This window comes from Riemerella anatipestifer (assembly GCF_009670965.2).
GTDB lineage: Bacteria > Bacteroidota > Bacteroidia > Flavobacteriales > Weeksellaceae > Riemerella > Riemerella anatipestifer_B.
Window position 1 is genome coordinate 115343 of record NZ_CP073239.1, and the last position, 230686, is coordinate 346028.

The 230686-nt window shown below is 35.3% G+C and carries 211 protein-coding genes, 4 tRNA genes, 1 other RNA gene, 1 pseudogene and 2 riboswitches (2 of these 219 cut by a window edge); of the genes and pseudogenes, 90 read left to right on the top strand and 127 right to left on the bottom strand.

Translation table 11 applies throughout. The features are described from left to right. Positions 1–894, bottom strand: partial view of a DNA polymerase III subunit delta gene (holA, locus tag D1J36_RS00510; protein WP_154137014.1) — the 5' portion only. It extends 144 nt beyond the left edge of the window; 894 of the gene's 1038 nt are visible here — the first part of the coding sequence; its start codon is at positions 892–894; its stop codon lies beyond the left edge, outside the window. A 4-nt stretch (positions 895–898) separates the two neighbouring features. Between holA and D1J36_RS00515 the strand changes: the two genes are divergently transcribed. The 5 genes from D1J36_RS00515 to D1J36_RS00535 all read left to right on the top strand — a co-directional run bounded on the left by D1J36_RS00515 (position 899) and on the right by D1J36_RS00535 (position 6793). Further along, positions 899–1336 carry a type I restriction enzyme HsdR N-terminal domain-containing protein gene (locus D1J36_RS00515; RefSeq protein WP_154137015.1) on the top strand — a complete coding sequence of 146 codons (438 nt, stop codon included), beginning with the start codon at positions 899–901 and terminating at the stop codon, positions 1334–1336. Positions 1337–1405: 69 nt separating this feature from the next. Continuing rightward, the gene (locus tag D1J36_RS00520) at positions 1406–3901 is read left to right on the top strand and encodes an FtsK/SpoIIIE family DNA translocase (protein ID WP_154137016.1); all 2496 of its coding nucleotides are present in this window, start codon (positions 1406–1408) and stop codon (positions 3899–3901) included. 11 nt (positions 3902–3912) lie between these two features. Continuing rightward, positions 3913–4560 carry a LolA family protein gene (locus D1J36_RS00525; RefSeq protein WP_154137017.1) on the top strand — a complete coding sequence of 216 codons (648 nt, stop codon included), beginning with the start codon at positions 3913–3915 and terminating at the stop codon, positions 4558–4560. 169 nt (positions 4561–4729) lie between these two features. Beyond that, complete coding sequence (locus D1J36_RS00530; protein ID WP_154137018.1) at positions 4730–6184, top strand: LptF/LptG family permease; 1455 nt, start codon at positions 4730–4732, stop codon at positions 6182–6184. A 90-nt stretch (positions 6185–6274) separates the two neighbouring features. Continuing rightward, a complete protein-coding gene (locus tag D1J36_RS00535; protein ID WP_154137019.1) occupies positions 6275–6793 on the top strand; it encodes a methylated-DNA--[protein]-cysteine S-methyltransferase in 519 nt (172 codons plus the stop codon). Between the two features lie 32 nt (positions 6794–6825). On the opposite strand, the gene D1J36_RS00540 is transcribed toward D1J36_RS00535, so the two are convergent. The 3 genes from D1J36_RS00540 to dapF are packed head-to-tail and all read right to left on the bottom strand — an operon-like array spanning position 6826 to position 11238. Further along, positions 6826–9414, bottom strand: a complete 2589-nt coding sequence (locus tag D1J36_RS00540) for a TonB-dependent receptor domain-containing protein (protein WP_154137020.1) — start codon at positions 9412–9414, stop codon at positions 6826–6828. A gap of 27 nt (positions 9415–9441) precedes the next feature. Then, the gene (gene mltG / locus D1J36_RS00545; protein ID WP_154137021.1) at positions 9442–10467 is read right to left on the bottom strand and encodes an endolytic transglycosylase MltG; all 1026 of its coding nucleotides are present in this window, start codon (positions 10465–10467) and stop codon (positions 9442–9444) included. 9 nt (positions 10468–10476) lie between these two features. Next, complete coding sequence (gene dapF, locus D1J36_RS00550) at positions 10477–11238, bottom strand: diaminopimelate epimerase (RefSeq protein ID WP_154137022.1); 762 nt, start codon at positions 11236–11238, stop codon at positions 10477–10479. 247 nt (positions 11239–11485) lie between these two features. On the opposite strand from dapF, the gene D1J36_RS00555 reads away from it, so the two are divergent. Next, the gene (locus D1J36_RS00555) at positions 11486–13156 is read left to right on the top strand and encodes a glutamine--tRNA ligase/YqeY domain fusion protein (RefSeq protein WP_154137023.1); all 1671 of its coding nucleotides are present in this window, start codon (positions 11486–11488) and stop codon (positions 13154–13156) included. Positions 13157–13227: 71 nt separating this feature from the next. Here D1J36_RS00555 and D1J36_RS00560 read toward each other — a convergent pair whose 3' ends face one another. The 4 genes from D1J36_RS00560 to D1J36_RS00575 all read right to left on the bottom strand — a co-directional run bounded on the left by D1J36_RS00560 (position 13228) and on the right by D1J36_RS00575 (position 16910). Further along, entirely contained in the window at positions 13228–14166 is a 939-nt protein-coding gene (locus tag D1J36_RS00560) for a UbiA family prenyltransferase (RefSeq protein ID WP_154137024.1), read from the bottom strand. A gap of 16 nt (positions 14167–14182) precedes the next feature. Further along, positions 14183–15109 (bottom strand): mevalonate kinase family protein, encoded by a 927-nt coding sequence (locus D1J36_RS00565; protein WP_154137025.1) that lies wholly within the window; start codon positions 15107–15109, stop codon positions 14183–14185. An 83-nt stretch (positions 15110–15192) separates the two neighbouring features. Continuing rightward, the gene (locus D1J36_RS00570) at positions 15193–15804 is read right to left on the bottom strand and encodes a SanA/YdcF family protein (protein WP_154137026.1); all 612 of its coding nucleotides are present in this window, start codon (positions 15802–15804) and stop codon (positions 15193–15195) included. Between the two features lie 2 nt (positions 15805–15806). After that, complete coding sequence (locus D1J36_RS00575; protein ID WP_154137027.1) at positions 15807–16910, bottom strand: 2Fe-2S iron-sulfur cluster-binding protein; 1104 nt, start codon at positions 16908–16910, stop codon at positions 15807–15809. A 27-nt stretch (positions 16911–16937) separates the two neighbouring features. On the opposite strand from D1J36_RS00575, the gene D1J36_RS00580 reads away from it, so the two are divergent. Genes D1J36_RS00580 through D1J36_RS00590 form a run of 3 tightly spaced genes read left to right on the top strand, consistent with a single transcriptional unit; the run spans position 16938 to position 19365 of the window. Continuing rightward, positions 16938–17477, top strand: a complete 540-nt coding sequence (locus tag D1J36_RS00580) for a TlpA family protein disulfide reductase (protein ID WP_014938475.1) — start codon at positions 16938–16940, stop codon at positions 17475–17477. Between the two features lie 4 nt (positions 17478–17481). Next, positions 17482–18459, top strand: coding sequence for an iron ABC transporter permease (locus D1J36_RS00585; protein WP_154137028.1), 978 nt, complete (start codon positions 17482–17484; stop codon positions 18457–18459). 3 nt (positions 18460–18462) lie between these two features. Continuing rightward, the gene (locus D1J36_RS00590) at positions 18463–19365 is read left to right on the top strand and encodes an ABC transporter ATP-binding protein (RefSeq protein ID WP_154137029.1); all 903 of its coding nucleotides are present in this window, start codon (positions 18463–18465) and stop codon (positions 19363–19365) included. On the opposite strand, the gene D1J36_RS00595 is transcribed toward D1J36_RS00590, so the two are convergent. Next, complete coding sequence (locus D1J36_RS00595) at positions 19362–19517, bottom strand: hypothetical protein (protein WP_185147730.1); 156 nt, start codon at positions 19515–19517, stop codon at positions 19362–19364. The genes D1J36_RS00590 and D1J36_RS00595 overlap by 4 nt on opposite strands. On the opposite strand from D1J36_RS00595, the gene D1J36_RS00600 reads away from it, so the two are divergent. Continuing rightward, a complete protein-coding gene (locus D1J36_RS00600) occupies positions 19510–19749 on the top strand; it encodes a hypothetical protein (protein WP_154137030.1) in 240 nt (79 codons plus the stop codon). The genes D1J36_RS00595 and D1J36_RS00600 overlap by 8 nt on opposite strands. Positions 19750–19797: 48 nt before the next feature. On the opposite strand, the gene carB is transcribed toward D1J36_RS00600, so the two are convergent. From carB to D1J36_RS00620, 4 genes are read right to left on the bottom strand one after another with little or no spacing between them, the layout of a single operon-like run. Continuing rightward, positions 19798–22980, bottom strand: a complete 3183-nt coding sequence (gene carB, locus D1J36_RS00605) for a carbamoyl-phosphate synthase large subunit (RefSeq protein ID WP_154137031.1) — start codon at positions 22978–22980, stop codon at positions 19798–19800. 44 nt (positions 22981–23024) lie between these two features. Further along, the gene (locus D1J36_RS00610) at positions 23025–23453 is read right to left on the bottom strand and encodes a hypothetical protein (protein WP_154137032.1); all 429 of its coding nucleotides are present in this window, start codon (positions 23451–23453) and stop codon (positions 23025–23027) included. Positions 23454–23464: 11 nt separating this feature from the next. Next, complete coding sequence (carA, locus tag D1J36_RS00615) at positions 23465–24544, bottom strand: glutamine-hydrolyzing carbamoyl-phosphate synthase small subunit (RefSeq protein ID WP_154137033.1); 1080 nt, start codon at positions 24542–24544, stop codon at positions 23465–23467. Positions 24545–24601: 57 nt separating this feature from the next. Beyond that, on the bottom strand, positions 24602–25498 hold the full coding sequence (locus D1J36_RS00620; protein ID WP_154137034.1) for an aspartate carbamoyltransferase catalytic subunit: 897 nt from the start codon (positions 25496–25498) through the stop codon (positions 24602–24604). Positions 25499–25772: 274 nt separating this feature from the next. On the opposite strand from D1J36_RS00620, the gene D1J36_RS00625 reads away from it, so the two are divergent. Then, positions 25773–26789, top strand: coding sequence for an asparaginase (locus D1J36_RS00625; protein ID WP_154137035.1), 1017 nt, complete (start codon positions 25773–25775; stop codon positions 26787–26789). A 31-nt stretch (positions 26790–26820) separates the two neighbouring features. Next, a tRNA-Ser gene (locus D1J36_RS00630) sits at positions 26821–26907 on the top strand. A gap of 171 nt (positions 26908–27078) precedes the next feature. Here the strand turns inward: D1J36_RS00630 and D1J36_RS00635 are convergent. The 3 genes from D1J36_RS00635 to D1J36_RS00645 all read right to left on the bottom strand — a co-directional run bounded on the left by D1J36_RS00635 (position 27079) and on the right by D1J36_RS00645 (position 32488). After that, the gene (locus tag D1J36_RS00635; protein ID WP_154137036.1) at positions 27079–30441 is read right to left on the bottom strand and encodes a helicase-related protein; all 3363 of its coding nucleotides are present in this window, start codon (positions 30439–30441) and stop codon (positions 27079–27081) included. Then, positions 30431–31801, bottom strand: coding sequence for an ATP-binding protein (locus D1J36_RS00640; RefSeq protein ID WP_252339397.1), 1371 nt, complete (start codon positions 31799–31801; stop codon positions 30431–30433). Before D1J36_RS00640 ends, D1J36_RS00635 begins: the two co-directional genes overlap by 11 nt. Before the next feature lie 84 nt (positions 31802–31885). Continuing rightward, positions 31886–32488 carry a master DNA invertase Mpi family serine-type recombinase gene (locus D1J36_RS00645; protein ID WP_064970518.1) on the bottom strand — a complete coding sequence of 201 codons (603 nt, stop codon included), beginning with the start codon at positions 32486–32488 and terminating at the stop codon, positions 31886–31888. Between the two features lie 118 nt (positions 32489–32606). Between D1J36_RS00645 and D1J36_RS00650 the strand changes: the two genes are divergently transcribed. Then, positions 32607–33056: a hypothetical protein gene (locus D1J36_RS00650; protein ID WP_221410653.1), complete on the top strand. Its 450-nt coding sequence runs from the start codon at positions 32607–32609 to the stop codon at positions 33054–33056. Here the strand turns inward: D1J36_RS00650 and D1J36_RS00655 are convergent. From D1J36_RS00655 to queA, 7 genes are all read right to left on the bottom strand, one after another. After that, the gene (locus tag D1J36_RS00655; RefSeq protein ID WP_154137037.1) at positions 33004–35745 is read right to left on the bottom strand and encodes an Eco57I restriction-modification methylase domain-containing protein; all 2742 of its coding nucleotides are present in this window, start codon (positions 35743–35745) and stop codon (positions 33004–33006) included. The genes D1J36_RS00650 and D1J36_RS00655 overlap by 53 nt on opposite strands. Before the next feature lie 182 nt (positions 35746–35927). After that, a complete protein-coding gene (locus tag D1J36_RS00660; protein WP_154137038.1) occupies positions 35928–36911 on the bottom strand; it encodes a hypothetical protein in 984 nt (327 codons plus the stop codon). A gap of 894 nt (positions 36912–37805) precedes the next feature. Continuing rightward, entirely contained in the window at positions 37806–37997 is a 192-nt protein-coding gene (locus D1J36_RS00665) for a cold-shock protein (protein WP_004920047.1), read from the bottom strand. 33 nt (positions 37998–38030) lie between these two features. Then, positions 38031–38468, bottom strand: coding sequence for a cold-shock protein (locus D1J36_RS00670; RefSeq protein ID WP_014938464.1), 438 nt, complete (start codon positions 38466–38468; stop codon positions 38031–38033). Positions 38469–38483: 15 nt separating this feature from the next. Beyond that, positions 38484–39599, bottom strand: a complete 1116-nt coding sequence (locus D1J36_RS00675; RefSeq protein ID WP_014938463.1) for a DEAD/DEAH box helicase — start codon at positions 39597–39599, stop codon at positions 38484–38486. Positions 39600–39935: 336 nt separating this feature from the next. Continuing rightward, positions 39936–40973, bottom strand: coding sequence for a 23S rRNA (adenine(2503)-C(2))-methyltransferase RlmN (rlmN, locus tag D1J36_RS00680; RefSeq protein ID WP_154137039.1), 1038 nt, complete (start codon positions 40971–40973; stop codon positions 39936–39938). Between the two features lie 86 nt (positions 40974–41059). Continuing rightward, positions 41060–42109, bottom strand: coding sequence for a tRNA preQ1(34) S-adenosylmethionine ribosyltransferase-isomerase QueA (gene queA, locus D1J36_RS00685; protein WP_064970530.1), 1050 nt, complete (start codon positions 42107–42109; stop codon positions 41060–41062). 244 nt (positions 42110–42353) lie between these two features. On the opposite strand from queA, the gene D1J36_RS00690 reads away from it, so the two are divergent. Both D1J36_RS00690 and D1J36_RS00695 read left to right on the top strand, forming a co-directional pair. Then, complete coding sequence (locus D1J36_RS00690; RefSeq protein WP_154137040.1) at positions 42354–43316, top strand: Gfo/Idh/MocA family protein; 963 nt, start codon at positions 42354–42356, stop codon at positions 43314–43316. A 318-nt stretch (positions 43317–43634) separates the two neighbouring features. Beyond that, the gene (locus tag D1J36_RS00695; RefSeq protein WP_154137041.1) at positions 43635–43892 is read left to right on the top strand and encodes a hypothetical protein; all 258 of its coding nucleotides are present in this window, start codon (positions 43635–43637) and stop codon (positions 43890–43892) included. A gap of 231 nt (positions 43893–44123) precedes the next feature. On the opposite strand, the gene rplI is transcribed toward D1J36_RS00695, so the two are convergent. The 6 genes from rplI to D1J36_RS00725 form a co-directional block, all read right to left on the bottom strand. Beyond that, positions 44124–44621 (bottom strand): 50S ribosomal protein L9, encoded by a 498-nt coding sequence (gene rplI / locus D1J36_RS00700; RefSeq protein ID WP_154137042.1) that lies wholly within the window; start codon positions 44619–44621, stop codon positions 44124–44126. Between the two features lie 118 nt (positions 44622–44739). Next, positions 44740–45042 carry a 30S ribosomal protein S18 gene (gene rpsR / locus D1J36_RS00705; RefSeq protein ID WP_004920080.1) on the bottom strand — a complete coding sequence of 101 codons (303 nt, stop codon included), beginning with the start codon at positions 45040–45042 and terminating at the stop codon, positions 44740–44742. Positions 45043–45067: 25 nt separating this feature from the next. Next, positions 45068–45409 (bottom strand): 30S ribosomal protein S6, encoded by a 342-nt coding sequence (gene rpsF / locus D1J36_RS00710; protein WP_004920082.1) that lies wholly within the window; start codon positions 45407–45409, stop codon positions 45068–45070. 78 nt (positions 45410–45487) lie between these two features. Beyond that, positions 45488–46909 carry a chloride channel protein gene (locus D1J36_RS00715; RefSeq protein ID WP_154137043.1) on the bottom strand — a complete coding sequence of 474 codons (1422 nt, stop codon included), beginning with the start codon at positions 46907–46909 and terminating at the stop codon, positions 45488–45490. Positions 46910–47011: 102 nt separating this feature from the next. Next, a complete protein-coding gene (locus D1J36_RS00720; RefSeq protein ID WP_154137044.1) occupies positions 47012–47461 on the bottom strand; it encodes a GAF domain-containing protein in 450 nt (149 codons plus the stop codon). Positions 47462–47473: 12 nt separating this feature from the next. Further along, a complete protein-coding gene (locus D1J36_RS00725; protein ID WP_154137045.1) occupies positions 47474–48907 on the bottom strand; it encodes a TonB-dependent receptor in 1434 nt (477 codons plus the stop codon). A gap of 37 nt (positions 48908–48944) precedes the next feature. Between D1J36_RS00725 and D1J36_RS00730 the strand changes: the two genes are divergently transcribed. Both D1J36_RS00730 and D1J36_RS00735 read left to right on the top strand, forming a co-directional pair. Next, complete coding sequence (locus D1J36_RS00730; RefSeq protein WP_154137046.1) at positions 48945–49730, top strand: MBL fold metallo-hydrolase; 786 nt, start codon at positions 48945–48947, stop codon at positions 49728–49730. Between the two features lie 66 nt (positions 49731–49796). Continuing rightward, positions 49797–49878, top strand: a tRNA-Leu gene (locus D1J36_RS00735). Positions 49879–49981: 103 nt separating this feature from the next. On the opposite strand, the gene D1J36_RS00740 is transcribed toward D1J36_RS00735, so the two are convergent. The 5 genes from D1J36_RS00740 to D1J36_RS00760 form a co-directional block, all read right to left on the bottom strand. Next, positions 49982–52114, bottom strand: coding sequence for a S9 family peptidase (locus tag D1J36_RS00740; RefSeq protein ID WP_154137047.1), 2133 nt, complete (start codon positions 52112–52114; stop codon positions 49982–49984). A 110-nt stretch (positions 52115–52224) separates the two neighbouring features. After that, a complete protein-coding gene (hemL, locus tag D1J36_RS00745) occupies positions 52225–53505 on the bottom strand; it encodes a glutamate-1-semialdehyde 2,1-aminomutase (protein WP_064970585.1) in 1281 nt (426 codons plus the stop codon). 30 nt (positions 53506–53535) lie between these two features. Next, positions 53536–54594 (bottom strand): glucosaminidase domain-containing protein, encoded by a 1059-nt coding sequence (locus tag D1J36_RS00750; protein ID WP_154137048.1) that lies wholly within the window; start codon positions 54592–54594, stop codon positions 53536–53538. 110 nt (positions 54595–54704) lie between these two features. Next, positions 54705–55619 carry a 1-aminocyclopropane-1-carboxylate deaminase/D-cysteine desulfhydrase gene (locus D1J36_RS00755; protein WP_154137049.1) on the bottom strand — a complete coding sequence of 305 codons (915 nt, stop codon included), beginning with the start codon at positions 55617–55619 and terminating at the stop codon, positions 54705–54707. Beyond that, positions 55619–55945: a hypothetical protein gene (locus tag D1J36_RS00760; RefSeq protein ID WP_004919423.1), complete on the bottom strand. Its 327-nt coding sequence runs from the start codon at positions 55943–55945 to the stop codon at positions 55619–55621. The genes D1J36_RS00755 and D1J36_RS00760 overlap by 1 nt, the downstream gene beginning before the upstream one ends. Before the next feature lie 40 nt (positions 55946–55985). On the opposite strand from D1J36_RS00760, the gene D1J36_RS00765 reads away from it, so the two are divergent. From D1J36_RS00765 to D1J36_RS00785, 5 genes are all read left to right on the top strand, one after another. Next, positions 55986–56171 (top strand): DUF5522 domain-containing protein, encoded by a 186-nt coding sequence (locus D1J36_RS00765; RefSeq protein WP_154137050.1) that lies wholly within the window; start codon positions 55986–55988, stop codon positions 56169–56171. 4 nt (positions 56172–56175) lie between these two features. Further along, positions 56176–56703, top strand: a complete 528-nt coding sequence (locus D1J36_RS00770) for a DUF4136 domain-containing protein (protein ID WP_154137051.1) — start codon at positions 56176–56178, stop codon at positions 56701–56703. Between the two features lie 120 nt (positions 56704–56823). Continuing rightward, positions 56824–58161 carry a UDP-N-acetylmuramate--L-alanine ligase gene (locus D1J36_RS00775; protein WP_154137052.1) on the top strand — a complete coding sequence of 446 codons (1338 nt, stop codon included), beginning with the start codon at positions 56824–56826 and terminating at the stop codon, positions 58159–58161. Between the two features lie 15 nt (positions 58162–58176). Beyond that, positions 58177–58662, top strand: coding sequence for a TrmH family RNA methyltransferase (locus D1J36_RS00780; RefSeq protein ID WP_154137053.1), 486 nt, complete (start codon positions 58177–58179; stop codon positions 58660–58662). A gap of 11 nt (positions 58663–58673) precedes the next feature. After that, entirely contained in the window at positions 58674–59315 is a 642-nt protein-coding gene (locus tag D1J36_RS00785) for a uracil-DNA glycosylase (RefSeq protein WP_154137054.1), read from the top strand. Between the two features lie 15 nt (positions 59316–59330). Here D1J36_RS00785 and ffs read toward each other — a convergent pair. Continuing rightward, positions 59331–59428, bottom strand: an RNA gene (gene ffs, locus D1J36_RS00790) — signal recognition particle sRNA small type. Between the two features lie 62 nt (positions 59429–59490). Continuing rightward, positions 59491–60165, bottom strand: coding sequence for a tRNA (5-methylaminomethyl-2-thiouridine)(34)-methyltransferase MnmD (gene mnmD, locus D1J36_RS00795; protein ID WP_154137055.1), 675 nt, complete (start codon positions 60163–60165; stop codon positions 59491–59493). Between the two features lie 84 nt (positions 60166–60249). On the opposite strand from mnmD, the gene D1J36_RS00800 reads away from it, so the two are divergent. Both D1J36_RS00800 and D1J36_RS00805 read left to right on the top strand, forming a co-directional pair. Further along, the gene (locus tag D1J36_RS00800; RefSeq protein ID WP_154137056.1) at positions 60250–61323 is read left to right on the top strand and encodes a branched-chain amino acid aminotransferase; all 1074 of its coding nucleotides are present in this window, start codon (positions 60250–60252) and stop codon (positions 61321–61323) included. Between the two features lie 260 nt (positions 61324–61583). Beyond that, positions 61584–62003 carry a nucleoside-diphosphate kinase gene (locus tag D1J36_RS00805; RefSeq protein WP_154137057.1) on the top strand — a complete coding sequence of 140 codons (420 nt, stop codon included), beginning with the start codon at positions 61584–61586 and terminating at the stop codon, positions 62001–62003. A gap of 95 nt (positions 62004–62098) precedes the next feature. On the opposite strand, the gene D1J36_RS00810 is transcribed toward D1J36_RS00805, so the two are convergent. Beyond that, positions 62099–62380 (bottom strand): FoF1 ATP synthase subunit delta/epsilon, encoded by a 282-nt coding sequence (locus D1J36_RS00810; protein WP_154137058.1) that lies wholly within the window; start codon positions 62378–62380, stop codon positions 62099–62101. A 73-nt stretch (positions 62381–62453) separates the two neighbouring features. Next, positions 62454–63962 (bottom strand): F0F1 ATP synthase subunit beta, encoded by a 1509-nt coding sequence (gene atpD / locus D1J36_RS00815; RefSeq protein WP_004919449.1) that lies wholly within the window; start codon positions 63960–63962, stop codon positions 62454–62456. A gap of 141 nt (positions 63963–64103) precedes the next feature. On the opposite strand from atpD, the gene D1J36_RS00820 reads away from it, so the two are divergent. Continuing rightward, entirely contained in the window at positions 64104–65024 is a 921-nt protein-coding gene (locus tag D1J36_RS00820) for a bifunctional riboflavin kinase/FAD synthetase (protein ID WP_154137059.1), read from the top strand. Positions 65025–65027: 3 nt separating this feature from the next. Here the strand turns inward: D1J36_RS00820 and D1J36_RS00825 are convergent, their stop codons facing one another. The 21 genes from D1J36_RS00825 to D1J36_RS00925 all read right to left on the bottom strand — a co-directional run bounded on the left by D1J36_RS00825 (position 65028) and on the right by D1J36_RS00925 (position 83638). Next, the gene (locus tag D1J36_RS00825; RefSeq protein ID WP_154137060.1) at positions 65028–65381 is read right to left on the bottom strand and encodes an MmcQ/YjbR family DNA-binding protein; all 354 of its coding nucleotides are present in this window, start codon (positions 65379–65381) and stop codon (positions 65028–65030) included. A gap of 5 nt (positions 65382–65386) precedes the next feature. Further along, complete coding sequence (locus tag D1J36_RS00830) at positions 65387–65755, bottom strand: DUF1304 domain-containing protein (protein WP_154137061.1); 369 nt, start codon at positions 65753–65755, stop codon at positions 65387–65389. 103 nt (positions 65756–65858) lie between these two features. Continuing rightward, entirely contained in the window at positions 65859–66716 is an 858-nt protein-coding gene (gene speB, locus D1J36_RS00835; RefSeq protein ID WP_013447170.1) for an agmatinase, read from the bottom strand. Between the two features lie 26 nt (positions 66717–66742). After that, on the bottom strand, positions 66743–68134 hold the full coding sequence (locus D1J36_RS00840) for a decarboxylase (RefSeq protein WP_004919458.1): 1392 nt from the start codon (positions 68132–68134) through the stop codon (positions 66743–66745). A 201-nt stretch (positions 68135–68335) separates the two neighbouring features. After that, the gene (locus tag D1J36_RS00845; protein ID WP_154137062.1) at positions 68336–68731 is read right to left on the bottom strand and encodes an HU family DNA-binding protein; all 396 of its coding nucleotides are present in this window, start codon (positions 68729–68731) and stop codon (positions 68336–68338) included. Between the two features lie 24 nt (positions 68732–68755). Continuing rightward, positions 68756–70618, bottom strand: a complete 1863-nt coding sequence (locus D1J36_RS00850; protein ID WP_252339398.1) for a hypothetical protein — start codon at positions 70616–70618, stop codon at positions 68756–68758. A 35-nt stretch (positions 70619–70653) separates the two neighbouring features. Further along, positions 70654–71307, bottom strand: coding sequence for a hypothetical protein (locus tag D1J36_RS00855; RefSeq protein WP_154137063.1), 654 nt, complete (start codon positions 71305–71307; stop codon positions 70654–70656). Positions 71308–71886: 579 nt separating this feature from the next. Continuing rightward, complete coding sequence (locus tag D1J36_RS00860) at positions 71887–72531, bottom strand: thiamine diphosphokinase (protein ID WP_252339399.1); 645 nt, start codon at positions 72529–72531, stop codon at positions 71887–71889. A 7-nt stretch (positions 72532–72538) separates the two neighbouring features. After that, positions 72539–73111, bottom strand: a complete 573-nt coding sequence (locus D1J36_RS00865) for a cob(I)yrinic acid a,c-diamide adenosyltransferase (protein WP_154137065.1) — start codon at positions 73109–73111, stop codon at positions 72539–72541. Positions 73112–73127: 16 nt separating this feature from the next. Next, positions 73128–73856 carry an LPS export ABC transporter ATP-binding protein gene (gene lptB / locus D1J36_RS00870; RefSeq protein WP_154137066.1) on the bottom strand — a complete coding sequence of 243 codons (729 nt, stop codon included), beginning with the start codon at positions 73854–73856 and terminating at the stop codon, positions 73128–73130. 132 nt (positions 73857–73988) lie between these two features. Further along, positions 73989–74135, bottom strand: coding sequence for a hypothetical protein (locus D1J36_RS00875; RefSeq protein WP_154137067.1), 147 nt, complete (start codon positions 74133–74135; stop codon positions 73989–73991). A gap of 20 nt (positions 74136–74155) precedes the next feature. Further along, complete coding sequence (locus D1J36_RS00880) at positions 74156–75616, bottom strand: NAD(P)/FAD-dependent oxidoreductase (RefSeq protein WP_154137068.1); 1461 nt, start codon at positions 75614–75616, stop codon at positions 74156–74158. A 127-nt stretch (positions 75617–75743) separates the two neighbouring features. Beyond that, positions 75744–76373, bottom strand: coding sequence for a Crp/Fnr family transcriptional regulator (locus tag D1J36_RS00885; protein WP_154137069.1), 630 nt, complete (start codon positions 76371–76373; stop codon positions 75744–75746). A 12-nt stretch (positions 76374–76385) separates the two neighbouring features. Continuing rightward, a complete protein-coding gene (locus D1J36_RS00890; RefSeq protein WP_154137070.1) occupies positions 76386–77378 on the bottom strand; it encodes a chorismate-binding protein in 993 nt (330 codons plus the stop codon). Continuing rightward, on the bottom strand, positions 77379–77801 hold the full coding sequence (locus D1J36_RS00895) for a PaaI family thioesterase (RefSeq protein ID WP_154137071.1): 423 nt from the start codon (positions 77799–77801) through the stop codon (positions 77379–77381). 15 nt (positions 77802–77816) lie between these two features. Beyond that, entirely contained in the window at positions 77817–78389 is a 573-nt protein-coding gene (locus D1J36_RS00900) for a 1-acyl-sn-glycerol-3-phosphate acyltransferase (RefSeq protein WP_154137072.1), read from the bottom strand. Between the two features lie 211 nt (positions 78390–78600). Beyond that, a complete protein-coding gene (locus D1J36_RS00905; RefSeq protein WP_154137073.1) occupies positions 78601–80280 on the bottom strand; it encodes a PspC domain-containing protein in 1680 nt (559 codons plus the stop codon). A gap of 18 nt (positions 80281–80298) precedes the next feature. Further along, positions 80299–80628 (bottom strand): PadR family transcriptional regulator, encoded by a 330-nt coding sequence (locus D1J36_RS00910; protein ID WP_014937251.1) that lies wholly within the window; start codon positions 80626–80628, stop codon positions 80299–80301. A 166-nt stretch (positions 80629–80794) separates the two neighbouring features. Next, positions 80795–82216 (bottom strand): L-serine ammonia-lyase, encoded by a 1422-nt coding sequence (locus D1J36_RS00915; RefSeq protein ID WP_154137074.1) that lies wholly within the window; start codon positions 82214–82216, stop codon positions 80795–80797. A 44-nt stretch (positions 82217–82260) separates the two neighbouring features. Beyond that, entirely contained in the window at positions 82261–82902 is a 642-nt protein-coding gene (locus tag D1J36_RS00920) for an alpha/beta hydrolase (RefSeq protein ID WP_154137075.1), read from the bottom strand. 67 nt (positions 82903–82969) lie between these two features. Beyond that, positions 82970–83638: an IMPACT family protein gene (locus D1J36_RS00925; protein ID WP_154137076.1), complete on the bottom strand. Its 669-nt coding sequence runs from the start codon at positions 83636–83638 to the stop codon at positions 82970–82972. Positions 83639–83804: 166 nt separating this feature from the next. Here D1J36_RS00925 and D1J36_RS00930 point away from each other — a divergent pair, with 166 nt between their 5' ends. From D1J36_RS00930 to D1J36_RS00945, 4 genes are all read left to right on the top strand, one after another. Beyond that, on the top strand, positions 83805–84242 hold the full coding sequence (locus D1J36_RS00930; RefSeq protein WP_052910287.1) for an RrF2 family transcriptional regulator: 438 nt from the start codon (positions 83805–83807) through the stop codon (positions 84240–84242). Positions 84243–84336: 94 nt separating this feature from the next. After that, positions 84337–85056: an iron-sulfur cluster repair di-iron protein gene (gene ric / locus D1J36_RS00935; protein ID WP_107046321.1), complete on the top strand. Its 720-nt coding sequence runs from the start codon at positions 84337–84339 to the stop codon at positions 85054–85056. Between the two features lie 139 nt (positions 85057–85195). After that, the gene (locus D1J36_RS00940) at positions 85196–85789 is read left to right on the top strand and encodes a Crp/Fnr family transcriptional regulator (protein ID WP_107046322.1); all 594 of its coding nucleotides are present in this window, start codon (positions 85196–85198) and stop codon (positions 85787–85789) included. Between the two features lie 13 nt (positions 85790–85802). Next, positions 85803–87041, top strand: coding sequence for a hypothetical protein (locus tag D1J36_RS00945; RefSeq protein ID WP_154137077.1), 1239 nt, complete (start codon positions 85803–85805; stop codon positions 87039–87041). On the opposite strand, the gene D1J36_RS00950 is transcribed toward D1J36_RS00945, so the two are convergent. Beyond that, positions 87026–87391 carry a hypothetical protein gene (locus tag D1J36_RS00950; RefSeq protein ID WP_154137078.1) on the bottom strand — a complete coding sequence of 122 codons (366 nt, stop codon included), beginning with the start codon at positions 87389–87391 and terminating at the stop codon, positions 87026–87028. The two genes, D1J36_RS00945 and D1J36_RS00950, sit on opposite strands and share 16 nt — an antisense overlap. 4 nt (positions 87392–87395) lie before the next feature. After that, entirely contained in the window at positions 87396–87794 is a 399-nt protein-coding gene (locus D1J36_RS00955; RefSeq protein ID WP_154137079.1) for a c-type cytochrome, read from the bottom strand. Between the two features lie 133 nt (positions 87795–87927). Here D1J36_RS00955 and D1J36_RS00960 point away from each other — a divergent pair, with 133 nt between their 5' ends. The 9 genes from D1J36_RS00960 to D1J36_RS01000 all read left to right on the top strand — a co-directional run bounded on the left by D1J36_RS00960 (position 87928) and on the right by D1J36_RS01000 (position 95635). Beyond that, positions 87928–88422 carry a c-type cytochrome gene (locus tag D1J36_RS00960; protein WP_154137080.1) on the top strand — a complete coding sequence of 165 codons (495 nt, stop codon included), beginning with the start codon at positions 87928–87930 and terminating at the stop codon, positions 88420–88422. Positions 88423–88434: 12 nt separating this feature from the next. Then, on the top strand, positions 88435–90441 hold the full coding sequence (nosZ, locus tag D1J36_RS00965; protein ID WP_154137081.1) for a Sec-dependent nitrous-oxide reductase: 2007 nt from the start codon (positions 88435–88437) through the stop codon (positions 90439–90441). A 67-nt stretch (positions 90442–90508) separates the two neighbouring features. Further along, entirely contained in the window at positions 90509–91084 is a 576-nt protein-coding gene (locus tag D1J36_RS00970; RefSeq protein WP_154137082.1) for a hypothetical protein, read from the top strand. 12 nt (positions 91085–91096) lie between these two features. Further along, positions 91097–91510, top strand: coding sequence for a nitrous oxide reductase accessory protein NosL (locus tag D1J36_RS00975; RefSeq protein WP_154137083.1), 414 nt, complete (start codon positions 91097–91099; stop codon positions 91508–91510). A gap of 38 nt (positions 91511–91548) precedes the next feature. Next, on the top strand, positions 91549–92793 hold the full coding sequence (nosD, locus tag D1J36_RS00980) for a nitrous oxide reductase family maturation protein NosD (protein WP_013447165.1): 1245 nt from the start codon (positions 91549–91551) through the stop codon (positions 92791–92793). 15 nt (positions 92794–92808) lie between these two features. After that, complete coding sequence (locus D1J36_RS00985) at positions 92809–93522, top strand: ABC transporter ATP-binding protein (RefSeq protein ID WP_154137084.1); 714 nt, start codon at positions 92809–92811, stop codon at positions 93520–93522. Next, positions 93515–94282 carry an ABC transporter permease subunit gene (locus D1J36_RS00990; RefSeq protein WP_154137085.1) on the top strand — a complete coding sequence of 256 codons (768 nt, stop codon included), beginning with the start codon at positions 93515–93517 and terminating at the stop codon, positions 94280–94282. The genes D1J36_RS00985 and D1J36_RS00990 overlap by 8 nt, the downstream gene beginning before the upstream one ends. A 115-nt stretch (positions 94283–94397) precedes the next feature. Then, positions 94398–94886, top strand: coding sequence for an ecotin family protein (locus D1J36_RS00995; protein ID WP_154137086.1), 489 nt, complete (start codon positions 94398–94400; stop codon positions 94884–94886). A gap of 62 nt (positions 94887–94948) precedes the next feature. Continuing rightward, entirely contained in the window at positions 94949–95635 is a 687-nt protein-coding gene (locus D1J36_RS01000) for a 5'-methylthioadenosine/adenosylhomocysteine nucleosidase (RefSeq protein WP_154137087.1), read from the top strand. On the opposite strand, the gene D1J36_RS01005 is transcribed toward D1J36_RS01000, so the two are convergent. Continuing rightward, positions 95630–96415 (bottom strand): hypothetical protein, encoded by a 786-nt coding sequence (locus tag D1J36_RS01005; RefSeq protein ID WP_154137088.1) that lies wholly within the window; start codon positions 96413–96415, stop codon positions 95630–95632. The two genes, D1J36_RS01000 and D1J36_RS01005, sit on opposite strands and share 6 nt — an antisense overlap. 10 nt (positions 96416–96425) lie before the next feature. After that, positions 96426–96926, bottom strand: coding sequence for an RNA polymerase sigma factor (locus D1J36_RS01010; RefSeq protein WP_154137089.1), 501 nt, complete (start codon positions 96924–96926; stop codon positions 96426–96428). A gap of 150 nt (positions 96927–97076) precedes the next feature. Between D1J36_RS01010 and D1J36_RS01015 the strand changes: the two genes are divergently transcribed. Both D1J36_RS01015 and D1J36_RS01020 read left to right on the top strand, forming a co-directional pair. After that, on the top strand, positions 97077–97952 hold the full coding sequence (locus D1J36_RS01015; RefSeq protein WP_154137090.1) for a pirin family protein: 876 nt from the start codon (positions 97077–97079) through the stop codon (positions 97950–97952). 147 nt (positions 97953–98099) lie between these two features. Continuing rightward, on the top strand, positions 98100–99644 hold the full coding sequence (locus D1J36_RS01020; protein WP_154137091.1) for a PglZ domain-containing protein: 1545 nt from the start codon (positions 98100–98102) through the stop codon (positions 99642–99644). 25 nt (positions 99645–99669) lie between these two features. On the opposite strand, the gene D1J36_RS01025 is transcribed toward D1J36_RS01020, so the two are convergent. The 8 genes from D1J36_RS01025 to ruvX form a co-directional block, all read right to left on the bottom strand. Continuing rightward, entirely contained in the window at positions 99670–101307 is a 1638-nt protein-coding gene (locus D1J36_RS01025) for an LIC_10190 family membrane protein (RefSeq protein ID WP_154137092.1), read from the bottom strand. Between the two features lie 4 nt (positions 101308–101311). Beyond that, complete coding sequence (gene ribD, locus D1J36_RS01030) at positions 101312–102331, bottom strand: bifunctional diaminohydroxyphosphoribosylaminopyrimidine deaminase/5-amino-6-(5-phosphoribosylamino)uracil reductase RibD (RefSeq protein ID WP_154137093.1); 1020 nt, start codon at positions 102329–102331, stop codon at positions 101312–101314. Between the two features lie 93 nt (positions 102332–102424). Continuing rightward, positions 102425–104245, bottom strand: coding sequence for a DUF349 domain-containing protein (locus D1J36_RS01035; protein WP_154137094.1), 1821 nt, complete (start codon positions 104243–104245; stop codon positions 102425–102427). Positions 104246–104324: 79 nt separating this feature from the next. Beyond that, positions 104325–105050: a shikimate dehydrogenase family protein gene (locus tag D1J36_RS01040; RefSeq protein ID WP_154137095.1), complete on the bottom strand. Its 726-nt coding sequence runs from the start codon at positions 105048–105050 to the stop codon at positions 104325–104327. A gap of 57 nt (positions 105051–105107) precedes the next feature. Then, positions 105108–105875 carry a nucleoside triphosphate pyrophosphohydrolase gene (gene mazG / locus D1J36_RS01045; RefSeq protein WP_154137096.1) on the bottom strand — a complete coding sequence of 256 codons (768 nt, stop codon included), beginning with the start codon at positions 105873–105875 and terminating at the stop codon, positions 105108–105110. A gap of 519 nt (positions 105876–106394) precedes the next feature. Continuing rightward, positions 106395–106817 (bottom strand): DUF5606 family protein, encoded by a 423-nt coding sequence (locus D1J36_RS01050; RefSeq protein ID WP_014937288.1) that lies wholly within the window; start codon positions 106815–106817, stop codon positions 106395–106397. A gap of 27 nt (positions 106818–106844) precedes the next feature. Further along, a complete protein-coding gene (gene def / locus D1J36_RS01055) occupies positions 106845–107417 on the bottom strand; it encodes a peptide deformylase (RefSeq protein ID WP_064969451.1) in 573 nt (190 codons plus the stop codon). Continuing rightward, positions 107414–107827, bottom strand: a complete 414-nt coding sequence (ruvX, locus tag D1J36_RS01060; protein ID WP_154137097.1) for a Holliday junction resolvase RuvX — start codon at positions 107825–107827, stop codon at positions 107414–107416. The genes def and ruvX overlap by 4 nt, the downstream gene beginning before the upstream one ends. A 200-nt stretch (positions 107828–108027) precedes the next feature. Here ruvX and mfd point away from each other — a divergent pair, with 200 nt between their 5' ends. After that, on the top strand, positions 108028–111387 hold the full coding sequence (gene mfd, locus D1J36_RS01065; protein ID WP_154137098.1) for a transcription-repair coupling factor: 3360 nt from the start codon (positions 108028–108030) through the stop codon (positions 111385–111387). Between the two features lie 56 nt (positions 111388–111443). Here the strand turns inward: mfd and D1J36_RS01070 are convergent, their stop codons facing one another. The 3 genes from D1J36_RS01070 to D1J36_RS01080 form a co-directional block, all read right to left on the bottom strand. Continuing rightward, positions 111444–112103 (bottom strand): YceI family protein, encoded by a 660-nt coding sequence (locus D1J36_RS01070; RefSeq protein WP_154137099.1) that lies wholly within the window; start codon positions 112101–112103, stop codon positions 111444–111446. 82 nt (positions 112104–112185) lie between these two features. Next, positions 112186–113208 (bottom strand): sensor histidine kinase, encoded by a 1023-nt coding sequence (locus tag D1J36_RS01075; protein WP_154137100.1) that lies wholly within the window; start codon positions 113206–113208, stop codon positions 112186–112188. A gap of 11 nt (positions 113209–113219) precedes the next feature. Further along, complete coding sequence (locus tag D1J36_RS01080; protein WP_064969447.1) at positions 113220–113897, bottom strand: response regulator transcription factor; 678 nt, start codon at positions 113895–113897, stop codon at positions 113220–113222. A 203-nt stretch (positions 113898–114100) separates the two neighbouring features. Between D1J36_RS01080 and D1J36_RS01085 the strand changes: the two genes are divergently transcribed. Both D1J36_RS01085 and D1J36_RS01090 read left to right on the top strand, forming a co-directional pair. Further along, positions 114101–116713 carry a TonB-dependent receptor plug domain-containing protein gene (locus D1J36_RS01085; RefSeq protein ID WP_154137101.1) on the top strand — a complete coding sequence of 871 codons (2613 nt, stop codon included), beginning with the start codon at positions 114101–114103 and terminating at the stop codon, positions 116711–116713. Positions 116714–116738: 25 nt separating this feature from the next. Beyond that, a complete protein-coding gene (locus D1J36_RS01090) occupies positions 116739–117956 on the top strand; it encodes a hypothetical protein (protein ID WP_154137102.1) in 1218 nt (405 codons plus the stop codon). A 78-nt stretch (positions 117957–118034) separates the two neighbouring features. Here the strand turns inward: D1J36_RS01090 and D1J36_RS01095 are convergent, their stop codons facing one another. The 8 genes from D1J36_RS01095 to D1J36_RS01130 all read right to left on the bottom strand — a co-directional run bounded on the left by D1J36_RS01095 (position 118035) and on the right by D1J36_RS01130 (position 128220). Beyond that, positions 118035–119078 (bottom strand): NAD(P)/FAD-dependent oxidoreductase, encoded by a 1044-nt coding sequence (locus tag D1J36_RS01095; RefSeq protein ID WP_154137103.1) that lies wholly within the window; start codon positions 119076–119078, stop codon positions 118035–118037. A gap of 87 nt (positions 119079–119165) precedes the next feature. Continuing rightward, complete coding sequence (gldN, locus tag D1J36_RS01100) at positions 119166–120080, bottom strand: gliding motility protein GldN (protein ID WP_154137104.1); 915 nt, start codon at positions 120078–120080, stop codon at positions 119166–119168. Between the two features lie 53 nt (positions 120081–120133). Beyond that, entirely contained in the window at positions 120134–121693 is a 1560-nt protein-coding gene (gene gldM, locus D1J36_RS01105; RefSeq protein WP_154137105.1) for a gliding motility protein GldM, read from the bottom strand. A gap of 51 nt (positions 121694–121744) precedes the next feature. Next, the gene (gene gldL / locus D1J36_RS01110) at positions 121745–122431 is read right to left on the bottom strand and encodes a gliding motility protein GldL (RefSeq protein ID WP_154137106.1); all 687 of its coding nucleotides are present in this window, start codon (positions 122429–122431) and stop codon (positions 121745–121747) included. Positions 122432–122464: 33 nt separating this feature from the next. Beyond that, positions 122465–123877, bottom strand: coding sequence for a gliding motility lipoprotein GldK (gldK, locus tag D1J36_RS01115; protein WP_154137107.1), 1413 nt, complete (start codon positions 123875–123877; stop codon positions 122465–122467). A gap of 178 nt (positions 123878–124055) precedes the next feature. Beyond that, positions 124056–125909 (bottom strand): glutamine--fructose-6-phosphate transaminase (isomerizing), encoded by a 1854-nt coding sequence (glmS, locus tag D1J36_RS01120; protein ID WP_154137108.1) that lies wholly within the window; start codon positions 125907–125909, stop codon positions 124056–124058. Positions 125910–125914: 5 nt separating this feature from the next. Then, positions 125915–127420: a DUF4270 domain-containing protein gene (locus D1J36_RS01125; protein WP_154137109.1), complete on the bottom strand. Its 1506-nt coding sequence runs from the start codon at positions 127418–127420 to the stop codon at positions 125915–125917. 26 nt (positions 127421–127446) lie between these two features. Next, positions 127447–128220: a glycogen/starch synthase gene (locus D1J36_RS01130; protein ID WP_154137110.1), complete on the bottom strand. Its 774-nt coding sequence runs from the start codon at positions 128218–128220 to the stop codon at positions 127447–127449. Positions 128221–128333: 113 nt separating this feature from the next. Here D1J36_RS01130 and panC point away from each other — a divergent pair, with 113 nt between their 5' ends. Genes panC through D1J36_RS01150 form a run of 4 tightly spaced genes read left to right on the top strand, consistent with a single transcriptional unit; the run spans position 128334 to position 131835 of the window. Further along, positions 128334–129182 carry a pantoate--beta-alanine ligase gene (gene panC, locus D1J36_RS01135; protein WP_154137111.1) on the top strand — a complete coding sequence of 283 codons (849 nt, stop codon included), beginning with the start codon at positions 128334–128336 and terminating at the stop codon, positions 129180–129182. Between the two features lie 18 nt (positions 129183–129200). After that, entirely contained in the window at positions 129201–130148 is a 948-nt protein-coding gene (locus D1J36_RS01140; protein WP_154137112.1) for a PorP/SprF family type IX secretion system membrane protein, read from the top strand. Between the two features lie 35 nt (positions 130149–130183). Then, a complete protein-coding gene (hemW, locus tag D1J36_RS01145) occupies positions 130184–131290 on the top strand; it encodes a radical SAM family heme chaperone HemW (protein WP_252339434.1) in 1107 nt (368 codons plus the stop codon). Positions 131291–131328: 38 nt separating this feature from the next. Continuing rightward, positions 131329–131835, top strand: a complete 507-nt coding sequence (locus D1J36_RS01150) for a DUF4251 domain-containing protein (RefSeq protein WP_154137114.1) — start codon at positions 131329–131331, stop codon at positions 131833–131835. A 101-nt stretch (positions 131836–131936) separates the two neighbouring features. Here D1J36_RS01150 and D1J36_RS01155 read toward each other — a convergent pair whose 3' ends face one another. The 4 genes from D1J36_RS01155 to trxB all read right to left on the bottom strand — a co-directional run bounded on the left by D1J36_RS01155 (position 131937) and on the right by trxB (position 134269). Further along, positions 131937–132311: a hypothetical protein gene (locus D1J36_RS01155; RefSeq protein ID WP_154137115.1), complete on the bottom strand. Its 375-nt coding sequence runs from the start codon at positions 132309–132311 to the stop codon at positions 131937–131939. 279 nt (positions 132312–132590) lie between these two features. Continuing rightward, positions 132591–132675 (bottom strand) — tRNA-Ser (locus D1J36_RS01160). Positions 132676–132801: 126 nt separating this feature from the next. Further along, positions 132802–133164: a fluoride efflux transporter CrcB gene (gene crcB, locus D1J36_RS01165; RefSeq protein WP_154137116.1), complete on the bottom strand. Its 363-nt coding sequence runs from the start codon at positions 133162–133164 to the stop codon at positions 132802–132804. Between the two features lie 157 nt (positions 133165–133321). Then, positions 133322–134269 carry a thioredoxin-disulfide reductase gene (gene trxB / locus D1J36_RS01170; protein ID WP_154137117.1) on the bottom strand — a complete coding sequence of 316 codons (948 nt, stop codon included), beginning with the start codon at positions 134267–134269 and terminating at the stop codon, positions 133322–133324. 157 nt (positions 134270–134426) lie between these two features. Between trxB and D1J36_RS01175 the strand changes: the two genes are divergently transcribed. From D1J36_RS01175 to D1J36_RS01190, 4 genes are all read left to right on the top strand, one after another. Further along, positions 134427–135929, top strand: coding sequence for a GH3 auxin-responsive promoter family protein (locus D1J36_RS01175; protein WP_154137118.1), 1503 nt, complete (start codon positions 134427–134429; stop codon positions 135927–135929). 22 nt (positions 135930–135951) lie between these two features. Then, positions 135952–137184 (top strand): MFS transporter, encoded by a 1233-nt coding sequence (locus D1J36_RS01180; protein ID WP_154137119.1) that lies wholly within the window; start codon positions 135952–135954, stop codon positions 137182–137184. Positions 137185–137798: 614 nt separating this feature from the next. Next, positions 137799–139001, top strand: a complete 1203-nt coding sequence (locus D1J36_RS01185; RefSeq protein ID WP_154137120.1) for a hypothetical protein — start codon at positions 137799–137801, stop codon at positions 138999–139001. A 98-nt stretch (positions 139002–139099) separates the two neighbouring features. Next, the gene (locus D1J36_RS01190; RefSeq protein WP_154137121.1) at positions 139100–139819 is read left to right on the top strand and encodes a DNA-binding domain-containing protein; all 720 of its coding nucleotides are present in this window, start codon (positions 139100–139102) and stop codon (positions 139817–139819) included. 151 nt (positions 139820–139970) lie between these two features. Here D1J36_RS01190 and rlmH read toward each other — a convergent pair whose 3' ends face one another. After that, positions 139971–140444 carry a 23S rRNA (pseudouridine(1915)-N(3))-methyltransferase RlmH gene (rlmH, locus tag D1J36_RS01195; RefSeq protein ID WP_154137122.1) on the bottom strand — a complete coding sequence of 158 codons (474 nt, stop codon included), beginning with the start codon at positions 140442–140444 and terminating at the stop codon, positions 139971–139973. 48 nt (positions 140445–140492) lie between these two features. Between rlmH and D1J36_RS01200 the strand changes: the two genes are divergently transcribed. Continuing rightward, positions 140493–141398 (top strand): YihY/virulence factor BrkB family protein, encoded by a 906-nt coding sequence (locus D1J36_RS01200; protein WP_064968242.1) that lies wholly within the window; start codon positions 140493–140495, stop codon positions 141396–141398. On the opposite strand, the gene D1J36_RS01205 is transcribed toward D1J36_RS01200, so the two are convergent. From D1J36_RS01205 to D1J36_RS01260, 12 genes are all read right to left on the bottom strand, one after another. Then, positions 141399–142445, bottom strand: coding sequence for a YncE family protein (locus tag D1J36_RS01205; RefSeq protein WP_154137123.1), 1047 nt, complete (start codon positions 142443–142445; stop codon positions 141399–141401). Between the two features lie 12 nt (positions 142446–142457). Beyond that, entirely contained in the window at positions 142458–144284 is a 1827-nt protein-coding gene (locus tag D1J36_RS01210) for a TonB-dependent receptor plug domain-containing protein (protein WP_154137124.1), read from the bottom strand. A gap of 30 nt (positions 144285–144314) precedes the next feature. Further along, positions 144315–144502, bottom strand: a riboswitch (cobalamin riboswitch). 50 nt (positions 144503–144552) lie between these two features. Then, entirely contained in the window at positions 144553–146409 is a 1857-nt protein-coding gene (locus D1J36_RS01215; RefSeq protein WP_154137125.1) for a monovalent cation:proton antiporter-2 (CPA2) family protein, read from the bottom strand. After that, positions 146409–146939, bottom strand: a complete 531-nt coding sequence (locus tag D1J36_RS01220; protein WP_154137126.1) for an NAD(P)H-dependent oxidoreductase — start codon at positions 146937–146939, stop codon at positions 146409–146411. The genes D1J36_RS01215 and D1J36_RS01220 overlap by 1 nt, the downstream gene beginning before the upstream one ends. Positions 146940–147001: 62 nt before the next feature. Continuing rightward, complete coding sequence (locus tag D1J36_RS01225) at positions 147002–147577, bottom strand: hypothetical protein (protein WP_154137127.1); 576 nt, start codon at positions 147575–147577, stop codon at positions 147002–147004. Between the two features lie 30 nt (positions 147578–147607). Next, entirely contained in the window at positions 147608–148267 is a 660-nt protein-coding gene (locus D1J36_RS01230; protein ID WP_154137128.1) for a hypothetical protein, read from the bottom strand. Further along, positions 148260–148754, bottom strand: a complete 495-nt coding sequence (locus tag D1J36_RS01235; protein ID WP_052911242.1) for an RNA polymerase sigma factor — start codon at positions 148752–148754, stop codon at positions 148260–148262. Before D1J36_RS01235 ends, D1J36_RS01230 begins: the two co-directional genes overlap by 8 nt. A gap of 118 nt (positions 148755–148872) precedes the next feature. After that, positions 148873–150132, bottom strand: coding sequence for a nucleoside permease (locus tag D1J36_RS01240; protein ID WP_153935333.1), 1260 nt, complete (start codon positions 150130–150132; stop codon positions 148873–148875). Between the two features lie 10 nt (positions 150133–150142). Continuing rightward, entirely contained in the window at positions 150143–150739 is a 597-nt protein-coding gene (locus tag D1J36_RS01245) for a bifunctional nuclease family protein (RefSeq protein WP_014938979.1), read from the bottom strand. Positions 150740–150812: 73 nt separating this feature from the next. Then, positions 150813–151757 carry an electron transfer flavoprotein subunit alpha/FixB family protein gene (locus D1J36_RS01250; protein ID WP_154137129.1) on the bottom strand — a complete coding sequence of 315 codons (945 nt, stop codon included), beginning with the start codon at positions 151755–151757 and terminating at the stop codon, positions 150813–150815. 44 nt (positions 151758–151801) lie between these two features. Further along, entirely contained in the window at positions 151802–152548 is a 747-nt protein-coding gene (locus D1J36_RS01255) for an electron transfer flavoprotein subunit beta/FixA family protein (RefSeq protein ID WP_154137130.1), read from the bottom strand. Positions 152549–152644: 96 nt separating this feature from the next. Then, positions 152645–153364 carry an SDR family oxidoreductase gene (locus D1J36_RS01260; protein WP_154137131.1) on the bottom strand — a complete coding sequence of 240 codons (720 nt, stop codon included), beginning with the start codon at positions 153362–153364 and terminating at the stop codon, positions 152645–152647. 133 nt (positions 153365–153497) lie between these two features. Between D1J36_RS01260 and D1J36_RS01265 the strand changes: the two genes are divergently transcribed. The 5 genes from D1J36_RS01265 to D1J36_RS01285 all read left to right on the top strand — a co-directional run bounded on the left by D1J36_RS01265 (position 153498) and on the right by D1J36_RS01285 (position 158642). After that, complete coding sequence (locus D1J36_RS01265) at positions 153498–154214, top strand: DUF3822 family protein (protein WP_154137132.1); 717 nt, start codon at positions 153498–153500, stop codon at positions 154212–154214. Between the two features lie 25 nt (positions 154215–154239). Then, entirely contained in the window at positions 154240–154800 is a 561-nt protein-coding gene (locus D1J36_RS01270; RefSeq protein ID WP_154137133.1) for an RsmD family RNA methyltransferase, read from the top strand. A gap of 146 nt (positions 154801–154946) precedes the next feature. Continuing rightward, positions 154947–155756: a 3-deoxy-8-phosphooctulonate synthase gene (gene kdsA, locus D1J36_RS01275; protein WP_154137134.1), complete on the top strand. Its 810-nt coding sequence runs from the start codon at positions 154947–154949 to the stop codon at positions 155754–155756. Positions 155757–155782: 26 nt separating this feature from the next. After that, positions 155783–157960, top strand: coding sequence for a TonB-dependent receptor plug domain-containing protein (locus D1J36_RS01280; RefSeq protein WP_154137135.1), 2178 nt, complete (start codon positions 155783–155785; stop codon positions 157958–157960). A gap of 28 nt (positions 157961–157988) precedes the next feature. Continuing rightward, entirely contained in the window at positions 157989–158642 is a 654-nt protein-coding gene (locus D1J36_RS01285) for a permease-like cell division protein FtsX (protein ID WP_154137136.1), read from the top strand. Between the two features lie 153 nt (positions 158643–158795). Here D1J36_RS01285 and uvrA read toward each other — a convergent pair whose 3' ends face one another. From uvrA to D1J36_RS01315, 6 genes are read right to left on the bottom strand one after another with little or no spacing between them, the layout of a single operon-like run. After that, a complete protein-coding gene (gene uvrA / locus D1J36_RS01290) occupies positions 158796–161561 on the bottom strand; it encodes an excinuclease ABC subunit UvrA (RefSeq protein WP_154137297.1) in 2766 nt (921 codons plus the stop codon). 41 nt (positions 161562–161602) lie between these two features. After that, positions 161603–163126, bottom strand: a complete 1524-nt coding sequence (gene eptA, locus D1J36_RS01295) for a phosphoethanolamine--lipid A transferase EptA (protein WP_154137137.1) — start codon at positions 163124–163126, stop codon at positions 161603–161605. Further along, positions 163113–163940 carry a phosphatase PAP2 family protein gene (locus D1J36_RS01300; protein ID WP_185147731.1) on the bottom strand — a complete coding sequence of 276 codons (828 nt, stop codon included), beginning with the start codon at positions 163938–163940 and terminating at the stop codon, positions 163113–163115. Before D1J36_RS01300 ends, eptA begins: the two co-directional genes overlap by 14 nt. A 47-nt stretch (positions 163941–163987) precedes the next feature. After that, positions 163988–164608, bottom strand: a complete 621-nt coding sequence (locus D1J36_RS01305) for a trimeric intracellular cation channel family protein (RefSeq protein ID WP_154137139.1) — start codon at positions 164606–164608, stop codon at positions 163988–163990. 31 nt (positions 164609–164639) lie between these two features. After that, positions 164640–165098: a pantetheine-phosphate adenylyltransferase gene (gene coaD / locus D1J36_RS01310; protein WP_014937368.1), complete on the bottom strand. Its 459-nt coding sequence runs from the start codon at positions 165096–165098 to the stop codon at positions 164640–164642. Between the two features lie 6 nt (positions 165099–165104). Then, positions 165105–166088, bottom strand: a complete 984-nt coding sequence (locus D1J36_RS01315) for a D-alanine--D-alanine ligase (protein ID WP_154137140.1) — start codon at positions 166086–166088, stop codon at positions 165105–165107. A 135-nt stretch (positions 166089–166223) separates the two neighbouring features. Continuing rightward, positions 166224–166328: riboswitch (SAM riboswitch) on the top strand. A 60-nt stretch (positions 166329–166388) separates the two neighbouring features. Between D1J36_RS01315 and D1J36_RS01320 the strand changes: the two genes are divergently transcribed. The 6 genes and pseudogenes from D1J36_RS01320 to D1J36_RS01345 all read left to right on the top strand — a co-directional run bounded on the left by D1J36_RS01320 (position 166389) and on the right by D1J36_RS01345 (position 173305). Then, positions 166389–167327, top strand: coding sequence for an alpha/beta fold hydrolase (locus D1J36_RS01320; RefSeq protein ID WP_154137141.1), 939 nt, complete (start codon positions 166389–166391; stop codon positions 167325–167327). A 21-nt stretch (positions 167328–167348) separates the two neighbouring features. After that, positions 167349–168887 (top strand): ACT domain-containing protein, encoded by a 1539-nt coding sequence (locus D1J36_RS01325; RefSeq protein ID WP_154137142.1) that lies wholly within the window; start codon positions 167349–167351, stop codon positions 168885–168887. 12 nt (positions 168888–168899) lie between these two features. Beyond that, entirely contained in the window at positions 168900–170063 is a 1164-nt protein-coding gene (locus tag D1J36_RS01330) for a trans-sulfuration enzyme family protein (RefSeq protein WP_154137143.1), read from the top strand. A 592-nt stretch (positions 170064–170655) separates the two neighbouring features. After that, complete coding sequence (locus D1J36_RS01335) at positions 170656–171834, top strand: hypothetical protein (protein WP_154137144.1); 1179 nt, start codon at positions 170656–170658, stop codon at positions 171832–171834. Positions 171835–171912: 78 nt separating this feature from the next. Next, positions 171913–172488, top strand: a complete 576-nt coding sequence (locus D1J36_RS01340; RefSeq protein ID WP_154137145.1) for a hypothetical protein — start codon at positions 171913–171915, stop codon at positions 172486–172488. A gap of 98 nt (positions 172489–172586) precedes the next feature. Beyond that, positions 172587–173305: pseudogene (locus tag D1J36_RS01345) on the top strand (DNA-binding domain-containing protein). A 174-nt stretch (positions 173306–173479) separates the two neighbouring features. Here the strand turns inward: D1J36_RS01345 and D1J36_RS01350 are convergent. Together D1J36_RS01350 and dusB are read right to left on the bottom strand one after the other, a co-directional pair. Then, on the bottom strand, positions 173480–174241 hold the full coding sequence (locus D1J36_RS01350) for an exodeoxyribonuclease III (RefSeq protein WP_154137146.1): 762 nt from the start codon (positions 174239–174241) through the stop codon (positions 173480–173482). Between the two features lie 15 nt (positions 174242–174256). Further along, on the bottom strand, positions 174257–175234 hold the full coding sequence (gene dusB, locus D1J36_RS01355) for a tRNA dihydrouridine synthase DusB (protein WP_154137147.1): 978 nt from the start codon (positions 175232–175234) through the stop codon (positions 174257–174259). Positions 175235–175426: 192 nt separating this feature from the next. Here dusB and D1J36_RS01360 point away from each other — a divergent pair, with 192 nt between their 5' ends. After that, positions 175427–177220: a hypothetical protein gene (locus tag D1J36_RS01360; RefSeq protein ID WP_154137148.1), complete on the top strand. Its 1794-nt coding sequence runs from the start codon at positions 175427–175429 to the stop codon at positions 177218–177220. A 74-nt stretch (positions 177221–177294) separates the two neighbouring features. Here the strand turns inward: D1J36_RS01360 and D1J36_RS01365 are convergent, their stop codons facing one another. Continuing rightward, a complete protein-coding gene (locus D1J36_RS01365) occupies positions 177295–178149 on the bottom strand; it encodes a hypothetical protein (RefSeq protein WP_154137149.1) in 855 nt (284 codons plus the stop codon). A gap of 283 nt (positions 178150–178432) precedes the next feature. Here D1J36_RS01365 and D1J36_RS01370 point away from each other — a divergent pair, with 283 nt between their 5' ends. From D1J36_RS01370 to D1J36_RS01390, 5 genes are read left to right on the top strand one after another with little or no spacing between them, the layout of a single operon-like run. Then, complete coding sequence (locus D1J36_RS01370) at positions 178433–178945, top strand: hypothetical protein (RefSeq protein WP_154137150.1); 513 nt, start codon at positions 178433–178435, stop codon at positions 178943–178945. A gap of 20 nt (positions 178946–178965) precedes the next feature. After that, positions 178966–179478 (top strand): hypothetical protein, encoded by a 513-nt coding sequence (locus D1J36_RS01375; protein WP_154137151.1) that lies wholly within the window; start codon positions 178966–178968, stop codon positions 179476–179478. A gap of 32 nt (positions 179479–179510) precedes the next feature. Beyond that, complete coding sequence (locus D1J36_RS01380; protein WP_154137152.1) at positions 179511–179978, top strand: hypothetical protein; 468 nt, start codon at positions 179511–179513, stop codon at positions 179976–179978. A 4-nt stretch (positions 179979–179982) separates the two neighbouring features. Continuing rightward, positions 179983–180429, top strand: coding sequence for a hypothetical protein (locus D1J36_RS01385; protein ID WP_154137153.1), 447 nt, complete (start codon positions 179983–179985; stop codon positions 180427–180429). Positions 180430–180459: 30 nt separating this feature from the next. After that, positions 180460–180780, top strand: a complete 321-nt coding sequence (locus D1J36_RS01390) for a DUF805 domain-containing protein (protein WP_154137154.1) — start codon at positions 180460–180462, stop codon at positions 180778–180780. Between the two features lie 50 nt (positions 180781–180830). Here the strand turns inward: D1J36_RS01390 and D1J36_RS01395 are convergent, their stop codons facing one another. Then, complete coding sequence (locus tag D1J36_RS01395; protein ID WP_154137155.1) at positions 180831–184016, bottom strand: hypothetical protein; 3186 nt, start codon at positions 184014–184016, stop codon at positions 180831–180833. A gap of 184 nt (positions 184017–184200) precedes the next feature. Between D1J36_RS01395 and D1J36_RS01400 the strand changes: the two genes are divergently transcribed. From D1J36_RS01400 to D1J36_RS01420, 5 genes are all read left to right on the top strand, one after another. Then, positions 184201–184941 carry a T9SS type A sorting domain-containing protein gene (locus D1J36_RS01400; RefSeq protein WP_154137156.1) on the top strand — a complete coding sequence of 247 codons (741 nt, stop codon included), beginning with the start codon at positions 184201–184203 and terminating at the stop codon, positions 184939–184941. A gap of 664 nt (positions 184942–185605) precedes the next feature. Further along, the gene (locus tag D1J36_RS01405) at positions 185606–185989 is read left to right on the top strand and encodes an HU family DNA-binding protein (protein WP_154137157.1); all 384 of its coding nucleotides are present in this window, start codon (positions 185606–185608) and stop codon (positions 185987–185989) included. Between the two features lie 162 nt (positions 185990–186151). Beyond that, positions 186152–186991 carry a hypothetical protein gene (locus D1J36_RS01410; RefSeq protein ID WP_154137158.1) on the top strand — a complete coding sequence of 280 codons (840 nt, stop codon included), beginning with the start codon at positions 186152–186154 and terminating at the stop codon, positions 186989–186991. A gap of 241 nt (positions 186992–187232) precedes the next feature. Continuing rightward, positions 187233–188027: a thymidylate synthase gene (locus tag D1J36_RS01415; RefSeq protein ID WP_154137159.1), complete on the top strand. Its 795-nt coding sequence runs from the start codon at positions 187233–187235 to the stop codon at positions 188025–188027. 45 nt (positions 188028–188072) lie between these two features. Then, entirely contained in the window at positions 188073–190583 is a 2511-nt protein-coding gene (locus D1J36_RS01420) for a M1 family metallopeptidase (RefSeq protein ID WP_154137160.1), read from the top strand. 57 nt (positions 190584–190640) lie between these two features. Here D1J36_RS01420 and D1J36_RS01425 read toward each other — a convergent pair whose 3' ends face one another. The 10 genes from D1J36_RS01425 to fbp form a co-directional block, all read right to left on the bottom strand. Beyond that, positions 190641–191309, bottom strand: coding sequence for a porin family protein (locus D1J36_RS01425; RefSeq protein ID WP_154137161.1), 669 nt, complete (start codon positions 191307–191309; stop codon positions 190641–190643). Between the two features lie 98 nt (positions 191310–191407). Continuing rightward, positions 191408–192280, bottom strand: a complete 873-nt coding sequence (gene sucD, locus D1J36_RS01430) for a succinate--CoA ligase subunit alpha (protein WP_004918657.1) — start codon at positions 192278–192280, stop codon at positions 191408–191410. Positions 192281–192382: 102 nt separating this feature from the next. After that, the gene (locus D1J36_RS01435) at positions 192383–193285 is read right to left on the bottom strand and encodes a UDP-3-O-(3-hydroxymyristoyl)glucosamine N-acyltransferase (protein WP_154137162.1); all 903 of its coding nucleotides are present in this window, start codon (positions 193283–193285) and stop codon (positions 192383–192385) included. 64 nt (positions 193286–193349) lie between these two features. Next, complete coding sequence (gene efp, locus D1J36_RS01440) at positions 193350–193913, bottom strand: elongation factor P (protein WP_004918666.1); 564 nt, start codon at positions 193911–193913, stop codon at positions 193350–193352. Between the two features lie 26 nt (positions 193914–193939). Continuing rightward, positions 193940–194728: an acyl-ACP--UDP-N-acetylglucosamine O-acyltransferase gene (gene lpxA, locus D1J36_RS01445; protein WP_004918668.1), complete on the bottom strand. Its 789-nt coding sequence runs from the start codon at positions 194726–194728 to the stop codon at positions 193940–193942. Positions 194729–194735: 7 nt separating this feature from the next. After that, positions 194736–196130, bottom strand: a complete 1395-nt coding sequence (locus D1J36_RS01450) for a bifunctional UDP-3-O-[3-hydroxymyristoyl] N-acetylglucosamine deacetylase/3-hydroxyacyl-ACP dehydratase (protein ID WP_064969499.1) — start codon at positions 196128–196130, stop codon at positions 194736–194738. Next, a complete protein-coding gene (gene lpxD, locus D1J36_RS01455; RefSeq protein WP_154137163.1) occupies positions 196123–197157 on the bottom strand; it encodes a UDP-3-O-(3-hydroxymyristoyl)glucosamine N-acyltransferase in 1035 nt (344 codons plus the stop codon). Before lpxD ends, D1J36_RS01450 begins: the two co-directional genes overlap by 8 nt. Positions 197158–197240: 83 nt before the next feature. Next, the gene (locus D1J36_RS01460; protein WP_154137164.1) at positions 197241–198452 is read right to left on the bottom strand and encodes an HD domain-containing protein; all 1212 of its coding nucleotides are present in this window, start codon (positions 198450–198452) and stop codon (positions 197241–197243) included. A 53-nt stretch (positions 198453–198505) separates the two neighbouring features. Further along, entirely contained in the window at positions 198506–199513 is a 1008-nt protein-coding gene (locus tag D1J36_RS01465; RefSeq protein WP_154137165.1) for an o-succinylbenzoate synthase, read from the bottom strand. Continuing rightward, positions 199513–200529 carry a class 1 fructose-bisphosphatase gene (gene fbp / locus D1J36_RS01470; RefSeq protein WP_154137166.1) on the bottom strand — a complete coding sequence of 339 codons (1017 nt, stop codon included), beginning with the start codon at positions 200527–200529 and terminating at the stop codon, positions 199513–199515. Before fbp ends, D1J36_RS01465 begins: the two co-directional genes overlap by 1 nt. Positions 200530–200718: 189 nt before the next feature. Between fbp and D1J36_RS01475 the strand changes: the two genes are divergently transcribed. The 5 genes from D1J36_RS01475 (at position 200719) to D1J36_RS01495 (ending at position 204874) form a co-directional block, all read left to right on the top strand. Continuing rightward, a complete protein-coding gene (locus D1J36_RS01475; RefSeq protein ID WP_107046066.1) occupies positions 200719–201957 on the top strand; it encodes an aspartate kinase in 1239 nt (412 codons plus the stop codon). Positions 201958–201980: 23 nt separating this feature from the next. Further along, a complete protein-coding gene (locus tag D1J36_RS01480; RefSeq protein ID WP_154137167.1) occupies positions 201981–203804 on the top strand; it encodes a lysophospholipid acyltransferase family protein in 1824 nt (607 codons plus the stop codon). Between the two features lie 116 nt (positions 203805–203920). After that, positions 203921–203996: transfer RNA gene (locus tag D1J36_RS01485), tRNA-Phe, on the top strand. A 58-nt stretch (positions 203997–204054) separates the two neighbouring features. After that, entirely contained in the window at positions 204055–204663 is a 609-nt protein-coding gene (locus D1J36_RS01490; RefSeq protein ID WP_154137168.1) for a DUF3575 domain-containing protein, read from the top strand. A 4-nt stretch (positions 204664–204667) separates the two neighbouring features. Then, entirely contained in the window at positions 204668–204874 is a 207-nt protein-coding gene (locus D1J36_RS01495; protein ID WP_154137169.1) for a hypothetical protein, read from the top strand. A 53-nt stretch (positions 204875–204927) separates the two neighbouring features. On the opposite strand, the gene D1J36_RS01500 is transcribed toward D1J36_RS01495, so the two are convergent. Both D1J36_RS01500 and dnaE read right to left on the bottom strand, forming a co-directional pair. Next, entirely contained in the window at positions 204928–205284 is a 357-nt protein-coding gene (locus D1J36_RS01500; RefSeq protein WP_154137170.1) for a hypothetical protein, read from the bottom strand. Between the two features lie 36 nt (positions 205285–205320). Beyond that, complete coding sequence (gene dnaE / locus D1J36_RS01505; protein WP_154137171.1) at positions 205321–209973, bottom strand: DNA polymerase III subunit alpha; 4653 nt, start codon at positions 209971–209973, stop codon at positions 205321–205323. A gap of 179 nt (positions 209974–210152) precedes the next feature. On the opposite strand from dnaE, the gene rpsO reads away from it, so the two are divergent. The 6 genes from rpsO (at position 210153) to fmt (ending at position 218368) form a co-directional block, all read left to right on the top strand. Then, positions 210153–210422, top strand: coding sequence for a 30S ribosomal protein S15 (gene rpsO / locus D1J36_RS01510; protein ID WP_154137172.1), 270 nt, complete (start codon positions 210153–210155; stop codon positions 210420–210422). Positions 210423–210648: 226 nt separating this feature from the next. After that, positions 210649–212784, top strand: a complete 2136-nt coding sequence (locus tag D1J36_RS01515; RefSeq protein ID WP_014938187.1) for a polyribonucleotide nucleotidyltransferase — start codon at positions 210649–210651, stop codon at positions 212782–212784. A 584-nt stretch (positions 212785–213368) separates the two neighbouring features. Further along, on the top strand, positions 213369–214385 hold the full coding sequence (locus tag D1J36_RS01520; protein ID WP_014938186.1) for a nucleoid-associated protein: 1017 nt from the start codon (positions 213369–213371) through the stop codon (positions 214383–214385). Positions 214386–214474: 89 nt separating this feature from the next. Then, positions 214475–215401 carry a malate dehydrogenase gene (locus tag D1J36_RS01525; protein WP_014938185.1) on the top strand — a complete coding sequence of 309 codons (927 nt, stop codon included), beginning with the start codon at positions 214475–214477 and terminating at the stop codon, positions 215399–215401. Positions 215402–215516: 115 nt separating this feature from the next. Next, the gene (locus tag D1J36_RS01530; protein WP_154137173.1) at positions 215517–217421 is read left to right on the top strand and encodes a RecQ family ATP-dependent DNA helicase; all 1905 of its coding nucleotides are present in this window, start codon (positions 215517–215519) and stop codon (positions 217419–217421) included. Continuing rightward, positions 217418–218368 (top strand): methionyl-tRNA formyltransferase, encoded by a 951-nt coding sequence (gene fmt / locus D1J36_RS01535; protein ID WP_154137174.1) that lies wholly within the window; start codon positions 217418–217420, stop codon positions 218366–218368. The genes D1J36_RS01530 and fmt overlap by 4 nt, the downstream gene beginning before the upstream one ends. Positions 218369–218426: 58 nt before the next feature. Here the strand turns inward: fmt and fahA are convergent, their stop codons facing one another. The 5 genes from fahA to D1J36_RS01560 form a co-directional block, all read right to left on the bottom strand. Further along, a complete protein-coding gene (gene fahA, locus D1J36_RS01540) occupies positions 218427–219677 on the bottom strand; it encodes a fumarylacetoacetase (protein ID WP_154137175.1) in 1251 nt (416 codons plus the stop codon). Positions 219678–219680: 3 nt separating this feature from the next. Further along, positions 219681–220151: a hypothetical protein gene (locus D1J36_RS01545; RefSeq protein ID WP_154137176.1), complete on the bottom strand. Its 471-nt coding sequence runs from the start codon at positions 220149–220151 to the stop codon at positions 219681–219683. A gap of 60 nt (positions 220152–220211) precedes the next feature. Further along, complete coding sequence (gene hppD / locus D1J36_RS01550; RefSeq protein WP_154137177.1) at positions 220212–221342, bottom strand: 4-hydroxyphenylpyruvate dioxygenase; 1131 nt, start codon at positions 221340–221342, stop codon at positions 220212–220214. Positions 221343–221692: 350 nt separating this feature from the next. Next, positions 221693–222079, bottom strand: coding sequence for an HU family DNA-binding protein (locus tag D1J36_RS01555; protein WP_154137178.1), 387 nt, complete (start codon positions 222077–222079; stop codon positions 221693–221695). A gap of 86 nt (positions 222080–222165) precedes the next feature. Further along, positions 222166–224364 carry a fibrobacter succinogenes major paralogous domain-containing protein gene (locus D1J36_RS01560; RefSeq protein ID WP_252339402.1) on the bottom strand — a complete coding sequence of 733 codons (2199 nt, stop codon included), beginning with the start codon at positions 224362–224364 and terminating at the stop codon, positions 222166–222168. A 670-nt stretch (positions 224365–225034) separates the two neighbouring features. Here D1J36_RS01560 and lpxK point away from each other — a divergent pair. The 4 genes from lpxK (at position 225035) to rnhA (ending at position 229032) form a co-directional block, all read left to right on the top strand. Further along, entirely contained in the window at positions 225035–226060 is a 1026-nt protein-coding gene (lpxK, locus tag D1J36_RS01565; protein WP_154137179.1) for a tetraacyldisaccharide 4'-kinase, read from the top strand. Further along, entirely contained in the window at positions 226044–226856 is an 813-nt protein-coding gene (locus tag D1J36_RS01570) for a purine-nucleoside phosphorylase (RefSeq protein ID WP_154137180.1), read from the top strand. The genes lpxK and D1J36_RS01570 overlap by 17 nt, the downstream gene beginning before the upstream one ends. 124 nt (positions 226857–226980) lie before the next feature. Continuing rightward, a complete protein-coding gene (gene dnaB, locus D1J36_RS01575) occupies positions 226981–228552 on the top strand; it encodes a replicative DNA helicase (RefSeq protein WP_154137181.1) in 1572 nt (523 codons plus the stop codon). Beyond that, positions 228553–229032 carry a ribonuclease HI gene (gene rnhA / locus D1J36_RS01580; RefSeq protein WP_154137182.1) on the top strand — a complete coding sequence of 160 codons (480 nt, stop codon included), beginning with the start codon at positions 228553–228555 and terminating at the stop codon, positions 229030–229032. Positions 229033–229050: 18 nt separating this feature from the next. Here rnhA and D1J36_RS01585 read toward each other — a convergent pair whose 3' ends face one another. Continuing rightward, complete coding sequence (locus tag D1J36_RS01585) at positions 229051–229743, bottom strand: SIMPL domain-containing protein (RefSeq protein ID WP_154137183.1); 693 nt, start codon at positions 229741–229743, stop codon at positions 229051–229053. Between the two features lie 328 nt (positions 229744–230071). Between D1J36_RS01585 and D1J36_RS01590 the strand changes: the two genes are divergently transcribed. Continuing rightward, on the top strand, positions 230072–230686 hold the 5' portion of the coding sequence (locus tag D1J36_RS01590; protein WP_154137184.1) for a hypothetical protein. 99 nt of this gene lie beyond the right edge of the window; the window shows 615 of its 714 coding nt (coding positions 1–615); it begins with the start codon at positions 230072–230074; its stop codon lies beyond the right edge, outside the window.

The following is a 230686-nucleotide window of genomic DNA, read 5'->3' on the forward strand; positions in this document are numbered from 1 at the left end:
TTTTAGCGGATAAAGTCTCGCCGAAGTTTCATAATCTTTAATAAAATAAGGATTAACACCCATCTCTGCCGCAATACTCTGTGGCGACATACCTTTAAGGCTATGAAAAACAATGAGATTAGAAAAATAATTGTACAAACTACCCAACATCATCACAAACGGATTAGATTTTGGATTTTTACCAATGTAGTAAGCTATTTTCATCGCTTGTTCTTCATTCTTTGTTCCTAATGCCTTTTGTAGTTCAAATACATTATAATCTTTACTAATCCCAATATGTTTCTCTACAAGAAGGCTATTAAGTATCTCTCCTTCCTTTAAAATCAGTTTAAGTTTATTGATTTCATTAGCTATTCTAGAAAGGTCATTCCCTAGATATTCGGCTAAAATTGTAGGGATATTAGGCTCTGCTTTTAGTCCTGCTCTAGAAATTTCATCTTGTATAAATTGAGGTAAATTCCAATCTTTGACAGGTTCGCTAAGGAAAAGCATCTTGTTCTTAGCCAAAGTTTTAGCAAACTTTTTTCTAGAATCTACTTTTTTATGCTTGTGAGCGATTACCAAAATGGTAGATGGTACAGGATTATTAACATAGGCTTCTAGAGCTTCTGTCTCTTTTTCTGTAAGTCTAATATCTTGGGCTTCTTTGAGTACGATAAGTTGTTTATCGCCCATCATTGGGAACTGCCTTGCCAACGCCAACACTTCCGAATAGGTAGTATCCTTACCATAAACTACGGTTTGATTAAACGCTTTTTCATCTTCCGTAAGGACTTCATTTTCAAAATGTTTTACCGCTACATCTATATAATAAGGCTCTTCCCCATGAAAAAAATAAATAGGGAGAAGTTCTTTATTTTTAATATTTTTGAGGATTATTTCTAACTCTTTCATAAAAATGCAACTTCCAAAACTTGATTTTAAGGAAACTTTTGATTTCCAGTTTAAGAAAGACAAAGATACATTTTTTATTTACGATTTACCAAGAAAATCGTGGTTGGTGCTTACACCTGAAGAATGGGTGCGACAACACTGGATACATTATTTCCACAAGACTAAAGGTTATCATCTTTCCGCCCTTATCACAGAACAAAAACTAGAACTTAACGGAACAACAAAACGCCTAGATTTACTAGTTACAGAAAAGGCGAAACCTAAAATCTTAATAGAGTGTAAAGCTCCTTCCGTTCCTCTTACCGAAGCTACTTTTGAACAAATCGCGAGATATAATAGCATTATAAAATCCCCCGAAATTATTTTAAGTAATGGCGTGCAACACATCTATGCCAAATATGAGAATGAAAATTACACATTCTACAAGAGAGAGTTATACTAATTTATAAGTAGTCTAGCCTATTTTATCATTGTTAATTGTTAAATTTGCAATTCTTATAATTTTTAGAGTATGAATCCAAAACAAGATATAAAAACTCCTAGTAAAACCTTATCCAAAGGGCGTATTATTATAGGCGTAAGTTTAATTTTAATTTCTGCCATCTTAGTTCTTTCTTTCATTTCTTATTTGGGAAGTTGGAAGTCTGACCAAAGCCAAGCAGGAATGCTTACGGACAAATCTGTAAAATCTTCTAATTTTATAGGAAAATTTGGAGATTGGCTAGGAAATCTGTTTATCTTTGAAAGTTTTGGAATAAGTGCCTTTATTATTGCTTTCTTAATCTTTATGCTAGGAACTTTAGTTCTTAAAAAGAAATACTTTAAACCTTTAAAAGCATTTTCTCATTCACTATTTTTTATTTGTTGGTTGCCTATTTTTATTGGAGCCATTACCAAAGGCGAAGGTGTTTTAAGTGGCGTATATGGTTTTCAAATATATGATTACCTAAGCGTATTCATCGGAGATTTTGGGCTTTGGCTTATCCTTATCACTAGTATTACTTTATACTTTGTTTTAGAGTTTAACCTTCGTCCGAGCGTTATTAAAGCTAAGTTTGACCATCTTAACGATAAAGCGACTTCTACTTTAGAAAACATTAAAGCTAAAACAGGTTTCCAAGATGACGAAGAAAATGAAGATGCTTCTTCTGAGGATACCACAGATTTAGACTCTGATACAGATAACCTAGTCAAAGAAGAACCCACTAATAATATTATCTCTACTCCAAAAGTAGAAATTCCTACTAAAAAGGAAAATATCTCCTTTGATAATATCAATTTTGATTTAGAGCCTCAATCTACAGCCGAAATCATTGCGACACCTAACAAAACTTCGGAAACTAAAAAGGAAAATATTGTAGAAGTTTCTTTAGAATCAACTCCTAAGGAAGAGGTTTTAAATGATGATGATATTGATTTCAGTATAGAAAAAACAGCTCCTGTAGAAGTTGTGGAAAGTGAAGATATCGCTAGTGAATTAGTAAAAAAACACGGACTGTATGACCATAGACTAGAATTAGCTAAATTCCAAATGCCTAGCATTGAACTACTAGCCGACTATGGCAACGAAGAAATTACCATCAATAAAGAAGAACTAGAGGAAAACAAAAATAAAATTGTAGGACTTCTAAAAAACTTTAATGTAGGTATCGCACAGATAAAAGCAACCATCGGTCCTACCGTTACTCTCTACGAAATAGTACCAGAAGTAGGTACAAGAGTAGCGTCTATTAAAAAACTACAAGATGATATAGCTCTTAACCTTTCGGCGTTGGGGATTCGTATTATTGCACCTATGCCTGGTAAAGGGACAATAGGTATAGAAGTACCTAGAAAAAATGCGTCTATGGTATCTATGCGTTCGGTAATTGCTTCTCAAAAGTTCCAAACCACGGATATGGATTTGCCTATTGTATTCGGTAAAACCATTTCTAACGAGGTCTTTATGGCAGATTTAGCCAAAATGCCTCACCTCCTAATGGCAGGAGCTACAGGACAAGGTAAATCCGTAGGAATCAATGCGATATTAGCTTCTTTACTTTATAAAAAACACCCTAGCGAACTTAAACTAGTATTAGTTGACCCTAAAAAAGTGGAACTTTCGCTTTATTCCAAAATAGAAAGACACTATTTAGCCAAACTACCTGATACCGAAGAGGCTATACTTACAGATAATTCTAAGGTTATCAATACACTTAACTCTCTGTGTATTGAGATGGATAACAGGTACGATTTACTTAAAAATGCTTTCTGTAGAAACCTTAAAGAATACAATAAAAAATTCACTGAAAGAAAACTAAATCCAGAAAACGGACACCGTTATTTACCTTATATCGTTTTGGTAGTAGATGAGTTTGCAGACCTTATTATGACGGCAGGTAAAGAGGTAGAACACCCTATTGCTCGTTTGGCACAGTTGGCTCGTGCGGTTGGGATTCATTTGATTATTGCAACCCAAAGACCATCGGTAAACGTCATCACAGGTATGATAAAGGCGAATTTCCCTGCTAGAGTATCTTTCCGAGTGAATGCAAGCGTGGATTCTAGAACGATATTAGATGCAACTGGTGCTGACCAACTAATAGGCAAAGGAGATATGCTCTACACCAATGGTAATGATATTATCCGTGTACAATGTGCCTTTATAGATACACCTGAAGTTGAGAAAATAGCTGATTTTATAGGCGAACAAAAAGGTTATCCTGACGCTTATGAATTACCTGAATATAATGGTGAAGACAATGGCAGTTCTAGTAGCGATTTTGACCCTAATGAAAAAGATGCCCTCTTCGAAGAAGCAGCAAGGATTGTAGTTTCCACACAACAAGGCTCTACTTCGATGTTGCAACGACAGCTCAAGTTGGGATACAACAGAGCAGGTAGAATTGTAGACCAGCTAGAAGCATCTGGGATTTTAGGCAGTTTCAATGGCTCTAAAGCGAGGGAAGTCCTTATCCAAGATTTAACATCATTGGAACAGTTTTTGGAATCTATGAAACGAAATTAAAAAAACAATCTATGAAATCTATACTAAAAAAAACAGGATTAATTGCTCTATCTCTAGGAAGTATTTCTTACCTATCAGCTCAAAAAGTTGATACAAAGGCGAAGGCTCTTCTAGACGGTGTATCAGCTAATTATAAATCAAAAAAGAACACCTATTTCAAATTTTTATATGGCTCTGGCAAAAATAAAGTTCAGAAAGCTGAAACAGGGATTTTCTACTCTAACGGTTCTCAATATAAACTTAAGATAATGGGAACCGAACAAATATTCGACGGAAAAAAAGTTTACAATATCAGTGATGAAGACCAAGAGGTTACCATAGCAATGCCTAACAACGATACAGCAATGTTTTCCCCTATGAGCTATCTAGACGATTACAAGAAGGGCTATGATATTGAGTATCTAGGCAAAAAGAAAATCAGCACAGGCAAGGTAGCTGATTTGGTAAGAATGAAACCCACTAAACAAAGTGAAATAAAATATGTTTATCTTTTTGTAGATGCTGGTAAAAAAGAGCTTTTAAAACTAGAACAACAATCCAAGGATAATGATATTGCTGTGATTGATATCAAAGATTTTAAAAGTAATCAAAACTTAAGTGCTGATACTTTTAGCTTTAATAAATCAAAATATCAAAATTACATCATTACTGAACTTTAAGCTTTAATATAGTCGTTAATTCATATAGCTTTAAAAGGAGTTTTCTAGACAATATTTTTCAGTTTTACAATAAAAGTAGATGTTAAAAAATTATTATTAAAAACTATAAAAATTGCCACAGAGGTTTTATCTTTGTGGCTTTTAAATTGATTTTGTAATCATACAAGATATGCTGAAAAAACTAGACCGCTATATTATTAAAACTTTTTTTGGACCCTTTTTGTTCATATTCAGCGTATTGTTTTTTATTTTCTTGGTTAACATCATTTGGATTAAACTTTCGCAGTTTACAGGCAAAGGGCTTTCTCCTTTTGAAATAGGCAAACTATTGTTCTATATGGGTGTTAGCGTAGTTAATATGGTACTCCCTCTTACGGTACTCCTTTCTTCCATAATGACCTTTGGTGCATTTGGTGAACGCTACGAACTCGCAGCAATGAAAGCGGCAGGTATCTCGTTATTTAGAATTATGCGTCCGCTCATATTCGTTGTAACGCTACTCTCCATCATTTTATTTATCTTTTCTAACAATGTCATTCCAGACTTTAATAGAAAAGCCAAAAATATGCTCTACAATATTGCGGTCACCAAACCTGCACTTAACTTTACTGCAGGTCAGTTTATCGGAGCGATACCTGGAGCATCTGTAAAATTTGATAAAATTTCTGGAGAAAATGGCGAGAATTTAGAAGGTATTATCATCCACAAAGAAGTAAATGGAAATAATCCACAACAAACTATTATTGCCCCTAAAGGGAAGTTTGTACCTGCACAAAACAGAAATTATCTAAAACTCATCTTATATAAAGGCTATGTTTATGAAGATGAAAATACTAGCTACAATTATAATGAAAGGACTAAACAACCTAACAAAAGTATAAAATTCGATAGTTTAGTAACCCATTTTGATGTAAGTGAATTTATAAACAAAGCCATAGAAGAAGAAAAAATTACCGAAAATTATCAATTCCAAACCTATCTAGACATCAATGGTTCTATAGCTCAGCTAGAAAAAGAGCAAAAGACTAGGTTTGATAATATTAGTAACGAGCTAGTAGCTCAGAATAATTTTTATGTCAATTACCTAGATAAATCAAAAAATAAAAAAGCTACACAACCTTTCAAAATTGATACTCTAAAAAAAGAGAAGAAAATAGAAATTCTTTACAATGCATATAAAAAAATAAACACTCTTAAAGAAGACAAAAAAAGTAATAAAGACCCTGAGTTATACGAGATGCTTAAACAACGTAGCAAGATGATTATGTATCAGCAAAGGATACTTTCATTCTCCATAACTTGTATTATTTTCTTCTTAATAGGCTCTAGCTTGGGTTCTATCATCAGAAAAGGAGGCATTGGCTTTCCTGTGGTTATTGCGATTGTCATATTCATTATTTTTTATGTTCTTAACTTGACCGTAGAAAATCTATCTTGGAAAGGGAAACTCGACCCTTATTTAGCAGCGTGGCTCCCAAACTTAATACTAGCTCCTCTAGGTATATGGTTTACTATAAAAGCACTTACAGATTCGCAAATTTTAGATGCTGAAAAGTATAAAGCTTTCTTTAAACCTATAATACAGAAATTCTCAAAGAATAAAGAACATAAGAGGTATCAATAGATTCATTATTCTTTTTATTTTCAAAATATGTCAGTTACATACTTTAATTATCTCTTTTATAGCTAGTTTAGCTTTACAATTTTTATCAAAATGCTCTATTCAAAAACTATAAATACTCCTTTAGGTGAAATGATTGCTATTGCTGATGATAATGGGATATATCTATTAGAATTCACAGATAAAAAACATTTAGATACAGAACTAAAAAAACTATATTCCACTCTAAACAATAGTAATATTAAAGAAATCTCAAACCCACATCTAGAGACCCTAGAGAAAGAATTAAATCTCTACTTTAATCAAAATTTAAAAGAATTTTCTGTCCCAATACAACTATTAGGGACGCCTTTCCAAAAACAAGTTTGGCAAACTCTACTTAAAATACCTTACGGAAGTACCAAAAGCTATCTACAACAAGCCATAATGATGGATAGCCCAAAAGCAGTGAGAGCTGTAGCTAACGCTAACAGCCTCAATAAGATTGCTATTATAGTGCCTTGCCACCGTGTTATTAGGAGCAATGGTACACTCACAGGCTATGCTGGTGGACTTTGGCGTAAGGAGGAATTAGTACAACTTGAAAAAAGCCTTGCCCACCAACAAGATTAATACTTATTTAATTCTTAACACATCAGTCTCAATTAGAGCATACCGCCACCACCTTCAAAGTCTTCCGAATAGTTGCCCTCTCTTTTTCGTTTAGGCTGTTCTACCTTTTCTCCTTGTTTGAAACGGTAAGTTAGAGATAGATTGATTTGTCTCGGTTGCCACTGCATATAAGATTCTCTAGTGGTATTTTCGGTAAAAGTATGTACCGTTCTATTTCTAGTATTGAATATATCCTGAACATTAAACGCCAAAGTCCCACTACCATTCCAAATGGTTTTAGAAGCTCCGAAATTAATGGCATACATTGCTTTTCTGTCTTGAAACTCGGTTTTAGTACCACCTCTGTAAAATCCTTGCAACTGAATACTTAATGTTTTATCTATCCTAAAAGTAGAGTTAAGTCGCATTATACTAGAAAAACCTTTCCCTACGAATGAGGCATTTCTCAACGCCGATGCTCCATTTTTATCTATTACAGAATAAGAAGTTTGTCCGTCTAATTTATAAGCGAATAGATTAACACTTGCCATAATCTTCCACCAAGGATAAAGGTCCGCCGTACCATTAAGATCTAGCCCGTATCTGGTATCCGTACCTAAATTGATAGGCGTCACATAAAAGATATTGGTTCTTTCATCTTCTCTATAAACCAACATTTTATTGTCATCTGTCGTGCGTCTTAGGTAAAGAGTTGGATTAATGGTAAATTTTTTCTTCTGTATGCTATATCCTAGTTCGTATGAGTCCACATAAGATGGGTTCAAATCCATATTTCCTCTAAAGACATTTTGGTCGTCTGTTAATGAAAAATATGGGACTAAGAAAAAGGCTCTAGGGCGATCTATCCTTCTAGAATAATTAACCAACAACTGATTATTTTTAGCAATATCATAACTCAAATATACACTAGGGAAAAGATTGTTGTAATTTTTGATTTTATTATCAATTATTTTACCTTCCGCTAGGTTTTGGTAGTCTATTTTAATATTAGAAAGTTCGTCTCTCAATCCTACCTGATAGCCTAATTTCCCTATTTTGCTCTTAAACTGAACATACACCGCATTGAACAACTCATTATAAACTGTATTATTAGTAAACATACCCAACGGCGAAAACGCTCCACCAGCCCCTAGACTTCTATTCGCTATGTTATCATATTGATTATTATTGCTATCCAAACGATAACCCAATTCTAGTTTAGAATTTTCTCCGATGTTAAGCTCATAATCTGCCTTAGCAATAATGGTTTGATTTTTTGAAGATTGAGAATTATCATTAGTTTGAAAACTAAGATGTGGACTAGCTAAGTCTGCCAAAAACAAGGCATCAAAAATATTATTAGACTCTTGACTAATGATGGTATAAGCATCGTTTTTACTTTTCTGATAACTCAACGATAAGGAAAGGTTGTCTTTATCACTAAATTTATGGTCTAAACCTAAATCTCCTTGAAACGCCAAATTATCACTAGTCCCTTTACTATTTCTCACCGTGTAAGGTGTTGGCAAAATAGTATTGTCGTAAAGATAACGGAAATTGGTAAAAGCGTCTTCCGTACCTTTAAAAGTTCTTATCGCTCCCGAAGCGTTGATAGAAGTATTTTTACCCAAATCATAGACTATACCTGCAGTAGCATTGTAGGTATCCATTGCGGTGTTTCGTTCTCCGTTTTGCCTAGACTCTAGCAGCTGATTAACTTGGGCATCATTTTTCTTATAAAAGTTGTTGTTTCTGGTAGTTCCTTTAGATTCTCTATAACCGCCACCACCATTGATAAACCAAGTAAAATTACCTTTTCTCCAGCTCAAATTAGCATTAAGGTTAGTCTGCGGTAGATAACCAATAGACCCAATAACACTACCATTAAACCCTGTTTTTTTATTTTTTTTCAGAATAATATTGAGAATCCCAGAAGTCCCAGAAGCCTCAAATTTGGAAGATGGATTGGTGATAACTTCTATTTTTTCTATTTGTTCCGCAGGGATTGATTGCAATGCATTAGCACCATCATCTATACCCAACATAGATGACGGCTTACCATTTATTAAAAACCTCACATTAGAGCTTCCTCTCATAGAAACTGTCCCATCTGTATCTACATCTACCGAAGGTACATTTTGCAATACATCTTGCAAACTCCCACCCTTGCTTACCAAGTCGGAAGAAACATCATAAGTCTTCTTATCTAGCTCTACTTTATAAGGCTTAGGAGCATTCACGGTAATGGTAACGCCTTCTATATTCTTAGTCTTAGCGTGAGTTACAGTTGTTTCTTTTTCTATTTTAAAATCGCCTAAACTTCCTCCTGAAAGAATTTCTTTAGTGAGTATTTTTTGTTTGAAATCTATAGCTTCGATAGTAATTTTATAAACTCCCGCGTTAAGTGGTAATTTATAATTTCCCTTTTCATCTGTTAAAATCGCATCGCTGTAAAGTTTGTTAGTCTGATGTTCAAAACTCACAGAAGCATAAGGTATTGGCTGATTATAGGCATCTACTACTCTACCCAAAACCATATTTTTTTGTTGAGCAAAAGCAAAACTCGCCACTCCTACCGTAATGGTAAGAGCTAAAGTTTTCTTTCTAATTATACTAACGATTTCTATATTATGAGTGTTCATTTTCTAAAATTTAATTATGATAAAAACTTACTTTATTTGTTTTTCGTTAAGCCAATCTTGATATGCTTTTGCGTTTTTTGCATGCTCTACATCGCTACTTGTAAACTTATGAAAACCTATTTTCTGTGGGTCTGCACACATATAGATATACTCATGTTTTTCGGCATTTAGCACTGCATCTACTGAGTTTTTATCTGTTACACAAATAGGTCCAGGAGGAATACCAACATTAGCATAAGTATTGTATGGCGAAGACGTTTTTAAATCTTTGTAATACACTCTTTTAATCACTTTATTAAAGCCACTTGATTGGTTAATAGCGTAAATTACCGTAGGGTCAGACTGTAGTTTCATACCCTTTCTATAACGGTTAAGATATAGCCCTGCAATGGTCTTCTGTTCATCTATCCTACCGCCAGATTCTTTATACACAATAGAAGCCAAAGCATAAATTTGATTTCTATCTAAACCTAACTTCTTTTCTTTCTCTAAGCGTTCAGCATTCCAAAAATCGTTGTATTGTTTCTCAAAAACACCAAAGAACTCCTTCGGACTCACCGTCCAAAAAAACTGATAAGTATCTATAAAGAAATATTTTTTTAAGTCTTCCGCCTCTGACAGACCTTTGGATTGAGCAATTTGGTTAAACTCTTTTATAAAGGCTAAAGAATCTGCCTCCGTTTTTTTGGCTACACGCCCCATCATTTGGTAAACATTATCAAAAGCAATAATTCTAAAGTTATCAGGCGACTGATTGCCTGCCTTTATCATATTTACCAAAGCTGTATTATCCATACCTTCGGTAATTTTATAGCGTCCCGTATGGAAAAAACGATTCATATTTTTGCTCAACGCTACCTGTTTAAAACTTTCTTTATCTTTAAGATAAGGAGCAACAGAATCTAATATCTGTTCAAAATGGGCCTCTTTTGGAATATAAAATACACCTTCTTTTGAAACATTATTTCCGTAGTATTTCTTATAAAAACTGTATCCGAAATAACCGCCCACCACAAGGACAATAGCAAATATAAATCCGATTATTTTTTTCATTTTCTAATTTCAAATAGTTCCTTTAAAAACCTGCACCGCAGTACCTTCTAACCACACATTACAAAAGCCTACATCTTTCTTTTCAGCATAAACTTTGAGATTACCTCCCAGAGTTTTAATATTTACAGAATCTCTATTCTTATCCTGAATAAAAGATAATGCAGATGCAGTTACTCCTGTGCCACAGCTATAAGTCTCATCTTCCACGCCTCGTTCATAAGTACGCACAAAAAGAGTCTCATCATCTATTCTTTCAACAAAATTAACATTGATGCCTTCCTTCTGATATTTTTCGGAATACCTCACTTGTTTACCTTCTTTATAAACATCTAACTTCTCTACCTCCGAAACAAATCTCACATAATGAGGAGAACCTGTATTAAGCACAAAATCAGATGTATCTCTACTAATGCTAGAAACATCTATCATCTTAAGTTTTACTACATCTCCGTTTACTTCTGCTTCATGCAGTCCATCTATCGCATTGAAGGTACATTTATTTTCAAAAACACCTAAAAAATGTGCAAAAGCCACCAAACAACGCCCGCCATTACCACACATTGTGCTTTCTGCTCCATCAGCATTATAATAGACCATTCTAAAATCAGTATCAGGACAATTTTCTAGCAAAATAAGACCGTCTGCTCCCACTCCAAAACGCCTATGGCAAAGATGTGCTATATTTTCTTTGCTTTTATTAAAATCCATTTGGCGGTTATCCACCATAATAAAATCATTACCAGTCCCTTGATATTTATAAAAAGTAAGCATAAAGATATTTTAATATTGCAAATGTAACCTTTTTATACCAATCAACATAAAATAAGATAAGGCTGACTTCTATTAAAATAATAGATGAACAGCCTAATCTTTCTTCAGCATTTGTGTTTTGAAAAAACTATTTATGATGAAGTTCAATATGCACAATCTATGCCAAAACTATACACAAATAAGAAAAAACAAAGTTTTTAACTCACAAAAAATTTCTAAATTTGCATCTTAAGTTATTACAACCCTTATGGAAGAAAAGAAATCACTCAATTTTATTGAACAAATTATAGAAAACGATTTAGAAAACGGACTCCCTAAAGAAAAATTAAGATTTCGTTTTCCACCAGAACCTAACGGTTATTTACATATTGGGCATACTAAAGCCATCTGCATCAATTTTGGTTTAGGCGAAAAATATAACGCTCCCGTAAACCTAAGATTTGATGATACCAATCCAGAAAAAGAAGAGCAAGAATTTGTGGATTCTATAAAGAAAGATGTAGAATGGCTAGGTTTTAAATGGGATAAAGAGCTGTATGCGTCTGACTACTTCCAACAACTCTATGAATGGGCAGTAGAAATGATAAAACAAGGCAAGGCTTATGTAGATGAACAGTCTTCGGAAGAAATTACAGCTCAAAGAAAAACACCTTTTGAGGACGGAGTAGAATCTCCTTACAGAAATAGACCAATAGAAGAATCTTTAGACTTGTTTGAAAGAATGAAAAATGGGGAGTTCCCAGAAGGTAGTATGAGTCTTCGTGCTAAAATAGATATGACTTCTCCAAATATGAACATGAGAGACCCTGTGATGTACCGTATCTTGAAAAGACCACACCACAGAACAGGCGAACAGTGGAAAATCTACCCTATGTATGATTGGGCTCATGGTGAAAGTGATTATTTGGAGCAAATCTCTCACTCGCTATGTTCATTAGAGTTTGAAAATCATCGCCCATTGTACGAATGGTATTTATCTAATGTCTATGAGGAAGGAAAAAATGCTCCTAAACAAAGAGAATTCGCTAGAATGAATGTCTCTTATATGATTACTTCTAAAAGGAAATTACAGCGTCTAGTAGCTGAAAAAGTAGTTACTGGTTGGGACGACCCTAGAATGCCTACTATCTCTGGTATGAGACGATTAGGCTATCCACCTATTGCTATTAAGAACTTTATTGAGCGAGTAGGTGTTACCAAAAGAGAAAATTTAATTGATGTACAACTACTAGAATTTTTTGTAAGAGAAGAACTCAACAAAAAAGCCAAAAGAGTAATGGCAGTGGTAGACCCTGTAAAACTTATTATAGAAAACTACCCTGAAAACGAGGAAGAATGGCTAGAAACAGAAAACAACCCTGAAGATGAAAATGCAGGAACTAGAACCGTTCCTTTCGCTAGAGAACTTTACATAGAAAGAGAAGACTTTAAAGAAGAGGCTAATAAGAAGTTCTTTAGACTAAAATTAGGAGGCGAGGTGCGTTTAAAATCAGCTTATATAATTAAGGCAGAGCGTGTAGAGAAAGATGAAAATGGAGAAATCACTACGATATACGCTACTTACGACCCTAAATCAAAATCTGGAAGTGGCACAGAAGAAAGCCTTAGAAAGGTAAAAGGAACACTACATTGGGTTTCCGCAAAACACGCATTGCCTATTGAAGTGAGAATTTACGACCGCCTATTTACTACGGCACAGCCAGATGCAGAAAAAGAAACCGATTTCTTAGAATACCTCAACCCTGATTCTCTAAAAGTAGTACAAGGTTATGGCGAACCATCACTAAAAGAAGTGGATACAGAAGCACCACTTCAGTTCCAAAGGATAGGATATTTTACGAAAGACCAAGATTCTACAGAGGAGAAACTGGTTTTCAATAGAACGGTTACCCTTAAAGATTCGTATAAACCTGAGTAAAATAAATATTTTTAAATCATAAAAAAGGTCAAATGCTTGAAATTGTATTTGACTTTTTTATTTTATATAACTTACACTATCTTCTCAAAAATACCATTGAGCAACATAAAAATCACACCTATAAAAACCCATACTCTAAGAGCGTTGATAAGCCTAGACATTTTAGAATATCTAAAAAAATACAGTGAAATTCCAGCTAATAAATAAACCAAAATAGATACTGAAAAATAATAAGCAACTAGATTAAAATATTTTAATTCGTTTACTATTAAATAAGAAGCCAAAGAATTAGTTATCAATAATAAATATAACAGGTATACTGTTTTAGTGTTCCCAAATAATACAGGTATAGTAGCATATCCAAAGAGTTTATCAGCCGCTCTACTTACAATATCTTTAATAATATCTATTATCAAAAGTAATACAAACAAGAAAACAGACATTAGAAACAACAAACCTGAAAAATGCTGATAGTAAACCAATAATCCAAAAAAAGGATACAACGATAACGATACATAAGTTAGATTATTCACTACTGCTATTCGGCTCATTTTATGGCTATAAAACCATATTAGAAACTGATAAATGAGGAAAAAAATTAAAATTCGGTAAGAAAGAGCCAACGCTATCCCCAACGACAATACATTAAGTAATAAATAAGAGTAAAGAATATATTTCTCTTTAACAAAGGACTGAAAATAACTTCTGAAAGGTTTGGTAATTCGGTCTTTTTCCTTATCGTAAAACTGATTGATAAGCCCTCCTGCCGCTATGGAGAGCAAGGAACAAAAAATAATCCCATGTACCTTATAATCAAATACAAAAGCTCTAAGACTTTCTTCTTGATTAAACAAAAAATAGGTGGATACATAAAGTGTAAAAACATAAAAAGCCAAAACAAACACCCTAGCCCCAAGCATTAGGCTGACCATCTGAGAGGCTCTGTAAAACCATCTACGGCGTTCTAGTTTAGATCTTAATTTTTGAAAATCAGAGTTGGATAGCTGCATTTAATTACATTACTCATCAAAAACGATAAATTACTTCTTTTTTGAAACCTTCCAACATTTTTTCCGCCTTATCATAATCCTGAGTAAACCCTAATATATAGCCTCCGCCTCCACTACCACAAAGTTTGAGGTAATAAGTATTGGTATCCAAGCCTTTTTTCCAAGCATTAAATATACCTTCTGGAATCATTGGTCTAAAATTCTCGTAAGCCCATAAGGACAACTTCCTTAAATTCTTAAAAAACGGATTCATATCCTTTTTTAGAAAGGCTTCTATACAAGCATTATTATAACGAATAAACTCCTCTTTCAAAGTCTTTCTAAATCCTTCTTGTTTTAACTTTTCAAAGAAAATCTGAACCATTGGTCCCGTTTCACCCACCACACCAGAGTCTATAAGAAAAATCGCTCCCTTACCTTGCTGTTCTTTAGGAATAGAAACCCTATCTACATTTTCTTTGTTTTCTATGAGGATAGGCAGGTTCATATAACAGATTAGCGGGTCTATCCCCGAACTTTTACCATGAAAATAGCTTTCTAACTCTCCAAAGACTTTTTTCAACTGTTTTAAGTCTTCTTTACTAATGTGCTCTGGATTATATTTTTTAAGAGAATAACGCTCAAAAATAGCCGCTACCAACGCACCCGAACTCCCCACGCCATATCCTTGTGGAATATTAGAATCAAAGAATAATCCTTTGCTTATATCTTTTTTAAGCTCAGATACATTTAGTTCAAAGCCTTTTGGCAAAGTTAAATTCTGAAGATAATCAGCATATTTTAATAACGATTGGTTAGATTGACGTTCAAAATCAGAGGACAAATCAGAAAATTTTAAAGTACCCTTATAAAAACTATAAGGTAGCGTAAGCCCCTGAGAATTTTCTATAATGCCATATTCTCCAAAAAGTAAGATTTTAGCATAAAAAAGTGGGTTAGCCATTCGTTATCATATTTTATAATGCAAAGATATAAATTTATTAAAAGTTTTTAAATAAATCTTAAAATATTCTTAGTGCTTGTGATTTAGTCTATCCCTAAAATAAAATAAGCCACTGCTTGTACCCTTGCCAAAAACTCCCGAGTATGATTTCTATAAAAACTTTCGGGTTTAGTAACATCTTGAGCACCAAAAGCTAAAGCATTCATATTCAAGTTTCTTGCAATAAATAAAGCTCTCAAATTATGAAACCCTTGAGATATAATAATAACCTCGTTTTTCTTATAATTATTCTTACATCTTACAATGCTTTCCTTAGTACTAAAGCCTTTAGGGTCTTGTATGATGACACTTTCTGGGATACCTTCGGTTCTAATGAGATAGTTAGTCATCGCTTGAGGCTCATCGTAGTATGGACTTTTTTCTCCACTTACTATGATTTTCTTTATTTTCCCATAATGATAAAGTGCAGAAACAGCCTCCATTCGTTTTGTAAAGTAAGGGTTAGCAATCCCCGACCTCATTTTAGGCGAAGTCCCCAAAACCAAAGCTACTTCTCTAGCCGGAATTTTACTAACCTTAGTATAAGTTCTACCGTTGGTAAGAGCATACACCCACAGATTAGCAAGCATCATAGCCAACACCATTAGCTCTGCCAATCCTAAAATAGTTTTAAATATGCCCTTTAGTAGCCTCAAGACTAATCAAAATTAAGTTTTATTTTATCCGACAGAACAACCGAAGTACAAGTTAATATCTTTCCTTGCGAAAGTTCTTTATCGGTAAGATATTCATTTTCGGTCATTTCTACTTCGCCTTCTTCTAGCACACATCTACACGCCCCACATCTACCCGACTTGCAAGAATATGGCAAACGATAACCTTTATCTAAAATCTGTTGCAATAGCTTTCCATCATTATTTTCTAGCACCACTCTAGAGAAAGAATTTCCATCTATTTTCCATTCCACCTTAATATTTTCTACTTTAGGGAAAGTTTCTTCTTCAGGGAAGATAGTTCCTTCGTAAGTATCAAAAAATTCAAAATGAATATTCTTCTTACGAATACCATTTTCATAACTTCCTATTGCCACTTCCTTTATCATTTCCGCAGGACCACAAATCAAAATTTCGTCCACAGCGTCCCAAATGGTAGATTCTTCATCATCTTCGTCCAAATGTAATATTTGATTGATGATAAGGTTCATTTTATGTCTATCTATTCTGCCAGAAAATAAGGCATTGGCATCTTCTTCTTGGGTATAGAAATAGTAAACTTTCAATCTATCTCCGTAGAATTGCTCCAGAGCCTCCAGTTCTTCCTTAAGAATAACCTCCGACTTGGTTTTATTAGAATAGAAAAGGTAAAAACGAGTGCCTTTCTCTGTGTGTAAAATATGCTTTAAATGCGAAATAATAGGCGTAATGCCTACCCCACCTGCATAGCCTAATATAGTACGCTTTTCACTCGGTTTATCTGCCAAAGTAAAGCGTCCTTTGGGAGCAGAAACCTCAATAATATCCCCAACCGAGTAATGGTTAAATATCTTCTGTGCAAAAGATTGAGGTGTATTGATTTTCAGCACTAATTCCAACTTATTTTCATAAGGAGCGTTAATGATGCTATAATCATTTTCTTCGCCTTCGTGCCTTAGCTTTACATACTGCCCAGATTTAAAGCGGAAATACTCTTTGTCCCCATATTCTAACGCCAAAAGAAAGGCATTTTTGGTAATTTCTTCTTTTTTAATTACCTTTAGCCCTTTAAAATCGGGGGTTTTAGTCTTCGAATTTAATTCATTCATAATAGTGGACAAATTTATAAAAAAATTATGAGAAAAATCTTAGTAACACTCGCACTTACGGCTCTAGTAATAAGCTGCAACGACAAAAAAACAGAAACTGTAACCACCTCTTCTTCTAGCGATAGCACCAAGGTAGAACAAACTCTTAAAGAAGTTTCTAAAGACGAACTTAGCCAACTAATAAAGGCTAAAGAAAACGACACTATCTATGTAACTAATTTCTTTGCAACTTGGTGCGGACCGTGTATGATGGAAATTCCTCATTTCAAAGAAAAAATGAAGGAGCTAGATGGCAAGCCCGTTAAATTTACTTTTGTGAGTATAGACGATAAAAAAGATTGGAACACAGAAGTTAAAAAATTCGGGGAAGAACAACAACTTTCTAAACATATCCTTTTGTTTGACGGACAACAATTTGATGACGCCTTTTTCAGTCAAAATTTTAAAATTTGGCGTGGAGAAGGCATTCCGTTTACTCTAGTTAGAAAAGGTAACAAAACCGAAGAAATAGAAGGCAGTATGTCTAAAGAAGACCTAGACCAGCTCCTTGCTACATTCTTAAAATAAACTGATGCTTAGAGGCAAATTCGGTATTTTAATGGTTAGTATTCTATTGGCGATAATCGTTTTGGTTATCGTCAATTTGAATGTAGGCTATCTAGATTTAAGCCTAAAAGATTTCTTCCAAAACACACCTCAATCAGATATTGCTTCGTTGAGAATCAATAGGACTTTAGCCGTCCTCCTCGCTGGTATGGCGATACCTACCTCTGGCTTTCTGCTGCAAGAATATTTCCAAAATCCGTTGGCAGGACCATCGGTATTGGGCATTACTTCCATCGCTAGTTTGAGTGTGGCATTTTATATCTTTTTTTCGCATCAACTTCTCATTCCCGAATTTTTACAAAACGGATTTATCAGCCTCGTGGCAATTATGGGCAGTTTGGGACTGATGTTCTTCCTTATACTCCTCTCTAATAGATTTCGGGACAACACCTTTCTTGTGATTTTTGGATTTTTAATCTCCGCTTTGGCAGGCGCCATCATTTCCATTTTGCAAGTGTACGCCGAAAATCAAAGCCTAAAAAACTACATTCTCTGGAGCTTTGGTGCAAATAACCAACTCAACCATAACCAAATGATAATCCTCGTTATCCTTATCGGTATTGGGCTAATCTTTAGCTTCCGAAGTATAAAACCGCTCATCGGTAGCACTCTAGGAACCGCTTATGCCAAAAGTTTCGGCATCAATACCAATGCTCTTAAAGTATCGGTGATTTTAGCCTCATCTCTACTTTCTGCTAGTGTAACTGCTTTCCTTGGACCTATCCTCTTTATAGGTATTGTGGTGCCTCATTTTTGTAGAATGATTTTCAGTCCCGCCCTGCTTTGGCATCAGTGGGTGCTTAACCTCACGCTAGGCATTGCTATTATGGAGTTGTTTTCTATCCTGTCCGAAATCAGTAAATTGCCTTTAAATATCATCACTTCCTTATTCGGAATCCCAGTGATTTTAGTAATGATGATGAAGCAACGCTCTAAGTATTAAACTATGTTTTTGGAACTCCGCAACCTCAACATTGGCTACCAGCAGCCACTCATCCAAGGCATCAATGCCCAAGCCCATCTAGGCGAAGTGGTTCTCATTATGGGGAATAATGGCATTGGTAAAACCACCTTAATAAAATCTATACTCAACCAGCTCAAGCCTTTAGCGGGGCAGATTTTCATCAATCATCGTGCTATTGCCACTTTAGCTCCAAAGGAAATGGCACAGCTAGTTTCCATTGTTTTTTCTAAATACACCCTTCCCGAAAATTATACTGTAACCGATTTGGTGGCTTTAGGCAAACTCATTCACTACCCATATTATTTTCAACTGACCTCGCAAGACCAAGCCGAAATACAAAACATCATTACCCACCTTGGGCTGGAGCGTTATAAAAATCAAAAACTAAACACCCTATCCGATGGCAACCTGCAGAAGGCTTTTATAGGCAGAGCTTTGGCTCAAAACACGCCTGTAATGATACTAGACGAGCCTACCACCCATCTAGACGAATACAATAAAACGGCTATCCTGACACTCCTACGAGAGTTGGCTCAACAGCACCGTAAACTTGTTTTATTCTCGTCCCACGATTGGCGATTGGCAAAGGATTTCTCTGACCAAATTTGGTTTCTAGAACACGGCAAACTAACAGCAGGTATGGCAGAAGATGTCTTGTTAAAGCTACCACTACACACTCCACTAGCCGAAACTTACGCAATGCCACTCATCAACGCCCCAGAAAGAGAAAAAGAACTGCTATTGAGTTTCATTAAAAAACACACCAAAGCCAACCTTTCTTGCTATGAGTTTACCTATACCTCTACCGAATGGCTCATCACTACCCCACTTGCCACGCACCGCTGCGGCTCCTTTGCAGAAATGTTACCACTATTTAAAGCCTAGATTGAGGGCTTTAATCCTAAACTTCGCTTAAAATCAAAAGAATTTATAGGGTCTAATTTAATACCTAAAACCTCTACTTTAATACCTAGAGGGTCAAATGTAAGACCTAAAGGGTCTAATTTAATACCTAAAACCTCTACTTTAATGCCCATAGGCTCAAATGTAAGACCTAGAGGGTCTAATTTAATACCTAAAACCTCTACTTTAATACCTAGAGGGTCAAATGTAAAACCTAAAGGGTCTAATTTAATACCTAAAACCTCTACTTTAATACCTAGAGGGTCTAATGTAAGACCTAAAGGGTCTAATTTAATACCTAGAGGATTGATTTTAATATCTAGTAGAAGTTGTCAAATAGCCCAAGGGATTTATTCTAAAATCTAATTGAATTAAACTAAAAAAGCGAGGAAATTCTCCTCGCTTTTGGTTCATTTACATTGCCTGCATCTTGAAACTCATAGACTCAATCACCTTTAGGATAGCTTCCACCGTATCCATAGAAGTGAGGCAAGGCACCCCATTTTCTACCGACATACGGCGAATCTGGAACCCATCTCGCTCCGTTTTCTTACCTATGGTAGTGGTATTAACCACATATTGCACTTTTCCTTTTTGGATAAGGTCTATCAAATTCACTTCCTCCTCGCCTATCTTATAGCCTATTTTGGCTGGTATGCCTTTAGCTTCAAAGTATTTCGCCGTTCCTTCCGTTGCCCAGATTCTAAAGCCTACCTCGTGGAACCTCCTCGCAAAAACAGCCGCTTCCTCTTTGTGCTTATCTGCTACCGTAAAGAGTATCGCTCCGTGGGTTGGCACTTTTCTACCTGCAGCTATCATTCCCTTATAAAGGGCTTTTTCTAAGGTAACATCTTTCCCCATCACTTCACCTGTGGATTTCATCTCTGGTCCTAAAGAAATATCCACTTTAGTCAGTTTAGAGAACGAGAATACTGGTACCTTCACAAAAACGCCGTCCTTATTCGGCACGAGCCCATTAGTATAACCTTGCGAGGCTAAAGATTTGCCCAATATCGCCTTAGTGGCAAGGTTTGCCATAGGCACATCGGTAATTTTAGAGAGGAAAGGCACCGTTCTGGAGGAGCGAGGATTGACCTCAATCACAAACACCTCTCCGCTTTGGTCTATCACATACTGAATGTTCATCAATCCCACGACATTAAGCCCCTTCGCTAATCGTATAGTATAGTCTTCTAAATCGTGGATTTGTTTTTCCGTAAGATTTTGTGGCGGATACACCGCAATAGAGTCGCCAGAGTGTACCCCTGCCCTTTCGATATGCTCCATAATCCCTGGAATTACCACCGTTTCGCCATCAGAAATGGCATCTACCTCTACCTCTTTCCCCGTTACATAGCGGTCTATAAGTACCGGGTGTTCTGGGCTGGCATCTACGGCGTGTTCCATATAATGGGTAAGCTCTTGCTCGGTATAGACAATCTCCATCGCCCTACCCCCCAAGACATAGCTCGGACGCACCAAAACAGGATAGCCAATCTCATTCGCAATGGCAATCGCCTCCTCTTTAGAAGTAGAAGTTTTACCCAAAGGTTGAGGAATACCCAATTCTTGAAGGGCTTTTTCAAACTTATCTCGGTTTTCTGCACGGTCTAAATCTTCCAAAGAGGTTCCTAAAATTTTAACCCCGTGAGCCGATAGTTTGTCCGCTAAGTTAATTGCGGTTTGTCCACCGAACTGAACCACCACTCCTTTAGGCTTTTCAAGTTCTATAATGTTCATCACATCTTCCTCTGTAAGTGGTTCAAAGTAGAGTTTATCCGAAATAGAGAAATCGGTGGATACGGTTTCGGGATTGTTGTTGATGATAATGGCTTCGTAGCCCATCTCTTTAATCGCCCAAACGGAATGCACGGTGGCATAGTCAAACTCTACCCCTTGCCCAATACGGATAGGTCCTGAACCCAAAACTACAATACTCTCTTTTTCTGTTACCACGCTTTCGTTTTCCTCCTCGTAAGTACCGTAGAAATAAGGCGTTTCGCTCTCAAACTCTGCTGCACAAGTATCTACCATTTTATAGACTGGCATAATGGCGTTTTCTTTTCGGAAATTGAAAACTTCCCTCTGGGTAACGCCCCAAAGGTGTGCAATGTTTAAATCTGAGAAGCCTAACTTTTTAGCTTCTTTAAGCGTTTCGACATTGAATTTATTTTCGGCAATGATTTTCTCAAAGTCCACCAGTTTTTTAAGTTTCCAAATGAAGAATTTATCAATCTTGCTCCATTCTACAATTTGCTCCCAATCGTAGCCTCTCCTCAAAGCATCACCAATGATGAACAATCGCTCGTCATCGCAAACTCTGATGCGTCTTTCTATTTCTTCTGGCGTAAGCTGTGCCGCTTGTTTGGTTTTTAATCCTAAGTGTCTGATGCCTGTCTCCAACGAGCGAATAGCCTTCTGTAAAGACTCCTCGAAGTTTCGCCCAATCGCCATTACTTCGCCAGTGGCTTTCATTTGAGTGGAAAGGCGACGGTCGGCCGTTTCAAATTTATCAAATGGAAATCTTGGGATTTTGGTAACCACATAGTCTAACGCTGGTTCAAAACACGCATAAGTTTTGCCCGTAACTGGGTTCATAATTTCATCTAAGGTAAGCCCAACCGCTATTTTAGCCGCTATCTTGGCAATCGGATAGCCCGTTGCCTTACTCGCTAATGCCGAAGAACGGGACACCCTCGGATTAACCTCAATGATATAATAATTGAACGAATGTGGGTCTAAAGCCAACTGGACATTACAGCCGCCCTCAATCCCCAAAGCTCTAATAATCTTCAACGAGGCGTTTCTCAACAGTTGATACTCTCTATCCGAAAGCGTCTGCGAAGGAGCTACCACAATAGAGTCGCCTGTATGTACGCCCACAGGGTCTATGTTTTCCATATTACATACTACAATGGCATTATCGTTGGCATCACGCATCACTTCGTACTCTATCTCTTTAAATCCTGCAATGGATTTCTCAATCAAACATTGGGTTACAGGGCTGTATTTAAGCCCATTCGCTACAATTTCTTTAAGCTCTGTTTCATCGGAAGCGATACCGCCTCCCGTTCCGCCCATCGTGAAGGCAGGACGAACAATCACCGGATAGCCAATCGTATTAGCAAAGTTAAGGGCTTGTTCTACCGTATTCACAATATCCGATTCTGGGACTGGCTCTCCGAGTTCTCGCATCAGTTCACGGAATAAATCTCGGTCTTCGGCTTGGTTAATCGCTGAAAGTTTTGTTCCTAAAACTTCTACTTTGCACTCTTCTAATATCCCTGATTTTTCTAATTCTACCGCCATATTAAGCCCTGTTTGTCCGCCCAGCGTTGGCAACAAAGCATCTGGTCTTTCTTTGCGAATAATCTGGCTAACAAACTCCAAAGAAATAGGCTCGATATAGACTTTATCGGCTATTTCTACATCAGTCATTATGGTTGCAGGATTGGAGTTGATGAGTATCACGCGATAGCCTTCCTCCTTTAGGGAAAGACACGCCTGTGTCCCCGAATAATCAAACTCGGCAGCTTGACCAATGATAATCGGTCCTGAACCAATTACTAATATTGTTTTTATATCTGTTCTTTTCATTTTTATTTTTTCTAGAATCTAAAGGTCATTAAAGTTTACAAATACTAGCAATCATGATTTTCGTAATTCAAGTTTTCTAACTTTTGCTCATAAACTTCCTTTTCTTTAGGCTTAAATTTCTCTTGAATCAGCTCCACTTTTAATTGCTTTTTGGTATCAGGGCTTATCCATAAACCACTAAAACCTTTTTTTGTTTTTTGTAACATCAACACTCCAGTAACTCCTTCTTCCACTAAAACAAATTGATTCCTATCATTGTTGTTTATATCTAATTGTATCCATTTATCACTACCATAGCTGTACATTCCCATATAATAAAGGTCTCCTGTACATTCATTGTCTTCTGATTGCAGATACATGGTTATTGGAGTTTTACCATCCACAACTCCTTTATACAAATAGAAATTCTTTTTTTGCCCAAAACCTTGAAAAAAAGCTCCTACAAGGAATGCTAACACCAATATTATTCTCATTTTATTTACTTTTAATTGTTATTTTTCCATTCTTTCATCATCTCCACAAACTCATCAAACAGATAGTTGGCATCTTCCGGTCCTGGACTGGCTTCGGGGTGATACTGTACCGAAAAACAAGGGTATTTTTTATGACGAACGCCCTCGTTGGTTCTATCATTAAGAGCGATGTGGGTTTCTTCCAAATCGGTATTTTTAAGGCTTTCTTGGTCAATAGCGTAGCCGTGATTTTGGGAAGTCATCGCCACCTTATTGGTTCTTAAATCTAAAACAGGGTGGTTGCCTCCCCTATGCCCAAATTTCAGTTTGAACGTTTTAGCCCCACAAGCCAAACCTATCACCTGATGCCCCATACATATCCCGAAAATAGGCACTTTACCCAAAAGTTTTCGCACCGTTTCGTGAGCGTGAGGCACATCTTGCGGGTCGCCCGGACCATTGGAAAGCATAATGCCATCTGGTGCCATTAGTAGGATTTCTTCCGCCGTAGTATCGTGAGAAACCACCGTAATATCGCAGTTTCTTTGGGACAGTTCTCTAATAATTCCCAACTTGGCTCCGAAGTCGATTAGTACTACTTTAAACCCTCGCCCCGGTGCAGAAAAAGGCGTTTTGGTAGATACCGTTTCGATTTGGTTGGTCGGTAGCGATTGGGCTTTTAGTTCGGCTATTATTTGGTTTTCATCGGCCTCCACATCTACAATTCTGCCTTTGAGTACGCCGTGATTGCGAATGATTCGAGTCAGTTTTCGGGTATCAATCCCCGAAATACCTGCAATGCCTTTTTTACTAAAAAACTCATCTAAAGACATTTGAGAGCGAAAGTTGGAAGGCAAATCGCACACCTCCTTCACAATAAGCCCTTTAATGGAAGGCTCTATGCACTCGTAGTCATCACGATTGATGCCGTAATTTCCGATAAGCGGATAGGTCATACACACTATTTGTCCGCAATAAGACGGGTCGGAAATTAGCTCCTGATAGCCCGTCATCCCTGTATTGAAAACCACTTCGCCCTCGGTGTTAAGGTTTGCACCAAATCCCCAGCCGTGAAGCACTTCCCCTGATTCTAAAATTAGTTTCTTTTTCATTTTCAACTTTTAGATTTATATAGTTTCAAAAACCAATTCCATTAGTTTTTAGATTGATTATATTGTTTTAAATATCACCCCTTTGTCTTCCAAAGCCTGTTTTAGGATTGCCATTCGGGCGTAAACGCCGTTTTCCATTTGCTTAAATATTCTGGATTGAGGGCTTTCCACCAAATCCGTCTCTATTTCCACCCCTCTATTGATGGGAGCCGGATGCATAATGATAGAAGTCGGTTTCATTTTAGCGGCTCTTTCTTTAGTAAGACCATATTTTTGGTGGTATTTGTCTAAAGGGAGTTTCATTCTCTCCCCATGTCTTTCGTGCTGAATGCGAAGAAGCATCACCACATCAACCTCTTTTACAAGCGTATCTATAGGGAGATACGTTCCGTTGATAAATTCAGCTTCATCAAACCAATCTTCTGGTCCAGAAAAATAGACTTTAGCTCCGAGCCTTCTGAGTGCCTCTGCGTTAGAATTAGCCACCCTGCTGTGTTTAACATCGCCTACAATCCCTACTTTTAATCCTTCAAACTTTTCAAATTCTTGATAAATCGTCATTAAATCTAACAAAGATTGTGAAGGGTGGTTACCCGTGCCGTCTCCTCCGTTAATTATAGGAATGTTAATAGTCTCCAACTCCCTAAAATAAAAATCCTGACTATGGCGAATGACCACCAAATCAATTCCAATACTTTCCAAAGTTTTCACTGTATCGTAAAGCGTTTCGCCTTTGTTTACCGAACTTGTAGAGACATCAAAAGGAACAATATTAAGTCCCAATTTCCTTTCGGCTATATCAAAACTGGTTTTAGTTCTTGTACTATTTTCAAAGAAAAGATTAGACACATAAACTTCTTGCTGACACTTGGCTATTCTACCATTAGCAAACCCTTGAGCCTCTTCTAAAAGAGACTTAATTTTTTCTGTAGATAAATCTGAAATTGTAAGCATAACTTAAAAAAATTACAAAAAAAAACGAAGCCAATGGCTTCGTTCTAATAATAACAATATCTTTGTGAAGGACCTTGCCCTTCGGTTTTCAAATTAAATATGTTCTCTAAGTGACACATTAAACGCAAATATATAATATTTTTTCTATTCTCCAAATAGAGGAAAAGAAGAAAACCTTTATATCACTGATAAACAAAACTATAATAATTATCCACACCTAAGATTCTTGTTTAAAATTTATCTAATTATATTTGCACGAGCGTTTTAATTAGTTATGAGAAGAAAAATATCACTCATCTATACTGGAGGGACAATAGGTATGGAAAAAAACTATACCACTGGTAGTCTACTCCCTTTTAATTTTAATCATATTTTTGATAAAATCCCTGAAATTAATTTATTGGAATGTGAGGTGCATGTAACTTCTTTTGAGACTCCAGTAGATTCCTCCGATATGGGCATAAACGAATGGAAAACTATTGCTAAATACATAGAAAAACAGTATTCTGAATTTGATGGTTTTTTGATTCTACACGGTACTGATACTATGTCTTATACAGCATCTGCCCTTAGTTTTATGCTCAAAAACCTTGACAAACCTGTTATTTTAACTGGCTCACAGCTACCCATTGGAGACCTTAGGACAGACGCCAAAGAAAATTTACTAACTAGCCTCTACTACGCCAGTTTGTACGAAAATGACAAAGCAGTAATACAAGAAGTAGCCATCTATTTTGAATATAAACTCCTACGAGGTAATAGAACTCTTAAATACTCCGCCGAGTATTTTGACGCTTACCACAGCCCTAATTACCCAATACTTGGGCAATCTGGCGTACATCTTAACGTAGATAAAGAGGTACTTTTAAGACCTAAAGACGAAACTTTTAGTGTGGATTACCATATATCAGAAGAGGTGTTTTTCCTTAGGATTTTCCCTGGTATGAACTGGAACTATCTGCCCAATTTAGATAATGTTAAAGTGCTTATTCTTCAGGTTTTTGGCTCTGGAACTATCTTCAATAATAAACAAACAATAGAAACTCTCAAAAGAATTAGAAGTAATAATACCGAAATTGTGATTATTAGCCAGTGTATTTCGGGAGAAATCTCCTTTGGGAAGTACGAAAACAGTAATATATTTAATGAAATAGGAGCTATTAGTGGTAAGGATATGACCGCTGAAGCTGCAATTACTAAAGCAATGCATATTGTAGGTAATCCTATGTATCCTAATGAAAGTTTCAGCAATGTTTTTTCCAAAAATATTTGTGGGGAAATGGCGGAATAGATTATTTTTTCTATATTTGCAACTCGATTTTAGAGAGGTGTCCGAGTGGTTGAAGGAGCTACTCTGGAAAGGTAGTATACGGGTAACTGTATCGAGGGTTCGAATCCCTTCCTCTCTGCGAAAATCCCTGTAAGAAATTAAATTACAGGGATTTGTATTTTAAGGTGCTAATAGTATTTTCTTATTACTATCCTAAAAAATAATTAAGTATGAATGTCATGCTTTATATTTCTAGTTTCAACATAGTTTTAAAAAGTAATTAATGAAGATATTAAATTTACCGTTCAAATCAATTAAATAATTCTTTCTCATCATTATTCTCTATTGCGATGATAACCTCTTTGCTTTTACCTTTTGATTTCAATTCAATATCATCAAGATAGTTTTCACCGAGTTGTTTTTTTAAATAAGTAATTTCTTCCAAGAAAGAGCGAATAGAATGTTTATCATCTGACAATTCCTGCCCTCCAATACGCCTAATACTTCTAATAGACAATGTATGATAATAGCGTAAATCCTTTATGAGCATTTGAATAAAATTTAGATTTTCATAATTCAAATTCTTTAAAATTTTAAGTGATTTTTTCAAGTTAATCTCAGCTTTCTGCTCTAAAGATATTTCCGTTCTACCCATTTTATACTTGGGTTTAAATTCTTTTACTTCTTCATATAATCCCCAAAAAATAGAAGAAAGTTTTAAAGTTGGTTCGTTAATCTTACATTCTATTTTTTGTAAAAGTTCTTCAAAGTCAATTTCTCTAATAATTTTGTTTTCATTCTTTCCAACTGTTTGGGCAAATAAACTCAAACCTTTTCGTCTTAAAACATTTAACTCATATTCAGAATAACTTTTTGCTGTTTTTACGCGTGGTGGTAATTCACTTATTTTTTTAATAATTTCTGGGTGCTTATTTTGTAAATCAGCATAAAGGTTTCTAATTTTTGTTATAGTATTAACTTCACCTTCTTCCTGTGGATTACTATTGATTCTTGAGCCTAATGAAGCGGGAGTAGGTTCTTCATCCTCATCAAAAATTTTAGCATCTTCTCCCAAAGCATTATGAATTAAAAACATTTTTTGTTGAGCTATCTCTCTTGATTTTACAATATCAGCTCCTTTCAATGAAGGAAAGAAATTAAGAATAAATAGTTCATCGTAAACTTTTGAACCAATACGATTGATTCGCCCTACACGCTGAATAACCCGTGTCGGATTCCATGGAATGTCATAGTTAATAATAACACCTGCTCTATTGAGATTAAATCCTTCAGATAACTTGTCAGAGGTTAATAAAATTTTAAAATGATTGGTTTTCAATCCCCTATTATATTGGGCATTAAAATCACTGTTTAAATGCCTTGCCAAATCTTTAGATACTTTACCATCACAAACTAATACCTCATTTTTGAATTCTGATTTAAATCGTTTTTCAAGGTGATGGATTGTATCTACATATTCTGAAAATAAAATAATTTTTCTGTTCGGCTCATTTGCTAAAAGATGTTTGATTTTTCGGATAATTTCTTCCTGTTTAGGGTCATTCTCTACTAATTTTAAATCTTTCAGTCGCTTTTGAATATCTTTAAATAATTGAATATCCGAATCTATATCATCTAAAAACTCTTGTCGTCTATGAAAAGTATCAACATTATAAACTTCAGTATTTTTAGGAGTTTTTCGCTTGAGATCTCCCGCTGCATACTTCTCTAGATTGGCTTCAATTTCTTCCAATTCAAAGTCTTTTATTCTATCAATAAAAGATCTGTCTAAAATAAACTTACCCGTTTTGTCAACAAAATCTTTTACCAATAAATGTACTTGCAAGAATCTTTCTATGGATTTTTCAAAAGAACCAAACGAAGATTCAAATCGTTTCACTAAAATACGACGCATAAAATCGTACAAGTTTTTCTGTTGGTTGTATTGTCGGTTTCCAAATTCATCAAGCTTATCACTCAATATTTTTTCATAACTGAACGGCTGATAAATGGCACCAGTAAAAACACCATTCTCAGCAAAATATTTACTGATGATACTGTCATAAAATTCATCTTGTTCCTTATCTAAATAATAAAAAACTTCCTCAGGATCTTTCACTTCCGACAGATCTCCTACTTCTTTTGCGTAAATATAATCTTGTTTTAAATCCAAACGATTTCTACGAATTACTACTGGACTAATAATGCGTTTGATATCGTTTGAAAGGCGTTTCGTTTGAGCTTTTACTTTCTTAATATCAATCGGGAGATTTTCATCTATCATTGTAGTATAATAGCTTTCTGCTTGTTTTCTTTTTTTATCATCCGAAGAATTCCAATTTTTAAAAATGACAGACAACTGTTTATATTCATAATTTAAGCGACTGAACTTACCTGCGAGATTATCCTCTAAAGATATCGTTGATTTACCTGGAACAATAAATAGTTTTAATAAAGAAAAAATGTCTGCTGGAGAATTATTGAAAGGTGTTGCAGATAATAGAATTACTTTTTTACCACGACAAATCATTGATAAAGCTTCATAATCAGATGTATCCTGATTACGAAAATAATGGGCTTCATCTACTATCACTACTTCAAAATCTCTTCCTTCAATGTTATCTGCTATTCTATCAATTATTCCACGACTGTATACCTGCCAATTATGTAATCCGAATTTTTCAAGATATTCCCACCAACCACTGTCCTTTTTTTCAGGGTCGCCAATTAATCCAGGAGGACAAATAATGATGCCTCGTTTATTCATCTGTCGGGCAATCATAGACGCAATCACTGATTTACCCAAACCTACTACGTCCGCAATGATACAACCGTTGTGTTCTTTTATCATTTGAATCGCCTGATTTACTGCATCTGACTGATAACTGAACTTCTTAAGATCAATTTTTTCCAATAAAGTATCTAAATCTACTTCTTCATTCTCCTGATTTTGTAGGTCGAGATATGTTTTTATAACCAAACAATACGCTTCAAAAGGTGTAATTGTAGCAACTTGTGTTTTATTTTTAATAAAATCAATCAATATTTTGCGATTATCCAGATGCTCAGTAATTGGAGTTGCCCGCTCCCATAATTCATCAAAATACTGAACTGCATCTGCATATCCATAATCTTTAATTTCTACATTAAATTCTTCTTGATTATGTAGTCCCGAACGTGTTAAATTACTACTTCCTGTTATAAATTGTCCAGGCATACCTTGTTTTTCTGCCTGATCTTCATTTAGATGGAAGAGATATAATTTTGCGTGATTGGGATTTTCTGTTTTACGAATTTCCAATCTGTTTTCTTCAATCATTTGTACAAAAAATCCCACTTGATTGTAAAATTCTTCTGTATCCATTTCTTCATTGTTCAAAGCAAAACCAAGTGATACAAGATATTTCTGAAACTCTTCATCTCTTGAGCTGTCTTCTTCATCTTTTTCTGCATATTCAATGATATTGCCTAAATAATTACAAACTTGTAACCCCACTAACAATTTTAATTTTTGTTGAGGATTTTTTTGAAGACTTAAGTAGATATCTGACCATCCTGAAAAATAAAAATAACCTACTAGAAATTTCAGCTCATCACTAATGGAAATCAAAGTATTCAATCTTCCTTTTAGTGTTTTTTGTTGTTTATTATTGGTAATAAAATTATTCGACATTGTATTTAGTGATAAAGTAATGGATATATTGTTTTAAATACGTCCCTAAATAATAGGGCAAATTCATTAACAAGTAAGGTTTCCCTTCTGGTGTAACGGTTTCTTCAATGTTGAATTTTCCTCCATACATTCTGACTGCGAATTGATGAGGGGTTTGATTCACAAATTGATGCAAGGATTTCAAACTTCCCGTTTTCCCCGATTTAATTTCAATAGGAATCATGAATTTTCCGTGGGCAATGAGCAAATCTACCTCTGCTGATGATTGCGTTTTGTCCCGAACCCAAAAATTGGTCTTTTTGTAATCTGTAGTATTCAAAGACAAAACTTCCTGATTAACAATATGGGGTATAATCGCTCCTTTGTATGCTTCGCTAAGGTCTTTCATTAGCAATAAATCGGCTTGAATATTCAGATCAAAATTTAAAATTCCTGTATCCAAAAATTGTAATCGTGGCGATTTTTTGTAATCTGGAAGAATTGGCGGCTCTACATTGGTACAAGGATAAATTACCTGAATGACCTTTGCGGCATCTAAATTATTAAATGCCTCGCTCACTTCCCTCGACTTATAATTAGAGTGTCCGAAATTTTGAAATTTAATCCGTTGGTCAACAAATGATGCAGCGGTATTTACGATATGTTTCATCACATTTTCTTCCGATTTACTATCTGCGTATTTTATCACATCATCTTTGTAGGTATTCCAAATACTTTCATAAATCTGTGGAAGTGCTAATAAATCTTTATGAGCAACATAGTTGGCAACAATTTCTGGCATTCCTCCGATAATACAATAGGTGTGGAACTCTTTCATCAAAAGTTCGTGGGCAATGTCGTCAACGGGAACATTCCGAAATCGTTCCAACAAATTATTTTTCCCCTGTGCTTCAAGATATTCCTGAAAATTTAAAGGAAACAAATACAGATAATTAATCCTACCTACTGGATAATTTTTAGTTTTCTTTAAGGTATGCTCCAGCAAAGAACCCGCAGCAATGACATTCAATTCTGGCAAGTCCTCATAAAAATAACGCAAAAAAGAAATTGCTTTTTCGGATTCCTGGATTTCATCAATAAAAAGCAGTGTATTTGGGAAATCTTTTGGGGAGATTTCATTTTTTAATGCCAAAAAATTGACCAATTCCTGTACACTATTACTTCGTTCTACGAGACTTGCATCTTCGCTTTTTTCTAAATTAAGCTCTATAAAATGGGTATAACTTTCCCCTAAACTGCGAACCAAGGTCGTTTTTCCTACTTGTCGAGCTCCTCTTAGTATCAACGGTTTGGCATTAGAACTCGTTTTCCATTGAACCAACTCATCGAAAATATGTCGTTTAAAATTCATTCTTATCATAAAACAAACCCAAATTTACTAAAATTCTGTAACAAAACAAAGGTAATTTTTATTTTATTTTGTAACAAAACAAAGGCAATTTTTCTAATAACTTAATTTCTGCCTTTTTACAAAACTACTTACAGTCAATCTGTGGACATTTAAAATTCTACCTATTGCGGAATAGGAAACTTTTTTATCAAGCAATTCTTGAATCTTTTTTTCCTGCCCCGTAAGTTTGGTTTTAGCAGATTTACTTCCCAATGGACGACCGAGAACAACACCTTCTGCCCGCTTTCTTGCCAATGCTTCTTTGGTTCTTTGAGAAATAAGATTTCTTTCAATTTCTGCCGAAAGACCAAAAGCAAATGCTAAAACTTTGGAATTGATATCACTTCCTAAACGGTAATTATCTTTTATTGTCCAAACCTGAATATCACGATTCATACATTCATTTAGAACACCCATAATCATTAATAGATTTCTTCCCAAACGGGAAAGTTCAGAGCAAATAAGTATATCTCCTTTTTTCATTTTTTTGAGAAGCTTACCTAGTTTTCGATCATCTACATTTTTAGCTCCTGATATGGTTTCTTCAATCCATTTATTCACTATTATTTCTTGTCTTTCGCAAAAATGGTTAATTTCAAATCTTTGATTTTCTACAGTTTGCTTGTCTGTACTTACCCTAATGTATCCGTAAATCATATTAAATTGTTTAAGTTATTATTCAGTTTTGGTTTAAATTAAATGTTAACTGTCTAAAATAAATATAAACAATAAATATAGCAGCAAGTTCAGCGTTTATTTTAGACAAAATGCTAATTTGACTGAATTTAAAGATTCTGAAAGTTGGGTTGTTTTATCCCCAATTGAAAAGCAAATCAAAGAAAAAATTGAGAAGGTTGGAACGCCATTAAAGGATTGGGATATTCGTATAAATTATGGAATTAAAACAGGATTTAATGATGCTTTCATTATTGACGGAGCAAAACGAAAAGAACTGATTGCAAAAGACCCAAAATCTGCCGAAATCATACGACCGTTATTAAGAGGTCGTGATATTAAAAGATATTCGTACGAATTTGCTGATTTATACCTTATTACGACTTTTCCAAGCTTAAAGATAGACATTGAACTATATCCTGCTGTAAAACAACATCTTATGAGTTTTGGATATGATAGATTAAAGCAAACAGGAGATAAAGGAGCAAGAAAAAAGACTAATAATCAATGGTTTGAAACACAAGATAGCATAGGTTATTGGGACGTATGATTTCGGCAGATTTTGGGTCTTCTGCTATTAACTCATCTTTTTTCTTACCATCTATGATAAAAGCCTCATTATAACCAGTTAAAATTCCACGATAGATGTTAATATTCCAGTCTTTCAAAGGAACGCCTATTGCTTCAATTTTAGCTTTTATCCTTTGCTCTATTTCACTTAAAATTATCCAGCTTTCACTTGTGCTAAAATTGCATTTTGTAGCATTTTGTCTAAAATAAACGCTCAAATTATTTAACACCTTTTCTTTTATCACACAAGCTTTAGTTTCCTGTCTATTTTTATCCTTGGAAAACAGAAGAATATTAGTATCTACTGTTGCAGATTCAAATATTTTTTGACCTGCAAAGTCAATTAATAAAATGGGATTTGTGTTGTCAGTAAAAAACTTACGAGTGTTCTCTCCATATCCTGCACGCATCCATTTATTAGATGTTATATAACATAGAAAACCTCTGTTTTTTAATAATTGCCAACCACGCTCATAGAATAAGGAATAAATGTCTCCAGTTTTTGCAAATGTTTTATATTCACAGTTTTGATACATTTTAGCTAATCTGCCACTTTCCTTTTGGAGTTGTACATAAGGTGGATTTCCAATAACGATGTCAAATCCTTCTTCTAACCCAAACATCCATTCTGGATCAAAGAAAGGCGAACTTGCATTTTGATCATAAGGATTCCATTGTGAGAATTGTATCGCATCTTCGGGTGCAAATTCATTATTATCTTGCAATAGTTTTGAAAGTTCGGCTCTTAACTGTGCATCTTTATCTCTCAATTCTTTTTTCTTGTAGGCAGATTTCGCATAGAAATGCTCTTTTCTCACCTCCATTAGTTGGTGTTTTGTTTCATCAATGCGTGGATCGGTAAAAAGACTGTTTACAAAATCGCCTTCTTTTTTCTTTTTCATACCAATCAACGTATTCGCTGCTACAAATTTTGTTTCTAAATTAGGCAAAGTTAATACTCCATAATTTTCTTCGGGTTTAGATAAATCCATTGTTTCCTGCTCTACAATCAGGGAGATAAAGAAACGTAATTTGCTAATTTGTACTGCAATGGTTTGTATATCTACGCCATAAATACATTCTTCTATCAAATGTAGTTTCAAATCGTGATGAGATTCTTTGTTTTTAGCATCTAATTTCTCAAGAACTTCCACCATTCGGTTGAGTATTCCCATAGGAAATGCTCCTGAACCACAAGCTGGATCCAAGATTTTTACGGAACGGAGCGTATTTGCTATTTTTTCACATAAATCGTGGTCATCAGCCAAAGATTCTGGTAAATTTTCCTGTTCAAAAAGCTGACGAATAGCCTCTCCCTGACCCTCTCCAAAGGAGAGGGAATTTTCAAGAAAAGCGATTAGACTTTCGTCCACCATATAAGCAACGATTTCTTTTGGTGTATAAAAACTGCCCGATTGTTTACGTGCGGATTCTTGTGTCTCTGGGTTAAAAGCGCCTAACAAGTTTTCAAAAACATTCCCTAATAATTCAGGATCTAATGCTACCTGAACTTCATTTGGCACATTTTCTTCCACTGTAAAATTATAGCGTTCCAATAAAGGAATTAATCCTTCATTTTTGTCATCGCCAAAGAAAACAACGTTTGGAATAAATGCTCTGTGCTTCAGGTTCCCGTTTGGAAATTTTTTATCACTTCTACTAAATCCATCTAAATGATATTTTACCCCATCTGTACTTTCTTCTTTATCAAGACATTCAAACAATCCTCCGTTCAAAAACGGAATTGGTCGGAATAAATTTAACACCTCCTCTTCAGAAATTTTGAACATTTCCGAATAACGATATCGGGTTTTAACATCACGTTTATCAGCTAATTTTGCAAACTCTCGTTCTGTTACTGCTTTATTTAAAGTTGCAAAAAATAAATTTTGTAAAATGGCATTATAGTAATTTCCATTGGAGAAACTCTCTGGATTAAAATCATTTAAAATTTCAGATAATCTATCTTTTTTAAATAATTCATCTGGAACTAAATGCTTTTGTTTGATAAACCAAACAAACAATAATCGTGTAATTAGACGAATCATTTGTTCTTCAAGCTTCACACGATCATCATCAGATGTAGATGTATTGTTTGGAAATGTAATACCAACTTCTGATTCAAGAGTCCATTGATACCACTTGAATAAATCATTGTAAAATTCTTTTGTTAGTTTTTCAACAGAAAAAGCTTCTTGAATAGCATCTAAATCTTTAAACGTACAGTTGCCAATTCTATGTTTGAAAGTTTTATTGGTATCTTCTGGAGATACAAAATAGGTAAAGCGCTTCCAAGAAGAATATTTCTTATCTGCTTTTCCGTCCCAGTTTCTTCGGATAAATGAAAACCTAAACTTCCCTGCATCATCATAAAAAACGAAAATTGCTCCATCTTTAAAATCTTCCTTAAGAACTAATTTTGCAATTTCAAATTGCTTTCTCTTAGAAAAGCGTTCAGTTAAAATTCCTTTGTGCTTACAACAGAAAACAATAAGTTCATCAGAATTTTTAAACTCTACATTTCCTATTCTCGTTAATTCTGAAAAATCAGAAAAATCTTTATCTTCAACAATATAGGTTAAATCTTCTAACTGTGGTTTTAAATTCGCATTGTTTTTAAAAAAATCTGATAATAATTTTACTGAGAAGTTTTGTATAAGTTTGTCCATTCCTTGATACTTTTCGTATTAAAAGCCTTGTAAAGATAAGAAATATGTTGCTAATCGGTAGGGTATGTTTAGTATAATTTTTCAGTCTAATTATTTTAGAATTGTGAATTTTGGCAAAATCTATAGTTAAAACCCTCTCAACAACCCACTTAGTTTCTATTATAACTCATCTTCTCAAACTTCTATTTTTTTCCTGATAATTCATTTGTAATTTTATCATGTTCTTCCTTAATATCCTTAATGTTATTCGATATAAATTCTTCTTTTTGATTTCTAATATTAAGCAGTTTAAAAAGATTAGTTGTTTTACTTGAATCCTCAAAAATCTCTTCAACTGCTGAAATAGGAATTTGATTTGCTTTAGTAGTTTTTTCAATTATCTCAATCATTATTCTCTTTCTTTCGGTATCATTCAGATTTTGCAGATTCGGAATTTTTATACTTTCCTGTAAAATAGATTTTTTAAGTGTATTTTCTACTGATTCCAGATATTTTTTCTTTTCAACAGCAAAAACATTTTCATTGGTTAAGAGAGCGGAGTTTTTGCTTTTGAAAATAAAAACTTCTTTCTTTAGACTTTCAATTTTGTTTTTCAATTCTATAATTTGTTTATGCTTAGATTCCAACTCTGTTTTGTTTTTAAGAATTTGAATAGCATTCGTTTTGATTGCCTTTTTATAATTTTCAATAGTTTTGTCCGTTTTTATTTTCTGAAAACCGAGAAAATCCGATTGCTTCACAATTAAATCATCCGCTTTTTTAGAATTCATTTCCTGATGCATTTGTTTATATCGTTCTTCTAAAACCCTCAAATCTTCTTCTTTCTTCTTGATTTTAAATTCTACCGCCTCCAATCTTGTTAACGAACCAGAGACGCCTCTTTCCATTTCCAAACATTCTGCTGCCAAATCTTTCATTTTGGAATAATGAAAAGATTGATGTTTCAGCATTTTTCCCGTCTCCAAATCCTGCCAATCTGCAACCAAATGAGCATGATAGTTGGGTTTCCATGCTTTGGTGTCTTTATCGTAATACCCTTCATCTTTATGAATAGCAATCTGAAAAATCCGTATTCTAAGCTCTTCTTCCAATCTTTTTGATAGGTTATGTAGATCTTGCATCGTTGTAGTTTCTTTTATAACAACTACAGCTTCCCGAACTGGCATTGCATTTTTCTGTAATCTTCTACCTGATTTTTCTTTGCAATAATTTTCTATCTTTTGAATTCGGTCAGCAATTTTTTATTCCATCCAATATTCATTATTTGGAGTTAAATCTTTGCGGATATAATCAAAGGATTTTTTTTCTGAAATTGTGAATTTCGGAATCAAACTTTACTACTTTAAAATTGATTGATGTCTTCATTATTCTTAAATTTAATATTGAGTTCACCTGTATCTTTTTTACGCAGGTTTCCTAGCAACCTATATCTATTTTATACAGGTTATTCACTGATCTTGTATTATTTTTATCGGTTGATAAAGCTGAATCTTGTAATAACTTAATATGGAAAAAGCCTCGCAGAGCGAAGAAGAAACTTTGTTGGGAGAGCATCGACCTTCAAAGTTGCGAATGAGTTCCTCAAACTTTTGCTAATAGTTGATAAAAATGTTCACACGCATTATTAGCGTTTTCTCTTGTATATTTGGTTGGATGAATTTATGTTGCTTTCTTGATGTTGCTGTTCGGGATTATGTTCCTTTAATTTAAAGGTAAAATTCATAGGTGCTAAAATAGGTGCTAATAATTCAATATTTAGACATAAAAAAAACATATATTTACTTATGCAAATATATGTAAAATATTGATTTATTGACATTTTATATATAAACAGTAATATTACTAAGGTTCACCTCCCTTCCTCTCTGCAGTAAAATCTATGAAACACTCATTATGTAAAATGAGTGTTTTTTATTTTTAGACTTTTTTTCGAAAAATTTTCATTAGATTCTTTTTAGCAAAATAAAAAACCGTCTCAAAAAATGAAACGGTTCTCACTAGCTATATTTTATTTAATCCTGTTTGTGTTGCTATTTTTTCAGGATAAAAAGAAGATGATACTATGCTAATTTTACATTAACAGCGTTAATCCCTTTTTTACCTTGTTGTAATTCGTAAACTACTTTATCATTTTCATGAACTTTAGTTTTTAAACCACTTGTGTGTACAAACACATCTTCTCCTCCGTTAGATGGAGTAATAAATCCGAAACCTTTTGTTTCGTTGAAAAATTTTACGGTGCCTTCTTGCATTGTAATTGAATTTAAGTTAATTATATTATTTTTTTATTTTATCTTGATAACATTGATGGCAATGTAGCCTTTTGGTCCTTTTTCTTTTTCGTAGCTTACTTTATCGTCTTTCTTTAAGACTTCGGATAGTTGGTTAGCGTGTACGAAAATACTTTCTTTGGAGCGGTGGTCGTTGATAAATCCATAGCCTTTTTCTTCGTTATAGAAAGTTACCGTACCTTTGTTAAAGGTTTCATCTACATCGTGAGGGGCTGCTCCTAGCTGAATATCTTCTAACGAAATTTCTACTTTTTCTGATAAATCTGGTGGTGTATTTGTAATTTGCCCGTTGGCATCTACATATACTAGCATATCATCTAGGCTTTTACCTTTATTGTTATTATGTTTTCTTTCTTCTCTTCTAAGTGCTTTCTCTTTAAGCTTCTGAAGTTTTTTCTTATCGTTCTCTTTTTTAGAATAAGTATCTCCCATAGTTTTATTTTTTTATTAGATTGCAGGTGCGGTGGTCATAGTGAAACCTATTAGCCTTTGTATATTTTTCAAATCTTTTCTTTCTTCTGCTCCACAAAACGAAATGGCGTTTCCTGAAGTTCCTGCTCTACCTGTTCTACCTATTCTATGCACATAAGTTTCTGGCACATTGGGAAGCTCGTAGTTAATTACCTGTGGTAGCTCATCTATATCTATCCCTCTGGCAGCGATGTCTGTAGCGATTAAGACACTGATACGGTTATCTTTAAAATCTTTAAGTGCTTTTTGACGGGCGTTTTGAGATTTGTTGCCGTGTATTGCTGCTGCAAAAATTCCTGTTCTACCTAATTGTTTTACTAATCTATCTGCCCCGTGTTTGGTTCTTGTAAAAATAAGCGACCTTAGCTCTGATGTATCTTTTAAAATATTTATCAGTAAGTTGGTTTTATCATTTTTTTCTACAAAATAAACGGATTGTTCTATTGTTTTAGCCGTAGAAGATACTGGAGTTACTGTAACTTCAGCGGGGTTATCTAAGATAGTTTCTGCAAATTGTCTTATAGAATTAGGCATCGTAGCCGAGAAAAATAAGGTTTGTCTTTTCTTAGGCACTTTGGTAAGGATTTTTTTAACATCGTTTACAAATCCCATATCTAGCATACGGTCGGCTTCGTCTAAAACTAAAATTTCTATTTGAGATAGGCTAAGCAATCCTTGTTGCATTAGGTCTAATAACCGCCCTGGAGTTGCTATTAAAATATCTACGCCTTGGTTCAAGGCTCTTTCTTGTTTCCCTTGAGGTACTCCTCCAAAAATTGACAGATGTTTTATATTCAAAAACTTGCTATACTGTTCTATATTTTCTTGAATTTGAATAGCTAGTTCTCTTGTTGGTGTTAAAATCAACGCTCTAATAGACTTGCCTTTTTTAGGTGTTTCTGACAATATCTGCAATAATGGAATTGAGAAAGCAGCTGTTTTACCAGTTCCCGTTTGAGCACACCCTATAAGGTCTCTACCTTCTAAAATGGTTGGAATTGCTTTTTCTTGAATTGCAGTAGGGGTTGTATAACCAGCGTCAGATATTGCCTTTAAAATAGGACTTGATAATGATAATTGTGTAAAATTCATAAATGATTTTGCCAAAGAACTATTGGCGTAAAGTAAACACTGTCTTCGCATAATAATAAGACTGTGTTAAATGTTTTTTTAGATTGTTATTCGTTTTAATATGCTATTATTTATTATTGATAATGGCAACTAAAAAACACAAAAACTGAGTGAGTATTAAGAATAATTTTTCTAAAAAACTTTAATCAGAAAGTGGCATAAGGAGCCGTTTTCATTAAATGATGGTACAAAGGTAAAGTAAATAAAATAGAATACACTATAAATCGGCAAATAAAAAAAATAATCACCTTAAACTACTGGTTATTAAGGTGATTATTTTTATTAAATATTTTTCTACTACTCCTGTGTGGACTTATTAGCTAATTGCCCACAAGCGGCATCTATATCTCCTCCTCTGCTTCTTCTAATCATAACCGTGATGCCGTGTCGTTCTAATTGTTCTACATAGTTTTGAGTGGCTTTAGGATTACTCCTATCATATTTGCCATCGCCTATTGAGTTGTATTCTATCAGATTAACCTTGGTAGGTACTTTTTTACAGAATTTTATAAGTGCTTTTATATCTTCATCGGTATCGTTAATCCCTTTCCAAATACAGTATTCTAAGGTAATGATAGAGCCTGTTTTTTCGTACCAATACTGTAAAGATTCTATAATATCCGTCAGTGGAAATTTGGTAGAAAAAGGCATTATTTCGTTTCGTTTAGATTCTATTGCTGAATGTAGAGAAAGGGCTAGTTTAACCTTAAGATTCTCATCTGCCAACATTTTTATCATCTTGGGTATCCCAGAGGTAGATACCGTAATTCTTCGTGGCGACATACCCAAACCTTCAGGCTCTGTAATTTTTCTGATGGCTTCCACTACATTTTTATAGTTCATCATAGGCTCTCCCATCCCCATAAACACAATGTTAGACAGCGGTCTATCAAAATACGCCTTACTCTGCTGGTCTATAAGTGCCACCTGATCTACAATCTCTGCAACTTCTAAATTTCGCATTCGTTTTAGCCTTGCTGTGGCACAAAACTCACAATTAAGCGAACACCCTACTTGAGACGAAACACAAGCTGTGGTACGTGTATCGGTAGGGATAAGCACACTCTCTACCATAAGCCCATCGTGTAATTTAACACCATTTTTTATAGTTCCGTCTTTACTTTTTTGGAGTAAATCTACTTTTACAGGTTTAATTACAAAATCTTGAGCTATCCTTTCTCTAAGGTTCTTGGAAAGGTTTGTCATTTCCTCAATAGAATGCCCATTTTTGCTCCACAACCAATCATAAACCTGTTTGGCACGAAACGGCTTCTCCCCAATGGAAGTAAAATAATCTTTAAGCTCATCTAAACTAAGGGTACGAATGTCTTTCATCTATCAGAAATGAGTGATAATAAAAAAGTAACAAGCCTCTATAAAGGCTTATTACCTTATTTCAAGTTAATTATATTTATATATTTTTAAAGGATTAGCATCGCATCTCCGTAGGAGTAGAACTTATACTTTTCTTTAACTGCCTCTTCGTAAGCGTGCATTACAAAATCTTTACCTGCAAATGCCGCAATCATCATAATAAGAGTAGATTTCGGCGTGTGGAAATTGGTAATCATAGAGTTAGCCACAGCAAAATCGTATGGTGGATAGATAAACTTATTCGTCCAACCGTGGTAAGCACTTAGCTTTCTATTAGACGAAACCGAAGTTTCTATGGTTCTCATTGTAGTAGTTCCTACTGCACAGATGCGTCTATCTTCATCTATAGCTTTGTTGATAATATCCGCATTTTTTTGGTCGATGAACGCCTCTTCACACTCCATTTTGTGTTTTGATAAATCCTCTACCTCTATTGGGTTAAAAGTTCCTAAGCCCACATGCAGTGTTACTTCAGCAAAGTTAATCCCTTTTATCTCTAATCTTTTCATTAGATGTTTAGAGAAATGAAGCCCCGCAGTAGGTGCTGCTACCGCTCCCTCCTTTTTAGCATAGATTGTTTGGTATCTTTCTGCATCTTCTGGTTCCACTTCTCTTTTAATATACTTTGGTAGAGGTGTTTCTCCTAGCTCCTTTAATTTAGCACGAAACTCCTCGTAGCTTCCATCGTATAAGAATCTTAGTGTTCTTCCTCTAGAAGTTGTATTATCTATAACTTCTGCCACTAGAGACTCATCTTCGTCAAAGAATAGTTTATTACCAATTCTTATTTTTCTAGCAGGGTCTACCAATACGTCCCAAACACGAGTTTCTTTATCTAGTTCTCTTAAAAGGAAAACCTCTATTTTAGCTCCAGTTTTTTCTTTATTTCCATATAGTCTCGCTGGGAAAACTTTAGTATTATTAAAGATAAACAAATCATTTTCATCAAAATAATCTATAACATCTTTAAAAAGTTTATGCTCTATGGTTTGATTTTTTCTATTAAGAACCATAAGTCTTGCCTCGTCTCTGTGCTCCGAAGGATGTTCCGCAAGAAGCTCTGGTGGTAGATTGAAATTAAAATCAGAAGTTTTCATTTTATATAAATATGTTTAAATTTTAAATACAAAAACGGAAAATGATTTTCCGTTTGGTTGCAAATATACAACTTAGGCAACCCCTTTGTCAAGTTAATCAGACCACCTCAAACATAAACAACTAAATTACAGAACTTTAAATATCAATTATTTTTTACAATTCACTAATGATGATAAAAACTGTAATTATTCTTTTCACTATAAATAAATAGATTAGTATCTTTGGAGTACTTAAATTTTGGTTATGATAAACGCTGGATTAGTGGGTGCAGGACACCTTGGGAAGATACATCTAAGATTATTACAACAGTCAGAAAAGTATAATTTGGTAGGGTTTTACGATGCTGATACAGAAAATGGTAAACGACTAGAAGCCGAATTTGGCTATAAATACTATCCGAATTTTGAAGATTTACTCAACGATATTGAGATGTTGGACATTGTAACGCCTACTCTATTTCATTACGATTATGCCCAAAAAGCAATAGACCACGGCAAGCATTTTTTTATAGAGAAACCCGTAACTCAAACTTTAGAACAGGCCGAAGACATTATTCGTAGATGTACCGAAAAAGGTATTAAAGCACAGGTAGGACATGTGGAACGCTACAACCCAGCCTTTATTGCTACAAAACCCTACATACAAAACCCTATGTTTATAGAAATACATAGGTTGGCAGAGTTTAATCCTAGAGGCACCGATGTTTCTGTTGTGCTAGACTTGATGATTCACGACTTGGACATTCTCTTAAGTCTTGTAAAATCTAAGGTTAAAAATATTCACGCTAGCGGTGTATGTATTGTAAGCAAAACGCCTGATATCACTAACGCTAGAATAGAGTTTGAAAATGGTTGTGTTGCTAATTTAACCACCTCCAGAATCTCTATGAAAGCGATGAGAAAAAGCAGATTTTTCCAAAAAGATGCCTATATTTCCGTGGATTTTCTAGAGAAAAAAGCCGAAGTCATTAGAATGAAAGACGCTCCTGAAAACCCTTCTGACTTTGATATGATTATTGAAAATGCCGAAGGCGAAAAATCCCAAATTATTTTTGAATATCCTAACATACAGCCTAACAATGCCATCTTAGACGAACTAGAAAGTTTTGCTGAAGCCATCACCAATAACAAAGAAGTAGAAGTCTCTCTACAAGACGGTACAGAAGCTCTAAGAGTTGCTTTGGAGATTATGAGGCTTATTAACTAAATAAAAGTTCTTATTCGTATATTCATTTGATGTAGCGAAATCCGCTTTGCGAACTTCACACATTAGACGGTTTTGAAATTACGCCAAAATTTCCGTTTAAAAAGTCATTTGTGAAAATTTGGCAGCTCCCTCCCCAAAAAAAATACCATAATAGAAAAAATCAATATTTGGAATAATCATTGAGATCTCTACAATGGTATAGAATTGAATACCTTAAAATTTTGATATTCGGATGAGCGTTCAAATTTACAAAATTTTTTAAACTTCAATCACTGAGAAAAACTCACTCAGAGTGTTGAGTTAAAAAACAGAAAACTTATGAAAAATACTTTATATTTCTTAAGTTATGATTTAATCAAAGGAAAGGATTATAAAACCCTTTATGATGAATTAAATAAATTCGGAGCAAAAAGAGTTTTAGAATCTGTTTGGTGTTTTAGATATAATGATGATAGCACTAAACACTTGAGAGATCATTTTACGAAGTTTATTGACGGCGATGACAAACTTTTAGTTATTAAATCTGCATACTGGGCAGGATGTAGACTGATGTTTGACCCCAATAAACTTTACTAATCACAAAAGAGTTGGAAGAAATTCCGACTCTTTTTTATAACTGCATATAACATAGTATTTGCAAAAGGCAGGGTTTAGATAGTGATAGGATATTTTTCTTAAATTACTCTTCATACTTGGCTACAACATTAAGTAAGTTTTATATTTGTTTATTATAATGATACCAAAAATAAAACGGTTGTATCCAAAATGATACAACCGTTTTTCTATTATGAAAAAAAACTTTACTAATTAAGCCTCTTCAGTTTTAGTTTCTTTAGCCTTAGGAGCTTCTACTACAGGAGCGTCAGATACTACTTCAAATTCGTAGTCATGCTCTACTTCTCTATGAAGTCTTACTTTAGCAGTAAATTTACCTAATCTCTTAATAGTATTTCCAGGGATTTTGATGTATTTTTTATCTACCTCAACACCTGCTTTCGCTAATTCTTCAGCTAAGTTAGCATTGTTGATAGAACCAAATAACTTATCTCCAGAACCTACCTTAGCAGCGATAGAAACAGTAGTCTTCTTAAGTTGCTCTACAATTTTGTTAGCAGCAGCTACTAATTTAGCTTCCTCTTCTTTTCTAGCTTCCAATACTTCAGCTAAAACCGCTCTATTTTTAGGTGTCGCTAAAACTGCATATCCTTGAGGGATTAAGAAGTTTCTAGCGTATCCTGGCTTTACATCTACTGTATCAAACTCTAATCCTAAGTTTTCTACGTCTTTTTTAAGAATAATTTCCATTGTTTGTTGTTGTCTTGTTTAGGTTTTAGAAGTTTAGAATCCAAACTCAATAGTTGACTTTCCAAATATCCTAAAACAGTTAGAATTTTTAATTTTACTAATTCAGCAACTTATATAATTACTTCAATAAGTCTGCTACATACGGCATAAGTGCCAAATGTCTTGCTCTTTTGATAGCAGCAGATACTTTTCTCTGATATTTTAAAGAAGTTCCTGTATATCTTCTTGGTAAAATTTTACCTTGCTCGTTAACGAACTGAAGAAGGAAATCTGCATCTTTATAATCTACATATTTGATACCGTATTTTTTAAATCTACAGTATTTTTTTTCAGATTTAGTATTGATATCTAGTGGTGTAAGGAATTTTACTTCAGACTCCCCACCTTGTGCGGCTTGTTGTGCCATTTCATCTATTGCCATAGTTTCTTTTTTTAGGGGTTAAAAATTAAGCTTTTTTAGATTTTAGTTTTGCTCTTCTCTTTTCAGCATACTCTACAGCGTGCTTGTCTAACTTTGTAGTTAAGTAACGGATAACTCTCTCGTCTCTTTTGAAAGCAAGTTCTAAATCTGCCACGATAGTTCCTTCACCTTTGAATTCTATCAAAGTATAGAAACCATTTTTCTTCAATTGAATAGGGTAAGCTAACTTTTTTAGTCCCCAATTTTCTTTGGCTACGATTTCGCAATTTTGATCTTTTAAAAGATCCTCAAATTTTTTCACTGCTTCCTCCACCTGAGCGTCAGACAGAACGGGAGTTAAAATGAAAACAGTTTCGTAATGATTCATAATGTTAATAATTATATAGTTAAAATTTCAAGGTGCAAAACTAATATTTTTTTTTCACATACACAAACACTATATCGTTCAATCTGATAAAGTATTCTTTTTACCTAAATCAGACATTTGGATTTTTTGTTTTTGATTAGAAACAGGGGTTCCAAATTTATTTTCTAATTCGTCTAAGTAATTCTCTTTAAGCTCGTCATAAAGGGAATTTCTACTCACGAGCAAAGCCGATATTGAGGAAATCATTCCCGAAAGCATTAGATAAAAAATGAGCGAATGCCTATCCGTCATTTCCAACACCAATATTGCAGAAGTAAACGGAGCTCTCGTAATGCCTGTAAGAAATGAAACCATTCCTGCCAAAATAATTACATTAGTTTCATTAGCTGTTAAATTTAAAAATGAAGAGAGAAATGCACCACAACTCGCTCCCGCACTAAGAGCTGGAGCAAATATTCCACCTGCACCACCACTAGTAAATGCAATGGCTGGACCTAACATTCTAAATAAAGGGATATACCACAGTTCTGTTTTATCATTGCTGAAAAGCAATCGTTCTATAATACCCTTCCCAGAACCCAAGATTTCTCTATTTATAAAGTAAGCACAAAAGGCTATCAATAAAGCACTTAAAACTAAAAACACCAACTGTTGCCTAGTATTTTTGAATTTAGCTCTAAACTTACTCAATGCCAACATAAAACGGGAAAATTTACTACTTAAAATTCCACAAATAAAAGAAACCAAAATTACAGGAAGTATAATCTCTAGACCTACCCCACTCGTCTTAGGATACCCTAAATAAAGGTAAGAACCTGCCAAAGTTTGAGCCGTCAGGCCTGCAACAATAACCGCAGTGAAAAGAGCCGTTTTAAAGTTATTGATGTGTGTTTTGGCTAATTCTTCTACCGCAAAAACCACTCCTCCTAACGGAGTATTAAATGCAGCCGAAAGTCCCGCTGCTGCTCCCGTCATTATCATATTTTTAATAGATAATTTAGGCCACCATTTCGGTAATACTTGATTGATAAACCTAAACACAGAGCCTGCTATCTGTATCGTAGGCCCTTCCCTTCCAATAGCTCCTCCTCCCAATACTAAAATAATGCTTGATAATATTTTAATAATGATAATTTTATAGCTTAATAAATACTTTATTTTTCGTCTTTGTCTCGGCGTGGCTAGTGATACAGAAGCCATCACTTGAGGTATCCCACTGCCTTTGGAATACGGAGCGTATCTCTGAACCAACCACCACGAAAGAACAAAACCAATCGGGGCAAATATAAATATGAGCCAACCTTGCCAAGCTAACAGAGAGAACAACAAATGTTCACTCCACTCAAACAATTTGGCATACATTACCGCCAAACCTCCCGTAAGCAAAGAGGCTACCCAAAAGGGAATTGCTTGTAACAGATTATACTTAAGACGTTCATTCTGAATATTATCAAAAGAATGTTTAAGACGCTTGCGAATGTATTCAAATATAGATTTCATTATCACGAGGATATAAAACAGACTTTATATAGTGATATTGTGCAAAGTTAAAATTTCTTGGGTATCACAGATAAGAAAACTAGTTCATTCTCTTATATGCTTTTACAATACAGTCGCTACTTTACTACAAAGCCATTCCAAAAGCTCTACATCTTCCTTCGTAAAAGGATTTATTGTGTGAGAATCTATATCTATTTGACCTATATTCTCTCCATTTTTTATGATAGGAACTACCAATTCTGCTTTCGTATCTATGGAACACGACAAATAATTATCTTCAGCCATAACATCTGGCACTTCAAAAGTTTGGTTAGAAACAGCCACTTGCCCACAAATACCCCTACCGAAAGGAATAACCGTATGATCCGTAGGCGCCCCTACATAAGGTCCTAATATGAGTTCTTCTTTATTTCCATTTTTAAAATAAAATCCCGTCCAATTAAAATAACTTTTTTCTTGGTCTAAAATTTCACAGATTATTTTGAGTTTTTCTTCCTTAGAAAGATGGCTATCAGAAATAACTTCTGATAACTTTATTTTTAAATTTTCCATATTTAGTTTATTTTAAAAACCCTTTAAGGCTATCGCTTCTTTGTAACCAAACATTCCTCTGTCTTTAATCATATCCGCTACACCTTCTGGAAGTTGGCATTCCCAACCCGTTTCGCAATTTGCAATTTTAGCCAGAATCTCACGAGAGTAAATTTCGGAATATTTAGGATTATAAGTCTCAATATCAACGATTCTATTATTATGCTTAAAATACTTATACAGTTCCTTAAGATTTTCGGTAACTTTCAAATTGTCAGAATTTAATACCTCATGAGATTCAGGATCTTTGTATGGATACAAATAAACTTTCATATCTTTTCTAAAGAATTTACCAAACGCTTCCAATATTCCACCTGGCAAGTTTTTGTAATAATCTTCATCAAAAACCATCAACAAATTATTAACGCCCATCGCTACCCCTAGATAGCGAATGTTATAGCTGTAAAAATACTCTACCAAACGATAATACTCAGAAAAGTTAGACACCATTACAGTATAACCCAACTTTGCCAACACATCTACCCTATCCAAAAAGTCTCTCTCGTCTATTTTACCCGTTGCTCTAAGATTAGCCGTTGTAATTTCAAAGATAATTACGGTATCTTCAGGTTTTCCTTTAGTATCCTTTAGAAATAGATTTAGCCCATTTTCAAACATATCTATATTTACCAATGTTACAGGTCTAAAACTACCTCTAACCGCAAAAACATCTTTTTTGTAAAGAATATCTGCAGGAAGCATATTTTTACCTTCTGAATTAAATATCACCGCTTCTGTCATACCTTTTTTGACAAGTTGTAAGCTCATCAATCGGTTATCAACATATTCAAATGCAGGCCCCTGAAAATCAATCATATCAATTTCTATTTTATCAATAGAAATATCATCGTAAAGGCTGTTAATCAACTGTCTTGGATTATCAGCATAGTTAAAAGCTCCAAAAATGAGATTAACACCTAGATTCCCTAAAGTTTCCTGCTGAAGCGTAGCATCATTTTCTTTAAATCTGATATGCAGAATAATTTCGCTGTACTCCACTCCTGCCTCGTGCTGGAACATCAATCCTACCCAACCATGACCTTTAAAGGTCTTGTGGTAATTTATCGTGGTTACGGTATTAGCATACGAAAAAAACTTTCTATCTGGAGTTTCGGTATTATCTAATCGCTCCTCTATAAGGCTCACCTCGTGTCTGAGCATTTTTTTTAATCTATTCTGAGTAACGAATCTATTTTTAACCTCTTGCCCATAGATGGCATTACTATATTCCTTATCATAAGCAGACATCGCTTTAGCAATAGTACCGGAAGCTCCTCCTGCTCTAAAGAAATGACGTACCGTCTCCTGCCCCGCTCCAATTTCCGCAAATGTCCCGTATATTGAAGGGTCTAAATTAACAGCTAATGCTTTTTGTTTAGGGGTTAAAACCGCTTTGATTCCCGACATATTCGCAATATTTATATTTTTTTGTAAATTTACCAAAATGATTTTAAACTCAAAAATGAAGCTAAAATTTTTAGGCACAGGCACTTCGCAAGGCATACCTGTTATAGGATCTAAGCACCCTGTTTGTCTTTCTCAAAACCCTAAAGATAAAAGACTTAGATCTTCCGCCATAATTACAACTAATGGTAATAAAAAAATCTTAATAGATTGTGGACCCGACTTTAGACAACAAATGCTTTCCTTCGGAGAATCTCACATAGATGCACTCCTAGTAACGCACGAGCATAATGACCATATTATTGGACTAGACGACCTTCGTCCCATTATTTTCAACACTAATAAAAACATACCTATCTATTGTTTAGAAAGAGTTTCAAATGAAATCATACAAAGGTTTCCTTACGCCTTCGCTACGGAAAAATATCCTGGAGCACCTAGTTTTGACTTATATAAAATTACAAACCAACCATTTGAACTACTAGGAACTTTAATAGAACCCATAGAAGTACTCCACGGAAAACTCCCCATACTTGGTTATAAAATAGGAAATCTGGCCTATATTACCGATGCGAGTTCCATTAGTGAAGACCAGCTTGAGAAATTAAAAAAATTAGATATTTTAATCATCAACTGCTTAAGAGCAGAAGAACTACATGCTTCCCATTTTATACTTCCACAAGTTTTAGAACTTGTAGAAATATTGAAACCCAAAACTACTTACCTTACCCATATTAGCCATAGATTAGGGTTTCACAATGAAATAGAAAGCCTATTACCTCCTCACATAAAACCTGCTTATGATGGATTGGAGGTTTTTTGGTAAAATGCTAAAAAATATTTTTGTATAATCTAAAAAAAGTCTATATTTGCAGTCTCTAATTCAACCCATGCCCAGATGGCGGAATTGGTAGACGCGTTGGTCTCAAACACCAATGCCGAAAGGCGTGCCGGTTCGATCCCGGCTCTGGGTACAGTAAAATGCTGTTGAGTTTATCAATAGCATTTTTTTTATTCCCAAACAACAAAAAATAGCTACTTTAAAAAGTAGCTATTTTGCTATTATTATTGAACATTTTAAAGATTGTTCAATATAAATTGTGTCATCTTTTCATAAAGTTGAGAGCGAGTATTCCCTCCGTATATGCTATGATTTTTATCTGGGTAAGTCATAAACTCAAACTGCTTTTTATTCTGAATAAGTGCCTCGGAAAATACTGCTGCATTCTGAAAATGCACATTATCATCTGCCGTACCGTGTATCATCAAGAACTTACCTTTTAATAAATGAGCATATTCTGTAGGAGAGTTTTCATCATAACCTTTTGCATTTTCTTGTGGTGTTCTCAAAAATCTTTCTGTATAAACCGTATCATAAAAACGCCAATTGGTAACTGGTGCTACTGCAATTCCCATTTTAAAGACCTCAGCTCCTTTAGTCATTGCTAAACTCGCCATATAACCTCCGAAACTCCAACCAAAAATTCCAATTCTATTCGCATCTATATAAGACTGTTTCCCAAACCATTTTGCAGCGGTTATTTGGTCTTCTATTTCGTATTTACCCAAATTAAGATAGGTTGATTTTTTGTACTTCGTCCCTTTATATCCTGTTCCTCTACCATCTACACAGGCTACAATATATCCTTTCTGAACTAAGTGATTAAACCATAAGCCATTCCCAGAATCCCAAGAATTACTTACCTGTTGAGACCCTGGTCCTGAATACTGAAACATAAACAAAGGATACTTTTTATTAGGGTCAAAGTTTTTAGGTTTCATAATCCACGCATTCATTTGATCTCCTGCATTATTAGGTATAGTAAAAAACTCCTTTTCTACCCAATTATCCGTTTTCAACTTAGTTAAAAGCTCATCATTATTTTGTATTTCTTTCAAACTCTTTCCATTTCTATCTTTCAACACATATTTGTGTGGTGTTTTAGCCGAAGAGGTTGTATTGATAAAATAATTAAAATTAGGACTAAAAGAAGCCGTATTATTACCTTCTAAATCCGAAACAATTTGAGATTTACCCGTATTGATATTGATTTTAGACACCACCTTGTTGATACTTCCATTCTGAGTAGTTTGCACAAAAACCTCTTGATTTTTAGCATCAAAACCGTAATAATCTGTAATTTCCCAATTTCCTTTTGTAACTTGTTTTTTCAACTTACCTTTAGCATCATACCAATACAAATGACGGTAACCATCTCTCTCCGAAGCCCATAACATACCTCCATCAGAAAGAAATTCTAAAGTCAAATTATCAGTTTCTATCCACGCCTTATCTGTTTCCGTAAATAGTTTTTCTATTTTTCCGCTAGAAGTTTTTAGTTTTAGTATATCTAACTTGTTCTGATGCCTGTTAGCTGTAGCCACCAAAACCTCATCAGACGCCTTAGACACAAATAATTGCGGGATGTAATAGTTCTCAAAAGCACTTAAATCTACCTTAGCTATTTTTTTTGTATCCAACTGATAATAGTGCAAACTAACTTCAGAGTTTTTTTCGCCTGCTTTTGGATATTTGAATTTAAAATCTTGTGGATATAGATTGTTTCCGTAGATAGGCATATTCATTTCAGGAACAGATGTTTCGTCAGACTTTATAAAAACAATGGCATCACCGCCACTATTCCATACATATTGTTTGGCGTGACCAAATTCTTCTTCATAAACCCAATCTGCCAATCCGTTCAAAATTTCATTTTTCTTACCGTCCGTTGTAATTTGAACCACCTGCCCCGATGCTAAGTCTTGGTAATACAAGTTATTCTCTGAAATAAAAGCCACTTTACTACCATTAGGCGAGAATGTAGGTTCCTGAACAGGTTTACCTTCAAATAAAGAAATGATTTTCCCGTTTGATAAGTCTTTAATTTCAAAAACCCCTAAAAAAGAATGTCTGTAAATAGGCTCACTAGCTTTTTGTAACAAAATCTTTTGACCATCGTTAGAAAGTCGATAATCTTCGTATCTTCCTTCTACTATATAACCTTCTTTTTGTAAAGTTTTATAAGAATATTTTGCAATTCCTGCTGGTTCTATTACAGCGTAATAGTCATCTGTTTTCAAAGGAGAAATCCCCGCTATACCTTTACCTCTATAATAGCCCGAGTAGATTTTATCCAATGTAATTTCTTGCCCTTTATAGGCATTAACAGACAAAAATAAACCTAATGCTAGTATCACTATTTTTTTCATATCATAATAATTATTACAAATCGTCCCAAAGATAAAAAAACTAACTATTCTATTTAACATTTCATCAAAAATAAAAAATCACCCCAATGTTCTGGAGTGATTTTAGATATTTAGTACTGAAAACTTCTTATTGCTTCTAAAGTTTTATCTATCTCGTTATCTTTTATTTCAGAGGAAATAAACCAAGTTTCGTACCCACTAGGTGGAAGATAAACACCTCTCTCTAACAAGTGATGGAAAAAGGTATTAAATAACGAATGATTGGCCTGTTGTGCCTCATCAAAGTTAGCCACTCTATTGGTATGGAAAAACACAGACATCATAGAGCCTTTTCTATTGATACGGTGTTCAATCCCTTTTTCGTTAAGGATTTTAGCAATTTCAAAATCTAATTTTTCTGTGGTCTTATCAAGGTTTTGATAGAAGTTTTCATCATTTTTAATAAGTTGCAGTGTCGTCAGTCCCGCTCTCATCGCAATAGGATTACCACTAAGCGTTCCTGCTTGATAAACAGCACCTTTAGGAGCTAGACATTCCATAATTTCACGACGCCCAGCAAAGGCACCCACAGGCATACCTCCACCGATAACTTTACCATAAGTTACCAAGTCCGCCCTCACTCCATAGACCTCTTGAGCTCCACCAAATCCTAGACGAAAGCCCGTCATCACTTCATCAAAAATTAAAAGAGTTCCGTTACGGTCGCAAATTTCTCTCAGATTTTGCAAAAAGTTGTTTTCAGGAAGTACACAACCCATATTACCAGCCACTGGCTCTATGATAACCGCCGCAATTTGCCCTTCGTTATGGCGAAATAAATCTTGGATTTGTTCCCAATCGTTATATCTTGCTAGTAAGGTGTCTTTAGCCGTACCTTGTGTAACTCCTGGAGAGTTAGGGTTTCCAAAAGTTGCCGCACCACTTCCTGCCTTTATCAGAAACGAGTCTGAATGTCCGTGATAACAACCTTCGAACTTAATAATTTTATCTCTCCCTGTGTAACCTCTAGCCAAACGAATAGCGCTCATACAAGCCTCTGTACCAGACGACACCATTCTTATTTGGTCTATATTAGGTACATTCGCTGTAATGAATTTAGCAATTTCGGTTTCTAATTCGGTAGGTGTTCCAAATGAGAAGCCTTTTTCAGCTTGTAACTTTACAGCCTCCAGCACTTCGGGGTGAGTATGCCCTAATATGGCTGGTCCCCACGAATTGATATAATCTATATAAGTTTTATCGTCTGCATCTGTAAGATAAGCCCCTTTGGCCGACTTCATAAATACAGGAGTCCCACCCACCGATTTAAACGCCCTTACGGGAGAGTTTACACCGCCAGGAATATAGTTTTTAGCCTCTTGAAATAAAGCACTACTTCTTTGATATAACATTTTAATTTTATTTTTCCTAATTATTAAATATTATCTACGTGGAGCTTTCTTTTGCAAATAAATAATTTGTCCTTCCTTAGGCTGTTCTCCCTGCTCCATTCTGTTTTTAGAGTAAAGTTTTCTTAACTTAACACCAAACTTTTGGGAAATTTTATGCATTGTATCTCCCTTTTCAGCCTTGTATGTTTCTACACTTCCTGTTGAAGATTTGGGTTCCAAAAATAAGATATCATTTGTTTTTAATTTACTCCCGCTTAAATCATTCCATTTTAACAATCTTCCTTCTCTCATATCAATTTTTTTGGCAATGTAAGCCACATCAGTATCTGCAGGAATCACTACATATTTCAACCCTTCGTTAGGATGAGATTGTACTGCCATACCTTCTAGCAATACTAACTTTTCCTTTCTTAATTGCTCTGCTGTTTTTTGTTGCTCTGCATAAGAAGTTTGCCTATAAGGAACATATACTGTTACATTTTCCTTCTTTTTAACCTCTTTTTGAGGGTTTATTTTCGCCATAAACTCCTTATCATCATTCAACTCTGGATAAAGTTTTAATAATGTATAAGAAACTTCTTTGGACGAAATATTATCAAACTCGTAAAGTTTATACTTTTCTATCTTATCTATCAAAATATAAGCATACCTAGGATTGGTAGCATATCCTGCTTTTTTAAGCCCATGAGCCCAAGCTCTATAATCCTTTGGGTCAAGTTTAAATAGATTAGTATAGTATTTGCGATAAGCTAAAAACTTAGAGTGGTCTTCATAAGATTCCTTTGGGTCGTTATACACACGGAAACACTCGTTAGGAGCATCATCAGTATGCCTCATGGTTTTGCCTGTCCAATCTTCCTTACATTTAATTCCAAAATGATTATTACCTTCTTTCGCCAAACGAGATTGCCCACCTCCTGTTTCCAATATCCCTTGTGCTAAAGTAATACTTGCTGGGATTTTATATTTTTCCATTTCTTCTACGGCATATCCTGCAAAACGCTGGATATATTGGTCATCTGTTGCCCACGTCTGAGCCTTAAATTGAGAAACAACTAAAACCGTCGAAGCTATCAAAAACTTTTTCATAATATCTTATAAATTATGTTTTTATTAAAAATAAAGCAGCAAACCAATCCAGCTTGCCACTCAACAAAGATACAATAATCTTTTTATTTGTAGATGTAAGCCTATCTCACCTATACCACATCTTCCTCAACAATAGTAGGTCTGCCTTGGTTTTTCAGGAATTCATTAGCTCCTTTTATCCCTTGTAAACCACCTGTATGAAAAGCTAAAATTTTACTACCAGAAGCAAAAAAGCCCTCATCTATCAGCTCCCATAAACGTTTCATCATCTTGCCTGTATAGATAGGTTCCAACAAAATATTATAATTATGATAAAATTTATTGATAAAAGCCACCACTTCGTCTGTTATTTTACCATAACCTCCTTGACCTGTCTCCATCAATTGAAAATTATTTCTTCCGCTCCATTCTAAAATTTTACCGTCTAAAGAATCATCTTTTACAGCCTTAAAACCCAAAACTTTCTGATATTTTTCAGCAAATTTAGAAAGTCCTGCTATCGTTCCACCAGTACCTACTGCCGTGCATAAATAATCAAATTCTATTGTCTTTTCATTCAACATAAATTGAACACCCTCCACCGCTAAAGCATTGCTGCCTCCCTCGGGAATGATAAGTGCGTTAGGAAAAAGCTCCTGATAGATTTTTGTAATATGTTTTTTATCTCTATAAGATTCTCTAGTTACAAAGTCAAAAGCCATTCCGTCTTCGTTAGCCTTTACTAATGTAGGATTTTCTTCCCACTTATAGACCAGCTCCTCTCCTCTTATAATCCCTAAAGTTGGAACTTCTAAATCTCTTCCCAAGGCTGCCGTTGCAGCAATATGGTTAGAAAAAGCACCGCCAAAAGTAATAATCAGTGGATTTTCGACCTGTTTTTTCCTGTAATTCTCTATATTATAAAGTAGTTTCCAGTATTTATTACCTGATATTTCTCGGTGCACCAAATCCTCTCTCTTAATATAGAGTTCAATTTGTTTATTAGGATGAGGAATTTTTATTATCGGAATTTCAACTTTGCTCATTATTTGTATTTTAAAAATGCCCAAAAACTCCTCTCTTTAAGATAATGTAAATTAGATTCATTAGCATAAGCCTCTCTTTCAAAACAAATATTGATGTAGGCTAAATGAGGATTTTTGTATTGATACAATCTATAATAAAACTCTAACACATACCATAGATAGAAGAAAACAAGTCCTAACTCCAGCTGTTGTCTTAAGTGTATTTTTTCGTGATTAACCAACTTTTTGTTAGTTTTATCTGCCCTTTTGCGTAAAAAAATGAATGGAAAAATAGCAATTCCTGTAATTTTTGTATTTTTAAGCAATTTTTGGCACACTATTATCATTAGGATAAAATTAGTATAGCAAAGATATAAATTCTAACTTATGTCATCACACAACAGTAATGAAAATGAAGATTTCTATTATAACGAACAAGGTTATAAGGTGTTTACGGAAAAATACCATCTTAAAAGAGGTTACTGTTGCAAAAGTGGCTGTAGACATTGCCCATATGGATATGACAAGAAAACTGACACATTTATCAAGAGTAAGAAACCTTTAAAACAATAGCAAAATGAAAAAATATGTTTTTTTAATCCTAGCCGCTACTACACTAAGCATCACTTCTTGTAGTCCTTTTAACATCAGAACTGACTATGCAGAAACTGCTCAGTTTAATCAGTATAAAACTTATATGTTCCGAACTGATGACTTAAAAATAAATGATTTAGACAAGGACAGAGTGCTTAATGAAATTGCAAAGCAATTCAACGCTAAAGGTCTTAGTACTAACCAAAACCCAGATTTAATAGTCAATGTAAAAGCTTCTCATAAAAAGGTAGAAGATATACAAAGTACCAACCCTTATGGCATGTGGGGCTGGGGAGGTCCTTGGGGCTGGGGTTGGGGTATGAACCGCACTTGGGTTTCTAACTACAACACAGGTACTTTAGTAATAGACATTATAGACGCCAAGACTAACAAATTGGTTTGGCAGGGCATCGGGAGTGGCATCAATGTAGATGCTCCTAAGTCTAAGCAAAAACAGATACCTCAAATTGTAGAAGGAATTTTAAAGAACTATCCTCCCCAGAAAAAATAATAATTCATAAGGCTATCTTTTTAAGGTAGCCTCTTTTTTTAGAGAGGCCAAGTCTAATTCAAAATAGTTCTAAAAAAACAATATAAAATTCTTACTTTTGTAAGTATAAATTTTTTAACATTGAGAACACATTTCATCGCTATAGGCGGAAGTGCTATGCACAACCTCGCCATCGCTCTTAAAGATAAAGGTTATGTAGTAACAGGTTCAGACGACGCCATTTTTGAACCTTCAAAATCAAGATTAGAAAAAAAAGGGTTGCTCCCTAAAAATCTTGGTTGGTTTCCAGAAAAAATAACATCAGATATAGATGCTGTAATACTAGGTATGCACGCCCATGCTGATAATCCCGAGCTAGCCAAAGCCAAAGAACTCGGTCTTAAAATATTCTCTTACCCAGAGTTTTTGTACGAGCAAAGCAAAGATAAAACTCGTGTTGTAATTGGTGGCTCACACGGTAAAACTACCATTACCTCTATGATTCTTCATGTCCTCAATTTTCATCAAAAAGAGGTAGATTATATGGTGGGAGCACAACTAGAAGGCTTTGATTGTATGGTAAAAACCACAGAAACTAACGACTTTATGATTCTGGAAGGAGATGAATATTTATCCTCACCTATAGATTTAAGGTCAAAGTTTCTTTTGTACCAACCTAACATCGCTCTTATTTCTGGGATTGCGTGGGACCACATCAATGTATTTAAAACTTTTGATGATTACATAGAACAATTTAGAAAATTTGTAGCAAGTATTACTCCTGGTGGCGTATTGGTGTACAATGAAGAAGACGAAGAGGTAGTAAAAGTAGTAGAAGCTGCCGAAAATTACTTCAGAAAAATCCCTTACAAAACTCCAAAATATAAAATTACAGACCAAAAAGTTTATCTAGAAACCGAAATGGGAGAAATTCCGTTGTCTGTTTTTGGTGCTCATAATTTACTGAATATGGAAGGTGCTAGGCATATTTGCCAACAGCTAGGTATTATGGAAGAAGATTTTTATGAAGCTATTATGAGTTTTAAAGGTGCATCTAAAAGATTAGAAAAAGTTGAAAGAAACGATAATGGCATTCTTTACAAAGATTTTGCCCACGCTCCTAGCAAGGTAAAAGCGACCACAAAAGCGTTTTCGGAGCAATTTTCTAACACCACTAAATATGGTTTCTTAGAACTTCACACTTACTCTTCTCTAAATCCAGAGTTTTTAGAACAATATGCTCACAGTTTAGATTTATTAGACCAAGCGGTAGTTTTCTACTCGGAGGAAGCTCTAAAAATAAAAAGAATGGATACTATTTCTCCAGAACTTATCAAGAAGAAATTTAAAAATCCTAATCTAAAAGTCTTTACCCGTGTGGAAGAATTGCACGAATATTGGCAAAGTTTAGATAAAACCCAAGGGGCATTTCTAATGATGAGTAGCGGTAATTTTGGAGGTTTAGATTTAACCCAATAATACCCTCGACGTTTTATGCAGTTAGAACACCACGAAGTCATCAACCTAAAACACCACAAAGAGATAAGCCTTATCTTGGAGCACCTACAATCTCCAGAAAATGTAGGGCTTATCCTTAGAACGGCTGAAGCTATGGGAGTGCAAAAAGTTGTGATACTTTCTGATAACTTCCACCAACTTTCCCCTAGAATAAAACGAACCACAAGAAGTACAGAAAATAATCTCAATATCATCTTTGTAAACAGTTGGGAAGAAGCTCTTAATCATTTTGAAAAGAGTATCCATTTTTACGCACTAGAAAAAACAAGTAAAAGTGTAGATTATGCAACTTTTGAATACCATTTCCCTTGTGCCATCGTATGCGGTAACGAAAAAAATGGGGTTTCCGAAAAAGCTCTAGAAAAGTGTACCGACCATCTACACATCAATATGTATGGAAAAAACACTTCTCTAAATGTAGCTATTGCTACTGGTATTTTACTTTCGAAAATAGTATCCTAAAAACATAAAATATGACTTGGACAGAAGTTTTAGCACCTATAAAAAATTCTCCTTATTTTAAAAATTTATGGCAAAAGGTAAAACAAGAGTATGGACAGCATAAATGTTTTCCTTCTAAAAAACAGATATTTAGAGCTATTGAGCTTACTCCTTTTGAAGAAGTGAAAGTCGTAATTTTAGGCCAAGACCCTTATCATAATGATTTTCAAGCTAATGGATTATGTTTTTCAGTATCAGACCAAGTACCCGCACCACCATCACTAAGAAATATTTTCAAAGAGCTACAAGACGATTTAGGTATAATTAAAACCAGCAACGAGCTAGACTCTTGGGCAAAACAAGGCGTACTTCTACTGAACGCTACTCTTACCGTGAAAGCTCACGAAGCTAATTCTCATAAAGATTTAGGCTGGGAAACCTTTACAGATTTTATCATTAAGGAAATATCAAACAAGAAAGAAAATGTTGTTTTTGTGCTTTGGGGTTCTTTTGCACAAAAAAAAGCTCAGTTTATAGACGCACACAAGCATTACATTATAAAAACAGCCCACCCTTCTCCTCTATCCGCTCACAGAGGCTTTTTAGGTAGTAGACCTTTCTCTAAGATAAACAACTATCTTCTATCAAAAAATAAGGAGGAAATTAAATGGTAACTTGATTGAATAAAAAAATGGCAAGCTACCTAAATCACACCGCTACAACCGATTACCTTTGCTGCGTTCCCACCCTGGAGGATTTTCAGGAGCTGGTTGTTTAGGACTTGCCGTTGCAAATATACAACTTTTTCAGAAAATACAAAACATCAGAAAATTTATAGATTCAGTAGAACTACATTTTCCATGCGTTTATCATTTCTCTTTTCCCTTTAGGACCTTCTAATTTTTCCACTTTAAAATTAAGCGATTTTAACACTCTTTGAAAACTACCTTTAGAAGAGTACGTAGTTAACAAACCACCTGCTTTCATCTTGTCCGCCACCATTTCCATAAGAGGCAACTCCCACAAATCCGGCTGAACTCTAGCTCCAAAACAATCAAAGTATACCAAATCTATCTTTGGCAACTCAATGTTTTTTAATTCATAAAAATCTGTATTAATTTTTGTGATATTAAAATTAGGCAATATCTCGCAAGGTTGCTCCCATTCACATTCGTGTAAAGTTGTGTTGATAACATCTATATCAGGAAGATTAAATAAGTTATGAAAAGATAGTTCCTTAATTTCTTTTAAACTCACAGGATACTTCTCTAGAGTAAAATAATTTATTTTCTTTATATCATTAGAAGCCCCTATTTTTTCCATACTTACTAAAGCATTCAGTCCCGTCCCAAAACCAAGCTCTAATATATTTATTTCCAAATCATTAACTCTATCTAAACCATTTTTAATAAATACATGCCTTGCTTCTTGGAGAGCTCCATGATGAGAATGATACCCTTCATTTAAGTCATTTATAAACAATGTTTTAGAACCATCAGCTGTTAATTTAACCTCTCTTTTCATTCTATTTTTTTTCAAAAATAAACCAAAAATTGAATATTCCAAAAATTATATTATCTTTGTAAACAACGAGTAAATTTTTCAAAAATGATAATTCAAAAATCAGAAAATCCTAGAATCAGTAGTTTTAATCCTGAGAATTTTTCTTTCGGGAATACCTTTATAGACCACATGGTAATATGTGAATATGAAAACGGAAAGTGGGGAGAACCTAAACTTATGCCTTACGGACCGTTACCATTTACTCCTGCTATGATGGGGGTTAACTATGGACAGGCTTGTTTTGAAGGTATGAAGGCTTATAAGGATAAAGATGGAGAGGTTTACTTATTCCGTCCAGAAAAAAACTTTGCAAGAATTAACAAATCTGCAAAAAGACTAGCAATACCTGAACTTCCTGAAGAAGTTTTCATGAATGGATTAAAAGCACTCATGGATATTGATAGAGATTGGATTCCTTACGGAGAAAATTCCTCTTTATATATTCGTCCTTTATTATTTGCTACAGAAGAAGCTCTTAAAGCAAGAATAGCCGACAAATATATGTTTGCTATAGTAGCAGCACCAGCAAAATCTTATTATACAGAGCCTGTTTCTGTAAAAATAGCAGACTATTACTCTCGTGCCGCCAGTGGTGGGGTTGGTTCAGCTAAAGCCGCTGGAAACTACGCCGCTTCTTTCTATCCAACTAAATTAGCTAATGAGGAAGGTTATGAGCAGATTATTTGGACAGACGACGCTTCTCACGAGTATTTTGAAGAAAGTGGCACTATGAATGTATTTGTAAGAATAGGAGATACTATTTACACACCTCCTACATCTGATAAAATATTAGACGGTGTAACTAGAGATAGCTTTATACAACTAGCCAAACACAATAATATAGAGGTAAAAGTAGAACCCGTTAGCGTAAAGAAAGTAATTGAAGCACACAAAGAAGGTACCTTAAAAGAAGTTTGGGGTGTTGGGACGGCAGTAGTTTTAAGTGTATTCCAAGCGTTAGGGTATAAAGATGACAAAATGGTTCTACCTCAACTAAGCGAAGAAGAAAGTTTTGCAATAAAACTTAAGAACCAGTTAGTAAGCATTCAAACCAATACAAGCGAAGACCCATTTGGATGGAGATATAAAGTAGAGAAAGGATTTGTAGATACTTTATAATAACATCTAAATATAAGTTATAAGAAAGGGAAGACGAGTAGTCTTCTCTTTTTTTATGATAACTAAAAAAATCTCAAGCTCATCTCTTTAAATTGAAATAAAAAACCCTGACACTTTAAAAAGCATCAGGGTAAAAACTAATAACCATGAAAACTCAAATTAAACATGAGAATCGTTATCATTATATCAAAAGCTGTGCCAAAAAAAGTTTTAAAACTAGAAATAAGTTCGTATTTTTGTACGGTTAAAATTAAAATAAAATGTCAGGAAACATTACTTTTACAATGATTAAACCAGATGCAGTAGCAGATGGACACATAGGAGCTATACTAGGGAAAATAGTTGAAGCAGGATTTAAAATTAAGGCAATGAAACTTACTCAACTTACAGTAGCTGATGCTAAGAAGTTTTATGAAGTTCATGCTGAAAGACCTTTCTACGGAGAGTTAGTAGAGTTTATGTCTTCAGGACCTATTGTAGCAGCTGTTTTAGAAAAAGAAAATGCAGTTGAAGATTTCAGAAAACTAATTGGTGCTACAAACCCTGCTGAAGCGGCTGAAGGAACTATAAGAAAGATGTTCGCTAGAAGTGTAGGAGAAAATGCAGTACACGGTTCTGACTCTGATGAAAATGCAAAAATAGAATCAGCATTCCATTTCTCTGGAAGAGAGATTTTCTAAGAAGAATAAAACAAATATCATAAAAAAAGGCTATCTCATCTCTGAAATAGCCTTTTTTGTATCATTAAATCAATAACAAACTAACTTCTTCTTTCTTATTCGCAAAGGATAATCCCTTTATCGTTACTAAATTCTATAACGCCACTCTTTATCGGAAGCGAATAAACAGAGTCTTTACCATCTTCTTTAGAAAAATACTTCGCATAGTCTGCCGATACTTTATCAAGGTAAAGTTTTACTTTTCCCCCAACTAAAGACGATACAATAGCTGCGTGATTTTTCATAATATGAAACTCCCCGTTCTTCCCTGGAAGTAGCACAGACTCTACCTCTCCCTCAAAAGCTACATATTCTGGTGTTAATATTTTTATATTCATCTTAAATGACAGTTTAAAATTTTAAATGTTGAGTTCTAGAATAATCTCTAAAACTCAACACTTAAAATCTGAATTATTTATTTTCTGCTAACATTTTCTCTCCAGCCTCTATAGCTTCCTCTATAGTACCTTTAAGGTTAAATGCTGCTTCTGGTAAATGGTCTAGTTCACCATCAATAATCATATTAAATCCTTTGATAGTATCTTTAATATCTACCAATGCTCCAGGAATACCTGTAAATTGTTCCGCTACATGGAATGGCTGAGATAAGAATCTCTGTACCTTTCTTGCACGATAAACCACCAATTTATCCTCTTCAGAAAGTTCTTCCATACCAAGGATAGCAATGATATCTTGTAGTGCTTTATATCTTTGTAAAATTTCTTTTACTCTCTGAGCACAGTTGTAATGCTCCTCTCCAATAATTTCTGGAGCTAATATTCTAGAAGTTGAATCTAGTGGATCTACCGCTGGATAAATACCTAAAGAAGCAATTTTTCTAGAAAGTACCGTAGTCGCATCTAAGTGAGCAAAGGTAGTTGCTGGAGCTGGGTCGGTTAAGTCGTCCGCAGGAACATATACCGCCTGTACTGAAGTAATAGATCCATTTTTAGTAGAAGTAATTCTCTCCTGCATTGCACCCATCTCAGATGCTAGTGTTGGTTGATAACCTACCGCAGAAGGCATACGCCCAAGAAGTGCAGACACCTCTGAACCAGCCTGCGTAAAACGGAAAATGTTATCCACGAAGAAAAGTACATCTCTACCTTGTCCTGTTTCTCCACCGTCACGGTAGTACTCTGCTAAAGTAAGACCAGAAAGTGCTACTCTTGCTCTCGCACCTGGTGGCTCATTCATCTGTCCAAAAACGAAAGCAGCTTTAGACTCCTTCATTAGTTCGGTATCTACTTTAGAAAGATCCCAACCTCCTTCTTCCATAGAGTGCATAAAGTCATCTCCGTATTTAATAATACCAGACTCTAACATCTCTCTAAGAAGGTCGTTACCCTCACGGGTTCTTTCACCTACTCCTGCAAACACAGATAGACCACCGTGTCCTTTTGCAATGTTATTGATAAGCTCTTGAATAAGTACTGTTTTACCTACTCCCGCACCTCCAAATAAACCAATTTTACCTCCTTTTGCATAAGGCTCAATAAGGTCAATTACTTTAATACCTGTATAAAGTACCTCTGCTGAAGTAGAAAGTTGGTCAAACTTAGGTGCTTCTCTGTGGATTGGCAAACCGCCTTCTTTAGATAAATCCTGTAATCCATCGATAGCATCACCCACTACATTAAATAGTCTTCCGTTAACTTCATCACCTATAGGCATTGTAATTTGGCGACCTTGTCCTACTACTTCCTGCCCTCTTTGAAGACCATCTGTAGCGTCCATAGCGATACATCTTACTGTATCCTCACCAATATGTTGCTCTACTTCAAGCACAAGCTTTTCACCATTTTTTTTAGTAATTTCCAGTGCATCATAGATCTTTGGAAGCTCTTCTACTTCGCTAAAAACGACATCTATTACTGGACCAATAATCTGAGAAATTTTTCCTTTAATTTGGTTTGCCATTGCTAATTTTTTTCTTGTGTGCAAATATAATGATTATTAACAAATTTCCAATTGCTTAAAAAAAAGATTTTTATCATATTTGCAAAACAAGTATTTGGAAAGATTTTATTGTTCTAAAATAATTCCAACAAACCTATTTTAATGAAAGTTATCAATTCTATATCCGAATATAAAAATCCGTTACCTCTCGCACTTTCAATAGGAATGTTTGATGGTGTTCATCTTGGACATCAAAGCATTATCAAGAATTTAAAGGAAATATCAGACGAGAAAAAACTCAGTTCTGGACTACTGACTTTTTGGCCACATCCTAGAACTATATTTAATCCTAATGAAAATTTAAAACTCCTAAATACTTTAACCGAAAAGACCTCTTTAATAGAAAATTTAGGTGTGGATTTCCTTTTTTTACAAAACTTTGACGAAGACTTCAGAAACCTCTCCGCAGATGATTTTGTAAAGAAAATATTAGTAGATAAACTGAATATAAAGTATCTTATTATAGGTTACGACCATCGTTTTGGAAAGGATAAAAAAGGAGATTTCAATCTGCTCCAAAAAATGGCAACCGAGTTTGATTTTGAAGTTCAGCAATTAGATGCCATACAGCTAGAAAACCAAAACATCAGCTCTACTAAAATTAGAAATGCAATTGCCAGTGGTGATTTTAAAAGTGCTAATGATATGCTTGGTTACCATTACCCACTAAGTGGCAAGGTGATACACGGTAAAAAAATAGGAAGAACCATTGGCTATCCTACCGCTAATATCAGTATTGACGATATTAAATTATTACCCAAAAAAGGAGCTTATATTGTAGAAGTTTGGATAAACAATCTATTCTATAAAGGAATGCTAAGCATAGGTACTAATCCCACAGTATCAGGCACGGAATTATCTATTGAAGTGTATATTTTAGACTTTAATAAAGATATTTACGACCAAAACATTACCATAAAATTTAGAGATTTTCTACACGAAGAAATTAAGTTTGACGGACTAGAAGCTCTTATCAAAAAACTTGACGAAGATAAAGCCCTAACCGAAAGTTTTGAGTTCTAAAAGCTATAAACTCAATATTTCTTCTTTTTGTTTTTTGGTGAGTTTGCTAAAAACCAAGTCGTAAGAGTGGTCTAACAACTCCAATAATAATGATTTTGGTAAACCTTCTACCACCACGGTGTTCCAATGTTTTTTGTTCATATGGTAGGCTCCGTATATTTGAGGATATTTTTCTCTCAACACTTCGCTCCATTCGGGATTAGTCTTTACATTAAATGCCAATGGAATTCTATCTAAAGAAAGCAACAAAAAGACTTTACCTGAAACCTTAAACACCAAAGTTTCGTCATTAAAAGGAAAACTTTCGGTAACACCTTTCTTCTCTAAACAATAAGCTCTTATAGCTTCTATATCCATAATTTTTATCTAGTCAACAGACAAAATAACAACGCCAACATTGCAGGTACGGCTTGCAACAGAATGATTTTCTTACTAGCCGTAAGCCCTCCGTAAATCCCCGCTACAATAACACAACCAAGAAAGAAAGCCCTTACATTAAAACTCCATTCTGGGTTTTCTATCAAAAAAGACCACACCAAACCTGCGACTAAAAACCCATTATACAAACCTTGATTAGCAGCCAACCCCTTAGTAGGTCTAAATAATTCTTTCGGTAGGCTTTTACCAAAAACTCTTTTCCCTGCTGTTTCCCATGCAAACATTTCCATCCACAAAATATAAAGATGCTCTACCGCTACTAAAACCGTTAAAATTTCTCCTATTATTTTCATATTTAACCTTTTATTTATTGAGCTTAAATTTGATAAAACAAAGAGGTCATCTTAAATTCAAAAGACAACCTCTTTATTATTAGATTAAGATATGGATATATTATTATTTCTTATTAGCTAAGTGATAATAAGCCAACATCTTATAGTATAGCTTTGCCGCTAAAAATGCCGTAGGTTTCGCCATTGGAGAGTCCATTAGTTCTACAATATCAAAGGCCACTACATTGCATTTTTCAAACACCTTTTTTAGAAGCTCTAAAGTAGGATACCAAGCCAAGCCTCCCGGTTCTGGCGTCCCTGTAGATGGAGCAATAGAAGGGTCAAACGCATCTAAATCTATCGTGATGTAAACATTTCCTGATACCTTTTCTAATACCTCATCTATCCAATTAGGATTTTGAGCAATCTCGTGAGCCCAAAAACACTGTCCTTTTGGTACATATTGCATCTCTTCTGCGTCCATAGAGCGGATACCCACTTGCACTAGATTATGCTTCTGACTAGCTTCAAACACGGCACAAGCGTGGTTAGATGTAGACCCATGAAACTCTGGGCGAAGGTCTGTATGAGCGTCTAATTGTAATACCGTAAGATTCTCATACTTCTCTCCTACCGCACGGATAGAGCCAATAGATACCGAATGCTCCCCACCAAAGAGGGTGAATAATTTATCTTCGTGTTTTAGGAGTTCTTTTGTTTTTTGGTACACCGCTTCCGTCATAGCTTCTGGAGAGCTATCTTCCGTTACCTCACCTGCTAAATATACGCCTTCTAAATAAGGCTCCGTACCTGTCTCAATATCGTAAAGCTCCATATTTTCGGAAGCATCTAAAAATAGTTCTGGACCTTTATCGGCTCCTTTACCCCAAGTAGATGTCCCATCATAAGGAACTGTAACTAACATTACTTTTGAGTTTTCTAAACTTGCATTTTCCTCTGGAATACCTGCGTATGTTTTCATTTAATATAATTTTGTGTTATTATTTCTTAATAGCCTACCAGCTTAAGTACATCTTCTGGACTTTGTTTTTCTCTAAATAGCTCGTAAACAAAGTTTCCTTCTTCGTCTTTAGTAATTAAAATGTGTCTTGGTTGAGGAATTAAACAGTGGTGTGCCCCTCCGTAGCCACTAATACTCTCCTGATAAGCCCCCGTATTAAAGAACCCTATATAAAGAGGCTTAGTATCGCTGAATACAGGGAGATAGATGGCATTAGTATGCTGTTCGGAGTTGTAGTAGTCATCAGAATCACAAGTAAGACCTCCTAAAAATACCCTCTCATAACTATCTTCCCAACGGTTGAGTGGCAGCATAATAAAGTGTCTAGAAATAGCCCAAGTATCTGGCAAAGTCGTCATAAAACTACTGTCTATCATATCCCATTTCTCACGGTCGTTTTGCCTTTTCTGACTAATAATTTGGTACAGGTTAGCACCACTCTCGCCCACGGTAAAAGACCCAAATTCGGTATAGATATTAGGCTCTTCTACCCCTTCCTCTTCACAGAATTTTTTAATTTGAGAAACAATCTCATTCACCATATACTCATAATCGTAATCGAAGTTGAGCGAGGTTTTAATAGGAAACCCACCACCTATGTTAAGCGAATCTACCTCTGGTGCAATTTTCTTAAGCCTTGCATACACTCGTAAGCACTTAAAGAGTTCGTTCCAATAATAAGCGGTGTCTTTAATCCCCGTATTGATGAAAAAGTGCAACATTTTCAGCCTTGCATTAGGGTGCTCCGCTATTTTCTGACTGTAATATGGGATAATATCCTTATAACCTATCCCTAACCTAGAGGTATAAAATTCAAACTTTGGTTCTTCTTCGGAAGCAATTCTAATCCCAATATTAAAGGTAGTATCTATACTTTCTGTAAGTTTATCCAGCTCTCTGTAATTATCTAGGATAGGTGTAATGTTCTCAAAACCTTCATTGATTAAATCTGATATTTTTTCCAAATAATCATCGGTTTTAAAACCATTACAAATTACTTCTATATCTTTGGTTACTTTGCCTTTATCGTAGAGTTTTCGTACAATATCCATATCAAACGCAGACGAAGTCTCCATACTAATATCGTTTTTAAGAGCTTCCTCTAGCACAAAAGAAAAATGACTAGACTTGGTACAGTAACAGTAGCGGTATGTATTGCGATACTCGTTTTTAGCAATGGCTTCCGAAAACCATTTTTTTGCCCTTTGGATATTTTGCGAAATCTTTGGTAAATAACTTATCTTTAGAGGTGTCCCAAACTTCTCTACCACTTCCATTAGGTTAATCCCATGAAAATGAAGACTTTCATTCTCATAACTAAACTCTTCTTGTGGAAAATAAAGCGTTTGGTCTATTAGTTCCGAATATTTAATTTTCATTCTATTATTAAGTCTTGGATTTTACTAAAACTAAGTGCAAAAATGCAAAAAAAGAATGGATATAAAAGCACCTATTGTAAAAAAGTTTCCCCAAAAAGCAATGCAGTCCCGCTCTAAAAAACGATATAGACCTTATAAAAAAATCGTCTAAACGATTTTATAAAAACCTTTAGACGATTTGCTCCATTCGTTTAGACGAATTTACTCTCCCTTGGCTGCCTTCTCATATTTGACTACCGCCAGCATTTCTCTAAGCTCTATACCTGGGCGAAAGAGGATTTTATTGCTCTTTATCTTAGCTGCAGTTACCTTATCTTCGGTTTCTGCTCCCTCAGAAGAAATAGAAATTTGGAACGAGCCAAAATCTCCAAAACGAACAATTTTACCATCTGACAGATGTTTAGATAATACCTTAGTGAGGTCGTTAAGTACTGCAAGCACATCGGTATCACTTACGGTGGTACTACCCTGTGCAATCTCTTTACTTAAATTTCGGAAAGTAACCTCTCCACTAGCTTTAGCCGAAGCATAATACTTCTTAGGTTCTTCGGGCTTACTAGGATTGCCTTTTTGTATCACTGTGAATTTTACTGGCATAATACTTTATTTTAAAGATGATTACTATTTGTTTAATAGTTGCTGAACAAGAGATTTTAGCTCTTCTATCTGTTTTTGTTGAGCTTCTATTTTCTTTTCCTGCTCTATACTATGCAAATAAAGTTCTTCTATCTTCTCTACATTGGTAAACTGAGTTGCCATAAGGTCTACATACCCCTGTTTTTTGATAGCTTCTGCAGACTGATACCCTGGCAAATGCCCATTAGCTTTTACAAAATCTTCTACTTGCCTAAGGGTTTTAAAGCTATAATCTGCTTTAATGCTAGAAGTACCCGTATAATATTTTTGAAACACATAGTCTGGGAAAATAGCTGCACCGTTAGTTCCGATAAAAGCTGTTGCCTTTACTTTACCTGCCACTTCTAGTTTTTCTACTGGTGCATCTACACCTATACCTACATTATCCCCAAATCTAACTTTTCCCTCATTAGTATAGATAGCATAATTCTTATCTGTTCCTGCCTTTACATTATCCAAATAGATACCATACATATCTGTTACTTTAGCTGTTGTAGCAATATCAGTATACAACCTACTTCCGTACAGTCTGCCCACCTGTGCATTGCCTTGCAATCTTAACATACTGAAAAGACCTGAGTATGTAGGCGATGTGGTATTATTACCTAATGTGAGATCAAACCTAGCAGAAGCTCCACCGTTAATTACGGTTGTATTATCATTAACAAAAACCATATTCTGTAATCCTGCTACTGCTCCTACTGTTGACGATGCATAACTTCCGTTATCAGCTAGTTGAGTGTACACTTCATTAGTTATCCCCTCCATAACATCAGCTTTTCCTCCTCGCCTCATTTTAGTCGATGTATTTAAGGCATTCATTCTTCCTGCTTCTCCGCCTTGATAACTATTTGAAAATATATAAGTCCCTCTTATGGTATTAGCTTTTCCTACAGAAAATGAGGTTGCTCCAAAAGCACCTCCCATTATACTATTAGCTGTTGTAGTTGTAACGGTTGAAACATTAGAGCTGTTTGACTGAGAACTAGTTTCTATTCCTAGCTCCACAATTCCTCTCACTCCCATAACATCTCCTAAAGCAGTAACATCAGGGTTTATTGTAATTACTGAATTAGACCCTCTATAGTTTCTGATATTTGAAGCTATAGTATTAGTATGGCTCCCATTAACAGTTATATCTGTTTCTTCAAAAGTATACTCTGGAGCCCAAATAGTATTAGACGCTGGTAAAGAGAGCGGAAGAATATCTGATGAGAAGCTCTTTTTAAAACCATAGTCAGGTGCTACCCCATTAGGATTAGGCAACCATAAACTTTCTCCCGCTGCAGTACCATCATTATTTTTCATTTTCAAAACCAAAGCCCTCACATTTGGATTCGTTTTTTTATACAAAAAATCCACATTTGTCTCGTTAGCCGGTTTTAAGTAAGTATCTATAGAGCTAGTTGTAGTTTTCTGAGCCCAAAGTTGGTCATTGGTTTGGGTATCGCTTAATCTTACCCATTCTCCATTAGCTACACTACCACTTGGAGAAGTTTGGTTAAGATTCTTAAAATAGTAGAAACCTGGGGTTACATCTACTTGTTTGCCTCCTTTACTAGTATCCGCTAAAGTTTTACCCGAACCAGTATTATAAACAATCATCCCATCAAAATAGGTAGAGAATTTCCCTGGATTTATTGTTGATGTTTTAAATTCCCATGTGGTTAAATCTGTCTTTGGAAAATACAAACCTTTACCAACATTATTATTTGAACGATTATATCCAGATGCATCTAAAAAAGGATTTTCTTGATTTATTACTGGATTAGGATTTGACTGTGTATTGATTTGACCGTAAGCTAATGTTCCCAATAAAACACTTGCTAGAAATATATTTTTTTTCATTGTTTTTCTTTTTGTTTTTAGTTCTCTTATTTATACTAGTAACTTCCTCCTATTACATACCACGCTGAACCATCTGACATTAAAATATGCCCTTTACCTCCATCTAATGTGGTAGCACTAATTGGCTGATAACTTCCACCATAATTTAACTGTGTTCCTGATTGATTATTTACAGATAAAATCTTCCCTGCATAGCTGGAGGGGTTAGGCATATCAATAGTTGCTGTAGTAGTTTGGATTAAACAAAAAGTACCCTCTTTTTTCCATTCTGTATCATTAGCTTGAACTACTTTTCTAATCCCTCCTGTAAGTGACTGCAAAGTAACTGCTCCTGTTGCTCCTGCACCCATTTTAACCCAAACACCTCCTTTAAAGAAGTAAAAACCCGTAGCATCTACATTAACCGTTGTTCCCGAAGCAGTACCATCAGACACAGAGTCAATATAAAGTAGTGTAGATTCTGTAACACCTGTTCCCATATTAGCAGCTCTTAGACGGCTAACTCGAGGTATTAAAATACCTTCTACTGTAGAGGCTGTAGTCGACTTGTTAGCCGTATTAGGAGTTATTTCTAAAGTAGCTTTAGGTTGTGGTTCGTTAATACCCACTTTACCATCGTACTGTCCATAGGCTACAAAGCCTAAACCTAAAAAGGCGAATACACTCAATTTTGTCGTTTTTGTTGTCATAATATTTAATTTTAAAATTGTTGATATTTAAAGTTTATAAATGTTAGATATTGGATATTAGATTTTAGATGTTGGATTTTAGACTTAAGGGTTGAGGTGATACTAGGTTCTAATATCTTACCTCTAAGCTCTGATATAAAAAAACGCCTTCCCTCTCTAAACACACACAAAATGAGAGGAAAGGCTAAAACAGAAAGAGCAAAATACTCTCTCTGAACACTAAAAGCACCTAACAAGAACGACCATGTTATGAGACAAAACAATGGTGCTTTTAGCATATATTTATGAAAGCTAAATTTAGAATAGGATAAACGCCAAAAACCCCCAACAAAAGTTGGAGGAACGATATTTTGTTTTAACGATAAAAGTCTAAAGAATTTTCTAGATAATACGACGTATACGCAGGTAATTATCTGTGTGTGTGTGTGTGTGTGTGTGTGTGTTTACACAATTATTTGGAACTACCAAATTTTTGTGTAAGTTTTTTTCACTTTTTTGTATGTCACTGATAGTGTATCGCATAAATATGAAGCAAACTTATAACCTTTTAAGCAAGTATGCAAGTTTTAGCATAAGATTTTATGGATTTAGCTCTCTACTTTTACTTAAAAAGACAAGCAAACTCCCATGAGTGTAACTAATAGAAATGGTATCTTCATCGGCTATATTTCTAGTGCCTATCCTACTGGTGATAGATAAATCCTCTTTATTAAGACTCCACCTAAGCCCTTTGGTAACAATAGATTTAGCCTCTGGGAAAGGATACAAAGAAACAGTTTTGCCTTTTACCTCCTTTAGTTCCACCTGTTGAGATATAAAGAAGTAAGTTGCCATATCATCGTAGAAAGTAATGTCTATCTCTTCCTTAAACTGATAGGCTACGGTTAAATTACCTAAAAAATGGTCTTGCTCTTTGCCACTCGCTCCGTAAACATCTACTTTGGTAATTCCTTTCTGTTTAAGAAGGTCTAAGGCTTTATAAAAATCTGTAAAATCCTGATTGGGCGTAGAAATTACCTTCTCACTTGGAAGGTCTTCTAAAGAAACCACAGAGTCAAAATCTCCTGAAATAAAAGCCAACTGCTCCACCGTAACGCCTTTTTGTTTGAGATAACTCCAAGCTCCATCGGTACACGCCCAAATATCCCCTTCCGAATAAGGAGGCAACTGTTTGGGAGGTTCGCCATTGATGTATAAAATTGCTTTTGGGGGTTCTTTAGCCATTGTGATTCTATGGTCTATCATTAGGATTCCAATACTCTTCTGGTTCGTGGTGTAAATGAGAAATGTATCTCGCTAATACAAACAGATAATCAGACAAACGATTGAGGTATTTTATAAGTTCCGCTCTTACTTCTTCTTGCTCACTTAAAGCGACTAAATAGCGTTCTGCTCTTCTACAAACCGTCCTTGCCACATGTAAATGAGCTGAAGCCTTGCCTCCTCCCGGTAAAATAAAGAATTGTAGTGGCTCTAGCTGTTCATCAAAGGCGTCTATCCAACGCTCCAAAGCCTCTATTTCGTTTTGACCTATAACTAACGGAAGTCTAGATTTACCATTCGCTAAGAAAAGTTTATCCACAGGCGTTGCAGACTCCGAACCAAGTGTAAACAAATCAAATTGAATGACTTTAAGTTGCTTTAAAACTTCTACCTCTTGAATATAAGATTTTGCCACACCTAGACACGCATTAAGCTCGTCTATAGTACCATAAGCCTCCACTCTAAGATGAGCTTTAGAAACTCTTGTACCTCCATAGAGAGAAGTAGCTCCACCATCGCCTGTTTTTGTATAAATTTTCATTTAGCGAACATCAATGTTAAATCTTTTCAAATCTAAAGTTTTCTCCGAGATAGGCTTGTCTTACCTCTAGGTCGTTGGCTAAATCTTCTGGTAAGCCTTCCTTTAGAATTTTACCTTCAAACATAATATAAGTTTTATTGGTAATGGCTAAAGTCTGTTGCACATTATGGTCGGTAATAAGGATACCGATATTTTTCTCCACCAAAGACCTCACAATTTTTTGTATATCTTCCACGGCAATAGGGTCTACCCCTGCAAAAGGCTCATCTAGTAAAATAAAGTTAGGGCTAGTCGCTAAGCACCTTGCAATTTCGGTACGCCTTCTTTCTCCACCCGATAACAGGTCGCCTCTGTTCTTCCTCACGTGTTCTAGTGAAAACTCCTCTATAAGTGCATCACACTTTAGGCGTTGCTCTTTTTTAGAAAGTTTGGTAAGTTGTAGCACCCCCATAATATTGTCTTCTACAGAGAGTTTTCTAAACACCGAAGCCTCTTGTGCCAAATAACCTATCCCCTTTTGGGCTCTGCGGTACATAGCATCTTTTGTAATGTTTTGCTGGTCTAGAAAGATATTACCTTGCGTTGGCTTTACCAAACCTACAATCATATAAAAGGTAGTAGTTTTACCCGCTCCATTAGGCCCTAAAAGCCCTACTATTTCGCCTTGCTTCACCTCTATGGATACGCCTTTTACGACCTTCTTAGGTCCGTATTCTTTTATTAAATTATCTCCCCGTAAAATCATAAGTACAAATATAGAGATATTTCTTTAACAATTGAACTAACAGAAAAAAGCCAAGATAAATCTCTTGGCTTTAAATTATTTATCTTTCATTAAGTTTAATATAAAAACTTAACGAAGTACATTAAATTATTTTTAATGCTTAGTATCTTTTCCTCTAGTACCACCATGTCCTAAAGCGACTACCCTCAATATTTTAATGTTGAGAGCTATAAATCTAAAAAACTGCACCAGTGGATTTTGCATTTTAGATTTCATTTTATCTGATATTCTTTTTGCCATAACTTTTTAATTCTATAATACTATTCAGGAATCATATACCAAAAAGGCTTCATTTTAGCCTTCCACAAGAAAGCATGATGCAGAGAATGTTTAACCCAATGCCCTGCTAGACCTATCTCTCCAAATGTTTTGTTTAAATCTCTTCCGCCTGATTCTTTATACTTTACATAATCTGGAACAATAGGAAATGTTGTAATACTTACCGCAGATCCTTTAGTAAAACCAAATCCTGCAGACGCCACACATGCAGCCCCCATATTCCCCAAAGAACCTCTATGAGGCGTTACTATCTTACCAGCTTTAATACTTTCAATAATATTATCCGCTACTAGTTTAGCTATAATTCCTGAAGGCATACCCGTCCTAGGTGGAGAAGGAAATATATCTGTTCCGTTAGGGCTTTTTCTCGGTTTAGAGATTGTATGAGGCGGTGCAAAGGCAATACCTGGTGCAAATATATTTTGGTAAGTAGGATTTTGGTAAGTCTCTGGCCAATCTTGCACCGTCCATTCTTCGTAAGGTTTAGGTGTATAATCTGCATCTACTATCATAAAACCTTTGAAAAGCTTATCGGTAATATCTGCTCCATTTTTATCATAAGCTTTAAAACCATGTCCTGAAAACGCTGGAATAAGCATTCCAAAATCAAACGTTTCGGTTTTAAATTCCCCCTTTAAATTTTCGTAATGTACTACGCCATCTTCTACTTTATTTACTCCCGCTCCTAAAATCCATTTAATATCTCTGTCTTCAAACACCATTTCTACCATATCGCTGGACTTCATTATCATATCTCCGTAGGTTAGTAGCATTCCGTCCATACCAAAATCCCCTAATTCGTTTTCGTTAGAAATCCATGTAATTTCCACTTTATCTCTCACACCTGCATTTCGTAGCTCGGTATCTACATTAAGAATATACTCAAAAGCCGCCCCTTGACAAGTTGCTTTAGGATGCCCTGTGCCAATCAATATTTTTTTCTTAACATCACTTGTTTTTAATTCTTGAACTAAATGATTGAGTGCTTCTGCAGCGTGTTCTGCATGATCATAAGTACAAACTGAATAACATTTATTGGTTGCTGGAGATAGACCTTCCGTAAGGTCAAAAGCTAACTTAGGTCCTGTAGCATTGATAAGATAGTCGTAATCTACTTTTTCTATTTTACCTTTATCTTCTCCTACCACATATTCTACTTCTACGAAAGGTTTAGCAAGGTCTGCACTTCCTTCTGGGTAAAACGCCACTACTTTAGCTTGTTTATACCCAATATTATGTTTTTTATATAATGGAGCTAAAGGGAATATAACTTCACTAGGTTTCATTCTTCCGATACCCACCCAGATATTAGAGGGTACCCATTGATAATTAGAATTAGGCGAAACTACTAGAACTTCGTGTTCTTTACCTAATTTTCTACGCAAATAGGTGGCTGCGGTATGCCCCGCTATTCCCGCACCTAAAATTACTACTTTTGCCATAGAGGTTTATTTTTAGTAAAGGTACACTATACTTTTCATTTGAAGTGTAACTTTGGTTACTTTACTATTTTTTCTCTATGTAGCACCTAACAGTTTATCCTTTCATTAAACCAACTATTATGGTGTATTATAAATCTTTAAGTAGCTTTATTTGATTTCTGTACAACAATACCTTACCTTCATTTTCTAATTTTTTGAGCATTCTGCTTATTACCACTCTAGAACTTGCCAAATCGTTAGCTATCTGCTCATGAGAAACATTAAGCACTGTTTTACCCATAGTTTTAGATTTTTCTTTAAGATAATTAAGTAACCTTGTATCTAAACTATTAAACACCACCATATCCAATGCCTTAATAACCTTCATAAATCGATCTTGCATTGTCATCATAACAAAGGATTTCCATGTGGGATATTTCATCATCCACTTATCCATATACTCCATAGGTATCATCCAAAGTTCTGAAGGCTCTTCTGCAACCGCAATAATCTCGCTTTTTTTCTCCTGCATACAGCAGGTAAAAGTCATCGCACAACCATCTTCAGCGTTGAGATAATACATCAGTAGTTCTTTACCGTTATCATCTATCATAGAGACTTTTAGCGTTCCGCTCATCACAATAGGCATATAGACAATAGGCTGCTCCACATTGATGATTACCTCGCCTTCTTCGGCTAGTTTTAGTTTTCCTACGGAAGAAATTTCCTCTATAAGTTCTGGTTCAAAAAGGTTATTAACACGCTCACTAAATTGCATCTCGTAAGATTTTTATTTTAACACCAAATGATTTTCTATTACCAAAGCCTTTAGCTCTGTTTCTCGCCATTCTTTTTGAGGCTGACTTTTAGCGTTTATACCACCGCCCACATACACCAAAGCCTTGTTTTGATACACCTCCGCACACCTAAGATTTACAAAATAAAACACGCCATTATGGTGGGTTATTTTAATATATCCAGAATAAAGCTCTCTAGAGTGGCTTTCAAACGCCTTGATACTTTCCTTACAAAATGCTTTTGGGATACCACAAACGGCTGGTGTAGGGTGCAAATCTTCTATAATATACGGCACTTTGTCTGCGACAACTTCTAGCACAAAATCGTTTCTAAGGTGCTTTATAGAACCGCTTGGCACGGTATAAGTTTCGGATACTTCTACCCTATCCGAATATTTGGAAAGCGTGGCTTTAATATAATCCGTTACAGGTTTTTGTTCCTCTAGCTCTTTGTCTGTCCATTCTTCGTGAAGCGGCAGTGTTCCCGCTAAGCTCATCGTCTTGAACTGATGACTACTAAAGTCATACTCGCCTAAAGTTTCGGGCGTAGCTCCTACCCAACACTTGCTATCACGAACAAATAAATAAACCAAAGCCGAAGGATAGGCTTTGCATAAGGCTAAAAAAGTAGCTGTAAGCGATGCTTCTCTACCGTTAAAGCCTAGTGTTTTTCGTCTAGAAATTACCAACTTGGGTAAACGGTGCGTCTTGATAAACGCCACCACTTGGGCTATCTTTTCTAAGTAAGTATTTTCGTCCTCATCAGCTTCGGCTAAATCCGATATAGCCTTTAATTCGGTAGAAGAATAGTCTAAAGATTGTAACTCTTCGGCAGAAATTTCTTTGATGGTTCCCCTAAATACATATTGTTGTTGCCCATCAAAATCAAAAAAAGAAACCTCATCTTCCGCTCCAGTAGAGGCTTCGGATAAGGTATAAATGGTTGTTGTATTAGGTAGTCTATAAAAAACAGAATCTCTCTGCATCTATTTCGCTATAATATTATTAGTCATTGTGGTATGGTTGATAAGCACTCCTTTCTCATCTCTGATTTCTATTTCAGAAACATGTACCGTTCTGCCTTTTCTAATGAATCGGGCAACGCCAGTGAGCATTCCATCTTTTTTACTTCTAAGGTGATTAGAATTGATGTTAGTCCCCACCGCATAAAACTTTGATGCGTCCACATTGATACCTGATAGGCAAGAACCTAGCGTTTCTGCTAATACGCAACTTGCCCCACCGTGCAAAATCCCAAATGGCTGATGCACCCTTTCGGTTACGGGCATCGTAGCAGTAAGAGTGTCTTCGGTAACATCGGTAAACACGATGTCTAGCAGCTTACCCATATGCATCTCGCCCCAATTATTAAGAAACTCTAATATCTCTTTTTTCTTTGCTTCTTCCATCGTTCTAGAAAATGATTATTGAATGTTAGGATTCCAGTTTTCTGGTACTTTAGGTACGATGTTTCGCTCCACAAAATAATCACTAATCATTTTAAGTATTTCTTCGTAAGGTTTTGTTTGTACTTCTTCTAGACTTATCTTCCTACCCAAATAGATGGTTTTGGTTTTAAAATCTCCAGAAGCCATTACAATAGGTACTTTAGCTGCCAAAGCCATATGATAAAATCCTTTTCTCCATTTCTCTACATAGCTTCTAGTTCCCTCTGGAGTAATCACCAGCGAAAAATCTTCTTTTTCAAACTGTTTTGCGACAAAATTTACTAAATCGTTCCTTTGGCTACGGTCTATCCCAATACCTCCTATTGCCTTTATTAAACCTCCATACCAAGCCTTAGTGTGGTCGTCTTTTATAATTACCTTAAGAGGCTTCCCTAAAGACCAATAAGCTAGGTTACCCAACATATACTCCGAATTGTGTGTATGTGGAGCCACCACAAGGATACAGCGGTCTAGGTTATTAACATCTCCATCTAAAACCACCTTCCAACCTATAATTTTAAGAATGATTTTCGCTAGTATTTTTTTCATAGTAATTTAATTTTTAAACAAAACAGATAGCCCAAAAGACTTAGGCTATCTGCAAAGGTAATTATTTTGTACTAAATTTATTTTAAAAAAATATTCCGAAAACGAAATCTATAAACTTAGTAATGAGTTCTAAGACTAACTGTATCATAATATTTTGTTTTTATGGTGATTATTTTTAGCAAATATAAGTTTTTATTATCAACTTCAAAACTTATTTTCTGTTTTTTATACTGATGATAATGTCGCTAATATCATCACTGTCTAGGTTAAGTCCTTCAATTACTCTTTCGGCTTCTTTCTCATCGTATTTCTTGCCATTAACGATGATAGAATCGCCATCTGCAGTATTAAAGCTAATGTTATTACCGCCAGAACTGAAAGAGAACGAGGCTTGATTAAACACTTTGCTATTTGAACTGTGAGAATTATTAGATTGATTATCTCTATCCTCCTCATCTTCGCTAAGGTTAACTTTTGAATTTTCCATTCCCAATACCTTCATCGTTCTAGGAACTACCAATTCGTAATCTATGCTGTAATTTCTCATTCTATCTTGGTACGGATAGCTAAAGTAGTTAGGTATGAATATTTTATTACCTTCCACTTTTACTGGAATATTCGCTCTCAATGGTAAATTATACCCAGATGCTCTTTTCTTAACCACGAGATAAGGTGTTTTTACAGTATCTTTTCTCACAATCTCAATGTACGGATATCCATCTTCTTCAAAAACAGTTTTATTATCAGAGTACACGCTATTCCAGTAAGATTTGAACTGTGGTGGTATGTTCACTTTGTTAGTCCCTACCCACAAGCTATCAGAAGTGGTATTGATGGCTATATTATCTGTTTCCTCGTTAGAACCTCTAAAATTGCTTTGATAATTCACTGCGGAGAACCCTGTAATTCCTAATAGTACCAGCCAAACAAAACATAACGCACCTATAATATACCCCACATACTTCAGCTTAGTTTTAGGAGAAAATAACTTGATAGATAAAAAGATGAATATCAGCGCAGGTATAAGCATCGTAACAAAAGCTAAAGAAAGTCCCGCAAATTTTATATTAGTATCATCTATATAAAACCCTACAAACCCTGGCAAAGTAAGCCCTGAACCTGTAACACTAACCCCAAACACCATAAATGCTCCTGCTAAAAACACCAATCCTAACAGTCCTAAAAAACCGCCAATTACATACCTTAATGCATTTAGAATGCTATTCCCCGCTTCGTTGATGACAGGTCTATTATCCTGATACACCTCATTGATGCGTTGTGTAGAATCGTTGGCAAATTTTACTATTTTGCTAGATTCATTTTTTAAGTTATCAAAGTTAAGTGGCTCCCCTCTCATCTTCAGAAAATCTGCTGCCGTAGTTGCCTTGGGAAGAATAATCCAAAAAACTACATAGACTAATACCATAAGCATTGGAGACCCTGGCAATGGAATCAATATTAGAAATAATGCCAACCAAATAAGCCTCATAGCCGTCATATCCATTCCGAAGTAAGATGCCATACCTGCACATATTCCTGCTATTTTTTTTCTTTCTGGATCTCTGAAAAGTTGTCTTTCTGACACCTTAGTTCTTTGTTGGGTAGTCTTTTGGGTGTTATGATAATCTTCTTCTTGTTCTTCTATTTGTTCTGGTCTTCCTATTTGAGCAATTACTTTCTCTACATCAGCATCATTTACCACTTCTCTCCTACCTAGACTCTCTTTAAATATTTCTACAATTCTGATTTCTATATCATACATAATCTCATCAGCCTCCTCTGCATCTAGAGAGTTTCTAAGAGCCTTTAAGTAATCACTTAGTTTGATATAAGCATGTTCTTCTATCATAAAAGAAAAACCAGCCAGTCCTATTGATAATGTTTTATTCATTTGTTTAGTGTTTAGAGGTTATTGTTTTTGAGTGATTTTGTTTACAGCTTGTGTAAGTTCTTGCCAAGTAGTTCTCAGTTCTTCTAAGAAAACTTTGCCTTTATCCGTAATTTGATAATACTTTCTAGGAGGTCCTCCCGTAGATTCTTCCCATCGGTAAGAGAGAAACTCTCCGTTTTTAAGTCGGGTAAGTAGTGGATAGAGCGTACCTTCCACCACATCAAAGTCTCCGTCTTTTAGCACTCCCATCAAATCGGAAACATACATTTCCTTTTTACTAAGAAGATCTAAAATACAAAACTCTAGAATACCCTTTTTCATTTGAGCTTTAGCATTTTCTATATTCATAGGTTTAGTTTTTTATTCTATTAAACTATTTCAACAGTACAAAGATATAAAATAAATTTACTATTATGCAATACAAAGTAGTGTTTTTTATTAAAAATTTTCTAACCTAACAAAAAAACTCCAGCTAAAAGCCAGAGTTTCAATCTAATTTCAAAAAGTATTTTCACTAACATTCCGCCACATTTACTGCAATAGCAAGACCTCCTTCCGAAGTTTCTTTATATTTAGCATTCATATCTTGAGCTGTTTCCCACATAGATTTTATAACATCGTCTAGGCTTACCTTCGCAGCCTTAGGGTCGCTCTCCAGAGCAAGATTTGCTGCTGTAATCGCCTTCATCGCTCCCATTGAATTTCTTTCAATACACGGAATTTGAACCAAACCTTTAATAGGGTCGCATGTTAAACCTAAGTGATGCTCCATAGCAATCTCTGCTGCCATCAGTACTTGTTCTGGCGTTCCACCTGATATTTCCGCAAGACCTGCCGCCGCCATAGCAGACGATACACCTATCTCTGCCTGACAACCACCTGCCGCTGCCGAAATGGTTGCGTTTTTCTTAAACAAAGTCCCTATCTCACCTGCCACCAATAAGAAACGAATCACATCTTCCTCTGAATTGAACTCCGTGAAAGTTTGTGCATACATAAGCACCGCAGGAATAACGCCACTCGCTCCATTAGTAGGTGCCGTGATAATTCTTCCAAAGCTGGCATTCTCTTCATTTACCGCCAAAGCAAAGCAAGACACCCATTTATTGATGGTATTAAAACTCCTCTCGGAATTTACCACAAGATTAAACCACTCGTCTATATTATGATATTGAGCGTTCTCGCCTAAAAGTTTCTGGTTGAGCTTAGCTGCTCTTCGGGAAACATTAAGTCCACCTGGAAGAACACCTTCCTTGCTAACGCCTTTATAAACACATTCTTTAATCTGTTGCCATATATATAGGGCTTCCGCAGCTGTTTCTTCTTGAGTACGCCACGCCTCTTCATTGATTTTAACTAAATCGGAAATTCTTGTTAAATTCAGTTTTTCACAATAATGGATAATATCTTTCGCTTTATGGCAAGGATACAGCGTTCTGATACAGCTTTGCTCTAAAGTATTCTCTTCTTTGGTTGCCACGAAACCACCACCCACAGAGTAATAATCTTGACTCACTTCTTCCCCATCATTAAAAATAGCTCTAAAAATCATTCCGTTAGGGTGAAAGTCCAAATTCTCTTTCATATTAAGAACGAGATGTTTACCATATACAAAAGGTAATTCTTTCTCTCCTCCTAAGTTCAATTTTTGAGAAGTTTTAATAGTATCTATTTTTTCGTCTATCTTGGTAGTATCTATTGTTTTAAAATTTTCTCCGCAAAGCCCCAGCATACCAGCGATATCAGTTCCGTGTCCTATCCCTGTTTTAGCTAAAGAACCGAAAAATTCTACAAACACCTCTTCTACTTCTTGTATGGAGCGATGTCTTCTTATCAAATCCAAGAACAATTCTGCTGCGTTCCACGGTCCCATCGTGTGGGAACTAGAAGGACCTATCCCTACCTTAATTATTTCAAAAACACTTATTGATTGCATCGGCATTATAAATTAAACGGCAAAGATAAAATATTAAGATAGGCTTAAAAAATTTTTCTTAAAATTTCCGATACTTCCTTCGCTTTGGTAGCTGGAAAAAGGTGCGTTGCATTCTTTATAATATAGTCTGGCTGAGAATTTTGTATTGGAAATGCTATATCTTTATCCCCCATAATTTGGATAATATTTTCTGTTTTTTCAAACTCCCAATTCACTATCTTGTCCAAACTCCATTTGAGATAATATGGGTCTCTCACTCTAAAATATTTGTCAACCCTCGGGCTATCGGCTTCTATAAATTTCCTTATAAAACTATACACAAATACCGATTTTTCTGAGAAAAAGGAAATAGGAAGAAACTTCAATAATTTCATTTTCTTGAAAAAATAACCCACTTTTGGCATTTCAGCATCCGATTTTATGGAGGCTAACAATACCACCTTTTCCGCAGGCTTTATTTTTTTGTTGATTTCTTGTACTATAAAGCCTCCAAACGAATATCCCAAAAGTGCAAATGGTTCAGAAAAATCAATTTTCTCTGCCATTCTACGGACATAATGCTCAAAACTCTCATTATTTTCAGGAATAAGCCACGGAATAAAAATAGGCTCTACGGTATCTGGAAACTTAATATTTTCTAAAATTTTAAAATCGGCTCCCAATCCACTGATAATGTATAATTTCATATTATATTTATTATAATTAATTAAGCGGATTTATAGCCTGCAAAGTTTATGCTACACTTATGACTAATCAATCCAATATTTTTATTTTAGCCTGATGAATTTCTGAAAATTGTTCTACTAAGGAAGATTCTCTTGCCTTCTTTATCGAAGCAACGATACTGCAATTTTCATCAGCGTTAAATTCTCTTATCTGAGCCTCATTTTTATTTAACAAAGTAAAAATCACATTTTGAAGATTGAAGGGAAATTCTATTCTTATTTGAGTTTCTAGTTCTTTGGTAACAATCTCTGCTCCGTCTAGTGTTATCTTAGCGGACTCTTTGTAAGTCTTTACCAAGCCACCTACCCCTAACTTAGTACCACCATAATATCTTACCACAATCAGCAGAATTTGAGTAAGCTCATTAGCTAAAAGTTGGTTATAAATAGGCAAACCTGCACTACCAGAAGGCTCTCCGTCATCATTCGCTCTATAATTTTCTCCATTAAGTCCTAACCTAAAGGCATAGCAATGGTGTGTTGCTTTAGGGTGTTCATCTTTTATTTTATCTAAACACGCTTTTAGCTCTTCCTCATTATTTACAGGATAAGCATAGCCTAAGAATTTACTTCCTTTTTCTTTCAAAAGGATATTTTCTACAGGCTTACTAATGGTTTTATATTCAAAAATAACTGACGACAATAGCTCTAGTTTAGATGAAAAATGAACACAAAAATAAGAATAAATACTAGTCATACAAAACGCCACAATGTTTAAAAATACTACACTCTTAACCCTTTAAGAGCTTTACTAGCTTTATGTGAGGGGTTTTTATAATAATTGCTAATTTTCAAATAAATTCATTTAAGATAAATTTGTCTTAAATAGAATTTTTATTACATTTGCATAAAATTTAAATATAATGTTTTCCAAAGCCTGTGAATACGGAATAAGAGCTTGTGCTTATATCACTATAGAGTCTATGCAAAATCGTAAGGTAAAGGTAGCAGACGTAGCCAAAAAGGTAGGCACACCTGAAGCGTTTACAGCAAAAATACTTAGTGCTCTTACCAAACATAACATCGTGAATTCTATAAAAGGACCATACGGTGGCTTTGAAATTGAAGAACAAAGAGCTAAGAGTATTAAAATAAAAGATATTGTAATCGCAATAGATGGCCACTCTATACTTTCTTCATGTAGCCTAGGATTTTCTTCCTGTGATGAGAGTAACCCATGCCCACTCCATTTTAAATATGTGAGCGTAAGAAATGAACTTTGCAAAATGCTAGATACAACCACACTTTTTGAAATGGCTATAGATGTAAAAAACAAAAAATCAAAATTATTAGAGGTTTAAAAAAATTTAATCTAAAAAACGATAAAATTATCCGAAATAAAAACTCAATAAAAATATTAAACAATCAATAACTTTTTAATAAAAAATGAATCTTATGAACTTACAAACCAAACTAATCGGTGAAATAGTAGCAGACGACTTCAGAACGGCTACTGTATTTAAAAAATATAAAATAGACTTCTGCTGTAAAGGAGACCGCACCATTGCTGAAGCATGTGAGAAAAAAAATATAAACCCACAAAAGGTTTACGATGATTTGGCACAGATACCTTCTACAGAGATTTCTGAGATAGATTTCAAATCTTTCCCACTAGATCTTCTAGTAGATTATGTAGAAAAAACTCATCACCGCTATGTGGAAGAAAAAATCCCTATCCTACAAGCCTTTTTAGAAAAGCTTTGTAAAGTTCACGGACAAAGACATCCTGAACTTCTTGAGATAAAAACATTGTTTAATGAATCCGCTCAAGATTTATCAGCTCATTTAAAAAAAGAAGAACTCATTCTCTTCCCTTTCATAAGAGCCATGGTAAACACCAAAATATCAGGAAAACCTTTTGTGTCAGCCCCTTTTGGAGCAGTAGAAAATCCAGTTAATATGATGAAGCACGAACACGATACAGAAGGCGAGCGTTTTAGAAAAATTGCTACACTAACATCTGATTATACACCACCTGCAGACGCTTGTAGCACATACAAAGTTACCTATGCTATGCTTGAAGAATTTGAAAATGATCTGCATCGTCATATTCATATAGAAAACAATATTCTTTTCCCTAACGCAATAAAATTAGAAAGTGAACTTTCAAACTAATCATATTTCTAAATAACACACTCTATATCAATAGGAAGTGTATTTTCAAGTACACTTCCTTTGAAAAAAATCACAATTTCTTTTAATCACACAAATAAAGGATATCGTGAAACAATTTAATCCGTAAAAACACAAAAACATGAGTCTAGAAGTAGACAACTATTTCATAGAAAAAACAAATGCTGTTAAAAAACGGTATCATAAAGATGACATCATAGTAGAAGAAGGAATGATCTCTCGTTTTTTTTATTATCTAGAGCAAGGGGATTTGTGTGTGTATCATTTTACTGAAGATGGAAAAGAGTTTTTACAACATAAGGTAAGAGAGCATACTTTTTTTGGTGAGCCTGCTACATTACTAGAAAAACCTTTCCCAGGAACAGTAAAGGTGACTTCAGAAGAGGCTCTAGTTATCAAAATTGAAAGAGCTAAATTCATGGAATTCCTCTCTTCACATCTTGATTGGAATATAGATTTTATGAAAACTATAGCCGCGAAAGCATTGGGTAGAAGTGATGCTCTAAAAAATATTATTTTTCAAAATCCTGAAGAAAAAATCCTGAATCTTTTAAATAATTATAAAAAAGGGAAAAAGGAAGAAATGCTTATAAAATTAACAAGAAACGAAATGGCACAGATGCTAGGACTAACAGTAGAAACAGTAATAAGAACCATTAAAAAAATGGAAAAAAAAGGACTATTAAAAATATTGAAGGGAAAGGTTCACTATTAAAAACGGACTGTATATGAATAAAATATCAGATAATTTTTTGGTAAAATTAGGACTATTCAATTTTCTTTTAGTAGCGATTTTGGGTGCTATAATGAGGTATAAGATTGTTTGGTCTATGCCCTTTTTCAATCAAAAGCATCTTCAGGAAGCTCACTCACATTTTGCTTTCTATGGTTGGGTAAGTTCAGTAATATACTTGCTCATGATATACTCTACAAGAGAAACATTATCAGCCAAGCAGTTGCATACATACAAAACCTTTATTATTCTAAATTTTGTAGCATCATACGGCATGCTATTTTCCTTTTTGTACGGAGGTTATTATTGGGGTTCTATATTTTGGTCTGCAATGGCTTTATTTCTAAGTTTTGGAATGTTATTTTTATGGATAAAGGACTATAAACATATACAACATCCTTCTAAAATTTGGTTTCTAGGAGGTTTATTTTTTGCTGGATTTTCTTCCTTTGGCGTTTTTAGTTTAGCTTATATGAAAGCCTTTGGAATTATTCATCAATCCTTGTATTGGGCTTCCACATTATTTTACCTACATTTTCAGTACAATGGTTTTTTTGTACTATCATGCATAGGCATTATTCTCAGCTCTTTACCTTTACAACAAAAAGATTTATATAAACACAATCTTATTTTTGGAGCATTTGCCTTATCTACATTATGCTCTTATACCTTATCTATCAGCTGGATTGGCAACTCTAAGTGGCTTCTTTTAGGAATATCACTACTCGGAAATATCATTCAACTTTTAGCAATATATGGGTTAGCTCACTTAATAAAAAAGCACTTTAGAGTTTTTATAAAGAAATATACTTTATTAGAAAAGATAATTTTTAATGTTGTTATTATATCTTATCTTATTAAAGTACTATTACAACAGATTTCAATTATTCCAGAAATAAGCCAATGGGTTTTTGGATTCAGAATGATAGTCATTGCTTATCTTCATTTGGTACTATTGGTTTGCGTTAGTAGTTTCTTGTTACTTCAAATCATTGTAAAATATGGCTTTTATCGATCTAAAATAGTCAAAATAGGGGTAATTTTATATTTAGTATCTATCATATTGAACGAATTAGTACTTGCTCAAATTGGGTTATTATCCTTGGTCAATATGTATTGGCGTTGGTCTCCTGTAATGTTATGGTGGATTTCTGTTGCTCTTGTATTAGCTATTACACTCATTTTTATCGGATTGAAAATAAAAAATAAAGAGGAATTTCATTCCTCTTTATAAACAATAAAATTTCCCCCCTCATGTGTCAGCTTCCCCGAGTGTCCATCTTGAAGAATCTCCCATGAGATAAGATTTCCCTCAAAAATCGGATTACCCTCGTGATTAGTTCCTTTGGCATTAAGTTCATATTTTACACCATCTTTTTCTAAGTTTACCGCTACCTCATTACCTTTTGCAAAGTAAACTATGGTAATAGAGGTACCATCTGTACCCTTATAGGTCTTTTTGGGCTGTACGAGACTTTGTTCTGCCGTAAGATTTGGAGATGGTGTTGTTGTAGTTCCTTTATCATTACACTCTATGAATACTCCTGCTACTAAACAGGCAAGAAACAGGTATACTATTTTCATAAAACTATGGTTTTAGACTCAGAATATATTTTACCATTTTTTTTGCATTTTCTTCACTCATACCAGAGTGTGGAGTCATTGGAACCTCTCCCCAATTCCCCTTCCCTCCTTCAACTATTTTTTTTGCAAGCATATCTATATCTGCATCAGTGTATTTATTTGCTATATCCTGATAGGATGGTCCTACCAATTTGGTGTCTACTTTATGACATCCTAAACAATCCGCTCCTTCTATAAGTACCAATCCTTCGTCTTTGTTGGATAAATTTGTATTTTCTTTAGGAGCTGGTTCTTCAAGCATAATATTACTTTCTTTAGCTAGACTATTTTCTTTCTGTTCATCTTTTTGATTACACCCAATGATAGCCATAATACCTAGTGTATAAACCAATATTTTTTTCATAATAAAAAGATTTTTATAAAATTATCACACAAATGTCAATAAATTAAACCCAATATTTTATGATTCGAATCATAAGCTACAGCCGTACTATAAAGGTACCTTTGTCAGAGAAACATTAATACCTATTTGTAAAATGAAAAAGCTTAAATTATTTTTAATGAGTGGGGCAGTTTTGTCCGCTTTATCATGCGGCGGAAACAATAAGCCCGAAGATAGTATATCTGTAACCTCTACAGAAACAGCTCAAAGTAACGAAACACCTTCTACAGAAGGAAGCTATGACCCTCAAGTAGGGCTAGGCAAATTTAATACTAGTAATGTAGATGTAACCAAATTTGATGCAACCATGGCTTCCGAAGGTGAAAAACTTGCAGAAGTCAAGTGTATTTCTTGTCATAAACCAAGTGATGAGAAATTAGTAGGGCCAGGCTGGAAAGGTGTAACCCAACGCCGCACCGCTCCTTGGATTATGAATTTTATTACTAATCCAGACCCAATGATTGACAAAGACCCTGAACTACAAAAACAACTAGAACAGTGTATGGTAAGAATGCCTAACCAAAGTTTAAGCGATCAAGATGCGAGAAATATATTGGAATATATGAGACAAATTGATGGTGCAAAATAAAACATTACAATTATGAAGATAAATAAAATATTAGGCTATTCGGCACTATTTCTAGGGAGCATCTACGCCCTAGAAAGTTGTAAACCCAAAGGGACAGAAAATGCTGTAGCAGGTGATGCAGCAGAAAAAGTATATGTGGCACCAGGTAAACATGACGAATTTTATAATTTTGTCAGCGGCGGTTTTAACGGACAAATGGGAGTCTATGGTTTACCTAGCGGGAGATTACTAAAAGTAGTTCCTATATTCTCCGTAAATCCCGAAAATGGCTATGGTTACAGTGAAGAAACTAAGCCCATGTTAGAAACTTCACATGGTTTTATTCCTTGGGATGACCAGCATCACCTTGAACTTTCACAAACCAATGGAGAAGTTGATGGGCGTTGGATTTTTGCTAACGCTAATAACACACCTCGCATCGCAAGAGTAGACCTTTCTAGCTTTAAAACAGTAGAAGTTTTAGAACTACCAAACTCCGCAGGAAATCATTCATCTCCTTTTATTACAGAAAATACAGAGTATGTAGTAGCTGGAACTCGTTTTTCTGTACCTACTGATGATGCTAATGGTGATGTACCCATTAATAGTTTTAAAGAAAATTTTAAAGGCGTAATTTCCTTTGTAAAAGTAGATAAAACAACAGGAGAAATGAAACTGGCTTTTCAAATAGAAGCTCCTGGTGTCAATTTCGACTTATCTCATGCAGGCAAAGGTAAATCTCATGGCTGGTTCTTCTTCTCTTGTTATAATTCAGAGCAAGCTAATAGCCTATTAGAAGTTAACGCTTCTCAATTTGACAAAGATTTCATCATGGCTTTAGACTGGAAAAAAGCAGAAGAATATGTGAAAGCAGGTAAAGGGAGAAAGGTAAAAACCCAATACGCACACAACAAATGGAATGAAGAAACCCATACAGGTAGTTCTAAAATGGAACAAGAAGTAACGGTGCTGTCAGCTAAAGAACTTAAAGATTTATGCTACTTTATGCCAACACCTAAATCACCACATGGGTGTGATATAGACCCTACAGGTGAGTATATTGTAGGTTCGGGTAAATTAGCAGCTCTGATTCCTGTACATAGCTTCAGTAAAATGCTGAATGCTATCAAAAACAAAGAGTTTGCTGGAGAATATGACGGCATTCCTATTCTAAAATACGAATCTACCCTACACGGAGAAGTTCAAAAACCTGGTTTAGGTCCTCTTCATACAGAATTTGATGATAAAGGTTATGCTTATACTTCATTCTTTGTTTCTTCGGAGGTTGTAAAATGGGATATCAAAACTCTCAAAGTTTTAGATCGTCAACCTACATTCTATTCCGTAGGACATTTAATGATTCCAGGTGGAGACTCTAAGAAACCTTTCGGTAAATATTTGGTAGCTTATAACAAAATTACCAAAGATAGATTTTTACCTACAGGTCCAGAACTAGCTCAGTCTGCACAATTATATGACATTAGTGGTGATAAGATGAAACTTTTACTAGACTTCCCTACATTTGGAGAGCCTCATTACGCACAAGCTCTTCCTGCAAAACTCATCGCAGATAAGCAAGTAAAATTCTATGATATTTCTAAGAACAAACACCCTTATGTAACCAAAGGTGAAGGTGAATCTAGAGTAGTTAGAGATGGTAATAAAGTTCATGTTTACATGACCTCCATCCGTTCTCATTTTGCTCCTGATAATATTGAGGGTATTAAAGTTGGTGATGAAGTTTATTTCCATGTAACCAATCTGGAACAAGACTGGGATGTCCCTCACGGATTTGCGATTAAGGGTGCAGAAAATGCAGAACTCCTCATTATGCCTGGAGAAACTTGCACACTTAAGTGGATTCCAAAAAAGGCAGGAATGTTCCCTATGTACTGTACTGACTTCTGCTCTGCTCTACACCAAGAAATGCAAGGCTATGTAAGAGTTTCACCAGCAGGAAGTTCAACACCTCTGTTGTTTAGCCTTAACAATAAAGCAGACAACGCCCAAGGTCCAGTAAAAAAAGCTGAAACTAAATAAAAAAAGAAAGGGCGGACATCTACCGCCCTTTACAAATAAAAATAATAATAGAAGACAATAAGCTGCAATGAAAAACAATAAACTATCAGCACTTTCTGTTCGGTTGCTTATTTTATGTGCTGTAGCTCTCATAGTAAGTATTTTTGTCCCTATTTGGGTAATTTACTTAGAAGCCCCACAGTATCCTGAAGGTCTAGAAATGTACCTCCATGCCAACAAAATTTCTGGCGATTACCAAATCATTAATGGGTTAAATCATTATATCGGAATGAAAGAAATCCATCAAGAGGATTTTTGGGAATTTAAAGTACTACCCTATATTTTAGTATTTTTTGCAGTTTTTGCTTTTGCAGTGGCTTGGTTTAGAAAGATTATAGGACTATACTCGTTCTGCATATTATTCACACTGTTTGGTATCGCCTTTATGGTAGATTTTTATTTATGGGAATATGATTATGGGCATAACCTTAAACCAGATGCAGCCATTGTAGTTCCTGGTATGACCTACCAACCTCCTCTCTTAGGCTATAAGCAACTCCTAAATTTTGGTGCATACTCCTACCCTTATACAGGGGGCTGGATAATGATAACAGTAGCATTAGTTGCACTTATACTTTCTTTTTTTGAATTTAAAAAACACTAAAAATTAAATCTTATGAAACATTATATTTTAACATTATTATTAGCTTTTATCACATTCACTTCTTTTTCATGTAACAACAAAAATGTGGAAGCCATAGAACTAGGTAAAGACCAATGTTCGCACTGTAAAATGACAATTCAAGATTCCCGATATGCCACCGAACTTATTACTGAAAAAGGCAGGATATACAAGTTTGATGATTTGGTATGTATGGAAGCCTACACAAAAGAAAATTCACAAAAAATAGGTAACGCCAAACTATTTGTTTCCGATTTTTTAACCTCAGAATTATTCCCTTTAGAAAAGGCATTCAAAATTACAGGGGGACAAGTAAAAAGCCCTATGAATGGTAATATAGCCACATTTAAAAATAAGAATGAAGCTATTAAAGAAGCCCATAGATTACAAGCTTCTGTAATTAATTAAAAAAACATCTTCCAAAAAAAGCCTTGATTAAATTCAGAATGATGCTTTTAAAACGATTACTAATTCTTTTTTGTCTTACAACTACCCTACTATCCTTTGCTAAAACCTATTTTGTAGGAGAAGGAAAGAGGTTTAGCACCATAAAATCAGCTCTCCAAAAAGCTAATAATGGAGACACGCTCATGGTTTATTTTGGACATTACAAAGAAGGTAATCTAAATTTAGATAAGTCAATCACCTTAATTGGCATCAATTACCCTGTATTGGACGGTGAGTTTAGACATGAAATAGTATCTTTTCGGTCAGATTACATCACTCTTCAAGGCTTTAAAATCATAAATTCTGGAGCTGATGAAGTCAGAAATATTGGAGCGGTAAGGTTATATGACAGTCGTTTTTCTGTTATCAGAAATAATATTTTTCAAAATAATTATTTTGGAATTACGGTTCAAAGAGGCGAAAGATGTTTGATTGAAAACAATAAAATTACCACTAATAGAGGGATTTCTCAGGAATCAATCGGAGATGGAATTCATGTATGGTCTAGTAATGAAATTTGGATTAAACGAAATTTCATCTCTGGACATAAAGATGGTATTTACCTAGAAAAAACAAACAACAGCTTCATTTTTAAAAACTTATCCTTAAAAAACAAACGCTACGGACTGCATTTTATGTTCTCACACAACAATGTTTATACTGCTAATGTTTTTAGACAAAATGAAGCTGGGGTTGCTGTAATGTATAGTAGGAATGTAGAAATGAGCTACAATAAATTTTTGAATAATAAGGGTGAAAATGTCTACGGACTTTTACTGAAAGATTTATCATTTAGTAAAATAAAACACAATACTTTTCAGAATAATTCCGTAGGTGTTTTTATGGATGGCTCCTCCAAAATTGATTTTTACTACAACGAATTTAAAGACAACGGTTGGGGACTAAGAATAAACGCTAATTGTATTGAAAATAAACTATTTAATAATAATTTTATAGCAAATATTTTTGATGTAAGTACCAGTGGCAGCATTTTTCTTAACACCTTTAAAAACAACTATTGGGATAAGTATGAGGGCTATGATATAGATAAAGATGGTGTAGGCGATATACCTTTTTACCCTCTAAGTCTTTACGCAGTAATATCAGAACAAAACCCTATGATAATGATTCTTTTCGGAACTTTTTTTGTGGAACTGATGAATCGCTCCGAAAAGCTTATGCCAAGTCTTACACCTGATAGTTTTGTAGACGAAACTCCCTTGATAAAACGAAACAATACTTAATGAGTAAATAACTAAATGATAGAAATAAAAAACCTTACCAAGACTTTCGGTAAATTTAAAGCTCTCAACAATATTAATCTTTCATGTAAAACTGGGAGAGCTATTGCTCTTATTGGTCCAAACGGCTGTGGAAAAACCACTCTAATTAAGAGCATTTTAGGATTAAATACTGTTGAGTCTGGACAAATATTGGTTAATGGGAATGATGTTTCAGAAAGCTATCATTACCGTGAAATTATTGGCTACATGCCTCAGATAGGAAAATACCCTGAGAATATGACTATAAGGGAAACTCTAGATATAATTTTAAAGAATCGTTCACAAACTAAAAAACTAGATATAGAGCTTATAGATGCCTATGATATAACAAAAATAGAGAATAAAAGAATGGGCAATCTTTCTGGAGGTACAATCCAGAAAGTCAGTGCCATAATAGCTTTTATGTTTAACCCTTCAATAATCATTTTAGATGAGCCTACTGCGGGACTTGACCCTATTGCTGCTGAAATCCTTAAACATAAAATCATAAAAGAACAAAAAAAAGGAAAGCTAATTATCATTACGTCACACCTACTCAGTGATTTAGAGCAAATTGTAGATGAAGTCATATTTTTATCAGAAGGGAAAGTGATATTTCATAAAAATGTAGAGGACATAAAGCAAAGTACACAAGAGGATAGCCTATCAAAAGCCATAACAAAGATACTAAGACAAGTACAAGATGTATAAAATTGCAAAGTTCATACTAACTGATATTTTAAAGAGCAAAGTTATTGCTGTGTATACGCTCATGTTATTTATTATATCATGGGCCATTCTAGGATTAGAAAGCAATCAGATAAAGGCTAATCTCAATCTACTAAATATTGTACTTTTTGTAGTTCCACTATTTAGTCTTGTGTTTTCAGTAATCTACATCTACAACAGTACACAATTCATAGAACTTCTTTCTACTCAGCCTATTAAACGAGATGTAATATGGACGGGAACTTTTTTGGGGTTATCGCTATCTCAACTATTAGTATTTTTAGCTGGCTGTGGCATTCCCATTATTCTGTATTCTACACTTACTTACGGATTATGTGTCTTACTAGGTGGTATGTTGCTCTGCGTAAGCTTTACCTCATTAGCCATGTATAGTTCTATTTCTACTAATGACAAAACAAAAGGAATAGGAATAGCTCTATTCATTTGGGTATTTTTTAATATCATCTATGACGGTTTGTTACTTATCTTGATGTTTCAATTTTCAGATTATCCTATAGAAAAACTAATAGTTGTATTATCCTCACTTAGTCCTATAGGGCTTACCCGTATTTTTGTACAACTACAGCTTGATATCTCTGGAATGCTAGGCTATTCAGGAGCAATTTTTAAATCAATTTTTGGTTCAGGTGGTGGAGTTTATATTTCTGTTCTTATTCTTCTAATTTGGATTATATTTCCTTTCTTATCAAGTTTACTTAAATTCAGAAAAAAAGATTTATAAATATTATGCTTCACATTTAATTGCTCTAGTCTCAATTAAATAAAAATAAACTTCGGTTTTAGTTTCATGTTCGTTTTTTTGTAACTTCGTAGCATAAGAAATAAAAATTAAAGTCATGATTTTTAAAGCGATGCTAATAGGAGTAATTTCCATTGGATTACTAGTAGGTTGCAACTCACAAAAGCAAAATAATATGAACGAACCTAAAAACATAAGCACACTCACAAAAAAAATGGAGGGCTATGAACATCTCAGCATAACTCTTCCGAAAAAATCTAATGAAAACGAACTATATCTAGAAATGACTCCAGGTAAGTGGCATAAGGTAGATTGTAACTCGTATGGATTACTAGGAAATATTGAAGAGAAAAAAGACCAAGAAACAAATATTTCTTACTATTTCTACGATACTGATGGTAATATGCGTTCAACCATGATGGCTTGCCCTGATATGACGCTTACTAACAAATTTGTAGTTGGAGAAAGCAAAACTATCAACTATGCAAGTAATACTCCTATCATCATTTTTTATCCAAAAGGCTACGAAATTAAACTTAAAGTTAAAAATCAACAAAACGAAGAAGTTCCTACAAAACTGCCATAAACCCAATGATATTTACAGTGAGTTTTCGTAATTTTGTGGTTTAATTATTTAAAGTAAAACCTATGAAAATAGCCGTTATTGGAGCCATGGAAGTTGAAATAAGGCACTTATGTGATGCTTTAGAAAACCCTATAAAAAAGGAGATTCATTCATTTCAATTTCATATTGGGACTATTGCCAACCACGAAGTTATTGTTTTACTTTCTGGTGTTGGCAAGGTAAGTTCGGCTATAGGGACTTGCTTACTTATCAATCATTTTGCCCCTGATTTAATTATCAATACAGGAACTGCAGGTGGACTGAAAGAAGTTCAAGTTAAAGATATTATCCTCGCTACGGAAGTACGCCATCACGATGTGGATTTAACAGCCTTTGGTTACGAACTTGGACAACAATCTAAAATGCCTCCAGCTTTCATACCTGATTCCTTTTATGTAGAAAAAGCCGAGACTGTCATCAAAAAACACGGCATCAATGCTAACAAAGGGTTAATCATTAGTGGTGATGCATTTATCAACTGTCCTGAAAAATTCCAATGGCTTAAAGACAACTTCCGTGCCGCCAAAGCTGTGGAAATGGAAGCTGCTTCTATCGCTCAAGTATGCCACCAAATGAAAACACCTTTTATTGTTCTAAGAGCCATTTCGGATATTGCAGGAGAAGGCACTACGGTTTCCTTTGATACATTTGTTACCGAAGCTGGAAAAATCTCAGCCGAAATCAATATTGATTTAATTAAAAGTTTATAGTTGATTTTTACCCAATAATATACTGAAATATGCTATTATATATCCTGTGATAGCACTTATGACAATCAATATAAAAAACCAAAAAATCCAGTTGGCAAGAGTAGCGTATTTTCCAAAGATTTTCCCAAAGAAGTGTTTTGTTTTTTGAAATATTTGATATTTCCCTTGATAGCTTAAGGAGTTTCTATTGAACTTAAAATCATTAGACTCATCACTCAGCTCACTCACCAAATCTGTAATTTCAACAACATAATTACCATAAACTTCTCTCAACCAAATCTTTCCCATAACATACATAATAATGGAAGTCATAAACAAGCTCACAACAACAAACATCACTCCATTCCAACTATTCAAATCCAAAAATAAAAGAAATACAGAAAATAATATAGGAACAAACGAAATATAGTAAGATTTATAAAGCTCCGTATTAAGCACCAACTCGTACCTAAGATTAAGCAAATTGTGATAGGTCTGGAAATTTTGAGTACTAATAGTTTTATACAACGAATAAAACTTAACAAAATAATAAACAATTATAAGTATTGAAATGATATATAACAACAAAAACAAACTCCCTTGTTGTGCATTTTTTATTTGAGAATAATAAAGCGGAACTATAAGAACCATAGCAAGAAGTGTAGTCCAAAACTCCATCTTCATATTCGCTCGTATTTTTTCCAAAGGTGTTTTTACCGCCTTTTGCTGTTCCAAAGAAATATTAGGAAGGTCTGATACCTTCTCTCTATGCCACAAATCTTTTATATTATCAAGTTCCATATTATTTGATTTATTGTTGAGTTCTAAGTTCGTTAATCAAAGTTTTCAATTTTTGTTTGGCTCTATTTAGTTTCACTCTTACATTTACCTCTGTTATTCCCATTTGAGCCGCTATCTCTTTGCCTGAGTAATTTTCTAAATAATAGAATATAAGTGCTTTATCTATTGCACCTAGCTGTTGTATTGCTTTATACATAAGTTCTAATTGCTGTTGTTCAACATCATTATTTTCCATCTTCTTATTTATTGCACTTAGCTCTATATCAGTAGTATTGATTTTTTTCTTATCACTTCTTAAAAAAACAATAGAGGTATTAAGTGCCACCCGATAAAGCCAAGTAGAAAATAAACTCTTACCCTGAAAAGACGGATACGATTTCCACGCTTGATAGATAATCTCTTGAAACAAATCTTCTTGGTCGTTTTTATTATCCATATACATTTTGGATATTTTAAAAATAACCCCTTTATGCTTCTCTATTTGTTGTAAAAATTCTGTTTCCAGAGACATCATTAGCTTTTATGTAGAGTAAGTATCCAAATCACAAAAATGTTACAAAAATATTTTAATTTATTTTTTTCGGTGCTTTTTTTATTATCCTAGGTCAATGCTTAAGGGTAAGGGATTAAGGTATCTTTGCTTAAGTAAAAAACATTCAAAATGAACACTAAAAAAATAGAGCTTATTGCAGCTCCTAGACCTGCACATTTTGTAGGAGATGGTTTTAGAGTACACAATTTTATTCCTAGCGGATTTAGATTAGATATGAAAAGAATGGATCCTTTCATTATGATGGATTACAATTCTAAGTTTTATTTTGAACCTTCCCAAACTCCTAGAGGTGTAGGCGTACACCCTCATCGTGGTTTTGAAACCGTAACTATAGCTTATCAGGGCAAAGTAGAACATCACGATAGTGCAGGCGGCGGTGGCATTATACAAGAAGGCGATGTACAGTGGATGACGGCTGGTAGCGGTGTACTCCATAAAGAATATCACGAAACTGAATGGAGTAAAAAAGGTGGCATTTTCCAAATGGTGCAACTGTGGGTAAATCTCCCTTCTCGCTATAAAATGAGTCCTCCAAAATACCAATCTATACAACATACAGAGTTTCCTAAAGTCTCTGTTGGCGAAAATAGTTGGGTAGAAGTAATTGCAGGAGAATACAATGGTAGCAAAGGTATCGCAAGTACCTTCAGCCCAATACATATGATGAATACAAGACTGAAAAAAGGTGCTAGAGCTTCATTTAGTTTCCCTGCTCATTTTAACACCGTTGCTTTGGTTATAGAGGGCAACATTATTGTAAACGAAGAGGAAGAAGCTCCTACAGACCATTTAGTTTTGTTTGAAAATAGTGGCGAAGATTTCAACATAGAAGCCCTAGATGATGCTGTTGTACTTATCCTTAGTGGAGAACCACTTAACGAACCTATAGCCGCTCACGGTCCGTTTGTAATGAACACTAGAGCAGAGATTATTCAGGCTTTTGATGACTTTAAAAACAATAAATTCGGAGCCTTAGAAGATTAACGAAAAGCAGGCTAAAAACCTGCTTTTTTATTTAACTCAAATTTAACTTTTTTTATAAATGCTTTGGCTAGACATTGGCAGGTTTAGCTGTATCTTTGGAAAACTAAAGAAGAGTGTTACAAACACCCTTATAAATAAAGAATAGTTATGGCTAAAAAAATATTATGGATAGATGACGAGGTAGATTTATTAAAACCTCATATCGTATTCTTAGAAAACAAAGGTTATCAGGTAACGCCCATCAATAATGTTAATGAAGCCTTAGAAATATTAGACGAAGAAAGTTTTTCATTAGTTCTTTTGGACGAAAATATGCCTGGTATTTCTGGGCTAGATGCCATACCATTACTAAAAGAAAAAAATTCAGCAATGAAAATTGTAATGGTAACTAAAAGCGAAGAAGAACACATTATGGAGCAAGCCATAGGTTCGCAAATTGCCGATTATATCCTAAAACCTGTAAATCCTAACCAAGTTCTGCTCTCTTTGAAAAAAAATCTACAAAGCGACGACCTTGTAGAACAACAAACCAAGCAAGAATATCAGCAAGAGTTCAGAAACATAAGTATGGAATTAAGCTATCTTAACACTTATGAAGATTGGAGTAATTATTACAAAAAAATATTGGGCTGGGAAATTAAGTTTGATAAAGTATTTGATAACGAATTTGCCGACTTGCTACAATCTCAAAAGGAGGAAGCCAACATACAGTTTGCCAAGTTTATAGAAAGAAACTACGAAAATTGGCTCAATTCAAATGAGAAGCCTCTTATGAGCCATACGCTTTTTAAAGAAAAGGTAAAACCAGAAATGCAGAATGATAAAGCTCTGCTACTTATGATAGATAATCTAAGGTATGACCAATGGAAAGTCATTGAACCATTGTTTCTTAAATTCTATAACAAAACTCTAGAAACCTCATATTACAGCATCTTACCTACGGCTACCCAATACGCTAGAAATGCTTTTTTTGCTGGACTAATGCCTTCCGAAATAGAAAAAAGGTTTCCTGACCAATGGCTGAACGACAACGAAGAAGGCAATAAAAACGAAGCCGAACAAGATTTCTTAAAAGACCAAATGAAGCGTTTAGGATTATCTTCTAAGACAATGAAATACATTAAAGTCTTAAACTCTGATTTTGAACAAAAGGTTTTAGAAGATTTTCATCAACATCAAAATAAAGATTTAGTGGTAGTTGTCTATAATTTTATAGATATTTTATCCCACGCCAAAACGGATAACTCTATCGTTAATCAGTTGATTAGAGATGATAAAACTTTCCGTTCTCTTACCTTAAATTGGTTTGAAAACGCTCCTATTATGAGACTGATTAAACAAGCCGCAGAGTCTGGTTTTAAACTCATCATCACTACAGACCACGGCACTATCTATGTTAAAAAGCCAAGTAAAGTTGTAGGCGACCGAGAAACTTCCACCAATATCCGCTATAAAACGGGAAAAAGCATTTCTTATGAAGATGCAGATGTGTGGGCAATTAGCCAGCCAGAGAAGCTATTTCTCCCCAAAGGCAATCTAAGTAGCAAGTATGTATTTGCTAAGAATAACACCTTTTTAGCATATCCAAAAAACTACAATCACTTTGTTAATTATTATAAAGAAACCTATCAGCACGGTGGCATTTCTTTGGAAGAATGCATTATTCCATTTTGTGTTTTAGAACCTAAATAAAAACCAAAAGATAGAGATAATTTCTCTATCTTTTTTCATTTATATAAAATCCATTAACAATCTGTTGTAATTGCTCTTTATCTTCGTTAGATAATTTTTTCCAAACAAAACCTTCTTTTAAATTTGAACCTATTTTTTGAGGAAAAATCCCTGCTTCTAAATAAAGTTCCAAGAAACTAGGAGAAATAGCTGGAAGTGGCGTATCAAAACTAAAAGGATAATTATCCACTACATTAAAAGTCAGATTACCTATTGTAAAAGTTTTATACCGTTGGTATTTGTAAGTCGCAGGTTTTACGACTTGAGAAAGTTCTATGTTTTTAATAAATCCGCCCAACCTAAAGCTAGGAATATATTTCACAATTAAAGATGGAGTAAATAAAAATACAGACATACCTAAAGTACCTATAATACTCACAAAAGCCACTTTCTTAGCGGAAAACCAACTTCTAAAAATTAAAAGAACAACTACAAAAAACACTTCTAAGAAAAACCGGTATTGTGCCGAAAATAGCAATACCAAAACGCTTTTAATAAAAATTGATATTACAATCAGCCAAATCAAACGGCTTTTACTTTTAATAGCAAATAATAGTAATGTCAACAAACTCAAAACAAAAGCTATATTGATAACTCCTTTTATGCCTTTCAGAAATATCCAATTTTTAATACTTTCCCAAACCGAAAATTGCTTTATTACCTCGTAAGAATATTGAAAATCATAAGTTTTAAGGATAGCGGTTTCGGCAGAATTTTTAAGCAAAATTTCGTTAGGTTTCCAACTCAAGTCTAAATCCAAAACTTGTACTGGAAAAACGGGAAATCCAAAGCAATACCAATTTTTAATCATAAAAATAGACACCACACCTAAACCTACCATTATTAACCTATAAAAAAATTTCCGTATCAAAAAAGCATATAAAAATACCATCAATGGTAGCCACATTATGGTAGGTTTTATACTGAAAATCCAAACCGAAAACCCAAACAATGCTGACACATTATGGTTTTTATTCAAAACTTCATTCAAGACTATTAAAGAGCCTATAATAACTGGTAAATCTGTACTTGGCGATTGTAAAAACAATAACAAAATAGGCAAAAATATAAAATGAACCCACGCCTTTTTTTCTATAATATAAATGATATATCCTAAAAGCAATACTACATTCAACCTCAGAAAAACATCGGAAGTATTAGAAAATCCAGCCTGTAAAATATGCCAAAGGGACATTTGCCCTAATATTAAATCTAAGTTCCCAATTCCCTTTACTAGACCTACCTCTGCAATCCATTTAATGCTAGGTACATAATAGCCAAAATGGTCTAAAATAAATGGATACCCACTCCCAAAAAGCAACACGACAAAAAGTAACGGAGCAAAAATCAAATAGTTTCTAGTGATAAAAGTTCCTAAAACGCGATATATTTTAAAATAAACAAAAGCACTTAATCCTAAGACCAAACTAGAGACTTCTACTACTCTATTGATAGGCATTGCAAATGCTAAAACCGCCCATACCAAACTCAAACCCATACACCCTGCAAAAAAAGCAGAGGATAGTTTTTCTTCCCACAACTTTCCTAATAATTTTTCAAACAGCATTCCTATCCCCAACAAACTAGGGAAAATAACGCCTACGGAAAGTAACAGATAAAGCATAAAATTATTTTTTATAAAAATTTAAAACATTATCTCTCATCTGTTTTTTTCGATAAGGTTTTTCATTGAATGTAGGAGCTTTAGTTCCATTATTCAAAGTTAAATTAGACGCTTTAATTACCACTACCTCATCCCAAAGTTGAGCTTCAATAAAGGTATTTAACATCTTGCTTCCGCCTTCTATAATGATAGATTGTATCTGCTGTTCATACAAATGATACATCAGTTCTTCTAGAAAATTTTCTCTATCAATTTTTATCCATTTCAAATGGTCTTGCTCACAGTTTTTATAAAGGTTAAAAATAATGGTAGGAGCATTAGTATTGAAAATATTAAAACTTCGAGGAACTTTAAGCTCCAAATCTATTAAAACTCTGATAGGATTTCTACCGTCAAGATGCCTTACATCTAAAGTTGGGTTATCATTAAGTGCCGTTTGTGTCCCAACCAAAATAGCGTGTTCTTCGGCTCTCATCTTATGTACATATTGAGATGCCAAAGTATTGGATATAGGCGTTGGAACAAAATTTCGGTCTATAAAACCATCGTTAGACTCTGCCCATTTCAGTATAATGTATGGTCTTTTTTTCTCGTGGAAAGTAAAAAACCTTCTGTTAAGCCATCGGCATTGTTCCTCCAACACTTTATCAACCACTTCTATTCCTGCTTCTTCTATCATTTTTTTTCCTTTGCCACTCACTTTTTCATTAGAATCAGCGGAGCCTATAACCACTTTTTTGAAACCAATTTCTGTGATTTTAGCAGCACAAGGTGGTGTTCTCCCAAAGTGAGAACAAGGCTCTAATGAAACATAAATCGTTGATTCTTTTAAAAGCCCTTTGTTCTCCACCGAATTGATGGCGTTAATTTCTGCATGAGGTTCTCCTGCCTTGTGATGATAGCCTTCCCCTATGATGATGCCATTGTGTACAATTACCGCTCCCACCAAAGGATTAGGGTAAGTGTTACCTCTAGCCTTCTCTGCCAAGGCAATACATCTACTCATATATTTTTCGTAAGACATACAGAACTATATTATTGATATTAACTAAAAAACTTTGCTGAAATCAATCTAATCCCAACAAAGTTTTTGTTTCTATTTTCGTTTAACCTTTTATTATTCTCCCGAAATCATTTGATGTAATGTAATCCTAAGGCTCTCCAATTGAGCTTTCTTATCGTCAATTTTCTCAAAAGTATCTGTTAACAACGGATTCTCTCTCGTTGGATTGTTAAAGAAAGAAAGATTGTTTTCCAGCTTAACCACTTCAGCCTCAAGGTCGATAATTTGGTTTTTAAGTTTACGAGCTCTATCAGTAATTTGAGATTCGGATAAGCCTTCCTCCTTAATATCAAACTCATTAAGGTTATTAAGTTTCAGCTTTTGCTTTAGAGTTTTATTAAACTCCGAATTGATGCCCAACTTATCCTTAGGCACCTTGCCTATGGCATTCCATTTATTTTTAATATCCTCTATTATTTCTAGAGAGTTTTCTCCTTTCTCTATTTTTTTAAGTTCTTCTAGGAGACCTTTCTTCTGCTTAAAGTTTTCGTTCCAATCGTCTCCAGCCGCTTCGCTTTTGGTTCTGTATTGGTCAAAGAAAAAGTTGCACGCTTCACGGAACGCGTCCCACACTTTATTTGCTTGACTTTTAGGCACGTGCCCTATCGCCTGCCAGTCTTTCTGAAGTTTCTTGAATAGCGGCACCATAGTCTCCCAATCTTCGGAGTTTTTGTTGTCTTGAGCCACTTTTATCAACTTGTATTTTTCTTCTAAGTTGTTGATTTGAGTTTGTTTAAGACCTTTATAAAACTCGTTTTTAGCAGAGTTAAAGGCTCTTACGCTTTGCTTAAAATCAGTCCAATTTTGGGTAGAAAGCTTTCTAGGAACACTACCTAACTTTATAAACTCTTCTCTTAGCTCTTCCATTTTCTTAATGGATTTCTGCCAATAATTATGGTTAGGTTTTTCTGGCGACCCTAAAGCCTTAATTTGAGTAATAATAGCGTTTTTCTTCTCTAGATTTTCTTTTTGCTCTACTTCTCTCGCTGCGAAAAGTTCGGTTTTTCTATCATGTATTTGGTTAGAAATTTCCTTAAATTCCTCCCAAGTGCTATCCCTAAACTCTTCTGCCACAGGTTCTGCCTCCTCTCTCCAAAGTTTGTGGAGATATTGCAACTCATTAAGTGCTTTTTGTACCAATGGCTCTACCAATAACTCCTTAGCACGAGCGATGATGTGCTGTCTCTTTTCCAAATTATGGGCATACTCTTGCTCACGGTATTCTTTGTTGAGGTCTAGCATTTGGTAAAAACCGTTGAGGTGATGATAGTAGTTATTATTCAGATTTTTAAACTCCGACTTTGCTACTTTACCTGCATTAGCCCAAGCCTCTTTTATTTCTCTTATAGCTTTGAAGAGGTCTGTCCCTGGTTCTGTATTGGTGTAAAGATTTTTAAGTTTCTCCACAATCCCTAACCTTACCTCTAGATTTTTTTGATGTTCTTCCTCTTGCTTTTGAATAAAGAGGTCTCTCTTCTCTTTAAAAATATTGATGAGTGCAGAAAACTTTGCTTGTAAAGGGTGCTCGTAGCTGAAAACCTCCGAAGGGTCATTATCCGCTGCTTCAAACTCCTGTTTTTTGTTTTCTGTTATTTCATCTATTTGCTCAGAAATAGATTTTCTAAGTGCATTGAATTTCTGAATCTCCTCTCCTGCATTCTCTAAATTGATGAGCTTCTCTAACTTATCTACCAACTCTTTCAAAGATAATTTTTCGTTCTCTTCGTGGTCATCATCATCGTGGTCTTCTTCTTCAACTTCCAACTCCTGATCCTGATAAGACGAAGGTTCTAAAACAGTATTTGCCTTTACTTCTTGGTTGGGTTGAGGGGTGTTCAATTCTTCTTGTCCAGAGTTCAGAGTTTCTTTGTTCATAGCAATATATTTTTAGCGTATTAAATTCTAATTAGGTACAATGCCCTAATTTTTCCATCGGCACTAAATTAAAGGTTTTTTATACTAAATTCCAAATTTCCCAGGCTTTTTCTGCCTGTTGTTCCAACATAAATAGCCCATTAGCTGTTTTAGCCCCTCTTTTTTGAGCTTCTTTGATGAGTTTAGTTCGTTCGGGATTATAGATAAGGTCTAATACCAAGTGTTCGTCCGAAAGCCCATCAAACGGAAATGGGACACAGTCTTCCACATTAGGATAAGTACCTACGGGAGTACATTGTATGATGATTTGATATTCAGACAAATGCTCTTTGGTAAGCTGCTCAAACTTGATTGCCCCTCGCCTAGAGACCACAAGATACGGAATACCCTTACGCTCTAACACAAATTTAACGGCTTTAGCCGCCCCACCATCGCCTAGTACAAGTGCCTTCTGATGAGTAGGTTTAAGATGGAGGTCTAAGGTTCGTTCAAAACCATAGGCATCTGTATTGTAGCCTATCTTCTTGCCGTATTTAATGCTTACTGTATTTACCGCTCCTATGGCTTGGGCTTCTTCGCTAAGCTCATCTAGGTAGTTTATAATTTCTACTTTGTACGGAATGGTAACATTAAAGCCCACCAATCTTGGATTAGACCATAATGCTGTAACGCTCTCTATACTGGGCAAATCTAAAATATGGTAGGAAATATCTTTGATAAATAACTTCTTAAACTTGGCTTCAAAATATTTTTGAGAGAAGGAGTATGATATGTTTCTCCCTATAAGCCCCAACTGTTTTCCCATAAACTTGTTTATAATAACTATTAAAGGTAATGATTACCGAACATTTTTCATTTATTCTCATTCTTGTTTTTTAGCTTCTTCCCAAAGGCTGTCCATCTCTTCCAGAGAGAGGCTGTCTAGGTTGAGATTTTTCTGCGAAGCTAAAGCCTCCATCGTTTGAAAGCGGCTGATGAATTTGTGATTGGTACGCTCTAAGGCAGTATCAGGATTGATGCCCGAAAGCCGAGCATAATTGACCAAAGAAAACAACACATCGCCAAACTCTTGTTCTTTCTGCTGCGGGTCTTGGGTATGATGAAACTCTTGTAGCTCTTCTTCTACCTTGCTCCACGCCGCTTCGGCATTTGGAAACTCAAAACCGATGCCCCGCACCTTGTCTTGGATACGATACGCCTTAACCAAAGACGGCAGCCCTCTAGGTACGCCTGATAGAATGGAACGATTGCCCTCTTTGAGCTTGAGTTTCTCCCAATTTTGCTTCACTTCTTCCTCGTCTTTCACCTCTGTATTGCCGTAGATATGAGGGTGCCTGAAAATGAGTTTTTCGTTGAGTGATTTTAGGGCATCTCCTATATCAAAGTGCTGCTGCTCCGAGCCTATTTTGGCATAAAATACCAAATGTAAAAGGACATCTCCCAGTTCTTTCTTAATCTCGTCTAGGTCTTCGTTCAGAAGGGCATCGGATAGCTCATAGACTTCCTCTAGGGTGAGGTGTCTTAGACTTTGCAAGGTTTGTTTTCTATCCCAAGGGCATTGCGCTCTTAGGGTATCCATAATCTCCAGTAATTCTCCAAAGGCGTTTAGTTGTTGCTCTCTCGTGGTCATATATTAAATCTATTAAAGCGGTTTTGCAAATATTCTATTAGTTTCTAAAGACATTTTGGTGCCATATCATTAGCACTATATAAAGTGTAAAGCCCCACATTAGCACTTTAGCATCGCAAAGTTATACTTTTAGAAGCTAATTTTGCGTCTGTAAAGGGTAATTTGCTTATAAATTATGTTTTTTATTAAATCAACCCCAAATACTCCCAATTTAACCTAGTGGACTTGGTCTAGAACCTAGAACTCTTGGTTCAGAACGTCATTTACTTCCTAACGAACCTAGACAACTTGGTTTAGAATATAGACGACTTGGTCTTTAGCTTAAAGCACTTCCTATTTAACCTAGACAACTTAGTCTAGAACCCAAAACACTTCCAACTTAACCTAGACGACTTTATATCTAACCCTAACCTCTTCCCAACGAACCTAGACGACTTAGCCTAGAACCCCAAATTCCCTCCTCGCTCTATTAAACAAAAAACTTTGCTAAGAGATTCAGCAAAGTTTTTGTGATAGTGGTTATTTTTCTGTTTCGTTTTCTTCTTCTTTCACGAAGCTATTTGGTGTAATGTAGCCCGCCTTCTGCAGGAGGTTGTACCATTGTGCTAATTTTCTAATGTCGGACACATACACTCGCTCTGTATCATAGGTCGGTAGAGATTTTAGCATAAATGCTCTAAGCTCTTCGTCCGAAGATTTATGGTTGATAGTTTGCTCGTAATTTTCGTTTTTAGCGATATTTTCAAACACTTCGAACAATGGCACTTCTCTATCAAAACTGAACATTGCAATGTTATCCAAAAGACTTACCTGACTTGAGTTAGAAATACTTAGCTTCTTCTTAGTGGTAATATCTTCTACAATGAACCCATTTCTAAGTTGAGAAACTAATTTATAAAGCCCTGGTTTTCCTGAAATTGAAATAATTTTTTCTAAAAGCATATCTTCGTTTTTTATCTTTATTTTAATCTATTTAGGGAATCTCATTTTGTAGCTTACGCTTACCTCTCCTGCCGATATTTTGTTGAGTTTCCCTTTCACTAATTTCTTTTTGAGCGCACTTAGTTTATCGGTAAACAGAATGCCCTCTATGTGGTCGTACTCGTGCTGTATAACTCTTGCTCTAATATCGGAGTAAGTTTCTGTGTGTTTTTTGAAATCCTCATCGTAATACTCTATCGTGATGGTGTCTTTCCTTTTAACATCTTCTCTTACTTCTGGTATAGAGAGGCAGCCTTCGTTAAACTTCCACTCCTCCCCTGTTTCTTCTAATATCTTGGCATTGATGAATACTTTTCTGAAATCTTTAAGCTCATTCGCAATATCTAAGTAGTCTTCGTCTTCTGCCAGTGGTCTTACATCTACAATAAAAAGTCTAATATCTAACCCTATTTGCGGTGCTGCAAGCCCTATCCCGTGAGCTCCTTCCATAGTTTCAAACATATTTTGGATAAGCTCTTTTAGATTAGGATAATCTGGGGTAATATTTTGTCCTTTCTTCCTAAGTACAGGGTCGCCGTAGGCTCTTATTGGTAGTATCATCTCTTTTGTTCTAAAAAGTTTTGTAAAATTATGGTGGCACTTATTTTATCTATAAGCCCCTTTTCTTGTCTTTGTTTTTTATTTTTCCCACTCTGACTGATAAAAAAAGAAGCCATCTTGGAGGTAAATCTTTCATCTAAACGGTGGACTTCTATCTCTGGAAATTGAGTATTGAACTTTTCTATAAATTCTAAGATAGAAGTTTCTACTTCAGAGACATTGCCCTTTAAATCCACAGGGTAGCCTACAACCACAGCTTCTACAACATTACTGCGGATATATTCGGATAAGAATAACAAAAGTTCTCCCGTTGGCACTGTGGCAAGCCCACTAGCGATGAGCTTCATATCATCTGTTGCCGCTATACCCGTGCGTGCTTTACCGTAATCTATGGCTAATATCTGTCCCATAAAGAGGTGCAAATTTAATGATTTTTTAAACATATTTAAACATCGATGGTATTTTTAAGCATATAAATCAAAACCCACCTGCCTATTCTCGGTAAAGTAAGACAAAATTTACTAACTTTGCGTTCGGCAACGCTTTAGAATAAAACTCTAGAGCGTTATCTTTGTTTTTAGCACACCTTTGTTATTATAGATTGAGTAATATGATTTTGTCCCCAATCCACGAAAGCCTTTTGCCTTTCCTTCTGAAACATCAATTTGGAAGCTCCATTTTGGAAGCCTTGCCCCAGCATCAGCACATTTCGGTGAAGGGAATGGCGGGTTCTAGCCCAAGTTTAATCTGTGCCGAACTATTCCTCACCCGAAACCAACCTATCCTCCTTATAGTAGATGATAAGGAAGATGCCCACTACACCACTACAGAACTGGAAGAACTACTCGGCGAAGATAAGGTACTCTATTTCCCTGCCACCCACCTAGAGCCTTACCAAACCGAAAAAACACAAAATGCCAATTTGGTATTAAGAACCGAAGTGCTTAATCAGCTCAACGCCAATACAGAGCCAAAAGTTATTGTAGCCCACTACGCTGCCCTTTGTGAAAAGGTGCTTAAAAAGGAAGATTTTAAAGCCATTTCTCACCATATTAAGGTGGGCGACCAGCTAGATTTTGATTTTACAGGCGAACTATTGGAGCAGTTTAATTTTCACTTAACCGATTTTGTTTCTGAACCGGGAGAATTTGCCGTAAGAGGCGGTATTGTAGATGTATTCTCCTATGCCAATGATAAGCCTTATCGTATCACTTTTTTTGGCAACGAGGTAGAAAGCATCAAAACTTTTGATATTGAAACTCAACTATCCATAAGCAAGGTAGAAAGTCTGCAATTGGTTTCTAATATGAATTTTGCAGTACAAGGCACCAAAGTTCCGTTCCTAGACTTACTGCCAAAAGATAGCTTTATTGTTACTAAAAATGCCTATCTAGGACTTAACTACATCAGAGATTTTTACACAAAAGCAGAGGAAAAATATACCCAACTCAACTCCGACATCAAACACCAAAAACCTAACGAACTATTTATATCAGACGAGGTATTTTTTAAAACCTATCAAAAGTTTAGAACGGTAGATTTTACCTCGCAATCGTTACAACTTCCTCAAGCTCCTTTTATTGAACTCAAGCAAAACCCACAACCGAGTTTTAATAAGAATTTTGAACTCTTGATTGAAGATCTAGAGGAGAAACAAAAGCAAGGCTTTAATTTATGGATTTCGTTTGCCTCCGAAAAACAAAAAGAACGACTGAAAAGTATTTTTGAAGATTTGGGAAGCGCCATTTCTTTTCAGTTTTTCAAATCAGAGTTACATCAAGGGTTTATAGACCACCAGCACCAAATCCTTGTCTATACCGACCATCAAATTTTTGATAGATACCAACGCTACCGAGCTAAAAATACTTTTGCCAAGTCGGAACAACTCACGCTTAAAGATTTAATGTCTTTAAAAGTAGGCGACTACATTGCCCATATTGACCACGGCATAGGGAAGTTTATGGGATTGGTGAAGGTAAACAATGGCGGTAAAACTCAAGAATGTTTTAAATTGACTTATAAAAACGGAGATTTACTCTATGTAAGCATACACGCCTTGCATAAAATTTCTAAATATAATGGTGCCGAAGGTAAAGAAATTACACTTTCCAAAATAGGCTCTCCTTCGTGGAAGAACCTCAAAAATAAAACGAAAGCCAAGGTTAAACAAATTGCATTTGACCTTATAAAACTTTACGCTAAAAGGAAAACCGCCAAAGGCTTCGCCTATACACCAGACACTTACCTCCAAAATGAATTGGAGGCTAGCTTTCTCTACGAAGATACTCCAGACCAAGAAAAGGCAACACTAGATGTTAAACGAGATATGGAAGCCGATACCATTATGGATAGGCTTGTCTGTGGCGATGTGGGATTTGGTAAAACCGAAGTAGCTATAAGAGCAGCCTTTAAAGCTGCTACAGATGGTAAACAAGTTGCTGTTCTGGTACCGACAACCATTTTGGCGTTTCAGCACTACCGAAGTTTTGCAGAAAGGCTTAAAGGTTTCCCTGTTAATATTTCGTACCTCAATCGTTTTCGTACAGCAAAACAAAAACGAGAAACCTTAGAGAAACTCGCCGAAGGTAAAATTGACATCATCATCGGTACCCATCAACTTGCCTCCGAAAAAGTCAAGTTTAAAGATTTAGGGCTTCTCATTATAGACGAAGAACATAAGTTTGGGGTTTCTGTAAAAGATAAACTTAAAACTTTAAAAGCCAATATAGATACTCTCACACTTACCGCTACGCCTATCCCTAGAACGCTACAATTTTCGCTAATGGCAGCGAGAGATTTATCCGTGATTAAAACACCTCCACCCAACAGGCAACCTGTGGAAACTCAACTCATAGGTTTTGATGAAGAAATTATAAGAGATGCCATTTCCTACGAATTACAAAGAGATGGACAGGTTTATTTCATCAATAACAGAATTGATAATTTAAAAGACATTGCGGGAATGATACAACGCCTCGTCCCCGATGCTAGAGTGATTACAGGACATGGACAAATGGACGGTAAGCAGCTAGAAGAAAACATATTAGACTTTATGGAAGGACGGTATGATGTACTGGTTTCCACCACGATTGTAGAAAGCGGTGTAGATGTACCCAACGCCAATACTATCTTTATTAACGATGCCCAAAGGTTCGGTATGGCAGATGTCCACCAGATGCGTGGGCGAGTGGGACGAAGCAACCGAAAAGCATTCTGTTACCTCATTACGCCACCTTTTGATATGATAACTTCTGATGCAAGAAAACGCCTTGAAGCCATAGAACAGTTTTCCGATTTAGGCAGTGGTTTCCAAATCGCAATGAAAGACCTTGAAATTCGTGGTGCTGGTGATTTGCTCGGTGCAGAACAAAGTGGATTTATCAACGAGATGGGCTTTGAAACTTATCAAAAGATAATGCAAGAAGCACTAGAAGAACTACAAAACGATGCCGAGTTTGAAAGCCTTTTTGAAAACGAAGCAGACCGTAAAAAACTATTCAAATCTTCCAAAGATGTTAATATTGACACCGATTTGGAGCTGATGTTGCCCGATTCTTATGTAAGTAGTACAGAGGAGCGACTAAACCTCTACCAAAAACTTGCAGAAATAAATAACAAAGAGGAACTAAAACGCTTTGAGGCAGAACTAGAAGACCGTTTTGGGTCATTGCCAGATGAAGCCATCAACCTAATAAAATCAGTGGAATTAAAATGGCTAGCTGCAGCTATTGGTTTCGAAAAAATTGTAATGAAAAATGGCATTTTTATAGGCTATTTCCCTAGCAATCCGCAGGATAAATTTTACCAAACCGAAAAGTTTAAAAAGATTATCCAATATCTAAGTCAAAATCCTCAAAAAGCCAGTCTTAAAGAGAAACATTCTGCAGAGGGCAACCAACTTATGATGAGAAAAGACCATATTAACGATGTAGATGAAGTGAATGAACTTCTGCAAGCTATACTCAACTAAATGAAAAAGCCTCAGAATATTCTGAGGCATTTTTTTAACCTTTAAAAAAGTAATATTTATTTCAATTGAGAAGCATCTATACTCACATGTACCGTTACTTCATTTTTAATAACTCCATTAGCCACAGGCATTTGAAATTTAACTCCAAAATCTTCTCTCTTAATGTCGGTAGGCTCAGTTTTAATGCTTACTTTACCCTCCTCTACCTTTACATTAGCTTTAAATTGTACTGGTTTTGTAATTCCTTTAATCGTAAGATTACCATCTAAAAGAGTGTTATAATCTCCTTCGGTAGTTTCTGTAACCTTGGTAATTTCAAAAGATGATGTTGGGAATTTTTCTACCTCAAAAAAATCTTCATTTTTAAGATGACCATCTAATTTAGCTGATTTTTCTGCATCATCTGTAATATCTCTGTTTGCTAAAGTGTTCATATTCGCTACGAATTTCCCACTCTCTAGCTTACCATCTTTTACTGTTACTTCCCCGCTCTCAAATTTAATATCTCCAAAGTGGCTGGTATTATCAGACTTTACTACTTTATAGCCTTTCCACTCTATCTTACTGGTTGCTGTATCTATGGCATATACTTGCCCCTCTTTAGTAGTGGTAACTTCATTAGACTCGCTAGTAAGAGGTTTATCTTTTCCGCAAGAATTTAGGGCTAACAGACCAATGCTCATTGCAAAGAATAAGCTTAAAATGTTTTTCTTCATTGTAGTTTGTATTTATTATGATTAAAGATATAGGGCTAATATAAGAATTTTTATATAAATACACAAACAGATGATTTCTGCATTAAGCCTTATCTAAGGTAAAAATAAAACTCGCTCCACTTAAATAGACACTTTTGGCTTCAATATTTTGCCCATGAGCTTCTAAAATATGCTTTACAATAGCTAAGCCTAAGCCAGAGCCTCCATCTCTTCTGTTTCGGCTACTTTCCACACGATAGAAACGCTCAAAAACACGAGGAAGTATCTCTGGTTTTATCCCCATACCGTTATCTTTAACCTCTACCACTACTTTATCTCTATGAACTGAAGTAATGACTTCTACCACTGCTTTTTCTCTATTAGCATAATGTATTGCATTAGAAACTAAATTGAGTAAAACTTGTGATATTTTCTGTTTATCTGCCAAAACCCATATAGTTCCATTACTTTTAAGGCTTAGCTGAGTGCCCTTCTTTTGAGCTTCTATATCTAAAAAGTCAAAGATTTCCTTTACCAAAACATTGAGGTCAAATTTTACAAATTCAAGAGTGATTTCGCCACTTTCAAAGCGGTTAATCATATCTAAATCTTTAACGATATTCATCAATCTATCTAAAGATTTATCTATACGATGCAGGTATTTATCTCTAATTTCTAAATCTTCCACACCACCGTCTATCAGAGTTCCCACATAGCTCTGTATGGAAAATAATGGAGTTTTGAGCTCATGCGATATGTTACCTATGTACTCTTTACGGTAGCGTTCCATCTCCTTCATCATATCAATCTCTGAACTTGCCTTTTCGCTAAGTCCAGAAATTCGTTCGCCTAGTTCTTTAAAATTGATATTCTCATCTTCAGTAGCAATTTCATCTGGTAGAATAGTAGAGATTTGCCTTATCTTTTCTTTACCATAAAATCTAAATAAAAAACTAACAATAGTATAGTTAATAAAGAAAATAACCGACAGAACGAATAAAATAACAATGAAACCTACATTATTAAACCAATCTTTAGTTTTTACATATTCAAATGCAAAAACTACCAATCCCATAGCTCCTGTGAGGCACAGAGATGCTACAATACTAAGTGAACTTGGTTTCATTTTACAACTTATTAGATAATCAATTTATAACCAATCCCTTTAAGTGTTTGGATACTTTTAGAGCCTAGTTTTTCTCTTAATCTTCGGATATGAACATCTATTGTTCGTTCTCCTACCACTACATCATTACCCCATACTTTTTCTAAAATTTCCTCTCTTTTAAATACTTTTTCTGTATTAGACGCTAAAAGATTTAGTAAATCAAACTCCTTTTTCGGTAAAATAAAACTTTCATCGCCTTTGGTTACCTTAAAATTATCTCTATCAATAATTAAATGCCCTATTTTTAGAATTTTATTTTTTTCTTCCACTTGTTGCGTAAGGTTCATTAGAGCATTCACCTTGGAAATAAGTACTTTAGGTTTAATGAGCTTTACAATATAATCATTAGCACCTGCTTGATAACCCGCCAACTGCGAAAATTCCTCGCCTCTTGCAGACAAAAAGACAATAAGACACCCTTCTAATGCAGCTATTTTTCTAATCTCTTGACAAGTCTCTATACCATCTTTGTCGGGCATCATAACATCAAGAAGAATAAGATGTGGAAGTATTTCTTTAGCCTTCTCTATACCTTCGTTTCCGTTATTGGCAGTGTGTACCTCATACCCTTCTTTCTTTAGGTTATAGGAAATAATTTCCAAAATATCAGGCTCATCATCTATTAGGAGTATTCTTTTGCCTTTCATTTTTAGTTTTTATTAGTTAGGGGCTCAAATTTAATCATTTTTTAACTTAAAATTAACACGCTTTTGGTTCTTAATATAAAGTTAATATTTCCTATCATCTGTTAAACATTATTTAATACAAAGTTAAAATCTCCGAAACCTTAGTTTAAGCCATAAAATAATTTCTTTGCACCAGTAAAAATGAATATCTAATAAGTTTAAAAATGAAGTATCATAGGCTTAGTCTTGCAGTTTTGTTCTTATGTTCCTCTACAGGAATTATTTTAGGACAAGTATCAAAAAAAGACAGCATCAAAAACGAAAAGAAAATAGATGGCGTTCAGCTAAAAGCTACCGTTAACAAAAAAACTGAAACCGCAGTATTACAATCTATTAAAAAATCTAGCGTTCAGGTACAAGCCATGGGGGCTGAGGAAATCTCTAGGAAAGGTATTTCTAATGTGGAACAGAGTTTAACCAAAATTACAGGAGTAAATACCGTAGAAGGCAAAGGGCTTTTTGTAAGAGGACTTGAGGAGAGATATAGCACCTTACTTATAAATGGATTAGGTTCACCTTCTAACAACCCCTTCCAAAAAATTATTGCTTTAAAGCAGTTCCCAACCGATGTTGTAGGAAAATTGAATATTTATAAAACATTTAATAGCGACCTTTACGCCGACTTTGCTGGTGCTACTTTTGATATAGAAACGCTATCCTACGATAAGCCTTTTACAAAAGTAGAATTTAGTATAGGTTTTAATAGTCAAACCACTTTCAGAGATAGATTTAAAATCAATGAAAATGCTAATTCTATCAATGGTTATCTAGGTCTAAACTCTAGAAATAGACAGCTACCTAGCGAGGTTAAAGGTTTCCGACCGTCTAATTATATTTTCAATGGTCAAGAATCAGTTTCTTCTTTCAAAGACTCTTGGAATGTGGATAACATAAAGGCATTGCCTAATACAGGGCTTTCCTTGACGACAGCTCAGCGTTTTAAAGCTGGCTCTGGTAGAATTGGGTTACTTTTATCCTTAAATCAAGCTAATAAATATCAGTATCAAGAAGGGCATAATAATCTATTTTTATTCTCAGGCTCTAATATTACCTATAACAATAAGCTCTACCAAAAAGAGTATGAATATGAAACTGAATCCTCTGCACTATTGGGCTTAGGCTACAAAAACAAAGGTACAGATGTAATGTTGAATGCCATATTCCTCCAAAACTCTACCAATATCATACAGGATAACATAGGATATGTAGACCAAGGAAACTCTGGAGAAGGGCTATTCCGTGTGAACCAACAGGACATTTCTAGATTTACAGATATACAACTTATCGCCTCTCAAAAACTAGGCAAAAGACATCTCATAAAGGCTGGTGGTAGCTGGGTAAATAACCTTTATCAACAACCTGACAGAAAAATATTCTCTGGAAACCCAGAAACTCCTAGCGATTACGATAGAATAAGACTAAGCTACGGTGGTAATAACCTTATACGCCAATATCTAGATGTAAGTGGTAAAAATTATCTTTCCGCTTTTGCAGAATATAAATTAAGTCTCGACGAAAAGAATGATAGAAAATCTTACCCTATAGAACTGAGTTTAGGATATAATGGCTTTATGGATAGAAGAAGTACCTCGTACAGATTTATTTACTCTGTTTTCAACAATAGTGCTTCACCAAGTGGAAGAACGGTTATCATAAATCCAGATACCCCACAAGATACCTTTAACCAATCTGCACTTAATGGGTTCTTTAATTATAGAGAAGGGTCTAATGTAGTATACAGAAACAACATTTATCAGTTTGTAAACGCTGGGTATGCCAGTATAGACTACAAACCAAACGACACTTGGGACATTATTTTAGGTGGTAGAATAGAGAATAATATGAATATCACTAGGTATAAAGAACTTTCTAATTCTATCAACGGACCTTTCTTAAACCTTACTAGAAATCAGTATTATTTCCTACCGTCCCTATCGGTAAAAAAGGAGCTTAACTCTAAAACTAACCTAAGATTTGCCTTCAGTAAAACTATTACAAGACCTATCTTAATAGAGTATATGCCAATTACCTACATCAATCCTAATAATGAGAATATCCTAGGTAACCCAAGACTTACCAATAGTGAAAACTATAACTTTGATTTCAAGTACGAGCTATTCCCTACAAAAGATGAAATATTCGCTTTTGGTATCTTTGGAAAGAAAATCATCAATGCCATAGAGAAATCTTATACTGCCTCTGCAAACTCTAATGGGCAAACCATCACCTTTTTTAACGCTTCCGAAGCTAATCTAGCAGGGATAGAGCTAGAAGGTATTATCAACTTGAGAAGAATTTCAGAAAACCTTTCTCCTTTTTCTTTAGGTGTAAATACTACTCTAATGTACTCTGATGTTAAGCGTAGTAGCCTACAAAAAGAGCAAGAATCTGACAGACAAAAAGGTCTAAAAAGAGGCTTACAAGGTGCAGCACCATGGACAGTAAATGCAGATTTAAAATATGAACGAAAAAATGCTCAAAATTTAACTCAGACGGCATCTCTAGTATATAATGTTTCTGGCTCTAAAATTCATACATTAGGCTCAATTGGTATAGACCACATTTATGAAAGACCTTTCCATAAGCTAGATTTTGTTTATCAGAGAGAACTCTCTAAACAATGGAAAGCCAAGTTCAGTGTCATCAACCTACTTAATAGTAAATACAAACTTGAGTATGGAAACAATAACGATGTAGAAGTAAAAGCTGAAAACTTTATACATACAGACTACAGAAGAGGTACTAACTTTAATTTTTCAATAGAATATACTTTTTAATTAAAACTAAATCAATCTAATAAAAATGAAAAAACATCTTTTATCATTATGCTCTTTAGCACTTGTATTATCTGTAACTTCGTGTACTATTGACATTCGTGAAGACAATGATACTCCTACAAGTACTGGAATAGAAAGCACTACAGGAAGCGTGATGGAAGGTTCTGGAAGCCTTAGCGGAACTATCACTAAAGACCTTCTAATCAAAAAAGGAAATTATACCATAGATGGTGTAGTAAAAGTAGCTAGTGGCGTTACACTTACCATAGAACCTGGAGCTGTATTTGTAGCTAACTCTTCTAACGATACCAGCTTAGTAATTCTTCAAGGAGCTAAAATCAATGCACAAGGGACTGCAGACAACCCTATCGTATTTACATCTAACACCAAAATCCCTGGAGATTGGGGCGGAATTTCAATCTACGGTAAAGCACCTATCATTGCTTTAAACGGAGCGAAAACTGCTATTTCTGAAGATGGTAACAACCTACAATATGGAGGTGATGATGCCAATGATAACTCAGGTGTGATGAAGTTTGTAAGAGTAGAATACGGTGGTAAAAAAATCGGAGATGGAAAATCAGAAAACAACTCTATGACTTTCTATTCTGTGGGAGCAGGTACTGTACTAGAAAACTTAGTAGCTTATAAAGGTACAGATGACGGATTTGAGTTCTTCGGAGGTACAGTAAGTGCTACTAACCTTGTTTCTTATGGAAACTTTGATGACTCTTTCGACTGGCAAGATGGCTGGTCTGGACAAAACAATTCTAATTGGTTTGCGTACCAAACGAAAGTAGGTAACTTTGGTATGGAGATAGAAGCCTCTTCTAATAAAAATAATACAGCTCCTAAAATTAATGGTATCACACTTATTAGAGAAGCTGGTACTAAACCTGAAGTAGAAGGCTCTACAGAAATCTCTGCTATCCAGTTCAAAAAACAAGGCTCTGGAATATTCAAAAATGTTTATATAGACGGATACAAGGATAACAATGGGAAGAAAGCCTATGCGGTACTTATCCAAGATAAAGATACCCAAAACGATCAAGTGGCTACCAACAATATTAAAGTAACACCTATCAACTATCTAAACTCATCTAATCCTGCTGTGTGGGGCTATGGTTACGCCAATGATAACCCAGCAAGTTTCACTTCTGATTCTTCGGTTAAGAAGGTAAATCTAGTTTCTGGAGCGTGGGCAAATGTAGATGGAGTGGACTTATTAAAGGCTTTAAAGTAAAATATACTATAAGTACTAAAATTAAGTTTTTCATTGTAAAAAAGTTAGCTACCCCAAATTGGGATAGCTAACTTTTATTTAGCTAAAAAAACGTAAACCATTAACTTCCTTAGGCAATTCTATTTGAGTTTGAGTAAAATCGTATAATATTTTAGAAAAATAGCTACCATTGAGAATCCCCCTTGCCCCTAATCCATTAAAAACATACAAATTAGAATATACCTCGTGAGCTCCCAAAATAGGTCTTCTATCCTTAACTGTAGGTCTAAAACCATAACAAACCTCTTGTATTTCAAAATCAAACGGATAAAATTCTTTCAGTCCATTTTCAAGTTGTTCTACGGCTTTAGTGTCTATTTTCTCATCAGTATTATCTCTATCATAGGTTCCTCCATAGTAGAAAGAATTAGTCTCTTCTAAAGGAAATAAAAAATGTTTTTTCTTAATAGTAACATCAGAGTATAGCTCTTTAGAAAGTTTTACTTTAAGATGATGCCCTTTATTTGGATTTACCATAATATCCCTAAAAAAAGGATTATTTTTAACGCCTATCCCCTCCGCAAAAACAATTTTTTTATAAATCCAATCTTTATATTTATTATTTTCCACATCAATTTGATTATAATCAAATCGTTCCTTTATCAATTTATTTTGACGCTCCAAATAGTGTAAATAATTACTAAAAAACAAAGGTACATTTAGCCTTGAAGACCTCAATACTTTACCTGTCTCAAAAGGATTTTCTACATTTTCTAATGTATAGAAATCATCACTCAAAAAAGGCTTCAAATCTTCCTTCTCTAGCCTTTTTTTCTTCCACAATTCTCTCTCAGATTCGTCATGAAATATCCTATGTATAGGGGCTTCTATTAAATAATTTGTACCTGTATAAGCTTCTATTTCCTTTATTGTATCTGTAAGAAATTCTATCTGCTCATTAGCCTTCCAAAAAGTGGTAAACTTCTTAAGAACTACAGGGTTTACAATGCCAGCCGATACTTGAGAAGCTCCTTTTTCACCATCTGAAAATAAAACAAAAGAGTGATTATTTTTCAATAATTGATGAGCAAAAAATAATCCAGCATAGCCATCTCCTACAATAATATATTCTACATTTTTCATAAAATCTTTTTCGTTTTAAACACAAAACCCGAGCTTATGAACTCAGGTTTTATTATGATACAAAAACATACACGGAACGTTTAAAATCTAGTAGTTCCACATATCATTTTCCATTTCTAATATTTGGTTTTTAATTCTTTCACTTTCTTCCAACTGAGCCTCTGCATCATTGGGAATGTAATCCTTAATTACCCCACTTCCTAATCCATTTTCAGACTTGTAAATGATAGAAGAGAACCTTCTCGCATTAAGAATATCATCAAAACTAATATCAGAAGACAAATTTTTATTATTAAAAACTCTAGCATTTGCCGTAATCTGCCTAGCATCTGGATAAAACACCCAAAAAAGATCTATAAACTCCTCCTTATCAGCAAATTGTTGTCCCATAGTTTGAGGATCAGGTCCCATAGCAGCTATCCCTAAGAGACGGTATTTCATCTGCCCATCTCTTCTGTCAATGTACCACATACCTTTTATTTTCAATAGTTTAACCTGTTCAGATTTTGTTTCGTAAACATCTGTACCAGCTTTTTTATCTTCATCAGAAACCTTCTCACCACTGTTGATTTTATCAATAAGCCAATCCGAAGTTACCACTCTACTCATTCTCTGTTGTATTTCTTCAGGTTTTAGCCTAGTAGTAAACATCTCATCATCATAAACCTCTTTTATTTTACCACTATTGATACCATCTAATAACAACTGATACAAAGACTTATTCTGAGATACCAAACCATCTGAATTATAATAGAACGGCTGATTTATTTTTTCGTTCATATCTATAACTTCCCATACAACCATACTCCTAAGAATATCCTTATCCTCTATATAGCCGTAGTCTAATGGTTTTACTTCTGTAGATATTATTTCGTCTCCTTTCTGAGCCTGATTATCTTCTCTTAACTTTCGAAATTCCTCAGGAGATTTCGCATTAAGAATATTCTGTGCCCAAGCAAAACCAGAAGCTAATATGAAAGCACTAAAAATGATTTTTTTCATTGGTACTATTATTTTATTTTTCCTTATTACTAAGGAATCTCAACTTTATAAAATTACTGAACATTTATCACTACTGGAGAAATATTCTTAAGCATTTGCCCTCCTAAACCGCTAGCAGTTGCTTGTATATCATACACATAAACCACATCACCAGAACGCAAACCTGTAGTCTGTGCCGCAACTGAACTCAAGCTATTTCCACTAATAAAACTTGCTGCTTTACCTGGTATTTTAACTCTAAACCCTGTTACTGTAAAACTTACAGGGAACTCAAAATCTGGAATTGCAGCAGATATAGTTTGATTTTTAATAGAACTAGCAGGCATAGACACCACATTTTGACCTCTAATTTGCCCTTGTGGAGCAGGAACGCTTTTCACTCTAAAAGGGAATGATGCCGTAGTAGCTTTACCATTAGGCAAAGTACCCGTAACCATAATATTTACAGAATTACCAGCTCCTGGACGAATTACCCATTTGCCTTTACCACCAGATACAGAAGCTCCAGCAGCAGAAAGCCTTACAGAAGCATTATCAACTCCCAACATAGAAGCTGAAACAGGGTTATCTACCCCTCTATACAGTACATTCATCTTATCGGCAGAAACCACAGCTCCACTTTGTAGTGCCACTTCCTTAGCTCCTGCTATTACACGATAAGCATGAGAAAAAGGTAATCTTATTTGCTTCTGATTAGCATCTAAAAATGTAATTTCTCCATTAAATTTAAAATCTCCTACACTACTTGTATTAAGACTTTTGAACCCTTGACCATTAGCTGTTCTATCCACACCAGATATAGACATTCCAGGAACAGAACTTGCATATGTTCCAACAATTACCTTAGCTTCAGCTTTATCACCTTGTAAAACAACTGTTGGCGCAGCTACAATAGCTTCAAACGCATTAAACTTAATATCAGCATCTACTTTTTCTTTAAGCATATTAGCCAAAGCATCTGATTGTAAATTTCTAGCTTCAGACTGTAAAACCTCTAGATTAGCTAATGCAGCCACTAACGGCTGATTATAAAATCTAGAAACTAACCAATCTTTTTTAACACTACTTGTACTAACTACTGTACTAAAAGAACTGTTAGCTCTTTCTATAATAGCTTCGTTCTGTGGTGTTTTAGGGAAAATTTGCAGTGTTAAACTTTTAATTTCTCCCATTAGGGTTTTCAATTTTTCAGCATTTTTACTTGGACTAGCCTCATTTGCTTTATCAAAAAAGTAAAGTGTAGAAGCATCAGTATTATTTAAAGCATTAAAATCAAACTCTTTAGAAGTCATATCCAGACCTGCAAACTTCTGCATCTCTGTCTTAGAAGCATCTATAAATTTTACTAAAGCATCTATTTTATCCTTTAATAATTTATATTGTTCATAAGGATGGGAGAAAGACTCTGGAGAGTTTTCTGCCTTTTGACGAAGAGTTTCCTCAAATATTTTATTCTTAGACTGAGTAAGTAATGTTGTCTGACTCAATGTATCTCTTGTATCATTATAAGAGCGTATAATCTCTTGATCTATCTGCATCGCAAGCATTGCAATGAAAACAAGGTACATCAAGTTAATCATCTTCTGACGCGGTGATAATTTTTCCTTTGCCATTTTAGTTTTTTAAGGTTATAAAAATAGATTAAAACTTTGAAAAAGAAAATTTTATCCTTTCATCGCGTTCAACATACCTCCATAAACTCTATTAAGATTATTAAGGTTAGCTGTAAGCCCATCTAACTCTTGATTAAACTTCTCTGATTGTGCTACTGATTTTTGTAAATCAGAAACATATTTTTGATGATATTCTGACTGAGCTTTACCATGTTCTAACTGTAATGCATAAAGAGCATTCATACTCTCTAAATGATTAGCAGCCAATGTAAGCTGATCATTATACTTTTGGGTAGACGAAGACACATCTACAGTTTGATTGATTTGATCTACAGATGCAGAAAACTTATCTATTCCTGTTCTAAGTCTCTCAAATAGTTGTACATCTAGATTAGCTTCTTTTAACATTTTATCTAACTTTTCAGAAAGAGAAACTTCTAGTTGTTTTATATCTTGAGTTTGTTCTACTATATTATTTTTTCTAGGCTTAGGTTGTGCATTAGCATCTAATAATTCTGGATACACATTTTCCCAAGCATATTTAGCTTCCTCTGCTGGAGGATTAAATGCATATAGCAAAAATATAAGAGCCTCGGTAATTAGACCTGCACCTAAAATCCAGTTAGGATTTACTAAACCTCCAAAAGTAGTATGAGTCATTTTAAAAAATGCACCTAAAATTACTACAGAAGCACCTACCGAGTAGATGAAATTTAATGTTTTATCATTTAGTCTCATGATGTGAAAATATATTGTTTTACTTTTAATTTATTATTTTGTTTTTCTCTTAAATTTAGCGGAACCTTCTGGTATATCCTGTACAGTTCTAAATCCTATATAGCTTCTAGCAGAATCTTTTCTTTCCCAATCTCTATAACCAGTCATTAATAAGTATCCCACGTCTTTCCAAGATCCTCCTCTTACTGATTTTTTAACATCTCTATAAGCTTGATTAGACAAATACGGATTCAAAGTTGAAGAAAACTGATACGTCGCATTGCTATACGGAGACTCTGTCCATTCAGATACATTTCCTGCCATATCATAAAGACCAAAATCATTTTTAGGGAAAGATTTCACTGGAGCCGTATAGGTATAATTTCCTTTCTTTTCGTCCTCTATATAATTACCTCTTTTAGGCTTAAAGTTTGCCATATAGCAACCTCTATCATCCATTAAATAAGGTCCACCCCATGGATAAGTTGCATTTTCTCTACCTCCTCTAGCAGCATATTCCCACTCTGCTTCTGTAGGTAAACGAAATGCCATTGGAGTTTCTTTTCTTTTCTTAGACTTCTTATTCTCATCTCTCTTAGCTTTTGTCTTGTAATCACAATAAGCTCTAGCTTGATCCCAAGTAACGCCTACTACAGGATAATTTTTATAGGCCTTATGCCAAAAGTAACCATCATATAGTGGAGTGTTATAAGCATAATTAAAATCTTTAATCCAAACTGTTGTATCAGGATAAACTGCAATACTTTCTTTTTTAAGATAGTTTGAGCTTCTTTTACCATCTTTAACGGCAGACTCTATATCCTCCCATTGGTAAGCGTATTTCAATTTTCTAGTATCAATAATTCTCTCACCATTTATTCTTTCTGCTGGAGAAAGATACATAGATTCTATAACCTCTGCATACTGAACATCTGGATAATCTGATGTTTTCCATTTTAAAGGGACTCCCCAGTCTAACCTTTTAGATTCATCATAGCCATCTCTACCTCCTTTTGATTCCAAATATTCTTGGTATGGTGTAGCATTTCCTACTTTTTTAGCAAGGTAAGCGTAATCTGATATTCCTGTACCATTACGTCCACCTGAAGTTACATCACCTGCTGCTTCTGCAAGTAAAGTTCTAGCAATAGAATCTCTTACATAGTCTATAAATAGCCTGTATTGAGCATTAGTAACCTCTGTTTCATCCATAAAGAAAGAGGATACTGTAACTGTTTTTAATGGAGCTTTTTCTGGCATGTTAGTATAATCTACATCTGCCATACCCATAACAAAAGAACCTCCAGAAATAGCTACCATACCATATGGTCTCTCTGCTACAAACGACTGCGATTTGTTTTTTGGTATAAGTTCTCCTTTAGTAGTAGGCTTACCAGAAGACTTACTCCCTCTAGAGCACGAGACAACCAAAGAAGCTGATAAGAGTACAAAAAATATTTTTTTCATCTGATGATGTTTAATTTAATTTTCTAATTTTTAGTTTCAAACCAATTAACATAAAACTATGCATATTGATTTTAACGCGTAAATATAGTCCTTTTTTTGAATTATTCATTCAAAAACATATAAGAGCTAACGAGTTTTTATTACAATTATTTTATATAAACGCAAAATATTTTACTTTTTACTCTACAGTAACTGACTTCGCCAAGTTTCTAGGCTGATCTACATTAGCTCCTCTATAAACAGCAATATAGTAAGCTAATAACTGTAGTGGTACTGATGCTATAATAGGAGAGAAACATTCTGAAGTTTCAGGGATTTCAATCACATAGTCTGACATAGAAGCTACCTGTTCATCACCTTTAGTCACTACAGCTAACACCTTACCTTTTCTAGCTTTAATTTCTTGTACATTACTCACCACTTTATCGTAATGTTTATTTTTAGGTGCTATTATCACGATAGGCATATTCTCATCAATAAGAGCAATAGGACCATGCTTCATTTCTGCTGCAGGGTAGCCTTCTGCATGGATATAAGAAATTTCCTTTAACTTTAATGCTCCTTCTAAAGCTGCAGGAAAATTATATCCCCTACCAAGATACAAGAAGTTAGTTGATTCTACAAAATCATGTGCTATTTTCTTCACATAATCATGAGTAGAAGCCAATACTTCCTCTACTTTTTTAGGAATGGTATCTAGTTCTGTAATCAGCTTCATAAACTCCTGATTACTTAAGTTTCCGTTATGTTTACCTAATTTAAGTGCAATCAAGGTTAAAATAGTTAATTGTGCAGTAAATGCCTTAGTAGAAGCTACCCCTATCTCTGGTCCAGCATGAGTATAAGACCCTGCGTCTGAAAAACGAGCAATAGAAGAATCTACTACATTACAAATACCATAAATAAATGCCCCTTTTTCTCTTGCCATTTTAATAGCTGCCATTGTATCAGCTGTTTCTCCTGACTGAGAAATCGCAATAACGACATCCTTATCCGTTATAATTGGGTTTCTATATCTAAACTCAGAAGCATATTCTACCTCTACAGGTACTCTTGCAAATTCTTCAATAAGGTATTCTCCTATCAATCCTGCATGCCAAGAAGTACCACAGGCAATGATAATGATACGATTAGCATTATTCAATTTCTCCAAATGATCCCAAATACCAGCCATCTTAATAATACCTTCATCTACCAAAAGACGACCTCTCATAGTATCGTGAATAGATTTAGGCTGTTCAAAAATTTCTTTAAGCATAAAGTGCTCATAGCCACCCTTCTCTATCTGCTCTAGATTAAGCTTAAGTTCTTGAATGGCAGGAGTAATTTTAGAGTTATCTTCTATTTTTCTAATATCTACACCATTCTCTAAAGATATAGTTGCCATATGACCTTCCTCTAGATAGATAGCCTCTTTAGTAAACTCTACAAATGGAGAGGCATCTGATGCAATAAAATATTCTTTATCACCTATCCCTATCGCAAGAGGAGAACCCAACCTTGCTACTACTAAAAGGCTAGGATAATCTTTATGCATTACCGTAATTGCATAAGCCCCATAAACCTCATTAAGAGCATAACGGACCGCTTCTGGAAAATCTAATTCTTTATTTTCATCCATAAAATACTGAATAAGATTAACCAAAACTTCAGTATCTGTCTCTGAATGAAAAATATAGCCTTTAGACACTAACATAGTTTTAATGGTATCATAGTTTTCTATAATCCCATTATGTACTATAGCCACCTTACCATTATTAGAAACATGAGGGTGTGAGTTTTTATCGCTAGGCACACCGTGAGTAGCCCACCTAGTATGCCCCATACCTATGTGTGATGTATTTTTAAGATTCTCTGATATACTTACTAAATCGGAAACTTTACCCTTTGTCTTTTTTACATCATAAGAACTAGATAAGTCTTCCAATACTATCCCAGCACTATCATACCCTCTATATTCTAATCTTTTAAGACCGTTAATAACTACTTCGTATGCATCTCTATGCCCTGTATATCCTACTATTCCACACATATACCTTATTTTTTAGCGTAAATAATATTTAATTTCACTTTATTCTGATTGGTCGTTTTAGAACCAACTAATACTATTCTTTGAGGAGCATAAGCTCTAGTATTGTAGTTTTGTCCTAGCAAAGTTCCCTGTGTACTTTTTAAATAATCTCCCACATTAATTTCTAAATCTTTATTCTCTGCCTCTTTTTCTATAATATTTTTGAGAGTTTGAGTAATGGTAATATCATAGTAAGCAGGGTTACTTGTTAGATCAGAAGTTTTAACGAGAGAGTAAGACGATGATAGAGACATTGCGGAAACATCAGCTAAAAAGTCATTAAGATTAGCATATTTCACTAAGAAATTTGATGGTTTAGCATAAGATTTATTCCATACACTATCATCTGTATATAATCTTATTTTAGCAGAAAGAATGCCTATATTTTCGTTTTTATAAAGATTTTTAATTTTTTGTATTTCTGTTGCAGGTATTCTTAAAACAGCTCCAGCTCCTCCCATACCTTGTAGGTAGAGCCTTTCGTCTCCATTAGTTGTATCAATATTAGCAAGTGCTGTACTATAAGCTGAAGCTCTATTATAATCTATTTGATTAAAATGAGTATTACTAGAACCTAAATCAAACTGATAAACCGCAGAAGTTTTGGTAGTAGTTCCATTAGATGTTGTATCATAGGTATAATACATCTTAATGCTAGTGTCATTAGGAGTAAATCTAAAAATATAACCATCATTTTCTACTACAGAAAGTCTTATTCCTTTTATATAACGGATAAAACTAGCAGCATCTTTCAGTTCTGTAGCTCCTTGCTTACTTACTATTTTATCTTGAAAATACTGTGCATCAAGAGGAATTCTAACACCTACAGTTCTAGATAACAATTCTTTACTATCAGCATCGCTTGTAATACTAACCGACGACACCTTACCATTAAGTGATACTGTTGCCAAATTAACTCCTAGTGCCACTTTTTGGTTAGAGTAATATTTCTTCTCTGTAGAATACAAAAAATCATCTACTTCATCTACTTTAAGCGTTAGTGATTTATTATTACCATATTTTTGTATAGGATAAGTTGTTACTACCTTTTTAGCCGCTACATTACCTGTAAAAATATAATCTTCATCTGTTGATGTAGTTGCAGAGTCTGAAGCGTAAATAGGTTTCAATTCTAAAACAACTGAATCTACCTTCGCATTAGTCCCAAAATCAGGATTATAGCTAGATAATCGTAACTGTGTTATATAAGAGGACTTTTGCATTCCAAAATTATCTTCTGCAAAAGCCCCTAAAGTAGCCTGAGAAATACGAGATGCATCAGACTGTATGGTATCATTATTATTGAGGTTATAAGCTATCACATCGTAGCTCTGCGTTTCACCTGTTGCTGCCCCACTTGCAAAAAACTGCTCTCCAAGATTATTTGCATCTGACTCACAACTTTGTATCACTAAACTCCCTAATCCTGCTACAACAAACAGTTTAAGGATTTTTTTTGTTTCTATTATCATTGAATGTATTAAATAAAATCTATTTTTTAATATATCTCACCTACAGACTCAGGAGTAACATACTCTTTCTTATCTGAACTTGCTTGAGAAAAACTTTCATCTAAATCTTGTTCCAAAAATTCATCTCCTTTCACTACCACATCTACAAGATTCATACCTTCTTCTAAAAAACTATAGAAGCTAGGATTATCAAACGCTTTAATTCCTTTTATATTGTCGAATTTAAACTTATTTACCACCGCTTTTTTGTCAAAAACTAAATTTTCTTCATTATATACAGACAAAACAAACTTGGTATCATCAAAATAAGAATCTTTTTTGTAGTAATGTTTTAGATATACAGGTATAAATGCTGACATCCAACCATTAAGATGAACCACATCTGGCACCCAATTAAGTTTCTTAATAGTTTCTATAACACCTCGTGCAAAAAACATGGCTCTTTCGTCATTATCATCGAAAGGAAGCCCCTCTTCATCTTTGTAAGTAAATTTTCTTTTGAAATAATCTTCATTATCTATAAAGTAAACCTGTAACCTTTCTCCTGGCAAAGAAGCCACTTTAATAATTAAAGGTTGGTCTAAATCATTAATAATAATATTCATTCCTGAAAGTCTAATCACCTCGTGTAACTGAAACTTTCTTTCACTAATATATCCAAAACGAGGCATGAAGACACGCACATCATTTCCATCACCATACATTTTAAGAGCCATTCTGTTTACCGCATCAGACATTGCACTTTCTTCTTGGTAAGGAAACATCTCTGTAGTAACATATAAAATCTTTTTGTCTGGCATAATTCTTATTTTTTATCTTCAACTTAAAAGACAGTTCTCTATGCAAAAATACAACTTTTTAAACTAATAACAGTGTATTAACAATTTTTTATAATTTTGGAGAAATTTTTCAAATGAAAATATTAGACAGTAGGAAAGAATTAGAAACCTATATTAAACATAACAAACTGAACGGCAATACCATAGGTTTTGCTCCTACTATGGGAGCTTTGCATAAAGGACATATTTCTCTCTACGAGGCAGCTAGACCTCACAACGATATTGTTGTTTCATCTATATTTGTTAATCCTACGCAGTTTAACAACCCTGACGACCTAGAGAAGTACCCAAGAACTTTAGAAGCCGATTTAGAAAAACTTAAAAAATCAAAATTGGTAGATGCTGTATATACACCAAGTATAGAAGATATTTACCCCGAAAAATCCGTAGCGAAAAACTACGATTTTGATGGGCTAGAAAACGAAATGGAAGGCAAAATGAGACCAGGTCATTTTGATGGTGTAGGCACAGTGGTAGAAGAGCTTTTCCGACAGGTACAACCAGACAACGCTTACTTCGGAGAGAAAGATTTCCAGCAACTTGCCATCATCAGGAAGTTAGTGGAAAAGAAAAACCTTCCAATCAATATACACGGAGTGCCTATTTACAGAGAAGAAAATGGCTTAGCGATGAGCTCTAGGAATATGCGATTATCCGAAGCTGAAAGAGAAGATGCCAAAATTATTTACGAAACCCTTTTAAAAGTAAATGATTGGTTTAGAGTTGTTAGTATTCCAGAAATAAAAGAGAGAGTTCATACCATTTTTGAAAAAGAAAAAAACTTTGATTTAGAATATTGTGTAATTGCTGATGAAAACACTTTAAAAGAAACCGATTTCTTCTATAAGGATTGTTCTTACAGAGCTTTTATTGTTGTTCATGTAAATCAAGTAAGGCTTATAGATAATATGCATCTAGCCTAATTTCAAAACAATCAAGCTATGTATAAAAAGATTTTATTTACCATTTCTATTTTTATCACTATTGTTTCCTATGCACAGGAGACTCTTCCGTATTACCAACAATATTTATTAGACGGTAAATATCTCTTTAATCCCGCTCATTTTGGAGAAACAGACGACATTATAATCAATAGCCACTATCAAAAACAATTCTCAAAACTAGAGAACTCCCCAAATACACAATCTATAGGTGCACACGCCAATGTTACTGATAGATTAGGTGTAGGTGCTTACTTCTTCAGAGACCAAAACGGACCTATTTCTGCCAACGGTATCAATGTAGGAGCCGCCTATTTTATCCCAATAGATGATAACGAAAGAAAAAATCAATTTTCCTTTGGTACAAGTATCAACCTCTATAACTCCAATATAGATTTAGCTCTTCTTAATCCAAAAGATTCTGGCGACCCTCTAATACAAAGCGGTACTAACAGTGTATTTTTAACCTACGCTAACTTAGGCTTACAAGCTACTTACAATGGCTTTTTCGGTAGTTTTTCAGTAGTGGATATTCCTCTAAGTAAAACCACCTACATTGTTAATGGAATAGAACCTTCTCCCACCAAATTTTTCATCAATACTGGCTACGATTGGGATTTTTCTGACAATCTTTCGTTAGAACCCTCAGTTTTAATCAATTTAAACACCAACTCATCTAGAATTATTGATGCTAATTTGTTAGCAAAAATTAAAGACGAAGACAATTATTTTGCAGGAGGCATCAGCTACAGAACAGCCAAATCAGCATTTGGAAATCAACAACTTAGTTTCTCGCCCCTTATCAAACTTAAATTTAACCAATTTAGTTTCGGAGCAGCTTACAACATCAACCTCTCTCCTATTGCGGATTATGGTGGTAATAGCTTTATGGTTAACTTAGGCTACGCTTTTGAAAACTTCATCAATACCAGAGGTTTCCGATATTAAACATTAAAAATTATCTATCTTTGATATACTTACACATTCCGTTTTGCAAGCAAAAATGCAGTTATTGTAACTTTCACTTTTCCACTTCGTTGAAGTTGAAAGATGATATGCTTTTAGCCCTCAAAAAAGAATTACACCTTAGACAACACGAGTTAGAAAACAAAAATCTACCGTCATTATACTTTGGTGGCGGCACACCTTCTATCCTTAGCGTAGATGAAATACAAAGGCTTATAGACGAAGTATTGAAATATTTTACATTTAATTCTGACATAGAAATTACCTTAGAAGCAAACCCCGATGATTTAAACCAATCCTTTTTAAAAGCACTTTCTAACACGCCTATCAACAGGTTAAGCATTGGCACTCAAAGTTTTTTTGAAGAAGATTTAAAACTTATGAACAGAGCTCATAGTGCTTCCGAAGCTGAAAGTTCCATAAAAAGAGCTCAAGACACAGGTTTTGAAAACATAAGTATAGATTTAATCTATGGTTCACCAACTTCCAACCATTCTCTTTGGAAAGAAAGTTTGCAAAAAAGTATAGAGCTTCAAGTGCCACACATCTCATCTTACGCCCTTACCGTAGAGCCCAAAACTGCTCTACAAAAGTGGATTGAACAGAAAAAAATAAACGCTCCAAAAGAAGAAGAACAGCTTATAGCCTTTCAATATCTTTCAGAAACACTTAAAGCAAACGGATTTGAACATTACGAAATTTCTAATTTCTCTAAACCAAACTATCACTCTAGGCATAATACCGCTTACTGGAAAGGCTTGCCCTATTTAGGCATAGGACCTTCGGCTCACTCCTACGACGGACAAAAACAACGCAGTTGGAATATCGCTAATAATAGTTTATATATTAAAAGTTTAGTAGAAAACTCACTTCCAAAAGAAACGGAAATTTTATCAGAAAAAGAACAATTTAACGAACTCATTATGATAGGTCTTCGCACCAAATGGGGCGTTGAGTACAATATCATCAGTCAATTTTCGGAAGAGATACTACAGCCATTCCAAAAAAGCCTAGAAACAAAACTAAGTTCAGGCGTATTGAAATTAGAAGAAAATCAACTTTTTATACCAGAAGAACATTGGTTTATGGCAGATGGCATTATTTCTGATTTGTTTGTTGTCTGATTTGTCTATTTTTGTTCATATTTAAAAATTCAAACACAATGAAAAGAGTTATTGTATTACTACTAACAGGACTTTCCCTTATCTCTTGCCAAACTCAATACGGCATAAACGAAGACAAGGTACAAAGTTACATGGATAAAAATGAGTTTACCGTAATGGCAAAAAGGGCACTTCCTAACAATTACGATGTCATCAATATCGCACAATCATTCCCTACCGTTGGAAGCCGAATGTTTGAGCTAGATTATGGCTATGCCGTTACTCTAAAAAAAGACAGCCTATCTGTTAATCTCCCTTACTTTGGCAGAATGTTTAATGCTAGTCTAGACCCTTCTAAAAATAGTTTCAATACAGCGACAAAAGACTTCAAACTCTCTAAAAATAAAACTAAAAAGGGATACACCTATCATTTTAGTCTTTCTCATCCTGAGAATATGAGTGATATATATGTTGATATTCTAAAAAACGGAAAAGCCTATATTTCCATCAATAGCAGAGATAGACAACCTATTTCCTACGACGGCTACCTTGTAGAGCAACCTTAGATTATAAGTTTTCAATATTCAATTTATCTCTAAAAACTTCTGTATCATTAAGATGTTATAAAAAGATAGACGCTAGAATCTTCTAACGTCTATCTTTATTTTTATCTATGCTGCCAACATCTACCTCCTCCTGAAACTTTTCTAGAACATGAACCTCCTTTTTTAGTCAGAGCACCACAGTAGGAAGAGTACGAATATGACGAATAAGTTTTGGAGTGATGATTTTTTTTATGCTTTTTACTTTTTGTTTTTGGTAAGGCATGTTTAGTATGATGTCTATTTATACCACTTGACTGCTTAGAAGTAGAGGATGAGAAGCCATATACTCGATCATTTGAATCACTATATCTCCAAGTATTATCACTATACAACACAACAGTTCTACCACTGGATAATTTTACTGTTTCAACTTTTTTCTGTGAAAGTCCTAACAATGGGATAACGAACATTGCTAATAAAAATAATTTTGTTTTCATAAATTATAAATTAAAGTTTTATATTTTACTTCTAAATTTATTTTTTGATCAGCTATGAGATCATATTTTTAAATGAAAAAGATTAAAAAAAGCTCTTTTAGTTACTATACAAACCTCTATTTCACTAAATATTTTAGCAAAGAGAGGTATTTTTTTCTACAGTAGTAAAAAAATCTACTGATAATAACCAATGATTAGACTAACAAAGATAAATAAAATTTATTCTAAAAATTAGGTATAAAAAAAGCTGTTGATATACAACAGCTTAACTTATTTTTGCGGAGAGAGAGGGATTCGAACCCCCGGACCTGTTACAGTCAACGGTTTTCAAGACCGCCGCATTCGACCGCTCTGCCATCTCTCCTTAACAACTCTATCGTTGTTTTTAGTGGTGCAAATATATAACTATTTTTAATTACACACAAATTTTATATTCAATTTTAGCCTTAAAATAATATAAATTACTATTTATCAATAATAAAAACTTAAGCTATCCTACTTTAAACCCTAAATAAACTGCCCAAAATCCTAATACCAAATTTGCTACCACATAGCTAAAAAGAGTTACATAATCCTGATTTTGCCACAACATAAGGTTTTCGTATGAAAACGTAGAAAATGTAGTAAAACCTCCGCACAATCCTACTATAAAAAAGTATCTGACAACATCTGACTCTTGTTTCATAAGAGAGTTACTTAACAATCCAATCAAAAAACAACCCAATACATTAACCACCAAAGTTCCCATAGGAAAAGTCCCCAATTTGAAAAACTGAGCGGTATAACGAGAAACAAGGAAGCGAAATACACTTCCTAATCCTCCCCCTATAAATATGTATAGTATTGTTTTCATTATATATATAACAAGTGCTGAAACTAGACCCGATGGAAGCGGATACCCCGCAGTGAAGCCGCGGAACGAAGTGGAGCGGCAAAACGAGGAGTATGAGCGGACAGCGGGAAATAGCTCCTAAAAAATAGAATCTATTTCCGCCTCGTTTTTTTAATGATTATCCTTTTAATTCTCCTAAATATCTTTCGGCATCTATGGCTGCCATACAACCACTTCCCGCAGCAGTAATCGCTTGACGGTAAATGTGGTCTTGCACATCTCCTGCTGCAAATACCCCCGGAAGATTGGTTTTAGACGACTTGCCTTCGGTGATAATGTAGCCGTTTTCGTCTAGGTTGATTTGCCCTTTAAATACATCGGTATTAGGTTTGTGCCCTATCGCAATGAATATCCCGTGAACTTCAATTTCAGAGGTTTCTTGCGTTTGGTTATTGATGACCACTGCACGCTCTACTAGATTATTTTCTCCTTTGATACCGATGAGTTCGTGGTTATATTTCACTTCAATATTTGGTGTTTTTTCTACCCTTTGTGCCATTACTTTAGAGGCTCTAAAGTGGTCTTTTCTTACCAACATCGTTACCTTGTTACAAATATTGGCTAAATAAGTAGCTTCTTCTGCCGCTGTATCTCCCGCTCCTACTACAATAACATCTTTCCCTTTATAAAAGAATCCATCGCAGGTAGCACACGCAGAAACACCTCCACCAGAGTATTTCTTTTCATCGTCTAGCCCTAAGTATTTAGCGGTAGCCCCTGTAGATATAATTACTGTCCTCGCCAAAATCTCTCTACTTCCCGTGGATAGCTTATGAATACCTCCTACCTCTTTAGAAAACTCCACGCTGGTAATCATTTCGTAATGGATTTTGGTCTCGAATCTTTCTGCTTGTTTTTGTAAGTCCATCATCATCTCTGGTCCTGTAATACCGTTGGGATAACCTGGGAAATTTTCTACCTCTGTAGTGGTAGTTAATTGTCCACCTGGCTCTAATCCTGTGAATAACTCTGGCTTTAAATCTGCTCTAGCTGCATAAATTGCAGCGGTATATCCTGCAGGTCCTGAACCTATAATTACACAGTCTAAGATATTTTGTTCTTCCATTTGATAAATTTATGTTGATTTTAAGGTGGCTAATTTCGGAATTTTTTTAGGGTTCTGAAAGTTTTAGACATCTTTATTTTCAATTAATCTTATTGACTAATTAAATAACTATATAATGATTTATTCTTAGTTGGTAACAAAATCTTATCTTTGCTCTATGTTAAAATGGATTAAAAAGAAAGCCGCTCTCGTTTGGGCGAAGAAACATACTCAACAAGCTGCACTAGACCAATCTAAAGCGATTGAACACCAAGAGGCTTTATGGAGAGATTTAGTAAAAACAGCAGAAAAGACCCTGTTTGGTAGAAGCCATAATTTTGAAGAAATTAAAACTTTAGAAGACTTTCAGAATCAAGTTCCTATTGCGGATTACGAAGACCTTAAACCCTATATAGAAAAGGTAAAAAGAGGACAAGCCAACATACTTTGGACAGATACCCCCGAATATTTCGCTAAGACTTCTGGTACTACCTCTGGAGCTAAATATATCCCTATTTCTAAAGAAGGAATGCCTTACCAAATCAAAGCGGCACAGTCGGCTCTGTTTCAATATATTGCGAAAAAGAATAATGCCGATTTTGTAAACGGTAAAATGATTTTCTTACAAGGCTCTCCTGAACTAGAAGAAGTTAATGGAATTAAAACAGGGCGACTTTCGGGCATTGTAGCTCATCATATCCCTAAATATCTACAAAAAAACAGACTCCCAAGCTACGAAACCAACTGTATAGAAGATTGGGAAAGCAAAGTGAACAAAATTGCTGATGAAACCGAAACCCAAAATATGACGCTTATTTCTGGGATTCCGCCTTGGCTCATTATGTATTTTGAAATTTTGGTAGAAAGACACCATAAGAAAATAAAACAACTATTCCCTAACTTACAACTTATCGTAACTGGTGGCGTAAACTATGAACCTTACCGAGAAAAAATGGAAGAACTCCTTGGAGGCTCTGTAGATATTGTGCAGACCTTCCCTGCGAGTGAAGGCTTTTTTGCGTTTCAGGACGATTATACTAAAGAAGGTTTAAGACTACTCACCAACAATGGGATTTTCTACGAGTTTGTTCCATTAGAGCAATACGGCAAGCCCAACGCTCCTCGTTTGACTTTAAAAGATATTGAACTCAACCAAGATTACGCGATGATTCTCACTACCAACTCTGGACTTTGGGCGTATTCTATTGGAGATGTGGTGAGGTTTATTTCTAAAAATCCTTACCGTATTTTGGTGAGTGGCAGAACCAAGCACTATACCTCTGCATTTGGCGAGCACGTCATCGCTTATGAAGTGGAAGAAGCTATGAAATCTACCGTGGCTCAGCACTATGCTCAAATTACAGAGTTTCATCTTGCACCACAAGTAACTCCTCCCAACAACGAGCTACCTTATCACGAATGGTTCATTGAGTTTGAAAAAAAACCTGAAGATTTAGAAGCCTTTAGATTAACCCTAGACCAAGAGTTAAGGGCAAGAAATACCTATTATGATGATTTAATAGAAGGCAAGGTATTACAACCGCTTAAAATATCTAAATTAAAAAGAAACGCATTCCACGAGTATGCTAAATCTGAAGGGAAACTCGGTGGGCAAAACAAAATCCCTAGACTCGCCAACGACAGAAAAATAGCCAACTTTTTAGTAAACCATATAATCTAAAGAAAACACCTGCATTCTCCCCATGAACCTAGAACCTCTAAAAACTTTAAAAAACATTGAGTTTAGACACCTTCTATTTGGTAGGTTTTTTCTCATTTTGGCGTTCAGAATGTTAGCCACGCTTCTAGGTTGGTGGGTTTATCAGCTTACCAAAGACCCTCTTTCTATTGGGTTTATTGGGCTTTCGGAGGTTATCCCTGCCGTATCTACTGCCCTATACGCAGGCTATGTAATAGATATGAACGAAAAGAAACGAATGCTACTTATTTGTAATTATATCTATGTGCTTCTCATTAGTGCATTAGTGGCTTTGGCGTTCTTAGAAAACTCTTATCATCTCACAGGACACCAGATTTCTTATTTCATCTATGCGGTGATATTTCTAACAGGGATTTGCCGTGCTTTTATAGGACCATTAGTCCCTTCTATGATACCTAAAATGGTAAAAAAGGAAAACTTAGCTAATGCTGTTACCCTAAATCAGGCAACATTCCTTACTTCTTCAGTATTTGGACACGCATTGGGAGGCTTTTTAATCGCACTTATTACCATTAAATGGACACTCGTGGTTATTGTAAGTCTGATGACCTTAGCTTCTGTATTCTTTTGGCAATTAAAACCGCAACATTCCGAGTACAATAAAAAAGAAGTAAAGATGCTAGAAAGTATGCGTGAAGGACTTACCTACATCTATAAAACCAAAGAAATATTGGGAGCTTTATGCTTGGATATGTTTGCGGTTTTGTTTGGTGGAGCGGTGGCTATGATACCCGTCTATGCTAGTGATATTCTTAAAGTAGGAGCCGAAGGCTTTGGACTACTTAATGCGGCATCTGACATTGGGTCTATGTGTATTATTATTTTGCTTTCATTTATTCCGTTGAGGAGAAATCAAGGTAAAATACTACTGGTGGCGGTGGCTGGTTTTGGTATGTGCATCATTGGTTTTGGGCTGTCTAAACTCTACTGGCTTTCGTTCTTTTTCTTGATGCTTAGTGGTATGTTAGACGGTATTTCTGTAGTGATAAGAGGTACGATAGTACAACTGAAAACCCCTGACAAAATAAGAGGTAGAGTTCTAAGTGTTAATTCTATCTTTATTATGTCTAGTAATGAGATGGGGCAGTTTGAAAGTGGTCTAGCCGCTAAACTTCTAGGTGTGGTGCGTTCTGTAATATTTGGGGGAAGCATGACTTTAGCCATTGCCCTTATAGTAGGACTTACCAATAAAAAGCTAAGAAAAATGGAGTACTAACTCCCATTGCCTCTCCCCTATCTAAAATAAACACCTATATTAAGTTTTGCATAAAATATTTTCTAAACACTTGCATACTTCCTTAAAAGGTAATAAGTTTGCTTCAGTTTTATGACACACGATACCAATTACATACAAACAAGTATAAAAAAGTACCCGAATTATTTGGCTATCTCAAATAATTTCGTAAACACACACAAATAGTTTCGTGGGTATGCGTCGTATTATCTAGAAAATTACTTCAACTTTTATCGTTAATTATAAATATAATTCCACCAACTTTCGTTGGCGGATTTTCGTATTTACACCATTCTAAATTTAGCTTTCATAAATACATGCTAAAAGCACCATTGTTTTGTCTTATAACATGGTCGTTTTTGTTAGGTGCTTTTAGCGTTCAGAGAGGGAGTTTTTACTTTCTTTCTGCTTTAGCCTTTCCTCTCGTTTTGTGTGTGTTTAGAGGGGGAAGGCGTTTTTTTAGGTTAGAGGTGAGATATGAGAGGTTAGAGCTTAGTATCTCCTCAACCTTTAAGTCTAGAATACAATCTCTAAAATCTAAAATCCAATATCTAACATCTATAAACTTTAAATATCAACTTCTAAAATTAAACATTATGAAAAAAACAACCAAACTAAGTGTAGGTGCCTTTTTAGGTCTAAGTCTAATAGCTTACGGACAAACCGAAGGTAAAGTGGGGATTAACACCTCATCTCCCAATGCTACTTTAGAGATAAAACCCAATACAACTAACTTGTTAGGCGCAACTAACGAGGGTATTATTGTGCCTAAGTTATCTAAAACAAGAGTCGCTAAGATGCCTTCCCCTCAAGAGGGAACATTAGTCTATGTAGTAGATGATGCTAAAGCAGAAGATGGCGGTGGCACAATAGCATCTTATACTGGTACCGATGCTAGAGTAACAGATATTACAGAAAAGGGCTATTACTATTACAATGGTACCAAGTGGGTTAAGAGTGCAGCTGGCACAGGCGTAAGTAACAATATCTACACTGCCGATGGTACATTAACTGGTACTAGACGAGTAAATATGGCGAATAATAATTTGTTGTTTTTAGGAGGTAAATTAGGGATAGGGACTTCGTCTATAGGTAATGCTTTATTAACATTAGATGCTGGAGTAGAGGGAATATCTATTAAAGGCAGTCAACAAAGTGGAAACACACAATTTTCAATTTCAGATGGAGCTTTGGAGCTTTATCGTAATCCAGACGCTAATATAATAGACCCAAAGGTTTTTGGTTATACAGACTATAAGTATAATACTTCACATGACTATAATGTGAGAATAGAAACAAGACTTTCGTCGCTAGGACAGAGATTTATCTCTTTTGCAGATAATCCCACTGGTGTAATTGGTGCAGGAGTTAGAACTATTAACTTTAATGTGACAACAGGACAAATACATGCATCAGAGTATAATGTCAGTACAGGAGCATTTATTATACCTGATTATGTTTTCCAAAAGTATTATACGGGGACCTCTAGCTTAAAGTCTGATTATAGCTTTAAAACATTGAACCAAGTTGAAGATTTTATTAAAGAAAAGGGACATTTACCTGGTTATAAATCGGCTGAGGAAATTAATAGACAAGGCTATATCAATTTAGCAGAAATGCAATTGAATCATCTAGAAAAGATAGAGGAACTCTATTTACATTCGATTGAACAAGATAAAGCAATTAAATCTCAAAAAGAAGAGCTAAAAGCTAAAGATACCATTATTAAAGAACTGAAATCAGAAGTTTCTAACTTAGAAACTCGTTTACAGAAGCTAGAAGCCTTATTAGTAAAATAATTTAATCTTTTCCTACTGTGATAGTATTGCAGTGAGGCTTTTTTATACTTCACAAAGTATTATAAACATCTAACACTAACATCAAAAATTTATACATTATGAATACCTTAAAAGCGTGGTTGCGTCCCAACCTACTCACGAAAGATGACCCAAACGATTTTGTAGCCGTACCTCTTCTAGGTGGTAGCCTCGGCATTACAGAAATCGTAGAAGCCCTCAAAAAAGAAGGTATGGAGATACAAACCGAAACCGCGGTAGATATCATTACCCGTTTTAACCGCAAAGCCTCGGAGTTGGTACTCAACGGGTATAGTGTGAATACTGGACTGGTGTATATGCGTCCTGCCATTAAGGGCGTGTTTTACGACAAAACTTGGGATAAAGAGAAACACTCCGTATATGTAAATGTAAACCAAGGTCTAGACCTTAGAAAAGCGGTAGCAGACACTAAGGTAGAAATCCTAGGCGAGCAGTCTAGCCCAATGAGCGTGTTCAGCATCACCGACAAAGCCACAGGCAAGGCAGACGGCACCCTTACCAAAGGTAAGAATGCCGAAATCAAAGGTACTTACATTAAAATAGATGGCAATGCCCCTAAAAACGGTATCGTATTTAAAAACTTAGACAATCAGCAAGAAGTGAAACTCTCAACAGAGCATATTGTGCTTAACGAGCCGTCAAGGTTACTTATACTGGTTCCTACAGATTTAGAAGCGGGTAACTATGAGCTAAGTATTACCACGCAATATGCTAAAGGTGGGGTTACCACTAAAGAGCCTAGAGTGGGTGTACTTTCGGCACCAGTGGTTATTGGCTAAATAGGGAGCCATTCCCTAGCGTAATGAGGAGAGCCTCCCCACGGTCGTGGGGAGGCGTTCCCTATATCCATAGGGAGGTCTTCCCTAAATTTCATTGAGGTTCTATTTTGATATGGCATCAGACCACCTCATCTTAGAAATTAGTGATACCTCAATCGTTATGATAAGGTTTGCCTTGCAAGATTTGGTCTGCACGGTAGATTTGTTCTACAAAGAATAGCCTTATCATCTGGTGGGTAAAGGTCATTTTAGAAAGAGCAAGTTTATCGTTGGCTCGTTGGTAAATCTCTTCCGAAAAACCATACGCCCCGCCTATCAAGAAACACACCCGCTTAATAGACACATTCATATAATGATGGATTTGCTCCGAAAAAGCCCTACTGGTGAACTGCTTGCCCTTTTCGTCTAACAAAATAATGGTATCCGTACTTTCTATATGGTTGAAAAATAGTTTGGCTTCCTCTTTTTTAATCACTTCTGGGGTGAGGTTCTTAGCGTTTTTAATATCTGGAAGCTCTACGATGTCAAAATTATAGTATTTGGGTAGCCTTTTATGGTAGTAACTAATGAGGTTTTGTATTTCCTTTTGGTCTGTTTTTCCGATACATATCAATTTGAACTGCATAAGCAAAAGATTTATTTTTAATATATTTGCGGTACAAATATAGATTTAATGGCGCTAAAGACCCCTAAATTTCTTTTAAAAATTCACCGTTTTTTAGATTCTATCCACCTTCCTGTTTTAGAAATTTCTTTGTGGAAGATGTTTGAAATCTACGGGCAAGGGGTATTTAAAAATAATGTGGTAAAACAAGCTGCTAGTATCTCGTGGAGCTTCTTTTTGAGTATTTTCCCATTCCTGCTGTTTCTACTGTCTATTTTGCCTTATATGCCTCATTATGATAAACTCCAGTTCTATATTTTTGAGGTGTTTATGGCTAATATACTCCCCACCCATATGCTGCACGATGTTACGGAGTATATACAGAACAGCATTATCCCCAATATGAAAAGCATTAGCAAACTTACCATACTTTTTGCTTTGGTATTTGCTACTAATGGCACATTTTCCCTCATCAATGGGTTTAATGAAAATACCGACTCCAAAAGGACTTTCATCAGAGAATACACCATTTCTATCTTGGTTACTCTAGCCTTTGTAACCTTGATATTTCTCTCTCTTTTTGGGATTTACTACTCCGAAGTGGTGCTTAAACTATTCACGCCTAAATACAATCTCAACTGGCTTATTGTTAATCTATCTAAGATTATTGGGTTTATCTCGTTCCCGTTGTTTTATTTTATTTTGTTGAGCCTTTTCTATTGGGTAGGGTGTGTAAAAGTGAAAAGGTGGCTGTCTGCCGTTCCTGGAGCAGTACTCACCACCTTGTTATTTGTACTCATTACCTATGGATTTATCTTCTACGCTGCAAATTTCGCCAGATACAATGTACTCTACGGCTCAATAGGAACTATTATTTTAGCGATGATTTGGGTTAATCTCAACATTATCCTCATACTCCTAGGCAACGAGCTCAACCTCGCTATAGACCGAGTGAAAAGAAATAAGCTCCCTTAACTACTCCACTACGCTGTTAGGATAAAGCCCTGTAGAAATGGTTTTCTGTAAACCTGCTTCGTTAAAGAATAAAGCCTTAGCATTTCTGCCATCTAGCCCTACCGCAAAAATCTCATCTAGTTTAGATAATCTATAGAAAGAAGTTTCGGAAACTTGGGTACTCTTGGTAAGGTCAGAGCCTACCGCTGCCTTGTGTAGTTTGCCATCTACTAAGAAGAAATAAGACTGATTAACCTTTACAATTTCCTGAATACTTTCCTTTTTGTCGGGAGTTTGAGCCCAGTCGTAAGTTTTTTCTACTCCAGAGGCAGTAAGCGTCCAAATGCTACCGTCCACCGTGCTAGTGTAAGCCCAGTTAGCACTAGCATCGTAAAAGCCATCTCCCTTACAAGTAATAAGCACTTTGTTATCCTCTATTAAATAACCATTAGGATTGTAACCAATAGTGTAATATTTTTCCACCACATTGCTAGACGGATTAACAACGGCTAGTTTGTTATTTTTACCCCACCCCCCTTCTAGCAATGCATAAATCTTGTTTTGGAACGAGAATATCTTCTCTACCCCATAATCTACCGATATTTTAGCTACTTCTTTTAAAGTTGTTGCGTCTAGCACCAATATATAGTCGTCTGTATTATCAAGACCTTCGCCCCAATTGGTAATGTAAAGTTTACCATTAACTACCGTCATATATCTAGGATTTTTAAGCCCTGTGGTTACTTCAGCTTGTTTTTTCATGGTGTATCTGTTCACTTTTACCAATTTGTTGCTGTTATTAACAACAATGTAAAGGTCGTCTCCATTTCGGTAAGAAGACTGTGGCGTATCTCCTAGAGCTTCGCTGTTTACCTTCTGATACACCTTTTCTTCTGTGTTAGAAAAACCATAAGAAACATAATCTAAACTCCCATTGTTCTGACCGAAATAGCCTTCATTCAAAATAAAAAAGCCATTTTCATAATCTCCTTTTGGAGTGTAGTCTTCGTTTCTGTTACACGCTGTAAGTAATACTACAGCCGATAAAAAAGCTAGTGATTTCTTCATAAAATATGGATATTAAAAATTAGTTTTTAAAGTAGTTAAAAAATACCTGCCTGGCATAGGATAGCCTTGCATTGTGTTATAAGACTGGTCTAGAATATTCTGAGCTCTAATGTTAAGAGAATTACTAATGTTCTTTAATTTGAAATCAAACCCTAAACCTACATTCCACAAGTGATAAGGTGCTAAAAAATCTCTATTTATCTGGTCTGTGGCTCTCTCCGAAGTGAACAAATGTTCTAGCTCTAAGTGGTATTTTTTCCAATCTAAACTAAATGTATTAGAGTAGTTCCACCTAGGAATATAGATAAGTGATTTTTGAGTTCGCTGATTATAGGTTTCGGTGTAGGTCAGTAAATTATTAAAATTAAGCCCCACGCCCCCCCAAACAAAACGATGAGAAGACCTTGCTTGTCCACCTTTGGTAATAACAAAATCTAAATTAGTAGGTGTCCAAAAACCCATATCGTTAGGATACCATAATATCCAATCTTTTACCTCACCATAATGCACAGATACTCCTACAGATTGTGTGTTTCTGTATTTATAGCCTACACTCAACTCCCCCATCTTCCCTGCTTCGGGCTTTAGTTGTGGGTTTCCACCTTGTTTCCAATACAAATCGTTAAAGGTAGGTAGCCTGTAAGAAGTGGCATAAGAAGCCTTGATACTTAAATGTTTCAGAGGCTCTAATTCCACCCCCACATCGTAAGTAATAGGAATGCTAAACAAAGATGAGAACGACTTTCGCAAGTTAGCAGAAACCACACTCCAATCGTTAAAATTATAACGGTAATTCACAAACGAATGCCACTCTTTAAGCGGACTAATCCTTAGATTATCGCCACCTCCTGTGGTATATTTGGACTGAAGCCCCAGCGTTACCAATGATTTACTAAACGCTAACTTTGCAATATAGTTGGCAAAATAGTTTTCGGCAAAACTAACCGTCCCACCATCTTTGGCATTCATTCTAAACCTAAAAAACTCTTTGGTATAGGCAGATTGCAACTGCTGTTCAAAACCTCTATTATGATAAAACCAAGACACTTGCATACGAGTGCTTTCGTCATCTTGAATTTGCTGTGCTATGGGTTGTGCTTCGGTAGCTCCTACATTTCTAGACGCCCACTGATTCCAAATATTAAAGGAGATTTTATGCTTCCCACTAAGTTTATAGATGCTATTAAGATAAATATCCGCAATATCAAATCCTGAATTTCTTGTTTTACCTTTCTTACCAAATTTATCTCGGAACGGAAATTCGTTATCCGAACGAAGGTAATTCGCACCCACATTCCAGCTCCATCTAGAAGTATTGTTCTGTACCGAAAAGCTATTTCTGCTAAGTCCAAAACTGCCTAAGGCATTCTCTAACCTGTATTGCGTTGGCTCGTTAAAATTGGGATTAAATTCTAAAGCGAACACTCCGCCCAACGCTCCACTCCCGAAACCACTGCTCCCCGAGCCACTACGATAGGTTAAACTACTGCTTACATTAGAGCTGATAATATTAGCATCTACTTGCCCATTTAAAGAGGAGTTGATAGGAATGCCTTCCCAAGTAAATAAATGTTGAGATGGCGAAAGTCCCTTTATAGAAACTGATGCTAAATTGCCATAGCCGTAGTTCCTAATAACCGCTCCCGTCTGCTTTTGGAGTAGTCCTTCTATAAAAATCTCTGGATTGTTCTTTAAATCAACTTTAACCACCTCGTGTCCCACAGAAAGCAAAGTAGGCGACACCAGATTGATGGCTACGGTATCTATAACCGTTTCCTTCTGTTGAGCTTGCACAAAAAAGACCGACGATAGGCTCGTCAGCAAAACTAATCTTACCATATAAAATACTCTTCCTCCGAAAGTTTTTATTAAAATATCATTCGTTTGGCAGGTCTCCTGACTTTTGCATTTCTACGCCTTCCCGCATAACAATAATACAGTGGCAATAATGTAGAAACTTTATTAAAGCAATTTACAGTTGCGGGGACAGTTCAAGACTTTCACTTGATTCCCTTTTAATTAACCCAGTAGGCTAAACCAAAACTTCGGCAAAGATAGTTTTATTTTTTGATGTCTAGGCTCTAAATCACTGCAAAATATTCACTATTTAGCTTTTTTCTTCTTCCACCTCTTCCTCTTCGTCTAGCCAGTGTTCATCTTCAAACGAGATATTATCATCGGCTAATAAACGAGCTTCTCTTTCTAGAGATTCTTTAATGGTAAATGTCGTATCGCTGTCTATATCTTGCTTAGCTAAACGAATGGTAGAATCATTATCTATGGCGATAAATCTATTCGCTAATCTTCTTGCAGCGTATTTTCTAAAGCCTGATGCGTTTAAAATATCCACTCCCATATTAACCGCCGTTTCCAAGGTCTCTCTATAAATATTGTGGATACCGTCGTTAATAAAATCGTAAGCGTCTAAACGGTTTCTAGCCCTAACAAATATTTGCAAATGAGGAAAATGAGCCTTTGCCATTCTAATCATATACTTATTGCTTTCAGGGTCGTCTAAACATAGTACCAATATTTCGGCATTTTCAGCACCTGCTGCTCTCATAATTTCAACCCTTTTGGCATCGCCGTAATACACTTTAAAACCTTTCTGTCTAAGAAGATTCACACGGTTAGAATCGTTATCCAAGACCGTGGCTTTTATACCACTTACCTTTAACAAACGACCAACGGTACTCCCAAAATGCCCAAAGCCTACAATAATTATTTTTTTCTGTTTGATAGGTTCTGAAATTAAATCTGATACAGGTTCTTCAAATTTAACATTGAAATTAGGAGCGATAACCCTTTCATTTAGTAATAGTAAAAATGGCGTAATCATCATAGAAATCGCCACAACAGAAATCATTTGAGAGCTTATCTCTAAATCTAGTAAATTAAGTTTAACGGCAAAAGTGATAATCACAAAGGCAAACTCTCCCACTTGGGACATTCCGAAGGAATAGAGGAAGTTTTGGTCGTTGCTCATTTTAAACATCTTCCCTACCAAGAACAACACTCCAAACTTAACCAATGTTGCCAAAACAACCATTGAGAATATAAATAATGGGTCTTGCTGTATCACATTAAAGTTAATTGTAGAACCTACACTCACAAAGAAAACCGCCAAAAGCAAACCTTTAAATGGGTCTATTTGGCTTTCTAATTCGTGTCTAAATTCGGTATTGGCTAGCATCACACCTGCCAAAAAGGCTCCCAAAGCGGGGCTTAATCCTGCGAGTAGCATCAACTCGGAAACTCCTACCACCAAGAATAATGACGATGCGGTAAGCAACTCATTCATTCCTGAACGAGATACATATCTTAAAAAGGGCACAAAGAGATATCTACCTAAAAGAATAAGCACTCCCACACCTAATATCACCGAAAAGGGTTGCAGCCATTCTGGTAAATAAGTAATCAGTACTGATTTTTCTCCGCCACCTTCGGATTGCCCTGCCAACATCGGTAACAACGCCAAAATAGGAATTACCGCTATATCTTGAAATAATAAGGTGGAAAATGAAGCCTCTCCAGATACGGTATTAAATAGGTTTTTTTCCTTTAATGTTTGTAAAACAATCGCTGTGGAAGACATTGCAAATGCTATAGAAACTACAATATTAGTGGTAACCTCCCACCCTGCCAAATGCAATATCGGGAATATCAATCCGGAGGTAAATGCCATCTGAGAAAAGCCAAGCCCCAAAATACTTTTTCTCATAGCCCAAAATTTACGAGGCTCTAACTCCAAACCAATAATAAAGAGTAACATCACCACTCCAAATTCGGTACTGTGCATCACATCTTCTGCATTACCTGTAAGTTTCAATGCAAAAGGTCCCACCAAAATACCTCCTAAAATATAGCCTATAACCGAACTAAAACCAAACTTCCTTACAATAGGCACTAAAAAAATAGCAGCCCCTAGATAGACTAAAGTAATCTTAAATAAACTCTCTGACATTAATTCAAAAATTTAGAAATTTCCTGTTGAATTTCACTAACTTCTTCTATTGTTTTTTGCTTTGCGGCATACACACAAATCGTTTTCTCTACTGATACGCCTAGAGTTTCTAAACTCTTGGTAAGAGGCAATATAAAATCTTCTATAGACCTTTCATACATTCCTCCTTGGGTATAGGAATTTTCGGAGCCACCTGCACTTACAATTATCATGGCTTTTTTCCCTGCGAGTGGATTTTCATTCTGTTTACCAAGCCACTTCATATCCAATACCTCGCTTAACCATAAATTAAGCAGTGGTGGAATACCTAACCATATCAGCGGAAACTGAAAGATGAGTTTATCGTAATTCCTAATCCTTTTTCGTTCCCTAAATGCAGCGATATGAAAATTAGGATACTCTTCGTACAAATCTCTAAAAGTAATATTTTCTTTATCTTGGTAAAATGAAATAAGATGAGTATTAAATACCGAATATTCTAAAAACGGATGTGCAAATAATACTAAGGTTTTTTCTACTTTACTTTCCAATTTTATAGCGTTTGGCGTAAAGGTAATATTTTAAAACTTAAAAAGCAAATACGAGCTAAAGGCTATTTGTGTTTGTTTAACTGATTCCAAAAATCTAAGAACTCTGTTTTAACCTTCTTTGGCAAAGTTTTAAAATCATCATCAAAAATAGTATCAGAAAACTGACTTTCTACAGTTGTCCACATTTTGTAGGCTTTATTTTTATAAACAACTATTCCCCACACACGCTCTAATGGGCTATCCATACCATTTTTATACTCATCTATAATGTAAATAAACTCTGCATAGCCATCTTTGTCTATATCACTATACATCATTCTATTATTCACAAACGCCAAAGATTTATTTACGGGGTGTTCTAACTTTGTGCTAAACACTCTCTCAAAAACATTTTCTTGCTTTTTCTCAAATTTCTCTATATATAACAAATCATTTTCTGCTCCTGCCTTGTTTTTGGAAACTACAATATAGTTATTCGTAAGTCTATCATTAAACCCTATGGCAAACAATTTTCTATCACCTGAAAAAGGTAAATCATTTTTGGTTAAGTGAGTAGAAAACCCGTCTATAACGGTAGTTACTTGCGACTTAATAATTACATTTGATAGCAGTGCTAACACTAGAAGAATGTTTTTCATTTTCATACTTTTTATAGATTTGTTCTTTTTTTAAGACAATGCTTGAAGTTGTTTTAGTTTCTCATTTAGTCTTTTAATAATAATACCGTAAATCAGCCTATAATAAAGCCATATAAACCCAACTCCCAAAAAGATAGACACAACATAACTTACCAAAAACACCAAGAACTTCGGCTCTGAAAATGAAATATTTTGCACATAAGCCAAGTAAATAATTTCTGCCAAATACCCCAACATAATCACAAGAAACATCGCCAAATTAGCTAAGATAAAAGCATTTACTATTCTTCTAAATTTAATAATCTGAGTGATAAATTTCTTAAGGTTAGATTCTATACTTATCTTTTGATAACTGTAATAAAAAAGCAACACAAACAAAAGCGTAAGAATAAGACTTGCCCCTTTAATAAACAACTCTATATTATGATAGTTTTCAATTAAATGTGTGCCTATTTTAATATTCATTTTATCAAAAATATTCAGTAAGGCTGGCTCCCTCCTAACGGAACAAAACCCATAGATATTGAAAGCCAATATTACAAGAAATTCAGCAACACCTATCCAAAAAATAGTTTTTACATAATTGCGAGATTTCCTATTCAGCATTTGTTCTATCTGCCGATTATCGTAAGTAGGTTTAGGTTGCTCTCTCCAAACCTCTTTCATTTTATCTATATCAAAATTAGGCATATTGTTCCATTAGTGTTTTTAAAGTTTTTTTAAGACGGTTCATCTTCACCCTTGCATTAACCTCCGTTATCCCCAGAGTTTCTGCGATTTCTTTGTAGGACAATTCATCCAAGTACATCATTACAATAGCTCGCTCTACCTCGGGTAGCTTTTTTATCACTTTGTAAAGAAGTTCTACTTGTTGCCTTTGCTCATGCTGATTATCCTCGGGAGTATTATAAAAACCTTCATTAAGTTCGTTTGTTTTAGGTGATTTTGAGGATTTTCTAAAAAGTGTAATGGCTGTATTCAAAGACACACGATACATCCAAGTAGATATTTTGGACTGACCATTAAAAGAATCAAAAGAACGCCATAATTGTAGCACTATTTCTTGAAACAAATCTTGCTCATCTTCTAGCGTATTGGTGTACATTCTAGAAACTTTAATGATAAGCCCTTGATGGATTTTAATAAGTTCCGAAAAGTCTTTTTCTTTTTGAGACATTACTACTTTTATCGGCACGAAGATAACAAATTACCCCAATATATCTCATATCTAAATCAATAAAAAAACAGACCAATTTCTTAACTGGTCTGCCTTCTGTATTTATAAATATAAAATTTTAATGTTTTACTGTTGCTACTTCTTCTGGCTTATGTTTATGCTTAAACATCACCGCAAAAAGAACCGTAATTATTAAGGCATATATCGCAAATACCAGCCATATCTCGTGCCACATTTTATTCCCCGAAGCATCTAAAAAGAACGCATCTATCATTTTACCACTCACTACACTACCCATAATCGCCCCAAAGCCATTCGTCATCATCATAAACAACCCTTGTGCAGAAGAACGAATTTTCTCGTCTGTTGTCGCCTCTACGAATAACGAACCCGACACATTAAAGAAGTCAAACGCCATACCGTACACAATACACGATAGAATAATAAGCACCAATCCAAAGCCTTCTGGAGTACCATAAGCAAAGAATCCAAAGCGAAGTACCCACGCTCCCATACTCATCAACATTACTTTTTTGATACCAAATTTCTTTAAGAAAAACGGTATTGCTAAAATGAATAGCGTTTCAGATATTTGAGAAATAGACATAATAATGGTAGAACGCTCTACTACTAAGCTATTTTTGTATAATGGATTTTTACCAAAGTCTGATAAAAAAGTATCTCCATAAGCATTCGTAAGTTGTAACGCGGCACCCAAAAACATAGAGAACAAGAAGAACAACGCCATCTTATAACTCTTAAATAGTTTAAAAGCATTGAAGCCCATTTTCTCTTGCCAAGAAGCCTCTTTAGGAATCAAGTTCTGTGGTGGACACTTTGGAAGTGTAAAGGCATAAACACCCAACAACACCGCTACTATCGCCGCAATATAAAACTGATTTTCAGACGCCTTATTTCCTGTAAGATTGGTAGCCCACATCGCTGCGATAAACCCAACTGTTCCCCAAACTCTAAGACTAGGGAACACCTTAACTACATCATAATGATGCTCCTTAAGAATATGATAATTGATTGAATTGGACAACGCAATTGTAGGCATATAGAATACCATCGCTACCAACATTACCCAAAAAAAAGCCGTAGGGTCTGAAGCATGAGGCAAATAGAAAAGCGTCCCCGCATACGCAATGTGTAATATCCCGTAAAGTTTTTCAGCGTTTATCCACCTGTCTGCTACTATCCCTGCCAAAGTAGGCATAAAGATAGAGGCAATCCCCATTGTGGAGAATATAACCCCAAACTCTGCACCTCCCCATTGCTTAGTATCAAACCAAAAAGTAGCCATCGTAATAAGCCAAGCTCCCCAAACGAAATACTGTAAAAAATTAAGTACAGTAAGTTTTAGTTTTATATTCATTTTAGTATGTTTAGTCTATTGGTCTTTGTCGTTTCTTAATCTCTTCTTGCAACTGAAAAGCCAAGTCAAAATCTTCGTTTTTCACGGCTTCGTCTAGTTGCATTCTTAACTCTTCTAAAGATACTCTATTATCCCGTTTTTCATTATGAAATTCTGTAACTATATCCTCCTCTTCACTTAATTGTTGTATCTCTAAAAGAATACCTGCTTCTTCCAAAACCTCCTTAGTGGTATAAATAGACACCCCGAATCTCACCGCCATTGCTACTGCATCAGAAGTTCTCGCATCTAAGAACAAGGTTTCCCCTGTAGAATTATTTTTAAAATGGATATGAGAAAAGAAAACACCATCTATAATTTGATAAATTACAATATATTCTAAACTATAATTGGTATCTCTAATAAAACTAGCAAACAAGTCGTGCGTAAGAGGACGAACAGGTTTCAAATCTTTCTCCAAAGCTAAAGATATAGATTGAGCCTCAAAACTACCTATTACTACTGGTAATTTTATAGAACTCTCCACCTCTTCTAAAAGCAAAGCATAAGCCCCCGATTGTGTTTGGCTGTAAGAAATACCTCTAATAACTAGCTTTTTATAATCCATAGAGCAAAGATATATAAAAAACACCATACCCTTGAATAAGTATGGTGTCTTTTCTTCAATTTTATGATAAAATTTAGGCTCCTTTTATTGCTTTTATTTTTTCGGTAAGAGCAGGTATCACTTGGAAAGCATCGCCTACCACACCGTAATCCGCAGATTTAAAGAATGGTGCTTCAGGGTCATTATTGATAACCACAATGGTTTTAGACGAGTTAACCCCTGCTAAGTGCTGAATAGCCCCAGAAATACCTATTGCAATATATAAATTAGGTGCTATCGCTTTACCTGTTTGTCCCACGTGCTCAGAGTGAGGTCTCCAACCAATATCAGAAACTGGTTTAGAACAAGCAGTAGCCGCTCCTAACACTTGAGCCAACTCTTCTACCATTCCCCAATTTTCAGGACCTTTCATTCCTCTACCTGCTGAAACCACTACTTCGGCTTCTTTAAGGTCTAATTTTCCAGAAGATTGTTCATGGCTTACCACTTTTACATCTGTATTAGCCACACCTAAAGTCATCTCTTCCTCCGAACCTGAAACTGAATTTTCTTTTACTCCAAATGCGTTTTGGGAAACTGTTAATACTACATTACCATCAGCTTTAGCTACCATAAAAGCCTTTCCTGAAAAAGCTTTTCTTTTAACCTCTAAAGGTGCTACCGAAGTAGGTGCTTCTACCACATTAGTAATAAGAGGACTATTTTTAAGAACCGCCAACATTGGTGCCACAGAAGCCGCATCAGTAGTGTGAGGAAAAACCACTATTCCATCTACTACTTCCGCTATAGCTTTAGCATAAGCCTTAGCACTGAAAGACTTTAACCCTTCATCTTTAATATGGATAACTTTCTCTGCTCCATATTTATATAATAATTCTGAACTATCTGTAGCATTGATGCTTACAGCCGTTACGCTAGTTCCTGCTTTATCTGCTACAGCTTTAGCGTAAGATACCGCTTCAAAAGCTGCTTTTTTATAAACACCGTTTATATTTTCTGTATATACGAATATTGCCATTATTTTTGTTTTTATATGTTAAATTATATTATAATAAAACTCCCTTAGATTACCTTAGCTTCTTCGTGAAGAGCCTTTACAAGGGCATCTAAATCGTCTGGTGAGAATAGCTTAACAGAAGCTCTTGGCGGAACACTGTCAAAAGATACTGCACTTACCTTCACTTCGTTTTGAGACGGCTCTTGCACATTAAGAGGCTTAGTTCTTGCAGACATAATACCTCTCATATTTGGAATAATGAGTTCTTTTTCGTCCACTAAACCTTTCTGACCAGCAACTACCAATGGAAGTGATACAGAAACTGTTTCTTTACCACCATCAATTTCTCTTACTGCGGTAACTTCAGAACCGTTTACTTCTAACCCAACACAAGCATTAACGAAAGGTTGGTCTAAAAACTGAGCCAACATTGCTGGTACTGCTCCACCGTTATAATCAATAGATTCTTTACCACAAAGAACTAAATCATAACCACCTTCTTTAGCTACATTTGCGATTTCTTTAGCTACCGAAAAACTATCCTGCGGCTCTGCATTGATACGGATAGCATCATCTGCACCTATAGCCAACGCTTTTCTAATAACCGCTTCTGTACCTGCATCTCCTACATTAACTACGGTTACTTTTGCTCCGTTTGATTGCTGTAATTTAATCGCTTTAGTAAGTGCAAACTCATCTAATGGATTGATAACCCACTGAATTCCGTTTTTATCAAAAGCTGATTTATCTGCTGCAAAGTTGATTTTAGATGTAGTATCTGGAACACTACTAATACAAACTAATATTTTCATATTTTCTCTATTTTTATGTTTATAAATCGTTGCTAATATAACAAAAATATATTATGCATGCATAATACTGTATGTTAAAATTTATTTATTGCATAATTATTTATTTGGATTAGATGGTCTTACCTCTATTTTGCTAGGTAAAGTACGAGGATTCATTCTAAGTAAATCTACTACAATTTCCCCTAGGTCTTCTGGTTGAATCTTCCAAGAATCTTTATCCGAAGGCTCGTTACCATTAAAATGAGAGGCTACAGAACCTGGCATAATGGTAGAAACTTTAATATTATACTTTCTTAAATCTAACATTGCGGCTTGAGTAAAACCTACAAGACCAAATTTAGACGCATTATACCCTGACGCTTTTTCAAAAAAGTACGCTCCTGCCAAACTAGCAATACTAATGTAATATCCTTGTGTTTTCTTTAGAGACTCTACTGTTGCTTTCATCGTATGGAAAGCTCCCGTAAGATTAGTATCTATCATAGCATTCCATTCTTCCAAAGAAATTTCGTCTACTGGTTTAAAGCAACCTAAACCTGCATTAGCTACCACTACATCTATATTGCCTAGCTTAGTTTCCACATATTTAACCGCCTCTTGTTCTGCCTGAAAATCTTTCACATCAGATACTACGCCTATGATTTTGTCTTCATACTCTGATAATTCAGAAACTGCTTTTTCCACAGCTTCCTTACTTCTCCCACTAATAGCGACTTTCAATCCATTTTTCAAGAGTTCTTTTGCAATTCCAAAACCGATACCTTTAGTACCTCCTGTGATATATGCTACCTTGTTTTTTAAATCCATTTTAGACATTTTTTATTGTGCTTAAAGATAATTATTTTTTATGAGTATGAAAATAATCAAAAAGAATACCCTTTTATTAAGCCCTACCGCTTTATTCTAAGTAAAAAAATATTAGTAACTTTGCACGAGTTCATTATGGGTTATGCAAAAATTAGTTTTACTTTTTACTAAAGGAGGACTCCAATACCAAATTATTAGTGGTAAGGAAGTACAAGAAGAAAAAGTTTTTTTTATCACAGAAGATTCCCCTAGTGATTATTTAATCAATAAGTTAGAGGAAATTTTAAACCACCCTTCTATAGTAAGTATAGATGTAATTTCTGCTCTCAATCATTTTACATTAATGCCTTCTACTTTTTCTCAGCACGATGTCGCTCACGAGCTTATCTCTTACAATGCTCTAGTAGATAAAGACAAAGAGGAAGTAATGCTTTCTGTAAATAAGAAATATGGCGTTCAGTTTTATTATACGATGCCTGACTTATTTTATAAAAAAATTAAAAACAAAGGTATTTCTACGCATTTTAATTTCTCTGGAGAAAAATTCTTAAATACACTTGATGCTGGGAATAAAAAGGAAATCCACATCAATCTGTATCATCATCAGTGCGAGTTTTTTGCTTTAGATAATAGAAAGGTAATTCTTTATAACAATCTAGATGTAAATTCGGAGGTAGATTTTCTTTATTTCGTTATGTTTACCCTTAGCAAAATAGGATTTAATATTACAGACACTCAGTTCTATGTATACGGAGAAACCACTGAAAACGAAACCTTTATATCGGAGCTTAGGAAGTTTGTCAAAAATTTAAAAGTAGTTTTTGATAACTTACCTCAAAAGAACTTCATTATGAGCTAAATACTCTTTAATAACAACTAAAATTATGTATAGAATTATCTCTGGAAAGTGGAAAGCTAAACGAATATTAGCCCCAAAAAATTTTGAAGTTCGCCCTACAACAGATTTTGCTAAAGAGGCTTTATTCAGCATATTAGAACATAGGCTAGAGCTACCTTACATCTCTGCATTAGACCTTTTCGCAGGGATTGGCTCCATATCGTTGGAATTAGCTTCTAGAGATTGCCAAGATATTACTTCGGTAGAGTTTAACCCTAAACACGCTGCATTTATACAATCTACAGCCCAGGAGCTAGATTTCGGCTTACAAATAAACGTCCAAAGGAGTGATGTTTTTGAATGGTTAAAAAAGAGTAGAAATCATACTAAATCATTCAATTTGATATTTGCTGACCCACCGTTTGATTTGCCCGAAAAAAAATATTACGATTTAATCAATCTGGTTTTAGACAGTCCTATTCTTGCGGAAAACGGACTTTTCGTACTAGAGCATCAAAGCCGAATGGTATTGGAACATCAGCACCTAAAAGAAACCAGAAAATACGGAAATGTGAGTTTCTCCTTTTTTGAAAAAGAAACCGTTTAAAACACAATAAATTTACCTCAACTTAACTATCAAACTTCAAAATTGATTATTACAGTTGAGGTTTTTATTTTTGTGCCATTAGAAAATCTGTATTTCGTCATTCAAAAAAATACTTTAACTTTATACCTCAATTAAATTTCAAAAAAATGATACAACATTTAGATAATATCAGTCATAAGAATTCTTCTAATTTCTTCCTAGTGGCAGGACCTTGTGCCATAGAAAACGAGGATATGGCAATGAAAATAGCAGAACATATTGTAAAACTTTCGGACAAATATAAAATCCCTTATATCTTTAAAGGAAGTTTTAAAAAAGCCAATAGGTCTAGGATAGATTCCTTTACAGGAATAGGAGACGAGAAAGCTCTTGAAATACTTAAAAAAGTAGGCGATAATTTCGGAATTCCTACAACAACAGATATTCACGAAAACGAACACGCTACTCTTGCCGCACAATATGTAGATGTATTACAGATACCAGCCTTCCTAGTAAGACAAACGGATTTACTCGTATCTGCTGCCAAAACAGGAAAGTGTATTACTCTAAAAAAAGGACAGTTCCTCTCTCCCGAAGCAATGAAATTTGCAGTGCAAAAAATAAAAGATTGTGAAAATGATAAAGTTGCCATTATAGAACGAGGCAATTCTTTTGGCTATACCGATTTGGTAGTAGATTTTAGAGGTATCCCAACAATGCAAAATTACGCTCCTGTGATATTAGATGTTACCCACTCTTTACAGCAGCCTAACCAAGAGTCTGGTGTAACTGGTGGAAAACCTCAACTCATAGAAACCATTGCTAAAGCAGGGATTGCCGTAGGTGCAGACGGACTATTTATAGAAACCCACCCAGACCCTAAAAATGCAAAATCTGATGGTGCTAATATGCTCCCTTTAGAACAACTAGACGCACTTCTAGCTAAACTTACCAAAATAAGAGAGGCTATTATTTAGTATCAAAATCATTAAAAATATCGCTTTTGAAAAAGATATATCTTATCTTAGCTGTATTGCCCTATCTAGCAGTAGCTCAGAAGACTAAAGAGATAGAAGAAGTGGTTTTCCAAAAGAGAGCCAAGAAAAAAGTAACCGACCTTACCAATACTAATATTTCGGCTAAAGAAGCACAACAAATTGCTTCTATTTCAGGTGATATTGAGGGACTTATTAAAACTTTGCCTTCGGTAAACTCCAATACCGAACTTTCTTCCCAATATATGGTAAGAGGTGGAAATTATGACGAAAATTTAATCTACATCAATGATGTGGAACTTTATCGCCCTTTCCTTATTAGAAATGCCCAACAGGAAGGTATGAGCATCATCAATCCTGATATGGTTTCTACCGTTAATTTTTCTTCAGGTGGATTTGAAGCGAGATACGGCGATAAGATGTCGTCTGCTCTTAATGTTTATTATAGAGAACCCGAAAAAACAGAACTATCAGGAGAAGCCAGCCTTATTGGAGGTAGGCTAACGCTAGGCGGTACATCTAAAGATAAAAAATTAACCACCTTGATTTCAGGGCGTTATCGTAATACCAATCTGGTACTTAACACGCTAAATGAAGATACAGATTTCAATCCTCAAAACTTTGATATTCAAACCTTCATCAATTACCATATCAATCCTAAATGGCAATTATCTTTCATTGGATATTATGCTAAAAATGACTACACGATGCTTCCCAAACAACGAAAAGTTAATTTTGGGACTTTGCAAACCCCAATGACGCTTACCGTGTTTTACAACGGAAGAGAAAACGACACTTATAAAAATATGATGGGGACAGCTTCTGTTCATTTTAAACCTAATAAAAATTGGAGGTTTTCATTAGATAATTTTGCTTATCAAAACCGAGAGAAAGAATATTATACCATCGCTTCTGCCTACGAATTACAGGCTTACAACCCTGCTACTGGAGAACCAACCGTTTCTTACGATATAGGTGGACAGATAGACCACGCTAGAAATGATTTATTAGTAAGAACTTTAGGAACTCAATTTAGGGCGAGATTTTCGCCTGATGTAAACACTGATTATGAGGTGGGAATTAAATACGAAAAGGAATTTATACAAGACTATACCAATGAATGGCAACTTGCCGACTCTTTAGGTTACAGTACACCTAGAGCCTCTGCAGTTATTGGACAGCTAGACCCATCGGACTTAAAGTTAAAATTCAATATTAGAGGGCAAAATGAAATACAGCCTAGCCGACTTTCGGCTTATGTTCAGGTTTCTAAAAAATTCTTTTGGCAAACGCACAAAGTTTTCATCAATGGAGGCGTCAGGGCTCAACATTGGAGCTTTAATAATCAAACCATTGTTTCTCCTAGATTACAAATAGCCATTAAGCCCGATTGGGATGCGGATATGCTATTTAGACTAGCGGGAGGCGTTTACTACCAAGCTCCTTTTTATAGAGAAATAAAGGATTTGGAAGGCAATTTTAATTCTAATATAAAAGCCCAACAATCTTTGCAACTCATCTTGGGCAACGACTACGAGTTTCAATGGAAAGACCGCCCATTTAAGCTCACTACGGAAGCCTATTATAAAAAGATGAACCACCTTATCCCTTACTATGTGGATAATGTTCGTATAAGATATTCTGGACAAAATAATTCTGAAGGTTATGCCTATGGTATAGATACGAGGTTGTTTGGCGAGTTTGTTCCTGGGGTAGATTCTTGGCTGTCTTTAAGCTATGCTAGAGTATTTGAAAATATTGATAACAAAGGCTATATCCCAAGACCAACAGACCAAAGATTTAGAGCTGCTATGTTCTACCAAGACTATATGCCTAAGTTCCCTAGTATGAGAGTTAATCTTACTTTAATCTACGCTAGTGGACTACCTAACGGAGCGTCTGTTTTTGCCGACCCTTATCAATACCAAAAAACACTCCCTGCTTACAAAAGGGTGGATATAGGATTATCCAAAGTTTTTATAGACCAAAAAGACTTTAAAGCTCACGCTCCTTTTTGGCGAAATTTTAAAGAATTGATTTTAGGCGTTCAAGTGTTTAATGCGTTCAACATTAACAATACCATTTCTAACCAATGGATTAACGATGCCAATACAGGTTACATTTACCCCGTACCTGTAAGGCTTACAGGACGCTTCTTTAATGTAAAACTAGAGTTTAAATTGTAATCACAATACAAATGTTAGCAGCAATATCATGAAACAACGTCTACAAACACTTATTGTATTATTTTTCGTAATTTCTTTAAATGCTCAGAGTTCAAATTGGATTGAAATCAAGAAAAATTATTTTCAAAAAGTTATTATTGAGAATTCAAAGGAATTCTTGGCACAAAATGACAGTCTTGAAATATCAACATTCGAGGTTGAAGAAATGACAGGAAAAACCGAAAGTTTTGAATTTGGAAAATTTTTATTTGGTGAAAAAATAGTTTTTGAAGATTTAAAATCAAAATTAGAAATAAAAGATTTTAATCCTAACCTTAAAAAAAACTCTGAATATTTAATCAAAATTGATATTCCGAAAGCAAAAGCCCTTGAGTATAATATTTATTTAAAAGACTCAACAAAAATTGAAGAATTAAATAATCTCAAGGAATTTTTAAAAGAAAATTTTCAACCACAAAAAATAATTTATATTTCTAAAGAAGATGCTACAAAAGAAGCAAAAAAACAACTTGGAATAACTACAGATTTATTTGAAGAAAATATTTTTCCTGCAAGTATTAAAATCACTACAAAAAACCGTATTAATCTCAAAGAATTAAAAGAAAAATATCCAGAAATAATTGACGATATAACAAGTAATGAACCGCAAATTAAGTCAATGACTTTAAAAATAAAAACTTAAAAGATACTGCTGCTAATATAGTATTTGCAAAAGGCAGAATTTAGGGAATAATAGAATTTTTAGTGATATATTACTTTTCATTACCACAATTTTGTTTAATCTAGCAGTATTAAAAAAGGTATCTCATTATAAAACAAGATACCTTTTTTTATTTTAAAGTTTTTCGGCTACGAATTTAGCGGTCTTGGATTTTTCATCTTTTGCTAAATCTTCAGGCGTTCCCGCAAAAACCACTTCTCCGCCATATTTACCTGCGTTAGGACCTATATCTATTATCCAATCAGCCGACTTAATAATATCTGGCTGATGCTCTATAACCACTACAGAATGCCCCAACTCTATAAGTGCCTGTAATGAGGTTAACAACTTCTGTATATCGTGAAAATGAAGCCCTGTGGAAGGTTCATCAAAAATGAAAAGTGTTTTCTCCGTAGTTACACCCTTTACTAAAAACGAAGCCAACTTTACCCTTTGAGCTTCCCCACCCGAAAGCGTAGAAGAGCTTTGCCCTAGTTTAAGATAGCCTAGTCCTACCTCTTGCAATGGTCTTAGTTTCGTAACTATTTTATCTTGTTTATTATCACTAAAGAAATCAATCGCTTCATCTACCGTCATTTGTAGAATATCCGCAATGTTTTTTTCATCAAATTTAACTTCCAATATCTCGGACTTAAATCTTGCTCCTTTACAATGCTCACATTCTAGTTCCACATCTGCCATAAATTGCATAGATATGGTAATAACGCCCTCTCCTTTACACTCATCACATCTCCCACCATCTACATTGAACGAAAAGTGCTTAGGCTTTAAATTCATAGTTTTAGAATGACGTTGCTTAGCGAACAAATCTCTAATATCATCATAAGCCTTAAGATAGGTTACCGGGTTAGACCTAGACGATTTTCCGATAGGATTCTGGTCTATCAATTCTATATGCTTCACAAGTTGAGGCGGAAATTCTACATAATCATAGTCGCCTTTTTTACCTCCCATTCCTAACTGGATTTGAATATCGTTAGCCAAAACCTCTTTCATCAATGTAGATTTACCAGAACCCGACACTCCCGTAACCACCACCAAATTCTCCAAAGGAATATCAACATCTATATTTTTAAGGTTATTTTGTCTTGCTCCTTTGATATTGATGAACGATTTAGCTCTCCTTCTCCTTTTTGGCACTGCTATTTCTAGCCTTCCTGTAAGATATTTAGAAGTTAAAGTATCAGCTTCTTTGAGGTCTTTAAAATCGCCTGCGAAGACCAGCTCTCCCCCAAGAAAACCTGCTTCTGGACCTATATCTATAATATAATCTGCGGCACGCATAATATCCTCATCGTGTTCCACAACAATAACGGTATTGCCTAAATCTCTTAAATTCTTTAGAACTTCTATTAAATTCTCGGTATCCTGTGAATGTAGCCCAATGGAAGGCTCGTCCAAAATATAAATAGACCCTACCAAAGAACTCCCCAAGCTAGTCGCTAAGTTAATCCTTTGACTTTCTCCACCTGACAAAGTATTAGAAGTACGGTTTAGCGTTAAATATCCCAAGCCTACTTTTAACAAAAACTCTAGTCTAGTAGTAATTTCGTAGAGTAGCCTTTTAGCAATTTCTTGCTCGTGTTTGGTAAGTTTAAGGTTCTTAATTAAAGGGAGAAGTTCGTCCAATGGTAATTCCATTAACGATTGTATATTATGCCCTCCCACTTTTACCCATTCGGTTTCTTTTCTTAATCTTAGACCTTCGCAGTCGGGACATTTGGTTTTACCTCTGTAACGAGAGAGCATCACTCGGTATTGTATCTTATACAAATTCTCCTCCAGCATACGGAAAAACTGGTCTATACACGGAAAGTTTTTAGCTCCCGTTCCTCTCCATAAGAGTTGTTTTTGCTCTTTAGTAAGTTCAAAATAGGGTTTATGGATTGGAAAATCTGGAGCGTTTTTGATAAAGTGCATTTTCCACTCGCTCATCGTTTCTCCTTTCCAACAAGCGACAGCATCTTCGTAAACCGAAAGCCTTTTATTAGGAATTACCAAGTCTTCGTCTATCCCAACCACTTTACCATAACCCTCGCAAGTAGGACACGCTCCGTAAGGATTATTAAAACTGAAAAAGTGGAGATTAGGTTCTAAAAACGAAATCCCATCAGCCTCAAAAAGGTTAGAAAAGTGTTTTATTTTTTGTGTTTCGATATTTTTTAAAGCACAAGAGCCGTGCCCCTCGTAGAACGCCGTTTGGATAGAATCTGCTAAGCGTTGCAGAAAATGCTCATCGTCCTCGTAAACAAAGCGGTCAATAACCAAATTAAGCGACATCTCTTTTTCAGGAACGAAGCCAAAACTCTCTAAATCTTCTATTTCAGCGATATTTCCGTTAATTTCTAATCTAGTAAATCCTGAAACTTTCAATGTATTTAATAGTGATTTAAAATCACCATCAGCAAAAGAAAGCGGCGCTGTGAGTAGAAACTCTTGATTAGGATTTTCTTCTATATAAGAAATAACATCAGAAATGCTGTCCTTTTTCACCTCATCACCAGATACAGGTGAATAGGTACGCCCCACACGAGCAAACAATAATTTAAGATAATCGTAAATTTCGGTGGAAGTTCCTACTGTGGACCTTGGATTAGAAGAAATTACTTTCTGTTGTATGGCGATAGATGGTGCTAAGCCTTTAATATCGTCTATCTTTGGTTTCTCTAAACGCCCCAAAAACTGCCTAGCATAAGAGCTTAAACTCTCCACATAACGCCTTTGCCCTTCGGCATAAATAGTATCAAAGGCTAAAGACGATTTCCCACTACCAGACACTCCAGTTACCACCACTAGTTTGTTTTTAGGTATGAGAACATCTATATTTTTAAGGTTGTTAAGATGTGCGTTTTTAACGAAAATATTATTTTTAATATCCATAAAATCCTTTGGCTGCATTAAAAAATTTAATAAGAAATAACTTACTCAAAAATATTCATTTCTTCGGTGTAGATGGGACTTTCTATCCCTAAAAAATTAAGCACACTGTGAAATACATTGTTTTGAGATAATACCTCATTTGGCTTTAGTTTTTTATTGCTATTATCCGACAGCCAAACAATAAACGGTATTTCGTACTGCTCTTTAGGTGCAATACTTAAAGGTACTCCGTGCATATATAAGTTTTTCTCCCCCAAAGATTCGCCGTGGTCAGAAACGAATAACATTGTGCTTTTGTAATCCTTTAACTCTTTTAAATTCTCGATAACATTATGTAAGATATAATCTGTATAAACAATCGTGTTATCGTAAGCGTTTACCAATTCTGTTTGAGAACATTTGCCCAACTCTACGCTATTGCAAACAGGTTTAAATACTTCAAATTTTGATGGATATTTTTGACTATAAGTAGGTCCGTGGCTGGTACTTGTATGTAATACCACCAACACTTTATTCTTTTTACTTGCCAATATTTGCTCCTTTAATCCGTTTACAAGCACCTCATCATAATCACATTCGGGCTTGTTGCAGTCTTTCATCAGAGCTTCTTTGTTTTGATAATTTGCAATATGTAGTGGTGGTTCGCCCCAATTGGTCGTTCTCCAAATCACTTCTACATCGTTACGATATAAATAGTTGGGTAGTATTTCATACAAATCATCAGTATTGGTATGTTCTAAAATACATTTAACTCCTGCCGTGGTATAAGTAGCACACGAGTTGGCTTTGAAATGAAAAACATTGCTCGTTTTTGATAATAATGGATTGGTATTTTTATTATAGCCATAAAGCGAAAAATTCTGACTTCTCGCCGATTCTCCTATCACCAATACCACCACCGACTTTTCGTTGTCTTTTATCTTGGCATTCGGTAGCAAAATTTCCTTTTCATTCTTTTTATACTTGTGAATGTGATACAACGCCGTGTTTACACTATAAGACCAAGGCATTGCCAAACCACCTAACTGTTTAGAGTTTTTGTCCACCCAAAGCCAATTACTCGCGTTTACAAAAGCCATCACCACCATAAACAACAACGCCATCGCCATCGTCTTAGCAAACTGCTTGAAGGTGCTTGGGATAATTTTAGTCCTAACAATATAAATACTCGGCAAAATGCCTAACAGAACTAGATACAACACCAACTTAATTGAAAAGAAACTACTAGACTCTTCATAATTGGTATTAAATACATTGCTTATCATACTTTCGTCTATAATCACACCATAAGTAGTGATAAAATAGACTGAAACCGCATTGATAAGGAAGAATAACACTAATAAAAACTTACCCACAAAGCGTGATAAATACAAAAATAAATAGAATGCAAAAAAATTAGCCACTACCATTACCACCACTAAACTTGCAATAAGCAGCACTCCATTAAAACTTGTATAATCTATATTATTAACCACATAAGTGTAAAACGGAATGTGAAATAATAACAAATGTAACACACTCATCAAAAGTGCGAAGTGAGTTACTTTTAAACTACTTTTTAACATAGAGAAATCCTATTTTAAATAATGATATTGCTAAACACACCAGTGGGAGATAAAACACCACTAAGCCTTCGGTAAAGATATTTTTTGAAATAATGATGATACAAGCGGTAAATAGTATCATAAAGATGGGAGAATACTTCTTATCAGCTATCCAACCCCAGATTTTATATTTTTGGCTAAAGAGTATTCCCAAAACTCCTGAAATATAACCTATAATACCACCAACAATAGTGTCAAGAGGATAATGAGCTCCCACGCCTACCCTTGTAGATACTAGCATTAAACCCATAATGATAATAAAGAAAGACCACAGCATCTTATAAATTAAATTCCTCGGCATAAAACTGAACATCAGCACTGTAAGTATCGTAAAAACAGTAATAGAATGTCCCGACGGCAAACTACTGTGTCCCGTAAGTTTTTCACCAACAATAATAAAAGTGTCAGCATCAAACATAGCAGCTGGTCTTGGCACCGAAAATAAGTTTTTAAGTGTACTTGAAAATAAAAGCGAAATAAGTGATGCCGAAATTAAAGCCTCCCAAAGTTTCGGAGCATAAATGATAAAAATACTCAAACACGATAAGAATACCAACGCATTTCCGAATTGTGTAAGATTTATCATCAAGCTAGGATATTGCCCCAACTGATGATTGATATAAAGAAATACTTCCTTCTGAATTCCTGTATAACCATTGATGGATAGTGCCTCTTTATTCCAAAGAAATAAAACTATCATCAATAACAACACTATTGGCAAATAAAGATATGATAACGCAACCCTAGGCTGGTTCTTTATAACACTTGTATTCATTATCCCGCTGTTAAACATACTTCTACAAAAATACAGATTATTTAATCTTACTTATCTTGAACATAAAATTTAGGCATCTGCCAATGGTATTTAACCGCTAAAGTTCTTATGGTTACAATAAGCAGAATAGTAAAAATCTGAACCACGGGATAAGACAAACGAGTATAGGTTGCCAAAAGTATAAAGGTAGCACCACCTAATATACAAGCTGTTGCATAGATTTCTTTTCTAAATATCAACGGAATTCTATTCAGTAGAATATCTCTAATAATCCCTCCAAAACACCCTGTGATAGTACCTAGAGTAATGCATATAATAGGGTGAAGTTCGGAACTCATACCTTTCTGTATACCTATAATTGTGAATAATCCTAACCCAAAACTATCAAATATAAAAAGTGTTACCCTAAAATTTTGCTCAATAGATTTAAAAATCATTGAAATAACACAGGTAACAAAGATAACACCACATATCCACAAATCATGCATCCAAAATACAGGTTTAGCTAAAAGTAAATCCCTCACTGTACCACCTCCTACAGAAGTCACAAAAGCGATGATAAGAATCCCAAAAGGGTCTAATCTTCTTTGCATTGCAGCAAAACTGCCAGACATAGCAAAAGATATAGTCCCTAGAAATTCTATTAAAAAATTGATATTTGCATGCATTGTTTGTGCTAAAAATAATTTTAAATTCGTTTTATACTCTTACAGCATCAGGCACTAGCAATTCATACTCACCACCGTGGCTTATAATTTCTCTCACAATACTACTGCTAATAAATGACTTACCTGAAGAAGTCAAAAGGAAAACCGTTTCCAACTTTTTGTGTGCCAAAGTTCTATTTGTATGTGCGATGGCTTTTTCAAACTCAAAATCGGCAGGGTTTCTCAATCCTCTTAGGATAAACTGAGCATCTTTCTCCATGCAATAGTCTATTGTAAGCCCTTCAAATGAGTCCACTTCTACATTTCCAAAGTGAGACACCGATTTTTCTATAAACTCTATCCTTTTCTCAAGTGGAAACATATAATGCTTTTGAGAGTTTTGCCCAATAGCAATAATAAGACGGTCAAAAAGTTTAGACGCTCGTTCTATAATATCATAATGCCCTAGAGTAATAGGGTCAAAAGACCCTGGAAATACAGCTACCTTCATATTTTATTATTTTGCTAGAGCTTTTTCTACCTCGTTTCCACACAAATCTTTAATAGAGATACCATAAATTCTCGCTTGTTGAGGAAGAATACTCGCAGGTGAAAACCCAGGGTTGGTATTCATCTCTAGCATATAAGGCACACCGTCCATAATAATATATTCACTTCTAGAGAAACCTTTCATTCCTAAAGAGTTATAAGCTCTTTTTGCAACCTCCTCTACTCTTAATCTAGTAGTCTCATCTAGCCTTGCAGGGGTAATCTCTTGAGACGCTCCTTGATACTTCGCTTCATAATCAAAAAATTCTGTCTCTGGGATAATTTCTGTAATGCCTAAAACAATAGTCTCGCCTTTGTAATCTAGCACACCCACAGATACCTCCATACCGTCTAAGAAACTTTCTACTAAAACCTCATCGTCTTCCAAAAACGCTTTTTCTAAAGCTGCTTCAAACTCCGAAGCCTCTTTTACCTTAGAAATTCCTAAAGAAGAACCACTTTGGTTAGGCTTTACAAATAGAGGCAGTTTTAACTCACTGATAATTTCATCTTTATTATAAGCCTCTCCTTTTTTTATGTAGAAACTTTTAGCGGACGGAATACCATACTTTGCTAATACAGCCAAAGTATCTTTTTTATTAAAGGTAAGTGCACTTTGGTAAAAATCACACCCTGTATATTTTTGACCTATGGCGTCCCAATATGCCTGTAACACACCGTTTTCCCCCGGTATCCCGTGAATGGTATTAAAACAAACATCAAAGCGTAACACTTCTCCACTAGGTAAATTTACAGAGAAATCTCCCTTTTGTATTGGTAGTTTAGCCTCATTTTCATCTAAATAAAACCAACCTTCTTTAAGAACCACCACTTTATAAACATTATATAAATCACGGTCTAAAGAATCATAAATTAGTTGTCCACTTTTTAGGGAAACTTTGTACTCATCGGAGTATCCGCCCATGACTACGGCTATATTTTTTTTGCTCATCAGAATCTATAAATAAAAGTTGAATGCAAAGTTAGTTAATTTTAAACGCAAGGTTTTATTTTTTCACTGAAAATATTGTTTAAAACAAAAAATAGTCTATCTTTGCTCTGTATTAGTTCGTTGAAAAACTAGGAAATGTTATCAAGAAAGGTGGAGGGAATAGACCCTGCGAAACCTTGGCAACCCTTCCTCATGGAAGAAGGTGCTAAATTCTACCAAAGTTTTTTGGATAGATAACATCAAGAAAATACCTCTTATTTCTTGGCAACATTTCAGTTATTTAAAATTTATAATAAAAGAATGTTGCATCACCTCAAAATTAAAGACTACTTAACAACTACTGGATATAATGTAGGTATCTCGCTTAGCTATGAGCTATTTGGGTTGCCTTTACATACAGCTCCGATCGTACTCATCAATCATGCTCTAACGGGAAACTCTAATGTGGCAGGAACAAAAGGCTGGTGGCAAGATTTGGTAGGAGCAGGAAAAACTATTGATACCAACAAACTCACGGTCATCTGTTTTAATATTCCTGGTAATGGTTATAATGATTTCTTTATTGATAATCCACGAGACTTCACTACTCAAGATGTGGCTCAGCTATTCCTTTTAGGATTGGAACAACTTAAAATTAAACAATTAGACTATCTTATAGGTGGTTCCATTGGTGGTGCTATAGGTTGGGAGATGCTCAATCTTAATAAAAACTTATCTAAAGTATTTGTGCCTGTAGCCTCGGATTTTAAAACAACCGATTGGCTGAATGCCCAATGCTTAGTTCAGAAATACCTCCTAGAAAATAGTGAGAAACCTCTACAAAAAGCGAGAACTCACGCTATGCTTTGCTATAGAACTCCCTTTTCACTCAATAAAAGATTTAAAAGGCAAAAAGGAGACGATACAGACCTACTGCAATCTCACGAATGGCTCAACTTCCACGGAGAAAGCCTTAATGAAAGATTTACTCTAAAGGCTTATCTACTAATGAACCATCTGCTAACCACCATTGCGGTTGATGAGTCTTCGTTAGAAGAAATAAAAACAGAATTCCATTTGGTAGCAGTGGATAGTGATTTATTCTTCCCTGCCTTTGAAATTGAAGAAACCTATCAACTTTTAAAAACCAATAATGCCAATGCCTACTACCACGAAATAAAATCGGTACACGGACACGATGCCTTCCTTATGGAATACGAGCAAATGAAACATATATTCAAATCAATTATTAAATATTAAATCAACTTTAAAAATTATATTATGCCTAATCAAGAAAACCTTAACATATATCCAAACAAAGCCATCATCAATTTTGAAGGCAAAGACTTTCTAGGTCAAATAGGGATAGACTCTCGTATATTTAACGCTCTTAATAGAGCCAACATTAGCGTTGGTGTTATCTCTCAACAGGCGATAGAAAACGGCATCTCTGTACTCGTAGATGAAAGCAATGCCGAGGATGCGGTACAATGCCTAAAAGAAGAGTTTAACAACGAAATTAGCCAAGGGATTGTAAGCCAAATTTACAGCGTAGATGGCATTACTGTGATTGGTCTGGTAACGCCTGATTTCAACAAGATACTTACCGAACTCCAGCGTAATAAAATTTTCCCGTTACTTCTTAACCAAGTGGCTTCGGCGGGGCGTGTAAACATTGTAGTAGCGACCAACCAAGCCGAAAAAACCAAAAACATTATAGAAACCGAACTTTATGGCAAACCTAAAGCCGTACATTTGGTATTGTTTGGGCACGGTAATGTGGGTGGTACTTTGATAGAGCAAATCTTAGATTCTGCTTATGATATTTTGCAACGGAAGAGAATAGACCTTAAAATCGTAGCGATAGCCAACTCTAAAAATATTGTGTTTAACAAAGGAGGCTTCGGAAGCGATTGGCGACAAAAGGTTAAGTTTGCCAATACCCAAAATACTTTGGAAGACTTATTTCAATTCGTAAAAGAACATCAGTTTGAAAATCTAATTGCTGTGGATAATACCGCTAGTAAAGACTTTGTAAAAAACTATCTAGAACTAGCGGAACAAGGCTTCGATTTGGTTTCTTCCAACAAAATTTACAACACTCTTCCGATTGGAGAATACAAAAAACTAAGGCGTACCCTAGAGAAAAACAAAAAGAAATACCTCTACGAAACCAATGTAGGAGCAGGGTTACCGTTGATAGACACCATTAAGCTCCTTCATCTTTCTGGCGAAGACATTACACGAATTAAAGGGGTATTTTCGGGGTCGCTTAGCTATATATTTAATAATTTTTCGGTGAGAGGAGATGCCTTTTCTACTATTATTAAAGAAGCGATGGAGAAAGGCTTTACCGAGCCTGACCCAAGAGAAGACCTTTCAGGAAATGATGTCGCGAGAAAACTACTAATCTTAGCACGAGAACTAGACTTAGTAAATGAATTTGAGGACATCAATATCCAAAACCTCATTCCTGAAAACCTTTCTGATATTAGTAAAGAAGATTTTATTTCAAGACTAAATGAGCTAGATGACACCTATCAAAAGATTAAAGACAACCAAGAAACAGGCTATGTTCTGCGTTATGTAGGCGATTTGCATGGCAACCTAAGAGAAGACAAAGGTGTACTTGATGTAAAACTTGTTTCAGTGCCTGCCCATTCTGCGTTAGGACAGCTCAAAGGCTCTGACTCTATCTTTGAAATCTATACCGAAAGCTACGGCGAAAACCCTATCGTTATTATGGGTGCTGGTGCTGGTGCTAAGGTAACTGCCAGAGGTGTCTTTGGTGATATTTTAAGACTAAGTGAAACTAAATAACAACTTTATAATATGAAAAACTTTGAAACCCAAGCCATCAGAAACCAAATCGCTAGAACTGATTTTCAGGAGCATTCGGTGCCGTTGTATCTTACCTCTAGCTTTGTTTTTGAAGATGCCGAACAGATGCGTGCCGCCTTTGCAGAAGAGGTAGAACATAATATCTACAGCCGTTACAGTAACCCTAACACCAATGAGTTTACTGAAAAGATAGTACAAATGGAAGGCGCCGAGGCAGGATATGCCTTTGCTTCGGGTATGGCGGCTGTTTTTGCTTCGTTTAATGCTTTGCTTAAACCCAACGACCATATTTTGAGTTGCCAGTCGGTATTTGGTTCTACACACTATTTATTTAAGACCCATTTCCCGAAATGGAATGTGGAAACCACTTACTTTAAAGCTGATGAAGTAGAGCTAGAAAAGTATCTAAAACCCAATACCCGTTTTCTCTATTTAGAAACACCTACTAACCCTGCGATTGAGATTTTAGACTTAGAGTTTTTTGGCAACTTTGCTAAAAAGCACAATCTTATTTTTGTAGTAGATAACTGTTTTGCTACCCCTTATTTACAACAACCCATCACTTATGGAGCCGACCTAGTCATACACTCTGCTACCAAAATAATAGACGGACAAGGACGTGTGTTAGGTGGTATTGTGGTTGGAAAAAAAGAACTGATTAGAGAAATCTATCTCTTTTCTAGGAATACAGGACCGTCTTTATCTCCGTTTAATGCGTGGGTGCTTAGTAAAAGTTTAGAAACTTTGGCTGTGCGTCTGGAGAAGCATTGCGAAAACGCTCTAGCAGTTGCAGAGTTCCTAGAACAACACCCTAAAGTTTCTTTAGTTAAGTATCCTTTTCTACCTTCACACCCAAGCTACGAAATCGCCAAAAAACAAATGAAACACGGCGGCAATATTGTGGCATTTGAAGTTAAGGGTGGTATTGAAGGTGGCAGAAACTTCCTCAACAAGATAAAGTTATGCTCACTTTCGCCTAATTTGGGAGATACTAGAACTATTGTAACGCACCCTGCCTCTACCACCCACTCTAAACTCACCGAAGAAGACCGTTTAGAAGTAGGCATTACCCCAGGATTGGTGCGTTGTAGTGTAGGTTTAGAAAATGTAGAAGACATCATTTCTGATTTAAAACAAGCCTTAGATTTAACCTAAAAGCCTAAGAAAAACTCTTAGGCTTTTTTGCACTAAATAGTGCTTATCTAAAAAATATAAGACTAAAAACTTGCATACTTCTACAAAAGGTTATAAGTTTGCTTCAGTTTTATGACACACGATACCAATTACATACAAACAAGTGTAAAAAAGTGCCCGAATTATTTGGCTATTTCAAATAATTTCGTAAACACACACACACACACACACACAAATAGTTTCGTGGGTATGCGTCGTATTATCTAGAAAATTCTTTGGACTTTTATCGTTAATTATAAATACAATTCCACCAACTTTCGTTGGCGGATTTTTTCGTTTATACCATTCTAATTTTAGCTTTCATAAATACATGCTAAAAGCACCATTGTTTTGTCTCATAACATGGTCGTTCTTGTTGGGTGCTTTTAGCATTCAGAGAGGGAGTTTTTACTTTCTTTCTGCTTTAGCCTTTCCTCTCGTTTTGTGTGTGTTTAGAGGGGGAAGGCGTTTTTTTATATCAGAGCTTAGAGGTGAGATATTAGAACCTAGTATCACCTCAACCCTTAAGTCTAAAATCTATAATCTAAATATTAACAATTTTAAATTAAATGCTATGAAAACAAAGACTACAAAATTAAGTGTGTTAGCCTTTTTAGGTTTAGGGCTAGTGGTTTATGGACAAAGTGGTAAAGTAGGGGTTAATGTTTCCTCGCCTAGAGCTACTTTAGATGTTCAACCTAATGCAACTAATAGCCAAGGTGACGCCAAAACTAATGAGGGAATCTTAGCTCCTCAACTAAGTAAAACCCGTGTAGCAAGCATTGAGGCTCCCGTAGAGGGAACTTTAGTCTATGTAATAGATGATGCTACTAAAACCAATGGAGCTATAAGTAATTATACAGGTAATGATACCAAAGTAGCCAAAATAACAGAGAAAGGTTACTATTACTACAATGGCATAGAGTGGGTAAAATCTAGTGCGGAAACATCAGGGCAACTATGGAATAAAACAACAAGTTCTGCTGATACTTATACATATCTAATACCTGCTAACGAAACAAATGTGGATTTTGGATATAAAAAAACGAACCCAAATGTGAGGGCTTTACTTTTAAATATGAAAAACAATAATGGTACCGCAGTGGGAGGAGGTCTATGGTTGCCTAATCCTAATGGAGTAACACCTGAGTATGGTTTTAAAAAGAATTTTTCATCAGATATTCTTCCGCTCTCTTTACCTGCGTCTAATACTATTTGGGCTCCAGGGTATACCTTTGAAGAAACAGGAATAATGATTAACGGGAGTCATACCAATACTATAGCTTCAAATATCAGAAATTATAGAGGGGTTAACTCATCAATTACAACAAACCCTGATGTTGTTGATTTAGGAGATGTTATGGGAGTGAGGGCAAGTGTGGATTTAGGTATGGAAACGAGTTCTCAGTCAAACAGCTCTAATGTTTCAACCGTTACAACTACAACAGCTAAGAGTATAATGGGAGGTGCCTTTGGAGCAACCTCATTTTCTGTAGGAAAAGTAAATACCATAAGAGGATCTGCTATTTATTCGAATAGCTACCAAGGTGGGGAAGTAGGAAGAATGAACGCTTTAAACACATCCACTAAAATGAAGCGAGGAGGAAAAGCTGATGTTATGGAAGGAATAACTAATGAGGTGTACACTCAGCTAGCTGATAACGGAAGTTATGCATCGTCATCAGTAAGAGCAGTAGCTGGATTAAGAAATATGGTATTTATTAATGATAATACAACCGTAACAGACGGATGAGCTTCTGCTAGGTTTGATGTTACTTTTGGCAATAATACAACTGCCCCCTCTTTTGCAGGACTTTTTTATATGCTAAAGATGGATGGTAACGCAGAGGTTGGTAGATTGTATGGAAGCAGATTAAATACTGAGATTGCTACAACAGCTAAAGTAACAGATATGTACGGTATCTATTTGGATAATGTAAAGGCAGGAGCCGATAAGAATTATGCTATTTATACCAATGCAGGAAAAGTTCGTTTTGGGGATAATGTAGGTATAGGGGTAGATACTCCAGCAGAAAAACTAGAAGTTGCGGGTAATGTTAAGGCAACAGGCTTTATTGGCTCTAATGCCGCTATCTTCCCAGACTATGTATTCCAAAAGTATTACACAGGTACTTCTAGTTTAAAATCAGATTATAGCTTTAAAACCCTTAGCCAAGTAGAAGACTTTGTAAAAACTAATGGGCATTTGCCAGGGTATCAGTCTGCAGAAGCTATCAAAAAACAAGGTTATATAGACCTTATGGCAACTCAACTGACGAATGTAGAGAAAATAGAAGAACTTTATCTGCATAGCATAGAGCAAGATAAAGCTCTAAAAGCTAAAGATGCCAAAATAGCAGAATTAGAAGCTCGTTTACAGAAGCTGGAAGCTTTATTAGTAAAATAGTTTAACTTTTCCCCATTGTGACGGTATCACAATGGGGCTTTTTTATACTTCACAAAGTATTATAAACATCTAATACTAACATCAAAAATTTATACATTATGAATACACTAAAAGCGTGGTTGCGTCCCAACCTACTCACCAAAGATGACCCTAACGATTTTGTAGCCGTGCCACTTTTAGGTGGTAGCCTTGGTATTACAGAAATTATAGAAGCCCTCAAAAAAGAGGGTATGGAGATACAAACTGAAACGGCGGTAGATATTATCACCCACTTTAATCGCAAAGCCTCGGAGTTGGTACTCAACGGGTATGGTGTAAATACAGGGCTGGTGTATATGCGTCCTGCCATTAAGGGTGTATTTTACGATAAGACTTGGGATAAAGAGAAACACTCCGTTTATGTGAATGTGAACCAAGGCACTGACCTAAGAAAAGCCGCCAACGATACCAAAGTGGAAATCCTTGGTGAGCAATCCAGCCCAATGAGCGTGTTCAGCATCACTGATAAAGTTACTGGCAAAGCAGACGGCACCCTTACCAAAGGCAAAAACGCAGAAATCAAAGGTACTTACATTAAAATAGATGGCGATAATCCTAAAAATGTATCGTCTTTAAAAACTTAGACAATCAAAATGAGGTCAAGTTGGCTAAAGATAATATCGTAATCAATGAGCCGTCAAGGGTGCTTATTCTTGTGCCTGCAGATTTGGAGGCAGGGAACTATGAACTCAGCATTACAACACAAAGCAGCACGGGTTCTGTCTTACTAAAAGAACCAAGAACGGAGAAACTACCTAATCCAGTGGTTATTGTCTAATAAGGTATTTTAATTTTAAAACCAAGGCTACTCATTTAACGAGTAGCCTATTTTATTACCTCTTACCGAATACTACGGAACAAAGTCTCCGCACTTACCGTAACGGGGTGTCTGTCCTTAGGCTAACAGAGGGTCTGTTACGGTAAGGACAGACGCTCTGTTGAGAAACACGCCCTATTTTAACTCTACTAAAACGGGACAATGATCCGAGTGATAAGCCTCACTAAGAATAAGCCCTCTAGACAAACGGCTTTCTAACGAGTCTGACACAAAATGATAGTCTAATCTCCAACCCTTATTATTAGCTCGTGCATTTTGTCTATAACTCCACCATGAGTATTGGTTGGGTTCGGTATTAAAATAACGGAAGCTATCTATTAACCCACATTCTTTTATAAACTCTGTCATCCATTCTCGCTCTATAGGAAGAAAACCAGATACATTTTTTAATCTTACAGGGTCGTGGATATCTATTGCTTGATGACAGATATTAAAATCTCCCGAAATAATTAAATTAGGAATGGTTTTTCTTAGCTCTTTTATATAAGCTAAAAAATCATAGCAAAACTGCATTTTGAAATCCAGTCTATCTATATTAGTAGCGGAAGGCACATATACAGATATTACCGAAAAATCTTCAAAATCAGCTCTTATCACTCGTCCTTCTTTATCGTATGGCTCCATATCACAACCATATTCTACATGCTTAGGCTGAATTTTAGTAGCGATACCTACCCCGCTATACCCTTTCTTTTCCGCAGAAAACCAATAGGTATGGTAGCCCTCTTTCTCAAAACTTGCTATATCTATTTGGTCTTTTTGAGCCTTGCTTTCCTGAAAACAAATAACATCGGGAGCGGCATGTCCTAACCAACCGATTAAATCCTTATTAAAAGCTGCCCGAATACCATTGACATTATAAGATATTATCTTCATTATTTTGTTTTAGCTTTAATTATTTGCCTCTATGATTTGACTGATGAGGCTATCCATTTCCTCCAAAGTAAGTATTTCTAAAAACCTTTTTCTATACTCCTTAAAATGTGGTACCCCACGGAAATAATTACTGTAATGTTGCCTCATTTCAATAAGTCCAAGGCGTTCACCTTTCCATTCGGCACTCCATTCGGCGTGTTGTCTTACTGCGGTTAAACGGTCTTGCAAAGTAGGTTCTGGAAGTAACTCTCCTGTTTGGAAAAAATGTTTTACTTCATTAAAAATCCAAGGATAACCAATGGCAGCCCTACCAATCATAACCCCATCACAAGCATATTTGTTTTTATAATCTAAGGCTTTTTGAGGCGAATCTATATCTCCGTTCCCGAAAATAGGAATCTCAATATTAGGGTTTTGTTTAATGCGAGAAATATGCTCCCAGTCGGCTTCCCCTTTATACATTTGAGCCCTCGTTCTTGCGTGTATGGTAAGGGCTTTAATGCCTGCCTCTTGCAGTCGTTCCGCTACTTCATCTATATTGATGCTACTAGTATCCCAGCCCAACCTTGTCTTAACCGTTACAGGTAAATGGGTGGAATTCACTACGGCTTTAGTAAGCCTTACCATTAGGTCTATATCTTTTAAAACCCCTGCTCCTGCCCCTTTGCAAACCACTTTCTTCACAGGACACCCAAAGTTAATATCTACCAAATCGGGTTGTACCGTTTCTACTATTTTGGCAGACATCGCCATAGCTTCCTCATCTCCCCCAAAAATCTGGATACCAATAGGTCTTTCATAATCAAAAATATCTAACTTCTTTTTAGACTTTATAGCATCTCTGATAAGCCCTTCCGAAGAGATAAACTCCGAATACATTAAATCTGCACCATGCATTTTACAAAGCCTACGAAACGGAGGGTCGCTCACATCTTCCATAGGAGCCAGCAATAAAGGAAAATCTGGCAATTCTATATTCCCTATTTTTACCATTCTGCAAAAGTAAGTGTTTTTAATTTAAAGCAAATCCTATGTGAACAATTTTTTAAACACCCTCTTGCCTAGCTATAAAACCAAGATAGTTACTACATATTGTAGATACTATGTAGACGAAAATAATTTATTTTAAACTATGGTTTTATTACCTTGCACCGCTAAAATAATTAGTAAAAAAGATATAATAAGATGTTGAGAAGAGAAAAGTTAATTCTATTTTTTTGTTTATTCCCACTATTCTTATACACTCAGTCTGTAGATATTACACAGACACTTATTTTACTAGATAATCAAGACCAGCAAGGTAAACATCAAGAGGTGCAGAAAAAACTAGAGCAACTTATCACTGAAAATAAAGGTAACCCTAAAAATTTAACGCAACTCTATGCCCTACAAAGCAAAAGAATGACAAGGCTAGAGAACTATAAAGAAGCACAAAAATTTCTTACCCTCACTGAAAAGACAGCACAACAATCCAAGGATAAGTATGCCCAAGCTATCTCTTATTACGCTCAAACTTTTTATTACAAATATTTAGGTATTAACGATCTTGCCATAGAATACGCCCACAAAACACTAGACACTTTACCAAAAAACTCAGATTACTATTTGGAAGCTCTAATCTATTACTATCTCTATAGTTCACATTCTGACTGGGACAATATAAACCAATGCAGAGAGTATATAAAAAGAAGCCTAGACGCTGCACAAAAAGCCCAAGAAGGTAAATACGACCTTATGACGAATGCTTACTCTGCAAAGTCTACACTAATGAAGTTTCTTTTTAATAAAACTCAAAACCCAAAATATCAAGACAGTATTAGGTACTATCTTAATCAAGCAGAACAAGTCTGCAACCAAAATCCTAATAAAGTTAATCCTAGAGCTTACGCCATTACCACAATCAATATCGCCAATTATTTTTTTGAAAAATGGAATAAAGCTCCATCACCTCAACTAAAAGACAGTATTCTAGTTCAGCTCAATAAAACAGAAAAAGTTTTATCTAAGGTCTATGACAAAGATGAAATTCTGGCAAATGCTATGGGCATACGCTCTCAAATAGCTCTAAAAGAAGGCAACCCCAACGAAGCCGAACGCCTATTAACCGAAGCCTACAATATTCTAAGCAAAAGAAATCCTATACGATACTATACCATTCAGAACATTTGCAATGGTCTAGTAGCTCTTTACACTTCACAAAACAAGTACGATAAAGCTCTCTTTTATAAGGATAAACAAATGGTATTTCAAGACTCTATCTATAAAAAAGAACAAATAGAGAATGTCTACAAAGCGGAAGCCATACACCAAAATAAAGAGATGAAAAAGGAGCTAGATGAGACCAAAGAAAACTCCAAAAATCAAAGGCTAAAAAACTATTTTCTCATAGCATTTATTATTGTTTTAATAGGAATGCTTTATTTTATATATCAATTTTTACAACAAAAAGTAAAGTTACAGCAAGAGAAGACTCTTCGTCTAAAACAAGAAAAAACCGAAGCGGAAACAAAAATAAAACTCACCCAAGAGGAATATAAAAGACTAGAAACAGAAAAAGAGTTACTTGCACTCAAAAACCAACAAATAGAAAAAGAAAATCTTGCTAAATCTCTTAACATAGAAAGAAAAAATGAGTTATTAGAAAAACTTAATACCGAAAACATCAAAAAGTTAGAAACTATCCTCAAACAAGAAAAAAGGATTGACAAAAGTCTTGATAACTCTCTCAATGAGTTTAAAAACATCAATCCTCTATTTTTTGAAAAACTGCAAAGCCAAGCCAACGGGAAACTTACCCAACTAGACCAACGCTATTGTGGTTATATCTACCTTAATTTATCTACTAAAGAAATAGCCACCATATTTAATGTAGAAGCCAAAAGTGTAAGAATGACAAAATATCGCATCAAACAAAAACTCAACTTAACCGACCTCTCTTTAGAAGAGTTCTTACACACACTAGGGAAAACTTACAAATAATAATACAAAGTTTACAATACAAAAAATCGGAGAGCTTCCCCTCCGATTTTTTTGTATGATACTGTGCTAAAACACTACTTAGTAACGGTTTTGTATTCTATCTTAGAGGTCTTGTATTTCTTATCATCCAAACTATTCTCAAACTCTGTAGGAAAGTTTTTATCATTATAAGTATACTTATAGGCTTCTGTATGCGTGTAAACACTCATATTATCTACCTCTTTACTACTTGTAGTCAGTACATTATTGAAACTGCCCAATGAGGCACCTAACACAAATTGAGAATACCCCAACTTACCAAAACCGCTAATATTCTTAAAAATTGAATTTTTATCGTCGTAAGTATAACTTTCTTCCTTAGTCGTTTCATAAACATACGGCGAGGAGCCATAATAATTTGTTGAGGTTTTCTTTCCTACAACCTTCATTACCTGTTTATTAGGCGTAAGTGTGTAGGTATAAGTTCCCACATCCTCTAACCTTAGTTCACCCCCATTTACATTTTTTCTATTGTAGGTTACATTTACACTGCTCCCACTAAGTTCATAAGTATAGATATCTGTAGTAGTAGTACCACCATAACTTGACACTAGAGTTTCTTTAACTAAATTCCCCTTACTATCATATTCAAACAACCTTTCCTCTTCATCACTTTTTACCTTAACAAGAAGATTATCTTGGTAAGAAAAAGCAGTATTCCCCTCTCCATCACGACTAACCATTTCAGTAAGTTTAGTCCCATTATAAGTAAAATCATAAACTGATGTTCTCTGCGTGTTATCGTAATTGTTGTAATAGGTTTCTTCTACCTTAGAAGGCAATAGCAACTCCTCTTTAGGAGTAGTAGGTTCATCACCATTTCGGTTACAAGACACCGCAAAAAATGCAGGCAAAACTGTCATAGATAATAAATAAAATACCTTTTTCATAGAAATAAACTTTAAATTATACGAAATTTTGATACTACAAAGATAACTATTTGTCACTTTTTAATATGCCATTATATCCCATAATTTTAAATATTTAGATGAAAACTTTAACCTTAATACATCAATCCACACAATCGAACCTTCTAAAAACTACTGTTTGTAGTTCTTTGTATTTACACTTTAAAACCAACCATTTAATAAACTTATAGACACTTTGTAGACGTTTATTTTCTCTTCATTTTCGCTTTAACACATAATTTTGCTCTATCGGAAATCAACTAAAATGAAACAATACCAAGATGTAAAACTATCGGGACTCTACGCTGTACTAATGTTTTGGGCAGGTGTCTTGTTTATATTTCCTATGCTTGGACTTTTGTTTTATGCTGTCTTTTCAAGAGAACCTATAACTATGAACGAAATTGGTTTTGGGGTACTTTTTACTATTATCACACTTATTTTCTTATGGGTTTGGGTGATGATGTCCAAGGCAGAAATCAAGAATAACAAACTGCATTTAACCAAGTTCTTCCGTCCAACTAAAGTGTATGATTTGTCTGAGGTTGTAGGGCTTAAGACTTTTGGGATTGGAAAAACAGATACCATTAAATTTGGAAAAAATGGTGTGCAAGCAGGGAAAGAAAGTTATAATTGGCTAACCGTCGAAAAACATGGTGTGAAAGAGCACTTTGTTATCATTGCTCAAAATATCCATATAGACAAAGAGCCAGTGGACACACAGCAAATGTTAAAAGATATTTTCGCAGAGAGTAAAAAGTTAAAAAATCAAGTATAAACTTTAAAAGAAAAATAACTATGAAACAATACCAAGATGTAAAACTATCAGGAAAATACACTGATTTAAGTTTTTGGGCAGGGCTTATCTTTATGCCACCTATCTTTGCCCTATTCTTTTATATTCTAATGGGAGGAGAACATGGTACACTCAAAACCATTATTTTCGGTTTAATTTTCGGGGGCATAGCTATACTTTTCCTATGGATATGGGCTATAATGTGCAAGGCAACCATCAAGAATAACCAGCTACATCTGAAAAAATATTTCCGTCCAACTAAAGTTTATGAACTTTCAGAAATAATAGATGTAAAAACCATGAATTTCACTAATGCTAAACATATCCAAGTATCAGGAGAAGGCATAAAATTGAGAAAGGACACCTATAATCTAGTAACCATGGAAAAGAACGGTATCAAAGAAAAATTTATGATTGTAGGATACAACTTCTTTCTAGGTAGCGAACCTGTAGATAGTGAACAAATCCTTAAAGAGATTCTTACAGAAAATAAAAAAACCAAAGGTCAGATATAAAAACTTTTAAACATTAACAAATATAAGCATTTATGAAAAATCTATTTTTAGGACTGTGTTTTGCAGTTATGGGGTTATTTTCTAACCAAGTACAAGCGGCTAAAGTTATTCCGATAGGAACAACAGAAAAACTAGAAATGGTAGCAGACCTACCCAATACGGAAGATTACCAAGACCGTCCTGGGGAATATGTGGATTTAGGGATAAAGTATAGGTATTTCCATATAGCGTGGATGCCTGTTTGGATAACAGAAGAACCAACATTGGTAGGACTTAGCTCTATTAACAAAGAAATTTATTACGAACTAACCGACCAACAGATTAAAGACATCATCAAAGAAAACAAATTAGCTAGTGCAGAAGAGTTAGCAAAGTTAAGTTTTCTTGATAGACATTGGGGGAAATTAGTTATACTAGGAATTATTGTCTTGTATTTAGGATACAGTATGTTCTTTGGCTCTAATGAAGAAGAAGAGGAAGAGAAGAAAGAAGAAAATTAACTGAATGAAGCAATTATTTTTAGGATTGTGTTTGCTGATAACAGGTTATACACAAACATACGCTGCTAGAAAATCTGGCAATGTAGAAAGAATAAAAGTAGTAGCAGAACTTCCAAAAACTAATGATTATGCTATCGACGGAACAGATGATTACATCGATCTCGGCATACTGTATGGAGAGTTTGTAATAAAAGGCTCATCTTTTTGGATTACCAAAGAACCTGTTTTGGTTGGCGTAAGCTCCAAGTATAATGATGTTTACTACAACCTTTCTCCTCAGGACATCAACTGGATAATCAAAGAAAACCAATTACCGCCTGCTGAAGAGTTGAAAAAACTGAGTTTTTACGATAGATATTCAGGGCTTGTAATATTCATTTTGGTCATCATAGGGACTGTCATTTATGCTATCATCTATTATTCAAGAAACCCTAAAAATAAACAAGAGTAAAAAACAACAACAAATAAAAATATTCAAAAAATGGGCGAGAATTTAAACAATTATTTCATAGGCGTGATTAAAAATCATTACGCTGATTTTAAAGGGAGAAGCAGCAGAAAAGCTTATTGGACTTTTGTAGGAATCAATTTTTTATTTTCCTTTGCATCAAGTTTTGTAGAGATTTTAGGTATTTTATATTCACTGGCTTTACTACTACCTAGTTTAGCTATCGCTGTAAGAAGAATGCACGATGTAGGTAAAAGCGGTTGGTTTCTATTAATTCCTTTTTATAATATCTATTTGCTCATTATAAAAGGAGAGGAAAGAGAAAACCAATATGGACCAGTTCCTATTGACTAATCAACAAAAAAGACTGCTAAAATTAGCAGTCTTTTTTTATATAAAGCACTCTAAAACCCTGCCCTCACTTGCACACTTCCTATATGTATGGTTCTATCTCCAGAGTTTCGTCCCTCATAGTTGAGGTTAAGTTTTATAAATGAATTTATAGACTGCTGCAAAAACACCGTCCATACCTGATTTTTGCCCACTTTAAGTCCTTCCAACATTTGGTTACCTACCAAACTAAAACTATTGCCTTTAAAATCATTATTGATGAACGAAAAACTTCCCCTAACCGAAGTCTTAGAACGCTCCCATTGTAAACTTCCTGTAAGGTCAAAGGTTTTTAAAAGCTCTTCTCCGTCCAGCCTTTGTTTTTGCTTTAAAGCAGAAGATAGCTCTGCTTGTATAGCCTCTGTAAGTTTATAGGTTAATTTTGGGCGTGTTTCTAGATGAATTAAATGATAATCTCTAGATTTAAACATCTCCGAAGCATTGGTTAAGCTCTGATACTGATTTTCCCAATCCGCTCTAAGATTTTTATTGAACCAATAGCCAATATTCACCAAGTGAGAAGACTGCTTTTTAGACTCTAAACTGAAATTAGCATTTATTAAGTTATCATTTAATATCAATCGGTAAGTGCCATTCCACCCCGAAACCTCATTAGGTAAAAATTGTGCCGTTGCCAAGAAGTTTTGATTTTTCAGAATTTGATTTTGTTGTTTTTCAAATGGATTCCAAACCAAAACACGGTCTTTTTTATAAAAAGAATTTTGAGATAAAAGCGAAAGATTAAAGTTCCACCTTTTCACAAAACGATTTTGAGAGTTAAATATCTGTGCTGGACTGATGAATAACGACAGCTGAAGTTTGTTTTTATTAGAAGGTAAATATTTTATTGTATTGGTATAAACCCTGATGTATCGCGCTAAATCGGCATACTCCGCTACCTCAAACTCGTCTAACTGCTGTACCCCATCGCCGTTGTAGTCTGTCCATTTGTAAATCCCTTGTCCATCGGTTACTTTTAGATACTGAAATTCCCTTTGTGCCTCTTGCCCATTACCCAACTCATAAAAGGCTTGGAGCCTCGCTCCGTTATTAAACAACTGCTGATGGTATAAAATATTCCCCACCACAAAATCCTGATTTTGATTCTGAACCAACGATTCCGAAGTATGATAAAACTTACGATAATGAGCCAATGCCGTAAGAGTTGTTTTTTCATTTTTAATGATTTGGCTCTCCACCATTGCCCCAAAAATATGATTCACCTTTTCTAAACCTGCATTTCTCACAGAGTCGTTCTCTCTTAGGTAGAGTTTCGTTAAAAGTAAAGTTCTGTTTTCATCAGCTATTTTTTTCTGTACAAATAGTTCTCGCCACGCAAAACTCGTGGCATCTGTTTTTTGGATATTATTGAAGTTTTTAAGGTTATGTTCCATTTGCCCACCCAATGTCCAGCTTCCTTTTTCGCCTAAGTATGAAGTAGAAGCAAGACCTCTTACAAAACGAGTATCCTGAAAATCCGAATTGGTATTAAGGTAGGATACATTACCTTCTGTAAGCCATTTGTTTTGTATCCATTTAAAATTCAAATCATTTTTAATCCCTTGATAAGTACCAGCTTCGTTGAGGAAATTAAGGGTATAGTTGAGTGCAGAGCCTTGCTTCCACTCATTTAAAAAACCAAATGTAAGTCTGTTTTGTGTTCTATGATTAAACTCTTGAGAAAGATTAAAATCCCTAGCGAACTCCACATTATTAAGACGGTCTAAGATATGAAATCGCTTATTGATATGCTGAAACTCAAAGCTTGGCGTTCCCTTCCATTGACCTTTAGTAAAGGTTTTTGCCCCTACTATCCGAGCGGCGTAGCCTTTATTTTCATCATTATTTTTGGAAGAGAATAAATTAACATCGTAATGACTTAACGAAACATCAGCTCCCACATAGCCTTGATTAAGTAAATAAGAAACATTCGCCGAAAGCACCTGTGTTTTTTGAGGAGCTGGTAACTTTCGCAACGCAGAATAGTCGCCTCTACCTTGCCCTACATACTCAAAAATCCGACCGTTATTCGTGGTTTGTTTCAGTGTATAATCGCCCACATTTTGCCCTGTGTAAGAAAAGGAAACTTGATAAAGTTTTTCATTAGCATCAGTAGAAAACTCATAGTAGTCCCCATTAGCATCGCTTACTTTTCGGTAAAGAATTTTATTAACATCGTAAGCCGTTTCAACCCCAGACGGAGCCACCATCAAAGCAGAATTACTCCCTGCCTGTGCCAATACCTTTTGGTCGTCTTCGCTCAAATTAAGCGATAGAGGTGCATTTTTGTTATCACTTTCAAGAAACCAATTAAGCCCAAGTTTCAATTTCTCTCGCTGATGTTCCACACCTCCAGTAACTAAAAAACGCGTGTAGTTTCGGTTAGTATAATTGTATGAAATGGTAATGAAATTTTGATTGTAAATAGGTCTAAAACTCGTAAAGGCAACCTCTCCCGTATTGTAGTTGATGGTATAATCTAAGTTCTCCCCTCTCTTCATTAAAACGCCATCAATAAACACTTGTTCGGAGCCAGATATAATGGTAATGAAGGTTTCGCCATTCTTACCTAACAGCCTATAAGGACCTTGGTTGCCTTCCACTCCCTGAAACCTAATTCTATGAAATTCGCTACGAGCCACCCCCGCCGACAAATGAATAGAAGTTGGATTTTCCTTTCCCATTTTGGTTTGAAACTCTAGCCCTAGACTACGCCTTTGATACCTTCCGAAGTAAGTCGTTTCATCATTCAAATCCAAATGTCCCGCTCGAAGGAACGATTTTTTTTTGATGTTGAGCTGTACAAAAATTTTATCAAACTCGTCTAACGTTTGCGTATAACCATCTGCCTGTATCGGAAGGTTATGGTCCGAGATACTGGCTAAAATAGATACCTCTTGGCTTAATTGACCCGAAATCTGTAAATCCATTGAGCTTTGCACCGATGAGCCTTGGGCATTACCAAAAGAAATCCCTCTTATAATAGCTCCTTGAGCATTAAGGTTACCTAAATCCAGTTGAGGCTTACTGGCAGACGGAAGCTCTAGCTTCTCTACGATACTCCTTTGTGGTAGCTTTATAAAATCCAATGTATCTCTTGTAAAAACCTCTTTGTTGATATTAGCTATAATAAGACTATCTTTCTTTGTAGAGTCTTTAAGATAAGGGTTATGCCAAGAAAATACCTGCCCATATACCATATATGAGTTAAACCAAACTATGAGCAAAGCGACTATATACTTCAAGATATGACTAACAAGAAATTGCAAATTTACATAACAAAACATTAACAAAACTTAACATAAATCATCTTATTTTTTTTCGTGCTTTACCGTAAAGTTTTTATTTTTGAGGCAAATAATAACTTTTAAAATAAAAAAAATTATGAGAAAATTTTATTCTTTAATTGCAAGTGTAGTCATTTCAGCTTGCATCAATGCTCAAGTTTTCCAAGAGAATTTTAACAGTATGAATGGTACTGGAGGTAATGATGGTAGCTTTAATGGCAGTATAGCTGCTACATCTCTTAGTTCGTATGGAGATTGGACACTGAACAGAGCCTACGAAGCTAATGCCTGTGTTAAAATAGGCACAGGGAGTGGTCTAGGAAGTGTAACTACCCCAGCTATCGCATTAACAGGAAACGGAACACTTTCCTTTAGAGCTGCTGCTTGGAATACTAGTAGAGAACAAACTTCTCTTAAAATTTCAGCAACAGGAGGTACACTAAGTCTTTCAGAAGTTACATTAGACAAAGGTGCTTTTAAGACCTACACTGTGGATATTACTAATGCTACAGGAGATTTAAAGATTACCTTTGAGGGCTTTCAAGCGACTAATTCTAGATTTTTTCTAGACGATGTAGTAGTTACAGAAACTGCTATGTCTGTATTTGATGTTAATGCTAAAAAAATCAGCTTAGTTAAAAACACCGTAGTAGATACCCAACTACTATTCGGAACAGATGCTGACATCAAAATTTACAATGTTAATGGGCAGTTAGTAAAATCTGCTAAAGTAAATAACGGTGAGGCTCTTAACCTATCTTCTCTACCTAAAGGAGTTTACATTGTTTCTGGAGAAGTAAACGGTGAGAAAGTTTCTCAGAAAATTATCAAGAAATAAGTCAAATTTACTTTTAATTTATCATTAAAGTCTTGGATAATCCGAGACTTTTTTGTTTATAAAAATCTTATTGTGAGTATAAATAACTCTTTTTTTTAGATTCTTTCCCAAAAAAATTTGCACACTTCCGCAAAAGGTGATATGTTTGCCCCAGTTTATGCAGTACACTATCAACCACATACAAAAAAATGTAAAAAAGTTGCAAAATTATTTGGCTGTTCCAAATAATTTTGTAAACACACACACCACACACACAGAATAGTTGCGTGCGTACGCGTATTATACTACTTTTTATCTAGATTTTTATCATCAATTATAAATAATGTTCCTCCAATTTCTGTTGGGGGCTTTTTTCGTTTATCCTATTTTAAATTTAGTTTTCATCAATATTTGCTACAAGCACCATTGTTTTGTCTTACAACTTGGTCGTTCTTGTTGAGTGCTTTTAGCGTTCAGAAAGGTAGCCTTTGCTGTCTTTCTGCCTTAACCTTTCCTCTCGTTTTGTGTGTGTTTAGAGGGGAAAGGCGTTTTCTTATGAGTTCAAAGAGCTTTAGTTTAAGGTTTAAAGTTCAAATATTCAAGGAATCATCGGAGCTATTGAACTACGCCCCCAGAACTTTAAACCTTAAACATTGAACCTTAAACCCTTTAAATATTATAGATTATGTCAATTAAGTACAAAACCATTCAGAAAGCCCAGCCAGGTGTGGCGGGCGGAGGCGACAAAAAATTCTATGCATCGCCTGTGTATCAAGGAGAGAAAACTCTAGAGGGTCTTACCAAAGACATCGAGAAAATTTCCACCGTAAGTGGGGCAGACATTAGAGCGGTGCTTTATGCCCTCGTAGATGTGATGCAAACCTCATTATCAGAAGGGCGAATTGTAAGGCTAGGCGAACTCGGCAGTATGAGAGTAAGCCTTAGCAGTGAGGGCAAAGCTAAAGAAGAAGAGGTAACTTCGGCAGTGATTAGAAACACAAAGGTACTGTTTACCCCGGGGTCTGACCTTAAAAAGATGCTACAAACGCTGAAGTTTGAGAAAGCCTAGCCACCCACGAAAAATTTCCTAGCTAGAAAATGGTAATTCTCAAGCTAGGAAATCTTAATTCCCTAGTTAGGAAATTCTAAACGCCACGCTAGCGAATTTTAACCCAAAGAATAACAAAGAAAAAATTAAACAAAATCATTAACAATTTTAAAATTAAATATTATGAAAACAACAGCTACAAAATTAAGTGTACTTGCCTTTCTAGGTTTAGGTTTAGCGGTTTATGGGCAAGATTACAGTGGCAAAGTAGGTATTAACATCTCCACACCTAGTGCAACTTTGGATGTAAAATCAAAATCTTCTGCTTCAAAATCGTTTCGAGTAGAAAATACTTCGGGCACAGAAACTGTTACTGTATTAGACAACGGTAATGTAGGCGTGGGTGTTGCTTCCCCTACTGTTAAATTGGATGTTGCAGGAGCCGTAAAGATAGCGGACGGTACGCAACAAGCGGGGCGGGTGCTTACTTCAGATGCAAACGGTCTTGCCAGCTGGCAGGCTTTGTCGATTGGTAATAAAATGGCTAAAATTGTTTTGTCCAACAATAACTTTACCGTGCCTACGGTTAAAAGTGGAGGAAGTTTAGTAGCGGTAAAGGAAAAAGCTAATAATACTATTATTTATTTTGATGAAATAGGAATTACTTACAATGCAGATAAAGATGCTATACATCTTCCACAAGGAAAATACATGTTTTTTGTCGGTCATGATATTTATGGTGCGGAATATTGTTTTTTTCAAGTTAATGAAGAAAGAAATGGAACTGTTGTAGGTACCCCTTATGCAACTTTTTATGAGGGCTGGCTGAATACTTCTTTCCCTTTAATATTGAGCCAAGATGCAGATATTAGCTTTTCTATTTTAGGTTTTGCCGATGATAACTGGGTAGATGATGGGACTTCTCGTAATTTAGCTAATCCCAATCCTCGCTTTTATCTTAAAGCTTCTGAGTATGTGAACACTTCATTTTTTAATTCTATAACCATATTGAAGTTAAATTAATTAGATTACTTTTGAGAGAGTAAAAGATTTGCAAACAAAGCGTTTCTAATAACAGATGATGATGAACTCTCCAAACACAAAGTCCTAATTGGCTGAATAAGTTTTTATTCCCCATTGTATATTATAATAGAGATTTTTTTAGAGCAATTCTTTTTATAAAAGGAGATTCTTTTTAGTTTACAATCATTTTATGTTTTCATACTTCCCAAAAAACATTAAATTTGGGATTTAAAAGATTATAATGCAAAACTATCTAGACTTACTTCAACATATACTAGACCACGGGACAGACAAAACCGATAGAACAGGCACAGGTACAAGAAGTGTCTTTGGTTATCAACTTAGATACGACCTTTCTAAGGGCTTCCCTCTAGTTACTACAAAAAAGGTACACCTCAAATCTATTATTTACGAACTCCTTTGGTTTCTAAAAGGAGATACTAATATTAAATACCTTAACGAGAATGGCGTAAGCATTTGGGACGAATGGGCAGACGAGAATGGCGACTTAGGTCCCGTCTATGGTGCTCAATGGCGAAGCTGGAAAGGTGCTGATGGTAAAGTTATAGACCAAATTTCAGAGGTTATACACCAAATTAAAACTAATCCTGATAGCAGAAGGCTCATCGTATCTGCGTGGAATGCTGCCGAAATCCCTAATATGGCACTAGCTCCTTGCCATGCTTTGTTTCAGTTTTATGTTGCTGATGGTAAGTTATCACTACAACTTTATCAAAGGAGTGCTGATGTTTTTCTAGGTGTTCCTTTCAATATTGCTAGCTATGCATTGCTGACTATGATGGTAGCCCAAGTATGTGGTTTACAAGTAGGCGAGTACATTCACTCGTTTGGAGATGTGCATATCTATAACAATCATTTTGAACAAGTACAAAAACAACTCTCCAGAGAGCCTAGACCGCTTCCTACTATGAAACTAAACCCTAGCGTAAAAGACCTTTTTGATTTTAAATTTGAGGATTTTACACTAGAAAATTATCGCCCACATTCGGGTATTAAAGCACCTGTTGCTGTATAGTCAACAATCAATTAGTAAAATGTTTAAAATCTAAATTAAGTATATATGAAAAAAATTATCATCACTGCTTTAGCTTTAGGCTGTATTATTTCTACCCAATACAGTTTCGCTCAAACCGAAACTTCTGGGAGAGAAACCGTCTATCGTGCTACACATACTAAAACTACCGAACTTAAGCATACCAAACTAAAAGTAAGTTTTGACTTTGAAAAAGAGCAACTTAACGGAGAGGAATGGCTTACTGCTTCGCCTTATTTCTATCCATCAGACTCTTTAGTTCTTAACGCTAAAGCAATGCTCATACACGAAGTGGCTTTAGATAAAAATGGAAGCAAAGCTCCTCTAAAATACAGTTACAAAGACGATATTCTGCACATTTCTTTAGATAAAACTTATCAGAAAAATCAAGATTATACAGTTTATATTAAATATACCTCTAGACCTAACGAGGTAAAACAAAAAGGAAGTAAAGCTATAAATGATGCTAAGGGACTTTACTTCATCAATGCTCAAGGCAAAGACCCTGACAAACCTACTCAAATATGGACTCAAGGAGAAACCGAGTCTAATTCGGCTTGGTTCCCTACCATTGATAAGCCTAATCAAAAAACTACTCAGGAAATTTATATGACCGTTCCTGATAAATTTGTTACTCTTTCTAATGGGCTTCTAAAATCTTCTACCAAAGAGGCTAATAATCTAAGAACCGACCATTGGGTAATGGATAAAAAACACGCTCCGTACCTTTTCTTTATGGGCGTTGGAGAATATGCCGTAATTAAGGACAAGTGGAGAGATATCCCTGTGGACTACTATGTAGAGAAAGAATATGCAGACTATGCCAAACAAATCTTTGGAAATACCCCTGAAATGATGGAGTTTTTCTCTAAAAAGCTAGGCTATGATTATCCTTGGGCAAAATACGCTCAGCTAGTCGGGAGAGATTTTGTAAGCGGTGCAATGGAGAACACGACTGCCGTTATCCACGCCGAACACGCCCACCAAAAACCAGGAGATTTGATAGATGACAACCGTTGGGAAAGCACTATCGCACACGAACTGTTCCACCATTGGTTTGGAGATTTGGTAACCACAGAAAGCTGGAGCAATCTCACTGTAAATGAAAGTTTTGCTAACTATTCCGAATACCTTTGGGAAGAATATAAATACGGAAAAGATGCCGCAGATTATCACCTCAATAACGATAAAAATAGGTACATACACAATCCTTCTGACTTCAACAAAGACCTCGTAAGGTTCGATTATGAGAATAGAGAGGATATGTTCGATTTAGTATCCTATAATAAAGGGGGAGCTATCCTACATATGCTAAGAAATTACTTGGGAGATGATGCCTTTTTTGCGGGTGTAACAGACTACCTCAAAACTCACGAGTATGGTACTGGAGAAGCTCACCAGCTAAGACTTTCGTTTGAAAAAGTTTCTGGCAAAGACCTAAATTGGTTCTTCAATCAATGGTACTTTAACAGTGGAAATCCGAAATTAAACATACAATACAGCTACGAACCTATAAAAAAAGAAGTAACGGTATCTGTTTTACAAAGTCAAGAAAAGCCATTTCAATTCCCACTTACTATAGATTTACACGAAGGAAACTCTGTAAAACGCCAAGATGTATGGGTAAATGCAAAAACTAAAAATGATTTTACTTTTAGTGTGAATAAAAATCCTGATTTAATAAATGTAGATCCTGCAGGAGTTCTTTTAGCTGAAATAAACAACAGCAAAACTCCCGAACAACTCTACTTACAATACACTAAGTCTAAAGAATACAAAAGCAGATATTTAGCACTAAAAGGGGCTTCAGAAACTGCGACTTACCCTAAATCAGTAAAAACAATAGTAGCTGCACTAAAAGATGATTTCTTCAGATTGAGAATTCAAGCACTTAATGCTTTAGATTTATCTAACCCCGCACACGCAAAGGTAGCATTGGCTGAAGTTGAAAAAATCGCTAACAATGATCCTAAAACTTTAGTAAGAGCAGCCGCAATATTAGCTTTATCTAAAACAAAAAACAAAAAATATCTACCTCTATATGAGAAGAATATTGATGCGGTATCTAACGCCATTAAAGGAAGTGCATTGGCTGCCATTGCACAGACCGAGCCTGAACGCGTTAAAAGTTTAGCAGACAAAATAGATCTTTCTGGTGCTTCAGAGGAATTAATTACCACATTACTACCTACCATCGTTAAAAACAAGATAGAGTCTCAGATGCCATACATTGGCGGATTGGTCACTTTTTATCCTTTCTTAAAATTTCAAAATCCTGAGTTAGGTAGTGTAGCGGAAGAAGGTTTCAACTGGATTATGACTTCTGATAATTTAAAAGCCACAGAATCTATCACCAAAATTTTAGGTCAAGCTAAATCTGAAATCCCAAACAATCCTCAAGTTAAAATGATGATTATACAAATGCTCCAAGATGGAGTTGCAAAAAAAATGGAACTGCTAAAAGCTCAACCTAATAGTGATAGTCTTCACAAACAAGTAGACAAAATAAATAAAGTTATTGAGCTTTACAAAAACTAAGGCAACAAAAAGAGAGATGAAATTCATCTCTCTTTTTCATTATAAACTATTTTGATTTTATTCAAAAATATAATTAAGCGTTAAACTTAGTACTTGTTCAGATTTTTTCTTCTCGGTACTTAAATCTCCCGTGTATGATTCTACCATATGACGATAGGTATTAGACAGTCCCAAATCATACTTTAGTGCTACTTCTAATTGTCTTTTATAACTAAATCCTAGTCCCACTCCTAAACCAAAATTAAAACTACTTGCCTTTCCATTAAGATTAGGATATCTTGGGTCATTTCCCTCTATCGTATAAACCTGTCTAGATGGGCTCTCTACAGTTTGATTGATTAGAAAATTAAATCTAGGACCAAACATTCCAAAAAATTCAGACTCTGCCTCTGAAAAGTAACCTTTTACATAAATAGGTACACTAATATAATCGTTATAATATTTAGTATTTTTATCACCTTCTCTTTTATTATAACCTGTTTCCCCAGCTTGGTAGTACTGTATTTCTGGCTGCAAATATAATTGGTCATCATTATCTGCTGGAATTAAAGCTAAAGCTCCTACTTGAAAACCTAACCTTTTACCTGATGGATTATGTGCATTTTTTACTCCAGAGTAATTCATACCAGCCCCTACTCCAAAACGAGTATTTTCAAACTGAATATTGATTTGTGCAGAAGACAACCCAAAGATTAAACCTAGCCCTGCTAAAATTACTTTTTTCATATCTATTTCTATTTAAGAATAAAACTCTAATGATACACAATTCATCATCAGAGTTTTACCATTGTAATTAAAATTTCAATATTTATTTTTCAAAAATACTATCCCAAAACCTTTGCAATAGTAACTCCTATATCAGCTGGAGAATCTACCACATTGATTCCGTTTTCTCTCATAATAGCCATTTTTGCCTGAGCAGTATCTTCAGCACCACCTACAATAGCACCAGCGTGTCCCATAGTTCTTCCTTTAGGCGCTGTTTGCCCTGCAATAAAACCAACTACTGGCTTCTTAGAACCACTAGCTTTATACCATTTAGCAGCCTCTGCTTCAAGGTTACCACCAATCTCACCAATCATTACTACAGCTTCAGTTTCTGGGTCGTTAATAAACATTTCTAAAGCCTCTTTAGTGGTAGTTCCAATGATAGGGTCTCCACCAATACCTATTGCCGTAGAAATACCATAACCAGCTCTTACCACTTGGTCTGCAGCTTCATAAGTAAGTGTTCCTGATTTAGATACAATACCTACTTTACCTTTCTTGAATACAAATCCTGGCATAATACCAATCTTAGCTTCATCAGAAGTGATGATACCTGGACAGTTAGGTCCAATTAAACGGCAATCTTTATCTGCAATATAATTTTTCACTTTAGTCATATCAGCTACTGGGATCCCTTCTGTGATACAAACAATCACTTTAATCCCTGCATCTGCAGCTTCCATAATAGCATCTGCAGCAAATGCTGGTGGTACAAAAATGATACTTACATTAGCACCTGCTTTTTCCACAGCGTCTGCTACGGTATTAAATACAGGCTTACCTAAATGCTCTGTACCTCCTTTTCCTGGAGTTACACCTCCCACTACGTTTGTTCCGTAGTCTATCATTTGACCTGCATGGAAAGTTCCTTCGTTTCCTGTAAACCCTTGTACTATTACTCTAGAATCTTTGTTAACTAATACTGACATATTAAATTTATTTATTTTTCTTTTTGATTATAACTACCCTTCACTAAAGGATTCTTATTTTTCGGTAAATTTAAGAATTTTTAAATTGATGAAAAAATTATTTTATTTCAAATTTTTCAACCTGACTTCCTTCCTTAAATAATCACGGAATTCTTCTGCTATAGCGCCAAAATAAGTTCCTTTCTTTAAATCTCTATTTACACCACATTTAGCGAGTAGTACCGTGCCTTTTTCTACTCTAACTCCAGAAGCCATACCTACTTGTCCCCAAATGGTAACCTCGTCCTCAATCACGCAACACCCCGCAATACCTGTTTGGGAAGCGATAAGGCATTTTTTACCAATAACGGTATCATGACCTATCTGGATTTGATTATCCAACACAGAACCTTCGCCTATTACTGTAGAGGCAGTAACTCCTCTATCTACGGTACACCCATTACCTATTTCTACATTATTTTCTATCACTACATTACCCACCGAAATCAATCTATCAAAATTACCATCTATTTTTCTATAATAGAATGCATCTCCTCCTAAAACGGTATTAGACTGAATGATAACATTGTCTCCTATTTCGGTTCTATCACCAATAACCACATTAGGGAAAATGTGGCAATTCTTACCGATTTTAACTTGATTTCCTAACACTACAGAAGGATGAATAAAAGTCCCCTCCCCTATCTGAGCATCATTTAAATCTTTCTTAAAATTATAAATCTGTGTAAAGTGAGTATTTATTTTATTAAAATCTCTAAAAGGATCATCAGAAATAAGTAAAGCTTTCCCCTCTGGACAAGCCACTTCTTTATCTATTAAAATAATAGTAGCAGCCGAGTTTAATGCTTTATCGTAGTATTTTGGGTGGTTTACAAATACAATATCACCTGGACGCACCATGTGAATCTCGTTAGTTCCTAAAACAGGAAAACTCTCATCTCCAACAAATTGAGCTCCTATAATATCGGCAATCGCTTTAAGCGTTTGTGGCTCTGAAAATGTCATAATTGAATATGAATTAAAAAATGAAATTCGGAGAGAACAACTCCCTCCGAATTTATTAGACTAATTATTTAACTCTCTCTAAATAAGAGCCATCTTCTGTATTTACTTTTATTTTATCCCCTGGTTCTATAAATAAAGGCACCATTACTCTAGCTCCTGTTTCCACGATAGCGTTTTTAAGAGCATTAGTTGCAGTGTTACCCTTTACACCTGGGTCAGCCTCTACCACTTCTAGATAAACTGTAGGTGGAATTTCTGCTGAAAGAGGCGTTTCATCTTCCTCCTTCATAATGATAGTAACTTCTTCTCCTGCTTTCATAAACTGAGCATTCTCAATCATTTCTTTACCAATATAGATTTGAGAAAAGTCATCATTATTCATAAAGTGGAACCCATTATCATCATCATAAAGGTACTGAAATTTACGAGTAATTACCTTTACTTCGTCTATCTTATGCCCTGCTGAGAAAGTGTTATCAATCACTTTACCATTAGTTACAGACTTAAGTTTAGTTCTCACAAAAGCAGGTCCTTTACCTGGTTTTACATGTAAAAACTCGATTACCTTGTAAATGTCGTTGCTGTAATTGATGCAAAGACCTTTTTTAATATCAGCTGTTGTTGCCATCTATATAATATGTTATTTATTTTTATTTAATCTTTACCTGTACCGTAACCTTTTACAATACCTCTAGGTGAGTTTTGTATAAATTGTAGGATTTCATCTCGTTCCGCAGTAGGAAGCATTTCTTTCTCTATATAAGAAACAGCTTGAGAAACATTCATTTTCATTTGGAAGATGATACGATAGATTTTTTGTATCTCAAATATTTTTTCATTAGAAAAACCTCTTCTTCTCAACCCTACAGAATTGATACCAGCATAGCTCATAGGCTCTCTAGCCACTTTAACATAAGGCGGAATATCCTTTCTTACCAGTGTACCTCCAGATACCATTACATGTTTACCTATTTTACCAAACTGATGAACTGCAGAAAGCCCACCCATAACAGTAAAATCTCCTATTTCTACATGCCCTGCAATACCACACCCATTCACAATAATTACATGGTCTCCTAAAACACAATCATGAGCAATGTGTGAGGTAGCCATTATCAGGCAGTTACTACCTATCTTGGTATATCCCAATGCTTTAGTACCTCTATTGATGGTAACCGATTCTCTGATTGTAGTATTATCACCTATAATCACCTGAGTATCTTCACCTTCAAATTTTAAATCTTGTGGTATTGCTGAAATCACTGTCCCTGGGAAAATTCTGCAATTTTTACCAATCCTAGCCCCATTCATAATCGTCACATTAGGACCTATCCAAGTACCTTCCCCAATTTCCACATCTGCAGCTATGGTGGTAAATGGCTCTACTACCACATTTTTATCTATTTTAGCTCGTCTATCTACGGCTGCTAACTGATGAATCATCTTTAATCTAGATTTTAGTTTTTGCTACTTGAGCCATAAGCTCTGCCTCTACCACTACGCTATCTCCTACATAACCATACCCTTGCATATGCACAATACCTCTTCTAATAGGTTCTATAAGGTCTATTTTGAAGATAAGTGTATCTCCAGGAACTACCTTTTTCTTAAACTTAACCTTGTCTATTTTAACAAAGTAAGTAGAATAGTTTTCTGGGTCAGGCACATTAGCCAATACCAAAATACCGCCTGTCTGTGCCATTGCTTCAATCTGTAAAACCCCAGGCATTACAGGTTCTTTTGGGAAATGCCCTGTAAAGAAAGGTTCATTCATTGATACATTTTTAAGCCCTACCACATGAGTATCAGACAATTCTAAAATTTTATCTACTAATAAAAATGGTGGACGGTGCGGAAGCAACCCCATAATCCCATTGATATCGTAAACAGGCTCCTTGGTTAAATCAAAGTCAGGCACATTTTTTTTCTTTTGTAGTTTCCATTGGCGGTTCAGTTTTTTAGCAAACTGAGTATTAACAAAGTGCCCTGGTTTGTTAGCAATAACTTTACCTTTTATTTTAACTCCTACCAATGCCAAATCTCCAATGACATCTAGTAACTTGTGTCTAGCTGCTTCATTAGGATAGTTTAAAGTTAAATTATCCAAAACTCCATTAGGACGGATAGATATTTCTTCTCTACCAAATGCCTTTTTGAGTTTTTCTGTGGTTTCTGGTGTAAGTTCTTTATCCACGTAAACAATGGCATTACTAATATCTCCACCCTTGATAAGTCCGTGGTCTAAAAGCATTTCCAACTCATGTAAGAAACTAAAAGTTCTAGCACTAGCAAATTCCTCTTTAAACTCAGAAATATGCTTCATAGTCGCATTTTGAGTACCCAATACCTTAGTACCAAAATCTACCATAGTTGTAATTTCATAAGTATCGGAAGGGATAATCGTAATATCAGACCCCGAATTTGGGTCAGTATAGCTCATTACTTCCTTTATCACTAGGTACTCTCTCGCTTTCTCTTGCTCTACGATACCTGCTTTCTCTATTGCTTCTACAAAAAACTTAGAAGAGCCATCTAAAATAGGTGGTTCTGCACTATCTAGCTCCAATATTGCATTATCTAAATCCATACCTACTAGAGCCGCCAAAAGGTGCTCACAAGTATGTATTTTAACCCCTAATTTTTCTAATGTAGTTCCCCTTTCGGTAGTGGTAACATAGTTTACATCTGCTTCCACTTGAGGGTTTCCTTCCAAATCTGTTCTTACAAATACAAAACCTGTGTTTTCTTTAGCTGGTTTTATCGTAAGATTAACTTGTTTACCTGTATGAAGACCTATCCCTGAAAGAGAAACTTCTTCTTTTAAAGTTTTTTGCTTATCACTCATTAGTATTATCTTTTGAGTTTTTTTCTAGTTGATTTAACTTTTGAACAATCTTATTAAAGTTTCGGAAGTGAACATAATTTCTTCTGAAATCACTTGCCGAAATTGCTGGAGAACCATATAAAATTTCCCCATCAGACACACTATTATTTACACCACTTTGGGCTTGTATTTTAACTTGATTACCGATGTTAATATGCCCTACAATGCCTACTTGCCCGCCCACTTGATTCCAATCGCCTATAGTGGTAGAACCTGCAATACCTGCTTGAGCCGCAATTACATTATGTTTGCCTATCTTAACATTGTGAGCAATCTGGATTAGATTATCTATCTTGGTTCCTTCCCCTATAATGGTAGAGCCAATCGTTGCTCTATCTATACTACAATTAGAACCAATCTCTACATTATTCTCTATAATTACATTTCCTAATTGCGGAATTTTTTTAAAACCTTCTGCTGTTGGTTGGAAGCCAAAACCATCTCCTCCTATTACTGTATTAGAGTGTATGATGCAATTATCTCCTATCACACAACCGTCATAAATCCTAGCACCACTATCTATTTTACAATTCTTACCAATCTTGACCCTCTTACCTATATATACATGAGGCGCAATCTGAGAACCTTCTCCTACCTTAGTCTTCTCTGAAATATAGGTAAACGCTCCTACGAAAACATTCTCTCCTAAGACAGCCGTCTGGTGAATAAATGTTCCTTCTTCTACACCTGATTTTCTATCTTGAACCATCTCGTTGTAAAGGTTCATTAGCACCTGAAAAGATAGGTAAGCATCTTCTACTGCTATAATGGTAGCTTTATAATCTTTTTTATCTAAGAGTTTTTTGGATACTACAAGAACCGAACATTTAGTTTCCTCTATAAAATGAGAAAATTTTTCCTGAGCGACAAAAGACAAATGCCCTTCTTCACCACTTTCTATAGGAGAAACCCCTGTAATTAAAGTATTTTCGTTACCTATGATTTCCCCTTCAATAAAACCTGCAATCTGAGAAGCTGTAAATTCCATAATGTGCAAAGATAGTAATTTATAATATTTCTCTTGCAATTTATACTACAAAACATCATCAAACCTAGTCATCATAGCCATATTTACCTAGGAAATGCCAAAATGTATTTCTGTGTAGGGCGCTTGAGGCTCGTGGATAAAACTGATAGTTCTGATTCATCTAAAGGTACTTTACCACCATTTTTTTCCAACAAATAGATAGGCTGTTTTTCGCTATCATAGGGTAACAAATATCGGGAAATTTCATCAACAAAATCTACTCCGAAATCTATATTCATTCGCTTATTAACAGTCTCTACTTTATCGTCTATAAAATTTTGAGAAAACCCTTCTGAAGACCAAATAGTTTGAGGAAATTTTCGCGTTATAACCGCCTTACAATAATAAGAAAGAACCAAATCTCCCTCATTTTGCCAAAGTTTTATTGCTTGTAGAATATCTGTATCATCTAAATTCATAAACTTGCTCAAATCTTCCTCCGACATAGAACTAAAATCTTTCTTATAAAGGAAATATTTTAGGTTTTCTGATGCCTCCAAATTAACTCCTTGAGAAATTAAAAATTTAGCTCTTTTCAAAATTTTAACCAACATAAATTCTGCCAAAGATGCCGTTTTATGGTAATACACCTGCCAATACATCAGCATCCTTGCTGTGAGATAGTTTTCTACGGAATAAATCCCTTTAGCATCTATCACCAATTCATCATCTGCCACATTCATCATTGAGATCAGACGTTGAGCATTGATATTACCTTCTGAAACTCCTGTAAAAAAGCTATCTCTTTTCAAGTAATCTAACCTATCTACATCTAATTGAGACGAAACCAACTGATTGAAAAACTTACGATGATAATTCCCCTGAAACATCTCTATCGCTACCGACAAAGCTCCTGAAAACTCATCATTCAATCGGCTCATAATCAGCAATGACAGTTTTTCATGATGCCAATCTTCCATAAGGACTGATTCTAACGCATGAGAGAACGGTCCGTGCCCAACATCATGCAACAAAATAGCCAACATCGCCGATTGCTCCTCTTCTTTACTTATCTTCACACCTTTGAGTTTAAGTGTCTCTAAGGCTAAAAACATCAAGTGCATTGCTCCCAATGCATGATGAAATCTCGTATGTGTAGCCCCTGGAAAAACAAGATTAAGAAGCCCAGTTTGCGAAATCCTCCTTAAACGTTGAAAATAAGGATGCTCTATAACATCAAATAGTATTTCGTAAGGAATTTTAATAAATCCATGTACTGGGTCGTTTATGATTTTGAGTTTATTGATTTTACTCATTCTCTTTTTAAAATTTCGGCAAATTTAGAGCTAATTTCTTAATTGACAATAAACTAAAACTTAACAAACCCTAGCCTATCTCCGTTAAGAACAATAGGTGTTTCTAGATTATTGGTAAACAAGCCACCAGTACCCAATCCTTGAGGCATCTTACTTTGTTTAGTATAAGTGTATTGGGCAATAGCATTAAGACCGATATTACTTTCTAAAGCAGAGGTTATCCACCAGCCTATACCTAAAGTTTCTGCTAAACTTATCCATTCATCAGTCCCAGAAAAACCACCTACCAGAGAAGGTTTCAAAATAATGTATTGAGGTTTTATTTTTTCTAATAATTTCTGTTTCTCTTCCACCTGCACCACGCCTATCAGTTCTTCATCCAAAGCTATAGGTGTAGGCATATTCTGACACAGCATTGACATTTCTTCTAATTGCCCTGCCTTTATGGGTTGTTCAATGGAATGAATTTCTAAATCAGAAAGTTGCTGTAATACCGTTTTTGCTTCCTCCATTGTAAAAGCTCCATTGGCATCTACTCTTATTTCTAATTGATTTTTAGGATAAATATGCCTTAACTCGGAAATAATTTGTCTCTCGGAAGCCCAATCAACTCCTATTTTTAGTTTAATACAATCAAAACCTTGAGAAAGTTTATCTTCTATTTGTTTTTGCATAAACTCTACCGAGCCCATCCATATCAACCCATTGATTTTTATAAAATCTTTACTCTCTGTAAAATCTGACGGAAAATAAACATATTTATCCTGAACCAAGTTCATCATCGCCTGTTCATAACCTATCCATATAGACGGGTAATGACGAAGATGTTCTCTCAAAACTTCAGGAGCTAAATGTATATTTTCGCACAACCAAATCAATTTTTCTTCATAATCAGGAACATCATCATAACTCAACCCTCTAAACAAACCACACTCTCCCTGCCCTTTGTTTATACCGTCTGCAACCTCTAGAAAATAAGTTTCCTTAGTAATCAAAACACCCCGCGAAGTACCGCTGGGTGTTTTGAATTTGAGTGTATATTTATTATAATTAGCCCTCATTAAGCATCTTTAGCTTGAGCCATAAACTCCTCTGCTTTTTTTACCATTTCTTCGCTTCCACAGAAAAACGGCACTCTTTGGTGCAACTCTGTAGGCTCTATTTCCAAAATTCTTTGAAAACCATTAGACGCTCTACCTCCCGCTTGTTCTGCTAAAAATGCCATCGGATTACATTCATATAGAAGCCTTAGTTTTCCGTTAGGAGCCTGTGAATAAGACGGATAGATGTAAATTCCACCTTTAATCATATTTCTATGAAAATCCGAAACCAAAGAGCCTATATAACGAGAAGTGTAAGGACGGTCTCCTTCTTCCATTTGGCAGTATTTTAAATAATCTTTAACCCCTTGTGGAAATTTAATATAATTACCTTCGTTTATAGAATATATTTTCCCTTTTTTAGGAAACTGCATATTAAGGTGAGAGAGATAATAAGTACCTAAACTTGGGTCTAATGTAAAGCCATTCACTCCATTCCCTGTGGTGTAAACAATCATCGTGGAAGAACCATACACTACATAACCTGCTGCCACTTGATTAACCCCTTTTTGTAAAAAATCTTCTAGCTGTACAGGAGTACCTGGCTCTGTAACTCTTCTATAAATAGAGAAAATCGTCCCTACCGACACATTAACATCTATGTTAGACGACCCATCTAAAGGATCTATCAACACCACATATTTACTCAAATGCCCATTCTCACCTGATTTTATTTCTATAAAATCATCGCTTTCTTCCGAAGCGATACCACACACCACTTCTCTCTGAGAAAGTGCGTTAATGAAAATATCATTAGCCAAGACATCTAATTTCTGCTGGTCTTCCCCTTGTATATTGGTGTTTCCTGCCTTACCAATGATATCTGCAATCCCTGCTTTATTCACTTCCCTATTCACTACTTTTGAGGCTAGCCTTATAGCACTTAAGAGTCTAGAAAGCTCCCCCGTAGAATACTGAAAATCATCTTGTTTATCAATTATAAACTCGCCTAATGTTTGTAATGGTTGTTGTGACATCTTTAGATTTATTAGTTAGAGCCACAAATTTCGGAATTTTACTCGAATTTTCACAACTAAGAAAACTTTTTTATCCAAATTAAATTTTTGTATTTCTTTTTTCAACTGATTTTAATACTTTTGAAAATTGTTTTGGTTTGTCGGAAGACCTTAACTCTAAAAATTATTTAGCTTTTAATAACACATTGTATGAAAATATTTAAGTTTGGGGGAGCCTCAGTAAAAGACTCCGAGAGTGTTAAAAATGTAGCATTTGTACTAGAGAGCCAAGGTTTTAAAGAGTGCCTACTCGTAGTTTCTGCTATGGGTAAAACCACTAATGCTTTGGAGAAAGTTGTAGAAGTTTACTTCCAGAAAGGAAATTATAATGAAGAAATTCAGAAAATAAAAACATCACATATAGAAATAGCCTCTGGACTTTTTGATAAAAACCACCCTGTTTTTGATGAAATCTCACTATTTTTTGATGATGTACAAGCTTTTTTAAGAAGAAACAAATCGCCTAATTACAATTTCGTCTATGACCAAGTGGTGAGCTGCGGGGAAATGATTTCTTCTAAAATCCTTAGCGAATACCTCAATTCTAGAAATTTTAGTAATGAATGGATTGACGCTAGAGATTTCATTAAAACCAACGATACTTACCGTGAGGGTGTAGTAGATTGGACAGAAACCGAAGCCAATATCTCTCAACTTAATAAAGAGAAATGCTATGTAACACAAGGATTCATTGGTTCTGACGCCAACAATTTCACTGTAACGCTAGGGCGTGAAGGCTCCGATTATTCCGCAGCTATTTTCGCTTATTGCCTTAATGCTAACGCAATGACTATCTGGAAAGATGTACCAGGTGTTATGACGGGAGACCCTAGAAAGTTTAAAGATGTTAAATTGCTTTCTAACATTTCCTATGAAGAAGCTATAGAAATGGCATACTATGGAGCATCTGTAATCCACCCCAAAACTTTGCAACCTTTAAAGCAAAAGAATATTCCGTTCTTTGTGAAATCTTTTGTAGAACCACAAAAAGCAGGTACTAAAGTAGGCATTTCAGAAGAAAATCAAAGAGAAGAAAGTTTTATACTTAAGGAAAATCAAAACTTAATTAAAATATCTACACGAGATTTTTCTTTCATCGCAGAAGACCATATTAGTTTTATTTTTAATCTTTTATCTCAACTAAAGATAAAAGTATCGTTGATGCAAAACTCTGCTATATCATTAGCTCTTTGTTTAGAGGATAAATTTGGAAAACTAGACGAACTTAATGAAGCTCTACAAGCTAATTTTAAAACAGAAGTTTCTAAAAATGTATCCTTATTTACTATAAGAAATGCTGATATGGATAAACTTGACCGACTTTACGAAGGTAAAAATATTTTACTGGAACAGATTTCTAAAAACACCGTTCAAATTGTGATTCTTTAGAATTCAGAAAAAAACAATAACTAATGAGTCTCATTTCTAAAAAGGATTTAATAAAAGCTGCTGGTTTAGACAAAATAGGATTTTTAAAATCTCCTATTGCTTCTATAATTATGCGTTTAACGAGGATTAATCAAGTTAATGCTCTCTATGACAAAATAAAACATACTGAAGGCAGAGACTTCTTTAAAGCTTTTGTTAAGGAAAGAAATTTAAAGTACATCGTCTTTGAGGAAGATTTACAAAAAATACCTAAAACAGGACCTTTCATATTAGTTGCTAATCACCCTCTGGGAGCGATAGACGGCATACTAATGTGTAAAATCTTAACCGAAATTCGTCCTGATTTTAAAATTATGGGCAATTTTCTCTTAGAGAAAATTGAACCTATGAAACCTTTTGTAATCCCTGTAAACCCTTTTGAAGGCAGAAAAGAAATTCGCAGTAGTTTGCAAGGAATGAAAGCTACCTTAAAACATCTAGAAGAAGGTGGTTGCGTAGGTATATTCCCGGCGGGAGAGGTTTCTAACAAGAATAACTCTTTTGCTCAAATCATGGATAAAGAATGGGAAAAGCCAGCACTTAAACTTATGAAAAAGGCTAAAGTCCCAATAGTCCCAATGTATTTTCATGCTAAAAATAGTAAACTTTTTTACGCAATGTCTAAAATACACCCTGATTTGCAAACTCTAATGCTTCCATCTGAAATGATGAACAAAAGAGAAAAACCTATTAGAGTAAGAATTGGGAAACCTGTTTCTGTAAAAATCATAGAAGACTGTGACTCCGTGGAGGAAATGGAACATTTGTTACAAAAGAAAATTTGCCTTATGAAAACTTATTATGACAAAAGGCAATCGTTGGCAGACTTAATGAAGCTCCCAAACCTCAATTTAAAGATTCCGAACAAGTCGGAAAATATCGTTCAAAACATCATAGACGAAACACCTCAGGAAGGCCTAATTAAGGAGATAGAAACCCTAAAAAGTGAAGGAAAAATGCTCTTTGATAGCGGAAACTATGAAGTCTTTTTCAGTTCTTATCAAGAGATACCTTCCATTATGAGAGAAATAGGCAGACAAAGAGAACTTACCTTCCGTGCAGTAGGAGAAGGCAGCAACCTTCCTTTTGATTTAGATGAATATGATAAGCATTATCATCACCTTTTCTTATGGGATAAAGAAGCCCAAAAACTCGCAGGTGCTTACAGGATGGCTCTAGGAAAAGAGGTGATGAAAAAACACGGCATTAAAGGTTTTTATACCAGCTCTCTTTTCGAGTTTGACCAAGAGCTACAACCATTCTTCCGAAAAGTAATAGAAATGGGAAGAGCTTATATCTCTATGGAGTATCAGCAAAAACCTTTCCCTCTATTTCTTCTTTGGAAAGGCATCGTGCATGTTTGTTTAAGAAACCCTGATCACAAATTTCTAATGGGTGGTGTAAGTATCAGCAACAAATTTTCGGAGTTTTCTAAATCACTTATGATAGACTTTATGCGTTCTCACTACTATGATTCCGCTGTTGCCCAATACATACACCCAAGAAATGAGTTTAAAATTAAACTAAAAGAAAGAGATAAAAATCTATTTTTTGATGGCATAGACTCAGATTTAGGAAAGTTAGACAAACTCATTGATGATTTGGAGCCAGAAATGAGATTACCTGTATTGATAAAGAAATACATTAAGCAAAATGCTAAGGTTATCTCCTTTAATGTAGACCCAAACTTTAATGATGCTATTGATGGATTGATGTATATCCGCATCAGCGACCTCCCTGAAAGCACTATTAAACCTGTATTGGAGGAAATGAGCGAACAACTAAGTTCCGAAGAGCAAAAAAAATAAAACTGATTATCAAAACATTAACTACAAAACTTATAAAAACTTTAAAATAGACTTGTTTTGTATTGATAATATATATATCTTTGCACCACTAAAAAACAACTGATAAAAGCAATTATGGTGCCTTAGCTCAGTTGGTAGAGCAAAGGACTGAAAATCCTTGTGTCCCTGGTTCGATTCCTGGAGGCACCACCATAAAAACCACTCCATTTAAGAGTGGTTTTTGTTTTATTGTTTATTATATATTTGCATTATGAAAAATATAGCCATTATACTTTTTTTAGGTTTGACAACTCTAACACCAGCACAGTCTACCCAAGAAGAGACAAATACAACAAAGTCTAAATCTTTATATATTAAAGGAAACGTCCTCACTCTACCGCTATCCATCCTCAATGGAGGACTAGAGTATCAATTAGCACCCAAGTACACTATACAGGGAGATATCCTTATTTCACCTTGGAAATCTGCATTTGGCAATCATATGCAAATTTACATGGGACATTTGGAAGGTAGATATTATTTTAAGGAAGCATTTAATGGTTGGTATGTTGGAGCAAATGTTGGAGGCGGAGTTTTTGATATGACCAAATGGAATTACCTTGACACAAAAAAATATCAAAGAGGATTTAATTATATGATAGGTGCTGTAGTTGGATACCAATACCAATGGAAAGATAAATGGAATATAGACTTTTTCTTAGGTGGAGGAACTTCACAGGGCTTTTATCACGGTTACGAACCAACAGAGGAACCACCACATTTCTTGAAAAGATATGAGAGTCACTCTGGAAAATGGAATAAAAGTGGAGAATGGATTCCTTACAGAGGCGGTATTATGATTTCATACAAATTAAGATAAAGATATGGATTTTAAAAACCCTAGATTTTACCTCATTGTTATCCTTACATTTATTGTTGTATTTTTAATGAACTACATAGGCAACTCTGATGCTCCAGACCAACTGGAAAGAGCTTTAATGAACGGAGTAGCTGGAGCAATAGGCATTAGCATAGGTCTGTGGATTTGGAACCGAAATAAAAACGACGACACTCACCACAATTTTGATTAGAAATTTAACAAAACTATGTAAGAATCCTATCAGATAAAACAGTGTTCGTACTTTTATTGTAGGGTTTTAATTTGCTCCTCACTCAAAATTTCAAATTCATAAAAAAATCCTGCTCCATATTTCCCTTCAAAATCTTTATAACCAGTAATTATTCCTTCTGGAGTTTCTTCTACTTGAATTATTACAACCAACTCCCTTTGACCATGCTCAATATCATTCCAATACGCTAGCTTCGGTAATTCAATTTTATATGGTTTAATATTAATTGAACTTACATTTTCAACAACAAATACTGCACTCCCATTTTCAACATCTTCTATTGTTGCAACTCTATTATTAGTTGAAGGTGTACTTCTCCAATTTTGTAAACTTAACAACTCTTTTTTTTCATTCTCTTTCGCTTTCTTCATCTTCTATAAAATCGAATAAATGAATTAACTATCATTTTAATTAAGAAATATCTGATACTTATTATACTGCTGAATTTTATACAAGAGTTCTGCACTTATGTTGATTTTCTTCTGTATTGATGGTAGTTCCAGCTCCGTTTCATCGTTAGGATTTTTAAGATAAAAACTTAACTTATGCTCTCCCTGATGAGAGAGTAAATCGTTTTGGAAGAATTCAATATCCGCTCTTCTAATATCAGTAATATCCGCCACAATGGATAGTGATTTTGCATATTTTTCAAAAGCATCTTTAAGGTCTATCACTTCATTTATATTCACAAAAACCCTACCGTCTTTGGAAATTACCATTTTTATCTTAATAATTACAAACCTTTGTAAAGCCAATTTTTCCCTAAGGCGCATATAATCTCTATCGCCTAAACGAAAACCATACGACCCACTATAATCTTCCAAGGTCAAAAATGCAATTTTTTCGCCACTATTTTTACCATCTCTTATGGTATATTCGGTAATTAGCCCTGCTACTGTATATTCTTTAGCCGCATCATTAATTTTCCTTAACTCTTTCCACGCCTCTTTTTCAGAGAATAAATTAGGATTTATGCTACTTGCAATACTATCTTTAAAGGCTTCTACTTCATCTAAGTTTAAAAAATTAAAACTGCCTTTAGGTTCTACATTCTTAACTTCCTCCTCCATTATTTCACCATCTTCACCTTCTACTAAATCTAAGTCTACCGCTAAATCTGGTTCATCTTCTGTATCTTCTATTAACACCGATTCTTTCGGGATAGATTGCAACTCTTCTAAGATTTCATCTTTTTGAGACAAAACTTCCTTTTTACTCAACTCACCTTGTATAAAGCGAAACTGATATTTATACTCATCTAAAGGGTGAGCCGATAGATAGAACCCAATAATTTCTTTCTCTTTATTGAGTTTATGCATATTTTGCCACTCCATAGCTGGTGCTATTTTAGGCTGTTCTATTTGTATTTCTTCTGCGAAATCTGCAAAAAGAGAGTTTTCTACCTCATTTTTACTTTCTTGGAAACTTTGTCCATATCTAATGAGTTTCTCTATATTAGTTTTACCAGAGTTATCAATATCAAAATATTGTGCTCTATGGTAGGTATCCACCTCATCAAACGCTCCTGCCATTACCAAACTCTCCACCACTCTTTTATTCACTTGTGACGGGGTTACTCTTTCAAAGAAGTCATAGATATTTTTAAATTTTCCTTTCGCTCTCTCTTGACTAATCGCTTCACTAGGACCTTCGCCAATACCCTTTATCGCCCCTAAACCAAACCTTATCTGTCCTTTATCATTCACCGAAAATTTATACTGACTTTCATTAACATCTGGTCCTAAAACATCTACACCCATAGCTCTACAATCTTCCATAAACATTGTGATTTGTGCCGTGTTGTTAATGTTATTACTCATCACACTCGCCATATACTCGGCTGGATAATTTGCCTTTAAAAACGCCGTTTGATAAGCAATAAGTGCATAACAAGTAGAGTGAGATTTGTTAAATGCATATTCCGCAAACGCCTTCCAGTCGTTCCAGATTTTATTAAGTTTTTCTTCGTCTAGATTATTCTTTTTACCACCTTCTATAAACTTAGGGTACATCTTATTAAGAACATCTATCTGTTTTTTCCCCATAGCCTTCCTCAAAGTATCTGCTTCACCTTTGGTAAAGTTTGCCAATTTTTGAGACAAAAGCATTACCTGCTCCTGATAAACAGTAATTCCGTAAGTTTCTTTAAGGTATTCTTCGGTCTCTGGGAGGTCGTAAATAATTTCTTCAACCCCGTGTTTACGATTGATAAAGTTAGGAATATACTTAATTGGACCTGGACGATACAAGGCATTCATCGCAATTAAATCCGCAAAAACGGTAGGCTTTAACTCCCTCATATATTTCTGCATACCAGGGCTTTCGTATTGGAAAATCCCTATGGTTCTTCCCTCTTTAAAAAGTTGATAGGTCTTAGCATCATCTAAAGAAATTTCATCTGGATTGATGTCTATACCGTGCCTTTCTTTTACGAGTTTAAGCGCATCTTTAATGATAGTTAAAGTCCTCAGCCCTAAAAAGTCCATTTTTAAAAGCCCCGCACTTTCTGCCACCGAGTTATCAAACTGAGAGACCAAAATATCGGCATCTTTAGCCGCTATCGAGATAGGCACCAAATTAGAAATATCTTCAGGTGTAATAATCACTCCACAAGCGTGGATTCCTGTATTTCTAATGCAACCTTCCATTTTTTTCGCCGAATCTAACACGGGGAAACGCTGGTCGTTAGGATTGTCTAAAACCGCCTTCATTTCATCAACCAAAACTTTATCTTCATCTTTAAGTTTATCGTATTTAGACAAAGCCTTAGCAATGTTCATTCCTGGTACAGAAGGCACAAGTTTCGCAATATTATTGGTTTCTGGAATAGGAACATCTAGCACCCTACCCGCATCTTTAATTGCCGATTTACCTCCCAAAACAGAGTAGGTAATAATCTGTGCTACATTAGATTTACCGTATTTATCAATAACCCATTTAATGATTCTATCCCTTCCTTCATCATCAAAATCAATATCAATATCGGGCATTGAAATTCTTTCAGGATTTAAAAAACGCTCAAAAAGGAGGTCATATTTTATAGGGTCTACATTGGTAATCCCAATACAATAAGCCACCGCCGAACCCGCCGCCGAACCCCTACCAGGACCTACCCATACCCCCATCTTTCTAGCTTCGTTACAAAAATCTTGAACAATCAAGAAATACCCTGGATAGCCTGTATTAGCAATAATTTCTAGCTCAAAATCTAGCCTTTCTCTTATATCATCAGTAATTTCATCATAACGCTTCTTAGCTCCTTCATAGGTAAGGTGTCGCAGATAGGCATTTTCTCCCCTTTTGCCACCGTCTTTCAAATCTTCCTCAGATTGAAACTCTTCTGGAATATCAAATTTAGGCAACAAAACATCTCTTTTAAGAGTATAAGGTTCAAATTTTGACAACAATTCTGTATAAGCCTCAAAAGCGTCTGGATACTGTCTAAAGCACTGCTTAAGTTCCTCTGCATCTTTGATGTAAAACTCTTGAGACCTCAATCCTTTTCTCTTGCCAAAGCCTTTCCCTACTGGTGTGGATAGCTTTTCGCCATCTTTGATACAACTTACAATATCTTGAATATTAGCATCAGATTTATCAGTATAAAAAGTTTCATTTTGGGCTAAAATTTTCACATTGTATCTATCTGCAAAATCTAGCAAAACCTCATTCAAATGCTCCTCTTCTTGCAAACCGTGATTTTGAAGCTGAACATAGAAATCCCCACCGAAAGTTTCCTTCCACCACTTAAATCGTTCTTCTCCTTTTTGCTCACCAAAATTCAAAATAGCATCTGGAATATCTCCATAAATACCCGATGTTACCGCAATAACATCTTCTTTGTACTGTGCCACCATCTCCCTAGATACCCTAGGTACACCAAAATAAAAACCATTAACATATCCTAAACTAGACAACTTCGCTAAATTTTTATAACCATTAAAGTTTTTAGCGAGAAGTACAACATTAGTTCTTCTGTCAGGGTCGTCTTTGGTAAATTGTTTTTGCTCTGGACGGTCAGAAATATAAAATTCGCAGCCCAATACCGCCATAAGTTCTTTAGATTCTGGGGCATTTTCATTGAAATCTACACCTTCTTCTTCCGCTTTTTGTTTATTTACTAAATATTCTTGATGAGTTTTTTTAACGCCAGAATTGTATTTTTCTACATCAGAAACGAATTTGAAAGCCCCCATCATATTGCCTAAATCTACCATACCAACAGCAGGAAACTGATTATTTTTAGCCTTATCAATCAAATCTCCTATGGAAGTGGTAGACTGTAAAGATGAAAAGATACTATGATTATGAAAATTGAAATAATCACCGAGTTCAATCTCACTAATATCGCCAAAATCGGTTCTTTTTTTCTTTTTATTAAAGTCCTCTACTTGCCTCCTGATAACAATCGCAAACGGACGAATAGGACTCGGGTGGTTTTCTTGATAAACCTTAAGCTGCTCTTCCGAAATTTTAAGCGTTTCCGCAGGAATAATCCCAACACGCATCATTTCAAAAAAGACTTGTGCCGTGGCATTTACATCGGCAGCAGCATTGTGAGCTTCATCAAATTTTTCACCATAGAGTTTTTCGTAAAGCTCTTCCAATTTAGGCGGTTTATACTTTCCGTTCCTACCTCCTCCAAGCTGACAGTAGTCTGTCCCAAGTGCCATAGTATCGGCAGATGGAATTTTTTCTAACACATTTTCTATAGACTTTCTATAAAATTCCGCCCCTACAATATTATAATCAAACTCAATATTGTGTCCAGCGACTATCTTTGTTTTTTTTAGGACTTCTCTAAACTCTTCTAAAACTTCCACCAAATCTCGCCCTTGCTCGTGAGCCATTTTAGTAGAAATCCCGTGTATCCTAGTAGCATTGAACGGAATATCATAACCCTCTGGCTTGATGATATAATCTTGATTTTCTACTAAATTACCCTCTTCATCGTGCAGCTGCCAAGCAATCTGCACCATTCTCGGCCAGTTATCCGAATCTGATAATGGAGCATTAAAATTCTTTGGTAATCCCGTAGTTTCCGTGTCAAAAATAAGATACATATACCTTTGTTTTTAGAGCGTAAAAATAGAGAAAATAAAATAAAAATAGAGTATAGAATTTAGGGCTGAAAAGGGTTTTTAAAAACTAAAAAGACACTACTGCAAATACTTGTTGTGGGATACAAAAAAAAATACTAAATTTGCAACCTCATACATAATAATCATTAAATAATATTGGAATGTATTTAACTAAAGAAAAAAAGGCAGAAATCTTCGCAAAGCACGGAAAATCTGCACAGGACACAGGTAGTACAGAAGGGCAAATCGCTCTTTTCACTTACAGAATTAACCACCTATCTCAGCACTTAAAGTCTAATCACAAGGACTTCGCTACTGAGAAATCACTTGTTAAGATGGTAGGTAAAAGAAAGAGATTATTAGATTATCTTAAAAACAAAGATATCGAAAGATATAGAGCAATTATTGCTGAACTAGGATTAAGAAAATAATCAGTCCAAAAAGACATCAGAAGCAACTCTTATTTGAGTTGCTTTTGTTTTTTAATATAACTAAGAAAGTTCTAAGAACTTGTTTAAAGTTTATTAATCTTAGTCTATAAAAAAGTATTAACTTTGCAAACAAGACAGTTAAAAGAATATTAACCATATCTGCCTAAAGAAGTAACGCAGATAAACATTGGAGATAACGCTCCAATACATTAACATTTTAATTTTTATGAATGCACCACAAGCAATCACCGAAACCATTCTGCTGAAAGACGGCAGAGAAATCACTATTGAAACAGGTAAATTAGCTAAACAAGCTGATGGAGCCGTAGTTGTAAAAATGGGAGGCACTATGCTACTAGCAACAGTAGTAGCCGCTAAAGAAGCTAACCCTGGTGTAGATTTCTTGCCTCTTACCGTAGATTATAGAGAAAAATTTGGAGCTGCAGGAAGAATCCCAGGTAACTTTTTCAGAAGAGAAGCAAAACCTTCTGATGATGAAGTTCTTACAATGCGTCTAGTAGACAGGGTTATCAGACCATTATTCCCTAGCGATTTCCATGCGGAAGTTCAAGTAATGATTTCTCTTATCTCTTACGACGAAAAAGTAATGCCAGACTCATTAGCTGGTCTTGCTGCATCAGCCGCTATTGCGATTACAGATATTCCTTTCAACGGACCATTTTCGGAAGTTAGAGTCATCAAAAAAGACGGCGTTCTTAGCATCAATCCTAGTTGGGAAACTCTACAAAGTGGCGTGGAACTAGATATTATGGTAGGAGCTACTAAAGACTCTATCGTAATGGTAGAAGGTGAGATGGACGAAATTACCGAGCAGGAAATGCTAGAAGCTATTACTTTTGCTCATCAAGAAATTAAAACACAAGTAGAAGCTCAAGAAAGATTGGCTCAAAAAGTGGGTAAAGCCTTCCCAAAAAGAGAATATTGCCACGAAACCCACGATGAAGAATTAAAAAAACAAATCTGGGATTATGCTTACCAAAAGTATTACGACATCGCTAAAAACCCTAGTGCAAAAGAAGAAAGAGGAGAGAAATTCTCGGCAGTAGTAGAGGAATTTTTAGCACAATATACAGAAGAAGAATTAGAAGAAAAAGCAGATTTAGCTAAAGTTTACTTCCACGATGTACAAAAAGAAGCTGTACGCCAACTTATCTTGAACGAAAATATCCGTTTAGATGGAAGAAACAACCAACAAATTCGTCCTATTTGGAGTGAAGTAGATTATCTTCCTGCCGCACACGGTTCTTCTGTATTTACTAGAGGCGAAACTCAATCGCTTACTACGGTTACTTTAGGCTCTCTTATGGACGCTAACAGAATTGACAGCGTTATCACTCAACACGACGAAAGATTTTATCTACACTATAACTTCCCACCATTTTCAACAGGTGAAGCTAGACCACTTAGAGGTACTTCTAGAAGAGAAGTTGGACACGGTAACTTGGCTCAAAGAGCTTTAAAAGTGATGATTCCAGAGGAAACGCCATATACTATTCGTATTGTTTCGGACATTTTAGAATCTAATGGTTCGTCTTCTATGGCTACGGTATGTGCTGGTACACTAGCGCTTATGGATGCAGGTATCCCGATGAGAAAACCTGTTTCTGGTATCGCTATGGGGCTTATTACCGATAAAGAGTCTGGAAAATGGACGGTACTATCTGACATCTTAGGCGACGAAGACCATCTAGGAGATATGGACTTTAAAGTAACTGGTACAGAAAACGGTATCACAGCTTGTCAAATGGACATTAAAATCCAAGGGCTTACAATGGATATTATGGAGCAGGCTCTAATGCAGGCTAAAAACGGAAGACTTCATATCCTTGGGGAAATGCTTAAAACAATTTCTGAACCTAGAGCAGATGTTAAGCCTCACGCACCTAAGATGGTAATGATGGAAATCCCTAAAGACTTCATTGGTGCTGTAATAGGACCTGGTGGTAAGGTAATCCAGCAGATGCAAAAAGAAACAGGCACTGTAATTACCATAGAGGAAAAGGGTGAAATAGGCTACATAGAAATATCTGGAACTGATAGAGAAAAGATAAATGCAGCTATCGCTCAAATCAACGAAATCACTTTCATTCCAATAGTTGGAGAAGTTTACCAGGGTAAAGTAGTAAAAGTGATGGACTTTGGTGCTTTCGTTCAGCTAGCTAAAGGTACAGAGGGACTTTTACACATTTCGGAGATTGATTGGAAGAGAACCGACAAAGTACCTTACAAAGAAGGAGATGTGGTAGAAGTGAAATTTATGGGATACGATGACCGTAAGAAAATGAAACTTTCTAGAAAAGTACTCCTCCCAAAACCTCCAAGAGAAGAGAAATCTAAATAATAATAATACATCTATACTGAACGGCTGCTCTAGAGTAGCCGTTTTTTCGTTAGAAAAAAGTTACCTCAAGAGTATTTTTAGAATAAATCATCTTGTTTTAGCTTTCTCACAAGTAGTATTTAGTTCTCGCAAGGTTGTTTTAACTTTCCCTCTATTGTGGTTTAGGACAATTTGTCTTGTTTTAACTTTCTCACAAGTGGTATTTAGTTCTCGCAAGGTTGTTTTAACTTTCCCTCTATTGTGGTTTAGGACAATTTGTCTTGTTTTAACTTTCTCACAAGTGGTATTTAGTTCTCGCAAGGTTGTTTTAACTTTCCCGCCATTGTGGTTTAGGACAATCTGTCTTGTTTTAACTTTCTCACCAAGAGATTTTAATATAAATAAAGCCGATTTTAATTGATACAGGCTTATTTAGCGGTACAAAAGAGCATTGGGTTTTACCAAAACCATCTTAAAATAAGTCATTAGTAGGGAAATATTATGCCTATATCTCAATCTCATTAAAGTTAAACTATTTTAAAATAAGCAATGGGCTGAGAAACTCTAATTCTATAAGTGTATATTTGCATTAAAAATTAGAGCGAATGTTTTCAAAAATTATTGTTCATAAAGTAGGAAATAAAATCAATCAGGAAAATCTGTTTTTATCTTCGCAGTGTTTGGAGCTAGAAGATGATATGAAAGAACAACTAGAAGAGTTTTTTTTAAAGGCTTTTAAATCCGAAGAGCAATTTCAGTTTTATAGTGATACTTATCTTTCTAACAACCCTATATACAGTTCTATTTCGGAAATTTTTGAAGACCCTGCAAAATTTCAGTGGGAATCCGAAAATATAGCAAAACACCTCTACGAAATTACTGAAAACCCTCGTGTACAAAGTGGCGAACTCTTTATTGTTTATTTTGAAGGCGAAGAAACCGATGCAGGAAAAATAGACTCCATAGGGATTTTTAAAACAGAACGAAAAGAGCCTTTCCTTAAAATAAATGCCAACGAAGACGATGACTACCTCATTGAAAAAGACTACGGCATTGGACTTTCTAAACTAGACAAAGGAGCCATTATCTACAACAATAATAAAGAATTAGGCTATGTAGTTTCTGTAGTGGATAACAACAAAAATGGAGATTTGTACTATTGGTTTGAAGATTTTTTAAAGGTAAGACAAAGAGAAGACGACTATTTTCACACTCAAGAAACGCTTTCCGTCTACAAAGATTACATTACCAAACAACTGCCTCAAGAGTTTGAAGTAACTAAAGCAGACCAAGCCGATTTCCTTAACAAATCCATCAATTTCTTTAAAGAAAAGGAGCAATTTGATTTTGAAGAATTCAGTCAAGAAGTATTGCAAGACGAAAACATTGTAGAGAGTTTCATCAACTTTAAAACCGACTATGAGCAAGACACCCAAATGTCTATTTCCGAAGCCTTCGCTATCAATCCTACCGCTGTAAAAAAACAGCAAAGACACTTTAAAAGTGTGATAAAACTGGATAAAAACTTCCATATCTATGTACACGGCGACCGTAAAATGATAGAAACAGGGCAAGATGAAAAAGGAAAATTCTACCGCCTTTACTTTGAGGAAGAACAATAAGCCTCTTTATTTTTTGGCTATAAAAACTAATAGTTGTAAATTTGGGAACTATCAAAAAGAACAAATTATAAATCAAAAATAAAAATATTATGAAAGTTACCGTAGTAGGAGCAGGAGCTGTAGGAGCTAGCTGTGCTGAGTATATCGCAATGAAAAACTTCTGTTCAGAAGTTGTATTAGTAGACATCAAAGAAGGTTTTGCAGAGGGTAAAGCAATGGATTTGATGCAGACCGCATCACTTAATGGTTTTGATACTAAAATTACAGGCTCTACTTCTGATTATTCTAAAACAGCAGGGTCTCAAGTGGCTGTAATTACCTCTGGTATTCCTAGAAAGCCAGGTATGACGAGAGAGGAGCTTATCGGCATCAATGCAGGTATCGTTAAAGAAGTTACAGAAAACTTAATTAAGCACTCTCCTAATGTAATTATTATCGTAGTATCTAACCCTATGGATACTATGGCTTACCTTGTTCACAAAACTTCTGGTCTTCCTAAAGAGAGAATCATCGGTATGGGTGGTGCTTTGGATAGTGCTAGATTCAAATACAGATTGGCAGAAGCCCTAGAATGCCCTATCTCTGATGTAGACGGTATGGTTATCGCAGCTCACTCTGACACAGGTATGCTTCCTCTAATAAGTAAAGCAACAAGAAACGGAGTATCTGTTTCTGAATTCTTAAACGAAGAAAAACAAAACTATGTAGTAGAAGAAACTAAGGTAGGTGGTGCTACCCTTACTAAATTATTAGGAACTTCTGCTTGGTATGCACCAGGAGCGGCAGTATCTACTATTGTTCAAGCTATTGCTTGCGACCAGAAAAAAATGATTCCGTGTTCTGTAATGCTTAACGGAGAATACGGACAAAACGACATCTGCCTAGGCGTACCTGTAATTATTGGTAAAAATGGGGTTGAAAAAATCGTAGAAATATCTTTAACAGACGCTGAAAAAGAAAAATTCGTTACGGCAGCTAATGCAGTAAGAGAAGTCAATGGTGATTTAAAGTTCTAAATCTCATAGTATAAATTTTCTTAATATAAGGATTGAAGTTCTAGTAATTTCAATCCTTATATTTTTTGTAAGAGTAGGTATTTTAGCGTAATTTTGAGGCAGAATAGATTACACAATGCCTCTCCTACCCGAACATATCACTAAACTACTCTATGATACACTTGCCCATTTTTGGGGCTATCAAGAGTTTAGAGAACCACAGGAAGAAATTATCAGCTCTATCATTATGGGGCAGGATACTTTCGCTCTCTTGCCTACAGGAGGCGGAAAATCTTTGTGTTATCAGCTCCCTGCATTAGTTTTAGAAGGTACTTGCATTGTGGTTTCTCCACTTTTGGCTCTAATGAAAGACCAAGTATATCAACTAAAAAGCAAAGGTATAGAAGCCGAATATCTGAGTTCAGAATTAGACGAAGCCCAAGCAGAACAAATCTATTCACTTTGTATTGAGGGAACTACCAAAATACTATTTGTATCTCCCGAAAGGCTTACCAACAGCCTTTTTCTTCAAAAAATAGAAGAAATTAAAGTCTCTTTTTTAGCGGTGGACGAAGCCCATTGTATCTCCGAGTGGGGACAAGACTTTCGCCCAAGCTACCAAAACATCTATAAATTTAGAAAAGACCGACTGAAAGATTTGCCCGTTTTAGCCCTTACAGCTACGGCTACTCCAAAGGTATTAGAGGATATTAAGTCTAAACTCAATCTAAAAACACCACAGATATTTCAAAAGAGTTTTGAACGGACAAATATTAAAATACACACAGAAGAATGTTCCGACAAATATTCTAGAATTTTAAATTTGGTAAAAAACCACCCTTATTCGGGAATTATATACGCTTCTACGAGAAAGGAAACTCAACAACTCACCGAGTTCCTGCAACATAATGGAATTCCTAATGTTGATTTTTACCACGCTGGACTGCCACTTAAAGAAAAACACCAAAAACAGAATCAGTGGTTGCATTCTAACAATGGAGTTCTAGTGGCTACCAACGCTTTTGGAATGGGCATAGACAAAGATAATGTACGATATGTGATACACCTATCTCCACCTAGTTCGGTAGAAAACTATTACCAAGAAATCGGGAGAGGAGGTAGAGATGGCGAACCTGCCTTCGCTTATTTGTTATGGAACAAGTATGAACTTTCTAATTCTGACGAAATACTCAAACAACAAATTCCTAACAAAGAGAGTTTTAAAAAGGCTATATCTTACCTCTATTCTTTATTTCAGATAGCTGATTTTGAACTTCCTGAACAGACTTTTCAGTTTAACATTAGACAATGGCAACGGCTTACCAAAATACCTTTAGCCTCGCTTAAAAATATTTTGAGCTTCCTGCATAATCAAGAAGTCATCTATTATAACAACCTTAAATCTAAATCTAGCATAGAGTTAAACATAGAGGTGGAAGACTTTGAAAGTCTAGCTTCTCAAGATGCCTATTTTATAGAAATGTTGTTAAGACATCTATCTGGATTTTCGCATCATAAAGTTAGCTTTAGAGAAGAGCATTTAGCTCATAAAATCAACACCAACCCTACTGTACTAAAGCAACGCCTCCTAGAACTTGCCGACAAAGACTATATTAACTATATAGATGGGGCTTTAGCTAGTATTAGATTTCTTATTCCTAGAGATAATGCAAGTTTTGGTGGTAAATGGTGGCATCTTTTTCTGGAAATACAAAAAAACAAAGTTCAGAAATGGGAAGAAATGAAGTTTTTTGTTCAATCCGAAAAGTATTGCAAAATGAAAATGATATTATCTTATTTCGGAGAGAAAAAGGCTCAAAATTGTGGGCAATGCTCGGTTTGTTTGTCTCGTAAAACCTCGCTATCTTCTGCCCAAAACCCGATACTCAAAGTTTTAGCAATAAGACCTTGTACTTTAGAAGACCTCTCGGCACAGATACCACATCTATCGAGAGAAAAGCTATTAGAACAAGTGATTCTTCTGCTAGATACCGATAAAATTAAAATGCTTAACTATAAAACTTATACAATAAACTCATGACAAAACCTTTAAAAGTAGTATTCTTCGGAACACCAGATTTTGCTAAACATAACTTAGAAGCCATACATCACTCTCAACATCAAGTAGTAGGTGTAGTTACAGTAGCCGATAAAGCCAGCGGAAGAGGTCAAAAAATAACAGCTTCGCCTGTTAAAGAATATGCACTAGAGCAAGGTCTGCCCATCTATCAGCCAGAAAAACTTAGAAATCCTGACTTTCTAGAAGCAATGAAACAACTAGAAGCCGATGTTTTCGTAGTGGTGGCGTTCCGTATGATGCCGAAAGTTTTGTTTGAAATTCCTCGTTTGGGTACTTTTAACCTGCACGCTTCATTATTGCCTGATTACAGAGGTGCAGCTCCTATCAATTTCGCTATTATCAATGGAGAAACCACCACAGGTGTTACTACTTTTTTCATCAACGAAAAAATAGATGAGGGTAACATTCTCCTGCAAAAAGAACTAAGTATTGCTCCTGATGAAGACGCAGGAAGCCTACACGACAGACTTATGACCATAGGTGGCGAACTCATTGTAGAAACCCTAGACGGCTTATCTGCTAATAGTATTACAGAGCAACCTCAACCCATTGTAGCCGAACCTAAAAATGCTTTCAAAATCTTTAAAGAAGACACCAGAATCAATTGGAACGACACAGGAGTGAATCTGCATAACTTTGTACGAGGTCTATCTCCCTACCCTACTGCTTTTACCAACATCAAAATTGGAGAAGAAGAAAAATCGCTTAAAATTTACAAAGGTTACTTTCAACCATCTGAACATTCTCACCAAGCCGGAGAGATTGAAATAACCAAAAATAGTTTTAAAATCTATACTAAAGACGGTATCTATTTCCCTGAAGAACTACAACTACAAGGTAAAAAGAGAATGCCGGTAAAAGATTTCCTCAACGGTTTTAGAGATTTTGATAACATTCGACTTGTTTAACAAACCTATACAAAGCATAAAAAACTGCCCTAAAATTTTCTTTTAGGGCACTTTAGTTTTATATTTTAGCTGGTAACACTTTGGTTTTTACTTCACCAAAACCTACTCTAATATGTTCTTTTTGGGCGAAACCTCTCATCGTGATGGTATCGCCGTCCTCTATAAATTTCCTTTCGCTACCGTCTGAAAGTATTAAAGGATTTTGCCCTCTCCAAGTAAGTTCTAGCATAGAGCCAAAACTACTCGGTTCTTTACCCGAAATAGTTCCCGAAGCATACATATCTCCCACCTCTACATTACAACCATTAACGGTATGATGTGCCAACTGCTGAGCCATATTCCAATACATATACTTGAAATTAGACTGGCAAATAAGGTTCTCCGCTCCATTTTCAGGAGATAGGTAAACTTCTAAAGCAATATCAAAATTTTTATCGCCTTCAAACTTTAGGTAAGGTAACACCTCTGGTTCTTGCTTAGGAGAGGTAGTTCTAAACGGTTCTAAAGCCTCTAACGTAACCACCCAAGGCGATATGGACGAACAGAAGTTTTTCCCTAAAAACGGACCTAGCGGCACATACTCCCAACTCTGAATATCCCTAGCCGACCAGTCATTAAACAGTACCATTCCGAAAATGGAGTCCTCCGCATCTTTGGTAGAAATACTTTCGCCCATCTCTGTATTCTTATTAACTATAAAAGCCATCTCTAGCTCAAAATCTAACTGTTTAGATGCTCCAAATATCGGTTGGTTGGCGTCCGCAGGTTTCATTTGCCCTTTCGGTCTATGAAAATCCACTCCCGAAGTTACAATAGACGAAGCCCTGCCGTGATATCCTACTGGAACATGTTTCCAATTAGGTAAAAGGGCATTTTCTGGGTCACGGAACATTTTTCCAACATTGGTAGCGTGTTCTATACTGCTGTAAAAATCAGTATAGTTAGGGATATGCACCGGCATCAACATTTCCACCTCATCTAAATCATAAAAGCATTCTTCTATCACTTTTTCATCTTTAGAAAGTTTAGAACCTTCTAAAAGCAACTCTTGTATTCTTTCTCTAACAACGGTGGTTACAGGTTTGCCTAGCTCTATAAAATCGTTTAGGGTATAGCCTTCAAAAACATTTTCGGTTAAGCCTTCTATATCGTCAAAGTAGCCATAATCGTAAAGTGAAGCTAGGTCTATTACCAAATCACCTATTCTAGTAGCACAAGCAATATACTCGTGATTGAAAACCGCCACCCCAAACGGAATGTTATAAATAGAAAAATCGGACTGTTCGTTATAATTTACAAATGATTTCATAGTTTATTTTTTTACAGGTTGTTTTGTGATAGATTGTTCATCTATCCAGCGTTGTTTTGTGTTGATGTCTATTAGGTAGAGAATTTCTTTCTCTCTATTTAGCATTAGGGTTTTAGTAACCGCAATAGGTATCTTTTTTCCTTCTAATTTATCGGCTCTTATAGAAACAATGTTTTTCTTTCTAATAAAATCACCATCATAGACTTTGGAAGAGGTTTTATCATCAGACTTGGCATCTAATAGTTCTATATAATTCACTTTATCATTGGTAAACACAATAAATTCTCGCTCTGTTCTGTCTTCAAAATCTTTTATGGAAACAAACTTTTTACCGTCTAGGTTTACTCCACTTAAATCTTGGTTAAAGCCTCTTCTTTCTTCTAAACGGTCTAAAATAGCGTTGAGTGTACCGAAATTCTGTGCTTTAATACCGAAAGAGGCAATAACAAAGCCTAATGCAATTATTTTTTTCATTATTTATATCATTTAAAAAATACAGTACACAGATTAAAGTGTATTGTATTGATGTTTATTTTAGAGATTACCTCTTCTCGCTTGTTCTTTTTCTAAGGCTTCAAAAAGGGCTTTGAAATTACCTGCACCAAAGCTCTGTGCTCCGTGTCTTTCAATAATTTCAAAGAAGAGCGTTGGGCGGTCTTCCACAGGTTTAGTAAATATTTGGAGAAGGTAGCCTTCCTCATCGTGGTCTATTAAGATGCCTAGTTCTTGCAGTTTTTTAAGGTCTTCGTCTATATGCCCCACACGCTCTGGTACCATTTCGTAATAGGCATTTGGTGGTGCTGATAGAAACTCTACTCCTTTGGCTTTAAGTTCGGAAACGGTTTTTATAATATCTTTGGTAGCTACCGCAATATGTTGCACTCCTTCGCCTTCGTAGAAGTCTAGATATTCTTCCACTTGAGATTTCTTTTTACCCTCGGCAGGTTCGTTAATTGGGAATTTAGCATAGCCATTACCATTTGCCATTACTTTAGACATCAACGCAGAATACTCCGTATTGATTTGCTTGTCATCAAAGCTAAGAATATTAACAAAGCCTAGCACCTCTTCATACCACTTAACTACTGGGAGCATTCTGTTCCAATCTACATTTCCCACACAGTGGTCCACATGAAGTAAGCCTACATCTGAAGGGTTATAATCGCTTTCCCATTTTTCGTATCCTGGCATAAATGGACCTGTGTAGTTTTTTCTTTCCACGAACATATGCACCGTTTCCCCATAAGTGTAGATACCCGACATTCTTACTTCTCCGAACTCATCGGTAAGTGTAACGGGTTCCAGATAAGGTTTACCGCCTCTTTTGGTGGTTTCTTCAAATGCAGCATAGGCATCATCTACCCAAAGTGCCAATACTTTAACCCCATCTCCGTGTTTTTTTTGGTGTTCACAGATAGGCGAGTTAGAGTTTAACCCAGAAGTTAAAACTAATCTGATTTTTCCTTGTTGTAAGACATAAGAAGCTCTATCTCTTACGCCCGTTTCTGGTCCAGCATAAGCTACGGACTGAAATCCAAACGCTGTTTTGTAGAAGTGAGCTGCTTGTTTGGCATTACCTACATAAAGTTCTATGTAATCTGTCCCATTGATGGGCAAAAAATTTTGTGCTTTCGCAATTTTTTCAGCAAATGTTAGTTCCGACATATTTTTACTTTTTAGATATTTAATTTTGATGAGCCAAGATACAATTTTTTGGTTATTTAGGATAAATTTTACCTACCGTTATTTATTCCAAATGCATCAAAGTATTTTTTTTCTTGCAGACCTTCTGAAAAAACCTCGCACAAGATTGCCAAAAACCTCGCACGATTTTACTAAAAACGGTGCGAGGTTTTTATAAACTTCTCGCACCGTTTTTAGCAAGACCTCACTAGGTTTTGCATAACACCCCTCCGAAGACCATCTAAAGCCATACTAAGCTAGCACTGCTATAAAAATAACGACTGCCAACTTTTGGTTGGCAGTCGTTCCATTCAAAATAGGGTTGCCCCTATTTATTTACTATACTTCTCGTATTTTGCTGTTAAGAGCATACCGCGTAAATCTTCCCCTGGGCGAAACTGAATTTTAGCACTCTTAATACTAGAGGCGGTAACTTTATTGGCTTCGTCTTCGCCATTGGAGGAAATGCCAACTTGAAAAGAACCAAAATCTCCCAATCTTACTATTTTGCCATCGGACAAGTGTTTGGATAGCAGCTTAGTGAGGTCATTAAGCACCGCCAGCACATCGGTATCGCTTACAGTGGTGGAACCTTGGGCGATTTCTTTGCTTAAGGCTTTGAAGGTAATTTCGCCATCTGCTTTGGCATTGGCATACCACTTTTTCTCATCTCTTTTAGAGGGGTTTACCCTTTCTATTACATTGTATTTAATAGGCATACTACTTTGTTTTTTTATTGGTTATACTTTAGTTATTTGCTTTATATATAAGGAGGGGGATACCCTCTCCCTTAGGCTAAGTCTGATTAGTTATCCTTAATGCAACGCACACTAAAGGCATTTGCTGCCCAACCATACTCACCATTAATCGAGCTGGAACCAATTTGATGATGTAGTGTAGTCATTTCTGTTGATGATCTTATCCAACCTGCTGTTCCCTGATACCCAAAAGCGGCATTACCCATTGCACGATAACCATTCGCAGTCAATCGTAGAATCGTGTCAAACCACAACTCATTTCTTCCATCTATTTCTCCATCTTGACCAGTATATGCACTATGCAAAGCTTTTAGTTCGTCTCTTGTTGGTACATGATAACCTGATGGGCAAGGGTTGGTAGCACCATTCTTTTGCCATAATACAAGATTTCCTGGCTTATAGATAGCATTCGTCCAATAGAACGGCCTATTATTGACCTTAATAAACTGATTGGTATCAGGTGTCGTCCAAGAGGCTGACAGATAGGAGCTAGGATTGTTATATTTAGGCATACCACTAGTAGGTCCAGTCCAATTAATAAGTTCATGTCCATCAGGGTTACGCTGCCATTGGAATAGCGAACCATAAGCCTTCCAATCTGACTTAAGAGTAGCTTGCTGTACTGGGTTAAACCACGGTGAGTCTATTTTAGCATATTCTGTTCCAAGGTTATTATTCAGCCAAGTTCTGCCGTCTGGACCTTGGATAGGAACATAGAGGAATTGATGTTCTAATTCTTTAGCACCATAACCCACACAATCAAATGTTGTTTTACCAAAACAACGGTCTGGGATACCCCCAATACCTTTAAGCACTACACTATACTGCTGTCCGTTTAGTGTGTAAGGTATGGTGGCAATTTCGTACTCTTCCCCTGGAGGTAACATTTTTACGAGATACTCCCCATCGCCATCTACACTTATAGTGGCATCTAAAGTTCCATTCACGCCAAAATTTCCTGCTGGGATATTAAGTGTAAGCTTATTGGTGTCATTATTTTGTCCTGCAGTGGTAGCTACTGCTTGAGAGGTTACCTCGTTATAAGACCCACTACCGTTAGTATAAGGTATTTTTACCACCAATTTATTCGTTCCATTATTTATCTTGCCTTGGATTTCCGTTTTTGGTGTGGTTCCGTCATAAACAAGCGAAACTACATACTCCGTTTTAGGGTTATTAATAGTGGCAGAACCTAAACCTACGACAGTCGATTGGTCTGCTTGTGCACCTAACTTACTAAAATTAGTTTGTAAAGAGCCTGTTTCGGGGGTACCACTCATAGTGTACCATAACATCGCCGACTCTCCCGAGTTCAAAGTGATAAGGTTGGGCGAGGCACACGACATCAAGCTACCTGTAGGTGTAGAACCATTAAGCTTTTGCCATTGGCAATTCCCTGCCGAAATATTAGCTGAGCCATTCTGTACTGTAACGGCATCTGCAAAAGATGAACTAATATTAGAAAACGAGTTGTTTTCTAACTTAAACTTGACTTTTTGGCTATTATTGAAGTTAATGCCTCCAATATAAGAGCCCTCAAAACCTGCCGCCGTTACCGCTACACTTTGTGCTTTATTACTCCCTACATCGGGTAAGCAAGACCATTGGTGCACCCCTGAAACTATGCCCAGATACATCTCTAGACATTTCTTATCGGTATTGTAAATCATAGTGCCTTCTTCTACATTATTAAAAGTAGAACGTTCTGAAGTAGTGAGTTTTGGAAAAATAACTCCCTGAGGAGTACCCGCAGGTAAAAGATCAAGTGCTTTCCTAGAAATGTCTAAACTGGCTTTAGGGGATGGTGTTTCTATCCCTACATTTCCTTTTCTGTCGATGACTAAACGCTCCCGCTCTGCTGACCAGATTTTAAAATCACCATTACCTTTTACACTCAGCTCAACTCTCTTACTAAAGTCATTAGGATGTAGGGCAATACCACCTCCATCGGTATTAGTAGAGTTAATAATTAGCGGAAACCAGCTATTGGCTGAGATTTCTAATCTAGCATTGTTATCAATTGGGGTTTGGGTTCCCATTCCCACCCATCCGTTATCTTTTACTATTACCAAGTCGGTATCAGCATTATTACGGATATTAAAGGAATGGGTATTTACGGTTTCACCCTTTCCTTTTACATCTAAAGTGGCTCTCGGCTCAGTAGTGTTGATGCCCACTCTACCACTGTAATCTTGGGCGTTCAGCACCAAAGGCAGAAACACCGCGCATAATAAGTTTTTTTTCATAAAATGTATAGTTTATATGTTTAAAGTTCAAAGTTTATAGATGCTATATTTAGATGTTAGACTTAAGAGTTGAGGTGATACTAAGTTCTAAACTCTTATATCTCACCTGTAACCTAAAAAAACGCCTTCCCCCTCTTAACACACACAAAACAAGGAGGAAGGCTAAGGCAGAAAGGACATAATATCCTTCCTGTAAGCTAGAAGCTCCTAACAAAAACAACAAATTAAACTTATGAAATAAGGAGACTTCTAGCGGTTTATGAAAACAAAACTTAAAGTGTGCTAAACACGAAATGCCTCCAACGAATGTTGGCGGAACATTATTTATAATTAACGATAAGAATCTAAAGAATTTTCTAGATAGTCGGACGCATACCCACGAAACTACTGTGTGTGTTTACGAAATTATTTGGAACTACCAAATAATTGGAGTGCTTTTTTACACTTTTTTGTATGTAATTGGTATAGTGTCTCATAAACTGAGGGCAAACATATCATCTTTTGTGGAAGTATGCAAGTTTTTGGAAAAAAAAGTAATAAATAGGGCATAATTTATATCCACCACTCTATAAAAAACAAAACTAATTTTCTTTTTTGTTTCTAATGGGCTTTCTTTCTTTCCTCGTAAAAAAAGCGTACTTTTGCCTACGGAAATTTGTAAGTGGACTATATGAAAAGATGGTATCTCTATCCTTTTTCCTTAATCTATCATCTAGGGACTTCTGTAAGAAACAAAATGTATGATTGGGGATTGTTGCCTTCTACGAAATTTAATACATCTATTATCAATGTAGGTAACCTCTCCGTAGGTGGTAGCGGGAAATCTCCAATGGTAATGCATATTGCAGAACTCCTTTCAAAAAGTCATCGTACGGGAGTGCTTTCTAGAGGCTATGGACGTACTACCAAAGGCTATGGAGTTGTGAATTACAATAGTAATTATAAAACGGTAGGCGATGAAGCTATGCAACTTTTTGAACGCTTTAAGAATCGTTTTGTAATTGGGGTAAGTGAGGATAGAGTTTTCGGTGCTAAGAAACTTATTTCTGATATGGATTTAGATGTGCTAGTGCTAGATGATGCATTTCAGCACCGCCGAATCAATGCAGGGCTTAACATCTTAATGACCGACTACAACGACCCTTACTTTAAAGACTTTATTCTTCCTGCAGGGAATTTAAGGGAGAGCCGAAACGGAATGAAAAGGGCTCATATCATTGTAGTTTCTAAATGTCCTGCCAATATTACGGAGGAGAAAAAACAATACTATATTTCTAGAATAAGCCCTAAACATTACCAAAAGGTATTTTTCTCCACCATCAATTATGATGAAACGGTGTTCTCCAAAACACAATCTTTACCAGATAATAATTTGGCTTATTACGATATATTGGTGATTACAGGAATTGCCAATCCAACGCCTTTCCTAGAACATCTGAATAGATTTGCTAAGAGAGTAAAGCACCTTAAATTTAAAGACCACCACAGCTTTACAGATGCTGATGTGCAAAAAATAATCTCCGAGTATAAAAAAATGGGAGATTATAAAATGATACTTACCACAGAAAAAGATTTTGTAAGGCTAAAAACTTTTGAATATCTAAGTGATAAATTATATTACTGGCCTATCAATGTAGAAATGGATAAGCTAGAGGAGTTTAACAAAATAATACTGAATTATGTTAGAAAAATTTAAAGAAACAGCAGCGTTTATTAAGAACATTATTGGAGATACACCAGACTTTGCTATCGTGCTAGGCTCTGGATTAGGTAAATTAAAAGACGAAGTAGAGGCAATCCACACTTTGGACTATGCTGATATACCTAACTTTCCTCAAACTACAGTAGTTGGGCACGGAGGTAGCCTAATCTATGGTACACTAGAAGGTAAGAAAGTACTTATGATGAGCGGAAGATTCCACTACTACGAGGGGCATTCTATCGAAACGGTAACCTTCCCTTTCCGTGTGTTCCATTTATTGGGTATTAAAAATCTAATCGTTTCTAATGCTTCAGGTGGGGTAAACCCTAACTTTAAAGTGGCTGATGTGATGCTGATTAACGACCACATCAATATGATGCCAGAACACCCATTAAGAGGTAAAAATATAGATGAATTAGGTCCTCGTTTCGTAGATATGAGTGAGCCTTATAACAAAAAAATGTTGAGCATTGCTGAAGAAGTAGCAAAAGAGAATAACATCACAGTACACCAAGGGGTTTATGTAGCTCTGCAAGGACCTACTTTTGAAACACCTGCTGAATACGGGTTAATCCGTGCTATTGGTGGTGATGCTGTGGGTATGAGTACCGTGCCTGAAGTTATTGTAGCAAAACATCAAGGTATGGATGTATTTGGTATTTCTATCATTACCGATTTAGGCGGACCAGAAATTGCGTTCAATGTTTCTCACGAGGAAGTTTTAGAAGCAGCTAACAAAGCAATGCCTAATGTTATCAAAATTGTAAAAGGCTTAGTAAAGAATTACTAAGAAAAATATAAATGATTAGCTAAGAGACTGTACTTGTTGCAGTCTCTTTTTTTATTGCTAAAAAGATAATAACAAGTTTTTAACATTGTAGCTCTATAAAACATAAAACCACTATCTTTGCCCTATGGCACAAAAGGAAACATTATCATCTTTAGTCAACGGTAATTTTGCGAAGGAACTCTCTATTTCTCAAGGCAAAATGCCACCCAATGCAGTAGATTTAGAAAGACTGGTTATAGGAGCTTTTCTTATTGATAAAAAGGCACTTGATAATACTTACGATTTACTCACGCCTGAGGTATTTTACGACCCTAGACATCAGGAGATTTACCGTATCATCATTAAATTATTTGGTGATAATACGCCGATAGACATTCTAACGGTAATCCAAGAATTAAAGAAGCAAGAAAAACTTAATTTGGCTGGTGGGGACGCTTATATCATAGATTTAACCACAGGCATCAGTTCTTCTGCCCATATAGAATACCACGCGAGAGTTATCCTAGAAAAATACATTTTGAGGTCGCTCATCAATGTATCTGCGAATGTGATAGACAATTCTTACAAAGAATCTACAGATGTATTTGAACTTTTAGACCGTGCCGAACAATCTTTTTTTGAAATCACCAACGGAACGATAAAAAAGGGCTTTGATACTGCTAGTTCTTTAGTAAGTGAAGCCATTGAAAAAATTAAATCTCTTAAAGATAAAGAAGGGCTTTCGGGTATTCCTTCGGGATTTACCCAACTTGATAAGGAAACAGGAGGTTGGCAAAACTCGGATTTGATTATCATAGCAGCTCGTCCTGGTATGGGGAAAACGGCGTTTATCCTTTCTATGGCTAGAAATATTGCAGTAGAACATCAAATTCCTATTGCTGTATTTTCATTAGAGATGGCATCAGTACAGCTTATTACCAGAATGATTTCTTCCGAAACAGGGATTTCCTCTGAAAAATTAAGAAAAGGTCAAATGAGCGATGAAGAATGGCAACGCCTCTTTAACAATGTTGCTGCTTTAGAAAACGCTCCACTTTATATAGATGAAACACCAGCTCTCTCCATTTTTGACTTTAGAGCAAAATGCCGAAGACTTGTAATGCAACACGGCGTGAGAATCATTATGGTGGATTATTTACAGCTAATGACTGCAAACTCTGGAAAAGGTGGTACAAGGGAGCAAGAAATTTCCACCATATCTCGTTCATTAAAAGCCATAGCAAAGGAACTCAATGTGCCTATTATTGCTTTATCACAGCTTTCTAGAACGGTGGAAACTCGCCCTAACAAACGCCCTCAACTTTCTGATTTAAGGGAATCTGGTGCGATAGAGCAAGATGCGGATATTGTATCTTTTATCTTCCGTCCAGAATATTATAAGATAGATTTTTGGGATAATGATGAGGAAGGAGCACAAACCAGCACTACCAACCAAGCCGAAATTATTTTAGCAAAACACCGTAATGGTGCTACGGGCGAAGTAAGGCTTTCTTTCTTTAAAGAAATTGCCAAGTTTGCGGATTTAGATTTATACGGCGGTTACGAAAGTTCTAATTTTGGGCGAATGGATAATAATCCTAGCGGATTTGAAAGCATCAAAACTACCATACAACCAAGTGCTGCATTTGATATTCCAGATAATATTTCTGGGTCTTCTATGAATGAGATTGATGATTATGACGATATGCCATTCTAAATGAAGATTGATATCTACACAGATGGAGCTTGTAGTGGAAATCCAGGCAGAGGTGGCTATGGAGTTATTATGCGAGTTTCTGGACTGAATTATGAGAAAGCATTTTCGCAAGGGTTTAGAAAAACGACTAATAACCGTATGGAACTATTGGCGGTTATTGTGGCATTAGAAAAACTTAAAAACAACGAAAACGAAGTTCATATCTATACTGATAGCAAGTATGTCTCCGATGCCATTAACCAAAAGTGGCTGTATGGTTGGATAAAAAAAGGATTTAATAAAGTTAAAAATCCTGATTTGTGGCAAAGGTTAGTCCCTTTGATGAGAATGCACAACCCAACTTTCCATTGGATTAAAGGGCACAACGGACACCCCGATAATGAACGTTGCGATAGACTAGCCGTAGCCGCTGCAAATGCTCCTACACTAGAAATAGACAAGGGTTACGAAGAAAACGCAACCCTTGACTCATTGTTTTAGTATTTTATTCTTTATAATTTAATCTAGCTGAAATTTAACATTAACAAAAGTTTCGTACTTGATTTTATTAAACTCTATATCAATAGGAGCTTCTGAAGTAGCATCATAGCTTTCCACTGCTTTTGCGGAACGCATCATCATAGGAGTTACTTGAGGATAGGCATTATTTTCATCGGAAATAAAGATAGCTTTACCTAATTTTTGATTTAAAGTTTTTACCATTCGCTCCGCTGTTAGTCTGGATTTTAAAACGGCTTTACTCTTTAGGGCTAACAAAAGTTCTTCTTCTTTGGTGTATTCTAGTTTAGAAATGTTCACATTAGAAATGCCTTGCTCTTCTAGCGCCATCAAGACTTTACCCGCCGTAACCGCATTACGAACAATAAGAGAGTAGTTCTTTTGTTTAATAATGTTTTGACCTTTTAAGAAGTAAGTTTTAAACCCACTAGATAAACCATTAAGAGATAAATCTTTTTCGGTATTGATGCCTAGCTTTTTAAGGGCACCTTCCATTCTTTTTTCTTGTTCTTCTACCGATATTTTATTTTTAGTATCGGCCTCGTTGAGGTTGATGTTAATGGTTATTTTATCAGGTATTACCAATGTATCTGCTTTGCCCGAAGTTTCTAAATAAGGTTGGTCTAAAAAGTTCTTCTGCCCAAAAATAAGCTGTCCGCAGAATAGCATAAGGGTTAAAAATAAATGTTTCATAATTTTGTTTTAGCTCCTCTGTATCAAATAATATGCCGAGGACTTGGGTTTATTTTTTTTCATAGGTATTGATAGTAATTCTTTTTTTATTTTAGGTGGTATTTGTGGAAGAATATTATTTATATAACCAAGATTTTATTTCATAAGCGTAAGAATATAAATTACAATCATTAGAATAAAAAAACATTTATTAAATTTGAGGTTTTGAGATTATGGATTTTAAATATTTTAGATGTCATACTTAAAAGTGTCATTTATTTTGAAACATTATCATAAATTGTATTGTTTTCGGTAATTTTTGAATTTTAAGATAAATTTTATTTTTTCAATGAGAAAAGCATATTTAACAGTTGTTTTTATTATTCTTCCTATTTGTGTTTTTTCGCAAGATAAAGAACTAATGAAAGAGAAAGTTTTAGATAGCCTCAATCTGTCAAAAGAAAGTGAACAAAATTGGGAGAGTTATAAAAAAGCGCTTCAAATCTATCCCTTAAATAAAGATTTTGATGGGACAGTGGAAGGTTCCTATTTAAAAAATAAGGAAAATATATTATTTAAAGGTCATGTTAAGTCTAGAAATGAATTACTAAAAATTAAAATTGAAAGTGAAGACGGACAAAGGAAAACAAGTATCACATTAAAAGAGGGGCTTGTAGAAATATTAAGGGCTGCAAAATATATTTTTAATTTCTCTAATTCTAAATCGGTTCCTTACAAAGAATATGTTAAGCGAAAAAGCGATAATCAGTGGTGTTTTTATAATATTTCTAATGTATCAAAAGAAAATTTAGGAATAAACAAAGAAAAAAACACAGGTAGATGCGTGAGTATTGATAATGATGGTGCTATATACAAAATAGAATCTTTTGTTTATCCAAAAACTTCAGATGAAAAAGATAAAGATTTAGTTCATAATCATAATTTTACTATAGAATTTGAAAGA

Bases quoted from the DNA above. Each gene is read 5' to 3' on its own strand.
- speB (WP_013447170.1), bottom strand. From the start codon at position 66,716: ATGAAAACATACGCAGGTATTCCAGAGGAAAATGCAAGTTTAGAAAAC.
- rnhA (WP_154137182.1), top strand. From the start codon at position 228,553: ATGAAGATTGATATCTACACAGATGGAGCTTGTAGTGGAAATCCAGGC.
- hemL (WP_064970585.1), bottom strand. From the start codon at position 53,505: ATGTTATATCAAAGAAGTAGTGCTTTATTTCAAGAGGCTAAAAACTAT.
- D1J36_RS01205 (WP_154137123.1), bottom strand. From the start codon at position 142,445: ATGAAGAAATCACTAGCTTTTTTATCGGCTGTAGTATTACTTACAGCG.
- sucD (WP_004918657.1), bottom strand. From the start codon at position 192,280: ATGTCAGTATTAGTTAACAAAGATTCTAGAGTAATAGTACAAGGGTTT.
- D1J36_RS01450 (WP_064969499.1), bottom strand. From the start codon at position 196,130: ATGAGTGATAAGCAAAAAACTTTAAAAGAAGAAGTTTCTCTTTCAGGG.
- glmS (WP_154137108.1), bottom strand. From the start codon at position 125,909: ATGTGTGGAATAGTAGGATATACAGGGCATAGAGATGCATACGAAGTA.
- nosD (WP_013447165.1), top strand. From the start codon at position 91,549: ATGATGCTTTTAAAACGATTACTAATTCTTTTTTGTCTTACAACTACC.
- mfd (WP_154137098.1), top strand. From the start codon at position 108,028: ATGATTTTGTCCCCAATCCACGAAAGCCTTTTGCCTTTCCTTCTGAAA.
- D1J36_RS01285 (WP_154137136.1), top strand. From the start codon at position 157,989: ATGAAACAACGTCTACAAACACTTATTGTATTATTTTTCGTAATTTCT.
- trxB (WP_154137117.1), bottom strand. From the start codon at position 134,269: ATGGAAGAACAAAATATCTTAGACTGTGTAATTATAGGTTCAGGACCT.
- D1J36_RS00535 (WP_154137019.1), top strand. From the start codon at position 6,275: ATGCTCTATTCAAAAACTATAAATACTCCTTTAGGTGAAATGATTGCT.
- rpsR (WP_004920080.1), bottom strand. From the start codon at position 45,042: ATGGCAATAGATGAAATGGCACAACAAGCCGCACAAGGTGGGGAGTCT.
- D1J36_RS01330 (WP_154137143.1), top strand. From the start codon at position 168,900: ATGAAAAACTTTGAAACCCAAGCCATCAGAAACCAAATCGCTAGAACT.
- D1J36_RS00840 (WP_004919458.1), bottom strand. From the start codon at position 68,134: ATGAAAATTAAATATTCGGAACTAATAGACCAAACGCTTTATTTTCCA.
- D1J36_RS01370 (WP_154137150.1), top strand. From the start codon at position 178,433: ATGAAACAATACCAAGATGTAAAACTATCGGGACTCTACGCTGTACTA.
- D1J36_RS00655 (WP_154137037.1), bottom strand. From the start codon at position 35,745: ATGGACAAACTTATACAAAACTTCTCAGTAAAATTATTATCAGATTTT.
- D1J36_RS01390 (WP_154137154.1), top strand. From the start codon at position 180,460: ATGGGCGAGAATTTAAACAATTATTTCATAGGCGTGATTAAAAATCAT.
- D1J36_RS01225 (WP_154137127.1), bottom strand. From the start codon at position 147,577: ATGAAAAACATTCTTCTAGTGTTAGCACTGCTATCAAATGTAATTATT.
- D1J36_RS00520 (WP_154137016.1), top strand. From the start codon at position 1,406: ATGAATCCAAAACAAGATATAAAAACTCCTAGTAAAACCTTATCCAAA.
- D1J36_RS01020 (WP_154137091.1), top strand. From the start codon at position 98,100: ATGGCTAAAAAAATATTATGGATAGATGACGAGGTAGATTTATTAAAA.
- D1J36_RS01475 (WP_107046066.1), top strand. From the start codon at position 200,719: ATGAAAATATTTAAGTTTGGGGGAGCCTCAGTAAAAGACTCCGAGAGT.
- D1J36_RS01315 (WP_154137140.1), bottom strand. From the start codon at position 166,088: ATGAGCAAAAAAAATATAGCCGTAGTCATGGGCGGATACTCCGATGAG.
- D1J36_RS01260 (WP_154137131.1), bottom strand. From the start codon at position 153,364: ATGTCTAAAATGGATTTAAAAAACAAGGTAGCATATATCACAGGAGGT.
- ruvX (WP_154137097.1), bottom strand. From the start codon at position 107,827: ATGGGACAGATATTAGCCATAGATTACGGTAAAGCACGCACGGGTATA.
- D1J36_RS00620 (WP_154137034.1), bottom strand. From the start codon at position 25,498: ATGCTTACAATTTCAGATTTATCTACAGAAAAAATTAAGTCTCTTTTA.
- D1J36_RS01480 (WP_154137167.1), top strand. From the start codon at position 201,981: ATGAGTCTCATTTCTAAAAAGGATTTAATAAAAGCTGCTGGTTTAGAC.
- D1J36_RS00845 (WP_154137062.1), bottom strand. From the start codon at position 68,731: ATGCCAGTAAAATTCACAGTGATACAAAAAGGCAATCCTAGTAAGCCC.
- D1J36_RS01035 (WP_154137094.1), bottom strand. From the start codon at position 104,245: ATGAACAAAGAAACTCTGAACTCTGGACAAGAAGAATTGAACACCCCT.
- carA (WP_154137033.1), bottom strand. From the start codon at position 24,544: ATGAAAAAGAAACTAATTTTAGAATCAGGGGAAGTGCTTCACGGCTGG.
- D1J36_RS00975 (WP_154137083.1), top strand. From the start codon at position 91,097: ATGAAACATTATATTTTAACATTATTATTAGCTTTTATCACATTCACT.
- D1J36_RS01240 (WP_153935333.1), bottom strand. From the start codon at position 150,132: ATGAATATAAAACTAAAACTTACTGTACTTAATTTTTTACAGTATTTC.
- rpsF (WP_004920082.1), bottom strand. From the start codon at position 45,409: ATGAATCATTACGAAACTGTTTTCATTTTAACTCCCGTTCTGTCTGAC.
- D1J36_RS00985 (WP_154137084.1), top strand. From the start codon at position 92,809: ATGATAGAAATAAAAAACCTTACCAAGACTTTCGGTAAATTTAAAGCT.
- crcB (WP_154137116.1), bottom strand. From the start codon at position 133,164: ATGAAAACAATACTATACATATTTATAGGGGGAGGATTAGGAAGTGTA.
- D1J36_RS00890 (WP_154137070.1), bottom strand. From the start codon at position 77,378: ATGCAGAGAGATTCTGTTTTTTATAGACTACCTAATACAACAACCATT.
- D1J36_RS00560 (WP_154137024.1), bottom strand. From the start codon at position 14,166: ATGCAGCTATCCAACTCTGATTTTCAAAAATTAAGATCTAAACTAGAA.
- D1J36_RS00765 (WP_154137050.1), top strand. From the start codon at position 55,986: ATGTCATCACACAACAGTAATGAAAATGAAGATTTCTATTATAACGAA.
- D1J36_RS00540 (WP_154137020.1), bottom strand. From the start codon at position 9,414: ATGAACACTCATAATATAGAAATCGTTAGTATAATTAGAAAGAAAACT.
- D1J36_RS01375 (WP_154137151.1), top strand. From the start codon at position 178,966: ATGAAACAATACCAAGATGTAAAACTATCAGGAAAATACACTGATTTA.
- D1J36_RS01465 (WP_154137165.1), bottom strand. From the start codon at position 199,513: ATGAGGGCTAATTATAATAAATATACACTCAAATTCAAAACACCCAGC.
- D1J36_RS01405 (WP_154137157.1), top strand. From the start codon at position 185,606: ATGTCAATTAAGTACAAAACCATTCAGAAAGCCCAGCCAGGTGTGGCG.
- D1J36_RS00725 (WP_154137045.1), bottom strand. From the start codon at position 48,907: ATGTCGGGAATCAAAGCGGTTTTAACCCCTAAACAAAAAGCATTAGCT.
- lptB (WP_154137066.1), bottom strand. From the start codon at position 73,856: ATGATTTTACGGGGAGATAATTTAATAAAAGAATACGGACCTAAGAAG.
- coaD (WP_014937368.1), bottom strand. From the start codon at position 165,098: ATGAAGGTAGCTGTATTTCCAGGGTCTTTTGACCCTATTACTCTAGGG.
- D1J36_RS01015 (WP_154137090.1), top strand. From the start codon at position 97,077: ATGAACACTAAAAAAATAGAGCTTATTGCAGCTCCTAGACCTGCACAT.
- D1J36_RS01530 (WP_154137173.1), top strand. From the start codon at position 215,517: ATGCCTCTCCTACCCGAACATATCACTAAACTACTCTATGATACACTT.
- D1J36_RS00945 (WP_154137077.1), top strand. From the start codon at position 85,803: ATGAATAAAATATCAGATAATTTTTTGGTAAAATTAGGACTATTCAAT.
- D1J36_RS01140 (WP_154137112.1), top strand. From the start codon at position 129,201: ATGTATAAAAAGATTTTATTTACCATTTCTATTTTTATCACTATTGTT.
- D1J36_RS01250 (WP_154137129.1), bottom strand. From the start codon at position 151,757: ATGGCAATATTCGTATATACAGAAAATATAAACGGTGTTTATAAAAAA.
- D1J36_RS01555 (WP_154137178.1), bottom strand. From the start codon at position 222,079: ATGCCTATTAAATACAATGTAATAGAAAGGGTAAACCCCTCTAAAAGA.
- panC (WP_154137111.1), top strand. From the start codon at position 128,334: ATGAAAATATTAGACAGTAGGAAAGAATTAGAAACCTATATTAAACAT.
- D1J36_RS00600 (WP_154137030.1), top strand. From the start codon at position 19,510: ATGCCCATAGGCTCAAATGTAAGACCTAGAGGGTCTAATTTAATACCT.
- D1J36_RS01085 (WP_154137101.1), top strand. From the start codon at position 114,101: ATGAAGTATCATAGGCTTAGTCTTGCAGTTTTGTTCTTATGTTCCTCT.
- D1J36_RS00640 (WP_252339397.1), bottom strand. From the start codon at position 31,801: ATGATAAGAATGAATTTTAAACGACATATTTTCGATGAGTTGGTTCAA.
- lpxA (WP_004918668.1), bottom strand. From the start codon at position 194,728: ATGATTCATCAGTTAGCAGCCGTAGATAGACGAGCTAAAATAGATAAA.
- D1J36_RS01000 (WP_154137087.1), top strand. From the start codon at position 94,949: ATGAAAATAGCCGTTATTGGAGCCATGGAAGTTGAAATAAGGCACTTA.
- D1J36_RS00905 (WP_154137073.1), bottom strand. From the start codon at position 80,280: ATGAATAAAACATTATCAATAGGACTGGCTGGTTTTTCTTTTATGATA.
- D1J36_RS01235 (WP_052911242.1), bottom strand. From the start codon at position 148,754: ATGTCTCAAAAAGAAAAAGACTTTTCGGAACTTATTAAAATCCATCAA.
- D1J36_RS00865 (WP_154137065.1), bottom strand. From the start codon at position 73,111: ATGAAAATTTATACAAAAACAGGCGATGGTGGAGCTACTTCTCTCTAT.
- D1J36_RS01150 (WP_154137114.1), top strand. From the start codon at position 131,329: ATGAAAAGAGTTATTGTATTACTACTAACAGGACTTTCCCTTATCTCT.
- gldK (WP_154137107.1), bottom strand. From the start codon at position 123,877: ATGAAAAAAATATTTTTTGTACTCTTATCAGCTTCTTTGGTTGTCTCG.
- D1J36_RS01175 (WP_154137118.1), top strand. From the start codon at position 134,427: ATGTTAAAATGGATTAAAAAGAAAGCCGCTCTCGTTTGGGCGAAGAAA.
- D1J36_RS01490 (WP_154137168.1), top strand. From the start codon at position 204,055: ATGAAAAATATAGCCATTATACTTTTTTTAGGTTTGACAACTCTAACA.
- atpD (WP_004919449.1), bottom strand. From the start codon at position 63,962: ATGGCAAACCAAATTAAAGGAAAAATTTCTCAGATTATTGGTCCAGTA.
- D1J36_RS01585 (WP_154137183.1), bottom strand. From the start codon at position 229,743: ATGAAACATTTATTTTTAACCCTTATGCTATTCTGCGGACAGCTTATT.
- rlmH (WP_154137122.1), bottom strand. From the start codon at position 140,444: ATGCAGTTCAAATTGATATGTATCGGAAAAACAGACCAAAAGGAAATA.
- D1J36_RS01070 (WP_154137099.1), bottom strand. From the start codon at position 112,103: ATGAAGAAAAACATTTTAAGCTTATTCTTTGCAATGAGCATTGGTCTG.
- dusB (WP_154137147.1), bottom strand. From the start codon at position 175,234: ATGGTAAAAATAGGGAATATAGAATTGCCAGATTTTCCTTTATTGCTG.
- D1J36_RS01215 (WP_154137125.1), bottom strand. From the start codon at position 146,409: ATGTCAGAGAGTTTATTTAAGATTACTTTAGTCTATCTAGGGGCTGCT.
- D1J36_RS00730 (WP_154137046.1), top strand. From the start codon at position 48,945: ATGATTTTAAACTCAAAAATGAAGCTAAAATTTTTAGGCACAGGCACT.
- D1J36_RS00910 (WP_014937251.1), bottom strand. From the start codon at position 80,628: ATGAATATAGAAAATGCTAAAGCTCAAATGAAAAAGGGTATTCTAGAG.
- D1J36_RS00810 (WP_154137058.1), bottom strand. From the start codon at position 62,380: ATGAATATAAAAATATTAACACCAGAATATGTAGCTTTTGAGGGAGAG.
- ribD (WP_154137093.1), bottom strand. From the start codon at position 102,331: ATGTCTTACGAAAAATATATGAGTAGATGTATTGCCTTGGCAGAGAAG.
- D1J36_RS00660 (WP_154137038.1), bottom strand. From the start codon at position 36,911: ATGCCAGTTCGGGAAGCTGTAGTTGTTATAAAAGAAACTACAACGATG.
- rpsO (WP_154137172.1), top strand. From the start codon at position 210,153: ATGTATTTAACTAAAGAAAAAAAGGCAGAAATCTTCGCAAAGCACGGA.
- D1J36_RS00930 (WP_052910287.1), top strand. From the start codon at position 83,805: ATGTTTTCCAAAGCCTGTGAATACGGAATAAGAGCTTGTGCTTATATC.
- D1J36_RS00625 (WP_154137035.1), top strand. From the start codon at position 25,773: ATGAGAAGAAAAATATCACTCATCTATACTGGAGGGACAATAGGTATG.
- D1J36_RS01435 (WP_154137162.1), bottom strand. From the start codon at position 193,285: ATGACATTTTCAGAGCCACAAACGCTTAAAGCGATTGCCGATATTATA.
- D1J36_RS01360 (WP_154137148.1), top strand. From the start codon at position 175,427: ATGTTGAGAAGAGAAAAGTTAATTCTATTTTTTTGTTTATTCCCACTA.
- dnaB (WP_154137181.1), top strand. From the start codon at position 226,981: ATGGCACAAAAGGAAACATTATCATCTTTAGTCAACGGTAATTTTGCG.
- D1J36_RS01230 (WP_154137128.1), bottom strand. From the start codon at position 148,267: ATGCCTAATTTTGATATAGATAAAATGAAAGAGGTTTGGAGAGAGCAA.
- fbp (WP_154137166.1), bottom strand. From the start codon at position 200,529: ATGTCACAACAACCATTACAAACATTAGGCGAGTTTATAATTGATAAA.
- hppD (WP_154137177.1), bottom strand. From the start codon at position 221,342: ATGTCGGAACTAACATTTGCTGAAAAAATTGCGAAAGCACAAAATTTT.
- D1J36_RS00860 (WP_252339399.1), bottom strand. From the start codon at position 72,531: ATGGCTAAAGAACCCCCAAAAGCAATTTTATACATCAATGGCGAACCT.
- D1J36_RS00915 (WP_154137074.1), bottom strand. From the start codon at position 82,216: ATGCAATCAATAAGTGTTTTTGAAATAATTAAGGTAGGGATAGGTCCT.
- rlmN (WP_154137039.1), bottom strand. From the start codon at position 40,973: ATGAAAGACATTCGTACCCTTAGTTTAGATGAGCTTAAAGATTATTTT.
- D1J36_RS00785 (WP_154137054.1), top strand. From the start codon at position 58,674: ATGACTTGGACAGAAGTTTTAGCACCTATAAAAAATTCTCCTTATTTT.
- carB (WP_154137031.1), bottom strand. From the start codon at position 22,980: ATGAAAAGAACAGATATAAAAACAATATTAGTAATTGGTTCAGGACCG.
- D1J36_RS01570 (WP_154137180.1), top strand. From the start codon at position 226,044: ATGTTAGAAAAATTTAAAGAAACAGCAGCGTTTATTAAGAACATTATT.
- D1J36_RS01410 (WP_154137158.1), top strand. From the start codon at position 186,152: ATGAAAACAACAGCTACAAAATTAAGTGTACTTGCCTTTCTAGGTTTA.
- D1J36_RS00670 (WP_014938464.1), bottom strand. From the start codon at position 38,468: ATGGGAGATACTTATTCTAAAAAAGAGAACGATAAGAAAAAACTTCAG.
- gldM (WP_154137105.1), bottom strand. From the start codon at position 121,693: ATGGCAAAGGAAAAATTATCACCGCGTCAGAAGATGATTAACTTGATG.
- uvrA (WP_154137297.1), bottom strand. From the start codon at position 161,561: ATGGATATTAAAAATAATATTTTCGTTAAAAACGCACATCTTAACAAC.
- D1J36_RS01005 (WP_154137088.1), bottom strand. From the start codon at position 96,415: ATGGAACTTGATAATATAAAAGATTTGTGGCATAGAGAGAAGGTATCA.
- D1J36_RS01255 (WP_154137130.1), bottom strand. From the start codon at position 152,548: ATGAAAATATTAGTTTGTATTAGTAGTGTTCCAGATACTACATCTAAA.
- D1J36_RS01560 (WP_252339402.1), bottom strand. From the start codon at position 224,364: ATGAAAAAAAACTTATTATGCGCGGTGTTTCTGCCTTTGGTGCTGAAC.
- D1J36_RS00875 (WP_154137067.1), bottom strand. From the start codon at position 74,135: ATGGCAAAAAGAATATCAGATAAAATGAAATCTAAAATGCAAAATCCA.
- D1J36_RS00920 (WP_154137075.1), bottom strand. From the start codon at position 82,902: ATGAAATTATACATTATCAGTGGATTGGGAGCCGATTTTAAAATTTTA.
- D1J36_RS01050 (WP_014937288.1), bottom strand. From the start codon at position 106,817: ATGCTTTTAGAAAAAATTATTTCAATTTCAGGAAAACCAGGGCTTTAT.
- D1J36_RS01320 (WP_154137141.1), top strand. From the start codon at position 166,389: ATGTTGCATCACCTCAAAATTAAAGACTACTTAACAACTACTGGATAT.
- def (WP_064969451.1), bottom strand. From the start codon at position 107,417: ATGATACTACCAATAAGAGCCTACGGCGACCCTGTACTTAGGAAGAAA.
- D1J36_RS00970 (WP_154137082.1), top strand. From the start codon at position 90,509: ATGAAAAACAATAAACTATCAGCACTTTCTGTTCGGTTGCTTATTTTA.
- D1J36_RS01130 (WP_154137110.1), bottom strand. From the start codon at position 128,220: ATGCCAGACAAAAAGATTTTATATGTTACTACAGAGATGTTTCCTTAC.
- dapF (WP_154137022.1), bottom strand. From the start codon at position 11,238: ATGCTTACTTTTTATAAATATCAAGGGACTGGTAATGATTTTATTATG.
- fahA (WP_154137175.1), bottom strand. From the start codon at position 219,677: ATGAAATCATTTGTAAATTATAACGAACAGTCCGATTTTTCTATTTAT.
- D1J36_RS00755 (WP_154137049.1), bottom strand. From the start codon at position 55,619: ATGAGCAAAGTTGAAATTCCGATAATAAAAATTCCTCATCCTAATAAA.
- D1J36_RS01095 (WP_154137103.1), bottom strand. From the start codon at position 119,078: ATGAAAAATGTAGAATATATTATTGTAGGAGATGGCTATGCTGGATTA.
- D1J36_RS00675 (WP_014938463.1), bottom strand. From the start codon at position 39,599: ATGAATTTTACACAATTATCATTATCAAGTCCTATTTTAAAGGCAATA.
- mazG (WP_154137096.1), bottom strand. From the start codon at position 105,875: ATGACCACGAGAGAGCAACAACTAAACGCCTTTGGAGAATTACTGGAG.
- D1J36_RS01155 (WP_154137115.1), bottom strand. From the start codon at position 132,311: ATGAAAACAAAATTATTTTTATTAGCAATGTTCGTTATCCCATTGTTA.
- D1J36_RS00610 (WP_154137032.1), bottom strand. From the start codon at position 23,453: ATGAGAATAATATTGGTGTTAGCATTCCTTGTAGGAGCTTTTTTTCAA.
- D1J36_RS01500 (WP_154137170.1), bottom strand. From the start codon at position 205,284: ATGAAGAAAGCGAAAGAGAATGAAAAAAAAGAGTTGTTAAGTTTACAA.
- D1J36_RS01380 (WP_154137152.1), top strand. From the start codon at position 179,511: ATGAAAAATCTATTTTTAGGACTGTGTTTTGCAGTTATGGGGTTATTT.
- D1J36_RS00770 (WP_154137051.1), top strand. From the start codon at position 56,176: ATGAAAAAATATGTTTTTTTAATCCTAGCCGCTACTACACTAAGCATC.
- eptA (WP_154137137.1), bottom strand. From the start codon at position 163,126: ATGTTAAAAAGTAGTTTAAAAGTAACTCACTTCGCACTTTTGATGAGT.
- D1J36_RS00895 (WP_154137071.1), bottom strand. From the start codon at position 77,801: ATGGAAGAAGCAAAGAAAAAAGAGATATTAGAGTTTCTTAATAATTGG.
- D1J36_RS01460 (WP_154137164.1), bottom strand. From the start codon at position 198,452: ATGAGTAAAATCAATAAACTCAAAATCATAAACGACCCAGTACATGGA.
- rplI (WP_154137042.1), bottom strand. From the start codon at position 44,621: ATGGAAATTATTCTTAAAAAAGACGTAGAAAACTTAGGATTAGAGTTT.
- D1J36_RS01305 (WP_154137139.1), bottom strand. From the start codon at position 164,608: ATGCATGCAAATATCAATTTTTTAATAGAATTTCTAGGGACTATATCT.
- D1J36_RS00635 (WP_154137036.1), bottom strand. From the start codon at position 30,441: ATGTCGAATAATTTTATTACCAATAATAAACAACAAAAAACACTAAAA.
- D1J36_RS01545 (WP_154137176.1), bottom strand. From the start codon at position 220,151: ATGAAAAAAATAATTGCATTAGGCTTTGTTATTGCCTCTTTCGGTATT.
- D1J36_RS01265 (WP_154137132.1), top strand. From the start codon at position 153,498: ATGCAAAAATTAGTTTTACTTTTTACTAAAGGAGGACTCCAATACCAA.
- D1J36_RS01185 (WP_154137120.1), top strand. From the start codon at position 137,799: ATGAAAAAAACAACCAAACTAAGTGTAGGTGCCTTTTTAGGTCTAAGT.
- dnaE (WP_154137171.1), bottom strand. From the start codon at position 209,973: ATGTATCTTATTTTTGACACGGAAACTACGGGATTACCAAAGAATTTT.
- D1J36_RS00950 (WP_154137078.1), bottom strand. From the start codon at position 87,391: ATGAAAATAGTATACCTGTTTCTTGCCTGTTTAGTAGCAGGAGTATTC.
- D1J36_RS01245 (WP_014938979.1), bottom strand. From the start codon at position 150,739: ATGGATTATAAAAAGCTAGTTATTAGAGGTATTTCTTACAGCCAAACA.
- D1J36_RS01395 (WP_154137155.1), bottom strand. From the start codon at position 184,016: ATGGTATATGGGCAGGTATTTTCTTGGCATAACCCTTATCTTAAAGAC.
- D1J36_RS00940 (WP_107046322.1), top strand. From the start codon at position 85,196: ATGAGTCTAGAAGTAGACAACTATTTCATAGAAAAAACAAATGCTGTT.
- D1J36_RS01425 (WP_154137161.1), bottom strand. From the start codon at position 191,309: ATGAAAAAAGTAATTTTAGCAGGGCTAGGTTTAATCTTTGGGTTGTCT.
- lpxD (WP_154137163.1), bottom strand. From the start codon at position 197,157: ATGGAATTTACAGCTTCTCAGATTGCAGGTTTTATTGAAGGGGAAATC.
- D1J36_RS00855 (WP_154137063.1), bottom strand. From the start codon at position 71,307: ATGACAACAAAAACGACAAAATTGAGTGTATTCGCCTTTTTAGGTTTA.
- D1J36_RS00780 (WP_154137053.1), top strand. From the start codon at position 58,177: ATGCAGTTAGAACACCACGAAGTCATCAACCTAAAACACCACAAAGAG.
- D1J36_RS00750 (WP_154137048.1), bottom strand. From the start codon at position 54,594: ATGAAAAAGTTTTTGATAGCTTCGACGGTTTTAGTTGTTTCTCAATTT.
- D1J36_RS00960 (WP_154137080.1), top strand. From the start codon at position 87,928: ATGAAAAAGCTTAAATTATTTTTAATGAGTGGGGCAGTTTTGTCCGCT.
- D1J36_RS01350 (WP_154137146.1), bottom strand. From the start codon at position 174,241: ATGAAGATAATATCTTATAATGTCAATGGTATTCGGGCAGCTTTTAAT.
- fmt (WP_154137174.1), top strand. From the start codon at position 217,418: ATGACAAAACCTTTAAAAGTAGTATTCTTCGGAACACCAGATTTTGCT.
- D1J36_RS00515 (WP_154137015.1), top strand. From the start codon at position 899: ATGCAACTTCCAAAACTTGATTTTAAGGAAACTTTTGATTTCCAGTTT.
- D1J36_RS01270 (WP_154137133.1), top strand. From the start codon at position 154,240: ATGTATAGAATTATCTCTGGAAAGTGGAAAGCTAAACGAATATTAGCC.
- D1J36_RS00715 (WP_154137043.1), bottom strand. From the start codon at position 46,909: ATGAAATCTATATTTGAATACATTCGCAAGCGTCTTAAACATTCTTTT.
- D1J36_RS01125 (WP_154137109.1), bottom strand. From the start codon at position 127,420: ATGATAATAGAAACAAAAAAAATCCTTAAACTGTTTGTTGTAGCAGGA.
- D1J36_RS00995 (WP_154137086.1), top strand. From the start codon at position 94,398: ATGATTTTTAAAGCGATGCTAATAGGAGTAATTTCCATTGGATTACTA.
- D1J36_RS01190 (WP_154137121.1), top strand. From the start codon at position 139,100: ATGAATACCTTAAAAGCGTGGTTGCGTCCCAACCTACTCACGAAAGAT.
- D1J36_RS00830 (WP_154137061.1), bottom strand. From the start codon at position 65,755: ATGAAAATAATAGGAGAAATTTTAACGGTTTTAGTAGCGGTAGAGCAT.
- D1J36_RS00595 (WP_185147730.1), bottom strand. From the start codon at position 19,517: ATGGGCATTAAAGTAGAGGTTTTAGGTATTAAATTAGACCCTTTAGGT.
- D1J36_RS00525 (WP_154137017.1), top strand. From the start codon at position 3,913: ATGAAATCTATACTAAAAAAAACAGGATTAATTGCTCTATCTCTAGGA.
- D1J36_RS01420 (WP_154137160.1), top strand. From the start codon at position 188,073: ATGAAAAAAATTATCATCACTGCTTTAGCTTTAGGCTGTATTATTTCT.
- D1J36_RS01180 (WP_154137119.1), top strand. From the start codon at position 135,952: ATGAACCTAGAACCTCTAAAAACTTTAAAAAACATTGAGTTTAGACAC.
- kdsA (WP_154137134.1), top strand. From the start codon at position 154,947: ATGATACAACATTTAGATAATATCAGTCATAAGAATTCTTCTAATTTC.
- D1J36_RS00590 (WP_154137029.1), top strand. From the start codon at position 18,463: ATGTTTTTGGAACTCCGCAACCTCAACATTGGCTACCAGCAGCCACTC.
- D1J36_RS00955 (WP_154137079.1), bottom strand. From the start codon at position 87,794: ATGAAAAAAATATTGGTTTATACACTAGGTATTATGGCTATCATTGGG.
- D1J36_RS01520 (WP_014938186.1), top strand. From the start codon at position 213,369: ATGTTTTCAAAAATTATTGTTCATAAAGTAGGAAATAAAATCAATCAG.
- D1J36_RS00880 (WP_154137068.1), bottom strand. From the start codon at position 75,616: ATGGCAAAAGTAGTAATTTTAGGTGCGGGAATAGCGGGGCATACCGCA.
- D1J36_RS00585 (WP_154137028.1), top strand. From the start codon at position 17,482: ATGCTTAGAGGCAAATTCGGTATTTTAATGGTTAGTATTCTATTGGCG.
- D1J36_RS00800 (WP_154137056.1), top strand. From the start codon at position 60,250: ATGATAATTCAAAAATCAGAAAATCCTAGAATCAGTAGTTTTAATCCT.
- D1J36_RS00885 (WP_154137069.1), bottom strand. From the start codon at position 76,373: ATGCAATTTAGTGAGCGTGTTAATAACCTTTTTGAACCAGAACTTATA.
- gldL (WP_154137106.1), bottom strand. From the start codon at position 122,431: ATGAGACTAAATGATAAAACATTAAATTTCATCTACTCGGTAGGTGCT.
- D1J36_RS00695 (WP_154137041.1), top strand. From the start codon at position 43,635: ATGAAAAATACTTTATATTTCTTAAGTTATGATTTAATCAAAGGAAAG.
- D1J36_RS01010 (WP_154137089.1), bottom strand. From the start codon at position 96,926: ATGTCTCTGGAAACAGAATTTTTACAACAAATAGAGAAGCATAAAGGG.
- efp (WP_004918666.1), bottom strand. From the start codon at position 193,913: ATGGCAACAACAGCTGATATTAAAAAAGGTCTTTGCATCAATTACAGC.
- queA (WP_064970530.1), bottom strand. From the start codon at position 42,109: ATGAAAACTTCTGATTTTAATTTCAATCTACCACCAGAGCTTCTTGCG.
- D1J36_RS00665 (WP_004920047.1), bottom strand. From the start codon at position 37,997: ATGCAAGAAGGCACCGTAAAATTTTTCAACGAAACAAAAGGTTTCGGA.
- D1J36_RS00580 (WP_014938475.1), top strand. From the start codon at position 16,938: ATGAGAAAAATCTTAGTAACACTCGCACTTACGGCTCTAGTAATAAGC.
- lpxK (WP_154137179.1), top strand. From the start codon at position 225,035: ATGAAAAGATGGTATCTCTATCCTTTTTCCTTAATCTATCATCTAGGG.
- D1J36_RS01415 (WP_154137159.1), top strand. From the start codon at position 187,233: ATGCAAAACTATCTAGACTTACTTCAACATATACTAGACCACGGGACA.
- D1J36_RS01090 (WP_154137102.1), top strand. From the start codon at position 116,739: ATGAAAAAACATCTTTTATCATTATGCTCTTTAGCACTTGTATTATCT.
- D1J36_RS01385 (WP_154137153.1), top strand. From the start codon at position 179,983: ATGAAGCAATTATTTTTAGGATTGTGTTTGCTGATAACAGGTTATACA.
- D1J36_RS01515 (WP_014938187.1), top strand. From the start codon at position 210,649: ATGAATGCACCACAAGCAATCACCGAAACCATTCTGCTGAAAGACGGC.
- mnmD (WP_154137055.1), bottom strand. From the start codon at position 60,165: ATGAAAAGAGAGGTTAAATTAACAGCTGATGGTTCTAAAACATTGTTT.
- D1J36_RS00565 (WP_154137025.1), bottom strand. From the start codon at position 15,109: ATGGCTAACCCACTTTTTTATGCTAAAATCTTACTTTTTGGAGAATAT.
- D1J36_RS01040 (WP_154137095.1), bottom strand. From the start codon at position 105,050: ATGGGAAAACAGTTGGGGCTTATAGGGAGAAACATATCATACTCCTTC.
- D1J36_RS01210 (WP_154137124.1), bottom strand. From the start codon at position 144,284: ATGGTAAGATTAGTTTTGCTGACGAGCCTATCGTCGGTCTTTTTTGTG.
- D1J36_RS01400 (WP_154137156.1), top strand. From the start codon at position 184,201: ATGAGAAAATTTTATTCTTTAATTGCAAGTGTAGTCATTTCAGCTTGC.
- D1J36_RS00850 (WP_252339398.1), bottom strand. From the start codon at position 70,618: ATGAAAAAAAATATATTTCTAGCAAGTGTTTTATTGGGAACATTAGCT.
- D1J36_RS00740 (WP_154137047.1), bottom strand. From the start codon at position 52,114: ATGAAAAAAATAGTGATACTAGCATTAGGTTTATTTTTGTCTGTTAAT.
- D1J36_RS00720 (WP_154137044.1), bottom strand. From the start codon at position 47,461: ATGGAAAATTTAAAAATAAAGTTATCAGAAGTTATTTCTGATAGCCAT.
- D1J36_RS00820 (WP_154137059.1), top strand. From the start codon at position 64,104: ATGAAAGTTATCAATTCTATATCCGAATATAAAAATCCGTTACCTCTC.
- nosZ (WP_154137081.1), top strand. From the start codon at position 88,435: ATGAAGATAAATAAAATATTAGGCTATTCGGCACTATTTCTAGGGAGC.
- gldN (WP_154137104.1), bottom strand. From the start codon at position 120,080: ATGAAAAAAATCATTTTTAGTGCTTTCATATTAGCTTCTGGTTTTGCT.
- D1J36_RS01080 (WP_064969447.1), bottom strand. From the start codon at position 113,897: ATGAAAGGCAAAAGAATACTCCTAATAGATGATGAGCCTGATATTTTG.
- D1J36_RS00645 (WP_064970518.1), bottom strand. From the start codon at position 32,488: ATGATTTACGGATACATTAGGGTAAGTACAGACAAGCAAACTGTAGAA.
- D1J36_RS01335 (WP_154137144.1), top strand. From the start codon at position 170,656: ATGAAAACAAAGACTACAAAATTAAGTGTGTTAGCCTTTTTAGGTTTA.
- D1J36_RS00555 (WP_154137023.1), top strand. From the start codon at position 11,486: ATGGAAGAAAAGAAATCACTCAATTTTATTGAACAAATTATAGAAAAC.
- D1J36_RS01525 (WP_014938185.1), top strand. From the start codon at position 214,475: ATGAAAGTTACCGTAGTAGGAGCAGGAGCTGTAGGAGCTAGCTGTGCT.
- D1J36_RS01075 (WP_154137100.1), bottom strand. From the start codon at position 113,208: ATGAAACCAAGTTCACTTAGTATTGTAGCATCTCTGTGCCTCACAGGA.
- D1J36_RS00690 (WP_154137040.1), top strand. From the start codon at position 42,354: ATGATAAACGCTGGATTAGTGGGTGCAGGACACCTTGGGAAGATACAT.
- ric (WP_107046321.1), top strand. From the start codon at position 84,337: ATGAACTTACAAACCAAACTAATCGGTGAAATAGTAGCAGACGACTTC.
- D1J36_RS00925 (WP_154137076.1), bottom strand. From the start codon at position 83,638: ATGACTAGTATTTATTCTTATTTTTGTGTTCATTTTTCATCTAAACTA.
- D1J36_RS00900 (WP_154137072.1), bottom strand. From the start codon at position 78,389: ATGAAAAAAATACTAGCGAAAATCATTCTTAAAATTATAGGTTGGAAG.
- D1J36_RS01365 (WP_154137149.1), bottom strand. From the start codon at position 178,149: ATGAAAAAGGTATTTTATTTATTATCTATGACAGTTTTGCCTGCATTT.
- D1J36_RS01200 (WP_064968242.1), top strand. From the start codon at position 140,493: ATGGCGCTAAAGACCCCTAAATTTCTTTTAAAAATTCACCGTTTTTTA.
- D1J36_RS01495 (WP_154137169.1), top strand. From the start codon at position 204,668: ATGGATTTTAAAAACCCTAGATTTTACCTCATTGTTATCCTTACATTT.
- D1J36_RS01300 (WP_185147731.1), bottom strand. From the start codon at position 163,940: ATGAATACAAGTGTTATAAAGAACCAGCCTAGGGTTGCGTTATCATAT.
- D1J36_RS01025 (WP_154137092.1), bottom strand. From the start codon at position 101,307: ATGCTTTATCTGTTACTTTCCGTAGGCGTTATTTTCCCTAGTTTGTTG.
- D1J36_RS00825 (WP_154137060.1), bottom strand. From the start codon at position 65,381: ATGGATATAGAAGCTATAAGAGCTTATTGTTTAGAGAAGAAAGGTGTT.
- D1J36_RS00530 (WP_154137018.1), top strand. From the start codon at position 4,730: ATGCTGAAAAAACTAGACCGCTATATTATTAAAACTTTTTTTGGACCC.
- D1J36_RS01325 (WP_154137142.1), top strand. From the start codon at position 167,349: ATGCCTAATCAAGAAAACCTTAACATATATCCAAACAAAGCCATCATC.
- mltG (WP_154137021.1), bottom strand. From the start codon at position 10,467: ATGAAAAAAATAATCGGATTTATATTTGCTATTGTCCTTGTGGTGGGC.
- D1J36_RS00990 (WP_154137085.1), top strand. From the start codon at position 93,515: ATGTATAAAATTGCAAAGTTCATACTAACTGATATTTTAAAGAGCAAA.
- D1J36_RS01340 (WP_154137145.1), top strand. From the start codon at position 171,913: ATGGATGGTAACGCAGAGGTTGGTAGATTGTATGGAAGCAGATTAAAT.
- D1J36_RS00760 (WP_004919423.1), bottom strand. From the start codon at position 55,945: ATGATAATAGTGTGCCAAAAATTGCTTAAAAATACAAAAATTACAGGA.
- D1J36_RS00805 (WP_154137057.1), top strand. From the start codon at position 61,584: ATGTCAGGAAACATTACTTTTACAATGATTAAACCAGATGCAGTAGCA.
- D1J36_RS00575 (WP_154137027.1), bottom strand. From the start codon at position 16,910: ATGAATGAATTAAATTCGAAGACTAAAACCCCCGATTTTAAAGGGCTA.